This window comes from Kitasatospora sp. NPDC006697, assembly GCF_042869935.1.
GTDB lineage: Bacteria > Actinomycetota > Actinomycetes > Streptomycetales > Streptomycetaceae > Kitasatospora.
Genome location: NZ_JBIAGU010000020.1, coordinates 1 through 182544, shown reverse-complemented (window position 1 = coordinate 182544; position 182544 = coordinate 1). Strand labels below are relative to the sequence as shown.

The following is a 182544-nucleotide window of genomic DNA, read 5'->3' as shown; positions in this document are numbered from 1 at the left end:
TCGGATGGCGCCAAGCCGGAACGACGTCAGCCGGACGCCCCAGCGGATTTTCTACCCGTCAGGGTGCCGCCGTAGGCGTTCGGATTACTAACCCCCGCTCGCGCGGGGAGGAGCCCGAACGCACCCGCGAGGTCCGCTTCACCGGCGGCAGACCCCCGCTCGCGCGGGGAGGAGCGGACGGAAACCTCCGCCACGACCTGGTACGACGGCAGAGCCCCGCTCGCGCGGGGAAGAGCCTTGTCGATAAGTGCCCGAGGACACACCGGGCGGCAGACCCCCGCTCGCGCGGGGAAGAGCGGGTGATGCTCTGGGTGTTGCCGATGATGGCCGGCAGACCCCCGCTCGCGCGGGGAAGAGCCGGTGAACATGGCGCGGTACTGGTCGCGGGCCGGCAGACCCCCGCTCGCGCGGGGAAGAGCGCCGAGGAGGGCTGACCGTGGACGTGATTCGCGGCAGACCCCCGCTCGCGCGGGGAAGAGCGCACCCGGGGCAGCGACAGGTCGTAGGCCAGCGGCAGACCCCCGCTCGCGCGGGGAAGAGGGAACCGGGGCGAGTAGGCCCGGCCGCACATCGGGCAGACCCCCGCTCGCGCGGGGAAGAGGCCCACTTCAGCGGGGTGACGGTGGGGCCGGGCGGCAGACCCCCGCTCGCGCGGGGAAGAGGGTGAGCAAGTCGGAGGGATGCGGCGGGAACTCGGCAGACCCCCGCTCGCGCGGGGAAGAGGCCGCCGCCCACACCAGGGTCTTCTCCGCCAGCGGCAGACCCCCGCTCGCGCGGGGAAGAGTGCGCGTAGGCCGCGATGGCGTCCGCGATGGCCGGCAGACCCCCGCTCGCGCGGGGAAGAGGACGCAGATCAAGCAGGACCTCGACCTGTAACCGGCAGACCCCCGCTCGCGCGGGGAAGAGACCTTCGGGCCGATCGCCGCGCCCAGGTCCTGCGGCAGACCCCCGCTCGCGCGGGGAGGAGGCGTATTCGTGCACGTCTGCGGTAGGCGCGTCCGGCAGACCCCCGCTCGCGCGGGGAGGAGGCGGGCGGCGCCCGCAGCATCGCCATGGGCACCGGCAGACCCCCGCTCGCGCGGGGAGGAGGCACAAGCCCCCCGGGACAGGATCTCGGGGGGCGGCAGACCCCCGCTCGCGCGGGGAGGAGACTTCCTGACCTGCACCGCTAGGAGGGGTTTGCCATTTCTTGACTGTCCGTCAGATTGCTTATCACGCATCAGATATACCGGATTTCGATGCCATGCCGTGCGGTCTGGTGGATGTGAGGCTGGCTCGGGGTGGGTTGTCAGTGGGTGGTGGTAGTCCTTGTGCTCATGACCGAGGAAAGTCGATCGATTGCCCAGAGTGATGTGTCCGGGGTTGACTCACGGCTCTGGGGGAAGAGCGCGGAACTGCCCCGCCCGTATCCACTGATCTGTCATCTGCTGGATGTCGCTGCTGTGGCAGGCGAGTTGTGGGACCGGTTCGTGAGTGTGCGGATCCGGGAGCGCATGGCAGTGGAGCTGGGGGTGTCGGAGGCGGATTGCCGTCGGCTGGTGTGCTTCTGGGCGGGGCTGCACGACGTGGGGAAGGTCTCGCCGCCGTTCCAGGTGATGGATCCGGTCGCATTTTCGGCGGTGTGCGCGGATCAGCGGTACGGGGCGGCGGCCGATCTCGCTGCCGCCGGGCGGGGGTTGCGGCACGAGACGGCCACGCACTGGGCGCTGGTGGAGGTCCTGGCGGAGTTCGGCTACCCGCTGGGCAGGCTGGTGGCGCTGTCCTCGGCGCATCAGGTCGCGCAACTGCTGGGCGGCCACCACGGTTGCTTCGCCGAGGTGCCGCAGTTGAAGAAGATCGCGAATCCCGCGGTTCATCAGCTCGGTCTGGGTGACGGTGGCTGGCGGGATCAGCGGGTGGAGCATGTGGCGGCCGTGCGCCGGCTGACGGGTGCGCTCGCTGTCCCGGAGACGGTGCTGTCGGGGTCTACGGCCGCAGTCGTGACGGGTCTGGTCGTCGTTGCGGACTGGCTGGCCAGTCAGATCGGGGCCATCGAGCCCAGGCTGCCGCCACCGGGCTGGCAGGCCAACGCTGAGCAACTTGACCGGCACTACCGGGAGTCCATTGCCCTCGCACCGTCGTTGGTGCGGGAGGCCGGACTCGGGCGGGCGGAGTTCGTGGAGCGCGCGTTCGAGGAAGCCTTCCCGTTCCAGCCGAACAGGCTGCAGGCCGACATCGCCGCCCGTCTCCCCGAACTGCTGGACGGTCCAGGTCTGTTGCTGGTGACCGCACCGACCGGAGATGGCAAGACGGAGGCCGCCCTGCACGCCGCGGCTCTGATGGCCCGGGCCGCGGGGGCGAGCGGGCTGTACTTCGCGCTGCCGACCATGGCGACGGCTGATGCAATGTACGGGCGGGTGCGCCGCTTCGCGTCGGGGAACATCGCGGGCGAGCGCGCGCTGACGCTGCTGCACAGCATGGCCTGGCTCAGCCCGGCCTACGCTGAACCGATCGACGGCGCGGCGGCCCGGGTGCTGTCGGACGGCGCGACGGGCCTGGAGGCGGGCAAGTGGCTGCGTACGGGACGGCGCGGACTGCTGGCCCCGTTGAGCTGCGGGACCATCGACCAGGCGCTGACCGCCGTCCTGCCCGTGCGGTACAACGTGCTGAGGCTGCTGGGCCTGTCGGACAAGGTGCTCGTAGTGGACGAGGCCCATGCCTACGGCCCTTGGATGCACAGCCTGCTGGTGCGGCTCCTGGAGTGGCTCGGCGCGCTGGGGGCGCCGGTGGTACTGCTCTCGGCGACGCTGACCGGCAAGGCGGCCTCCACCCTGGTCGAGGCCTACCGGCGGGGCGCGGGCCACAAGGACCGGATCGCGGTGGAGCCGCGCTACCCGGGGTGGCTGTACGTCGATGCCGGGACCGGCGACGTGCGCGCATCGCGGCCGGTCGGCAGCGACCGTGCCCGGAAGCTGACGCTGGACACCCGCCGTGTGCTCTGGGACGTGAGCGAGGACCCGTCTCAGGAGCCGAAGCAGGGCTCGCGTCGCGCGGTGCTGCGCGAACTGCTCGCACCGGCCGTGGACCAGGGCGGGTGTGTGCTGGTCTGCTGCACCACCGTGGCGGAGTCCCAGCGCACCTTCCGCGACCTGAAATTCGCCTTCCCCGAACTCGCCGAGCGGGAAGGCGGACTGCGGCTGCTGCACTCGCGCTATCCGGCCTTCGAGCGCCAGCGGATCAGCGAGGAATGTGAGGCGGCCTTCGGCAAGCCCGCAGACGCCGAACAGGCAGGCCAGGTGCGCAGCGGATCGGTGCTGGTGGCCACTCAGATCGTCGAGCAGTCGCTCGACCTGGACTTCGACCTCGTGGTCAGCGACCTGGCTCCGCTCGCCCAGTTGCTGCAGCGGGCCGGGCGCGGCAAGCGGCACGCCCGCTCCCGCCGGCCCGCCTGGACGGGAGATCCACAGGAGCCGCGCCTGGTTGTCCTGGAGCCGCTGTGCGACGACGGTGCCGTTGCGGCGCCCAGGACTTGGGGCTCGGTCTACGACGCCTCGCTGCTGCATCGCACCAGCCTGCTGCTGGAGCGGAGGGTCAGTGCCGTCATCGATGTGCCCGGCGACGTCCAGGAGTTGATCGATGCGGTCTACGCCGACGACTTCTCCGACCACCTCGCCCAGGCCGCCAAGCGCGACCGGCTCGCCGTGATGGACGCCGAGCGCCTCGCCGACGAAGCCGCCCAGCACCACCTCGCGAAGATGGTGGAGATCGGCGCGCCCGCCGACATCAACGGAGACCTGTCGCCGCTCAGCAGGACCGGCCCGGGAATCACCGAGGAACTGCTGACCACCCGCCTGGGCGCGGACAGCGGCCGCGCAGTCTGCGTCTACCTCCAGCCCGACGGCTCCCGCACGCTCGACGCCGAGGGCACGACGGCCCTGCCGGACCCGCCAGGGCGCGCACCGGCGCGCACGGACGTCGCGTTGGTCATGCGGCACACCGTCCCACTCCCGGGACGGTGGCTCGCCGGCCGCACTGCGGAGCATGAGGTTCCGCGCTCCTGGCGCACCCTGCCCGTGCTCGCTGACCTCGCACTCCTGCCGATGCGGCAAGCGGGAGGCCGCTGGACCTGTCGGCTCGGAGACCGCGAGATCGAAATCTCAGACCTCGGCATATCTGAGAACTAGCCATTCACACACGGCACTTGATGTAGCGTTAGGCGAGCTGTTCCGGTGCGCTGAAATCCACCGGAACAGCTCCTGCCCCGCTTGCGCGGGGAACGGGTAGCCGCTGACGTCACCGATCCACACACGGCACGGCTGACCCCCGCTCAATGCGGGGAACCCGTTGCAGCCTACCCAGCTCTGCCCTGACCAGCCCATGATCGGAGGCGGCGTGCCGCCCGATACCACGCCCAGCTTCAACCTGTTCGACGAACCCTGGCTCCCCGTGCGCTGGCGCGACGACACGCAGGGACCCGCCCCCGAAGCCGTCGGACTGCAGCAACTCCTGCTCCGCAGCCACGAGATCACCCAGATCGCGATCGCGCTCCCGCCCGCGCTCTCCGCGCTCTACCGCATCCTCTACGCCATCACCGCCCGCATCACCGCACTCGACGAGGCCGACCCCGGCAACTGGCGCAAACGGCGCCTGGACGTGTGCGACCGCGGCAGTCTCGACCCCGCCGCCGTCACCGAGTTCGCGCAGCGCCACCACGCCCGCTTCGACCTGTTCGACGCCAAGCACCCTTTCCTCCAGGACCCGCGTCTGGCCCACGAGTGCGATCCGCAGAACACCGCGGGGGTCAACAAGCTGATCACCACGCGCCCTTCGGGCAACAACCACTCGTGGTTCCGCCATGGTTCCGATGCCGCGCCCGACCTGCCGTCCGCCGATCAGGCCGCTCTGCACCTGCTCGTCTGGCACTACTACGGCCCGTCGGGCCGCTGCTCCAGCCGAACCGTCGGCGCTGAGAAGGCCGCGAACATGCTCGCCGGCCCGCTGCGCAGCACCCTGTCCTACCACCCCGAGGGCGGCACCCTCTTCGAGACGCTGCTTGCCGGCCTGACCCAGCCCGAGAGTATCGTCAGCCGTGCCGCGGACCTGTGCCCCTGGGAACGCGACGAGCAGCCGGACCCGGTGACGGGCCTTCCGGAACTCTCCGGACCCTGCTCGGAGTTGACATCGCGATCGCAGCACGCCGTCCTCCTGGTGCCGGACGCGGACGGGCAGCACGTCCGCGATGCGTTCATCACCTGGGCCTACCGCCGCAAGGTTCCGAGGGTGGGGGACCCGTACCTGATCTGGCAGACGAGCAAGGACGGGAACCCCTACCCTCGGCCGGCCGACTCCGGGCGCGCGCTGTGGCGGGACTTGGACGCGCTGCTGCTGCAGAACCCCAGCGGCTCCGCCCAACCCCAGCGCCCCGCCGTCTTCCGCACGGCCTTCGACATCTCCGACGACCTGCGGGTGCGAGCCCTCGGCTTCGAACAGGACGGTCAGGCCAAGGACACCCAGTTCGTCGACGCCTCCACCCCGCCGGTACTGGGCCTGGCTGAGGACCTCGAGCCCCAACTGGCCCCGCGGATCGGCAACCTGAGGTTCACTGGCGAGACCTACGGCAGACGACTGGACCGCGCGGTGAAGAAGGCCTGGGCCGCCTACACCGATGCCCCGAAGATCGCCGACTGCACTTGGTCACTGGAAGCCGGAACCCGGTACTGGCCCGCGGCGGAGCACGAGTTCTGGAAGCGGCTGAACAACCGGGACTTCGACACCGCACCAGCCGCGTTCCTGCGCCTGGCCGAACACGCCTTCGACGACGTCACCGCCCGAGCGCTGGGCACCCTGCGCGGCGCCAAGGCATGCAGCAAGGCCAGGGCCGAGCTGTACCGCGCGTAGGAAGCGGCTCCATCCGCAGAGTTCCCCCTTCATGGAGAAGCACATGAGTGACACCTCCGCCGGCTCGCACGAACCGGCGACGGGACTCCAACTCCCCTCTGGTGAAGGATCGCTGGCGCATGCCAGGGCCTTCGTCCGCACGATCGACAAGCGCTGTCACAGCGACCCGGGCGTGCGCAGCGCACTGCGGCGCGGTGTCGGCCGGTCCCTGGACGAGGTGCCGTTCATGCACCGGTACGTCGCGTCCTGGCTGACGGCCGAGCAGTTCCGCAATCCCGAAGCCCAGCGCGCGTACTACGCCGTCGCCTCCCTGATCGCCGACCAGCGGCGCGACCAGTACACCTCCGCCAACGAGTCCGCCGGCGCAGACAGCGAGCAGCCTGCCGATGGTGCTTCTGGTCCCACGCCGGACAGCGGGCAGGCCGACGGCGCAGCACCCAAACGCCGCTACGGCACCAGCCTGGGATCGGCCTTCGCCGCGGCAGTCAGGAAGGGCGACGACGGAATCCGGGAGAGCTCGGCCGAGACACGCCTGAACCAGCTGACCCGGCAGAGCGCAAACGGCCTGCACCGCCACCTGCCCGGTGCTATCCGCCAGTTGCGTTCTCGGAACATCGACGTCGACTATGCGCAGTTGTTGGTCGACCTGATCGGCTGGCCCCGCTACTCAGGCAGCATCAAGCGCCGCTGGCTGCAGGACTACTACCGCACCATCCAGCCCAGGCCGACCGACGGTCCCAGCCCCGACCAAGTCCCGGAGGCCGCGGAAAAGGCCTGACGACCCGGACCGCCCGCACCCCACCGCCCTTGCCGTTCAAAGGAAAAGAGCAGACCATGAGCGCCGACGCCACTGCCCAGGCCCGGTTCATCGACATCCACATCCTGCAGAGCGTGCCGTTCGCGAACCTGAACCGCGACGACAACAACTCCGTCAAGACCGTCCGCTACGGCGACACCGACCGCACCCGGGTCAGCAGCCAGTCCTGGAAGCGCGCCGTGCGCGAGTACTTCCAGCACGCCATCAAGGACAGCGCGCTGCGCACCCGGCGCATCGGCGAGCGCGTCGAGCGCCTGCTGGAGACCGAGCGCGGCTGGCCCGGCGCTCTTGCCCGCCGAGCCGGTCAGCACGCCGCTGCGGGCAGCAGCATCAAGTTCGAGGTGGACAAGAAGACCCCGGTGGTACTGACCAACGCCATGGTCTACGTCCCGGAGAGCGCTGTCGCCGAACTCGCCGACCTTGCCGAGGAGTTCCGGGACGCCATCGAGGCAGGCAAGGACATCGCAAAGCCCTCCGACAAGAGCGTGCTGCCCAAGGAGCGCATCGACGCCATCCTGCGCACCCGCAACGGAGTGATCAACCTGTTCGGCCGGATGCTCGCCGAGGTCGACGACGCCGGCGTCGACGGAGCCGTCCAGGTCGCCCACGCCCTGACCACCCACGCCACCGACGTCGAACTCGACTACTTCTCCGCCGTCGACGATGTCACTTCGCACTGGGGCGACGCCACCGGCAGCGCCCACATGGGCCACGCCGAGTTCAGCGCCGGCGTGTTCTACCGGTACGCCACTCTCGACATCGCCGATCTGCTGGCCAACCTCGGCGGCGACACCGACTCCGCGCGCCAGCTGGCCGCCGCCTTCGCCGAGGCGTTCATCCTGTCCCTGCCGCAGGCCAAGAAGACCGCCACCGCCCCGCACACGATTCCCGACCTGGTCCACATCAGCGTGCGCTCCGACCGTCCGCTCTCCTACGCCGCCGCGTTCGAGGCTCCCGTCACCTCCCACCGCGACGGCGGCTATGCCGCTGCCTCCCGAACCGAGTTGGCCGCCTACGCCACCGCGGCCGGCAAGCTGCTCGGCGGCCGCGGCACCCTGGCGGCCGGCTGGGCCGGTCTCGGTGACAAGGACCTCGGCGGCCTGGGCGAGCGTGTCGACTCGTTCCCGGCGCTGATCGAACTCGCGGTCGGTACCGCGCTCACCACCCAGGCCGCCGCGTGAACCCCGACCACCAGCCGCACCACCGGCCCGGGCTGCTCCTGCACCTGTCCGCACCGCTGCAATCCTGGGGCGAGCGCAGCCAGTTCAACGAGCGCGACACCGCGGCGTTCCCCACCCGCTCGGGCGTCGTCGGCCTGCTCGCCGCGGCCCTCGGACGCCGCCGCCACGAACCGATCGACGACCTCGCCCGGCTGTCGCTGACCGTGCGCACCGACCGCCCCGGCGTCCTGCTGCGCGACCTGCACACGGTCGGCGGCGGCCTGGCCGGCCGCGACACCGTCACCACCGCCGACGGCAAGAAGCGAAGCGGCGCCACCGCCACCCTGCTGTCCCATCGCGACTACCTGGCGGACGCCGCCTTCACCGCAGCCCTCACCGGTACGGACCAGGACCTGCTCGCCGACTGCGCGGCGGCACTGCGCGCACCAGCCTGGCCGCCCTACCTCGGCCGGCGCTCCTGCCCTCCCGAAGGCCCGCTGCTGATCGGCCTGCTGGACCAGCCGCTGCACCACCTGGTCCACCTGCCGATCGCCAGGCGTGCCCGCGCCGCTTCCGGCCTCTCGCCGTCGGTGCGGGTTCTCTTCCACGGCGATCGGCCCCTGGACCGGTTGCCCGTCCCGCCCGGAGACGGAGACGACGGGTCGTCGCCTTCCGGGCAGATCACCGACGATCCGCTCGGCTTCCACCCCCGCACCCGCGCCTACCGCGCCCGGCCCCGCTACCAGCGCGCCATCGAGCTGCCTGCCGACCAGTGCGCCGGCCACGGCACCGCCTACCTCACCGAGCTGAACAACTACCTTGAAGGGAGCAGCACATGAGCCTGTGGCTTTCCCGCATCCTGCCCGACCAACGCCACGGCGGCGCCCGCAAGGACCTGGCCGCGGCCGTGGACATGCACCACCGCCTGATGTCGTTGTTCCCCGACCACATCGGAGACGAAGCCCGCGCTGCGCTCAAGATCCTCTTCCGAGTCGAGGACAGTGCCACGGGCCCGCAGATCCTGCTGCAGAGCGCTCAGCCCCCGGACGCCGACCGCCTCCCGGCCGGCTACGGCAGCATGGTCACCAAGCCGCTCGGCCCGTTGCTGGACGCCCTGCAACCTGATCTGCCAGTCCGCTTCCGCATCGCCGCAAGCCCGATCCGCAAGCCCGGCCGCACCACCCGGGAGCTGTACAAGCTCAGCGCCGTCGTCCCGCTCAGCGGAGCCGCGGCCGACGAGTGGTGGACCCGCCAAGCCGAAGCCTCCGGACTCAAGATCACCACCCTGCACTCCGTCCCGCTCGACGCCGCCACCGGCACCCGCCGCCAGGACAGCAACCGCATCAAGCACAACCGCACCCAGTTCGACGGCACCGCCGTCATCACCGACCCCGCCCTGCTGCGCACCCGCATCACCGACGGCATCGGCAAGGGCAAGGCCTACGGCTGCGGCCTGCTCAGCATCGCACCCGCCGGGCGGCGCCCGTGACACCCCCAGGCAAGCACAGCAACAGCAGCACAACGGCCCGCCGCAAACTCGCCGCGCCTACCGTGGCGATGCTGCCCCGGGTCGCGGACTCACTGTCGTTCCTGTACCTCGACATCGTCCGCATCGTCCAGGACGACACCGGCGTCTGCGCCGAAGTCACCGTCCCCGAACGCGGCACCGAACTCGTCTACCTACCCACCGCCGCCCTCAGCTGCGTCCTCCTCGGCCCCGGAACCTCCATCACCTCCCGGGCCCTGGCCACCTTCGCCCGCCACGGCACCACCGTCATCGCCACCGGCTCCGGCGGAGTGCGCTGCTACGCCGGCATCGTCCCCGACTCCATGAGCACCACCTGGCTCGAACACCAAGCCCGGTCCTGGGCCGACGACACCCGGCGCGCCGCCGTCGCCACCGCCATGTACGAGCAGCGATTCGGCACCGGAGAAGCACCGGCCGGCGCGACCATCGCCCAACTGCGCGGCCTGGAAGGCCAACGCGTCAAGGCCCACTACCGCCTCCTCGCCCAGCAGTACCGCATCGGCCGCTTCCGCCGCGCCTACGACCCCGCCTCCTGGGACACCCAGGACCCGGTCAACCTCGCTCTCTCCTCCGCGAACACCTGCCTGTACGGCATCGTCCACGCCGCGATCGTCGCCCTCGGCTGCTCACCGGCGCTCGGCTTCGTACACAGCGGCAACCAACAGGCATTCGTATACGACGTCGCCGACCTCTACAAGGCCGAACTCACCATCCCGCTCGCCTTCTCCCTGCACAACTCCACGCACCCGGAGCAGGAGGCCCGCCGCAGCTTCCGGGACGGCCTGCGCCTGTTCCAGCTCCTGCCCCGCATCGTCACCGACATCCAGCGCCTGCTGGCACCTGACGCAGACATCACCGCCCCGGATCCCAACGAGCAACTCGTCGACCTGTGGGACCCGATCAGCGGTCCCATTCCAGGAGGCGTCAACTACGGCGGGGCGGGGGGACTGTGATGGCGCGAGGCTGCCAGGGGAACGATGAGGCGATGCCATGGCTTCCATGATCGCGCTGTCGGTCACCGCCGTCCCCGACCACGTCCGAGGGGCTCTGACCCGGTGGCTGCTCGAAGTCACCCCCTATCTGTATGTCGGTACCGTCTCCGCCAAGGTCCGCGACGAACTCTGGGCCGCCGTCAGCGCCTGCGCAGGCGACGGCGTCGCGGTCCTTGTCCATCCAGCGGCCAACGAGCAGGGCTTCGAACTGCGCACTGCGGGAGAACAACGACGGGAACCACGAGACTTCGACGGCCTGACCCTCCTCGCTTTTACGCCCCCCACCCTGACGGATAGTCAAGGAACGGCAAACCCCTGACAACGCTGCAGGTCAGGAAGTCTCCGCCCCGCGCGAGCGGGGGTCTGCCGCCCGCGAGCCTGGGTACCTACGAGACGAGCGACTCCGCCCCGCGCGAGCGGGGGTCTGCCGACACGGCGGCGGCGCTGACCAGCAGCACCAGCCTCCGCCCCGCGCGAGCGGGGGTCTGCCGGTCGACCGGGACACCGTTGGCGAGCACCGCGACTCCGCCCCGCGCGAGCGGGGGTCTGCCGGAGACACCATGGCCAGCACCGCGACCACCACGCTCCGCCCCGCGCGAGCGGGGGTCTGCCGGTCGGAGTCGATCTTCTTCACCATGGACGGACCTCCGCCCCGCGCGAGCGGGGGTCTGCCGTCGGCGAACCGCTGCCGGCAGCGCTCGGCGCGCTCCGCCCCGCGCGAGCGGGGGTCTGCCGATCGTTCTGCCGCCCGAGCTGCTGCTCCAGCGCTCCGCCCCGCGCGAGCGGGGGTCTGCCAGCCGAGCGGCGGGTCCCCAGCGTCGGTCCGGCCTCCGCCCCGCGCGAGCGGGGGTCTGCCGATCGTTCTGCCGCCCGAGCTGCTGCTCCAGCGCTCCGCCCCGCGCGAGCGGGGGTCTGCCGACGGTCGTCACCGTCGACTCCGACGGAGCCCTCTCCGCCCCGCGCGAGCGGGGGTCTGCCGACGGCGCCGAGCACGTCGCCCCACGTGGCGGCCTCCGCCCCGCGCGAGCGGGGGTCTGCCGCCGCAGAAGGCGGCGGTCATCGCCGAGGCCCTCTCCGCCCCGCGCGAGCGGGGGTCTGCCGGAACCCGCGGAGGCGGCAGCGGCGGACGGGGACTCCGCCCCGCGCGAGCGGGGGTCTGCCGTGGACGCCGCGGCGCATCTGGTCTTCTGCGAGCTCCGCCCCGCGCGAGCGGGGGTCTGCCGTGGGCTTCGCGGTGGCTGTCGGGCCCCTTGCGCTCCGCCCCGCGCGAGCGGGGGTCTGCCGCCGTACGCCGGAATGTCGACGGGGCCGATCTGCTCCGCCCCGCGCGAGCGGGGGTCTGCCGGCGAGCTGATGCACCACCAGCCGGAAGGCGGCCTCCGCCCCGCGCGAGCGGGGGTCTGCCGAGGTAGAGGCCCCCGAGGATGGCGGCGGCGCCCTCCGCCCCGCGCGAGCGGGGGTCTGCCGTATTGTGCCGTGCACACGGTACTTGAGCTGGGCTCCGCCCCGCGCGAGCGGGGGTCTGCCGCTCGAACAGTCGAATCCGCTGTGGCTGCTCGCCTCCGCCCCGCGCGAGCGGGGGTCTGCCGATCTCGGATTCCTGCTTGCTGCCCCGCTGGCCCTCCGCCCCGCGCGAGCGGGGGTCTGCCGACATGGCTCCGCCGGGTCCGCCACAGAGGGGGCTCCGCCCCGCGCGAGCGGGGGTCTGCCGGAGAGCGGGGCGCTGGCCAGCACGGCCGCCGTCTCCGCCCCGCGCGAGCGGGGGTCTGCCGTTGGGGATGCACAGGCCGGCGGTCACGGTGGCCTCCGCCCCGCGCGAGCGGGGGTCTGCCGGCCATCGGCTCCGTGTTCACCGCCGCCACCTCCTCCGCCCCGCGCGAGCGGGGGTCTGCCGGCCATGGCCTGACCGGTCTTGGTGTCGGACAGCTCCGCCCCGCGCGAGCGGGGGTCTGCCGTTGACGTTGCCGCCGCCCATCTCCACGTCACTCTCCGCCCCGCGCGAGCGGGGGTCTGCCGCCCCCCGGGCGGCGCGCATTCGGTGGCCGAGCCTCCGCCCCGCGCGAGCGGGGGTCTGCCGGCGAACTACGGCAAGACCGAGTGGGCCCTGGTCTCCGCCCCGCGCGAGCGGGGGTCTGCCGCTACCCGGCCAGGTACTCGGGGTGCTCGGTGACTCCGCCCCGCGCGAGCGGGGGTCTGCCGCCCGCTGCTGTGCCGTCGCCCGCACCGCAGGCCTCCGCCCCGCGCGAGCGGGGGTCTGCCGAACCCGACGACCGAATTGAACACCGCGACGATCTCCGCCCCGCGCGAGCGGGGGTCTGCCGCAGTCCTGTACTTCTCGTCGGGTTTTTGTACGCTCCGCCCCGCGCGAGCGGGGGTCTGCCGCCGGACCTGGTGAAGAAGCCGGCCCCGGCCCTCTCCGCCCCGCGCGAGCGGGGGTCTGCCGCCGCCACCGAGCTCCCGGTGGGCCTGCTCCTGCTCCGCCCCGCGCGAGCGGGGGTCTGCCGGCCAGCCCTTGGCCCGCTCGCCGCCCTGCTCGCTCCGCCCCGCGCGAGCGGGGGTCTGCCGGGAATTACTGGAGTCCTTCCCTCCGCAACTACCTCCGCCCCGCGCGAGCGGGGGTCTGCCGGCGGCGGCCGCCGCCGCGGTGAAGCCGAAGGTCTCCGCCCCGCGCGAGCGGGGGTCTGCCGACCACCACCCCGCGGCTGACCCCCGTTCAGCGCTCCGCCCCGCGCGAGCGGGGGTCTGCCGCGGCGCATCCTGGAGGAAGCCGAGGCAGCTGCCTCCGCCCCGCGCGAGCGGGGGTCTGTCGTACGGCAAGTACGTGAGGTTCGGCCCCGAGCACTCCGCCCCGCGCGAGCGGGGGTCTGCCGAGCACTGGCGCCAAGAAGAGCACCAGTACGTCCTCCGCCCCGCGCGATCGGGGGTCTGCCGGTCGGGCCGTCGGGGGCGCCGGCGGGCTTGCCCTCCGCCGCGCGCGAGCGGGGGTCTGACGGCGGCCCGACCGTCCTCGTATGGGACAACCTCCGCCTCCACCCGACCAAGCTGCTACGAGAGTTCATCGAAGCGGACGCCGAGTGGCTGACCTGAACCCGCAGGAAGGCATCTGGTTGCTGGCCAAGTGCGACATCGGCAACCTCGCCGCCGCCGACCTCGGCCGGATCACCATGGCCGTGCAACGCAGGCTCACGCAGATTCAGTACCGCCCGGGTCTGGTCGACGGCTGCCTTGCCCGCACCGGCCCGATCAGGGACGGCTGAGCCGAGAATGCCACCCCTCCCGATGCCCTGGATTCCTAGGATCGGGCCATGCGCGTACTCTTCACCTCGCCTGCGGGAGTGGGCCACTTCATCCCTCTGATGCCCTTCGTCGACGGCTGTATGGCTCGCGGGGACGATGTCCTCGCGGTGGTGCCGCCGCCGCTGGAGCGCCTGCTCACGGAGCGGGGCATACCCTTCCGGACCGGGGCAGAGCCAGGTCAGGACCAGAGGGCAGCGATCCGCGACCGTCTGCCGAACGCATCCCGCGAAGAGGCGGCGGTGCTGGTCAACCGGGAACTGTTCGGGCGGCTGTGCACCGCGGCAATGATCCCTGCCGTTGAGGAGGCGTGCCGTCAGTGGCAGCCTGATCTGGTGCTGCACGACCCGTGCGAATACGCCTCGACGGTGGTCGCCGAGCGGCTCGGCATCCGGCACGCCCAAGTCGCGACCTCGCCGGCGGAGGTCGAGGCGTACTCCCTCGACCTCGCGGCGCCCGCGCTGGAGCAGTACGGCTCGCACCTGGTGGAGCGGCTGAAGGCGGCGCCCTACCTGACCCGTTTCCCGGCCTCGCTGGACCCATCCCCGTACACCGTGACCCGCCGTTTCCGGGAGACCAGCCAACCGGTCAACGCACCGAAAGCGCTGCCCGATTGGTGGGGCGAGCGCGCGGACCCTCTCGTCTACGTCACCTTCGGCACGGTGTCGGGAGGCACGCCGGCCGGCGTCGCAGCATGCCGGACGGCTGTGGAGGCGCTTGCCGGGCTGCCTGTGCGAGTGCTGCTTTCCGGCGGCCGAGCCACCGACCTGTCCGACATCGGACCGCTGCCGGACAACGTCCACGTCGAGGAGTGGGTCTCGGCCCCGGATGTGCTCGCCGCCGCATCGGTAGTGGTCTGCCACGGAGGCTCCGGCACCACCTTCGGCGCGTTGGCGGCTGGAACCCCGCTGGTCGTCATGCCGCTCCTCGCCGACCAGCCCACCAATGCGCGACGCGTCGAAGCCGCCGGCGCCGGAACGGCCGTCTTCCCCACAGGCGGCCCCGCAGACGCCATGGGCCTTCCCGGCCCCACCGACGTCCCGCGTCTGCGAGCAGCCGTCGCCACCGTTCTCGCTGACCCGTCATACCGGGAGGCAGCCGGCCGAATCGCCACCGAGATGCGGACTGCACCCACAGTCCACGAAACGCTCGGCTCGCTCACCGCCGGCTCGATCTCGGCTGGAGGCTGACACCACGGGTTCACTCTTTCTGATGCTCGGTCATGTTCCAACTCCCCGTCCGGTGAGCCTGCTGCTTTCATCATGCAGGTGCGACGAACAGAGCCACGACGTGCCGGGCGCCGAGTCCGAGGGTGCGGCCCCAGGGGGCTCGGCGTTGGGCGAACCAGTGGTGCTCCTGCTGCTTCCGGCGTGTGGCGGACCGTGCAACCCGCCCCCGCGCGGGTGACGGACGCGGTACCGTCGGTACATGTCTCAGCCCACTACCTGCAGCAAGTGCAACGGGAGCGGCGTCACCGGGCAGGTCCGCTACACCGTGATCACGAAGCCCGACGGCTCGCAGGAGCCTGTCACCGAGACGTTCACCGGGCCCTGCTCCGGTTGCAACGGCTCCGGCCGTACCTACTAGCAGGAGGACGCCATGCGCCTGGTCTTCCGCTGCATCGCCTGCGGCACGAGCTACCTGCCGCCCGAGAGCATGACCTATTCCGACGGGCCCGCGAGCCCGCTCTGGTGCACCGTCCACCAGGCAGTCGCGCGCGGCCGCGGCATCGCCGAGCCACCGGGTGCCGCCGCGGCGGCGCTTCTGATGGCCCGGCGACGGGCGGACGGCCCCGGCGTGGACGAGCCGGCGCGCCCCGACGTACGGCCCTCTCGCCCGGCCCGCACGCGGCGCGCACCCAAGCCCGGCGGCCGGCGGTCCAAGCTCAGCTGACGCCCGGTTGCCCGCCGCCGCGCTCGGCTCCGCGGGAGTGGGGGTCAGCCGGCCGGTTGCTGGGCGGCGAGGGTGAGCTGGTGCTGTTCGGCGGCGCGGTCGTGGTCGAGCTGGGCCTGGTGCAGGGTGATCTGGTGCTGCTGGTAGGCGGCGTCGACCGTGGACCAGGTGCCGATCAGGTCGGTCTGCTGCTTGCAGGCGATGTCGGCCAGGGCGGTGGCGATCTCCGCCGGACCGGGAGTCGGGGACTTCCAGTGCGGGTCGTTGTAGGCGTCCACCGGGGTGGCGTAGGCGTAGCCCTTGGCCTTCATGCAGCCGGACCAGGTGGCGAAGGCGGCGGTGACCCGCGGGTCGACGGTGGCCTGGTCGTAGCTCATGCTGTTGATCTGGCCGGCGAGTTGGGAGGAGCCGAGCGGGTCGGTGCCGGCCAGGCCGCGCTGCGCCTCGCCGTGGCAGCCGGTCAGGGCAGCCCGTTCGGGGGCGGGGAGATCGGCCGGCGGCGGTGGGCCGGACGGCTGTTGCGGGGCGGGGGCGGCGGTGTCGTGGTAGCCGAGGACGGCGGCCGCAGCCGGGTCGGTGGGGCCGTAGCGGCGGGCGACCTCGCTGCCGGTGCGCTGGCCGGTGAGCTCCGGCGGGGTCGGGAAGTCGAAGCCGTGGCGTTTCATGCAGGCGGCCGCGAGCGTCCAGACCGCGTGGTTCAGCCGGGCGTCCTGAGCCGGTGTCAGCAGGTAGTCCTCGATCGGCAGGCGGAGCCCGGCGGGGGCTGGCGAGGTGGTCGGGGCGGCGGTGGCGCGGTGGGCGGCGGCGCAGCCGCTCGCCGTGCAGGCCAGGGCGGCCGCGGTGAGGGCGAGGGCGGCGCGGACCGCCGGCCGGCGAGGGTGTGGGAGGAGCATGTCGGTGAACGCCTTCGCTGGGCGGGCCGGCGGGGCGCGGTCAGCCGCGGTAGTAGATCGAGAACGAGGCCTCGTTGTTGCGGGTGGTCATGAGGTTGCCCTCGCCGCCCGGCTCGATCAGGTCGTAGGCGCCCCAGCCGTAGGCGGCGCTGTTCACATAGACGTAGACGGACTGGTAGCCGCCGTTGGCTCCCCAGGCGGCGTTGTTCTTCACCCAGCAGCCGACGCAGTTGCCGCCGCTGGTGGTGGGGCCCTGGCCGAAGGTGGCACCGGCCAGGTCGGAGACCTCGGGGGCGTCCGAGTACCACTCGCCGCCCGCGCCGTTGCTGTTGTAGGTGAGGCAGAGCTGGACGCCGCAGATGTCCTCGTCGCCGCCGGGGATGGTGCCGGCGCTGGCCGGGGTGGCCAGCAGCAGGCCTCCGGCGGCGAGGCCGGCGGTAGCCGCGAACAGGGCGATCCGGGTGTGCAGTGCGGTCATCGTGTCCTCCTGGAGGGTCGGTTTCTCGGTGGTGGGTCAGCCGGCGGAGCCGGCGTTGCGGAGGGCGGTGTCGATGGACTGCCGGACCCGGGTCAGGTCCGCCGACCGGGTCCGGATGTCCTGCTCCTCCAGCTGTGACTCGGCGCCGAACCAGGCGGCGACCACGCCGGCCTGCTGCTTGCAGGCGACGTCGGCAGCGGCGGTGGCGATCTCCTGGGCCGACGGGGCGGGTGTGCGCCAGCGGGTGTCGTTGACGGCGCTCTGCGGGTTGTCGTACCGGTAGCCCTGGGCGGCCATGCAACTCGACCAGCGGGCGAAGGCCGCCGTCACCCCGGCGTCGGCCAGGGAGCGTTGGTAGTCCTGGAAGTTGATGTCGACGGCGGCCTGGTCGTCCTGGAGGATCCCGCCGCCGGCCGTCAGCGCCCGGTCCGCCTCGCCGACGCAGCCGCCGGGCGGGACCGCCAGCCCGTGGTAGGTGGCCGGGGCGGGCGGGGCACCGGGCAGCTGCGGTGCACCGGCACCGTGGCCGAGGACGGCGGCCAGGTCCGGCGGGAGCGCGGGTGCGCTCGGCTGCCCGTTCGCCGGGCGCTGGGCGTCCGGCGCGTGGTAGCCGTACGTCCGGGCGGTGTCCGGGTCGGTCGGGCCGTAGCGGTTGGCCATCTGGGAGCGGGGGCCGGCGGTCACGGCGGGCGTGTAGTCGGCGCCGAAGCGCTTCATGCACGAGCCGATCAGCGCGGCCCTGGCGGTCTGGAGCCGGGTGGAGTCGGCCGTGCTGAGCAGGTAGGCCTCGATCGGCAGGTGCAGGCTCGAGGCCGGGACGGCGACCGCCGGTGCCGCTGTGGTCGCCGCCGTCGTCGCGGCCGCCGCCGGTGGCCGCGGCCGGTTCCCCGGCCCGGCGGCGCACCCGGTGGCGGCCAGGCCGAGCGCGAGGCTCAGGCCCAGGGCGAGCAGGCCGTCAGCACCCCCGTGGCTGACCGGCCTCGGATGTCGTGGCATGGTCGCCGCCCGGGCCGCTCAGCGATCCGCCGGGCGGGTGCTCACGGGCACTCCTGGAAGAAGTCGAAGCACTGCGAGGCGTTGTTGTTCTTCACGTCCCTGTCCAGGTTGGCGCCCGCGTCGGGCCCGATGGTCTGGCGCGGGCCGGCGTTGCCGGAGTTGTAGTAGATGGTCACGGAGTAGTTGATGTCGTAGTCGTAGACCGACGCGGCGTTGTTCTTGACGTACTGCCCGGCCCCGCTGCCGTTGCCGCCGGCGAAGGTGTACCAGCTGTTGTAGAGGTAGTTCTCGGGAGTCTGGCTGTTCCCCGCGCTGTCGCCGAAGTACGAGCCCTGGAAGTTCGAGTTGTAGAAGAGGCAGGCGTCGTAGGACGGGCAGCTGCCCGGTCCGTCCGCGTAGGCGGGCGCGGCGGTCAGCAGACCGGTGCCCAGCAGGCCGGTGCCCAGCGCCGCGGTCGCCAGCAGTCCGGCGACGGTTCTGCGCCTGTGGTTCATGGGTTCTCCTCCGTGTGCTCGATCGGCTCGAAGTGCGTGAACTCGGCGGTGCGTTCCGCCGGTTGGCCGCCGGCAACGACACAGGTCCGGGGCTGCCGCGACGTCGCCGACTCTATGGACAGCCGTCCTCGGTCCGTCCTAACGTCGTCCTGATGCATGGTCGGCGAACTATCCGGGAGGGCGCGGTGAAGGCGGGGAGATGGGTTTAGGCCGCTTGGAGTTCGGGATCCTGGGACCGTTGCAGGCGCGGATCGGCGGACGGGAGGTGCCGGTCAACGGGCCGCGGCAGGCCAAGCTGCTCGCCGCCCTGCTGCTCGGCGCCAACCAGGTGGTCCCGATGGAGCGGCTGATCGAGGTGATGTGGGACGGCGACGGGCCCGCCACCGCCGTCCGGCAGATCCAGGACGTGGTCTCCGGGCTGCGCCGCAACCTGTCCGAGTGCGGCGTGCCGCCGGCCGTGATCGGCACGCACCGCGGCGGCTACCGGATCGAACTGGCCGTCGAGCAGCTCGATCTGACGGTCTTCGAGCGCGAGCGGGAGCTGGCCCGCGGCCGCCCGGCGCCGGCGGCCGTCGCCGGGCTCAGACGCGCGCTGGCCTGCTGGCGCGGCGCGGCGCTGGCGGATCTGCCCGGGCGGGCGCTGGAGGCCGACGCCGCCCGGCTCGGCCTCGCCCGGACGGGCGCGCTCAAGGAGTGCCTGGAGCTCGAACTCGGCCTCGGGCGGCACCGCGAGGTGGCCGAGGAGGTGACCGCCCTGCTGCTCCGCCACCCGCACGACGAGCAACTGGCCGAGCTGGCCATGCTGGCGCTCTACCGCAGCGGCCGCCAGGGCCAGGCGCTGGAGGTCTACGGGACCACCCGCAGCCGGCTGGCCGACGACCTCGGCGTCGACCCGATGCCGCCGCTGCGTGAGCTCCAGCGCCGCATCCTGAACGCCGACCCCGCCCTGGCGGCGCCCGCCGGCCCGGACCCCGGCCCGCCCGGCGAGCTCAGGCCGTCGGGGCCGTCCGCGCCGCCCGCTCGAGGGGCCCGCGAGCGTCTCGGCATCCGCTGCCAACTGCCCGTCGACACCCGCCTGTTCACCGGCCGGGCCGACGAACTGGACGCCCTGCTGCGGGCCGTCGACGAGGCACCGCGCGGCAGCGGCGCGGGCATGGTGGTGATCTCGGCGATCGACGGCATGGGCGGCGTCGGCAAGTCGGCGCTGGCCGTGCACGCCGCCCACCGGGTCCGCCCGATGTTCCCCGACGGGCAGTTCTTCCTCGACCTGCACGGCCACACCCCCGGTACCCCGCCGCTGACCGCCGCCGACGCGTTGGGCTGGCTGCTGCGCTCGCTCGGTGTGCCCGCCCAGCAGATCCCACACGACCTGGGGGAGCGGGCCGCGCTCTACCGCGACCGGATCGCCGACACCCGGACCCTGATCGTGCTGGACAACGCCGCCAGTACCGCCCAGGTCCGCCCGTTGCTGCCCGGTACCCCCGGCTGCCTGGTGCTGATCACCAGCCGCAAGCGGCTGACCGGCCTCGACGACGCGCACCTGCTGCCGCTCGACGTGCTGCCGCCGGCCGAGGCCGTGGCTCTGCTGCGCGAGGCCGCCGGACCCGGCCGGATCCCCGCGGACCACCCCGGGTGCGCCGAACTGGTGGGGCACTGCGGCTGGTTGCCGCTGGCGATCCGGATCGCGGCCGCCCGGCTGCGCCACGACCGGACCCTGCGGCTCGACCGGCTGAACGAGGAACTACGGGACGGACAGCAGCGGTTGTCCCGGATCAGCGACGAGGAGCGCAGCCTGGCGGCGGTCTTCGAGACCTCCTTCAGCGCGCTGCCGCCGGCCGAGCAGGAACTCTTCCGGCTGCTGGGCCGGTTCCCCGGGCCGGACTTCGACGCGTACGCCGCCGCCGCGCTGGCCGGCACCGACCATCGCAGTGCCGAGCGCCTGCTGGAGTCGCTGCTCGACCACAGCCTGCTCAGCCAGCACACCCCGGGGCGCTACCGGTTCCACGACCTGGTGGGCCTGTACGCGAGCGGCCTGGCCGAGCGGGTGCCCAATGATCTGACGGCCAGTCATGATCTGGCTCTGGAGCGCCTCTTCGGCTACTACCTGCACACCGCCAGGCTCGCCGACGGCTACCTCGCCCGCCGCCCACGCCCGCTCGCGGCACCGGCCGCCCTGCCGTCGGCCGCTGCCCCGTCGGCCGTCGCACCCCGGCTGCCCGACCGGACCGCCGCACTGGCCTGGCTGCGCGGCGAGCGCGGCAACCTGCTCGCGCTGAGCGCGGCCGCGCCCGGCGCATCAAGCGCATCAAGCGCACCAGGCGCATCAAGCGCACCAGGCGCACCAGGCGCGCCCGCCGGGCCCGCCCAGCCGGCCCGCCTGGCCCGCACGGTCGCGCTCGGCTCCGCCCTCGCCGCCTTCCTGCTGCTGGAGGGCCTGTGGACCGAGGCGGCCGACCTGCACCGCCGCGCGGCGGAGGCCGCCCGGGAGCTCGGCGACCCGCTCGCCGAGGCGGGCGCGCTGTGCGACCTGGGCCGGGTCCGGCACGCCACCGGCGACTACCAGGCCTCGGCCGAGCTCTACGAGCAGGCGCTGCCCCGCTACCAGCACCTCGGCGACCACCGGGGCGAGGCCGCCGGCCTGCACGAGCTGGGCCGCATCCGCGTGCTGACGGGGGACTACCTGGCCGCCGCCGAACTGCACGAGCGGGCGCTGGCCATCTTCCGGGAGCTCGGCGACCGCCCCGCCGAGGCCCGTGCGCTCTGCGACCTGGGCCGGGCCCGGCACGCCACCGGCGAATCCGCGGCGGCGGTCGGCCTGATGGAGCGGGTCCTGACGATCCACCGGGAGCTCGGCGACCGCCGCGGGGAGGCGGGTGCGCTGCACGACCTCGGCTACGTGCTGCACGAGACCGGCGACTCCCCGACGGCCATCCGCCTGCACGAGCGGGCGCTGGGCATCTACCGCGAACTCGGCAGCCGCCAGGGCGAGGCGACCGTGCTGTGGAGTCTGGCCCGGGCCCGGCACGAACTCGGCGACCACCCGGCGGCGGTGGAGCTCTACGAGGATGCGCTGGCCATCTGCCGGCGGATCGGCAGCCGGCAGAGCGAGGCCGACGCCCTGCACGGCCTGGGCCGGGTGCGGCATGCCGACCACGACCTGCCGGCCGCCGAGCCGCTGTACCGGCAGGCGCTGGCCATCTACCGGGAGATCGGCAGCCGCCCCGGCGAGGCCGCGCTGCTCGCCGACCTGGCCGCACTGGTCGCCGACATCGGCGAAGCCGCGCAGGCGCTCGACCTCTACCGGCAGGCCCTGGACCTGGCCCAGCAGATCCACAGCCCGAGGGACCAGGCCCGCGCACTGGAGGGCCTTGCCCGCTGCGCCACCCTGCTCGGCGACCCCGCCGCCGCCCGGACCGCGCTGCGCAGGGCCGCCGTTCTCTATCAGGGGCTGGGCGCGGGCGCGGTCGGCGGCCCGGGGTGAGTGGCGAGCAGGCCCGCCAGCAGCGGTCGCCGGCTGAGCCACGCTGCTCGGCCCGCCCCTGCTGCTCTCCGGGGTGAACCCCGTTCTGGCCTATCCATCGCTAGTGAGTAAGAACGAAACTTTCGACGATTGACTCGCAATGATCGGTTTGTTCTAATCGTGGCCGGAGAGATCGCAAGGCCCGAACCATTCGTGCAGACCCCGATCCGAAGCCGTGCTCCCGCGGGCATGAGGCACTGCCCTGCCGGGGCGGAACCGGCGAGTCCGTCCCGGGTGCGACCGGCTTCGGCGCCCGAGATTCCCGAGGTGTGAACTGCCATGCGGCTGGCGCAGAAAGCCCGCATTCCGGCCCTGCCCGTACCCGTGGCCGTGGCCCTCCGGCCCCGGATCGCCGGCAGTCTCCCTCGAGTTCAAGCCGGTCCTCCGTCACGCCAGCCAACGGAAGAGGAGCGATGACCGCGTCCGGCCTACGCAAGATCTGCCTGGCCCTGCCCACCCACCGCGAATGCGCCGCCACCATCGCCGCCGTGGCGGCCGAGGCGGCCTACGCCATCGACCGGTTCGGCGTCGAAGTCGTATACCTGATCCTCGACTCCACCGAGCCTGCCACCTTCACCCGGCACGCCGCCGCCGTCGGCGCCCTCCCCGCCACGGCGAACCTCACGGTGCTGCACCTCGACGAGGAGGCGCAGCACCGCTTCCTGTCCGAGGTGATCGCCCGCTCCGACTGCCCCCGGCCGGAGCTGATCATGGATCTCATGCTGCCCGCGGCCGTCTCCTACGGCGCGTGCACCAACCGTGCTTTCCTGATCGCGGCCGCGCTGGGCTGCGACTCGGTGCACCGGCGCGACTCGGACATCGAGTTCCAGACGCACGATGGCGACCCGCTGTTCCCGGTGCACCACGAGCTGACCGCGCTGGGGAGGCCGGCCGCCGAGGTCGCGGCGTACGTCAGCGAGGTGGATCTCGATCCGCTCGACCTGGACAAGCCCGTGGTGACCGCCGGCGCCTCCTACCTCGGGGAGATGTCGGTCGACATCGAGGAGGTCAAGCGCTCGAACCCGCAGGCCTACCACGACATCGTCAGTCTCTGGGCCGCCGAGGGCACTTCGGAGGAGGAGAAGCGCGAGCTCGTCGCGGAGTCGTTCACCGGAGCCGGCGGTGAGGCGTTCGTCCGGGACCACTCGGTGCTCTGCCTCGTCCCCCCGATGCGGGTCGACATGGGCAACATCAGCTACCACCGGGTCCACGAGGAGGTCCCGTTACCGCCGATGGCCGAGACCATCGGCAGCGACTACTTCCTCATCCACCTGGTGCCGGACAGCCGCCTCCCGGGCGTGCTGCACAACCGGCACGTGATCAACCGGCACACCCCCGAACGCAAGACGGATGCGGCGTTCCACCCCTACCACCTGCGGCTGACCAAGTTCTTCCTGTCGATGCTCTACCTCCATGTGATCTACCGGCGCCTGCAGGAGGAGGGGCACCGCCTGCTCGGCCCCGGGTACCGGATCCGCGCCGACCGCGTGGCCGCCATCGTCCGGGAGAGCACCGGCCTCGACCGGGCCCCCAACATCCGCCGGCTCGACCGGCTCGAACGGGCCTACCGGACCCTGGGCGGCCGCTACGCGGTCTTCGCCGAGCGCCTCGGGCCGCTCCGCGACCAGCTGCTGGCCGAGGCCGCACAGGACATGGCGGAGTTCGCCCTGCTGATCGACGCATGGGCACCGCTGATGGCCGCGGCCAAGGCGGCGGGGCCGTCCCCGCTGGCCCGGCGAGGCGCCCACCGATGCTGATCAGCACCGAGCTTCGAGCCGCGCTGACGGCAGCCACCGACGACGAGATCCTCTTCGATCTCGCCGCCATCGACCGGGGACTCGCCCGGCTGGCCCGGGAACTGCCGGCCACGCAGGTGCGCTTCGCCGTGAAGGCCTGCCCGGTCGACGAGGTCCTGGCCGTCCTGGCCCGCGGCGGTACGGGATTCGACGCCGCCAGCCCCCACGAGATCGCACAGGCGCTGCGGGCGGGCGGGCCCGCCCACCTGGTCCACTACGGCAACACCGTCAAGTCCGACCAGGACATCGCGGCCGCCCACCTCATGGGCATACGCGAGTTCGCCACCGACAGCGTCCCCGACGTGCGGGCGATCGCGGCGCACGCCCCCGGCGCCAGGGTCTTCTGCCGCCTGGTCACCACCGGCGAGGGCGCCCTCTGGCCGCTGAGCCGCAAGCACGGGTGCAGCGTGCGGGACGCGGTGACTGTTCTGGAGACGGCCCGGGCCCACGGACTGACGCCGGCCGGGCTGTCCCTGCACGTGGGATCCCAGCAGATGGACCCGGCCGCGTGGCGGTCCGCCTTCAGCACCCTCACCGCCGCGGTCGGCGCCCTGCGGCTGCACGGCATCCACCCCGACCACGTCAACCTCGGCGGAGGCCTGCCCGCCCTCGGCTACCACGACCGGCAGGGGAACCCGCTCCGCCCGGGAATGGACCGCATCTTCGCGGAGATCCGCGAGGGCATCCGGCGGCTGCGCCGCACGTCCGCCCGTCCGCTGCGGATCGTCCTCGAGCCGGGCCGGCACCTGGTCGCCGACCACGGCGCGATCCGGGCCCGGGTCGTGCGCCTGACCGAGCGCCGGCAGCACGACGGGCGCCCCCAGCGCTGGCTGTACCTCAGCTGCGGCCGGTTCAACGGGCTGTACGAGATGGACCAGGTGCAGTACCCGCTGGTCTTCCCCACCCACCCCGGCGGCCCGACGGTACCGGCCGTCATCGCCGGGCCGACCTGCGACAGCGACGACGCCTACGCGGCGGAGCACCCGGTGCCGGTGCCCGCCGCCGTCCAGTCCGGCGACCCCGTCTGGATCCTCGCCGCCGGCGCCTACTCGGTCAGCTACCTGACCAGCGGGTTCAACGGGTTCCCGCCACTGCCCCACCGCGCCCTGTACGGAGCGGTGCTGGACGAGGCGGGCAGCCGATGACCCTCGTGCCACGGCCCGTCACCGAGGAGGACTGGCCCGCCATCGTGGCGCTCGAGGCCGCGACGTACGCGGCGAGCGGCCTCTCGGAGGCACCGGAGGTACTGGTGAGCCGGGCCGGCCCCCGCACCTCCTTCGTCCTCGCGGACGGAGCGGAGATCGCCGGCTACCTCCTCGCCCTGCCGTACCCCCGGTTCCGCTTCCCGGATCCGGCCCGGAGCGAGGCAGCGCCCTTCGTCTCCACCAACCTGCACCTGCACGACCTCGTCGTCGCAGCCGCCCACCGCCGGCGCGGGAAGGGCCGGCGGCTGGTGGGCCACCTGCTGGCCGAGGCGCGCAGGCAGGCCTACGACACGGTGTCGCTGGTCGCCGTCGGGGACGCCGCCGGCTTCTGGGCGGCACAGGGCTTCGTCCGGCACCCCGAGATCATGCTGCCGGCCGGCTACGGCCCCGGAGCGGCATACCTGTCCCGGCCTCTCTGAGCAAAGGCGTCGCACGCACATGACCCGCTCCGCTCCGTCCGTCCTGCGCTCGCAGCTGGCGATCGCCGCACTGTTCTGCTTCCTCGGTTTCCAGTACGGCACCTGGGTCTCTCAGGTGCCGGCCCTGCAGGGCCGGCTCGGTCTCGGCAAGGGCGAGCTCGGTCTCCTCCTGCTCGCCCCGGGAATCGGCGCCGCCCTGTCGTTCCCGCTGGTGACCGCGCTGATGGAACGGTGGGGCCCGCGCCGCCTCGGCAGCACGTCGGCGGTCGTCCTGCTGGCCGTGCTGGCCGCGCTGGCGGCAGCGCGGACGTTCCCGGTGGCCCTGCTCGTGCTCGCCGTCGACGGCGTCGCCATCGCCTGCCTCAACGTCGCGATGAACGCGCAGGGCGCCCGCCTCGAGGCCGAGCACCGGCGCGCCGTCATGGCCAGGCTGCACGCCGTCTTCAGCGCCGGCCTCCTCTGCGCGGCGCTGCTGACCTCCGCGGTGACGGCGGCCGGCGGGTCGCTGCCGGTCCACTTCGCGATCGGCGGGGCGATCCTCGTACTGCTCCTCGCCCTCTCGCTGACGGGGGCGCGCCTCGAGGACGTCGCCGCACCCGTACCCGGCGACCGCGGACGCGAGCGGGCGGCCTGGCAGCTCCCCGCCGCGGTCACGGTGCTCCTCACCCTCGCCATGGCCTTCGCCGAACTCACCGAGGGGGCGATGAACGACTGGTCGGCGCTCTACCTGAAGGACGTGGCCGGCGCTCCGGCGGACCTCACGCCGCTGGGAATCGCGGCCTTCTCCGGCACGATGCTGGCCGTCCGGTTCCTCGTCGACACCCTGCGCCGACGCTGGGGTGACCGGCGCGTGGTGCTGGCCGGCACGACCGCGGCCGCGGCGGGCCTCACCGGAGCGCTGCTGACCAGCGGCCTCGGACCGGCGCTGAGCGGCTTCGCCTGTGTGGGGGCGGGCATGGCGGCGGTCACGCCCTGCATCTACGTGGCCGCCGCCCGCACCGGACCGGCCGCCCTCTCACTGGTGGCCTCGTTCGGAACCATCGGCCTCCTGGCCGGTCCCCCCGTGATCGGCTTCGTGGCCGACCGCTCGGGCCTCGCCTGGGGCATGGCCGTCGTCGTGGCGGCCATGCTCCTGGTGGCCGCCTGCGTCAGGCTCGCGACGCCCGCCACGTCGGTGAGCGGCTGAGCGACGGAGTGACTGCTCAGCCGCGTGGGGCGCGCAGCGCGGCGAGCGAGAGGTCCCTGGCGCCGAGGGGAACCGTGTGCCAGACGGCCTGGAAGGTCTTCGCACGGAGGTCGCACTGGATGCGGAGCTTGTGCGGAGTCTCGACGAACTGGAGGTGCACGGTGACGGTGTCCTCGTCCACCCGCGCGGCTCGGGCGGCCAGGTGGCCGGAGACCGGCCACGAGCCCGGGACGAGGGGGAGCGCGGTCACCGTGCCGTCCTTCTCGTACAGGGTCAGCTCGCCCGGGGCCAGGGCGATCCGCTCCAGGCCCGGGATCGCCGACCGCGCCGCCGTGAAGGCGCCGTTCGGTACCTCGCACTCCTGCCCTGGGACGAACTGCAGTTGAAGCCCGGTCAGGCGGCGCGCCAGCTCCTGGTCCGCCGCGGCCGAACCCCTTCCCCCGAAGGCCGGAAGCAGGTGCGTCCAGGCCGCGTCGAGCACGGCCTGCATGTCCTCGGCCTCCGCGGTGAGGGCGAGCACGGCGTCCTGCTCCGGCAGCACGACGCAGAACTGCCCGTAGGCGCCGTCCCCCCGGTAGCCGTGGCGGGCCATCCAGAACTGGAAGCCGTAGCCCTGGCTCCAGTCCGGCGGCGCGCCCGTGGCGCTGTTGTCCACCTGCGCCCGGGTGGCCTGCGCGACCCACTCGGCAGGGAGCAGTCGCCGCCCCTCCCAGACGCCGCCCCGCAGGTACAGCTGGCCCAGCCGGGCCACTGCCTCCGTCGTGGCGTACAGTCCTGAGAAGCCGATGTTGCGGCCCTTCGGGTGCTCCTGCCACAGCGCCTGGTCGATCCCCAGCGGGTCGAGCAGCCGCGGCCGCAGGTACTCGACCAGCGTCCGGCCGGTGACGCGCTGGACGATCGCCGCCAGCGTGTACGTGGTCGACTGGCTGTAGGCGAAGGTGACTCCGGGGGTGGCGCCCGGCGGGTCGAGCAGGAAGCCGCGCACGGGCTCCTCCCGGTCGGCGGCGAGCGCGCGGTCCCACTGTTCGGAGGTGTGCCCCGCCGCCATGGCGGCGATGTGCCGGACCAGGATCGCCCGGCTGCGCGGGTCGGTGACCTCGGCGTCCAGCTCCGGGAAGTACGAGACGACCGGGGCATCCAGGTCCAACAGCCCTTCGGCGCAGGCGAATCCGGCCGCCGTGGAGGTGAAGCTCTTACTCAGCGAGTAGAGCAGCTGCACCCGGTCGGCGGCGTACGGCGCCCACCAGCCCTCCGCGACGACGTACCCGTGCCGCAGCAGCACGATGCCGTGCGGCTCGATCCCGCCCACGCCGTCGATCGCGTCGAGGAAGGCGACCACGCCGCGGGCGTCGATGTTCCGCTCGGAGGGCGCGCAGCGGGGCAGGGGGTTCGTCATCGGGTCTCCAGGGAGTGGCAGTTCGGCCTTCGCCAGTATCGCCGCAGCCGTCACCTGCTACCACCGGCTCAGTACACGAGATGACGCGGGCGTCCGGTCGCTGCGCAGGAAGATCGCGCTGGTGAGCAGGCCCAGGACGACGATCCCGGCGTTCACTCCGATCGCCACCCGCAGGCCGCCGAGGATGGACGCGGCCCCGGCGCCGGCGGCGGTGACCACCGCGCTCATGATCGGGGTGCCCATCGTGATGCCGACCTGCTGGGTCATGGTGGCGAGGCCGGTGGCCAGGCCCTGCTCGTGGTCGGCCAGACCCGAGGTGGCGGTGACCATGAAGCCGACGATGACCAGCATGTTGCCGATGCCGCCCAGGAAGCTGGCGCCCAGCATCAGCCACAGCCACGCGCGGTCGTCGCCGATGCCCATCATCGCGAAGGTGAACACGGCCTGCAGGACACCGCCCACGATCAGCGTCTGCTTGCTGCCGAGCTTCCCGATCACCCTCGGCGCGGTGACGCCGCCGGTGACCGTGCCCAGGCCGAGCACGCCGAAGGAGAGGCCGGCCGCCAGCGGGGAGAAGCCGAGCACGTCCTGCAGGTAGAGGGTCAGCGGGAAGACCAGCGAGCACTCGGTGAGGAAGGCGATCAGGCCCGCGACGTTGCCCCAGGCCACCGACCGCCTGCCGAGCACGCCCAGCGGCACCAGCGGCGCGGAGACCCTGCGCTCGATCGCCCGGAACAGCACCAGCAGCAGCACGCCCGCCGCCAGCGGCAGCAGGGTGCCCGCCGAGCCCCAGCCCTTCTCACCGGCCTGGGTCAGCCCGAAGATGACGGCCAGCAGGCCGAGCGTGACGGTCAGGGCGCCGGGCAGGTCCAGCTTCGGGCGGTCGTCGACCCGGGACTCCTTGATCACCGTCGGGGCGATCACCAGCACGGCGAGGGCGACCGGCACGTTGATGAAGAACGCCCACCGCCAGGACAGCAGGTCGGTCAGCACACCGCCCAGGATGGCGCCGGTGGTGAAACCGCTGGACATCAGCGCACCGTTGAGGCCGAGCGCCTTCTGGCGCAGCGGGCCCTCCGGGAACGAGGTGGTCATCAGCGACAGCGCGGCCGGGGTCACCGCCGCCGTGGCCAGGCCCTGCAGCACGCGGGCGGTGATCAGCATCTCCGGGTTCTGCGCCAGGCCGCCCAGCATCGAGGCGCCGCCCAGGACCACCAGCCCGCCCAGGAACAGCCGGCGGCGGCCGAACAGGTCCGCGACCCGGCCGAACAGCAGGGTGAAGCCGGCCGCGCACAGCGCGAACGAGGTACCGATCCACTGCAGGTGGGCCAGTGAGAAGCCGAGGCCCTTGCCGATCACCGGCAGTGCCACGTTCAGAATGGCGAAGTCCACGGCCAGCATGAACTGCGTGGCGAGCAGCATGACCAGTACCAGCCGGAGCCGCCCGGTGAGCGCCGACGGCGCCTCGGCGACCGCTGAGCCGGCCGCGTCGGCCGCCTCCGTCTCAGTGACAGACATGACGTCGAGCACCTCTTCCCTCAAGGTTCCTGACGTGCGGCGCGGTCGCGTCGCACGGTCGGGAGAAGCCTCTTGGACACCCGCGGGACCAGCCAGCACCCTGCTCTGCCCAGCCGGCGGGAGGGTGGTCACCGCAGCACCACCCTCAGCGCTTCCGGCCGCCGGAAGCGGCGGGGCATCATGGTGAGCCGGTGATCGCCGTACCCGGAGTGACGCACTCCATCGACCTGGAGGCCTGAATGGACGCCCCGTCCGAGCTTGGCGACTTCCTCAAGTCGCGCCGCGCCGCGCTGCGCCCGGCGGACTTCGGGATCAGCGCGCATCCGACTCGACGGCGCGTCAGCGGGCTGCGCCGCGAGGAGCTGGCCACGCTCGCCAACGTCAGCATCACGCACTACACCAGGCTCGAGCAGGGCCGTGCCAGCAACGCCTCCGACGGGCTGCTGGAGGCGATCGCCCGCACCCTGCGGCTGAACGAGGAGGAGACGGCCTACCTGAAGGACCTCGCCCGTCCGGCCGTCGCGCCCACCCGCCCCGCCTCCGCCCGGGTGGTGCACGCCAGCGCCTCGGCCCGGCAGCTGCTCGGCGCGATGACCGAGGTCCCGGCCCTGGTCCTGGACCGGCGCAACGACGTCCTCGCCTGGAACCCGCTGGGCCACGCGCTGCTCGCCGGACACCTGGCGGTGGACAGCCCCGACACCCCCGCCGCGCGGCCCAACATGACCCGGATGCTGTTCCTGGACGAGCAGTACCGCCGGCTCTACACCGACTGGCACGACCAGGCGCAGCTCGCCGTGGCCTCGCTGCGGCTGGTCGCCGGCCGGCACCCCGACGACCGCTCGCTGGCCGAGTTGATCGGTCAACTCACCATGAACTGCGACGAGTTCGCCTCGCTGTGGGCCCGGCACCCGGTTCGCGCCTGCACCTCGGGGGTGAAGCGGTTGCGGCACCCGCTGGTCGGCGCGATGGAGCTCAGCTTCGAGAACCTGCTCATCCCCGGCGCCGGGGGCCAGCATCTGATCGCCTACACCGCCGAGCCGGGCTCACCGTCGGAGGCCGCGCTGCGGCTGCTCGGCAGTGCGACGGCCTCCGGGGACGCGCCGGCGGTGCGGCCGCGCCACGTCGCCTAGGGCCGGCCGAGCGCAGGCGCGGACCGGGGCCGGGGGCCGGGGGGCTCGGCCTTACGTCCCCGGCAGTTCGCGCGGCGGGGCTGGTCCAGATGATCGCCCGGTCGCCGCTGCACCGGGAGCGGGGCCTGCCCTGGCCATCGGCCCGTCCGGGCCCCGCCTCCCCGCCGGCCGGACGGGTACGCCCCCCGTGGCGCACCCGGTCGACCGGCGGGGTCAACGGCCCCCGCACCGTGGGACCGCCCGTGGGGCGGGCGGTCCGCCGTGCCCGTCCGTCAGGGGCGGCGGGCGCCGGGCGTGCGTGCCCGCTCCACGAGGTTCCTCCCCTGTTTCCGCCCGGCTCCCCCGTGGTGCCGGGTGGCGGTGACGAGCTACGTTGGCGAGCAACATCCTGGGCGAGCGCGGGCCGCTGCTCCATGGCGTCGACTTGGCGTTCGCCTGGCGTTCCGGGGCGCAGCGCTCCGGGGCCGCCCGCCCGCCCGCTCACCGTCCGGCGGACCGGCGGCCGCACCGTGTGACGTTCAGGGAGATTGTGTGCGATTCGGTGAACTGCTGCGGGAGTTGCGGCGGAACAGGGCGTGGACGCAGGAGGAGCTGGCGGAGCGCTCGGGCATGTCGGCGCACGCGATCAGTGTGCTGGAGGCGGGGCGGCGCCGGCCCCGGATCTCCTCCGTCTCGCGGCTCGCCGAGGCCCTGGCCCTGACCGCCGCCGACCGCGAGCGGCTGGTCGCGGCGGCGCGGGGCGAGGAGCGGGGCGAGGAGCGGGCGCAGCCGGCCGAGCAGCTGACGGGCCGTCAGCAGGACGTGCCCGCGCCGCGGATGCTGCCGTACGCGGTGCCCGACTTCACCGGCCGCCGGTCGGAGCTGGACCGGCTCCTCGCGCTGGCCGCGGAGCGCGGGGCGGGGGCGGCCGAGGCGATCGTGATCTCGGCGATCGACGGGATGGCGGGCGTCGGGAAGACCACGCTCGCCGTCCAGGCGGGCCACGCGCTGGCGGACCGCTACCCCGACGGGCAGGTCTTCGTCGACCTGCACGGCTTCACGCCCGGCCAGCCCGCGCTCGACCCGGCCGCCGCGCTCGCCCTGCTGCTGCGGGCGGTGGGCGTCGGCGAGGACGGGCTGCCCACCGACCGGGAGGAGCTCGCCCGGCTGTGGCGCAGCGCGGTGGCGGAGCGCCGGCTGCTGGTGCTGCTGGACAACGCCGCCGACACCGCCCAGGTGCGTCCGCTGATCCCGCACAGCCCGGGCAGCCTGGTGCTGATCACCTCCCGGCGGCGGCTGGCCGCGCTGGCCGGCTCCTCCAGCCTCTCGCTGGACGTGCTCAGCGCGGCGGAGGCCTCGGCGCTGTTCACCCGGATCGTCGGGCCGGAGCGGCTGGCCGGGCACACCGCGGAGGTCGAGGAGATCCTCGCGCTCTGCGGCCGGCTGCCGCTGGCCGTCCGGATCACCGCCTCCCGCCTGGCGCACCGGGCCGCCTGGACGCCCGCCCACCTGCTGGAGCGGCTGCGCGACGAGCACCGGCTGCTGACCCTGTCGGTGGAGGACCGCAGCCTCGGTGCGGCGTTCGCCGTCTCCTACCAGGCGCTCAACGCCGAGCAGCGCCGAGTCTTCCGGCTGGCCGCCCTGCACCCGGGCCAGGACTTCACGGTGGCGGACGCGGCCGCGCTGGTCGACGAGGACCCGGAGACCGTCGAGAGCCTGCTGGAGGACCTGCTCGACCACCACCTGCTGATCGAGCAGCGGGCCGGCCGGTTCACCTTCCACGACCTGCTGCGCCGGCACGCGCGCCAGGCCGTCGAGGCCGAGGAGCCGGAGGAGGCGCGCCGGGCCGCGCTCGGCCGGCTGCTCGACCACGCCCGGTACGGCGCCTCGGCCGCGATGGACGCGCTCTATCCGCACGAGCGCCACCGCCGCCCGCAGGTCACGGCGCCGGCCGTGCCACTGGTCCGCTTCGCCGGCGCGGAGCAGGCGCAGCGCTGGCTGGCGGAGGAGCTCGCCAACCTGGTGGCCTGCGGCACCGAGGCGGCGGCCGCGGGGTGGCCCGCGCACAGCGGCGACCTGTCCACCATCCTGTTCCGGTTCATGAACACCCAGGACCACCACACGGAGGCCCGGACCCTGCACGAGGCCGCCGTCCGGGCCACCGCCACCCTGCCGGACCGCACCGCGCACGCCCGCGCCCTCACCAACCTGGCGGGCGCGCACTGGCAGTTGAGCGACTACGCGGAGGCGGCCGACGGCTTCCTGCTGGCCCTGGAGGTGTTCCAGGCGGTCGGCGACCGCGCCAGCGAGGCCCGGGTGCTGACCAACCTCGGCGCCACCTACTCGATCATGGGCCGGCTGCCGGAGGCCGTGGACCACCACAAGCGGGCGCTGGCCGCGTTCAGCGAGGCGGGCGACCGGGCCAGCCAGATGATCGCGCTGAACAACCTGGCCGCGACCTACGAGACGCTGGGCCAGTACACCGAGGGCCTGCCCCGGGCCGAGCAGTGCCTCGCGCTGGCCCGCGAACTCGGGGACCGGGAGAACGAGTCCCGCGCGCTCTGCGCCCTCGGCCGGCTGCACACCCGGCTGGGCGACCGCGAGTCGGCCCTGCGGGACCTGCACCTGTCGCTCGCCATCGCCCGCGAGACCGGCCTCAAGGGCAACGAGTGCACCACCCTCAACGCCCTGGGCGTCTGCGAGCGGCCCGAGCGGCCGGCGGTGGCGCTGGACCACCACCGGGAGTCGCTGCGGCTCGCCGGCGAGATCGGCGACCGGCTGACCGCCGCGGACGCCTGCCTCGGCATGGGCGACGCCCGGTTCCTGCTGAAGGACCCGGACCGGGCCCGGGTCCACTGGCAGGAGGCACTGGAGCGCTTCACCGAACTGGGCGCCCCCGGCGCGGACACCGCCCGGGCCCGGCTTACGGGTGAGGACAGACCCTAGGAGGCCGGGAGGTAGTCGAACCAGTCGAAGGCGACGCTGCCCTCGGTGGCGTACATGCCGATGACGCGCCCGGTGAAGCCGGCGGCCACCTCGGTGGAGAGGTAGCGCCCGTCCAGCTCGGCGAGCGGCTCGGCGCCCGGGGTGTCGGGGTCGCCGAGCCAGCAGGCGATGGTGTCCGGGCCGAGGAGGTCGGTGCCGGCCAGCTCGGGGGACGGGGGCACCAGGTCGGCGGTGCGGACGGTCAGCGTCAGGGTGAGCGGGCCCGGCGGCACCGGGCGGCGGGCCATGACCTGGCGCAGCGGGCCGATCCGGGCGATGACCAGGACCTCGCCCGCGCCGGCCTCCAGGTCGTAGTGGTGCGCCTCGTCCAGGCGCACGCTCAGGCCGCCGCGTCCGGTGCCCGGGTCGAGCCGGGCCGAGATCCGGCAGTCGTGGTGCTGCTGGCGGCGGCCGACGAAGGTGTGGCCGGGGCGGTCGAGGGTGGGGCCGGTGGCGGTGAGGGTGAGCCGGCCGGGGTTCTCGGCCAGCGACCAGGAGCCCTCGGGGCGGGCGTAGGGGGAGATCCAGTGCGGCGCCAGCACGGGTGCGTCGAAGTCGTCGCGGGCGGGCGGTGCGGGCAGGGGGTGCCAGGCGCCGCCGGGCGCGGGGTGGTGCTCCGCCACGGGGGTGACGACGGGCCAGCCGTCCTCGTCCCAGGCCACGGGGGTGAGGAAGGTCTCCCGGCCGAGCACGTGGAAGTTGGGCGAGAAGCCGCGGGGCCGGGTGCCGAGCAGCAGCATCCACCAGGAGCCGTCGGGTGCCGTCACCAGGTCGCCGTGGCCGGTGCTCTGGACCGGCCGGTCGGTGCCGCCGTGGGAGAGCACGGGGTTGGCGGGAGCGCCCTCCCACGGGCCGCGCGGGGAGCGGGCGCGGGCGATGGAGACGGAGTGGCCGCGCTCGGTGCCGCCCTCGGCGATCAGCAGGTACCACCAGTCGCCGATCCGGTACAGGTGCGGGGCCTCGGGCCAGGTGAGGCCGGTGCCCGACCAGGTGGGGAACGGCCCCTCCAGCACCTCGCCCTTGACCGGGTCGATCCGGGCGAGCTGGATGCCGGGGACGGTGAAGGCGCACCAGCAGGTGCCGTCCTCCTCCCAGGCCAGGTCCGGGTCGATCCCGGGGAGGTCCAGCCAGACCGGGTCCGACCAGGGGCCCTCGGGCCGCTCCGCGGTCACGAGGTAGTTGCCGCCGTCGCTGACGTTGGTGTTGATCACCCAGAACCGGCCGTCGTGGTGACGGATCGTCGGCGCGTAGAGGCCGCGGGAGGCGGTGGCGCCGGGCAGCGGCAGCGGCAGCTGTTCGGGGCGGTCGAGTACGTTGCCGATCTGCTCCCAGTGCACCAGGTCCCGGCTGTGGAAGATCGGCAGCCCGGGGAAGTACTCGAAGCTGGAGCACACCAGGTAGTAGTCGTCGCCGACCCGGCACACGCTGGGGTCCGGATGGAAGCCGGGGATCACGGGGTTGTCGTACGTCCGCACGGGGGTCCTTTCAGGGAGGTGCTCGGTGCCGTCGCTCAGCCGCGGCCCAAGCTGATCGCCGTCCACGACACCGGCGGCAGCTCGATGCTGAGGACGCCGTCGGCGAGGGCGGCGCTGGTGTTCGCGGCCGGGGTCACCCGGAGCTGCTGGGCGAGCGTGTTCCTCGCGTACGGGTCGGAGTCGGCGAGCGTGACCGCCTCGACGATGCGCGAGAGGGCCAGGCTCCGGACGTCGATGGTGACCCGGGCCGGCTCCGACAGGTCGCGGTTGACCAGGAAGACCGCGGCCCGGTCCTCGTCGGCGGTCGCGACCGCGTCGATGACGGAGGCCTCGCCGTGACGCGCCGTCAGGTACGCCGGTGCGTCGATCACGGGCCGGATCACCTCGCCGGAGGCCAGCCGGCTGGTGATCGAGAACGGGTAGAAGGTGGTCTGCCGCCAGGCCGGGCCGCCGGGCTCGGTCATGATCGGCGCGATCACGTTGACGAGCTGGGCGAGCGAGGCCGAGGTGACCCGGTCGCTGCGCTTCAGGAGCGTCATCAGCAGGTTGCCGACCACGACGGCGTCCGCCACCGTGTACTGGTCCTCGAGCTGCCGAGGGGCGTGGCGCCACTCCTCGTTGACCTCCTCGGACTCCTGGTGCTCTTTGAGGTACCAGACGTTCCACTCGTCGAAGGAGATGTTGATCTTCTTGCTGGAGCGCTTCTTGTGCCCCACGTGGTCGGCGGTCGCGAGCACGGTGTCGATGAAGTAGTCCATGTCGGTCGCGGAGGCGAGGAAGGAGCCGAGATCGCCGTCGTGCACCTGGTAGTAGGCGTGGCAGGAGACGTAGTCCACGTGGTCGTAGCTGTGCTCGAGCACCGTGCGCTCCCAGTCGCCGAAGGTCGGCATGCCGGAGCCGGAGGAGCCGCAGACGACGAGTTCGAGGTCCTTGTCGGCGGCCTTCATCGCCGCGGCGGTGCGGGCGGCGAGCTTGCCGTAGTCCTCGGCCGTCATGAAGCCGGTCTGCCACGGCCCGTCCATCTCGTTGCCCAGGCACCACATCCGCACGTCGTGCGGCTCCGGCGTGCCGTTGGCGATGCGCAGGTCGGACAGGGCGGTGCCGGACGGGTGGTTGGCGTACTCGAGCAGGTCCAAGGCGGGCAGGATGCCGCGGGTGGCGACGTTGACCGCCAGCATCAGCTCGGAATCGGTGAGCTTGAGCCACTTGGCGAACTCGTCCAGGCCGACCTGGTTGGACTCCAGCGAGTGCCAGGAGAGGTCGCGCCGCACCGGTCGGCTCGCGCGCGGGCCGACCGAGTCCTCCCAGCGGAAGCCGGAGACGAAGTTCCCGCCGGGGTAGCGGACGGTCGTGCTGCCGAGCTCCCGGACGAGCTCGACGACGTCCATGCGGAACCCGTCCGGGTTGGCGGTCGGGTGGTCCGGCTCGTACAGCCCGGTGTACACGCAGCGGCCGAGGTGCTCGACGAACGAGCCGAAGGTGCGCCGCCGGACGGGGCCGATGACGGCCCGTCGGTCGAGCTCGATGTGGGCGCGGGGCAAGGCGGTGTTCCTCTCGGTGGGTCGGCGTGGGGCGGGCCGCGGTTGTCTCAGCGCTCCACGGCGGTCAGCCCTTCACGGCGCCGGCGTCGCTGAGGTTCAGCGTCTGCACCAGGCCCGCCTGGACCACGGCCCGCATCTTGCCGCCGCCGCGCTGCAGGTGGGTGTGGTCCTCGCGGGCGGTTCGAACGCTGGAGAAGTATCCGCTCGGCGCGGAGCGGCCGTCAATGACCTGTTTCCGAAAAGGTCGCGAAAGTTGCGATCCACTAGCATGATCGACTTTCGAAACATTTCGGCATCCGGTCATTGACGGCCGCTCCGGCCGATCAGGTGTCCAGGGCCGGCCTCAGCCGAGGTTCCACTGCTGGTTCGGCTGGCCGTTGCAGGTCCAGAGCTGGAGCTTGGTGCCGTTGGCGGAGCCGGCGCCGGTCACGTCCAGGCACAGCCCGGAGAGCAGGCTGGTGATGGTGCCGTCGGGGTTGACGCCCCACTGCTGGTTGGTGCCGCCGTTGCAGGTCCAGAGGATGACGGCCGTGCCGTTGGTGGTGCCCTTCTGGGAGGCGTCCAGGCAGAGCTGGCTGCTGCCGCCGAACAGGGTCAGCTGGTTGGCCGAGTCGTGCGTCCAGCTCTGGTTCGGCTGGCCGTTGCAGTCCCAGATCTCCTGCTGGGTGCCCGGCGTGGTGGCCGAGTTGGGGTCGTCCATGCACCGGCCGGAGCCGACCGCGTGGATCGCGGCGGTGCCCGTGGTGCCGGTGCTGACGCCGGACTGGGCGATCACCTCCTGGGCGCCGGCCGGCCAGTTGGTGCCGCTGACCTGGGTGTTGCCGGTCAGCACGTTGTTGTGCGGGGAGCCGGTGGCCACGTTGACGGCGCCGGCGTTGTACCAGTTGCCGGCGAAGGTGCTGTCGCTGGTGTTGTTGTTGGCGTCGGCGTTGGTGAAGGCCCAGACCCCGCTGTCCTGGAGGACGTTGCCGGCCAGCGTGACGGAGCGCGAGCCCTCGTCCAGGTAGAGGCCGACGGTGTGGGCGTTGTCGTAGATGTAGTTGTCGTCGAAGGCGCTGTTCGGGTTGGCGGACAGGTTGTAGAGGCTGCCGCCGTCGTGGAAGACCTTCTTGGTGCCGTGGATTCTGTTGTAGGTGACGATGGTGTTCCGCAGCGTGGTCGGGGTGCTGTAGACCTGCTGGTAGGCGTAGGTGCCGCGGTTGACGTAGTCCTGGCTGCCGCCCTGGTCGTTGATGCCCCAGCCCCAGCCGACGTCGATGCCGTCGTAGGCGAGGTTCGCCACCTCGTTGTGGGTGATCACGGCGTGCGTGACGTAGGTGGACAGGATGCCGGGCATGTCCTTGTAGTCCTGCGCGACGCTGGTCACCGAGTTGTTGCTGATCGTGATGTTCTGGTTGGTCATCGCCGGGTTGGACGGGTGGTGGGCGTCGGGCTGGACGCCGCCGACCACCACGCCGCCGCCGGCGTCGTTGGTGAAGGTGTTGCCGTTGACGGTCACGTTGGAGGCGCCCAGGCCGGTCCCGGAGGCGACGGCGTCGGCGTCCTGGCCGATGCCCAGGCCGACCTGCCCGAGGTCGGTGAAGGAGTCGCCGCTGAAGCTGATCCCGCTCGCCGCCGAGACCTGGACCGCCGCGGGGATCTGGCCCCAGCTGTTGCGGGTGGACTCGAAGGCCTGGCAGCCGGAGTTGCAGGCGGACTGGAAGTTCGAGGGCTCGTTGGAGTAGGTCTGGTTGAGGAAGGTGCCGGCCTGCTGGTCGGCGTAGCCGAGGTTGCTGCTCGGGCCCAGCCAGGTGGTGTGGCGGAAGCCGATGCCCTGGAACGCCAGGTTGCGGACCGGCGTGCCGTAGCTGCCGCTGATGCTCAGCAGCGAGGTGGCCACCGGCAGTTCGATGTCGTGGGCGGTGGGGTTCCAGCCGGCCGGCGCCTTGTAGTAGAGCTGGCCGGCCTGCGGGTCGAGGTACCACTGCCCGGGCGTGTTCAGGAAGGCGTAGGAGTTCTCCAGCTGGAGCCCCCCGCCCGCGAACGGGCTCTCCATGGTGTCGTAGCCCCAGCCGTTGTTCTGCCAGGCCGGCTCCTGCATGGTGACGTTGCTGCCGCTGATGCTCTGCACCGGGCTGAAGCGGTCGGTGAAGGAGTTCTGGGCCTCCAGCTCGATCCGGTTCTGCTGCGGCAGGTTGGCGATCCAGTTCAGGTTCGAATTCTGGATGGTCAGACCGGTGCTGGTGAAGGCGACATCGCTGCGGGCGATGGAGAGCGCCGCGCGCGGCGCCGGAGCGCCGTCGATGTACAGCTGCCGCGAGTCGGTGCCGGTGGGCACCGGGACGGCGTAGATGTTGTTGGCCGAGTCGTGCAGGGTCCAGCCGGTCAGCTGCCGGCCGCCGGAGATCACCGGGGACTGGCCGGGGGCCGCCTGCCAGCTGACGGTGTGTCCGTTGCTGCCCGAGTCGGCGCTGGTGAACTTCAGCGGCGAGGTCAGGCGGTAGGTGCCGCCCGCGAGTTGCACGGCGATGTCGCCGGTCATCGAGCCGTTGACCGCCTCGACGGCGGTCTGCGCCTGGGTCAGGGAACAGGGCGCGGCCGCGCTGCAGGCCGTGCCGGAACCGGTGGGGGAGACGTACAGGGTGCTGGACGTGGCGGCGTTCGCCGGGGTGGGGGTGGCGACAGCCGCGGCGAGCAGGAGCGCGCCCGTGACTGCGGCCATCGCGGACCGGCGCAGGCCGGTCCGCTGGTGGGGGTGAGACGTCATCGTCAACTGCCTTGTCGGTAGGGGTCCGGTCTGCCCTGGGGAGGGCGGTGGAGCCACCGCCGAGCCGTCCGCTGGCCCGGCGGAGTCCGAGTGGAGGCGCTCAGGAACGCGCCCATACCGTGTCTTAGATCGTATTTATCGGGCCCCGGGGAGAAGGGTGTCAAGAGGATAGGCATGCTTATTTGGCCCGCAGGGTCGGCCCGGCCGGGCTCCGCCGAGGGCGTGCCGCCGCCGGGCACGGGGGCTCAGCTGGGCTCCTGTGCTACTGTCCGCGCCAAAGCGAGCAGGCTCGCGCCTCGCGAAGTCGTACTCTTGACTTGCGGGCGAGGAGGCGGAATTGGGGGGTCATCGGTGACGGAGACGACGCCCGGCGCGGCCCGGTCCGACGGCGCCCGGCCGCCGGCAGCCAAGGCCGCCGGTGCCTACCGGCCGGGCTACGAGACGGCGGCCGAGCGGATCCTGGAGCTGATCGCGGCGGCCGGCCTGGCGCCGGGGGACCGGATGCCCACCGAGCACGAACTCGCCGAACTCGTCGGCACCAGCCGCACGGTGGTGCGCGAGGCGGTCAAGATGCTCTCCGCGCTCGGCCGGGTCCGGGCGTTCAAGGGCCGCGGGCTCTTCGTGGCCGACGACCCCGGGATGCTCGGCGGCTCCGGCGGCCCGTTCTTCCTGCCCACCGACATCGAACACGTCTACATGCTCTTCGAGTTCCGCCGGGCCCAGGAGGTGGAGTCCAGCCGGCTGGCCGCCGCCCGGGCCACGCCCGCGGAGCTGCGTGCCATCGGCGAGGCCGTCGAGCTCTGCCGGCAGGGGTGCGAGACCGGCGACACCGAGCTGTTCACCCGGGGCGACGACGAGTTCCACCGCTCGGTGGCCGCCGCCTCGCACAACTTCTTCATGGCCGCCGCGATCCAGGAGGCCCGGCGCCTGCAGCGGCAGTCCAGTGCGATCGGCCTGGCGGGCGAGCTCGGCGGCCATGCGCGGCAGGCGGTGGAGGAGCACGCCGCGATCCACCGGGCGATCCGCGACGGCGACGCGGAGGCCGCGGCACGGGCGGCCGCGGTCCACATCGAGAACTCGCTCGAGGACTACCGCAAGGAGATCCAGCGCCGGCTCTTCCAGGCCGGTACCGGCCCGGGCCGCGCCGGTGAGGCTTCCTGACGGTAGGTCAGCCTCAGACGCCTCGCGTTCCGCCGGGATGCCTCCGCCACCACCGCCGGATGCGGGGACGCCCGCCAGCAGAACTCCGATGAGTCCTACACATCCTCCGCTCTCGGCTGCCGACCACGCGATCGGCAGCGCCGCACCCCAGTGGGGGACGCGCCGGGCGGCGAGGCCGACTCGCAGACCCTTCGACGCACCGGGGCCCGGGAGCGGAGCCTGACCTCCGTCCCGGGCCGCCGGCGGGTGGAGGAGGGGGTGGCGGGGTGCCCCACCCGCCGCCCCCTCCGGCTCAACTGCGCAGGCTCCAGGACTGGTTGCCCGAGCCCGAACAGGCCCAGAGCTGCAGCTTGGTGCCGTTCGCGGTGCCGTTGCCGGTGGCGTCGAGGCAGAGGCCCGACTGCGCACCGGTGATCGTGCCGTTGGCGTTGACGTTCCACTGCTGGTTGGCCTGCCCGTTGCAGTCCCAGATCACCACCGCGGTGCCGTTGGCGGTGCCCTGGCCCGAGGCGTCCAGGCACTTGGAGCCGTAGACCATCAGCTGCTTGCTCGCGGTGGCGGTCCAGCGCTGGTTGGAGCCGCCGTTGCAGTCCCACAGCTGGGCCTGGGTGCCGTTGGTCCTGCTGGCGTCGTTGATGTCCACGCAGCGGCCGGAGGCCTGGCCGACGATCTCCTGGTTGCCGCCGGGCGGCGGCGGGGGAGTGCTGGAGGCGAACTGGCTGAAGAACTTCCAGACTTCGCCCGAGGTCCAGGTGTGCCAGCCGTCGCAGGTGCACCCGTCGATCGGGCCCGGGTCGTGGCCCGCGCCGTCGAAGGCGGCCCATTCCACCGGGTACCCGGCCTTGCACCCGGAGTAGGTGGTGACGATGTGGGTCAGGCTGCCGGGCGCGGGCTCCGGCGGATTCTGCGGGGTGCAGCCGTTGTTCCTGACGAACTGGTCACGCAGGCCACGGCCCAGGTCGATCGGCAGGACGTTGTCCCGCAGGCCGTGCAGGCCCATGTAGGCGACCGGCTGGGTGCCGCCGTCGCAGCCGCTGAGGTTGGCCCCGGAGTAGACCGCGACGGCCCGGAAGACGGCCGGCCGGGCGCAGGCGAGCGCGTAGGACATGCTGGCGCCGTAGCTGAAACCGGCGGAGAAGACCTGGGTCTGGTCGATGCACAGGCCGGACTCGAGCTGCTTGAGCATGTCGTCGACGAAGGTGACGTCCTGGCCGTTGGTGTTGGCCCAGCCGTTGTCGAAGCCCTGGGGCGCGACGAAGACGGTGCTGTTGTTGTCGTTGTCGGCCAGCCGGCGCAGGCCGTAGAAGGACCAGTTGTAGCCGTCGGTGCCGCCGGAGTCCACGTCGGCGGCGGTGCCGCCCCGCCAGTGGAAGCCGAAGACCAACCGGTAGGGATGGGTCTGGTCGTAGTTGGCGGGCACCCGCAGGATGTAGGTGCGGCTCTGGCCGCTGCTGGTGATGGTGTGGGTGCCGCTCGCCAGCGCGGGCGCGCTGCCGCAGCCGGCGGTGCCGGCGGCGGTGCTGCGCGGGGCGGCGGAGGCGGCGGTGCTGGTCCCCGGGACCAGGCCGATCAGGGCCACGATGAGCACCATCGGGGCCAGCAGGGAGCTGAACAGGGGTCGGCGTTTCATGCGGTCTTCCTTAGTCGAGCGGTTGGTGACGCCGAGTCAGGCCGGCTGCCAGGTGTAGGTGGCGATGCCGTGGGCGGGCAGTGAGTCGGCGATCTGCTGTCCGCCCCAGCTGGTGCTGAACGACTGGGCCGAGCCGGAGGTGTTGTCGACGATCAGCACCAGGGAGCCGTCGGGGTTGCGGAACGCCACGTCGTCCAGGTTCGCGGTGGTGGTGGAGGCGATCCGCTTGGCGCCGGGGTGCACGAACTTGCTGAAGTGGCCGACGGAGTAGTAGCCGGCGTCGTAGGTCACGTTCCCGGTGCTCTGGTCGATGGTGACGAGCGGGGTGCAGGCGTTGCAGCCGCCGGGGATCACCGGGCCGTTGTTCCGGTCCTCGGCGATGTTCCACATGGTGGCGGACCGCGCCCAGTTGCGGGTGCTCTGGATGAAGGTCTCGATCGCGTTCTGCGGGTCGATGCCGTCGGAGCACTCGGTCTCGTAGTTGTCCTTGCCCGGGAACGCGGCCTGCATGGTGCCGATCGAGTCCAGACCGCCCGCGTAGCAGTGCCAGGCCGTGCCGGACAGGTACTTGGCGGCGCCGGCGTCCCGCATCAGCGGCTCCGCGAAGTCGCCGAGCACGTTGGTGTTGAAGTCGGTGCCGAGCAGCGCGGGGGAGAGGTTCGCCTGGGCCAGCGCGGGCCCGAGGTTGTCGGCGATGAAGGCGGCCTCCTGCGGCTCGCTGAGCTCCAACCCCGGGTAGGCGGTGGCGTAGGCCGGTTCGTTCTGCGGGGTGATCGCGTAGATCGGCACGCCCTGGGCGGCGTAGCCCTGGAGGAACTTCACGAAGTACTGGGCCAGCGGTCCGTAGGCGGCGGGGAGCAGCGTGCCCGCGTGGTTGGTGTTGTTCATCTGCCCGTTGGCCTTCATCCAGCCCGGCGGGCTCCACGGGTTCGCCATCAGCTTCAGCCCCGGGTTGAGCGCGAGCGCCTCCTTCAGGTCCGGCACGATGTAGTCCAGGTCGTGGCCGATAGAGAAGGTCGAGAGCGCGGGGTCCGGGCGGGTCCACTGCTGGTTCGACTGGCCGCTGCAGCCCCAGAGCTGGGCCGGCGAGCCGTTGCCGGTGGCCGCCCCCGTGACGTCCAGGCAGAGGCCGGACTGCACGCCGGTGACGGTGCCGTTGACGGAGAGCTTCCACTGCTGGTTCGGCTGGCCGTTGCAGGTCCAGAGGATCACCTTGGTGCCGTTGGCCGTGCCCTGGCCGCTGGCGTCCAGGCACTTGCCGGCGATCTGCAGCTGCTGCGCCGCGGTGTAGGCGAACTGCTGGTTGGCGTTGCCGCCCGTGCAGTCCCAGATGTAGACCTGGGTGCCGTTCGCCGGGTTCCCGGTGTCGTCCAGGCAGCGGCCGGAGCCCACCCCGACCGTGGTGCCGGTGGAGGGGGAGAGGCCGTCGTCGTAGGAGTACGGCTGGGCGGTGGCGGAGAAGTCGGAGGAGCCCATCGGCACCCGGACCCAGCTCATGCCGATGCCCTGGCCCGGGCTGAAGAGGGCGTTCATCAGGTTGGTGTGGGCGGTGCCGCTCAGCCGGTCGGAGATCAGCCAGGCGGAGGTGTCCGTCATCGCGGCGCCGAAGCCGACCATGCTCTGGAACGTCTGGCCGTCGTCGACGCTGATGGTGCCGGGTGCGGAGGAGGCGGTGAAGGCGAGGTTGCTCTGCTGGGTCAGGTGCTGGCTCAGGTCCGAGGTGGTCAGCCACTTCTGCACCAGCTGGCCGGTGGCCGAGGCGGGCGGTGCCGGCAGCAACGCCAGCGTGAGTCCGAGCGCCCCGGCCAGCGAACCGGCCAGGCTGGCGCTGCGTAGTCCCCTTGACATGGGTGTCGGGCCTCTCGATCGGGGGTGGGTACGGGCGGGGTCCGGCTAGCCGAGGGTCCACCGCTGGTTGCTGCCGCCGTTGCACGACCAGAGCTCGACCGGTGCGCCGTCGGCGGTGGAGGCCGCCGTCACGTCGAGGCAGAGGCCGGACAGCGCGTTGGTGACGGTGCCGTCGGAGTTGAGGTTCCACTGCTGGTTGGTCTGGCCGTTGCAGGACCAGACGATCGCCTTGGTGCCGTTGGTGGTGCCGCGGCCGTTGGCGTCCAGGCACAGGGTGGCGCCGCCGAGGGTGAGCGTCAGCTGCTGGGAGGAGGTGTGCGTCCAGGTCTGGTTGGCCGCGCCGGAGCAGCTGTAGGTCTGCTGCTGGGTGCCGGGGGTGGTGGTAGAGCCGGGGTCGTCCAGGCACTTGCCCGCACCCACCGCGTGCAGCGGCCCGGTGCCGCCGGGGGTGGGGGTGCCGCCGCCGTCCAGGCCCATGAAGTGGATCGCGTAGGCGGCCATCGGCGTGCCCTGGACCGGCAGTTGGTGGCCGGCGCCGACGATGCCGTAGGTCTCGACCTGGACGGTGCCGGAGCTGTTGGCGTACCGGGCCCGGTTCCAGTTGGCGACCGGGGTGTCGGTCGAGGAGGGGGTCTGGCCGACGCCGAGCACGTTGGTCCACTGCTTGGCCTCCTCCGCCAGGTTGTTGAAGTTCAGGGTGGTGTCCGCGGTGCCGTGCCACAGCTGCATCCGCGGGCGCGGGCCGGTGTAGCCGGGGTCGGCGTTGCGCACCAGGTCGCCCCACTGCTGCGGGGTCATCGACACCTGACCGCCCGCGCACGGCCCGTTCCAGCCGCGCACCGAGCCCGTGTAGAAGCAGTGGTAGGGCACGCCCATGAAGGCCGCGCCCGCCTTGAACACGTCCGGGTAGTCGGCGAGCATGACGTTGGTCATCATGCCGCCCGAGGACTCGCCGGTGACGTACACCGCGTTGGGGTTCCCGCCGTAGTGCTGCTCGGTGTACGTGATCATCGACATCAGCCCGACCGGGTCGCTGCCGCCGTTGCGGGTCAGGGCCTGGTCGGAGGAGACGTCCCAGCAGCTGCCGTTGGGGCTGGTCGAGGGGTAGATGACGAGGAACCCGTAGCGGTCGGCCAGCGAGGCGAAGTCGGTGCTGGAGTAGAGGTAGGGCCCGGAGCCCTGGCAGCCGTGCAGGGCCAGCAGGATCGGCGGGTTGGCCTTGGCGCTGCTCGGCACGTAGAGGGACATCTGCAGGTTGGTCGGGTTGGTGCCGAATCCCGTGATCGGGATCAGCGAGGCGGCGGCGGCCGGGGCGGCGGCGGGCAGGCCGACGCCGAGGGCGGCGCCGACCGCGAGGAGCACGGCGAGCAGGCGGTTTCTCAGGCGGGCCTTGAAGCTGTGGGGGCGCAGCATGGCGGGTTCCTCCGCGGGCAGGTGGGCCGTTGGCAGTGGGTGGGAATCACCGGACGCCCCAGAGGAGTTCGCGGTGCTGTGGGGCACCGCGGCGGGGTCCTCGGGGAGCGGTCCGTCGCACGGGATCGGGGCCCGCAGCCGGTTCGGCGAGAAGAGTGAGCGTTAACAGACTCGATCGTGCGCCCGCGGCTGCTGAACCCCTGGTTCCGGACGTGTTTCGGACTGATGACGCTGCATCAGTGACCGCAACCTGTCAAGCAGTTGCGACGGTCGCGCACGGTGTCGCCGGTGGCGTGGCTCGTCGGGGCGGGTGTCCCGCCGGTGAAAGTTACGCAGGCCAGGGGCGTGAACGCCGGCCGCCCGACCGTCTCGCTCGCCGGGTCGGGCCCTAGCGAAAACGTCCGAATGCAGGCTCTCTTGAAACATGGCCGACATATGTGTCAGTCTCATCTCCGGTCGCTGGGGCTCCGGGCAGGGCGGTGGGTGACCCGCATGCGGAGTTCGGCGCACACGCTTGTTAACGCTCACATTCCGCACCCCCGCAGGAGGCCCCGATGCACCAGCGCACGTCCTCGTTACCCACCGGCTCACGCTCGCTCAGCCCGGCCGCCGTGCTGCTGCTGGTCCTCGCCCTGGCCGTGGTCGCCCTCGGCGGCCGGGCCGCCGCGAACGGTCCCGCGCCGAGGCCGGCCGTCGCGGCCGCCGCCGCAGCGGCCCTGCCCTGCGACCTCTACGCGGCCGCCGGCACGCCCTGCATCGCGGCCCACGCCACCACCCGGGCGCTGTTCGCCGCCTACAACGGCCCGCTCTACCAGGTGCAGCGCGCCTCCGACCACGCCTACCACGACGTGGGCCTGCTCGCCGCGGGCGGCTACGCCGACGCCTCGTCCCAGACCTCCTTCTGCGCGGGGACCTCCTGCACCATCACCAAGATCTACGACCAGAGCAGCCACCACAACGACCTGGCCATCTCCTCGGGCGGCTACTGGAAGGGGCCGGGCCCGAACGGCGCCGACATCGGAGCCGACGCCGCGGCGCTGCCCGTCACCGCGGGCGGCCACCAGGTCTTCGGCGTCAAGGCCACGCAGGGCGTGGGTTACCGCATCGACCACGCCGACGGCGCCCCCACCGGCGCCCAGCCCGAGGGCATCTACATGGTGACCTCCTCCGACCTGACCGACCAGTGGTGCTGCTTCGACTACGGGAGCGGTGAGAACAGCCACACCGACACCGGCAACGCCACCATGAACGCGATCTACTGGGGCACCGCCTGCTGGTTCGGCAACTGCACCGGCAGCGGCCCCTGGGTCGAGGCCGACCTGGAGAACGGGATGTTCCACACCAACACCGGCTCCAACAAGGACCCCAACAATCCGGGCGTCCACTTCCCGTTCGTCAGCGCCATGGAGAAGAACAACGGGACCAGCAACTTCACCCTGAAGTACGGGAACGCCGCGAGCGGCGGACTGACCACCCCCTACTCCGGGCCGCTGCCCAACGGCTACTCGCCGATGAAGACCGACAGCTCCCTGCTGCTCGGCACCGGCGGCGACAACAGCGTCTCCGGCCAGGGCGAGTTCTTCGAGGGCGCCATCACCTCGGGCTACCCCTCGGACGCCACCGAGAACGCGGTGCAGTCGAGCATCACCTCCGCCGGCTACGGCGGCACCGGCGCCGGCACGGCCGGTCCGCTGCGCAGCACCAGCGCCAACCGCTGCCTCGACGTGCCGAACGCCACCCAGAACAACGGCACCCAGACGCAGCTCTGGGACTGCAACGGCCAGGCCAACCAGCAGTGGACGCCCACCGCCGCCAAGGAGCTGCGGGTCTACGGCGGCAAGTGCCTGGACGCCGAGGCCAAGGGAACGGCGAACGGCACCAAGGCGATCATCTGGGACTGCAACGGCCAGACCAACCAGCAGTGGAACGTCAACGCCGACGGCACCATCACCAGCGTCCAGTCCGGCCTCTGCCTGGACGTCAGCGCCTACGGCACCGCCAACGGCACGCTGATCCAGCTCTGGCAGTGCACCGGTGCCAGCAACCAGAAGTGGGCCCGGAGCTGAGCCGACCCGCGCGCCCGGGTGGTGGGGGGGGGGGGGGGGGGGGGGGGGGCGCCCCCCCCCCACCACACGTCTCAGGCGGACTCCCGCACCGCCAGGCGGCAGGGCACCCTGGTGATGCCGGCGCAGGGCCGGTCGTCGATCGCGTCGAGCAGGTGCAGCGCGGCGATCCGGCCGATCTCGGTGAGGTTGGTGTCGATGGTGGTCAGCGGCGGGCGGGCGGCCAGCGCCATGATGTCCCAGTTGTCGTAGCCGACCACCGCCACCCGGTCCGGCACGGTGATGCCGCGCTCCCGCAGGGTGTCCGTGACGCCCCGGGCGATCTGGTCGTTCCCGCAGAAGAAGGCGTCGGTGTCGGGCGCCGCCCGCAGTACGGCGTCGGCGGCGCGGCGGCCCCAGGACTCGCTCCAGTCGCCGTAGTGGGCGCGGCCGGTGGCGAGCGCCAGGCCGGACTCGGCGAGCGCAAGTTCGGTCCAGCGGGCGCGATCGGCCGCCGCGGCGTGGTGCGCCGGGCCGGTGACGTGGGCGATCCGGGTCCGGCCGCTGCCCAGCAGGTGGTCGACGGCCATCCGGCAGCCGCCCTCCTCGTCGGAGACCACGGAGATGTCCTCCGGGCTGGTGGAGGGGGAGAGGGCGTAGACCACGGGCACGTCCTCGTGCACCCCGCTGAGCGGCGGCCGGGGGTCGGTGCGCCGGCCGGTGACGATGATGCCGTCCACCCGCCGGTCCATCAGGGTGAGCAGGTGGTGGCGCTCGCGGATCGCGTCGCCGCGGGTGTCGCAGAGCAGCACGGAGATCCGGCCCGCACCCAGCGCGTCCTCGGCGCCGAGCAGGACCGGGGTGCTGAACCGGCCGATGCCGTCCGTGGTCATCAGGCCGACCGTCCAGCTGCGCCCTGAATGCAGGCTCTGCGCCTGCTGGTTGGGGCGGAAGGCGAGGGCCTGGGAGGCGGCCAGGATGCGCTCGCGGGTCTCCGGGCGCATCCGCCCGCTGCCGTTGAGCGCCTTCGAGGCCGTGCCCACGCTGACGCCGGCCAGTGCGGCGACCTCGGTGAGCGTGGCCCTGCCCTTCGCGGTGGCACGAACCGGGTCCGACACGCGCAATCCTTTGCTCGTCCTCTGTACTGACGTCATGCTCTCACCGCCCGGCCCGGTAAGGCCAGTCAGCGCCCCGAACCGGCCCATCCTGTGAGCAGCATTGACGGGCGGGTGTGTTGAGCCTACGTTGCTGGCTCGAAAAGCTTTGCGCAGTCACCCGGGCGGAGCGGGCCAACCTCACCCGCTGAGCCGCGTGCAGCGCGGGGAGGCAGGGCTGACGAGAAACCCTTTTCTCAGAGGGGTGCGCAGCGGTTCATGCTGCGTCAAAGCTGCCAACCAGCCTCTTCAGCAACGAATCAGTAACCGCAGTGCGGAACCTTGACATCGCGAAGATGTAACACCTACGTTCATTCAAGGAAAAGCGTTTCCCACATACTGCACCCCCGGTCGGCCCGCACTGCGGCCGGCACCGAGACATCCGCCCGGCGATCCGATGCCGCGGCCCCCTTCTCCTGATCCGCCAGCGTGCCCACGCGCCGAGGAGTCCCCATGTCTGCACCCCTGCCCGGGCGGGTCCACCCCGCCGGCCCCGTCGCCCCGGTCGCCCCGGACCACGTGGCGCTGCACCCCGGCGCCGCGACCGTGATCACGGGCGGCTTCTGGGCCGAGCGCCGCCGGGTCAACGCCCTGGTCGGCATCCCCCAGGGGCCGGAACTGCTGGAGGCGGCAGGCAACTTGCACAACCTCGCACTCGCGGCGGGCACCGCCGAGGGGGAGTACCGCGGGGACCTGCCGTTCCTGGACACCGACGTCACCAAGTGGCTGGAGGCGGCCGCCTGGCACCTCGGGGGTGCCGGGGCCGAGGAACTGCCGGAGCTGCCGGGCCAGATCGCGCGGCTGGTCGCCCTGCTGGCCGCCGCGCAGGAGGAGAGCGGCTACCTCAATTCCTGGTTCCAGGTCACCCGCCCCGGGGAGCGGTTCACGGACCTTCGCTGGGGCCACGAGCTCTACTGCGCGGGCCACTTGATCCAGGCCGCCGTCGCACTCCACCGCAGCACCGGCGACACCGGCCTGCTGGCCGTCGCCATCCGGTTCGCCGACCACATCGACGCGGTGTTCGGGCCGGGCAAGCCGATCGACGGGGTCTGCGGCCACGCCGAGATCGAGACCGCCCTGGTCGAGCTCTACCGGGAGACCTGGGAGCGCCGCTACCTGGACCTGGCGCAGTACTTCGTCGACCGCCGCGGCCACGGCCTGCTCAACACCGGCGCGGACCACGGCACCGCCCCCGGGCCGGCCTACTGCCAGGACCGGGTGCCGCTGCGCGAGGCCGAGACGGTGGAGGGCCACGCGGTGCGCCAGCTCTACCTGCTGGCCGGTGCCACCGATCTGGTGATGGAGACCGGCGAACCCGAACTGCGCGCCGCCGTCGAGCGGTTGTGGACCGCCATGACCACCGCCAAGACCCACCTCACCGGCGGGCTCGGCGCCCGCCACGAGTGGGAGGACTTCGGCGACCCGTACGAGCTGCCCAGCGACCGCACCTACTGCGAGACCTGCGCGGCCGTGGCCTCCGTCCACTGGAACTGGCGGATGGCGCTGCTCACCGGCGAGGCCAAGTACTCCGACCTGACCGAGCGCACGCTGTACAACGGCTTCCTGGCCGGCGTCTCGCTCGACGGCGAGAAGTGGCTCTACGTCAACCCGCTCCAGGTGCGCGACGGTTACCAGGACTCCGACGGCGACCAGACCAGCCGGCGGACCCGCTGGTTCCGCTGCGCCTGCTGCCCGCCGAACGTGATGCGGCTGCTCGCCTCGCTGCCGCACTACATGGCCAGCACCGACCGGGAGGGCCTGCAGCTCCACCAGTACACCACCGGTCGGGTCGAGGCGGAGCTGCCCGCGGGCAAGGTCGCGGTCGAGACCGCCACCGCGTACCCGTGGGAGGGCCGGATCACCGTCACCGTCGCCACCGCCCCCGCCGACCGGGCCTGGACGCTTTCGCTGCGCATCCCGCACTGGTCTACCGCGGCCTGTTTTGTGAGCGTTAACAATGAGCCGGTGGAGCCGGTGGTCCAGGACGGCTGGCTGCGGCTGACCCGGGACTGGGCGGCGGACGACCAGGTGGTGCTGGAGCTCGACATGGCGGCCCGCCTCACCGGTGCCGACCCGCGGGTGGACGCGGTGCGCGGCAGCGTCGCGGTGGAACGCGGCCCGCTGGTCTACTGCCTGGAGCAGGTGGACCACCCCGGCGGCGGACTGGACGACGTCGTCATCGACACCCGGGCGCCGCTGGCGGCCGAGCACCGGCCCGACCTGCTCGGCGGCGTCACCACCGTGACCGCCGGCGGCGCCCGCCTCGACCCGGCCTCCGGCACGGGCTCCTGGTGGCCCTACGCGCCGACGAACGGCTCCGCCCCCGTCGGAGGCACACCCCTGGTGCTGACCGCCGTGCCCTACTACGCCTGGGCCAACCGCGCCGACGGCAGCATGCGCGTCTGGGTGCCGACCCGCTGACGGCCGCCCGCCGACGCCGTCCCGTCGACGGGCGGCCCGCCGACCCCCGGGCCCGACCGGGCCTCCGATCCCCCCGCCCCGCCCCTTGATCCCGAGGACCCCATGAACAGACCGCGCCGACTCCGCACCTCCCTCGCCTGCCTCGCCGCCGCCGGAGTCCTGCTCCCGCTCACCGCCTGCTCCTCGTCCGGCGGAAGCGCCACCGCGAGCGGCGACGCCGCCCACGGCACCTACACCTTCTGGGACCCGTACCCGCAGTACGACTCCTCCTCCGCCTGGGAGAAGTCCGTCACCGCCTGCGGCACCCAGGCCGGCGTCACCCTGAAGCGCACCGGCATGGACACCGGCGACGTCGCCAACAAGACCCTGCTCGCCGCCCAGCAGGGCAACTCGCCCGACATCGTGCTGGTCGACAACCCGGTGGTCTCCACCCTGGCGCAGGCCGGAGTCCTCACCACCACCGCCGACCTGGGCGTGAAGACCGACCAGATCCAGCAGAACATCATCGACGCGGGCACCGTCGACGGAAAGAGCTACGGCGTGCCGATCGGCGCGAACACGCTCGCCCTCTACTACAACGCCGACATCCTCCAGGCCGCCGGCGTGGACCCGGCCTCGATCAAGGACTGGGCCTCGCTGACCGCGGCGCTCGGCAAGGTCAAGGACGCGGGCAAGAAGGGCATCACCTTCGCCGGGATCAAGACCGAGGAGGGCAGCTTCCAGTTCCTGCCGTGGTTCTGGGGCGCCCAGGCCGACCTGAGGAAGCTGGACTCCCCGCAGGCGGTCGGCGCGCTGTCGCTCTGGAAGGACTGGCTCGACAAGGGCTACGCGCCCAACTCGGTGATCAACAACACCCAGACCACCTCCTGGCAGGAGTTCGAGACCGGCGGCTTCGCCTTCGCCGAGAACGGCACCTGGCAGCTGGCCAACTCGGCCAAGGAGACGTTCAAGACCGGCATCATCACCATCCCCGGCCAGAACGGCGGCTCCGCCCCCGCGCCGACCGGCGGCGAGTTCGTGACGGTCCCGGTGCAGAAGGACACCGCCCGCTACGCCACCAGCAAGAAGATCGTGGACTGCCTGATCAGCGAGCAGAACCTGCAGGCCACCGACACCACCCTCTCCTACGTGGCACCGGTGCAGAGCGTCCAGCAGCAGCAGGTCGCGCAGAACCCGGCGCTGCAGCCCTGGGTGACCGCCGTCGCCGCCGCCAAGGGCCGTACCAGCGGTGGGCTGAACACCGACTACCCGGTGGTGTCCGAGCAGCTGTGGACGGCGGTGCAGTCCGCGCTCTCCGGCGCCCAGTCGCCGAAGGACGCGCTGTCCGCCGCGCAGAAGGCGGCCGCCGCCAAGACCGGCCACTGAGCCGAGCCGACCACACCTCGGCCGCCCGCCACGCCGGCACGTGTCGGGCGACCCGGCAAGGAGATCTGATGGCAACCGTCAAGATGGCGCCACACCGGGCGGCCGACCCCGCCGCGGGGGACCGGCGCCGCGAAGCCTCCGCGGCCCCCGGAGGGCGGGTGCTGCCGGGGTTGTGCGGCGGGCGGCTCGGCCGCGGGCTCACCGCGTGGGCGTTCTTGGCACCCCTGGTGGTGTACCTCGCCGCCTTCTACGCCTACCCGCTGTACCGCAACCTGGACCTGAGCCTCAAGGACTACACCGTCCGGTCCTTCGTGAGCGGCGACGCCCCGTTCACCGGCCTGGCCAACTACCGTAAGGTGTTCGCGGATCCGACCTTCATGCCGGCGCTGACGAACACGCTGCTCTTCACCGTCGGCTCGATCACCGTCCAGTACGTGCTGGGGCTGGCGCTGGCGGTCTTCTTCAACCGGCGCTTCCGGCTCTCCGCCACCCTTCGGGCGCTCTTCCTCGTCCCGTGGCTGCTGCCGCTGATCGTCTCGGCCTCCACCTGGTCCTGGATGCTCAACTCCGAGTCGGGCGTGGTCAACTCGCTGCTGTCGGGCGTCGGGATCGGGCCGGTCCACTGGCTCACCTCGCCGGACTGGTCGCTGACCTCGGTCGTCATCGCCAACATCTGGATCGGCATCCCGTTCAACCTGGTCATCCTCTACAGCGGCCTGCAGAACATCCCCGGCGAGCTGTACGAGGCGGCGGCCCTGGACGGGGCCGGACCCTGGCAGACCTTCCGCCGGATCACCTTCCCGCTGCTGCGGCCGGTCACCACCATCACGCTGCTGCTCGGCTTCGTCTACACCCTCAAGGTCTTCGACCTGGTGTGGATCATGACCCGGGGCGGTCCCGCGAACTCCTCCACCACCCTGTCGACCTGGTCGTACCAGCTCGGATTCGGTTCGATGCTCCCGCACTTCGGGCCGGGAGCCGCGGTCGGCAACCTGCTCATCCTGATCGCCCTCGCCTTCGGGCTGCTGCACCTCTACATCCGAAGGAGGCAGGACGCATGAGCTCCGCCGTGTCCGCGACCACGCCCCGTGCCACCAGCTGGGCAGCCCGGCGCAACACCGCCGTCGGCGTCCTCCTGACCGCGGTCATGCTCTTCCCGGTCTACTGGATGCTCAACGTCTCGCTCACCCCGAAGAGCGGGATGCGCAAGGCGAAGCCGGACCTGCTGCCGCTGCACCCGACCTTCGAGGGCTACCGGGTGGTGCTGCGGGACCAGTTGCCGTACCTGGGCACCAGCCTGCTGATCGGGCTGGGGACCGTCCTGCTGACCCTGGTGGTCTCCGCGCCCGCGGCCTTCGCCCTCGCGAAGCTGCGGCCGCGCGGCAGCGGGGCGCTGAACTTCATCCTGATCGTCGCCCAGATGATCCCCGGCATCGTGATGGCCATGGGGTTCTACGCCGTCTACCTCAAGCTCGGGATGCTCAACACCTGGTGGGGCCTGGTGATCGCGGACTCCACCATCGCGGTCCCGTTCGGGGTGATGATCTTCGCGGCCTTCATGGCGGGCATCCCGGACGAGCTCATCGCCGCGGCCAAGGTCGACGGCGCGAGCACCTGGCGCACCTTCGCCTCGATCGTCCTGCCGGTCAGCCGCAACGCCGTCGTCACGGTCTCGCTGTTCAGCTTCCTCTGGGCCTGGTCCGACTTCGTCTTCGCCAGCACCCTCAACGGCGGCGGCACGATGCGCCCGATCACCCTGGGCGTCTACCACTACATCGGCAACAACAACCAGGAGTGGAACGCGATCATGGCGACGGCCGTGGTCGCCTCCGTCCCGGTCGCCGTTCTCCTCGTCCTCGCCCAGCGGTACGTCGCTGCCGGCGTGACCGCGGGCGCCGTCAAGGACTGAACCACCCCCCGCTCCACCCCTGCCTCCACCCCCACCCGACAGGAGAGCACCGCATGACCACATCCACGCCCCGGGGCCGCACCTCCGCGGTCCTGGCCGGGGCCCTCGTCCTCGCCGCCGCGGCGACCGGCGTCGTCGCCGCCCCCGCCGGAGCGGCCCCGAGCGCCTCGACCACCCTGGTGGTCAACGCCAACCAGGTCCTGCGCCCGGTCACCCATGTGGCCAGCGGCGGCCTCTACGGGCTCGCCACCGCCACCACCCCGAACGACGGACTGGTCGAGGCGCTGAAGCCGAACACCTTCGTCCAGATGGCCCCCGGCGGCGGGCAGCTGCCCAACGGCGAGCCCGCGCCGGCCGGCGACGCGCTGGTCGTCGCGCCCGAGGCGGCCAGGGCCGGCGCCAAGGTCGTGGTCCGGATGCCGGACTGGTACCCGAACTTCCCGTACCGCTGGGTGAGTTGGAGCGACTGGCTGTCCGCCGTGGACAAGCAGGTGGCCTCCGTCCGCTCCTCCGGCGCCAGCAACATCTCGGCCTACGAGCTGTGGAACGAGCCGGACTGGACCTGGAACACCAACGCGGCCGGCAGCTTCAACGCCGGCTGGACCCGGACCTACCAGGAGGTCCGCGCCCACGACACCACCACCCCGATCCAGGGCCCCAGCTTCTCCGACAACATCAGCGGCATGCAGAGCTTCCTGCAGAACGCCGTCGCGACCAACACCGTGCCGGACATCATCAGCTGGCACGAACTGTCGAGCGCCTCGCACATCGCCGGGGACATCGCCATCGTCACCACCATCGAGAAGAACCTCGGCATCACCCCGCGCCCGATCGCCATCGAGGAGTACGCCAGCACCAGCGAGGTCGGCGTCCCCGGCGCCCTGGTGGGCTACACCGCCAAGTTCGAGCGGCTCGGCGTGCACGACGCCGAGCTGGCCTTCTGGAACCACTACGGCACCCTCGGCGACACCCTCACCGACACCGGCGGCTCCCCGAACGGCGCCTACTGGCTGTACAAGTGGTACGGCGACATGACCGGCAACATGCTCGTCACCACCCCGCCCGCCCAGACCGGCATCGACGGCATGGCCTCGCTCAACCCGGCGGGCAACCAGCTCAGCGTCGTCTTCGGCGGCGGCGCCGGCTCCTCCGCGGTCACCGTGAACGGGCTCAACTCGCTCTCGGCGTTCGGCTCCACCGTCCACGCGAAGCTGGAGTACACCCCCTCGAAGGGCCGCACCACCGCCGTCGCCGGCCCGATCACCATCTCCGACGCCGACTACCCGGTCACCAACGGCTCGATCACCGTCCCGGTCGCCACCAACGCCGCGGACGGCTACCATCTGGTGATCACCCCGAGCGGCACCTCCGGCTCGCTGGCCGGCCGCTACCAGATCACCAACCTGAACAGCCGCCTGGCGCTCGACACGGCCAACCAGGCCACCGGACAGGGCACCCTGGCCGACCAGAACTCGCCGAGCTCCGCCGGCACCCAGAACTGGACCCTGGTCGCGGCCGGCTCGGGCCTGTACAAGATCGTCAACCAGGCCAGCGGCCTCGACCTCGGCATCTCCAACATGTCCACCTCCGACGGCGGCACCGCCCTGATCTGGGGCGACAACGGCACCGCCGACCACCTCTGGCAGCTGATCCCCGACGGCAGCGGCCACTACAAGATCGCCAACTACAACAGCGGCCTGCTGCTCGGCGTCAACAGCATGAGCACCAGCCCCGGCGCCCAGGTGCTCCAGTGGGACGACAACGGCACCGCCGACCACCTCTGGACCCTCACCGCCCGCTGACCCCGGGCCCGCCGACCGCCGCCGCCCCCGGAGCCGCAGCTCCGGGGGCGGCGGTGCGCGCGGACGAGGGGGCGCCGCGCCGGCGGATCGTGCTCCGGTGCGCCGCGTGTGCTCCAAAGACCCTGACGGACCGTCATAGACCTTGATCTGCACACTGGTTGGGTGGCCTGGAGACTGTCATACTTCCCGGCGAACGCGCCTGTGCGACCCCTGTGTGACCTCCGGAGGAATCCATGACCGTACGTCAGGCCGCGACCCTCGCCGCCGCCACGCTGCTCGCCACCGTCACCCTCGCGGGCGTTGCGGCTGCCCAACCAGCCGCCCCTGCGGCCTCGTTGACCCTGTCGGCCGCGCAGAGCCCGGCAGCCCGGCTGGTCAGCTTCACCGGCAGTGGGCCGACCCAGGCCGCGGCCGTCTCGGACGCCGCCGCCCACGCCGGGGATCTGGGGTGCTCCCCGATCCCGAGCAGTGCCCAGTCGGGGCAGAACGGCGACGGCAGCTGGTGGGCCCGGATGAACGCCTGGTGCGGGATCCTGTAGGCGCCGCCCTGGGGTGGTCTCCACGGGCGGCGCCAGGCGTGGAGATCACCAACCCGACCGGGCGGGCAGCACCGGCTGCCGCAGGTTGTCGGCGAAGTCGGCCAGCAGGGTGCCCAGGTCGTCGGCGAGGGTGCGGGCCTCGGCGCGGCTGAGGAGCCGGCCGCGGTGGGCGAGGGTGATGGTGAGGTCGCCGTCCTGTTCGGTGAGGGTGACGGTGAGGCCGAACTGCTTGTCGTGGGAGGCCAGCGCGTCGCTGTAGAGGGGGGTGAGCTCGGCACCGGCGAGGCGGGCCCGGCGGTTGGTGCGGGAGTTCATGTTGAGGATGATGTCGGCATAGGGCGTGCGGGGCAGGCGCCGCGGCGGGTCCAGGTGGGCGAGTACCCGGTCGTACGGGGCGCGGCAGTGCTCGAAGGCGTCGAGCGAGGTGGACCGCATCCGGTGGAGCACGTCCGCCACCACGGCGTCGGGGGCGATCGTGGAGCGCAGGATCACGGTGTTGAGGCACGGGCCGAGGACGTCGGCCAGGGGGCCCCGGCCGCGGCCGCGGTTGGCGACGGGGACTTCGAAGGTGAGGTCGTGGCTGCCGCTCCACCGGTGCAGGGCCACGGCCAGGGCCGTCGCCGCGATGATGAACCAAGAGACCCCGTACTCCGCCTGGACCGGCTGGAGCCGGCCGAGCAGGCCGCGGCCCGCCCGGACGGTGACGGCTCCCTCCTCCTCCGGCGTGGCCGTGGTGCTGACGTCCAGATAGACCGGGGCGCCGGCGAGGGTGTCGGCCCAGTAGCGCAGGTCCTCCGCCCACCGCCCGTCGGCCTGCTCCGCCTGCTCGGCGGCGGTGAAGTCCCGGTACTGCACGGCGGCGGGCGCGGCGGTGGTGCCCGCGCGGACGGCCGCGTGGCAGCGCTCCAGCTCGGCCAGCAGCACCGGGACGGACTCGCCGTCGATGGCCAGGTGGTGCACGCAGACCAGCAGCGCCTGGCGTCCCCCGCCGAGCTCGGCCAGCGCCACCCGCAGCAGCCGGCCGGACTCCGGGGCGAACCGGCGCAGTGCGGCCGCGCTCAGCCAGGCGTCCAGGCCGGCGTCGGGGTCGGCGGCACCGCGCAGGTCGAGCTCCTCGACCACCGGCCGCCAGGGCTCGGCGATCTGCTGCACCAGGGCGCCGTCGCGCCACCGGAACCGGGTGCGCAGGATCTCCTGGCTCGCCACCAGCATCGCCAGGGCTTCGGCCAGCGAGCCTGCGTCCAGGCCCCCGGGCGTCGTCCAGCCGAGGCAGACGTTGGGCCGGGCGGAGTCGTCGTCCTGCTCGATCAGCCAGATCCGCTGCTGGAAGGCGCCGGCGGGCAGCTCGTCGCCGTACTCCGGCACGGTGGCGGTAACGGGGCCGGTGGCGGCTGCCGGGGCCGGCGGCGTGCGGTAGCCGAGGACGTGGCGGACGAAGTCCTGGAGCCGGGGGTACGAGAACAGGTCGCGGACCGGGATGTCGAGGCCGAAGCGCTCACCGGCGAGGGTGGTGAGGGTCTCGGCGAGCAGCGAGTGCCCGCCCAGCTCGAAGAAGGAGTCCCGGGCGGTGATCCCGTCGATGCCCAGCACCTCCTCCCAGACGGCGGCCATCGCGGCCGTCTCCTCCGGGTGGTCGACCGGGTGCTGCTGCGGTTCGGGCGCCGGCGGTGCGCTGTCCGGGCCGGCCGACTGCTTGAGCACCGGGGCGATCGGGCTCTGCGGCGCGGCGGCCAGCGACTTGAGGACGGCCAGGTAGTCCTCGGCCAGCTCGGCCACCGAGGTCGGGCCGACGGCGCCGGCGGGGTCCTTCCACAGCACGTGCGTGCCGCCGCTGTCCTCCCGGACCATCACCGCCAGCCGGTAGTTGGCCGTGCTCTCCATGTCGAGCAGGCTCAGCACGCACCGCGCGCCGCCCCAGCGAAGCGCCAGGTTCTGCACGTCCACCTCCTGGTGCCGGCCGGCGTGCCAGTACTGGAAGAGGGACTGGTGGGTGCGGGCCCGGGCCTGCGGACCGGTGAAGCCCCCGGCGCGCATGATCGCGGCCAGCGGCAGCTCGCCGTGGCGCAGCCGCTCCTTGACGGCCGACCGCAGCGCGGCCACCAGGTCGGTGTAGAGGTCGGTGTCGCGCAGCCGCAGCCGGACCGGCAGCGGGTTGACGAAGTACCCGATCTCCTCGCGCACCTGCGGGTCGGTGCGGCCGTGGAACGGGATGGAGACCATCAGGTCCTCGGTGCCGCTGTGGCGGCGCAGCAGCACGAAGTAGGCGGCGAGCAGGACGGTGAAGTAGGAGCAGCCCAACTCCTCGGCGCGCGACCGGAGTCCGTCCGCGAGGTCGGAGGGCACGTCGGCGCTGAGCATGGTGTACCGGGGCTGGGCGTCCTGGTTCGCGGGCAGCGCCGGCTCGGGGACAGTCTCGCCCAACGCGCCCTTCCAGTAAGCCCGCAGGGCGTCCCCGGCCGCCGTGTCGGCGAGCTCGCGGGAGCGGTGCGCGAACGCCGTCAGCGCCTCCGGGCGCTGGGCCGGGCGCGGCTGCTCCCCGTCGTAGGCGCGGCGGAAGGCGTCCAGCATCAGCAGCACGGAGGCCCCGTCGAAGACCAGGTGGTGGACCGCGAAGAGCAGCAGCGTGTAGTCCGGTCCGCGCAGCAGGTGCACCCGGGCCAGCGGTCCGGCGCCCAGGTCGAACGGGACCTGCCAGGTCTCGCGCACCGCCTGCGCGGGCTCGGCGGTCACGGTCCGCTCCACCACCGGGATCTCGGGCGCCTGCTCCCAGCTCAGCACGGGCCGGCCGGCGGTGCGCACCACCCGGGCCCGCAGCTGCGGGTAGGCCTCGCCCACCGCGGCCACGGCCTGCCGCAGCCGGGCCGGGTCCAGCTCGCCCGCGACCAGGAAGGGCAGCGGGATGATGTGGGTGAGCTGCTCGGGTTCGAGTTCCCAGGCGAGCCACATCGCCTCCTGCCCGACGGACAGCGGTATGCCCTGCTGTGGTGTGCCCATGCCCTGGTCTCCTTCGGTGGTCGGATGCACGTCGGCCTCGCGTCAGATCCGCGGCCCGCGGCCGGTGGCGGCCGCCGCGCCCAGCTCGGCCAGCGCCCGGCGGTCGGTCTTGCCCGAGAGGCTCAGCGGGAGCTCGGGCAGCCGGACGAAGCGGGCCGGCACCATGTGGGACGGCAGCAGCCGGCGGGCCCCGGCGGCCAGTTCGGCGGCGGGAAGCTCGGTGTCGGCGGTGTAGTAGGCGGTCAGCACGTCGCCGGCCCGGCCGTGGACCCGGACCACGGCCAGGGCGAGCACCCGGTCCAGCTGCCGCAGGGCCGTCTCGACCTCGCCCAGCTCGATCCGGAAGCCGTTGATCTTGACCTGGTCGTCGGCCCGGCCCGCGTAGCAGTACACCTCCGGACCCGTCCGGGTCGCCAGGTCGCCGCTGCGGTAGAACCGCCGGGCCGGCCCGCCGGGCAGGGGGAGCGGGCGGAACCGCTCCCCGGTCAGCTCGGGCAGGTTGAGGTAGCCGGCCGCGACGCCCGCGCCGGCCACCCAGATCTCGCCGGTCTCACCGTGGGCCACCGGCACCTGCTGCTCGTCCAGCACCTGGACCTCCCAACCGCGCAGCGGCTGGCCGAGTTCGGTGGCGAACGTCCCGCCCGGCCCGTCGCCGTCGAGCTCGGCGTCGGTGATCAGGCGGGTGCTGACGAAGACGGTGGTCTCCGTGATGCCGTAGGTGTTGACGAACTCGCAGGGCCCGGGCACCGATTCGCGCCAGGAGCGGAGGTCGGCGACGTCGATGGACTCGCCGCCGAAGACGATCCGCCGCACACCGGTGGGCGGCTGCGCCGAGCGCCTGACCGCGGCGGTCAGGTAGCGGAACACCGAGGGCACGATGCTCAGCACGGTGACCCCTTCGCGCACCAGCAGCTCGGCCGTCGCCCGCGGCGAGAGCGCGGTGTCGGTGGAGACCAGCACCAGCGTCGCGCCGGTGGCCAGCGCCCCCCACATCTCCCAGACGGAGAAGTCGAAGCAGTAGGAGTGGAAGAGCGTCCACACGTCGTTCCGGTCGAAGTCGAAGCGCTCGCAGACCGCCCCGACCATCGCCGCCACGCTGCGCCGCCGCACCTCCACGCCCTTGGGCCGGCCGGTGGAGCCGGAGGTGTAGATCACGTAGGCGGGCACCTCCGGGTCGGCCGGGGCCGGCTCCCAAGCACCCTGCGGCGCCGACCAGTCGAGCCGGTCCACCCGCACGGCGGCGAGGCCTGACAGCCCGTCGGGCAGCTCCCGGTCGGAGAGGAGGAGCGCCAGGCCGCTGTCCTGCGCCATGGTCCGCAGCCGCTCCACCGGGTAGGCCGGGTCGAGCGGTACGTAGGTGTGGCCGGCGGCGGTGACCGCGAGGACGGCCGCCACCAGGTCCACCGTGCGCCCGAGGTGCAGCCCGATCCGCACCGGCCCCTGCGGGCACCGCTCGCGGATCCGCGAGACCAGCAGGCCCACCCGGTCCGAGAGTTGCGCGTAGCTCAGGCTCTGCCGCCCGTCGCGCACCGCCGTCCGGCCGCCGTGCGCGGCCGCCTGGTCGCTGAACAGGTGATACACCGTCGTCCCTTCCGTTCCCTCGGCGCGGTCAGACGCTGACGCGCACGCGCAGTCGGCGCAGCCAGGCGTCCAGTTGCAGGACCATCTCCACGTTCGCCCGGCCGTACCAGCCGCCCCGGTCGAGCAGCGCCGGATCGGCCGCCACCTGCCGCAGGCCGGCCAGGTCGACCAGCGGGCGCACCGGCGCCGCCGAGTCGTCCAGCAGCGCGCGGATCCGGCCGGTGAGCGCCGACTTGTAGCTGTCGGCGTAGGTGATCGGGTAGGGCACCTTGGGCCGGCTGAGCACCGATTCCGGCACCAGCCCCTTGGCGTTGGCCCGCAGCAGGCTCTTGCCGTGCCCGTCGAACCACTTCATCGCCACCGGCACGTTGTAGAGGAAGCTCACCAGCCGGTGGTCGAGGAACGGGAACCGCACCTGGAGGCCGGCCGCCGCGGCCAGCCGCTCCGAGTGGTGGACGGCGTGCTCCAGCAGCCAGTGGATGGTGAGGTGGTCGGCCTGCCGGCCCAGCCGGTCCACCCGCGAGTCCCCGGGCAGCGTCGGCACCTCGGCGCGGGCCTGCCGGAACAGCCGGTCGCCGTAGCCGTCCAGGTCCACGCCGCGCAGCAGCTCCCGGTCGAACAGGGCGGTGCCCATGCCGTGGTCCTGGCCCCAGCTGCGGGCCCGCTCGATCCACGGGAAGGTGGTGAACTCGTGCCCCTCGTCGACCTTGCCGCCGAGGCTGCCGAAGACGGTGTCGGCCGCCTCGCCGCTGAGCACCACGGGCACCTGCCCGGCCACCTGGCGACTGAACAGGAACGGCGTGATGTTCTTGTCCCCGAACGGGGAGGGGTAGTCCTTGGCCGCCAGCACCGCGGCCAGCGTCACCGGATCGGACAGCTGCTCCGGCCGGACGGTGACCTCCTGGTGCGCAGACTGCCAGAACCGCGCCACCTCCTGGGCGTACGGCCGGTCGAGCAGGGCCGCCGCGGTGTCGCCGAAGGCGACGGTGAAGGCGCGCGGCGGCGCCCCGGCGGCGGTCGCGGCCAGGCCGGTCAGCACGCTGGAGTCCAGCCCGCCGGAGAGCAGCACGGCCGGCTCGACGCCGCGCAGTTCGTCGGCCACCACCTGGTCGAGCAGCTCGCGCACCCGCCGGACCGTCTGCTCCAGGTCGAGCTCGTGCGGCCGGGCCTCCAGCGCCCAGTAGCGCCGCACGCGCTCGCCGTCCGGGCCGAGCCGGACGGTGTGGCCCGGCGGCACCTCGCGCACGCCGCGCAGCGCCGAGTGCCCGGGGCGGCGCAGCTGGCTGAGCAGCGCGCAGAGCCCGTCGGCGTCGATCTCGGGCGTCACCAGGGGGTGCGCGGCGAGCGCGGCCAGGTCCGAGGAGAAGACCGCACCGTGCTCGGTGGGCGCGTAGCTCAGCGGCTTGAGGCCGAAACGGTCGCGGGCGAGCAGCAGTTCGCCGGTGCGCTGGTCCCAGACGGCGAAGGCGAAGGAGCCGGCCAGCCGCTCCGGGCAGGCCGCGCCCCAGCGCAGGTAGGCGTGCAGCACCAGCTCGGCGGCGGACGGGCCGTCGGGGCCGGCCGGCCGCCCGGGGGCGAGGGCCGACCAGAGGGCGTCGGGGTCGTGCAGGTAGCCGTCGCAGACCGCGACCGCGAGCAGGGTGCCGTCCGGCGCCCGGCTCTCGGCGGGCCGGGCGCTGCCCCGCCAGGCGGCGTCGGTGCGCTGGGCCAGCATCGCGTGCGGGCCGTGCCAGCTCCCGTCGCCCCGCCGGCCGCGCACCGCCAGGTCGGCGGTGAGCCGACCGGCGATCAGGTCCGCGTCCCGCAGATCACGAACGGCGTCCACCCAACCGGTGATTCCGGACATCCCCACCTCCCCTTCGAGGGCTGATCGACTTCTGACACCAGGTCACCAGGCCACCAGGTCACCCGGTCGCTCGACGGAGCCTCACACCGGCGGCCCGGCGCGCACATCACCCGGTCGAGCAGGGCAGCCGCAGCAGCCCGGCCGGCAGCTCCGACAGGCCGGGCAGCACCAGGTCCGCGGCGGAGTAGTCGAGCGAGCGGGTGACCGGGGTGGGCACCGCGAGCACCCGCAGCCCGGCCGCCCGGGCGGCGCTGACGCCGGTCAGCGAGTCCTCCACCGCCACGCAGCGCCCGGCCGGCAGGCCGAGCCGCCCGACCGCCGCCAGGTAGGCATCGGGCGCGGGCTTGCGGCGCTCGACGTCCTCGGCGGTGACGACGGCCTCGAACCGGTCCCGCAGGCCGTGGTGTTCCAGGCAGCCCACCACCCAGCCCCGGGGGGCCGCCGAGGCGACGGCCAGCCGCACCCCGTCCGCCCGCAGGCGGTCCAGCACCTCGCGGACCCCGGGCAGCAGCGCCACCGTGGCGGGGGTGAGGGCGAGGTCCCAGAGCTCGGAGAGCCGTCCGAACATCCGCTCGGCCGCGTCGGCGGGCAGGCCCTGGCGCTCGGCGAGCGCGGCGAACAGCCCGGGATAGCCGTCGGTGTTCCCGCACACCTCCACCGCCCAGCGGTCGGCGGCCAGTTCGGCGCCGTGCTCCCGGAAGACCCGCGAACACGCCTCGAAATCGGGGGTGATGGAGTCGACGATGATTCCGTCGTGGTCGAACACCACCGCTTCGACGCGCTCGTCCGCGGCGTTCTCGTCACGCATGCCCGGGTCCCTCCGGATGGCCTGGCGGGACCGGCCGCACCGGCGCGGCGGTCTCCGTCTCGCAGCCACCCACGATCGCCGGGCGGCGGGCCGGCCCACATCCCGCAGCCGAGCGGGGTGGCGCGGGCAGCGGCCGCTACCCGATCGGGTGATGTGGCGGCCCGGGCCGCGGACCAGCATCTCAGGGCAGGCAACCGACCGGGCGAGGGTGGTGGTGGACATGACGGAGCGCCAACTCCCGGCAGCCGTGGCCCGGGTGGGCTCGGCCGCATGGGTGGGCGAGGCGCTCGCCGCGCACTGGGCGGTGCCCCCGGAGCAGGCCCGCCCGGTGCCGTTCGCCAACGGCACCGGGGCCCCGCTCAGCCACACCGCCGGTCTCTGGCGGATCGTGCACCAGGGGCGCGACCACGTCTTCAAGGTCCAGCTCACCGCCGAGGCCGCCAGGGCGCCCCGCTTCCACGAGCTCAAGCAGCAGGTGCTCGCGCACTGCCTGCGTGCGGGCGTTCCGGTGCCGCTCGCGGTGCCCACCGTCACCGGCGCCGCCGCGGCCCGGCAGGACGGGCACCCGTGCGAGCTCCTGCCGCTCGCCCCCGGCGCGGCCACCGCCCGCCCCAGCGCCGCGCAGGCCCGCGCCGTGACCACGGCCGGACTGCGGCTGCGGGCCGTGCTGGACGGCCTCCCGGCCGAGCTGGCCGAGGAGTTGGCACCGTTGCCGGTGCCCGCCCTGGTGGCGGAGCCGGACTGGCGGCGGGCCCTCGCCGACGGGGTGGACCGACTGCTCCCACTGGCCCGCTCCCGGGACGACCCGTGGGGGAGGCTCGCCGGCTCCGCGCTGGCGGGGCTCGCCGCGGCCCGGCCCTGGCTGCCGGCCGCCGCCGAGCCACCCGGGACCGCCCGCCGGCGGTCCCGGGTGATCCACGCCGACCTGCACCACCACCACTTCCTGTTCGCCGCCACCGGGCGGCCGGCGGTGACCGCCGTCCTGGACTTCGACAACCTGACCGTGGGCGACCCGCTGCTGGACCTCGCCTGGGTGGCCGAGACGGCCGCCCGGGTCGACGGCGGGGCGGCGCGCCGGGAGAGCGTCGCCGACTTCCTCACCCGGGCCCGGAACGCCGGCCTGCTGGCCCCCGGCGAAGAGCGGCTGCTGATGCCCCGGCTGATCGTCCACGCCGTCCCGGTGGTGGTGGACATCGCCAAGGACATCCTCGAACGCGAGCTGCTGAGCCCGGCCTGGGCCGGCTACCTGGACCTGCTCGACACCCGCCGCCGACTGGCCCTGCACCGGCTGCTCACCAGCGCCGTGCCCGACCCGCACGCGGCCCGCACCCTGCCCGACACCGACCTGCCGAGGACTGACGATGACCGCTGAAGCGCCCACCGCACCCATCTGGCCCGCCGACCTGTCCTCGTACTGCTTCGAGGTGCCCTACTCCGAGGACTCCGTGCTCTTCGAACGGGCCGAGGGCACCACGCTGTTCGACCGCGCCGGACGCGGCTACCTGGACGCGCTCTCCGGCGTCTTCGTGACCTGCTTCGGCTACGACTGCGAGCCGATCCGCGCCGCGATCACCGAGCAGCTCGGCCGGATGGCCTTCAACCCGCCGCTGCACGGCACCAACCCGAACGCGCTGGCGCTGGCCGATGCGCTCACCGAGCTGGCACCGCCCGGGCTGGTCAGCGCCAAGCTGGTCAACGGCGGCTCCGAGGCCGTGGAGGCCGCCCTGCGGCTGGCCCGCTACTACCACCGCGCCACCGGCGACGCCGGCCGCTACAAGGTGCTCAGCTACTACCACGGCTACCACGGCTCGACCTTCGGCTCGCTCTCGGTGACCGGCCGTCCGGACGTCACCCGGTTCGGGCCGGGCCTGGCCGGCACGGTGCACGTGTGGTCGCCCGACGCGGTGCAGGACTTCCTGGGCGTGCCGGCGGACCAGGCCGGCCGGCTCGCGGCCGACCTGGTGGAGCGCACCATCGAGGCGGAGGGGCCCGACTCGATCGCCGCCCTCATCGTCGAGCCGGTGATCCACCTGCGGGGCATGGCGATCGCCCCGGACGGCTACCTGGCCCGGCTGCGGCAGATCTGCGACCGGCACGGCATCCTGCTGGTCTTCGACGAGATCGTCACCGGCTTCGGCCGCACCGGCAGCCCGTTCGCCGCGCAGACCTTCGGCGTCACGCCCGACCTGATGTGCGTCGGCAAGGGCATCTCCGGCGGCTACGCGCCGCTCGCCGCGGTGCTGATCGGCGAGCAGATCAGCGCCGTCCTCGGCGACGGCTCCGGCCCGGTCTCCTTCGCCCCCTCGCACACCTACGCGGCCAACCCGCTGGCCACCGCCGCCGGCCTGGCGGCGGTGCGGCTCTTCACCGAGGGCGACTACCCCAAGCGGATCGCGGCGCTCGCCGAGCGCTTCGAGCCGGCCCTGCGGGAGGCCGTCGGGGCCCGCGGCACCGTGCGCGCCATCGGCCTGCTCTACGGCGTCAAGCTCGCCGACCCCGGCGACGGCTCCGGTGCCACCGTCGGCGAGCGGGTCGCCCGGGCCTGCCTGCACCGGGGCGTGATCCTCCGCGGCCAGGACGACTGGCTGGTGCTGGCCCCCGCCTTCGTCACCACCGAGCAGGACACCGAGACCGTCCGCCGCACCCTCACCGAGGCACTCGACGAGATCTACGGGGCCCGCTGATGGTCCCTCAGCTGGCGGACTTCGAGCGGGGCGCCGCCACCGCCGCGGCGCAGCTGACCGAGGCGGAGCGGGCGGTCGTCGAGCGCGAACTCGCCGTGCTGCGGGAGCTGGGACTGCGCGGCGGGCTGCTGCCGGCCATGCGCCGGGTGGCCGCCGCCGTGCCGGAGCGGCTCTACCGCGACAGCGCCGAGGTGCTGCTGCGGATGCACGAGATCGCCGGCTCCGGCAACCACCAGAGCTGCCTCTCCTCGCTGCCCACCGTGCAGGCCTGCTTCCAGCTGGGCCTGGTACCCGGCGGGGGCGAGCCGGCCCCCGCCGACCTGATCGTCGGCCGCGGCCACATCGCCCCCAGCTTCTACGCCGAGCGCTACGTCCGCGGCGAGCTGCCGTTCCTGCCGCTGGCCACGCTCCACCAGGGCGGCCTGACCGGGGTGGTGCACCGGGACTGGGGGTTCGCCAACACCATGCGGTACAGCCTGGGCGTGGGGCCGGCCCAGGCGGTCAGCCGGGCCTGGGAGCTGAAGCGCCGCGGGGACCGCCGCAAGGTGGTCTGCCTGGCCGGCGACGGCGAACTGCACGAGGGCGTCACCTTCGAGTGCCTGCGGTTCGCCGACGAGGCCGGGCTCGACAACCTCGTGCTGGTGGTGGACGCCAACGACAAGGGCATCGAACCGCTGCTCAAGCCGGTCAACCGGGACTACCTGCGCAGCTACCTGCGCTCAGTGACGGAGGTCGACGGGCGCGACCCCGAGGCCGTCCGGGCCGCGCTGGCCGGGGCGCTGACCGCCCCCGGCCCGACCGCCCTGGTCTGCCGCACCCGCAAGGAGGGCCACAGCTACCGGCGTCCGGCCGGGCCCGCCGGCGCGGCCAGGCCCACCTTCGCCGCCACCGGCGGCCGGCAGCTGGCGGAGCTGCGGGACCGGACCGGGCAGCAGCTGGCGGTCTTCACCGCCGACCTCGCCGGGCGGTTCGGCCTGGCCGGACAGGTGCCCTACCAGAACGTCGGGCTGGCCGAGAGCCTGGGCGTCGGCCTGACCCTCGCCCTGCCCCCGGACCACCTCAAGGTCGTCGCCACCGACGCGATGTACTACATGGACTCGCTCGGCATGCTCACCGAGGCCGCGACCAGCGTGCGCAACCTGCTGGTCCTGGCGGGCCGCAGCTGGGGCGCCTGGGGCGGCGCGGCCAACGCCTTCAACCTGCTCGGCCTGATCGCCGACACCCGGGTCTACGAACCGGTCACTCCGGCCGAGTTCCGGGCCTGCACCGACCGGCTGGCCCGCGAGCCCGACACCGTGCACGTGCTGAGCATGGTCGACGCCCGGTTCGAGGAGCCGCCCGCGGACTGCGCCGCCGACATCGACGACGGGGTCTGGATCCGCCCGCCGGAGGACGGCGAGGAGGAGGCGGCCGTGGTCAGCTTCGGCTACGCCACCACCCTGCTGGCCGCGGCCACCGCCGAGCTGGGCCTGCCGCACCTGCACTGCGCGGCCCTCAACCCGGTGCTGCGGCAGGAGACCGTGGCGCGGCTGGCCCGGTTCCGCCACGTCCTGTCCGTCGAGTACAACGGCGTGCACGGCGGATTCGGCGAGTGGCTGCGCAACCGCTACCTGCTGCCGGTCGCGGTGCACGGCGTGGAGGCCGACATCGACAACTGCGTGCACGAGGTCCAGCTGCGCCGGCACGGCATGGGCCCGGAGCAACTGCGGGAGCTGCTGGTCTCGTTCCGCAACAGCCAGGAGGGGCAGCATGCGGTTGCACGTGCATGACTACAGCGGCGCGGACCTCACCGGCATCCTGGACGGCGCCGTGCTGATGCACCGTCAGATGGCCGAACTGCTGCCGACCCGGGCCGAGGTGGTGCCGCACGACCAGACGGCCGGCCCCGACTGCCTGGCCGGGGTGCGCGAGGGCGAGGTGGTCTACGCCGGGAACGGGCCCTACGCGCACCTCTACCACCTGTGGCGGGAGCAGCGCGGCCTCGACTTCCGGATCGTCAGGGAGGTGCACACCACCTTCTGGTCCGGGTACTGGACCCAGGAGGAGCTGTCCGCCCCGCTCACCCGGCCCGGCGACGCGGTGCTGTTCCCGAGCGAGTTCACCCGTCAGGTCTTCGCCCGCGCGCTCCCCGGTTCCGGGGCCGGCGACACCGCCGTGGTGTACCCGATGCTGGCCCGCACCCCGCACGCCCCGCAGGCGGCGGTCCCGGAGCCGGGCGCGGTGCTGCGGATCGGCTACCTGGGCGCGCTCTCCGAGGCGAAGAACTTCGACCAGGTGCTCCGGGTGTTCCGGCGCTGCCACCGGGAGACCGGCGGCCGGGCCGAACTGGTCTTCGCGGGAAAGCCCAACCACCCCCGCTGGGCGCCCGAGCGGGTCCTGGCGGAGCTGGCGGCCCAGGGCGTCCCGGCCGGCGCGGCGACCTCGCTCGGCCTGCTCAGCCCGGACCGCCTCCCGGAGTTCTTCTCCCGGGTCGACGTCCTGCTCTTCCCGAGCACCGCCTCGCGGGAGAGCCTGGGCCGGGTGGTGATCGAGGCCCTCGCGTACGGGATCCCGGTCCTCGCCGCGGACATCGGGCCCGCCGTCGAGCTGCTGCCCGCCCGCAACCTGGTGCCCACCGTGCTGCGCACCGGTACCGAGTTCGGCATGGACCGGATCGTGCCGCTGGGGGCGGTCGACGAGGACGCGCTGCTGGCCCGGCTGGTGGAGCGCGACTTCGAGCCGGCCCGACTGCCGCAGGACACCGCCCCGTTCGAGGACGAGGCGCTGTGGCAGGTGCTGGCGGGCGGCCTGCCGCCGCAGGCGCGGGCCGTGGCGCCGCACGACCGCGCCACCGTGGCCAGGCTCCGGGTCGGCGAGCGGGCGGACCCCGACCACGCGCGGCTGCTCGCCACCACCGAACAGGTCTTCCTGGAGTACTTCCGCGGCGGCGACCGGGCGCTGCTCGACCGGATCGCCGCCCACCGGGAGACGGCCGGCGAGGGGCCCCGGCTGCGGGGACTGGTCGCCCGTCCGGAGCGCAACCTCGCCGACTACCGGTCGCTGCCGGCGCTGGTGGACGCGCTGGCCGTCCCCGCCCTGGCCTACTCGCTGGCCGACGGCGGCTGAGCCCGCCGGGGGCGCAGCCAGACCGTGGTGTCGGGCGGCACCACGCCGTCCTGGACGGGGGAGCTGGCGAGCAGGATCCGGTGGCCGGGGCCGAGCCGCAGCCCGCCCGGCCCGAAGTTGACCAGGCAGCGCAGGCTCCGGCCGCGCCGGAAGGTCAGCCACGCGCCCGAGTCCGGCCCGGCCACCCGGCACCGGTCCCCGGCGGCGACCGGGTGGGCCCGGCGCAGGCGCAGCGCCGCCCGGTACAGCTCCAGGGTGGAGCCGGGATCGCCCTGCTGGGCCCGGACGGTGAGCGCGGCCCAGTCCTCGGGCTGCGGCAGCCAGCTCTGCTCGGGCGCGGCCGGGCCGAACCCGTAGGGCGCCCGCTGCCCCTCCCAGGGGAGCGGCACCCGGCAGCCGTCGCGCCCCGGGTCGCTGTGCCCCGACATCGGCCAGAGCGGATCCCGCCGCCGGTCCTCGGGCACCGGCGCCTGCGGCAGCCCCAACTCCTCGCCCTGGTAGAGGTAGGCCGCTCCCGGCAGGGCCAGGGTGAGCAGCGCCGCCGCGCGGGCCCGCCGCAGCCCGGTCTCCCCGCCGCCGAACCGGGTGACCGGGCGGACGGCGTCGTGGCTGGAGAGCGCCCAGGCCACCGGGGCGCCCACCGACCGGGCCGCCGCCAGCGACTCCCCGATCACCCGGCGCAGCGCCCGGCCGTCCCAAGGGGTCTCGGTGTAGGGGTGGTTGAAGACCTGGTGCAGTTCGCCCGGGCGCAGGTAGCGGGCCAGCCGGCGCTGGTCGGTCAGGATCACCTCGCCGACCAGCAGCCGCCCGCCCCGGGAGCCGCCGGGGTGCTCCGCCAGCAGGGTCCGCCAGCGCCGGTAGAGCGGGTGCAGCTCCGGGCGGTCGTAGTACGGCAGCAGGTGGTAGCGGTCCGGCTGCTCGTGCTGGCCGGGGCCGGCGTCGGGCAGGCCGGGCGCCTTGAAGAGGGTGTGGGCCACGTCCACCCGGAAGCCGTCGGCGCCCTGGTCCAGCCAGAACCGGATGATCCGCTCGTACTCGGCGGCCACCTCGGGGTTGCGCCAGTTCAGATCGGGCTGGTCGGGGGTGTGCAGGTGGAGGTACCAGGCCGCCGGGCCGGCGGCGCCGCCCGGCACCCGGGTCCAGGCGGGGCCGCCGAACGCGGACCGCCAGTCGTTGGGCGGCGTCAGCCCGTCCGGGCCCCGGCCGGGGCGGAAGACGTAGCGCTCGCGGGCCCGCAGGTCCTGCGGTGCGGCGAGGGCGCGGCGGAACCAGGGGTGCGCGGCCGAGGTGTGATTGGGCACCAGGTCCACCAGGACGCGCAGGCCCAGGGACCGGGCCCGGGCGACCAGCGCGTGCCAGTCGGCCAGGGTGCCCAGCTCCGGGGCGACCGCGGTGTGGTCGCTGATGTCGTAGCCGCCGTCGGCCAGCGGCGAGGGGTAGAAGGGGGTGAGCCAGACCGCGTCCGCGCCGAGCCGCGCGAGGTGGTCCAGGCGGGCGGTGGCGCCGCGCAGATCGCCGGTGCCGTCGCCGTCGCCGTCGGCGAAGGACCTCGGGTAGAGCTCGTAGCAGACCGCGTCGCGCCACCAGTGGTCCTGTTCCCGCCCCTGCTCCTGGGTGGTCAAGGCCGTGTTCCCTCCCCGCCGTCGTCAGTGTCCGCCCGCCCCGCCGATGCTGACGGGGCGCCGGCCCCGGCACATCACCCGGGGACCGCCGCCGCGGCCTACCCGACCGAGTGATGTGCCGACGGCGCCGGGCGGTGAGCCTTGCGGTACGGCGGCCGTCAGGCCCGCTACCGATGCCGCCTTCCACCCCGACTCGGAGGTCGTACGCGTATGAACACCCGACTGGTCGAACCGCCGCAGGCCCTGGACCGGCACGAGGGCAAGGTGGTGCTGGTGGTCGGCGGCGGCCGCGGCATGGGACGCGCCGTGGTGGAGGCGTTCGCGCAGCGCGGCGCCCGGGTCGTCGTCGCCGACGCGGACCGCCTGGGATCGGCCTACAACCACTACCGGTCCACCGAGGTCGGCGGCTTCACCGCGGCCGGCGAGCTGGCCGAACAGCTCTGCGACAGCGGCTTCGACGCCACCGCCGTGGAGGCGGACGCGGCGGACGAGGACTCGGTGCGGGCCCTGCTGGCCACCGTCGGCGAGCGCTACGGCCGGCTGGACACCGTGGTCAACGCCTTCGGCGTCACCCATGTCAGCCCGGTGGAGCGGATGGAGCTGGCCGAGTTCACCAGGGTGGTGGAGGGCAACCTCAACGGGGTGTTCCTGGTCTCCAAGCACGCCCTCGGACTGCTGCGGGCCGACGGCGGCGGATCGATCGTCAACTTCTCCTCGGTCTCCGGCCGCAGCGGCTTCGCCAAGGTGTCGCACTACTGCGCGGCGAAGTTCGCGGTGATCGGCTTCACCGCCTCGCTGGCGCTGGAGGAGGCGCGCAACGGGGTGCGGGTCAACGCCGTCTGCCCGGGCATCGTCCGCACCAACATGTGGAACTACCTGCTGGAGGAGTTCACCCGCCCCGGCGAGACCGAGGAGGAGTGCTGGGAGCGGATGCGGATGATGATCCCGCAGCGCGAGTTCCAGCAGCCGCAGGACATCGCCGAGCTGGTCCTCTACCTCGCCGCCGCCCGCCGGGTGACCGGGCAGGCGGTCGGCGTGGACGGCGGGATGTCCGCGTGACGGCCGCCGCGCCCTTCGAGGGGCCCTGGTCCTGGTCCGAGCCCCGGCCGTCCTGGTCCGCCGGGGCCGACGGCCGGCTGGAGCTGACCGCGCCGGCCGGCTCCGACCTGTACCGGGTGCCCGGCGTACGGGAGATCGACGCGGTGCCCGGGCTCTCCCGCACGCTGGACGGGGACTTCACGCTCTCCGTCCGGGTCGCGGTGGCCGGCACCCGCTTCGCCGACGCGGCCGGCCTGCTGGTGCACACGGCCGGCGGCTGGGCCAAGTGCTGCGTCGAGCGGGCGCCGGACGGCCGCTGGTCGGTGGTCACCGTGGTGTCGCTGCCGGACTCCGACGAGGCGGCCGGGCCCGACCTGGCCGCCCCCGGCACCGAGCTCACCGTGGTGCGCGAGGGCCGCCGGCTGGCCTTCCTGCACCGCGAGGACCCGGCCGCCGACCACCGGTTCCTCCGCACCCTGCCGATCGCCGACGGCCCGCTGCGGGTGTCGCTGTTCGCCCAGGCGCCGTTCTCCGACCGCTGCACGGCCGTCTTCGACGCCCCGCAGCTGAGCCCGGAGCCGCTCCGTGACCGCCGCTGAGCCGGCCACCGAGCAGGACCTGGCCGACCACGTCACCCGGCTGTCGCAGCGGCTCGCCGGGCTCGGCGAGCCGCTGGACGCCGCCGAGGCCGTCGCGGACACCCGCCGCCGGGCCCGCGAACTGGGCCTGGCCCCGGCCGAACTGGAGCCGCAGCTGTGGCGCGGCCTGGCCCAGGCCGGCACCCTGGGACCCGACGAGGTGGCCGAGTACCGGCGCAACCTGCGGGCCCTGCTCCAGCAGAGCGCCGTCGCGGACCCCCGACGGCCCACCCCGGCCGAGCTGTTCACGGCCTTCCAGCGGGCCGGGCGCGAGGTGGCGCAGGTGCTGGCCGCGGCGCTGCCGCCGCGGCCGGACCGCACGGTGGTCTTCCTCGGCACCGACGCGGAGTTCCTCAAGCTCGCCTACGACCTGCTGGCCGGGGATCCGCAGGCCTCCTCGGTCTGCTACCTCAGCCGGCTCTCGCTGCTCAGCGGGGCCGAGCGTGCGGTGCTCTCCCGCACCAGCCGCGCCGTCTTCGGAGCCGAGGAGGTCACCGAGCGCGGCCGGTCGGGGCGGCAGCGGGCCTGGATGGACAACGGGCTGGTCGCCTCGGAACTCGCCCGGCTGGTGGCGCAGGCGCGCGAGGGCGCCCGACAGCCGGGCGCGCCGCCCTTCGACGAGCTCTTCCTCACCCGGTTCGCCGAGGAGCTGGCGCACGGCACGGACCAGCGGCTCCGGCTGCGCGAGGGGCCGCTGACCATGTTCGGCAGCGCGCTGCCGGAGACCGACGCCGTGCTGCGCGAGGGCATCGGCAGCGGCCTGTTCGCCGAGCGCTGCCTGGCGGCGGGCCGCCGGCTGCTCGCCGGACCGGGGAGCGGGCCGCTGCCGCTGACCCTGGTGGACCTCGGCGCGAACGGCACCCAGCCGCTGCTGCTGCTCGGCGCCGCACGGCAGTTGCGGCCGGCGGCCGAGGTCTCGGTCTGCCTGTTCACCCCGCGACCCGACCAGTGGGGGACTCCCGGCGGCCGGTTCCGGCCGGCCCGGGCCACCGCGCTCTTCGCGCTCGGCGTGGAGTCCGTGAAGACCTTCGCCACCGACTACCGGGGCGCTGCCCGGGGCGACGGGCGGACGCTGGTCCGGGTGCCCCCGGACCAGCTGCTGCTCGCCCACCTCAAGCACCTCGCCTTCCACCGCGCCGCGGTGGAGGTCCGGGCCGGGCTCTGAGGCTCAGCCGAGCGGCACGCTCTCGCCGGTCTCCAGGGACCGCCGGACGGCCATCGCCAGCCGGACCGCGAGCACGCCGGCCGCCCGGCCCGGCGAGGGCCGCACACCGTCCCGCAGCGAGGCCACGAAGTGGGCGAGGGCGTTCTCGCTGATCGCCCACCGGGCGGGCAGCCGCCAGCTCTCCCGGGTCGGTTCGGCATCGGCGGCGGTGGCCCAGACCAGCTCGCCGAACATGTGGTCCGGCCCGGTCAGCCGGGCCTGCCCGGACCGGGTGCAGAGCGACAGCGCGGCCGGCGTGGACATCGCCTGAGCGCCCAGCGCGCCGCCGGTCAGCACGGCCGTCGCGCCGGAGGCGAAGGTGATCACGCAGCCCACGCCGTCCTCCAGCGGGTTGCCCAGGTAGCTGCCGCCCGCCGCGCTCACCCGGACCGGTTCGCCCAGCAGGAAGCAGAGGGTGTCGAACAGGTGGCAGGTGTTCTCGTTGACCACGCCGTTGCCGTTGGCCCGGTCCCAGATCCAGCCGGGGGAGTCGTCCCGGGGGAGCACCAGGTCGGCGTTGACCAGCAGCGGCGCACCGAGCGGCCCGTCCAGCAGCTCGCGCAGCCGGGTCACGGCGGGCAGGTGGCGCAGGCAGAAGTCCATCATGATCGGCACCTCGGGGAAGCCGGCGCACAGCGCGTCCATCTCCCGGGCGTGCTCCTCGTCCACGGCGAAGGGCTTCTCCAGGAAGACCGCGATGCCGCGCCCGGCGGCCTCGGCGATCAGCTTCTCCCGGGCCCTCGGCGGGACGGCGATGACGATCGCGTCCAGCGACTCCTCCCGGATCATCCGCAGGCCGTCCCGGTACCCGCGGGCACCGAGCTTCGCCGCGTAGGGTTCGAGGTCGATCCCCTGGCCCTCCGGGTCCAGGTCGGCCACCGCGACCAGCTCGGCGCCGGCCAGGGTGGACAGCACCTTGGCGTGGCACCGGCCGAACCCGAGGCCGACGACGCCCGTGCGCACCACGGTGCGCGGCTCGGACGGCTCGCTCATGCGGTCTTCCTCCGCTGCCATTCCTCGTTCTCCCCTTCGCTCTTCCAGGTGGTCTGCGCGACCTCGGCGAACACCGCGAGGACGGCCGCCAGCAGGTCGGGATCGGGCGCGGTGGCGAGCGCCCGCAGGTTCTGGTCCAGGTGCGCCGCATCGCCGGTGCCGGTCAGCACGGTGGCCAGGTCCTGCTGGGCGAAGGCGAACTGCATCGCCAGGAAGGCCAGGTCGGTGCCGTGGGCGGCGCACAGCCGCGCCGCCCGGCCGGCCGCCGCCTTCAGCTCCGCCGCCGCCGGGTGCCACTTCGGCGCGCCCTTGGCGGTGAGCAGGCCCATCGCGGCGGGGCTGCCCAGCAGGGTCCCGGCGCCGCGCCCGGCCCAGTCCCGCGCGGCCGGTGCCAGGCTCCGGTCGTGCAGCCCGTAGCGGCAGTAGGAGAGCACCGCGTCGAGGGCGCCCGCCTCCACCGCCGCCGTGAGCGCCGGCAGCGACAGGCCCGAGACCCCGACCGCCCGCGCCTTGCCCTCGGCCCGCAGCTCCTCCAGCAGCGGCAGCACCTCGCCGAGCACCAGGTCCGGCTCGCCGAACTCGATGTCGTGGGCCAGCAGGACGTCGACCCGGTCGGTGCCGAGCCGGGTCAGGCTGGCCTCCAGCTCCGACCGGATCCGCCGCGGCGAGAAGTCGAACTCCTCCGGCGCGTAGCTGCCGACCTTGGTGCACACCACGACTTCGTCGCGCCGCCCGCGCAGCGCCCGGCCGACCATCTCCTCGGCCAGCCCGTTCCCGTAGGACGGGGCGGTGTCGATCAGGGTGATGCCCCGGTCCAGCCCGTGCCGCAGGGTCCGCAGGCACTCCTCGGGATCGCGCCGGCCGAATATCCCCATGAACGAGGTCGTCCCCAGGCCCAGCCGGGACACCTCGACCCCGATGTCCCCGAGTCGCCGGTACTCCACGGAAATCCCTCCCACGATCCGCTGGCGTCCTGCAGCCGAAGCAGTGTCAGGTCTGACGCCGCTCAGCGTCGCTGACCCGGCATCGGCCCCACATCACTCGATCGAGCGATGTCCGGGCGGGCGGCGTCCCGGAGAATCCTGTCCGGCGTTGCGGTCGATGTCGGAGATCCCCGACCGGACAGATGAGTGGTGCGACAGTGGTGCATACGGTGATGTTCTGGAACCTGCACGTCGTCGGCTTCGAGCGCAGGGAGGGCGACGACACCCGGTGGCGGCTTCAGCGCGAGCTGATCAGGGAGCGCCGGCCCAGCGTGCTGATGGCGGCCGAGGGGTGGTGCTGGGACCTGGACGACCGGGCGCTGTTCGAGGACGCCAAGCGGAGCCTGGACATGGACGGCGCCCTGTTCGAGGCGAAGACGGGCTGCCACCAGGCGATCTTCTGGCGCCGCGACATCACCGCGCTGGGCACCGAGCGGCAGCCGCCCGAACTGGCCCAGTGGCACGGCTACGGCAGCGCCGTGCTCCGGCTGCCGGGCCGGGCCGGCCCGATCCGCTTCACCGTCACCCACCTGGACCCGTACAGCCCGCTGAGCCGCACGATCGAGTCCGACCGGCTGCGCGGCTTCCTCGGCGCCGACCCGCTGACCCCCACCGTGCTGGCCATGGACGCCAACACCGTGCCGCCCGGCGACCCCGAACCCGACTGGTCGGCGGTGGACCCGCTGCGCTTCGGCAACCACGTGCTGCCCGGCCGCACCACCGCCGACCGCACCCCGCTGGAACGCCTGCTCGGCCCGGAGCACGCCCCCCTGCTGATCGACGCGGCCGCCCGGCACGGCGACCGGCGCCCCACCTTCGGCACTCCCGGCGCCCCGGACCCGGCCCGCCGCATCGACCTCTTCCTGGTCTCCCCGGCCCTGCTGCCCGAGGTCGCCGCCTACCGCGTCGTCACCCACCCCGCCCTGGACCCGCCCACCGGGCCCGCCGCCTCGGACCACCGCCCGGTGGAGCTCGACCTGGCCTGACCGGCGGCGGCCCGGTCAGCCGTCCCGCCGCATCCGGGCCAGCTCCACCCGGGAGCTGATGCCGAGTTTGCGGAAGATCTGCCGCAGGTGGTGGTTGACCGTGTGCGGGGAGAGGAACATCCGCCGGGCCGCCTCGCGGTTGGTCAGCCCGGTGGCGACCAGGTCCGCGACGGTCTGCTCGGTGGTGGTCAGGCTCTCCCAGCCGGTGGCCGGCCGGTCGGCGTACGTCCAGTGCCGGCGGCGCACGCCCAGCTGGCGGAGCACGCTGCGGACCCGGGCGGTGTCCGGCGCGGACCCGGCCTCCTGGTACCCGGCGAGGGCCTCCTGGAGGTGCCTGGCCGCGGCGGCCCGGTCCTCGCGCGGGACCTCCCGGCCGCCGTGGGCGGGCCGGGCCAGCAGCAGGCCCAGGTCCTCCTCGGCCTGCGCCCGGGCCCACGGGTCCCGGTGGCCGGCGGCCGCCCGGCACAGCTGCGGCGCCGCGCCGTGCAGCAGGGCGGCGGCGTGCGCGGCGGCCTCCGCCAGCGCGCCGAGGCCGGGATTGCGCTCGGCAGCCTGCCGGGCGCAGTCGACGACCCGTTCGGCGAGCTCCTGGTCGCGGGCGCTCCGGGCGGCCCGGGCCAGCCAGGCCGGGACGGCGGGGCCGGCCAGCGAGACCACCCGCAGGGTCGCCTCCCGGTCCGGTCCGAGGGCGGCGAGTTCGCGCGGCACGGCCGCCGGCCCGCCGCCCGCCTCGGCGATCCGGAGCAGGGTGAGCAGCCCGGGGCCGACCGCCGCGTCGCAGCCGACCGTCCGGGTCAGCGTGCGCAGCTGCTGGACGTAGCCCGGCAGCCGGTCCTGGTCGCCCAGGCGCAGCGCGACCTCGGCCCGGACCGACAGGGCCAGCAGCACGGCGCCGCCGACCCGGGCGCCCTCGGCGGAGTCCAGGACGGCGTCCGCGTGCGCGCCGGCCTCGTCGAGTGCGCCGCCCGCCAGGGCGAGCAGCGCGCGCGGGGCGAGGACGAGCGGGCTCCAGCCCGGCAGGTCCGCCCGTTCGATCTCCTTGGCGAGCTCGTCGATCACCGCGGCGGCCTCGTCCAGCTCGCGCAACTGCACCAGCATGGTGGCCAGCTGCGGCCGGGCATCCCAGAAGTAGCCCGTCGCCGGGTGCTGGCCCGCCTCCTCCTGCACCGAGCGGAGTTCGGTCAGCGCCTCGATGGCCAGGCCGTCGTGCCAGCGGGCGACGGCCCGCAGCAGTCCGCCGGCCGCGGCGGCCTCCGGCTCCCCGGCGACCCGCAGCGCCTCGGCGCGGTGGTCCGCGTCGGCGAGGTCGCCGGGGCGGTAGGCGCAGCGGGCCCACAGCGCGGCGAGGCCGCTGCCGTGACGGACGCTCAGGCCCGGCCAGGCGGGCGCCGCCCGGTCGGCCACCGCGGCGCTGCCCGGGGAGGGGTCCGCCGTCATCAGGTCGACGGAGGCGAGGGTGTAGCGCAGGTCGGCGACGGCCCCAGGGTCGCACTGGTCGGCCAGCGCCCGCCGGGCCGTGTCGGCCGCGCGGGCCAGCCGCCCCTGGGCGGCCAGGCCGAGGGCGGTGATCACCTGGAGCCGGGAGTGCTCCGGGGTGCCGGCGGCCGGCGCCAGCGCCCCGCTGACCAGGTCGACGGCGCGGTGCGGCGCGACCTTCAGCACCTCGCGGGCGGCCCGGTCGAGGTCCGCGACGGCCCGGGCCTCGCCGACCCGCACCGCGTCGGCGAGCCGCTCGGCCGCCGCCTGGTACTCGCCACCCCCCATCAGCGCCCGGCCGAGGTCGCGCAGCAGCGCGGAGCGCACGGGGAGCGGGATCTCGTCGCGCAGGCACCGCCACACCGGCTCCTGGGCGAACCGCAGGTCGCGGCCCGTGCCCTCCAGGACGCCGGCGGCCACCGCCTCCTGGACCACCGGCAGCAGGTCCAGCGCGCTCAGCCGGAACACCATGGTCAGCTCGCTCAGGCTGAACGACCGGCCGGCCACCGCGGCCACGTCCAGCAGCGACCGGCAGCCCTCCGAGAGTCCGGAGAGCCACTCGAGGACCAGCCGCCGCACCGGTCGCGGCCAGGGCGCCGCCGGGGCCCGGACCGGATCGCGGTCGGTGCCGGGCGTCCCGCTCTCGCGGAGCGCCCGGGCCAGCGCCAGCACCCTGCCCGGCACGCCGCGCGCGGCCGAGCCGAGCGCGAGCAGGCCCGCCGACGGCGGCCGCCCGAGCTCGTCGGCCAGCAGCTGGGCCACGGCCTCCTCGGCCAGCGGCGGCAGGGTGCAGCGCAGCGCGCCGTCGTCGGCCAGCACGGTGAACAGCCGGTCCGCCGGCTGCTCCCCGGCACCGGACCGGCGCGCCAGCAGCAGCGCCGCAGGCAGCCGCCGGGAGGCCAGTTCGCGCAGGGCGGCGACGGTGTCCGGCGCCGCCCACTGGAGGTCGTCCACCACGAGCAGCACCGGCCGCCCCGGCCGGTCGGCCGCCAGCCGGTCGGTGAGCCGGCGCAGCGGGTCACCCGGGCGCGCGACCGGATCGCGCGCCAGCGCGAGTCCGGTGGCGGCGGACAGCCCGAGGGCGGCGGGCAGCGCGGGGTCGCCGGGGTGATCGGCGGTCACCCGGCCGACCCGCAGGCCCCGTTCCCGGGCCGCCGCCATGACGGCGGCGATCAGCGCCGTCTTGCCGCTGCCCGCGCCGCCCTCGAGCAGCGCGCACCGGCCCCGCCCCGCGGCCGCCTCGTCGGCGATCCCGGTGAGCAGGCCGTACTCCGCGCACCGCCCGCGCAGTCTCCGGGGCGCCTCCCGACCGCCCCGGCCGGTCGGCGCTCCGCCCGCCGTGGCCGTGGCGGGCGGGGGAGCCGGGTACGGCTCACTCCACTTGTCCGGTAGGTCCGTTCGGTACACGGCGGGCTCCCGTTCGCTGCGTGGCGCTGGTGTTCGGACGGTCGTGCCGGGGCACGGATGCTGCTGCTCCCACCTCCCTGTGTGTCGGGCACATGACATTTGACGGTTGATCGGGCTCCGTTCCCTTCTGGCATGACGGACACACGGGCCCCGTGAGTTCACTCGGGGCCGAGTAGGCGTGCACGGGGAGTGATTTTCGGACAGACCGTCCGGATGTTCGGTCGGCGCTGGTCATCCCGGGTGTCGATGACGCAGGGTGACGGCGGCGCGGCCGTTCGGGGCGGGGTGGGGCGTGTCCCGACTGGTCCGATAGCGGTGAGTAAAGGTGAGGCCGCGCTCTCTTTTGACGGATTATCAGCCATCAGATGGAACGGACACGGCCCGTCCGGAGGAGGAGAGCACCTGTCCCTGGCGGAGGCCGCGCCGGGACCGGCCGACCCCGGTCGGCGGGTTCGCGTCGGCGCAGGGCGGGGAACGCAGTCGGCAGGGCCGTCGCGACCCGGGGAGGAGTCCGCGGTGACCGAGCTGCCGAGCATTTGGTGCCCGTTCCCGCCCCGGATCCACGCCCGGCTCCCGGCCATCGGGGCGCACACCGCGCCTGGACCGCCGAGTCGGGGCTGACCCCGGAACCCGCCCAGCGGGCGCGGCTGTTGCGGACCGACATCGCCGGGCTCTCCGCCCGGATGTCCCCCGGTGCCACGCTCGACGGCGCGTTCCTCTTCAGCGACTACCTGACGCTGTCCGTCCTCGTCGACGACCTGCACGACCAGGACGTGCGGGCGAGCCGCGGGCTCGCCGCCCGCAACGCGGCCCTGCGAGCCGCCGTCACCGCGACCGGGCCGGTGGACGACCCGGTGGGCGCGGCGCTGCGGGACGTCCAGCGTCGGTTCGCCGAGCCGGCGCCCGCACCGGGGGCCGCCCGGCTGGCTGCCGAGACCGACCGGACCCTGCGCGCCGACGCGGGCGACCACGCGAGCCAACTCGCCGGCGCCGCCCCGGGCGTGGACGAGTACCTGCGGCGCCGGCTGGAGTCGACCTGGATGCGGGGCCTGATCACCATCGCGGCGGCCGTGGACGCCACCGCACCGTTCGCCGCGCTGCTCGACCATCCGGGCATCGCCGCCCTCGCCGCCATGACCTGCCTGATGCCTCCAGGACGAGTTGGCGCACCACGCCGGACTGCACCGCCCGCTCGCCCAGCTCCGCGCGATGATCCGCGGCCCGCTGGACTGGGCGGCCGCCAACCCGCGGTTCTTCACGCCGGAGGAGCAGGACTCCTGGGACCGGCGCCCCACCACCGCCCGCCCGGGCATCGACCCCGGCCCGCCACCGGCCGCCGGGATCGCCCACTGGTGGGACGCAGGGCTCGGCGGGTGGCCGGGCGTCAGCCGACCGGCGGCGCCGCCGCCGCGTACTCCTCCGCCGTCACCGGCCTGAGCCAGGAGGCGCTGTGCCTGCTCGCCTGCCCGGCTCAGTGCCCGAGTGCGCTGGCGAGTTCGCGCTTGTTCATCTTCGAGCGGCCGTGGATGTTGCGCTGCCGGGCCTCGTTGTAGAGCTGGTCGTACGTCGGGCCCTGCGAGCCGCTGTGCGAGCGCTTGCCGCCGCGTTGGCCGGAGGACATGTCCTCCAGCGAGGTCCGGCTGGCGGTCTTCGACTCGCCGTGGCGGGCGCGTTCCTTGTTGACGGTCCGGGCGGCGATCTCCTCGGCCCGGTCCTCGCTCTCGCCGCGTTCGAGGGCGCTCTCCTTGATGTGCTCGTACTGCCGTTCACGCTTGGGGCTGGATCCGCGCGGCATGGTCACTCACTCCTCGTCAGCTCGTGCCGGGTCCCGGTCGCCACCCGCCGTGCCGCCTTCCGCGCGCCCTCCGCCAGGGCCGTCAGGCCCTGGGAGAGGCGCAGTTGGGTGCTGGTGCCGTGCGACCGGGCGTCGAAGCGGCCGTGCGCGCCGTGGTCGTGGCGGGCGTCGACCGGCTCGAAGAGGTTGTCGGGGGCGGCGGGGTCCCGAGGGCGGTCGGTCTGCTGGGAGTCGAAGCCGGTCCGGGCCAGGTAGCGGTCCAGCAGGCCGGGAACGAGCGCGTTGGCGATCAGCGTGGCCACGGTGCTCGCGCCCACCCAGTACTCCCGCCGGCGGGGGTGGTCCGCGGCGAAGAGCACGGCGCGGGCGGCGACCTCGGGCTGGTAGATCGGCGGCACCGGCTGCGCCTCGCGGGACAGCCGGGAGCGGACCCAGTCGAACTGCGGGGTGTTCACCGCCGGGAGCTGCACCATCGTGGTGCGCACCCGGGTGCCGGAGGCCAGCAGTTCGCAGCGCAGGGCCTCGTGCCAGCCCTGGATCGCGTGCTTGGCGCCGCTGTAGGCGCTCTGCAGCGGGATGCCGCGGTAGGCGATCGCCGAGCCGACCTGGACGACCACGCCGTGGTCGCGGGGGAGCATCCGCTCCAGGGCCGCCCGGGTGCCGTTGACGTAGCCCAGGTAGCAGACCTCGGTGACCCGGCGGAACTCCTCCGCGGAGATCAGTTCGAACGGGGCGAAGACCGAGGCGAAGGCGTCGTTCACCCAGACGTCGATCGGACCGAGCAGCGCCTCCGCCCGCTCGGCCGCGGCTTCGACGGCCGCGGGGTCGGCGGTGTCCGCCTCGATGCCGACGGCGGCGGTGGCGCCCGCCAGTTCGGCCGCCTGGACGGCCGCGTCGAGGCCGGCCCGGCCGCGGGCGATCAGGGCCAGGCGGTCACCGCGGGCGGCGAACGCCTCGGCGCAGGCACGGCCGACACCGGCGCTGGCCCCGGTGATCACGACGGTGCGGGGGTAGGCGGGAAGGCGTCCGGCTGCGGGATGACGTTCCATACTGTGCGGCTAACCGGGCGGGCGCGGGCCAAACACCGCCGGCCGGGTGAACCCGGCCCGCAGGACAGGAACTAGCCGTACGCGGTCAGGGTCCCGTTCTCCCTCGCGGTGGCGGTGCCTCCAGCCGGCAGGCGGTCTCCAGCAGCAGGGCGTGCACGAAGGCCTGGGGCAGGTTGCCGCGCAGCTGGCGCTGGGCGACGTCGTACTCCTCGGCGAAGAGGCCGGGCGATCCGCAGGCGGCCCGGTTGCGCTCGAACCAGCGGGCCGCCTCGGTGTGGCGGCCCTGCTGCCCCAGGGCGAGCGCGACGACGAAGCCGCAGAGCAGGAAGGCGCCCTCCGCGTCGCCCAGCGGCCGCTGGTCGTGGCGGAAGCGGTAGCAGAAGTGGTCCTCGCCGAGATCGGCCAGGACGGCCTCCAGGGTGATCCGGGTGCGCGGGTCCTCGGCCGGGACGGCGCCGCGCACCGCGGGCAGCAGCAGGGCGGCGTCCACGGACGGGTCGGCGGGGGAGCGCTGCCAGCGGCCGGACGGGTGGACGCCCTCGCGGTCCAGCTCGGCGGTGATCCAGTCCGCCAGCGCCTCCCAGGAGGCCGCGAGGCCGCCCCCGGTGGCGGGCTCGGAGAGGGCGGCCGCGCGCAGGCCGGCCACGCAGGCCAGCCGGCTGTGCGTCCAGCGGTCCGGGGCGAGTTCCCAGATGCCCGCGTCCTCCTCGCGGTAGCGCACGGCGATCGCCTCGGCGGCGATCCGGGCGGCCCGGCGGCCGTCCGGATCGAGCCGGTCGCGGCGGGCGGCCGCGGCGAACAGCAGCAGGGCCTCGCCGAAGGCGTCCAGCTGGAACTGGCGGTTGACCCGGTTGCCGACCACGTCGAAGCCGCCCGGGTAGCCCGGCAGGTCCAGCCGGCGCGGACCGGGGACCAGTCCGCCGTCCAGGGTGTAGGCGGGGGCGAGGCGCGGGCCGTGGTCGAGCAGCCGGGCGGTGACGAAGCGCACCGAGCCGTCCAGCAGCGCATCCGCCCCGGCGGCCGCGGCGGCCTGGCCGAGGTAGGCCTGGTCGCGGATCCAGACGTACCGGTAGTCGTAGTTGCGGCCCTGCTCCGCGCGCTCCGGCAGGCTGGTGGTCGCCGCGGCCACCGTGCCGCCGTCCGGGCCGGTCAGGCCGCGCAGCACCGCGTGGGCGTGGCGGGCGTCGCGTTCGCCGAGCGCGGCGCGGAGGTCGGGCTGTTGCTCGGCCCAGCAGTTCGCGGTCGCCCGCCAGAGCGCGGCCGGCTCCAGGGGCGGGTCGAGCGGCCGGTCGCCGATCTCCAGCACCAGGTCGTGGCACTCACCGGGCTCCAGGTGGATCCGGCCGCGCAACAGCGGGTGGTGGTCCACCTCCTCGGTCTTCGCCCCGGGCATCCCGCGCAGCCGCAGGTGGAGGTCGCCGGCCCGCGCCGTCCAGCACCCGTCCTCGCTGCGCCGCACCTTCCGCAGCGGCTGCTGCCCGAACCCGGCGGCGGGCTGCAGGTGCACGGCCACCTCGGCCGGGCCCTCCACCGCCTCGATCCGGCGCAGCAGCACCGCGCAGTGCGGCCGGCCCGGGTAGGCCAGGGCCTCGCGGCACTCGACGATCCCGCCGGTGGTGACCCAGCGGCTGCGCCAGATCAGGCTGCCCTCCTCGTAGTAGCCGCCCCAGACGTGCGGACCGGCGGGGGTGACGGTGTACCAGCCGGGGCCGCCGATCAGCGCGGCGAAGACGGCGTCGCTGTCCCACCGGGGAACGCAGAGCCAGACGATCTCGCCGTGCGGGCCGACCAGGGCGCCGCGGTGCCCGTCGGCGAGCAGGGCGTAGTCGCGCAGGGCGTGCGGGGCAGGCGGGTGGTGGGCGCTCCTGGACACGTGGGCCTCCTGGTGGACGAAGCGCACTCCGAGGGTCCGTCAGGGATCTTTCGAGGGTGCGAAACTGATGCGGGTGAAGCGCCGTCGGTGGCGTACGCGCCCCGGCCGCCCGCGTCGAAAGCGGGTCTCGCTGTCGCGCATCGGTCAGCTCCCGCCGCCCGGAATGAACTCCTGCGCCTTCGCCTTCATGCCCTGGCGGACCACCGCGGCGCCGTCGCTGTCGCCGCGCAGCACCGCGGAGGCCGTGGACTTGATCTGCTCCCAGGTGGAGTGCGGCGGGATCGGCGGCACGGCCGGGTCGGTGCGGAAGTCGATCACGCACGGCCGGTCGGCGGCCAGCGCCGCCCTCCAGGCGGGCACCACGTCCTCGGGCCGCTCCACCCGGGTGCCGTCCAGGCCGAAGGCGGCGGCGATCTCGGCGTACGGCACGTCGGGCAGTCGCTGCGAGGGCTCGAACTGCGGGGCGCCCTGCATGGCGCGCATCTCCCAGGTCACCTGGTTGAGGTCCTGGTTGTTCAGGACGGCCACCACCAGTCGCGGATCCGCCCACTCCCGGTAGTACTTCGCGGCGGTGATCAGCTCGGCCATGCCGTTCATCTGCATGGCGCCGTCGCCGACGATCGCGATCGCCGGCCGGTCCGGGTGCGCGAACTTGGCGCCGATCACGTACGGCACACCGGGGCCCATGGTCGCGAGCGTGCCGGAGAGCGAGCCGCGCATGGAGCCGCGGAACCGCAGGTGGCGGGCGTACCAGTTGGCGGCCGAGCCGGAGTCCGCGGCGATCATGACGTCGTCGGGCAGCAGCTCGTCGAGGGCGTGGACCACGTACTCCGGGTTGACCGGATCCGCGGTGAGCTCGGCGCGGCGCCGCATGACCTGCCACCAGCGGGCGGTGTCCTCCTCCACGACCTCGCGCCAGTCGTTCTCGCCACGCTTGCGGCGCTCCAGCAGCGGGATCAGCCGGCGCAGCGTCTCGGCCGAGTCGCCCACCAGGTTCACCTCGAACGGGTAGCGCAGCCCGACCATGGCCGGATCGATGTCGATCTGCACCGCCCGGGCCTGCTCGAACTCGGGCAGGAACTGGGTGTAGGGGAAGCTGGAGCCGACCACCAGCAGGGTGTCGCAGTCCCGCATCAGCTCGAACGAGGGCCGGGTGCCGAGCAGCCCGATCGATCCGGTCACGTAGGGCAGTGTGTCCGGCAGCGCGTCCTTGCCGAGCAGCGCCTTGGCGACGCCCGCGCCGAGCAGATCGGCCACCTGCCGGACCTCCGGCTGGGCGTTTCGCGCCCCCTGGCCGATCAGCATCGCCGGGCGCTGGCCGGAGTTGAGCACCTCGGCGGCCCTGGCCAGCTCCGCCGCGTCCGGCACCGGCACGGACCGGGCGGTCCCGAGGCTGGACGGCACCTGCTTGAAGGCGTGTGCGGGGGGCTCGTAGTCCAGCTCCTGGACGTCCGCCGGGAGGATCACCGCGGTCACGGTGCGCCGGGCGGTGGCGATCCGCAGCGCGCGGTCCAGCACGTTGGGCAGCTGTGCGGGGACGGTCACCATCTCGCAGAACTCGGCGGCGACGTCCTTGTACAGCGACATCAGGTCCACCTCCTGCTGGTAGGACCCGCCCATCGCGCTGCGGTCGGTCTGCCCGACGATCGCCACCACCGGCACGTGGTCCAGCTTGGCGTCGTACAGCCCGTTCAGCAGGTGGATCGCGCCGGGCCCGGAGGTCGCGGCGCAGACCGCGGTGCGGCCCGAGAACTTCGCGTAGCCCACGGCCTCGAAGGCGCACATCTCCTCGTGCCGGGCCTGGATGAACCGGGGCCGGTCCCCGGCCCGGCCCCAGGCGGCGAGCAGGCCGTTGATCCCGTCGCCCGGGTAGGCGAAGACGTACTCGACGTCCCACTCCCGCAGCCGGTGCAAGAGGTAGTCGGCCACATTCATCGTCCTGCACCTCCTGGTCGGGGCACCGGGGGTTCCGGTGCGCACAGTCCCCGTGGTGGTCGCGGCTGACCCGTGGGGCCGGACCGAGACCCGGGCGCGGCCGGGCGGCCGGGGTAACCCCGGCCGCCCGGCGGGCGGGAGCTCAGTGCTTGCCCGCGTCCTTGACCTTCTCCGCGGCCTGCTTCAGGTCGCTCTTCATCTCCTCGGCGCGGCCCTTGACCTCGGTCTTCCGATCGCCCGTGGCCCGCCCGGCGGCCTCCTTGGTCTTGCCGCTCGCCTTCTCGGCGGCGTTGCGCATCTTGTCCGCGGTGCCCATGGCCGGCTCCCTTCGATGGGGTGCGATCGCGTTCAGTGCTGCGTCTGTCCGGACGAGGTGCCGCGAAACGTGCCGGTGCCGGGAGTTTCGCAGTCATGTCAGTACGAGGAGCACGGGCAGTACGGGCAGCATGGGGACGGGGCCACCGGCCCGGGACCGGCGACGGCCCGCCCGCGCGGCGCCCGCCGGCCGAGGCCTTCGCCGTGGCGACCGGGGTCGACGCGCGGACACCCGTAGCGGACACTCCGGGTGATTGCGCTGAGCTGCGTCGGGCAGACGCGGGGTTCGAGGAGGTTGGTCACATGCTTCTTTTGATCCTTGTGCTGTTGTTGGCGTTGATCCTGGGCGGGGCCGGCTTCGCGGTCCACATCCTGTGGTGGTTCGCACTGGCGGTGCTGGTGCTGTGGTTGCTCGGGTTCGTGTTCCGCGGGGCGTCCAGTGGCGGGGGCCGAGGGCGGTGGTACCGCTGGTGAGGGGGCCGGGTCCCGGACCCGGCCGTCCGGCTTGAGTCGCACCGCACGTTCCTTGAGCCGGACGTTCAGCGCCGGTGCTCGCAGCGGCCACCCGAGGGGTGGTGGCCGTTGTGCCGGCGCAGCGGCCGGACCGGCAGCAGCACCCAGCAGGCGGCGAACCAGAACTCGGCAGAATGGACTGACGCTCCGTCAGCCGGTGCCGCCGACAAGTTGCGCGGCGATCGCCGGTACGGAGCTGCCCAGGAAGTGCGCGGTCCGGCCGAGCAGGTCGAAGGCCGCCTGCGAGCCGAGCCCGTGGCGCTCCATCACGATGCCGACCGCCCGGCCGATCTCCCCGCGCTGGTCGAGCAGTGCGGCGAGTTCACCGACCAGCGCGGCGTTCTCCAGGGCCAGTTCGGCACGGAGCGCCTGGATCGTGCAGAGCCGGCGCACGGTGCCGTCGGGCGGGCCGGGAGCGTCGAAGTAGACGCTGAACGCGGTGTGCTGATCGGGCGCCCGGGCCGGCAGCATCACCGCCAGGCCGCTGCGCACCCCGAACCGCTGGCCGGGGGCGGCCAGGCCCGGGCAGGTGCCGAAGGAGCCGAAGGCGGCCGCGACCGGCTCGCCTGGCCTGGCCCGGGCGTCCAGCAGGGGGCCCTGGGCGCCGGCCAACTGGGCCCGGTCCAGTTCGGCTTGGGCCGGCAGCAGGCCGGCGAGCAGTTGGAACTCGCCGCCGTCCGTCCAGCGGACCGCGCCGGCGGTGACGCAGGAGGGGATCAGCGAGGGGGTCAGCCGGACCACCTCGTCGAGAGTGCGGTGGTGGAGCAGGCCGTCGGTCCGCCGGGACAGTTCGGCCAGCAGGCGGTCGATCTGCCCGTCGGTCGGCCCCGGCCCGCCGGCCGTCTGCGCCGCAGGGGAGCGCGCGTTCCCGGCCGCTGCCACCAGGTGGCGGGCGCGGGCGACCGCCTCGTCCGGATCCGGCTCGCCGGTCGAGATGCAGAGCGCGTACAGCAGGTCCGAGACCCGCGAGCCGGAGGCTGTCGGCCCGGACCCGTCCGAGCCGTCGAGCTCGTCCAGCAGCTCCCGCAGCGCCGTGATGTTCACCAGGCTCACGACAGGTCCTTTCCGGCGGATTGCGACCCACCGTAGCGATTCCCGGACGAACGGTCAGTGGACACGCCCGACCGGGGAGAGGACGTGACGAGGAAGGCGCTGTTCAGGAGCGCGAGCAGGCCGCCCTCGGACCGCAGGGTGAGCAGCCACTGGTCGGGCAGTGCGGGCAGGTCGGGCAGGGCGGTCATGACGGGCCTCCTGAAATCCGCCGGCGCGCCTACCCGTCAGGCGCCCGGCGAACCGGTGGCCGCCCGTCCGGTTGGCGCCCGCCGCGGTCGGGGGCGGTGCACACGGCCGATGGCCGGGAGAGCGGGGTTTACCTTCGGCCGCTGCGGACAGCCGCTGACCAAGGGTGACCAGTCATCGAGGAGCCAGTCATCGAGGAGGGTGACATGAGCAAGATCGTGGAAACCGTCGAGGTCGACGCGCCGCTGACCACCTGCTACGACCAGTGGACCCAGTTCGAGTCCTTCCCCCGCTTCATGGAGGGAGTCGAGGAGGTGACGCAGACCGACGACCGGCACAACCACTGGAAGACCAGCATCGCGGGCGTGACGCGCGAGTTCGACACCGAGATCGTGGACCAGCGGCCGGACGACCGGATCGTCTGGCGCACCCTGGACGGCGAGGCCGAACAGCGCGGCATGGTCTCCTTCCAGCCGCTGGACGGGACCAGCACCAAGGTCTCGCTGACCATGGAGTTCGAGCCCGGCGGCATGGCCGAGAAGGCCGGGGACGCGCTCGGGGTCGTCGACCGGCGGATCCGGGGCGACCTGAGGCGCTTCAAGGAGTACATCGAGCACCACGGCACCGCGCCGGCGGGCTGGCGCGGGCGGATCACGCCGGGCTGAGGCCCGGCCGGCCCGGGAACGGGCCGGAACTGAGCTACGGAGGTGAGGACATGAACGAGCTCGACGGGAGGACCATCGCCTTCCTGGTCGCGCCGGAGGGCGCCGAGCAGGAGGAGCTGACCTCGCCCTGGCAGGCGGTGGAGTCCGCGGGCGGTACCGCCCGGCTGGTCTCCACCCGGCCCGGGCGGATCCAGGCCTTCCACCACCTCGACCGCGGCGACGAGTTCCCGGTCGACGCGGTGGTGGGCGACGTCCTGGTCAGCGACTTCGACGCGCTGGTGCTGCCCGGCGGCGTCGCCAACCCGGACCACCTGCGCACCGAGCTCATCGCGGTGGAGTTCGTCCGGAGCTTCTTCGACGCGGGCAAACCGGTGGCGGTGATCTGCCACGGGCCGTGGACGCTGATCGAGGCCGACGTGGTGCGCGGGCGCACCCTGACCTCCTGGCCGAGTCTGAAGACGGACCTGGCCAACGCGGGGGCCACCTGGGTGGACCGCGAGGTGCAGATCTGCGAGGAGGGCCCGAACACCCTGGTCTCCAGCCGCAAGCCGGACGACCTGCGGGCCTTCGACGCCGCCCTGGTCGAGCAGTTCGCCCGGGCGGCCGTCCGGGCGCACTAGGACGCGGGACGCGGAGACCGCTCAGCCGGGCAATGTGGTGGCGCGGTTCCGGTTCCAGAAGTGGTGCGTGAGGCCGCTCGCCGAGGTCGCCGACTCGACCGTGAAGCGGTCCTGGACCTCGGCGAGCCCGTCCCACATCGACACCCCGGTGCCGAGGACGATGGGCACGGTGACCAGGTGCATGAAGTCGACGAGGTCGGCGGCCAAGAACTGCCGGACCGTCGAGGGGCCGCCGCCGATGCGGATGTCCCCGCCCTTGGCAAGGCTCCGGGCGTGCGCGAGGGCGTCCTCGGGCGTGGCGTCGAGGAAGTGGAAGCTGGTGCCGTTGGCGAACGTGATGGGGTCGCGCCGATGATGGGTGAGCACCACCACGGGCGTGTGGAACGGGGGTTCGTCGCCCCACCAGCCCCGCCAGTCGTCGTCGGTCCACTCGCCGGTCTGCGGACCGAACTTGCCCCGGCCCATGATCTCGGCTCCGATCCCCTGCCCCCAGGTGCTGGTGAGAGCGCGATCGAGGGTGATCGGTTCATCCACGGCGTCCACGCCGTGGATGAACCGCCCGTCGAAGTGTGCGAACAACCGCTCGGCGCCCCCGATGGGCGCGTCGAGCGCGATCGTTTCGCCTGCGCTGTAACCGTCTAGGGAGATCTGGAAGTTGTGCACGCGGACTTTGGCCATGTGGTCCACCTTCGGCGAGTGCTCCGGGTCTGCGAGCGGTCGAGGTGAGCCTATGGCGCAGGAGTGACACCGCCCCTAGGCCGCACCGGCCCCGGCGAGCCGCAGCCGCAGCCGCACCTCCACCAGCGGCCCGGCCTCCTCGCGGCCCCGCTCCTCGGCGGTGACCAGCTCGGCGAGGACGTGGAGCAGCCGCTCCACGTCCTCCGGCGTGCCAAGGACGCTCACGGTGACGGCGGCGTCCAGGTCCAGCGGTGATGCGGGCAGCCGGCTGCCCAGGGTGTCGAACGCCTGGGACCAGGTCACCGCCGGCGCGTCGCCCGGTGCGTCGCCGTCGGCGACCGTCCACCGGTGCTCCGTGGTGAGCACCGGCGGGTCCTCCCAGGCGTTGCCCGCGAGGCTGCGGCCGCGCCCGGTGTGCGAGGGGAAGACCCGCTCCAGCGCGTCGAACACCGCCGCGACCGCCTCGGGCGGTCCGGCGGACAGCCGGAGCAGGACGCTTCCGGCGGGCAAGGGCAGGCCCATTTCCAGCACCTCGGGTCGTCAGTAGGGCAGCGGGCGGCCCGAGGGCGTCCGCAGGTCGAGCGGAGGCCGCGGGCGCGGCGCGGTCGGGCGCTTCACCAGCGTGGTCCCGGCCATCTCCCTCACCTCCTCGGCTGTCGTGGTCACCCCCGGCTCCTGCCCACTCCGCCGGCTCCTATCCGGCGGACCGGCCCGCCACCCCCGTTTGTCGCATTCGGACCCGGGCAGCCGCCCGGAGGGGACCCGCGGCCCCACCCTGCTGCAGGACTTCCAGCTGCGCGAGAAGCTCACCCGCTTCGACCACGAGCGGATCCCGGAACGCGTGGTGCACGCCCGCGGCGCCGGCGCGGGTCGCCGGCGTCGCCGTCGCGGAGCCCGGTGAACGGGCCGGCACCGAGTTCTGGCGAGCCTTCTCCCGGCTGGTGGAGCACCACCGGTTCCCGGAACGCTGAGCGTGGCCCCTCCGGGTGCGATCCCCGGCGCCCGGCGGAGCCGTGCCCGCCCCGGCCGAGGGCCGGCCCGACAAGGACCCGGAGAGCGGGAGGTCCGGTGGGCGCCGCGACGGTGAAGGCCTGACCCGCCGTCAGCCGGCCCGGCGCGGATCGGGATCGATCAGGATTCGAGAAGCGCGGACCGCCGCCCGGTCCCTAGCCTGGTGGGTATGGACATCACCATTCACACCAGTTCCCTCCCGCACGAGGACGCCGAGGCCTCGCTCGCCTTCTACCGGGACGTGCTCGGCTTCGAGGTGCGCAAGGACGTGGGCCAGGGCCGGATGCGCTGGATCACGGTCGGGCCGGTCGGGCAGCCCGACACCTCGATCCTGCTGGCGCCGCCGGCGATCGACCCGGGCATCACCGAGGAGGAGCGGCGGACCGTCCTGGAGATGATGGCGAAGGGCACCTACGGGTGGATCCTGCTGGCCACCCGGGACCTGGACGGCGTCTTCGAGAAGGTGCAGGCGGGCGACACCGAGGTCGTGCAGGAGCCCACCGAGCAGCCGTACGGGGTGCGGGACTGCGCGTTCCGCGACCCGGCGGGCAATCTGGTGCGGATCCAGGAACTGCGCTGACCCTTTCGCGGGCCGATGGCCCACCATGGATCCATGACAAGGAGCTGCCCGATGTGCCACCCGTCGATGACCTGTGTCCACACCCCCGCGCAGATCGCGGGCGACCAGGCGCGGCTGAGTGACCTGGCGCGGTTGCGCCGGGTGCGGGACCGGATCGACCGGGAGTACGCCGAGCCGCTGAACGTGGAGGCGCTGGCCCGCGGGGTGAACATGTCCGCGGGGCACCTGAGCCGCCAGTTCCGGCAGGCCTACGGCGAGTCGCCGTACTCCTACCTGATGACCAGGCGGATCGAGCGCGCGGCGGCGCTGCTGCGGCGCGGGGACCTGAGCGTCACCGAGATCTGCTTCGCCGTGGGGTGCCAGTCGCTGGGCACCTTCAGCACCCGGTTCACCGAGCTGCTGGGCGTCTCGCCGAGCGCCTACCGGCGGGCCGCCGCCGAGGGCGGTGACTCCGGGGTCCCGGCCTGCGTGGCCAAGCAGGTGACCCGGCCGGTCCGGAACCAGGAGCCGGCCGTCACCGCCGCCCAGCTGAGCGGCGCGCAGGACTGAGTCAGGACTGGGCGAGGTCGCCGTTTCCGGCCCTCTCGGCGGTTGCCGAGGGGGCCGGACCGCTTGTCAGTGCCGCTGCGCCGCCTTGATCTGCGCCCAGGAGAGCGGCTGGACGGGAGCCGTCGCCACCCGCGCGGCGGCGGTGGCGGGCAGGGCGGGCCGGCCGCTGGTGTAGAGCCAGGTGTGGAAGAGGCCGCCCAGCTTCTTGCCGGAGATCCGCTCGGCCAGCGCCTGGAACTGGGCGATGGTGCCGTTGCCGTAGCGGTGCTCGGCCGGCCAGGCCTTGAGCAGGGCGAAGAAGTCCCGGTCGCCGATGGTGTCGCGGAGCACCTGGATGGCGAGCGCGCCGCGGTCGTAGACGGCGCCGTCGAACTGGTCGGCCGCGCCCGGGTCGCCGGGCTTGACGTCCCAGAAGGCGTCGCCGGCCGGGTGCGAGGTGTAGACCCAGTCGGCCAACTGCTGGGTGGTGCCCTCGTCCTGGTACTCGGACCAGAGCCACTGGGCGTAGGTGGCGAAGCCCTCGTTGAGCCAGATGTCGCTCCAGCGCTCCAGCGAGACGCTGTCGCCGTACCACTGGTGGGCCAGCTCGTGCACCACCACCGAGGGGTTGGCGCCGTTGGCGAACTGGGCGGGGCTGTAGAACGGCCGGGTCTGGGTCTCCACGGCGTAGTGGGTGGGGACGTCGGGCACGTAGCCGCCGGCCGTGGCGAACGGGTAGGGGCCGAAGTAGGTGCTGAGCCAGTCCACCAGCTCGCCGGTGCGCTCGACGCTGGCCCGGGCCGAGTCGGCGTTGGCGCCGAGCGAGGTGCTGTAGGCGGTGAGCACCGGGACGCCGCCGGCGCTGGTGGTGGTGCTCAGGTCGAACTTGCCGATCGCCAGGGTGGCCAGGTAGGTGGCCTGCGGCTGGTCCTGGCGCCAGTTCCAGCGGGTCCAGCCGAGCTTGGAGCTCTGCGAGGTCAGCGCGCCGTTGCTGATCGCCTGGGTGCCGTCGGGGACCAGCACGGAGACGTCGAAGGTGGCCTTGTCCGAGGGGTGGTCGTTGCTGGGGAACCACCACCAGGCGGCCTCCGGCTCGTCCGCGATCACCGCGCCGTCGGGGGTGCGCTGCCAGGCGTCGAACCCGTAGGTGGAGACGGTGGACGGCACGCCCGAGTAGCGCACCACGATGGTCGCCCGGCTGCCCTTGGCCAGCGGCGCGTCGGGCGTGACCGCCAGCTTCTGCACGCCCGCCACGGCGAACTTCGCCGGGTGCCCGTTGACCAGCACCTGGTCGACGGTGAGCGCGAGGTCCAGGTCGAAGCTGGAGAGGTCCTGGGTGGCGGTGGCGAGCAGGGTGGCGGTGCCCTCCAGCCGGTCCGTGGCGGGCTGGTACTTCAGCCGCAGGTCGTAGTGGGTGACCCGGTAGCCGCCGTCCCCGTAGGTGGGGTAGTAGGGGTCGCCGGCGCTCGGCGCGCCCGGGGTGGGGGTGGCGGCGGAGGCGGGGACGGCGAGCAGCAGAGCGGCCGCGGTGACGGCGGGGACGAGCAGTTTCCGGCGCACGGGAACCTCCGGTTCGGTCGTTGGGTGACGCCGGTTCAGATCCCTGTCCCGATGCGGCCCCGGGTACGCCCTCATTTGTGAGATGTTCACGCCAGGAAATCTGATGGCATGGTGGTTCAACCTTTCGTCAAGTACCGGTGGGTGAACTGGCATCCAATCTTGAGGGCTGATACATCTATTTGGGCGGTACTCGGACGATCCGCACCCGCCCCGACTCCGACCCCGACCCCGACCCCGACCCGCCCCCGCACGCTGCACGCTGCCGCCGCCCAAGGAGCCCACAGATGATCGACGAAGCCGAGGCCGGCACCGCCCTGGGACGCCGGGAGCGCAACAAGCTCCGGGTCCGCGGCCGGCTCTTCGTCTCCGCCATGCGGCTGTTCACCGAGAAGGGTTACGAGCAGACCTCGATCGACGAGATCGCCGAGGCCGCCGACGTGGCCCGCGGCACCTTCTTCAACTACTTCCAGCGCAAGGAGGACCTGATCACCACCTGGGGCGAGCTCCGCCGCGCCAAGCTGCGCGAGGGGCTGGCCGCCGTCGGGGCCGGCGGCGAGGCCGACCTGCGCACCACCCTGGAGCGCTGCATGGGCGTGCTGGCGGGTATCAACGAGGCCGAGCCGGAGGTGACCCGCGCCATGCTCACCGCCTGGGTGAAGGCCGGCCGGCCGATCATCGAGGAGCCGTACGCCGGGGAGATCTTCGCCGAGGTGGTCGCGGCCGCCCGGGACCGGGGCGAGGCGCCGGACGGCGTGCAGCCGCACCGGGTCGGCAACCTGCTGCGGGACGGCTACCTCGGCACGCTCTACCGCTGGTGCCAGGAGCGTGAGGTTCCGGCGGGGGAGTTGCACGCGGAGCTGCTCGCGATCGCCGACATCGTGCTGCTCGGCATCACGGCCGAGCGCCGCTGAGCCGGGCAGCGCCGCTGAGCCGGGCAGCGCCGCTCAGCCGGGCAGCGCCGCTGAGCGGGGCAGCGGCGCCCGGCCGGGCAGTTCCCGCCCGGCCGTGGCGCCGAGCGGTCAGCCCAGTTCCAGCGACCGGCCGATGATCTCCTTCATGATCTCGGTGGTGCCGGCGTAGATCCGGCTGACCCGGCTGTCCTGCCAGGCCCTGGCGATCGGGTATTCCAGCATGTAGCCGTAGCCGCCGTGCAGTTGGACGCAGGCGTCGACCACCCGGCCCTGCAGCTCGGTGCACCACCACTTCGCCTTCGCCGCGTCCACCGGCGTCAGCCCGCCCTCGTTCAGCGCCTGCACGCAGCGGTCCAGGTACTGCTGGGCCACGTCGAGCTCGGTGGCCAGCTCGGCCATCCGGTGCCGCGTCACCTGCAGCGAGCCGATCGGCTTGCCGAAGGCGTTGCGCTCGCGCACGTAGGCCACCGTCCAGTCGAAGGCGGCGGTCGCCTGCGCCAGGCCCGCGACCGCCACCGACATCCGCTCCTGGGCCAGGTTGCGGGTCAGGCCGTAGAAGCCCTCGCCCTCCTTGCCCAGCAGGTTGGCGGCCGGCACCCGGGCGCCGTCGAAGACCAGCTCGGCGGTGTCCTGGGCGTGCAGGCCGACCTTCTCCAGCTTGCGGCCGCGCTCGAAGCCGGGCGTGCCGCGCTCCACCACGATCAGGCTCAGCCCGCGGTGCGGGTGTTCGCCGGTGCGCACGGCGGCGATCACCAGGTCGGCGTTGATGCCGTTGGTGATGAAGGTCTTCGCGCCGTCGAGCACGTAGTGGTCGCCGTCCGGCACGGCCTTGGTGCGGATGCCGGAGAGGTCCGAGCCGGTGCCGGGCTCGGTCATCGCCACCGCCGTGATCAGCTCGCCGGAGGCGATCCCCGGCAGCCAGCGGGCCTTCTGCTCCTCGGTGGTCTCGTCCAGGAAGTACGGCATGCAGACGTCGGTGTGCAGGGTCGGCCCGAGCAGCGCCGGGGTCACGGCCGCCCGGGCCGCCTCCTCCAGCACCACCACGTTGTAGCGGAAGTCGCAGATGCCGGAGCCGCCGAACTCCTCCGGCACCGCGATGCCGAGCGCGCCCAGCTCGCCGAGACCGGTGAAGAGCGAGCGCGGCACGATCCCGTCCCGTTCCCAGTCCGGGTAGTGCGGCACCACCTCCCGCTCCAGGAAGGTCCGGACGCTCTCCCGGTACGCCTGGTGCTCCTCGTCGAAGAGGACGCGCTTCATGAGGGTTCCGCCTTTCGGGGCGTCAGCCGGCTGACTGCGGCTCGGTGATCGGACGGATACCATCCTGGCGCAGACCGGCCGGCGGCCGACGGGCCGTCACGGACTGTTGTCGGGCGGGCAGTCGTGGCGGGCCGAGCAGGCGGCGACCGTGTGGCCGAGCTCGTAGACGGTGAAGGCCAGCACCCCCGCCACCACCACCAGCAGCAGCACGGCGGTCCGGCGCAGCCGCCGCCGGGAGGCCTCCGTGGCCGGCCCGCCGGCCAGCAGTTCGAGCACCAGCGGCAGTGCGCAGACGACCACGAGCACGGCGATGGTGATCCAGACGGCAGCCCCCATGCCGGAAGGATGCCCACCTCCGGGGCGGCTCACCCCCGCCGTCCGATCGATGCGCCCGGCACCGCCGGGCGCGCACGGGGTGCTGCACTCCGCCGGGTGTGGCCGATTCGGGGACGGAGCGTTCACCGGTGGTGCACAACGGGTAGTCGCGTGGGTACACGGAGCGGCTGTGGGGGTGAGCGGCAGGGAGTGAGTGGTGATGCCGAAGCACGATCGGCGGTGGGGCAGGACCGGCTTCCGGCGGCGCACGGCCCGCCCGGGCGGGCAGCGGGGCGTGCCGCGCCAGCGCGGCGGCGGGTCCACCGGGCCGGGGGAGGTGCGGCCCGGTCCGCCCGCCCCGGAGGCCGCCTGGCCGGACCGGATGCTGCCGCTGCTGCGCACCCCGATGAGCGAGCGGCCCCGCGGAGCCGGCCGGCCGACCGCGGCGGAGGCCGCCCCCGTGCTGGAACTGGCGCTGATGGTCGGCGAGTTGCTGCTGGCCGGCGGTGAGGCCGCGGAGGACGTGGAGGCCGCGATGCTGGCCGTCGCCCGGGCCTACCAAGTGCACCCCTGCGATCCGCACGTCACCTTCACCCGGGTGGCGATCTCCTACCGGGCCGGCCCGACCGCGCCGCCGCTGACCGCCGCGTGCTCGGTGCGCCGCCCGGCCGGCGACTACGCCCGGCTGGCCGCGCTCTTCCGGCTGGTCACCGAGATCGCGGCGGGCGGGATCGAGGTCGCCGACGCGCACCGGCGGGTCTCCGCCGTCTACCGGCGGGCCCGCTGCTACCCGGGCTGGCTGCTCCTCCTGGCCTGCGGGCTGATGGCCGGGGCCGCCACCCTGCTGGTCGGCGGCCGGGCCGACGAACGGGCCTGGCTGGTCTTCGCGAGCGCCGTGGTCGCCGCGCTGGCGGGGGACCGCCTCGCCAGGCTGGTGGTCCGTCACGACCTGCCCGAGTTCTACCGGTACGTGCTGGCCGCCACCCCCGCCGCGCTCTGCGGAATCCTGCTCTCCTTCAACGGGCTGCAGCTGCGCGGCTCGGTGGTGATCACCGGCGGGCTGTACGCGCTGCTGCCCGGCTGGTCGCTGGTGGCCGCGGCGCAGGACGGCCTGGCCGGCTTCTACCTCACCGCCACCGCCCGGCTGCTGGAGACGCTGTACCTGACGACCGGCGTGGTGGTCGGCGTGGTCACCGTGCTCTACATCGGCGTGCGCAACGGCGCCGACCTGGCCGCCCGGGACGTGCCCGCCTGCGTGCCGAACCCGCCGCTGCAGCTGGCCGCGGCGGTGCTGCTCACGCTGGCCTTCGCGATCTGCCTGAACACCGAACCGGTCACGCTGCCCGCCGTGCTGCTGAACAGCACCGCCGGCTGGGCCAGTTACGGGGTGCTGGCCAAGGCCGGGGTCGGGCCGATCGTCGCCACCGGCTTCGCGGCCTGCCTGGTGGGCCTGTCCGGGCAGCTGATGGCCCGTCGGCTGGGCACCTCCGCGCTGCCGTACGTCACGGCCGCGCTGGGCCCGCTGCTGCCCGGCTCGGTGCTCTACTTCGCCCTCTGGGCCTTCGTCCGCCGGCTGCCCGAGACCGGCGTGCGCGGCCTGGGACGGGCCTCGGCGATCGCGATGGCGCTGGCCATCGGCGTCAGCCTGGGCCGCGAGACGGCCCGGCTCTTCCTCCCCGCCCCGGGCGCCGGCGCCCCCGCCCGGCCGCGCGGCGCGCACCGCAGGTGACGCGGATCACACCGCCCGTCCGTAACGCGGACGGCCGCTGCGGCATCACCTCAGTGAAGCCAACCAGGCTTGAACGGGGGACCAGATGACTACCGAACAGATCACCGAACAGATCACCGAACAGATCACCGAGCAGGTCACGGAGACGGCCACCAAGGCGTTCACCACGCACCGGAACCTGCTCTTCACCATCGTCTACGAACTGCTGGGCTCGGCCGGCGACGCCGAGGAGGTGCTGCAGGAGACCTGGCTGCGCTGGGTGGACTCCGGCCTCACCGCCATCCGCGACCAGCGCGCCTACCTGGTCCGCCTCGCCACCCGGCAGGCGCTGGCCAAGCTGCGCAGCCTGGCGCCGAGCAAGGAGGCCTACGTCGGGCCCTGGCTGCCCGAACCGCTGCTCACCGGGCCGGGCCTGGCGGAGGACGTGGAGCTCGCCGACAGCGTCTCGATGGCCATGCTGCTGGTGCTGCAGTCGCTCAACCCGACCGAGCGGGTGGTCTTCGTGCTGCGCGAGGTCTTCGGCATGGAGTACACGGACATCGGCGCCGCCGTCGACCGCACGCCCTCCACGGTCCGTCAGATCGCCTACCGGGCCCGCAACCGGGTCGCCGAGCGCCGCCCGCGCGGCGTCGCCTCGGTGGCCGAGAGCCGCCGCACCGTCGACGCCTTCCGCGCCGCCGTCGCCGCCGGCGACCGCACCGCGCTGCTGGGCCTGCTCTCGCCGGAGGCCGTGCTGCTCACCGACGGCGGCGGCGTGGTCCGGGCCGCGCTCGCCCCGGTGGTCGGCGCCACCCCGGTCGCCGAACTGCTCTGCAACCTGGCCGCCCGGCCCGCCCCCGAGCCCGCCCAGGTCAACGGGCGCCCGGCGCTGGTGCTGAGGGTGGACGGCAGGCCCGACACCGTGATCACCCTGCGGATCGAGAACGGCCTGATCACCGGCCTCTACGTGGTCCGCAACCCGGAGAAACTGAGCCGCCTGGAGCGCGAGATCGCCCTGGTGCGCTGAGCCGGGGGCGGCACATGGCGTAAGGTCCGTGCGCGGGGCGGTCGAAGCCAGTTGCGTTGGCTTCGACCGCCCCGCGCCGCTGCGCCCGGCGCGGAGCCGGCGCGACGCGGGTCTCGCCTCCGGTGATCGTTCTCTGCTAGGTTCGCCGACGCACGAACGCCACCGCGCGACCACCGAGAGGGTGAGGGTTATGGCTGCCCGGACCGAGTTCCGTCACGTCCCGAACCGGGCCGCCGACTGAGCCGGCTTCCGCCGCCAGCGGGCCCGGACCGCTTCACGACTCCGGAGTACAACGAGATGCAGAGCAAGACCCTCCTGGTGCTGGGCGGTACGCGCTTCCTGGGCCGTACCGTCGTCGAGGCCGCGCTGGCCGACGGGCACCGGGTGACGCTGTTCAACCGCGGGCGCACGGCACCCGGACTCTTCCCCGGGGCCGAGACCGTGCTCGGCGACCGCGAGTCCGCCGCCGACCTCGCGGCGCTCGCCGCGGGGCGGCAGTGGGACGCCGTGATCGACGTGGCCGGCTACCACCCCGAGGTGGTGGGCCGCTCGGTGGCCGCGCTGGCCGGGCGGGTGGGGCGGTACGTCTTCGTCTCCACCCTGTCGGTCTTCGCCGACCAGGCCACCGTGCAGGACGAGGACGGCGAACTGCTGCAGCTCGCCGACGACTTGCCCGAGCACCAGCAGTACGGCGCCCGCAAGGCGGCGTGCGAGCGGATCGTCCGGGAGGCCTTCGGCGAGCGGGCGAGCATCGCCCGGCCCGGCATGATCGTCGGCCCGCACGACCCGACCGACCGCTTCGCCTACTGGCCGCGCCGGTTCATGCGCGGCGGCCGGGTGCTGCTGCCCGGCGACCCGGCCGACGCCGCGCAGTTCATCGACGTCCGCGACCTGGCGCGCTGGCTGCTGGACTGCGTCACCCGGCAGCGCGGCGGCGTCCACAACGTCACCGGGCGCACCCTGCCGATCGGCGAACTCTTCGCCGCCTGCCATGAGTTGAACCCGGCCGCCGAGCCGGTCTGGGTGCCCGCCGAGCGCCTGCTGGCGGCCGGTGCCGATCCGTGGATGGGCGTGCCGATGTGGATCGCCGACCCCGACTGCGCGGCCATCAACCGGGTGGACGTCTCCCGGGCTCTGGCCGCCGGGCTGAGCCTGCGCCCGCTGGCCGAGACGCTGGCGGACACCCTCGCCTGGGACACCGCGCGCGGCGGGCCGGCGCCCGGTGCGGAGGGCCTGGACCCGGCGGCCGAAGGGAAGTTGCTGGCGCTGCTGGACTGAGGGCCGTCCGACGGTTCGCGTCGGACAGCGGGCGGCGCCAGGGGAGCGCGGACCCGGGCGTCCGCCCGCTCGCCCCGAACGTCCCTGAACTCCCGCGCTGCTCGCCCCCCCCCGAGCCCGCCGTCGTCGTCGCGGCCGCCGCCAACCCCGCCCTGACCTCGGATCAGATGCACCGCATCCGCTCCGCCGCACGCCTCTGACGGCGCCTCATCAGGCATACCCGACCGGCTACCCCCATGGGCGTAGCAGCAGTCGCACCCCGGTTCGGCAGCGTCCCTGATCGCGGACGCGCGTAGCGTCGTTGGCGGTCGGCGAACCGCACGGCGGGTCGCACCGAACGTGCCCCATGCGGGGGGACCGACTGCCGCGCCAACGACGGGAGAGCTTCGTGAGCCACCCATTCCTGGACCGGTTCGAGCGATTCGCGGACTCCGACGCGGTCGTCTACGGCAACAAGGCGAGCAGCTACCGGGACCTCCTCCACGCGGTGGGGGAGTGGCGGGAGTTCCTCGACGGGCAGGGCGTCCGGGCCGGTGACGTGGTCACCCTGGAGGGCGTCTCCTCCTTCGAGATGTGCGCCGGACTGCTGGCGCTGATCGAGCGCGGCGTGCTGGCCGTGCCGCTCACCCCGCTGCCGGCGGCCAAGCGCACCGAGTTCCTGGAGGTCTGCGAGGCGGAGACCACCATCGCCGTGGACGGCAGCGGCGGCCGCACGCTCACCCGCACCGGCCGCACCGCCGGGCACGAGCTCTACCAGCGGCTGCGCGAGGCCGGCCGGGCCGGGCTGGTGCTGTTCAGCTCCGGCACCTCGGGGCGGAGCAAGGCCTCGGTGCTGGACTTCGAGAAGGCGCTGGCCCGCTACGGGGAGCCGCGCCGCCCGCAGCGGCTGCTCTCCTTCCTCAACCTGGACCACATCGGCGGGATCAACACCCTGCTGCACACCTTCAGCCAGGGCGGCACCATCGTCACCGTCGCCGACCGCTCCCCGGAGAGCGTCTTCGCGGCCGTCGCCCGGCACCGGGTGGAGGTGCTGCCGACCACCCCGACCTTCCTCAACATGGTGCTGATCTCCGGGGTGCTGGAGCGCTTCCCGACCGACACGCTGAGGCTGATCACCTACGGCACCGAGCCGATGCCGCTGGGCACCCTGCAGCGGCTCAAGCAGGAGCTGCCCGAGGTGCGGTTCAAGCAGACCTACGGCCTCTCCGAACTCGGCATCCTTCCCACCCGCTCGAAGAGCGACGACACCCTCTGGGTGAAGCTCGGCGGCGCCGGCTTCGACTACAAGATCGTGGACAGCGTGCTCTGGGTCCGCTCCGAGATGGCGATGCTCGGCTACCTCAACGCCCCGGCGCCGTTCGACGAGGAGGGCTACTTCAACACCCAGGACGTGGTGGAGACCGACGGCGAGTACCTGCGGATCCTCGGGCGCCGCTCGGAGATCATCAACGTGGGCGGCGAGAAGGTCTACCCGACCGAGGTCGAGAACGTGCTGCTCCAGGTCGACAACGTGGCCGAGGCGACGGTCTCCGGACTGGCCAGCCCGGTCACCGGCATGGTGGTCAAGGCGACCCTGCGGCTGGCCGCCGAGGAGGACGCCGACCAGGTCCGGCTGCGGGTGCGCCGGCACTGCCGGGAGAAGCTGGAGCCCTACAAGGTGCCGGTGGTGGTCGAGATCGCCGAGGCCGACCTGCACTCCGACCGGTTCAAGAAGATCCGGAGCGCCCGGTGACCGCCCCCGTCGCCGTGGTGAGCGGCGGTAGCCGGGGACTGGGCGCGGTCCTGGTCGAGCGGCTGTTGGACGAGGGCTACCGGGTCGCCACCTTCAGCCGCACCCGCACCGCCGCGCTGGACGCGCTCGCCGAGCGGGCCGGCCACGACCTCTGGTGGCAGTCCGCCGACCTGCACGAACCCGACACCCTGCGGGCCTTCGTGACCGCCGCCGCCGAGCGGTTCGGCCGGATCGACCTGCTGGTCAACAACGCCGGCGTGCTCCACCAGGAACTGCTGCTGACCACCTCGCCCAAGCGGATCGACCTGCTGCTCAGCGCCAACCTGCTGGCACCGATCACCCTGGCCCAGGCCTGCGCCCGGGTGATGATCGGCACCAAGGGCGGGGCGATCGTCAACATCTCCTCGATCAACGCCGTGCGCGGCTACCGCGGGGTGGCCGTCTACTCCGCCGCCAAGGCCGGGCTGGACGGCTTCAGCCGCAGCCTGGCACGGGAGTTGGGCCCGTTCGGCATCCGGGTCAACTCGCTGGTGCCCGGCTTCTTCGACTCGGAGATGACCGAGGAGGTCACCGACCGCAACCGCGAGCGGATCACCCGCCGCACCCCGCTCGGCCGGCTGGCGAGCGTGACCGAGATCGCCGACGCCGCCCTCTACCTCTGCTCCCCGAACGCGTCCTTCATCACCGGCCAGACCATCGTCGTAGACGGAGGAATCACATGCTGAACCAGTCCGAAGTCCGTTCCGTGGTACTCGCACGCATCCGCATCCTGCTGCTGGAGGAGACCGACGAGGTCGTCACCGTCGACGGCACCGAGCAGCTGCACGAACTGGCCTTCAACTCCCTGCTGCTGGCCCGGCTGATCATCTCGCTGGAGGCCGAGGTCGGGGTGGACCCGTTCGCCCGCGAGGTGGCCTCGGTCGCCGACATCCGCACCGCCAACGACCTGGTCACCGCCTACGAGACCGCCGTGGTGCGGTTCGGCGAGCCGGTCACCGCCGGCGAGGCGGGCGCCGCGTGACCGGGACCGCGACCGAGCTGCGCTTCGACTCCATCGACGACTACCTGGGCCCCGGCGAGGGCCGGTTCTTCGGCGGCGGTTACCGGCGCGCCGAGTACGCCTTCGACGGCGTCACCGTCGACCCGCAGGCCGGCAGCCTGGCCTCGCTCAGCATCGGCTACCCCGCCGACTGGTCGCGCAAGTCGGCCGGCGTGGACCTGCGGCCGCACCTGAGCACCGTCGACATGCTGGTGCTGGGGCTGCAGTTGAGCGAGGCCCACTTGGTGCAGGCCCGCGGCCTGGCCGGCCGGGCGCGCCGCGCGGCCTGGCTGCGCAAGGTCACGCTGCGGGCCGGCAACGTGCCGCAGGAGGACCTGACCGGGCTGCCCGCCACCGCGAAGCCGCTGGAGGTCCGGGAGGCGGACGGCCGGCAGGTCTCGGTCTACGACGCCGCCGTCGGCGCCATGACCGCCCGCTACGAGATCGACCACGCCCCGCTCGGCGCCGCCGCGGCCGGGCCCGCCCGGTTCGCCACCCTGGACGAGGTGCTCGGCCCGGCCGGCACCCGCTACTACGGCGACGGCTTCAAGCGGCAGCGCCACGAGATCCGCGACGTCCGGGTGGACCTGGCGCAGCTGCGCTCCGGCGCCACCGTCCGGATCGCCACCACCGACGGCGGCGCGCCCCCGGCGGACGGCATCGACGGCGCCCACCAGCCCCTCCTCTCGGTGATCGACTGCTTCGTGGTCAACCTCCAGCTGGCGCAGATCATGATGTACGAGATGGACGCGGTGCGCCGCCAGGACAGCAACACGCTCTGGATGGTGCGCACCGTGCTGGACGCCGCCGAGCCGGAACGCCCATGGACCGGACGGGACTTGGCCACCACGGCGGAGATCGCCGAGAAGACCCTGGTGCCGCTGCGCGGCAAGGTCTGGCGGCAGGTGCGGATCCGCGCCGCCTGCGGCGGGGTCACCCTGGCCACCACCTTCGCCCACGAGCTGCCGCCCGAGGCCGCCGCCCGCGCCACCGCCTGACGCCCCGCGTCCCGCGCCCCGAAGACCCCGACCACGCCCGGCCGCGACGGCCGCTGACGGAAGAAGCCCGATGAAGCTCGCAGTCTCCGGTACCTACTCCTCCGGCAAGACCCGCACCGTGATGGCGCTCTCGCACTACACCGGGATGCCGCGCACCCTGGCCAAGGCGATCCGCGAGATCATGCCGCACGCCCTGCCCGGCAAGACCCTCGCCGAGGTCACCCCCGCCGAGTTCCTGCAGCTGATGATGCGCCGCCACATCGGCCGCGCCGTCCACGAGGCGCTGCTCGGCGACGACTTCCTCTCCGACGGCTCCTCGCTGCAGGAGTGGCTGTACGGCCTGGCCCGGGTCAAGCACGGTATGAACCCCAACGCCACCGCCCACCTGGAGCCGCAGGCCGCCGTGCCGACCAGCGCCGAGATGGCCTTCTTCGCCGAGGTGGTCGAGCAGTTCGGCCAGGCCTTCAAGCAGCACGTCAAGGAGACCTACACCGCCTTCGTGCACCTGCGCCACGAGCTGCCGATCACCGACGACGGCCACCGCCCGATGAACGAGGCCTTCCGCACCACCATCGACGAGATGCTGCTGGTCACCCTGGACGAGCTGGCGGTCCCGGTGCACGTGGTCGGCGGCAGCTTCCCCGAGCGGCTGGACAGGATCGTGGAGATCTTCGAACTGCCCACCGTGATGGGCCGGGAGGAGGCCATCGAGCTGGCCAACCAGGACTACGCGCAGCTCGACCTGCGACTGGAGACCGAGCGGGCCAAGGCCGTCGCCGCCTGAGCAGCCGCACCTCGCACCTCGCACCGGGAACGGGGCCGTCCACCGTGGACGGCCCCGTTCGGCATCTCTCAGTGCTGCACGGTGAGCACGATCTTGCCGATCTGCCGGTTGGACTCCAGGTAGCGGTGCGCCGCCACCACCTCGTCCAGCGGGAAGGTCCGGTCCACGGTCGGCCGCAACTGCCCGCTGCGCAGCCCGGAGTTGATGAACTCCACGGCCCGCGCCAGCAGTTCTGGGCGGGAGGTGATCTCGAAGACCAGGTAGCCGCGCAGCGCCAGCCCCTTGCCGACGGCCAGCCGCGGGAACGGGGTCGGCTCGCCGCTCAGGCTGCCGTAGACCACCACCGTGCCGCCTGGCGCGGTCGCCCGCGCCAGCGTCTCCACCCAGGGCCCGGCCACCGGGTCCAGCACCATCCGGGCGCCGGCCCCGCCGGTGATCCGCAGCACCTCCTCGACCAGGTCCTGGCGCTCCGTCACCACCACCTCGGCCGCCCCGGCGGCCAGCAGCGCGGCCCGCTTCTCCTCGGTCCGGGTGACCGCCACCGGCACGGCGCCGAGCATCCGGGCCAGCTGGATCGCCGCCAGCCCGACGCTGCTGGAGGCCGCCGGGATCACCACCGCCTCCTCCTTGCCGAGGCCCACCACCTCCACCAGCGCGCCGTAGGCGGTCAGGTAGGGCATCCAGAGGGCCGCGCCCAGCACCGGGTCCAGCTCGGGCGCGCGCGGCAGCAGCGCGGCGGTGGGCACCACGGCTCGCTCGGCGTAGACGGCGTAGTCGTTCATCGAGAAGGTCGGCAGCACGCTCACCGGATCGCCCGGCGCGAAGGAGGCCGCCCCGGGCCCGACCGCCTCCACCGTGCCGGCCGCTTCGTAGCCCAACCCGCAGGGCAGCGCCCGCGGCTGCTCCACGTAGCGCCCGGCCCGGAAGCTGGCCTCGGCCCGGTTGAGCCCGATCGCCTCGATCCGCACCAGCGCCTCGCCGGGCCCAGGGAGGCCGGGCTCGGCCTCCTCCAGCCGCAGCACCTCGGGCCCGCCGAGCTCGTGGAACCGGACGACGCGTGTCATGGTGCTCCTCCAACTGTCCAGGCTGACAAGGGATTCGGACGTGCGAGCGGGGCGCCCCACCGGACCGGCCAGTGGGGCGCCCCGCGGCAGAGCAGGCGGGCTCAGCCGTTCAGCAGCGCCATCATCGGCGCGGGGTAGCGGTCGCCGGCCGCGACACCGGGCGGGAAGGCCTCGTCCAGGGTCTTCAGCTCGGCCTCGGTCAGCTCCACCTCGAGCGCGGCGATGTTCTCCGCGACCCGCTCGGGCTTGGTGGTGCCGGGGATCGGCACGGACATCTCGGCGGACTTCAGCACCCAGGCGAGCGCCACCTGGGCGGCGGTGGCGCCGAGCCGCTCGGCGATCGCCCGGACCGGCTCGACCAGCCGGCTGTTGTTCGCGAAGTTGTCGCCCTGGAACCGCGGGGCGATCCGGCGGAAGTCGCCCTCGGCCAGCTGGTCCGGGGTCTCGATCGCGCCGGTGAGGAAGCCGCGGCCCAGCGGCGCGTACGGCATCAGGCCGATGCCCAGCTCGCGCAGGGTCGGCAGGACGTCCGCCTCGATGTCCCGGGTCCAGAGCGAGTACTCGGTCTGCACCGCGGAGATCGGGTGCACCGCGTGCGCCCGGCGGATGCTCTCGGCCGAGGCCTCGCACAGGCCCAGGTAGCCCACCTTGCCGGCGGTGACCAGCTCGGCCATCGCGCCGACGGTCTCCTCGATCGGCACCTGCGGGTCGACCCGGTGCTGCAGGTACAGGTCGATGAAGTCGACGCCGAGGCGCTGCAGCGAGGCGTCCACCGCGCTGCGCAGGTGCTCCGGGCGGCCGTCCGGGATCCGCGGCGGGGTGTAGGGCGAGTAGGTGCCGAACTTGGTGGCGATGACCACGCCCTCGCGGCGGCCGGCCAGCGCCTTGCCCAGCAGCGACTCGTTGGTCAGCGGGCCGTAGTGGTCGGAGGTGTCCAGCAGGGTCACCCCGAGGTCCAGCGCGCGGTGCACCGTCGCGATGGACTGCTCCTCGGCGACGGTGCCGTAGCCGAAGGACATGCCCATGCAGCCGAGGCCGACCGCCGAGACCTGGAGTCCCTGGCTGCCCAGAGCCCGGTTGTGCATCTTGTATCTCCCTGCGTGCGTAACCGTGGTGCGGGTGCCGCCCGGGGGGCGGCACCCGCCTGATCAAATGGTGACCGTCGTCCCGTCGAACCGGGTGACGGTGAAGGTGCCGTTCTCGATGTAGGTGCGCTTCTGCTCGCGCATCATGTCCAGCGCGATCTCCTCGCCCAGCACGAACGCCTCGGTGTTGTCGGAGCGGTAGTGCACCCCGGCCATGGCGCGGCCGGCGGCGACGTTGGCGGCCAGCTTGTTGAGCTCGCCGCCGACGGTCAACTGGTCCTTGTCGGCGCCGGTGTAGGGCACCAGGGTGGTGCCGTCCGCGCTCGGCTGCACCGGGTTGGCGAGCACGAAGGACTCGTTGAACCAGGCCTTGAGCACCGTGACGCAGGCACCCGCCACGGTGGAGTGGCCGCTCTGGTACGACGGGCTCATCGGCGAGGCCTCGGGGAAGCTCTGGGGCAGCAGCCGGGTCCCGTACTTGGCCTGGATCCGGTCGCCGACCTCGGAGTCGAGGATCTCCTCGGGCAGGAACCCGGTGTAGCGGCCGCGGTCGCGGTTGAGGTGCACCTCGATCCGGCCGGCGTACTCCTCCGGGCGCAGCCGCCGGTGGACGAAGAACTGCTGGTACTCGGTGTGCTTGATGGCCCGGTTGGCCACCTCCGCCAGCAGGGTGACCAGGTGCGGCGTGCCGAAGGTCGGGAAGCCCATCTGGTTGGCCGACTTGAGGTACGGGTTGCCCTGGTCCTGCAGCTGCGCCGGGTAGGCCGGGTCGGTCAGCAGGATGACGGCGGCCGTCAGGTAGCACTGGTACAGCACGTCGAAGTGCGTGTGGTGGGCCATGTCGCGGCCGGTCTGGATGTACCGCAGGTTGGTGAAGTCCCGGCTGGTCAGGCGGTTGGCGCCGTTCTGCACGGCCAGCCACTCGTCGAAGCCGGTGGCGAAGTCCAGGCCGGGCTGCACGGTGTCGCGCAGCTGGCGGATCGGCTGGGTGCCGTAGTGGTGGTCGCGCACCAGGAACTGGGAGACGAACGGGCCGGCCAGCGCGCCTGGCAGGTCGCTGCGGAAGAGCGTGCCGGGGGTGACCCGGCCGTTCTGCCGCGGGCCCCGGAACCCGGCGTAGCGGGAGAGGTCGTCGGCCGCCTGGGCGGCCAGCGGGGAGTCGGCCAGGGCCGCGAACGGGACGTCGCGCAGCAGCGCCATCCAGTACAACTCGGCCATCTCGGAGGCGCCTTCGGCACTGCCCACGCGCGGGGCCGGCGGCACCACCAGGGCGTGCGAGTCCGGGCCGAGCAGATCGAAGGCCAGGCCGCCCTGCGGGCCGAGCTGCTTGCGGCCGCCGCTGGCCAGGCCCATCGGGATCTTGTCGAAGTCGGCGCCGCGGCCGCTCTCGAAGGCCCGGATCATGGTGCGGTAGCCGGCCGGGTCCACCTCGCCGGCCGCGTTGTGCGGCAGGCCCTTGCCGTAGACGGCCAGGTAGGGGAAGTCGCGCTGGTCGTCGTTGACCGGGTGGTCGGGCATCCGGTCGGGGTAGGCCGTCCTGGCGGCCCGGTCGCGGATGTCGCGGCCGGTGTCCGACCGCCCCCGGCCGACCACGCCGGACTGGGTCTCGGCCTGGCCCTGCGCCGGTGCTGCCTGCTGCCCGTCGGCCGAACCGTCGGCCGAGGCGGCGGCCGGGGCGAGCCCGCCGGCGGCCAGCAGCCCGGTACCGATGACGGCCGTTCTCAGCACATCTCTGCGGTGCACGGAATTCCTCCAGGGAAGTTTCTACAGGCAGTAGAAATGAATTCTTCGGCGACGCCGGGGTGCCCGGCCCGGAATTGGCCGGGCATCCCGGATAACGGCTCGGCGGACGGTGCCGGGCCGACGGAGGTGCAAGCGGTGCGGGAAAAAGAATTGGGCGGCCGGCCGCGCCGGATTCCGGGCGGCCACGGGCGCGAATGGGCGATCGGCGTGCGGCGTGCGGTTGGTGCGGACCAGTCGTGCGGGTCCTGCGGAGCGTGTGAAGGAGCGGCCATCGGCCGGACGGCGGGGGCGCCGGGCAGATTCCAACTCCAACGTTGGAGTTGAGCATACGCATGTGCTGATGGGGCGTCAACGCGGTGCTGGGCTATGGTTCCGGGATGGCATGGGACACGGAGGAGACCAAGCGCAGGCTCAAGGCGGCCGCCGTCGGGGAGTTCGCCGAGCGCGGCCTGGCCGGCACGACGGTGGACCGGGTCGCCCGGATGGCGGGCGTGAACAAGGAGCGGCTCTACCACTACTTCGGCGACAAGGAGAACCTGTTCGCGGCGGTGCTCGCCGACGAACTGGCCCGGGTGGCCGAGGCGGTGCCGGTGGAGTCGGTCGCCGAAGGGGACGTCGGGGAGTTCGCCGGCCTGGTCTTCGACTACCACGCGGCCCACCCCCAGCTGGCCAGACTGCTGCACTGGGAGGGTCTGACCGGCATCGATCCGCTGCCGGACGAGGAGGCCCGGGCGGGCCACTACCGGGCCAAGGTGGAGGCCTTCGCCGCCGCCCAGCGGGCCGGGCTGATCGCCCGCGACCTCGACCCGGGCCACCTGGTCTTCATGATCATCGCGCTCTCGGCCTGGTGGTTCGCCGTGCCCCAGGTGGCCCGGATGCTGGCCGGCGAAGGGAGCGGCGGCAGCGCCGAGGAGCAGGTGGCCGAGCGCCGCCGCGCCGTGGTGACGGCCGCCCGGCGGCTGGCGCGGCCGGCGGACTGAGACCTGCCGGGGCGGTGTGCGGCGCGGCCGGCGGGGCGACGGCATTCGCCGGATTCCGGACGCCGGAGATGTACGTGTCCATAAATATCGGAGGCAGACTTGCCGATCGGTGCAACCATGTCCGTGTAATGCAGGTCACACCCGCTCGAGTTTGCTCAAGCTTCCCTCAAGGAAATGTTAGGGTCAGTGCACTGGGGGCAGGGGCGAAGCTTTCTCTGGGCTTCGTGACATTAAGTGATCGAGTCAGGCACAACCAGCAGAGTTCCAATTTTCAACCACGGGGGCGCACATTTCGACGGCGCCGACGCGAGGGGAACGGGTCGTGAGTCTGATGAAGTCGCCGGGGGGCAGGGAGATTCACGGCATTCCGGTGGTCGTGGCGCTGCGCAACGAACTGCTGCGCTATGGCATCGAGTACATGCTGCAGACCCTTGAAGCCACCCGCGTGAAGGCGGTGCCGGGGCTGCGCTGGGCCCAAGCAACACTGGAACACGGCGAGTTGGAACGTCCGATCCTGATCACCATGGTGGAGGAGGTCGATGACGAGGCGTCAGCCGACATCCTGCGAAGACTGGAGCGGGGAGGGGCGAGAATCCTCTTCCTGCTCAGCGGCGGTGACCTGGAAGCGCTCTCCCGGTTGGCCGGACGCTACGGGATCGCCGGCGCGGGCTTCCTCGCGGTCGGCAGCCTGGACATCGCCACGCTGCGCGAGACGGTGCTGCGGATGGAGAGCGGCGATGTGCCGATGCCGCCCGACCTGGCCCGGCGGCTGCTCGCCCTGGCCGCCCGCGGCGGCGGCGCCCAGCGCCTCGCGCCGCGGATCACCCCGCGCGAGCGCGAGGCGCTGGTGCTGATGATCGAGGGCATGAGCAACAAGCAGATCGCCCGCCGGCTGCACATCTCCGAGCACGGCGCCAAGCGCCTGGTCGCCAACATCCTGGCCAAGCTGGACTGCACCAACCGCACCCTGGCGGTGGCCAAGGCACTGCAGCACGGTCTGCACCAGCAGTCGGCCTGATCGCCCGTCGGCCCGCTACTTCGGCTATCGGTGGCGGGCCGACGGCGGATCGCCGGTGCCCCGGAAGGACCCTGGACAGCCGTCGCCCGAGCGCTCCATACTCGCCGGTAACCATTCCGCCGGTCGAGTACGGAGCCCGCCATGCACCCCTTCCGCGCAGCCGTCGAAGCGCGCGACGAGCAGGCCGTCGAGGCGCTGCTCGCCGAGGAGGTCGTCTTCCACAGCCCGGTCGCCTTCAAGCCCTACCCGGGCAAGGCGATCACCGCCGCGATCCTGCGCGGCGTGCTGCGGGTATTCGAGGACTTCCGCTACGTCCGCGAGATCGCCGACCCGGGCGGGCGCGACCACGTGTTCGTCTTCACCGCCACCGTCGGCGGCCGCCAGGTGCACGGCCTCGATCTGCTGCACTTCGACGAGGACGGCCTGATCGACGAGTTCACCGTGATGGTGCGTCCGCTCTCCGCCGCCCAGGCGCTCTCGGAGGCCATGGGCGCCCAGTTCGAACGGATCGCCGCGGAGGCCGCGGGGGCCTGAACCTCTACGGTGCGTGACCGACCATTCGGCCCGTATCACCGGGCGTGACCGCCCGACTACTGCCTACCGTGGCCACGGCCCGGACTCCACCGGGCACCACCCCAGGAGGCAGTACGTGAAAGCCCGTTCCCGTCTCGCCGCGCTGGCCGCGGTGCTCACCGCCACCGCGGCCGCCGGCCTCGCCGCCCCCGGCCAGGCCAGTGCCGACCAGCCCTTCATCGGCCCGTTCCACACGATCTCCACCGTGGCCTCGACCGTCCCCGCCAACGGCGACGTCAACCCGTACGGCACGGTCGTGATCAAGCACGACGAGGGCGACCTGCACAAGGGCTCGGTGCTGGTCAGCAACTTCAACAACTCCGCGAACCTCCAGGGCACCGGCACCACCCTGGTGCAGATAGCGCCGGACGGGACGGCCACCCAGTTCGCCCAGATCGACCCGAACCACCTGCCCGGCGAGTGCCCCGGCGGCGTCGGCCTCACCACCGCGCTCAGCGTGCTGCCCGGCGGCTGGGTGGTGGTCGGCTCGCTGCCCACCACGGACGGCAGCTCCGGCACTGCCTCGGCCGGCTGCCTGCTGGTGCTCGACAAGCACGGCCAGGTCCGCGAGACGCTGGCCGGCGACGGCATCAACGGGCCCTGGGACATGACCTCGGTCAGCCACGGCGACCGGACCGAGCTCTTCGTCACCAACGTGCTCAACGGCACCCAGGGCGGCGGCGGCAACGAGGTCGACCAGGGCACCGTGCTGCGGATCAGCCTGCTGCGCGGCCCGGGGGACGAGCCGCCGCAGCGGGTGGCCAGCACCGTGATCGGCTCCGGGTTCGGTGAGAAGACCGACCCCGCCGCACTGGTGATCGGCCCGACCGGGCTGGGCATCAACCACGACGGCACGCTCTACGTCGCCGACACCCTGGGCAACCGGATCACCGAGATCCGGGACGCCGAGCACCGCCACGACTCGGCCGGCACCGGCCGGGTGGTCAGCTCCGGCGGCGACCTGAACGGCCCGCTCGGCCTCGCCCTCACCCCCTGCGGCACCATCCTGACCGTCAACTCGATGGACGGGTACCTGGTGGAGACCGCGCCGCACGGCGAGCAACTGGCCAAGGTCCAGCTGGACAGCAGCGGCATGCCCCCCGGCGCGGGCGCGCTGTTCGGGCTGGCGGTGGACGGCGAGAGCGGCGTCTACTTCGTCGACGACGCCGGCAACTCCCTGGAACTGCTGCACTGAGTCCGGCCCGAGCACGGCGGGGGGGGGGGGGGGGGGGCGGGCCCCCCCCCCCCCCCCCCCCCCCCCCGCCGTGCTCGGGCCGCCTTGTTCCCAGCGGACGTGGCTGATCGCTCTTCGAAGTATTTCGATCGTTTCTGTTATCCGGCAGACTCGGGCGGGTCTCCGGTAGTGACAGGGCGTCGAACGAGGAGCGCAGCAGATGACCGAGTACGCGAGCGGGGCCGACTGGTCGGCGGAGGTGCGCCCGGCGGGCCGGCGGTCGGCCGGCGGTGCGCACCGGCGGGGCGGCAACGGCCAGGCCGGCAACGGACGGCACCGCTCGCGGCGGTCCTCGGGACTGCCGGGCGTCAAGCCGCTGCTCGCGGCCGTCGCGGTGGCGGCCACGGCGACCAGCGTGGTCGGGTTCGGCGGCAAGCTGCTGCCCTCCGCCGGGCGCGGCGGGGCCGGGCAGGACGGGCGGGCGCAGTCGGCGCCCGAGCCGCCGGCCGGACCCGGACTCCCGGCGGGCGCGATCATCGGCGACCCCAGGGCGGCGGACTCGCCGGCGCCGACCGTGAGCGCGGTGAGCAGCGCCACCGCCGCACCGAGCCGGCCGAGCACCGGGCCGACCCGGCTGCCCGGGGCGGGGGCGAGCACCACGCCGGTGCGGGGGGCGACGGCGTCCGCGCCCCCGGTCGGCCTCGCACCCGCGCCGAGCGGCTCCGCGCCCGCACCGGCCACCAGCGCACCGGCCCAGCCCGCTCCGGCCTCCGCCGGCCCGACCGCCGGTGCCGGCGGGTCCGGCGGCTCGGGCGGCTCCGGCGGGGGAGCGGCCGACGTGGACGCGGCGGCGGACCAGGTGCTGACGCTGATCAACCAGGCCCGCGCCGCCCAGGGCGTCGCACCCCTGCAGATGCTGGCCGGCCTGCGGGTCAGCGCCGACGCGCACAACCACACCATGGCCGCCGGCTGCGGCCTGCAGCACCAGTGCCCGGGCGAGCCCGCCTTCGGCGCCCGGGAGAACGCGGCCGGGGTCCAGTGGGGAGCGGCCGGGGAGAACATCGGCGAGGGCGGCCCGGTCGCCAACACCACCTCGGCCATCGCCTCGATGGCCGTCGGCCTCACCAAGAGCATGCTCGCCGAGCAGCCGCCGAACGACGGCCACCGCCGCAACATCCTGGACCCGAACTTCCACCACATAGGCATCGAGCTGCTGCGCGACTCCGCGGGGACGGTGTGGATGACCCAGGACTTCTCGGACTGACCCTCCGCCAGGAGTGCAGGGGGGAGCGGGCGGCTCGGCCGGACGGCTGAACCGCTCCGGACGCCACGGTGTGGCGACCGCCCGCCCCCGGCCTGCGGGGCGAGCCTGCTGAGGTACCGGCAGACAACCTGATCGTCACGTTGTCTGACACTTGGTCCGCTCGCGATGGTCGCATCTGGCTTGCCACGGCCCTGATCCGGCGGACGCTCAGTTCCCGCTCAGGGAGAAAGGCCAGGCCCCGCCCCATGACCGCATCCCACCGGGCGCTCCGCCCCTACGCCCGCGCCCTCGCGGTCGCGGCGACGACCGGAACGCTGCTCGGCCTGCCCGCCGTCGCGCACGCCGCGCCCGGCGACAACGGCGACGTGAAGATCCACAAGAGCACCGAGTCCACCTCGGACGAGGCCGACGAGCCCAAGGTCTGCAAGTTCTACCTGGACGCCTTCAACTTCGACACCATCCAGCTGGTCAGCTGGACCATCGACCAGCAGCCGCCGACCGGCACCGCCCAGGCCGACTCCGGGAACCTGCTCCTGACGATGGGCGGCGGCCGGAGCGCCGACATCACGCTGCCGGACGGGCACTACAAGCTCACCTGGACCTTCGTCGGCGAGCACGGCGCCGCCAAGCACAAGGTCTTCACGGTCGACTGCGCGACCCCGACCCCCACTCCGACCCCGACCCCCACTCCGACCCCGACCCCCACTCCGACGTCGACCCCCACGTCGACCCCGACCTCCACCCCGTCGCCCACCGGCAGCCCGTCGATGATCGGCGGGGGCGGTTCCCCCACGCCGACCGGCAGCACCCGGCCGAGCGGCCCGCCCGGAGGCGGCGGCACCCCCAGCGGCCCGGTCGCCGCCGGTGAGGGCGGCGCCAGCGACGGCGTCGACACTGCCGAGATCGCGGGCGGCGCGGCCCTGGTCGCCGCCTCCGCCCTGCTGCTGCTTCGGGCCCGCCGGCGCACCGGGCGCCATGGGTCCCGCTGACCGTCCGCGCCGCCGCCGTGGTCCCGGCCGTCTCACGGTCGCCACCGCGGCGGCGGCGCTGCTCTGCGGCGGCTGGCTGATCACCGACGGCGCCGCCACCACCGCGCCGCCGCAGCCCGAACCGGCCCCCACCCTGCCGGCTCCGGCCGCCACCTCGGGCCGCCCGGCGGTCGCCGGCCTGCCCGCCTCGCCGCCGACCCGGCTGCGGATCCCGGCGATCGGCGTGGACGCCAAGGTGCTGCCGCTGGACCTCGACGCCCAGGGCCGGCTGAGCACGCCCCCGGCCGACCACCACGACCTGGCCGGCTGGTACCGCGGCAGCGCCAGCCCGGGCGCGGACGGCGTGGCCGTGCTGGTCGGCCACGTGGACGACAAGCACGGCCCCAGCGTCTTCTTCCTGCTCGGACGGCTGCGCCCCGGCGCGGCCGTCACCCTGACCCGGCAGGACCGGCGCACCGCCGGCTACACCGTGGACGCCGTCCGCAGCTACCCCAAGGCCGACTTCCCCACCAGCGAGGTCTACGCCCCCACCGGCCGCCCGGAGCTGCGGCTGATCACCTGCGGCGGCCACTACGACCACCGCACCGGCTACCAGGCGAACATCGTGGTCTTCGCCCACCTGACGGAGGAGCGCCCGTCGTCATAGCGTCAGTCACTGCCACCCGACGGGAGCTGACGGCCGGTTGACGGCCCCGCGGTCACGCACCGCGACGAAGTGCACGGGATCGGCAGAAATGTGGCCCGGATACCTAGCGGTAACCAGCGGCGCTGTGCCAGATTGCTCACCGCATCCCGGGCCAACCCCTCAAACGGCCCGCAGCGGGATGTTTCCCCCACGTCGCGCCTCCCCGGGTCAGGCCGGGAGGCGGAGCGCAGGAGCCCCCACATGTCAGCGCACCGCAGCACCGCCGCGCCCGGCGGCAGAATCCGGCGGCTCGCCGCCGCCACCCTCACCGTTCCGCTCGCCGCCACCGGCCCGCTGACCGCCGCCACCGCCCCGGCGCACGCCGCGGCCGGCGACGGCGTCGGCATCGCCGTCTCGATGGGCGACAGCTACATCTCCGGCGAGGCCGGCCGCTGGGCCGGCAACAGCGACACCACCGGCGGCGACCGGGACGGCACCGACCGCGCCTGGACCGGCTCCGGCTACGACCCGGCCCAGGTCTACGGCGCCACCTACCGGAGCGGGTGCGACCGCTCCGACTCGGCCGAGGTGCTCAGCGCCTTCGGCCCGGCGGGCGCGGTCGACCTCGCCTGCTCGGGCGCCACCACCGCGAACGTCCTGCGGGCCGGCAGCGGGGGCCAGGCCTTCAAGGGCGAGGCGCCGCAGGCCGACCAGCTCGCCACCCTGGCCGCGCAGCGCCGGGTCGGGCTGGTGGTGCTCTCGATCGGCGGCAACGACCTCGGGTTCGCCTCCGCGATCGCGGACTGCGTGGAGGACTACGAGTTCTGGGGCGGCGACTGCAACTCCACCGAACAGGCCGCCATCGACGGCAGGATGGACGCGGCGATGGCCGGCGTCGGCAAGTCGATCGACGAGATCCGGGCCGTGCTGAGCGCCGACGGCTACGCCGCCGGGGACTACCGGATCGTGCTGCAGTCCTACCCCTCCCCGCTGCCGCGCAGTGCCGAGAACCGTTACCCGGCGAGCGGGTGGAGCCGCACCACGCAGGGCGGCTGCCCGCTCGGCGACGCCGACCTGGACTGGGCGCGCGACCAGCTGGTCCCGCAGATCTCCCAGCGGCTCGCCCAGGTGGCCGCCGACCGCGGCGCGCAGTTCCTGGACCTCCAGGACCTGCTGCAGGGCCACGAGGCCTGCTCCACCGCCGCCGCCCAGGGCACCGGGGCGAGCACCGCCGAATGGGCCCGCTACCTCACCACCGGCGCCACTCAGGGCACCATGCAGGAGTCCTTCCACCCGGACTACTACGGGCAGTTGGCGCTCGGCCGGTGCCTCGACCTGGTCGCCGCCCGACCGGCCGGCCAGAACTACGCCTGCCGCAACACCCCCGGGCAGGACGCGAGCGGGATCCAGCTGAACCAGCTGCCCTGAGACCCCGCACCACCGACAGGCCGGTGCCGCGGGCGGGGGACCGACCCCACTCGCCCGCGGCACCGGCCGCTGTAACGGGCCCGGCCGGCTCACTCCCCGCCGCGGATCGGCTCGCCGGTCCGGTGCAGGTGCGCCAGGATCTCCCGGTAGGAGCGCAGCAACCCGGTCTCGTAGTACGGGATGCCGTTCTCCGCGCAGAACTCCCGGGTGATCCGCGCCGCCCGGGCCAGCGCCGGGGTGGGCATGCTGGGGAAGAGGTGGTGCTCCACCTGGTAGTTGAGCCCGCCCATCAGCGCATCGGTGAACCGCCCGCCGCGGACGTTGCGCGAGGTGAGCACCTGGCGCCGCAGGAAGTCCAGCCGCATCCCGGGCGTCACCATCAGCATGCCCTTGTGGTTCGGTGCGAAGACGCACCCCAAGTAGAGCCCCAGCAAGGCCTGGTGGACCGCCAGGAAGGCCACCGCCTTGTCGGCCGGCAGTGCGGCGAGGACCAGGCCGAGGTAGCCGGCGAAGTGCGCCAGCAGCAGCGCGCACTCCAGCCACGGGCGCTTCACGGCGGGAGTGCGCAGCGCCCGGAAGCTGTTGTAGCTCAGGTTGAGGCCTTCGAGCAGCAGCAGCGGGAAGAACAGGTAGGCCAGCCGCCGCCCGAGGAACCGCGCCACCCCGCTGGACCGCCGGGCCTGGCCCTGCGACCACACCACGATGTCCGGGGCCACGTCCGGATCGCGCTCCTCGTGGTTGGGGTTGGCGTGGTGCCGGGTGTGCTTGGTCATCCACCAGCCGTAGCTCATCCCCAGCAGCAGGTTGGCCGCGATCCGGCCGCCGACCTCGTTCGGCCGGTGCCGGGCGAACACCTGACGGTGCGCCAGATCGTGCGAGAGCAGACCGACCTGGGCGAAGACCACGGACAGCCCGGCGGCCAGGGCCAGTTGCCACCAGGTGTTCCCCAGCGCGAAGAGCAGGTACCAGCCGCCGGCGTAGCCGGCCAGCACCAGGGCGGAGCGGACGGCGTAGTAGCCGAGTCGGCGGTCCAGCAGCCCCTCGGCAGCGATCCGCCGGCTCAGCCGGGCGAACTCGCTGCCGCCGGAGGCGGGGCGCTGATCAGGTGCGATGGTGCTCGGAAGCGGTGTGGGCATGATCCGAGTCTGGTCCGGCGCGCGGCCGGGCAGAACGGGGAAGGCACCCGTCCCGTACGGAGGTTAACCCCCGCTCCGGTGCGGGGGCTGGCACATCCCCCAGGGGTTTCAGTCGTGCGGGACGACCGCCACCGGGGCCGGGGCGTGGTGGATCACCGCGTGGGCGACCGAGCCGAGGCGGGCACCGAACTGATGGGCCCGGGTGCGGCGGCCGACCACCAGCAGGGCGGCGTGTTCGGCGGCGAGCATCAGGGCGCCCGCGCCGCCGCCGGCCCGGACGTCGGGGATCACCTGGACCTCCGGGTGCTGCTCGCGCCAGGGGGCCACCGCCTCGGCGACCAGCTTCGCGGCCGCCGAGCCGAGCTCGTGGTGCTCCTCCTCGCTCGGGAGCCAGCCGGCGTAGCCGTACATCGGCGGCAGCTCCCAGCCGTGCACCACGCGCAGCGGCAGGCCCATCGAGGCGGCCTGGGTGAAGGCGAACTCCAGCACGGCGGGCGCCGGTTCGCCGACGTCGAGGCCGACCACCAGCTCCGCCGGGTCGGTCGGCGGCTCCTCGCGGACCAGCACCACCGGCAGCTCGGCGCGCGAGGCCACCGCCAGGCTCACCGAGCCCACCAGCAGCCCGTGGAACCCGCCGAGCCCGCGGGTGCCCAGCACCAGCAGCTCGGCGCCGACCTCGGCGCCGACCTCGGCGCCGGCCTCGCCGCCGGCCGCGACGAGCAGCCCGTCCACGGCGACGTCCAGCACCAGCGCGCCGGTCACCTCCACCGTGGGTTCGGCCTTCCGGACCATCGCGACGGCTTCGTCCAGCATCGCCTGCGCCCCGTGCCGCAGGTCGGCGTCGCGCGGGTGCTCGGGGTCGCTGACGGGGAACGGCCAGGCGTGCACCAGCCGCAGGGGGGCGCCGCGCCGGGCCGCCTCCTCGGCCGCCCAGAGGGCGGCCATGCGGCTGCGGGCCGAGGTGTCGACGGCGGCCAGCACGGGGTGTCGGGTCATCAGATGCCTCCGTTGGCAAGCTCCGGACCGGCATCACAGGCCGGTCGAGGTGGACAGCCCGACTCTGGCGCGCCCGGCAGGCCGCGCCCAGGGGCTTCGGGTCCACCGCGGACGGGACCAAGGTCCCGCAGGGAGCGGTCCCCTAACGGCTGATCGGGCCGGGGGCGACCTCGGCCCAGATCGTCTTGCCGTCCGGCCGGGGCTCGGCGCCCCAGCGGTCCGCGGTGTGCTGCACGATGAAGAGGCCGTGGCCGCCCGGCAGGCCCGGGCGGTGCGGCAGTCGCAGTTCGGGGAGGGCGGGCGAGGCGTCGCTCACCTCGACCCGCAGCCGGGTGGTGGAGCAGTCCAGCAGCAGCTCCAGCGGGCCGCCCGCGTGCAGCATCGCGTTGGCGACCAGTTCGGCGACCAGCAGCACGATGTCGTCGACCTGCTCGGGCACCGGCCAGGACCAGTCGACCAGCGCCTTGCTGGTGAACGCCCTGGCCCGGGCCACCGGCTTCGGCAGGCCCGCCAACGGCAGCCGCCGGCGCTGCCCGCCCGGGGGCAGGGCGAGGGCGCGGCCGAGGGCTTCCCGGCTGGTCGTCATGCGGGCGTCCCCCTTCGGTCTCGGTGCTCGGCTCGCCTGGTCGGGTTCCCGGCCGGCGCGATTGCATGCGTGCTGCTGTGCGCGTGCGGTGCGGCTGTGCGCGTGCGGTACGGCAGGGCTCAGGCGGTGGCGGCGAGCGCGGCCTCGGTCGACTCGTGGAGCGAGAGCACGGTGTTGGCGCCGGTCAGCTCCAGCACCCGGCGCACCATCGGCGAGGGCGCGGCGACCCGGAAATCCGAGCCCGCGGCGGTGGCGGCGAGCCGGGCCTTCAGCAGCAGGTTGAGGCCGGAGGAGTCGCAGAACCCCACCCGCTCCAGGTCCACCACCAGCACCTGCGGGCCGGCCGCCACCAGCTGCTCCAGCGCCTCCTCGGCGGGGGCCAGCGTCTCGACGTCCAGCTCGCCGGCCAGCAGGCAGACGGCCGTCCGCTCGCGCGGGTAGCTCAGCTCCACGGTCAGCCCGTCGGCGGGCGGTACCGCCACGGACCGGGCGGTGCCGTGATCGTTCTGGGTGGGCATGGTCGGCGTCCCCTCGACGGAAGTTCCCTCTGACCTTAGACCACCCGGGGGCCGGGCGGCAGCAGTGGGACGTGCCCGGAGGCCCGGGGGTTCCCCTCCGGGCCTCCGGGCGGACGCCGGGGGAGGCCTCAGTCCGCCATCAGCCCGTCCCGGAGCCGGCCCAGCGTGCGGTTGAGCAGCCGCGAGACGTGCATCTGCGACAGGCCGAGGCGCTCGCCTATCTGCGACTGGGTGAGGTCCTCCGTGAAGCGCATGGAGAGGATCATCCGCTCGCGCTCCGGCAGCGCGCCGACCAGCGGCCGCAGGGCCACCAGGTCCTCGACCAGCGCCAGCCGGCCGTCCTGCCCGCCCAGCCGCTCGGCGAACGGCACGCCGCCCGGGTCGCCCGCCTCGGCGCCCTCGGCGGAGGGCAGGTCCAGGGAGCCCGCGGTGTGGGCGTTGGCGGCCGTGATGCCCTCGATCACCTCCGCCTCCTCCAGCGAGAGGTGGTCGGCCAGCTCGGCCACCGTCGGGTCGCGGTCCAGGTCCTGGGCGAGCGCGTCCTGGGCCTTGGCCAGGGTGATCCGCAGCTCCTGGAGCCGGCGCGGCACGTGCACGTCCCAGGTGGCATCGCGGAAGTGCCGGCGTATCTCGCCGAGGATGGTCGGCAGCGCGAAGGTGCTGAACTCCACGCCGCGCTCCGGCTCGAACCGGTCGATCGCCTTGATCAGGCCCACCGAGCCGACCTGGAACAGGTCCTCCTGGCTCTCCCGCTGGTGGGTGGCGAACCGGCGGATGGCGTACCGGACCAGCGAGCCGTTCACCTCGATCAGCGTGGTGCGCACGTACGAGTACTCGCGGGTGCCCTCCTCCAGGGTGGCGAGCCGGGCGAGCAGCACCCGGGTCAGCTCGCGGGCGTCGGCGGGTGCCACCTCGCGGGCGTCCTCGACGCCGTTCAGTTCCGGGACGACCGCCCGTTGCAGGGCCCGGGTGCCTGGTCCTGTCACCGGAAGGAGGAGTTCGTCACTGGTCACGGCCATGTCGGTCCTTTCCTCGGTGCATCGGGTCCGTACGCCGGTACCCGGGATCGCGGCTGCCATGCCGCGCCGGATCGTGCGGGTCCGGTGGAAAGGTGTGCCCCTCCGGTGTGCCCCCGGGCCCGGGACGCGGCCCCGGGGCCTCGGTGACGGCGACCCGCGGCAGCGCCTCCGGGTGCCGTTCGCACAGGAACCCCAGCAGGTGCTCGCGCAGCTGGCAGCGTAGCTCGAAAGCGTCGGCGCCGTTGGCGGCGGTGGCCAGGGCGCGCACCACGATGGTGTTGGGTGTGGTGTCCACCACTTGCAGCGCGCTGCCCTCGCCGTCCCAGAGCGAGCTCTTGGCCAGGAACGCCTCGAACTCCTCGCGCAGCCGCGGCACGGGCGTGCGGTGGTCGAGGTGGAGCAGCGCGGTGCCGGTGATCCGGCTGGTCCGCCGGGACCAGTTCTCGAACGGGCGGCTGACGAAGTAGGACATCGGCATGATCAGCCGCCGCTGGTCCCAGGTGGCGATCACCACACAGGTGAGGGTGATCTCCTCGACGGTGCCCCACTCGCCGCCGACCACCACCACGTCGCCGATCCGGGCCAGGTCGCCGAAGGCCATCTGCACGCCCGCCACCAGATTGGCCAGGGTGCTCTGCGCCGCCACGCCGGCGATCACGCCGACCAGTCCGGCCGAGGCCAGCAGGCTGGTGCCGACGCCGCGCACGGCGGGGAAGGTCAGCAGCATCGAGCCGAGCGCGGCCAGGCCCACCACGGCCTGGCAGATCCGCCCGACCAGGCTCGCCTGGGTGCGGGCCCGCCCGGCCCAGGCCGGATCACGGCGCAGCAGGGCCAGCCGCACCGCGCCGTCCACCAGCAGGCCGACCACCCGCACGCCCAGCCAGCCGGTGCAGCCGATCGCCAGCAGCACCAGCAGGTGGCGCACCCCGGTGCCGGCCGCCCGCGGGGCGCCGGTCCACGGCTGGAGCAGCAGCGCCAGTCCGCAGGCGAGCAGCGCCACCATCGGGTGCCGGCAGTCCCGCAGCGCCCGGGGCAGACCGCTGGTGCGGCCGTGGGCGAGCAGCACCCGGGCCGCCCACTCGCCGGCCCGGTTCAGGCCGTAGGCGGTCAGCGCGATCACCACGCCGGCCGTGGTCAGGCGAGCCAGGCTCCACCACACCAGTACTCCTCCTCCGTCGGTCGATCGTTCGTCCGGCTGCGCTTATCCGCTCGGGCGGCCTTTACTCCGGCGGATCGCGCTCCGCGGGCATGGATCCGGTGAGGGCGGGCACCCGAGCAGCGCACCGCGGCCCGGCGGCGGCCGACGGATTCCGGAGGGAGCGGCGGATGATGGTGGGGCTGGCGCTGGTGGCGGTGGTGGGCGCGGCGGCGCTCTGCGGGGCGGTCGGCGGACCGTCCGGCGGCCGGGCCAAGGTGCGGACGATCCCGCGCCGGCTGGCCGCGCTGGTCGCGGCGCTGGCGCAGTGGCCGGCCGGTCGGAGCTGAGCCGGGTCAGGCGGCGAGCGGTACCGGGCGCGGCGCGGACCGGCGCTCCAGCACGGCGGAGAGGACGGCGAGCAGCAGCGCCGACCCGGCGAGCGCGACGCCGACCCAGTTCGGCGCGGTGTAGCCGTAGCCGGCCGAGAGCACCAGTCCGCCCAGCCAGGCGGCCAGCGCGTTGCCGAGGTTGAAGGCGCCGATGTTCATGGCCGAGGCCAGGGTGGGCGCGCCGTGCGCCTGGTCGAGCACCCGCTTCTGCAGCGGCGGCACGGTGGCGAAGCCGAGCGCCCCGATCAGCAGCACGGTCACGGCGGCGGCCGCCTTGTCGTGCGCGGTGACGGTGAACAGGCCCAGGACGGCGGCGAGCCCGGCCAGGGTGACGAAGAGCAGCGGCATCAGCCGGCGGTCGGCGAGCCGGCCGCCGACCAGGTTGCCGAGGAACATGCCGGCGCCGAGCAGCACCAGCAGCCAGGTGACGGCGCCGTCGGAGTACCCGGCGACCTGTGTCATCATCGGCGCGATGTAGGTGATCGCGGCGAAGACCCCGCCGAAGCCGAGCACCGTCATGGCCATCGCGAGCAGCACCTGCGGGTTCCGGAAGGCGGTCAGCTCACGCCGCAGCCGGGCCCCTTCGGCGCGCGGCAGGGCGGGCACCAGCTTGCCGACGCCGAGCAGCCCGAGCACGCCGAGCCCGGCGACCAGGGCGAAGGTGACCCGCCAGCCGGCCGCCTGACCGATCATCGTGCCGAGCGGCACGCCGACCAGGTTGGCCAGGGTGAGGCCGGTGAACATGGTGGCGATGGCGCCGGCCTTCTTGTCGGGGGCGACCAGTTCGGCCGCGACCACCGAGCCGATGCCGAAGAAGGCGCCGTGCGCCAGCGAGGCGGTGATCCGGCCGGCCAGCAGCAGGCCGAAGCTCGGCGCCGCCGCGGAGAGCAGGTTGCCGACCGTGAAGAGGCCCATCAGCAGCATCAGCATGGCCTTGCGGTCGATCCGGGTGCCGAGCACGGTCATCAGCGGGGCGCCGAGGACGACGCCGATCGCGTAGCCGGTGACCAGTAGTCCGGCGGTGGGGATGGAGACGCCGTAGTCGGCGGCGATGTCGGGCAGCAGGCCCATGACGATGAACTCGGTGGTGCCGATCCCGAAGGCCCCGATGGCCAGGGCGAGGAGCGCGAGAGGCATGAGACGGACCCTCCATGCGATTGCTGGTGCGCCTTACAAGCGTCAACAATAGTTGCAGGCGCGGCATATCGGCAAACGCCAGGCGAGTGCTTGTGGGGGCGGGCTGTCCGCCCGAGCAGGTATTTCCGACCGGGGCGTATCCTGGGAACCCGCGGCACCCGGAAGGAGACCAGGGCCGATGACCGCCACGGACCCCGCGCTGACCGCCCTCGCCAACGGCTGGGCGGCCCTCTACGTGCTGTACGGCCGGATCGAGGCGCACATCGAGCGCGCCCTGCAGGCCGGGCACGGGCTGAGCGTGCGCGAGTACTCGCTGCTGGACGTGCTCAGCCGCCAGCACGACGGCGACGGCGGGCACCTGCAGATGAAGCAGGTCGCGGACGCGGTGGTGCTCAGCCAGAGCGCCACCACCCGGCTGGTGACCCGGCTGGAGGACCGCGGGCTGCTCGCCCGATACCTCTGCCCGACCGACCGGCGCGGCATCTACACCAACGTCAGCGAGGCCGGCCTCCAGTTGCTGGAGCAGGCCCGGCCGACCAATGACGCGGCCTTGCGCGAGGCGCTGGACGAGGCCGCCCGCAATCCCGAACTGGCGCCGCTGGTCAAGGCCGTGGAGTCGGTGGACGGGCTGCTGCTGGCGCCGCGCGGCTGACCTCTGGCCGCTGTCGGACCCCCGGCTTAGGGTCGATGGTGAGCAGGACCACGGCAGAGGGGGCCATCACCATGCACACTCCCGACCGATCGCAGCTCGCGCCCGCCAGGATCCGGCCCGCGGAGCTTCCGGCCGTGCTCGCCGAGGCCCGGTCCGGCGGCCCCGTCGACCACGCCCTGGTGCTGCTGAGCCTCTACGCGGGCCTGCGGCCGGGGGAGATCGCCGATCTGGCCGAGGGCGGCGCGGAGCGCACGGGCGACCGCTGGCGGGTCACGGTGGCCGGCCGCCGGGCCCGGACCATCGCCGTGCCCAGGGCCGTCGGGGCGGCGCTCGCGGTGCTGGCCGAGCGGCGGGCCGCGCACGGCGGCCCGTTCCTGCCCACGGTGCGCGACGCCGCCGACGTCGAGGAGGAACTGCACACGGTGCTGATGGACGCCCGGGTGGCCGACCCGCGCCCGTTCGGGCTCCGCGCCCACCTGGCCGACCGGCTCGCCGAGCTGGCCGCCGTGCCGACCGACCACCTCTTCGCCTACCTCGGTTCGGCGGGCGTCGATCCGGCGGTGCTGCCCGCCGGGTGGGACCTCGCGATCGCCGAGCTGATCGACCGGCGGCTGGTCGAGGAGTGATGTCCGGTCAGTGCATCAGCAGGGCGACCAGCCCGACCAGGCACAGGCCCGAGAGCATCAGCACCGGCAGGCCCACGAACAGCCCGAAGAGTGCCAGCTCGCCGATTCGCACCAGCACCGCCACGAACGGGTTCCGCTCGGGCTCCGCGGCCTGCTGCGGACGGCGCTGCTGCTGCGGCGCGCCGCGGCGGGCCTGCGTGGGCGGGGCCGCGCGCCGCGACCGCCGGCCGGAATCTGCGGGGCGGTCGGTGGGCGCGGACATGGGCTGACCTCCGGGGATCGACGTGGGCCGCCCGGCGCGGGGTCGGGGGCGGCTGGCCAAGACTCACACATGACCACGGGTGAAGATCGAGCAGGGTGGCACGTCGGTTCCACGGAGGGGTGGCGGGATCCGACGTTTCACCACGAACCACCCGGGTTGCCGCCGGCCCGGTCTCCCCAGCTGCCCGGTGAGGAGGCCCGCCCCCGGACGCCGGGGGCGGGCCTCGTTGCCGTGGTCAGAGCGCGAGCTGCCGCTCCAGCGAGGCCAGCGTGCTGTAGCACGGCATCACCTGGGCGATCGAGGAGTCCGGCTCGCGCCCCTCGCGGATCGCGGCGACGAACTCCCGGTCCTGCAGCTCGATGCCGTCCAGCGAGACGGCCACGCCGCTGACGTCGATCGGCTCCTCCTTGCCGGTGTACAGGTCGTCGTAGCGGGCCAGGTAGGTGCCGCTGTCGCCGATGTAGCGGAAGAAGGTGCCGAGCGGCCCGTCGTTGTTGAAGGAGAGCGACAGGGTGCAGATCGCGCCGCTCTGCGCGCGCAGCTGGATCGACATGTCCATCGCGATGCCCAGCTCGGGGTGGAGCGGGCCCTGGATCGCGTTCGCCTGGACGATCGGGGAGCCGGTCTGGTGGGCGAACAGGTCCACGGTGTGCGCGGCGTGGTGCCAGAGCAGGTGGTCGGTCCAGGAGCGGGGCTGGCCCAGCGCGTTGAGGTTGGTGCGGCGGAAGAAGTAGGTCTGCACGTCCATCTGCTGGATCCGGTAGTCGCCGGCCTGGATCCGCTGCCGCACCCACTGGTGGCTGGGGTTGAACCGGCGGGTGTGGCCCACCATCGCCACCAGGCCGGTGCGCTGCTGGGCGGCCAGGCAGGCCTCCGCGTCGCCCAGCGCGTCGGCCAGCGGGATCTCCACCTGCACGTGCTTGCCCGCCTCCAGGCAGGCCAGGGTCTGCTGGGCGTGCAGCGGGGTCGGCGTGGCGAGGATGACGGCGTCCACCCCGTCCATCGCCAGCACCTCCTCCAGCGAGCCGGCCGCCCGCTCCACCCCCTGCTCGGCGGCGAACTTCCGCGCGCTCTCCGGGCTGGAGCTCACCACGGCGGCGAGCTCCACGCCCTCGATCCGCCGCAGCGCCGCGGCGTGCTTGGCGCCGAAGGCGCCGCCGCCGGCCAGGGCGATCCGGACGGGCTGCTGGTCAGTCATGTCACTCCTTCCCGGCGGGCGCCTCGGCCCGCGGGTGGTTCTCCAGGATCAGGTGGCCGACGGCGGTGTTGGACGCCGGCACGTGGTAGAAGCGGTGCTTGAGCTCGACCGTGCCGGAGCCGTCCAGGTCGCCGAGCGCGCCGCGGGCGATCAGCCACATCACCAGCTCGATGCCCTCCGAGCCGGCCTGCTCGACGTACTCCAGGTGCGGCAGCGCGGCCAGCGCCGCCGGGTCCGCCACCAGTCGGTCCAGGAACGCGTTGTCCCACTCACGGTTGATCAACCCGGCGCGTGGACCCTGCAGTTGGTGGCTCATCCCACCGGTGCCCCAGACCTGCACGTTCAGCGGGCGGTGGTAGGAGCGGATCGCCCGGCCCAGCGCCTGCCCGAGCCGGAAGCAGCGCTCGCCGGAGGGCACCGGGTACTGCACCACGTTGACGTGCAGCGGGATCACCTTGCAGGGCCAGCGCTCGACCTCGCCGAAGACCAGCGAGAGCGGCACGGTCAGGCCGTGGTCCACCGGCATCTCGTTGACCAGGGTGAGGTCGAAGTCCGCGCGGATCAGCGAGTGCGCGAGGTGGGCGGCGAACTCCGGATCGCCCTCGATGCCCGGCACCGGACGGGGGCCGTAGCCCTCGTCGGCCGCCGGGTAGGCGGCGCCGGTGCCGAGCACGAAGGTCGGGATCAGGGAGAGGTCGAAGGCGGTGGCGTGGTCGTTGTAGACCAGCACCACCACGTCCGGCGGGTTCTCCCGGACCCACTCCCTGGCGTACTCGTACCCCGCGAACACCGGCTGCCAGTAGGGCTCCTGGGTCTTGCCGTGGTCCAGCGCGGCGCCGATCGCCGGCACGTGCGAGGTGAAGAGGGCGGCGGTGACCGCGGCGTGCTCGGCGGGCGGGGCCTGGTCGGCGTGCGCGGCCTCCAGCACGGCCCGGTCGATCCGGTTGCCCTCGATCGGGCGGCCGCCGCCCACCATCATCGCGCGGTACTCCTGCTCGGTCATCCCGGTCATCGAGCCCGCCATCTGCTGGAACGAAAGCCCCAGCGCGGCACCCCACTTGGCGAGGAAGTAGATGTTGCCGCCCTCGCGCACCGCCGCGTTGAGGTCGCGGTCGAGCAGTGCCCGCCGCTGCTCCTCGCGCAGCGGCCAGGCGTCCAGGTAGCCGCGCTCGTCGGCCAGGAAGGCGGCCCGGTTCTCGGCCGTCATCAGCGACATGCAGAACTGGTTGAGGTGGTAGCCCTTGGCGGACTGCTCGGCGTCGAAGACGGTGGTTCCCGGAACCAGCTTGTAGCTCTTGTCGATTGGCACTGCGGCCCTCCGATCGTGAAGGGGAAGGGATCAGTCGGCCTCGGGCCAGTAGAGGCGGGCCGGGTTGTCCACCAGCAGCCGCCGGCGCAGCTCGGGGGTGGGCGCGATGGCGGGGATGAAATCGACCAGCAGGCCGTCGTCGGGCATGTGGCCGGTCAGGTTGGGGTGCGGCCAGTCGGTGCCCCAGAGCACCCGGTCCGGGAACTCCTCGACCACCCGGCGGGCGAACGGGACCACGTCGCGGTAGGGCGCGGGCTCGCCGTCCACGGCCGGCGGGCCGGTCAGCGAGAGCCGTTCCGGGCAGCTGACCTTGCACCAGATGTCGGGCCGGGCCCGCAGGAATTCCAGGAAGGCCTCGAACTCCGGCCCGTGCGGGTCCTTGGCGACGTCCGGGCGGCCCATGTGGTCGATCACCAGCGGCACCGGGATGGCGAGGAAGAACTCGCGCAGCTCGGCCAGGTCCTGCGCCTCGAAGTACAGCACCACGTGCCAGCCGTAGGGGGCGATCCGCTCGACCACCTCCCACAGTGCCTGCCGCGGCGCGGCGTCGACCAGCCGCCTGACGAAGTTGAACCGCACCCCGCGCACCCCGGCCTCGTGCAGCTCGCGCAGCTCGGCGTCGGTGACGCCCGGCCGCACGGTGGCCACCCCGCGGGCCCGGTCGCCGGCGGCGCGCAGCGCGTCCACCAGGGCGGAGTTGTCGGCGCCGTGGCAGGTGGCCTGCACGATCACGTTCCGGTCGAAGCCCAAGTGGTCGCGGAGCGCGAACAGTTGCTCCTTGGAGGCATCGCAGGGGGTGTACTTGCGCTCGGGCGCATAGGGGAACCGCTCGCCGGGGCCGAAGACATGGCAGTGCGCGTCGACCGCGCCGGCGGGCAGTCCGTACTCGGGGGTGCTGGGGCCGGCGTACCAGTCCAGCCAGCCCGGGGTCTTCTCGAAGTCCATGACCGTCCTCAATCCTGGTAGCGCAGACCGAGCTTCGCCAGCTCTTCGCGCATCCCGTACATGTCCAGACCCAGTTCGCCCGCGCGGAACCGCTCGCGCTTGCCGGCCTCGTTCGCCTCCCGCTCCGCGGCGGTCCGGGCCACCTCGGCGGCCCGCTCGCGCGGCACCACCACCACGCCGTCGGTGTCGGCCAGCACCACGTCGCCGGGCCGGACGAGCGCGTTGGCGCAGACCACCGGCACGTTGACCGAGCCGAGGGTGGCCTTCACCGTGCCCTTGGCGTTGACCGCGCGGGCGAAGACCGGGAAGTCCAGCTGCTCCAGCTCGGCCACGTCCCGCACCCCGCCGTCGATCACCAGGCCCGCGCAGCCGCGGGCCCGGAAGGAGGTGGCCAGCAGCTCGCCGAAGAAGCCGTCCTCGCTCTCCGTGGTGCAGGCCGCCACCACCACGTCGCCCGGCCGGATCTGCTCGGCGGCCACGTGCAGCATCCAGTTGTCGCCGGGCTGCAGCAGCACGGTCACCGCGGTGCCGGACAGGCGCGCCTTGGGGTAGACCGGGCGCAGGTAGGGGCGCAGCAGGCCGACTCGGCCCATCGCCTCGTGCACCGTCGCCACGCCGAAGGCGGAGAGCGCGGCGACGGCTGCCGGGTCGGCGCGGGTGATCGAGGTGTGCACGACGCCGATCTCGGTGTGCTCCATCGGTTCCTCCGTGGGGTCTCAGCGGCCGGCCGCGGCGAGCCGGGCGGCCAGCCGGGGGTAGACGCGCAGGGCGTTCCCGGCGTAGACCTCGGCTCGCTGACGGTCCGTCAGGTTCTCGGTGGCGTCGACGTAGCGCCGGGTGTCGTCGAAGTGGTGGCCGGTGCGCGGGTCGATGTCCCGGACGGCGCCGATCATCTCGCTGGCGAAGAGCACCGAGCTGCTGGGGATCACCCGGGTGAGCAGGTCGATGCCGGGCTGGTGGTAGACACAGGTGTCGAAGAAGACGTTCTCCAGCAGCGCCTCCGGGTCCGGCCGGCCGAGCGCCATGGCCAGGCCGCGGAACCGGCCCCAGTGGTAGGGCACCGCGCCGCCGCCGTGCGGGATGACGAACCTGAGTGTCGGGAGGTCCCGGAACAGGTCGCCCTGGACGAGCTGCATGAAGGCGGTGGTGTCGGCGTTGAGGTAGTGCGCGCCGGTGGTGTGGAAGGCCGGGTTGCAGGAGGTGCTGACGTGGATCATCGCCGGGATGTCGTACCCGGCCATCGCCTCGTAGAGCGGGTACCAGCTGCGGTCGGTGAGCGGCGGCGCGGTCCACCGGCCGCCCGAGGGGTCGGGGTTGAGGTTGACCGTGACGGCGCCCAACTCCTCCACCGCGCGCCGAAGTTCCGGCAGGCAGCTGGCCGGGTCGACGCCGGGGGACTGCGGCAGCATGGCGCCCATGGCGAACCGGTCCGGGTAGAGGGCGCTGACCCGGTGGACCAGGTCGTTGCAGATCCGGGCCCAGACCGCGGAGACCTGGAAGTCGCCGATGTGGTGGGCCATGAAGCTGGCCCGGGGCGAGAAGACCGTCAGGTCGCTGCCGCGCTCGTCCATCAGCCTCAGCTGGTTGCGCTCGATCGCCTCGCGCAGCTCCTCGTCGGTGATCACCAGCCCGTCGGGGTCCGGGGCGGCGGCGCGGTGCTCGGCGGCGGCCACCTGGCGCTCCCGCCAGTGGGCCAACTGCGGTGGGGCGGTGGTGAAGTGGCCGTGGCAGTCGATGATCATCGGGTTCCGCTCCAGGGGTCAGTGGTGGGTGGGCCAGCCGGTGTACTGCTCGGCCAGGTAGGCGCGGCCGGCCCGGGTGCCCACCACGTTGTCCAGCTCGCCGAGCTGGCGCCGCAGGTCGAAGGCCGTGCCGCCGGGCGCGGTGTGCAGCAGCTGGGTCATCCAGCAGGAGAAGTTCTGCGCCCGCCAGACGCGTTGCAGGGCGAGCGGCTGGTAGGCGTCCAGCGCGTCCGGGCCCTCGGCGCCGAGCGCGCGCAGCAGCACCGGGGCCAGCACCCTGACGTCGTGCAGGGCCAGGTTGAGGCCGCGGGCGCCGGTCGGCGGCACGGTGTGCGCCGCGTCGCCCGCCAGCAGCAGCGAACCCCAGCGCATCGGCTGCTGGACGAAGGAGCGGAACCGCAGCACGGTCTTCTCGGTGATCGAACCCTCGGTGAGCCGGAAGCCGTCCTGCCCGGCCACCCGCTCCTGGAGGGTCTGCCAGATCCGCTCGTCCGGCCAGTCGGCCGCGGACTCCCGGGCGTCGCACTGGAAGTACATCCGCTGCACGGTCTCGGTCCGCTGGCTGATCAGCGCGAAGCCGTGTTCGGAGTGGGCGTAGACCAGCTCGGGCGCACTCGCGGGCGCCTCGGCCATGATGCCGAACCAGGCGAACGGGTACTCCTTGCCGTAGCGCGCCCGGTGCGGTGCGGGCACCAGCTCGCGGCAGCTGCCGCGGGAGCCGTCCGCGCCGACCACGTAGCGGGCCCGCAGCTCGTGCCGGGTGCCGTCCGGGGCGGTGTAGCGGACCTTCGGCTCGCGGCCCTCCGGCTCCAGCACCTCGGTGTCGCGGACCCCGAAGTGCACGGTGCCGCCGTCGCGCCGGCGGGCGTCGGCGAGGTCGGCGAAGACGGCGGTCTGCGGGTAGAGCCAGACCGAGGCGCCGACCAGCTCGGCGAAGTCGATCCGGTGCGCGCGGCCGCCGAACCGCAGCTCGACCCCGTGGTGCTCGTCGCCCTCGCGCAGGATCCGGTCGGAGACCCCGCTCTCCACCAAGTCCCGTGCGGCGTCGGCCTCCAGGATGCCGGCCCGGTGGGTGGTCTCGATCTCCCGGCGGGTCCGGGTGTCCAGCACCACGGTCTCGACGCCGGCTCGGCCCAGCAGGTGCGCCAGCATCAGGCCCGCCGGGCCCGCACCGACGATCGCGACGGGGACCGGCGTGACGGTGTCGATGACGGCATCGGCCATGGCAACTCCTGAGCGGCAGGGTGGTGAACACCCCGAACGCTGACAGCAGGAGCGCCACCCGGTCGCCGGTGTTTCCGTCAGGCGGAAGCGGCGGCGGAAGACTCGCTCAGGAGGCGCTGCCGGCGCGCCGCCCCAGCTCCTCGGAGATCCCGGCCGCCGCCCGCAGCAGCGGCTCGCGCAGCCCGCGCGCCCGGTCGGCGTCCCGCGCCGCGATCACGATCCCCAGGGTGGCGCCGACCGGCCCGGTCCGCCCGGTCCGCACCGGCGCGGCCACCGCCACCGTGCTCGCCGACAGCTGCCGGTCGCTGACGAAGACCTGCTCGCGGCGGATCCGGTCCAACTGGGCGCGGAGCAGCTTGGGATCGGTCACGGTGTGCGGGGTCCAGGCCCGCAGCGGCGCCGCCAGCACCTCCTCCTGCAACTCCCGTGGCGCGTGCGCCAGCAGCACCCGGCCCATGCCGGTGGAGCCGATCGGGAACCGGGTGCCGACCATGGTCAGCAGCTCCACCGAGCGGTGCCCGGCGATCCGCTCCACGAAGACCAGCTCGGTGCCCTCGCGCACCGCGAGCTGGATGTTCTCGTGCGTCGCCTCGTACAGGTCCTGCATGAACGGCAGCGCCGCGTCCCGCAGGATCTGGGTGCGCGGGCAGCCCGAGGCGATCTCCCAGAGCCGCAGCCCGACGTGCCAGGAGCCGTCCTCGGCCCGCTCCAGCGCGCCCCAGGCGGCCAGCTCGGAGACCACCCGGTGCGTGGTGCTCAGGGCGAGGCCGGTGCGCTGGGCGATCTCCGACAGGGTCTGCGAGGAGTGCTCGCGGTCGAAGACGGAGAGGATCTCCAGGACCTTTCCGGCCGCCGTGCTCCGGGGTGTGCTCATCCGGCCAGTCTGGCAGACCGGCGGCGGGCGGTCCCCGGACAGGCCGTACCATCACCCGGACACCCCAGCCCCCTTCAACAGCCCCCTTCAACGGAGACGAGGCGACGTGGAGCGCGAGATCACCGGCCTGTCCTCGATGGCCACCCGGCAGCTGCTGGCCGACCTGTCCGAGCGGATCGGCCGCAGCCACGGCATCCCGCTGCGGTTCGAGTCCGGCGGCGGGGTGGAGATCGCCCGCCGGGTCCGCGCGGGCGCCGAGGCCGACCTGCTGGTGCTGGCCGAGGACGCGCTGGCCGCCCTGGCCGCCGAGGGCCGGCTGCGCCCCGGCACCGTCCGCCCGCTCTGGGTCTCCCAGGTGGTGGCCGCCGTCCCGGTCGGCGCCCCCGCGCCCGCGCTCGGCACCGAGGCCGAGCTGCGCGCGGCCCTGACGGCGGCCGGCCGGATCGCCTACTCCACCGGCCCCAGCGGCACGGCCGTGCTGGAGCTGATCGCCCGCTACGGGCTCACCGACCGGCTCGACCTGGTGCAGGCCCCGCCCGGCGTCCCGGTCGGCAGCCTGCTGGCCGCCGGCGAGGCGGCGCTGGCCTTCCAGCAGCGCAGCGAACTGGCCGGCCTGCCGGGCGTGTTGGTGCTCGGCCCGCTGCCGGGGGAGGCCGCGATCAGCTCCACCTTCGCCGGCGGCGTGCTCGCCGGCGCGGTGGCACCGGAGCGGGCGCTCGCGGTGTTGGAGCTGCTGGCGACTGACGAGGCGTCAGAAACCGCCCGGGCCCGGGGAATGGCGCCCGCCGGGCGCTGAGCCGCACCAGCCGGCGCCCGCCCCCGATTCGGCAGCTGCTCAGTCCCGGGGGCGCCCGGTCGGGTCGCGGGCCGGCTGCTGCGGCGCCGTCCAGCTCTCCAGCAGCCGCAGCGCGTCGGCCGTCGGCGAGCCCGGCTCGACGTTGTAGACACAGATCGACTGGTCCTCGTCGCCCGGGACCTGGAAGGACTCGTAGGAGAAGGTCAGGTCGCCGACCACCGGGTGGTGGTAGGTCTTGCTGCCGTGGGTGCGGCGCAGCACCCGGTGGTCATTCCACCAGGTGGTGAACTCCGGGCAGTTGAGCGTCAGCTCGCCGACCAGGTCGGCGAGCTGACGGTCCTGCGGGTAGCGGCCGGCCTCCAGGCGCAGGATCGCCACCGTCTCGGCGGCGATCCGCGCCCAGTCGTGCACCCGCTCGCGGGCCAGCGGGTCGAGCAGGTAGTAGCGGGCCAGGTTGCGGCGGTTGGCCGGCAGCGCGTCGAAGTCGGTCAGCACGGCGCGGGCCAGCCGGTTGGCGGCCAGCACGTCGGTGCGGCGGCCGGTGACCAGGGCGGGCACGTGGTCCAGGGTCTGCAGCATCAGGTAGAGCCCGGGCCGCACCCGCTGCGCGGCGGGGGGCGTGCGGCGGGCGGTGCCGGGGCGGGCGAGCAGGTTGGTCAGGTGCTCGCGCTCCGAGTCGTCCAGCTGCAGGGCGCGGACCAGGGCCTCGAAGACCTCGGGGGAGGGGTTCTGGGCGCGGCCCTGCTCGAGGCGGGTGTAGTACTCGGTGCTGACCCCGGCCAGCCGGGCCACCTCGTCACGGCGCAGGCCCGGCACCCGCCGGGGCCGGGCGTCGGCCGGCAGCCCCGCGCGCTCGGGGGTGATCGCGGCACGGCGGTGGCGCAGGAAGTCGGCGATCTCGGTGTGACGGTCCATGTGATCAAGTGTGCGGCAAGGGGGCTGACGGTGCGTGGGGCTGGGTGGTACCGCCGGTACCAGCCCCGGCGGTACCCGTCCTCCCGTTGCCTGTTCTCCCGTTACCTGTCCTCCCGTTACCCGCACGGGCAGGGAATGCTGCGGCCCCCTGCGGGGCCTCGGCAGGTGGTGTTCTTGGTGTGTGCCCGGCGGCAGTCGCCGGAAGCCACCGAGAACCACAGCCCGAAAGGCACCTCCCATGTCCGTGCAGTCCCCTGTCACCACCGGCGGCACCGCCGCCGCCCGGACCCTCACCGGCCGGATCGCCGTCGTCACCGGCGCCTCCAGCGGGATCGGCGAGGCGACGGCCGAGCACCTGGCCGCGCTGGGCGCCAAGGTGGCCGTGCTGGCCCGCCGGGCGGACCGGCTCGCCGAGCTGGCCGCCCGGATCGAGAAGAACGGCGGCACCGCCCTGGCCATCGAGGTGGACGTGACCGACGCGGCCGCCCTGCGCGCCGCCGCCGACCGGATCGCCGCCGAACTCGGCGACGCCGACCTGCTCTTCAACAACGCCGGGGTGATGCTCCCGGCGCCGCTGGAGGAGCTGGCCACCGACCAGTGGCAGCAGCAGATCGACCTCAACATCAGCGGCCTGATGAACGCGATCGGCGCCTTCACCCCGCAGCTGGTCCGGGCCGCCGCCGAGCGCGGGGTGGCCGACCTGGTCAACACCTCCTCCATCGCGGCGCAGAACATCTTCCCCAACTTCGCCGTCTACAGCGGCACCAAGGCCTACGTCAGCCACCTCTCCCGCCACCTGCGGGCGGAGCTCGGCGCCAAGAAGGTCCGGGTGTCGGCCATCGAGCCGGGCATCGTCGGCACCGAACTGCAGGACCACGTCACCGACCAGGGCGCGCTGGACTGGCTGGCCGACTCCAAGGACACCATGGAGTGGCTGACCTCCCAGGACGTCGCCGAGACCGTCGGCTTCCTGGCCGCGCTGCCGCCCCGGGTCAACCTGCAGCAGGTCACCATCATGCCGACCGGCCAGGCCAGTTGATCCGCCGTGGGCTGCCGCGCGGGCAGGTCAGGAGGCGTAGACCGAGAAGCCCGAGACCTGCCCGGCCGGCCAGCCGGTGTTGGCGGTGAAGAGCAGCCGCAGGTAGCGGGCGGAGGCGCCGGACGGGTAGCCGATCGTCGCGGTGTTGCCGGTGGCCGGGTCGAACAGGTACCCGGCCGCGGCGACCACCGTGCCGAAGCTGCTCCCGTCGGTGCTGCCCAGCACTGTGACGGTCTGGGTGCGGGCGCCCCAGGCGCTGGACGGCGGCAGGGTGAGTACGATCCGGCGGGTGGTCACGGCCGAGCCGAGGTCCACCTGCAGCCACTGCGGGAAGGCGTTGTCGGCGCTCTCCCAGTAGCTGTTGGGATCGCCGTCCACCGCGTTGGCCGCCGCGTAGACCTGGGTGTGGGCGCGCTCGGCGACCGGCCGGTGCAGGGCGAGGTCCGGGTTGCCGCCGCCGCTGCCGCCGACCACCGGCGGGGTCGGGCGGACCGCGGTGAGGGCGAGTCGGCCCTTGAGCAGCCGGCCGCCGTCGGCGGTGAGCCGCAGGTAGTAGTCGGAGGAGCAGGCCGTGCCGTCCTCGTCCAGCGCCAGCAGGCCGGAGCCGGCCGGCAGCTGGCTCTGGTTCTCGGCGGTCTTGGCGATCTGGTTGCCCTCGCCGAACTCGTCGAACATCGAGATGTAGACGCTGCTCACCCCGGCCCGGGCCATGTTGTAGAACTGCCGCCACATGAAGTCTCCGTGGGCGCGCTGACGGGCCGACAGGTCGCCGGGCAGCACGCACGGCTGGTAGTCGATGCCGTGCGCGGCGCAGTCGGCCAGGTCCGGGACGGTGGCGTTGGTGTAGAAGTTGTCCGCGTCGGCGGCGGTGCCGATCCGGCCGACCATCCAGGGCGAGAGCATGTCGAAGGAGTGGTAGACGTCCAGGTACCCGGCGCGCGAGTCGCCGGTGCCGGTGCGCCACCAGGTCGGCACCCCGCCCATCACGTAGCAGCCCTGGGACTTGAACCAGGCGATCACATCGGCGCAGGCCGCCGGATCCCAGGGGTGGTTGGCGTCGTCGAAGCCGAAGCCCCAGATGCCGACCACCGGTTTGCCGTTCTGCCGGGCGTAGGCGGGCGAGGCGGTGTGCGCGGACATCTTCGCGCTCCAGTCCGCCTTGATCTCGGACTGCATCGCCGTCCAGCCGCTGACGTCGTACATCACGTAGAACTTGACGCCGTGCGCCTCCGCCGAGCTGCGCAGCCGGGCCGTCACGGCGTCCCGGGTCGGGCCCTCGCTGCCGTTGGGGTCGAACCGCTGCAACGCGGCGGTGTCGCAGCCGTTCTGGGCCATCCACTGGAGGTGGGTGTCGATGGTCTGCTGGTCGTAGGAGGAGAACAGGGTGGCCGGCGCCCCGCTGCCGAGGTTCGGGTAGGCGGTCGGGTACGTCCGGCTGAACTCCCTGGAGTCCGGCCAGGCCTTGATCACGTTGTTGCTGGGCGAGGGCGCCTGGGACCAGTTCTGGCTCCAGTGCCACCAGGCACCGATCGGCGCACCGTCGCCGGGGCAGGCGAACCAGCCCTGGTACCCGACGGTGACCTTCCCGACCACATCGCCGGCTGGACTCGCCGCCTGCGCAGCGCTGTTGAGACCGAGCCCGCCGACCGCGAGCCCGGCGGCACCGGCGGAGAGGGTGGACAGGAACGTGCGACGACTGACTGTCATGGGCCATCCCGGAGACAGGGCGGCCGGCAGGTGGGGTGGACGGCGGCCGCGCTCTGCCCGGGAGCGTATTGACGGAGTCGGGTCAGAGCAAGAGAGCGTGCTCTTTGCGCAAGACTTACTGTTTTTGACGCAAGAAATGTTCCGCCGTGGACTCCCCGTGCCGTCGTCCCGCAGCCGCTATCGTGTGCGGCGGCGCTGATGACCAGGGGAGGGGACAGCGACGTGGACATCGAACTCGCGGACGCGGTGGCGGCCGTGCGGGACGAGCTGCTGAAGGCCCAGAGCAGGGGGGCGAGTTCCGATCTGGGTTTCGAAGTCGGCCCGATCGAGATGGAGTTCGAGGTCGAGCTGCGGGCGGATGCCAAGGCCGCCGGCAAGTTCCGGGTCTGGGCGGTCTCGGCCGAAGCCGAGGCGGGCGTCTCGCGCGGGCGGACCCACCGGGTCTCGTTCACGCTGACACCGAAGCTGCGCGACGGCGGCGAGCTGCTGATCCACGGCTCGCCCGACGCCCTCGCCGGCCCGGGCGACCTCAGCGAGCACCAGGGCCGCTGACCGACGCACTCGGCTGAAGGGGACACATGACCCAGGACCGGGTTGTGCTGATCGACGGGCCGAACGGTCCCGGCTCCGGCTATGCGATCGGCCCGCAGCTCATCCTGACGGCGGCTCATGTCGTCGGCACGGAAGGGACGGTGCGGCTCTTCCGGCCCGGCAGCGGCGCGCTGCCCGCGACGGTGGTCTGGCGCGGCACCGGCCGCCTGGACGCCGCCCTGCTGCACGTCACCGACGAGCGCTGGCAGTGGGCCGGCACGGCCGGCACCCGTTGGGGCGAGTTCGTCACGGTCCTGGCCGACCAGCGGTGCGACGCCCAGGGGGCGCCCGCACTCGCCCAGTTCGACGGCGAGGGCAACCGGAAGACGTACACCGAACAGCGGCAGGTGCCCGGCACCGTCGACCCCGGCAGCGGATTCGTCGGCGACCGGTACCTGTTCACCCTGGACGGTTCCGTGGACGCCTGGCCGCGCAAGGAGCTGCCCTGGGGCGGACTCTCCGGCGCCGCGCTGTTCCACGGCAGCCTGCTGGTCGGGGTGCTCGTCGCCGAGACGCGCACCCCCGGGCACGCCGAACTCCAGGCCGTGCCGGCCTACCTGCTGCTGCGGGACGCCTCCTTCCATGCGGCACTGGCGAGGTACGGCGCGGACTCCGCGCGGTTGGAGCCCGCCGAGTTCGACCGCCTGGTCAGCCATGAGTCGCTGGGCCCGGTGCGCGCGGACGGCTCGCCGACCGCGCTGCTGCGGCCGGAGCGCGAGGCGGTCGGCTTCCACGGGCGGGACGAGCTGCTGGCGGAGCTGCTCGACTGGTGCCGGGAGGACGGCGTCGCGGCCCTGCTGGTGCACGGACCCGGCGGCCAGGGCAAGACCCGGCTGGTCCGGGAGCTGGCCCACCGCCTCACCGCGGCGGCCGACCACGGGCGGTGGACGACCGTCTGGCTGCGCCCCGCCGACCCGGTGGAGCCCCAGGACCTGGGCGTGCTGCAGGAGACCACGCGCCGGATGCTGGTGGTGCTCGACTACGCCGAGAGCCGGATCGACCAGCTGGCGGAGCTACTGGCGGCCACCAGGGAACGCACCACACCGTTCAAGGTGGTGCTGATCGCGCGGACCGACGGTGACTGGTGGGCGCAGGCCCGCTCCGCCAACGGCCTGGCCCGCGACGTGCTGTGGGCCGCCCGGCGGGAGGCTCTGCCGCCGTTGGCCGAGCATCCCGGTGATCGGCCCGCGCTCTACCGGACGGCGGCGCGGGCGTTCGCGGACCGGCTGCCGCCGCAGGACGGTCGGCCGCCGTGGCCCGTGCTCGCCGCCGCGTTGCCCGAACGCGACCTCGGCGACCCGGGATTCGCCAACCCGCTGACCCTGCACATGACCGCCCTGGCCGACCTGCTGGACGCCGCCGAGCCTGCCGCCGGACCGCACGGCGGCAACCCGGACGACGTCGAGAGCCGCCTGCTGGACCACGAGAACGGCTATTGGCACCGGCTGATGGTCGCGCGCGGCGTGACCGCCCGACAGGCGCCCGAGGCCGAGCTGTTCAAGGACGCCATGGCGGCCGCGATCCTCCTCGGAGCTGACGGTCCGTCAGAGCTGGACGAGGCGCTTCGCCGGGTGCGCGGGCTGGCCGACGAGTGGCGGCGCGGGCCGGTCGGTGACTGGCTCGCCGCCGCCTACCCGCCCGCCGCCGACGGCCCGTCGCACTGGGGCGGACTTCAACCGGACCGGCTCGCCGAACGCTTCGCCGGCCAGCGCGTGCTGGACCGGCGCCACTTGCTGCCGGCGCTGGTCGACGGCGCCGACGGTGCACCGGCCGTGCGGCTGCTCACCGTGCTCACCCGGGCCGCCGGCCACCGGCCGCTGCGGGAGCGGCTGGGCCCGCGGGTGACCCGTCTCTGTGCCGAGCACCCGGACCGGCTGGCGCTGCCCGCGATCGCCGTGGTGCCGCAGGTGGAGCGGCCGGAGCCGCTGCTGGAGGCGCTGGAGGTGCTGCTGGATGCGCCGGGGAACGGGGCGGATCGGCTGGACGAGTGGCTGGGTGCGCTGCCGAACAGCTCCTACCACCTCGGGCCCTGGGCGGTGCGGTTGCTGGAACGGCTGGTGGACCACCGGCGCGAGCAAGGCACGGAGGGTGGCCAGGAGCTGCTGGCGCTGGTCACCGCACTCCGGGAACTCTGCAGGCGCTACACCGACACCGGCGAGTGGGAGTCGGCACTGACGCCGGTCGAAGAGGCCATCGCCCTGCTCCGGCCCGCCCTGGCCGGTGGCGGACAGGCGACGCCGCACCGGGTGGCCCTTCGGAACAAGCTCGCCGGGTGCCTCAACAACCAGGCGCTGATCCTCGCCGAACTGGGCCGCCCGGCCGAGGCCCGGGGACCGGCCGAGGAGGCCGTCGCGCTCCACCGCGAACTGGCCGCCCTCGATGGGTTGGAGAAGCCCCGGTACCTCTCGAGCGCGCTCGGCACACTCGCTCTGGTCTGTGGTGAACTCGGCGACCTGACGGAGGCACTGCCGCTCAGGGAGGAGGTCGTTTCGCGTCTGGAAGGGCTGGTGGCCGACTCGGGCGATCCGCAGGCCGCCGTCGACCTGGCCCGCGGCCTCAACAACCTGGCGCTGCTCTACCGCAGGATCGGCCGCAACGCCCGGGGCCTGGAACGGAGTCGGCAGGCGCTGGCGCTGCTCCGTCCGCTGGCCCGCAAGCAGCCGGACGCTCTCGACCCGCTGCTGGTCGTGGTGCTGGGAACGCACGCGGCCTGTCTCGGGACCGCGGGGCGCGACGAGGAGGGGCTGCGGGCGATCGAGGAGTCGGTGGCCATCCGCCGCCGGCTCGCCGCCGGGCGCCCGGCGGCCTACCGCGACGGCTTGGCCAAGGCGCTCAACTCGCTCGCCATCGACCTGAGCCGGGTCGGCCGGAGCACCGAGGCGCTGGCGGTGGTGAGCGAAGCGGTGGAGATCTACGAAGAACTGGCGGAGCGTCAGCCCGGGGCCTACCGCGAGCCGCTGGCGATGACCCTCAACTCGCACTCCAACGAGTTGCGCGACATCGGGCGGTTCGAGGAGGCGGTCCGCGCGGCCGAACGCGCGGTCGCCATCTACGCCAGGCTGCACCTCGACCTCGACCACGCCTACGCGGCCGACCACGCGATGGCGCTCGGCACCCTCGGGCTCGGTCTGGAGAAGGTCGGCCGGCCCGAGGAGGCGCTGTTCCGGATCGAGCAGGCGGTCCGCATCCACCGGGCGCTCCCCGGTCGGCTGGCCGGCGCGGCCCGGCCGGACCTGGCCCGCTGCCTCAACAACATCGCGGGCGCGCACCGCCATGCCGGGCGGCCGGCGGAGGGACTGCCGGCCTGCGAGGAAGGGGTGCGGATCTGCCGGGAGCTGGCGGCCGAGGACCCCGAGGCGTTCACCCCGCTGCTCGCCAGGCTGCTCACCACCCGGGCGTACTGCCTGAACGAGACCGGTCGGCGCGAGGAGGCGGCGGAGGTGGCCGTCGAGGCGGTCACGGCGGTGACGCCCACGGTGGCCCAGCCGGAGTCGGCGGACATGCTCTCCGGGCTGAGCGCGCTGCTGAGCCTGGCCGGGCGGCCGGAGGAGGCGCTGGCGGCACTGCGGCCCGTGGTCGAGGCCCTGCGCGCACTGGCCCGGACCGATCCGGACCGGCACCAGCGGGACCTGCTGGTGACCCTGGACGGGTTCCGGTACCAACTCGCCGGCACCGGGCGGCTGGCGGAGAGCCTGGAGGTCGCGGCCGAGGTGCTGGCGATCCACCGGGCACGGTGGGAGGCGGGCCGCACACCCGAGCTGCGGGCGGCGCTCGCCCGAACCCTGGCCGGACACGGCGACGTGCTGCAGCAGTTGGGCCGGGGGAGTGAGGCGGCGGCGCACATCGCGGAGGCCGTCGAGCTGTGGCGCGGCATGCCGCGGCCCGAGTACGACGCCCACCTGCCCGGCCCGGCGCTCGCACTGAGCTCCCACGCCTCGGTCCTCTGGCTGGCCGGTGCGCGCGGCGAGGCGCTGGCGACCCTGGACCAGGCGGCCGAGGCCTTCGCACGGATGCCGGAGACCGCTCCCGTGCGCCACGCAGGGGTCGCGATGTCGCTGACCACTCGGGGCGGGCTGCTGGACGACCTCGGCGACCCGTCGGCGGTGGAGGTGATGGACCGTGCGGTCGAGTCGGCCCGGGCGATCAAGGGCAGCGGGCTGGAAGCCTTCGAGGGCATCGTGGCCAACGCCCTGGCGCTGCGCGCCCGGATCCGCGCCGACCGGGAGCCGCCCCTGCCCGGGGCGACCGCCGACGCCGCCGAGGCCGTCGCCGTCCACCGGCAGCTGCACCTGGCCAACCCCGGCCGCGGACCGGCACCGGTCGCCGGGGCGATGAGCGTGCTGGGGCTCTGCCAGGCCCGGGACGGCCGGGCCGAGGAGGCGGCGGAGACGACGGCACAGGCCGTCGCGCTCATCCGCGAGGCCCAGGACCCGAGCGGCCTGCTGCTGGCCGACGCCCTCTTCCTGTTCGCCGAGGTCCGCCGGATCACCGGCACCGACCTCGAACCGGCCCGCGCCGCCGTCCGCGAGGCCGCCGATCTGCTCCGGCGGGTCGCCGAGGAGCGGCCCGCCCTGGTCGAGTTCGGCCTGGCCAGGTGCGAGCGCCTGCGCGAGGCGCTGCAGGCGCGGTAGCGAGGTGGTGGGCCGGAGCCCACCACCTCAGGAGACTCCTACGCCAGGATCTCCCGCACCGCCCCCGCCGCGACCGTGCGGCCGCCCTCGCGGACGGCGAAGGTCAGGCCGGGCTCCAGCGGGACCGCCTCGCCCAGCGTCACCGTGGCCTCCACGGTCTCGCCGGGCAGCACCTGGCCGGTGCCGGCCGGCAGGTCGACGCGGCCGACCACATCGCCCGTGCGCAGGTAGAACTGCGGGCGGTAGCCGCTGGTGATGCCGGTGCGGCGGCCGCCCTGGGCGGTGTCCAGCAGGTGCAGCCGGGCGGTGAACCCGGTGTGCACCCGGGTGCTGCCCGGGACGGCCACCACCTGGCCGCGGCGGACCTCGCCGCGCTGCACCCCGCGCAGCAGCAGCGCCACGTTGTCGCCCGCCTCGGCGGACTCCATGGTGCGCCCGAAGGTCTCCACGCCGGTGACCGTGGACTCCACCCGCGAGCCGTAGCCCAGCACCGCCACCCGGTCGCCCAGGCGGATCCGCCCGCGCTCCACCGCACCGGTCACCACGGTGCCGCGGCCGGTGATGGTGAGCACGTTCTCGATCGGCAGCAGGAACGGGGCGTCGGTGTAGCGGACCGGGGTCGGCACGTACTCGTCGATCACGTCCAGCAGGCGGAGCAGCGCGGCCGTCCAGACCGGGTCGCCCTCCAGCGCGCGCAGCCCCGAGACCGGGACCACGGGCAGCCCGGCGCCGTCGTAGCCGTGCGCGGAGAGCAGCTCGCGCACCTCCAGCTCGATCAGCTCCAGCAGCTCGGGGTCGGCCCCGTCGGCCTTGTTGAGCGCCACCACCACGTGGTCGACGCCGACCTGGCGGGCCAGCAGCACGTGCTCGGCGGTCTGCGGCATCAGCCCGTCATGGGCGGAGACCACCAGGATCGCACCGTCCAGCTGGGCGGCGCCGGTGATCATGTTCTTCACGAAGTCGGCGTGCCCGGGCATGTCCACGTGCGCGTAGTGCCGGGTGGCGGTCTCGTACTCGACGTGCGAGATGTTGATGGTGATGCCGCGGGCGCTCTCCTCCGGGGCGCGGTCGATCCGGTCGAACGGCACGAAGGTGCCGGTGCCGCGGTCGGCCAGCACCTTGGTGATGGCGGCGGTGAGCGTGGTCTTGCCGTGGTCGACGTGACCCATGGTGCCGATGTTCAGGTGCGGCTTGGTGCGCACGAAAGCCTGCTTGGCCATCTCTCTTCGATCTCCGTGATTCGTCAGCCTGCTGACGGGACCTCAGCCACGAGCCACCTTCCCCGGACGAGGTCCCGGGATGGACGGACCCGGGGAAGGTCAGCTTCGTGCGCCGTCGAATGCGGCGGCTGCGAATGCCGGAGCAGCAGCCACCGCCCCCGCGACTGCGGGGTTCTCGGCGGTGGCGTACTGGGACATGCGCACCATGGTGGGGGTTGGACCCGGCGGTGCGCCAAGGGTTTTCCGGTCAGGGGCGGATGATCAGGGAGAGCTGATCAGGGGCAGAGGTAGACCAGGAGGTCGGCCTGCTGGTTGGCGGAGTGCGGCATGCAGCGGTCCTTGACGACCCGCACCCGGGGGTCGTCGCCGTCCACCACGTCGGGGCCGGGGACGAGGGCGCTGCTGATCTGCCCGGACGAGATCAGCGCGGCGACGTCGTCGGCGCTGGGGGAGGGCAGGTTCCCGGTGAAGCCGCCGATCACCCGGATGTGGGTCAGTCCGCCCATCACGTAGCTGTCGGCGGCGGTGGCCTGGAAGACCAGCACGTCATGGTGGTTGGCGCCGAGCAGCGCGTTCAGGTCGGCGCCGGACTTCATCATCGCGGACCAGTTCGCCGCCGTGGGACGGGACATGTACGAGCCGGCATACACCCCGGTGACCGCGCGCCGGTTGTGCGGCGCGGGCCCGGCCGGCTGCGCGAAGGTGCCCGAGGAGAGGAAGGGCGTGTCGAACGGGCCGGCCGAGCGGGCGAGCAGCCAGACACCGGCCGTCACGGGGCCCGCCACCAGCACGGCGAGGGTGAGCGCGGCCGCCAGCGCCCGGGCCGGTCGGCGGAGTCCGCCGCGCGCCCGGCCGTGGAGCAGCAGCACCGCGCCGGCCGCGATCCCGGCGAGCACCAACAGCCACCGCAGCACGGGGCCTTGGCCGTAGAGCAGGCCGGCGCTCCAGACGCCCTGGAGCACCAGCAGCACGGCCAGCAGGCCCCGGGAGCGGCGCCAGAGCGTGGTCACGGTGAGCCCGGTCAGCGCGCCGATGGCCGGCACCATGGTCGCCAAGTAGTAGTCGTGCAGCGCCCCGACGCCGCTGAACGCGACGGCGGCCACCAGCAGCCAGGCCGTCCAGAGCGCCACCGCGGGCCGCATCCGCCGCAGTTCGGCCCGCGCCTCGGGCAGCGGACCGGCGGCGCGCCGGGTCAGCGCGCCCGGCAGCCGGCGCGGCAGCACCAGGAGCAGCAGCACCGCGCCGGCCAGCGCCAGGGGCAGCAGCCAGCCGGTGTCCGCGCCCAGCGGTGCGGAGAGCAGCCGGTCCCAGGCGGGCTTGGCGAAGGTGCTCGCCGGGTAGACGCCGAGGCCGTGCTCCGGCGTCAGGTACTGCTCCAGGTGCGCCACCAGCGCAGGGTCCGGCTTCGTCAGCGGAGGCAGGCCGAAGTCGACGCCCTGGTTGAGCCGTTGGCCACCGTTGTAGCTGAAGACCTGCTCGAAGACCGAGTTGTTCGCGCTGCCGTCCGCCACCGGCCGGTCGGCCGCCGGAGTGAGCGTGAAGAAGAGCATCCAGGAGAGCGAGAGCGCCGCCGCCACCGTGCTCAGCAGCAGGCCGCGCAGCAGGGCCCGCAGCCGCGCCCCGCGCGGCGCGGCCGTGACCAGCGCCAGGACCAGGGCGGGGAGCAGGAACCAGGCCTCCGTCATCTTCGCCTGGAAGGCCAGCGCCACCCAGAGCGCCGCCGCCCAGCCCGAACGGCGCCGGCCCAGCAGCACCACGCGCAGCACCGCGTCCGCCGCGAGCAGCAGGAGCAGCAGGTAGAGCGGCTCGGAGAGGTTGCCTCGGGTGGTGGCCAGCGTCACCGGGCTCGCGGCCAGCACGGCCGCCGCGATCAGCGCGGGCGCGGCGCCGCCGATCCGGCGCACCGCGCGGTAGAGCACCAGCACCGCGAGGGTGCCCTCGATCACCTGGGGGAGAACCATCGCCCAGACCGAGTAGCCGAAGGCGCGCACCGAGAGCGCCTGCACCCAGAAGGCGCCGGGCAGCTTGTCGAGCGTGGTGGCGGCGGCGGGGTCGTAGGCGCCGTAGAAGAACGCGTGCCAGCTGCCGGCCATGCTGCGCACGCCGGCGGCGTAGTAGGTCTCCAGGCCCTCGCTGTCGAGCGACCAGGCGTAGCCGACGGCGGCGAGCGCGGCGATCAGCAGGAGCAGCAGCCGGGGGACGGTGCAGGCACGGCGCAGCAGGGCTCCGAACCGGGCACCGGCGGGGACGGGCGGGAGGGGAGCGGGTGCGGGGGCCGGCTCGGCGTCAGGAGCGGCGTCAGGAGCGGCGGGGGCCTCGGCGACGGGGGCGCCGGACGTCTCGGAGGTGTTGATGGTGTGTTGGCACGGCGTCACGACTCCACCAGCCGGGTGCCGTTCCCCCCTTTCTGGAGAGGCGCATCATGCCCGGTGCCGAGCGGTTCGATCAAATGTGCGGCCGGCGGGCGGCGGGATGGCTCGGGAGTGCGGCATTTGCGCACGCCGGACCGGGTCCGCGCGGGGTGGTCCCGCCGGTCAGCTCTCGAATCCCCGTTCGCACGATCGGGTGACAGCTGACCGGGCCGGCCCCGCCGCGCGGCCGCGGCTGCCACGCTCGAACCCTGCACCACCACCGGCCCGCGCGGCCCGGACGCGACCGGGACCGCCGCACCCCCCCCACGCCCGGCAGGAGACCGACCGGATGCTCAGCCTTCGCCAGACCGTCAGCGTCATCGTCTATGACGGGGAGTCCGACTCCGTGGTCACCGTCGAGTACTCCCCGCGGCCCTGGCTGCCGGAGCCGGCCTGGACGATCCCCGGCGGCAGGGTCGAGCCGGGGGAGCGGCTGGACGAGGCCGCCGTCCGCGAGGTGCGCGAGGAGACGGGGCTGACCGTCCATCCGGACGACCTGACCCTGGAGCAGACCGTGCAGGTGCGCGAGGCCTGGGACGGCTCCGGCCCGTTCCTGCTGCACGTCTTCGCCGCCTTCGGCTGGACCGGCGAGCTGGTGAACGCGGAGCCGTCCCGGCACTCCCGGGTGTGCTGGTCGCCCGCCTCCCGGCTGCCACTGCCGATGTTCCCCACCACCCACACCGCGCTGACCACCTTCCTGGGCTGCTCGGACCAGCGGTTCTTCACCCACGGCTGGGGCGAGCCGGCCGACCCGGGGGCGCTGGTGCGCGGCTGATCGAGCCCGGTCGCGGAGCGGTCGGGGGCGGGCGGCGGGCGGTCGGACCCGGGCTCCGGGGCGCCGGGTCCGTTCATCGGTGGACAGTATCTTGCGCTTTTCGGATGAGCGGCATGCGGCGGAGCGCCCGGCGGTACGTTGGCGGGCGAACCACAGCCCGAGAGCTCTCCCGCGGAGGTCTCCGTGACCGGTCGCCGCATCGCCTTCCTCTTCCCCGGCCAGGGCGCCTACCTGCCCGGCGCGCTCCGCCTGCTGGCCGACGAACCCGTGGTGCGGCAGACCGTCGCCGAGGTCGACCAAGCCCTCGCCGCGCTCGACCGCGAGCCGATCAGCCCGCTGCTGCTGGACGCGGCCGCACCCGCGCTCGCCGACCTGGCCCACCAGCGGCCCGCCGACCTGCACATGACGATCCTGGCCACCGAACTCGCGCTCTTCCGGCTGCTCACCGACCGGCTGGCGGTGCGGCCGGCCGTGCTGGTCGGGCACAGCTTCGGCGAACTGGTCGCGCTCACGGCCGGCGGCGCGCTCACCCTGGAACAGGGCGTGCGCCTGGTGGACGCGCGGGACCGGGCGTTCGCCGCCTGGCCGCCGCCGGCCGGCGGGCTGGTCGCGGTGGCGGCGCCGGCCCGGCTGACCGAGCACCTGATCGGGCTGCTGGACGACCCCGAGTTGGCGCTCGCCGCCGACAACTCGCCCCGGCAGTGCGTGGTCTCGGGCTCAGAGGCGGCCCTGGCCCGGCTGCGGTGGGCGACCGAGGCGCTGGGGATCACCAGCAGCCGGCTGCCCGTGCCGTACGCCTTCCACAACCCGCTGCTGGCGCGTGTCGCCCTGCACTTCAAGGGGCTGATCGCCGACCTGGCCCCCGCCCGCCCGGTCTGGCCGCTGTACTCCCCGGTGCTCGGGCGCCGCTACCGGGCCGCCGAGCCGATCGGCGAACTCGCCGTCGCCCATCTGCTGTACCCGACCGGATTCCGCACCGCGCTGCGGGAGTTGACGGACGGTGGGGTCGACCGCTTCGTGGAGTGCGGGCCGCGCGGGGTGCTGGCGGACCTGGCCGGAGCCGGCGCGGTGGCGGCACTGCGCCGGGCCACGGACCTCGCGGGCGTGGCGGCGGCGGTGGGAGCGGGAGTGGGGGGCGGGATGGCGGCGGGCGACGGCCGGACGGGGTGAGCCGGGCGCCCCCCGCCTCATGGCGTGACGATCGCGAACCCGGGTCCGGTTCGCTCAAGCAGCCCCGCCACGACCGGCATGGTCCGTCCGGGGGAGGGCCGGCCCGGCGCCCGCCCCCAGCACGATCAGGTGCCCCGCCGACGGCAGCTCCGGGCGGCGATCGGTCCGGCGCCGGCCAGGACCTGATCTGCCGTCACGCGCGCGGTCCGGCGCAGGCGGCCGGGTGGGGAGTCGTCATGCGATCAGCTTCGCCAGCGGCGGACGCCGCGTCACCTCGGGCGGCCGTTCGGGGGACGGCTCCCCGGTTTCCCCGCCCGGGTACGGGGCAGACGCCTGACCCCGGACCGATCGCAGGAGGCCGAAGTGAGCCGCCCACCGCGCACCGCCCCGAGCCGTTCGCAGTCCGCCGAGCGGGGGCCGGGCCGGCTCCGGTTCGGCGTGGAGGAGGAGTACCTGCTGGTCGACCCCGCCACCCACCGCACCGTCGCCCGGGCCCCCGAGGTGCTGGCGCGGGCCGCCGTGGAGCTGGGGCCGCGGGCGCAGCCGGAGTTCCTGGCCACCCAGGTCGAGGCCTGCACCCCGCCGGTGGACACCCCGACCCAGCTGCGCGCCGAGCTCACCGCGATGCGCCGCAGCATGGCCCGGGCGGCGGCCCGCTGCGACTGCCTGCTGGTCGCCTCCGGCACCGCCGTGCTGCCCAGCCGGCACCCGCTGCCCGTCACCGACTCGCCGCGCTACCGCACCATCGCCGACCGGCACGGCGGACTGGCCGACGGCTTCGGTGCCGAACTGTGCGGCTGCCACGTCCACCTGGGCGACCTCGACCGGGCCGTGGCGCTGCGGCTGAGCGGACTGCTCCGGCCCTGGCTGCCGATCTGCCAGGCGCTCAGCGCCAACTCGCCGTTCGTCGAGGGCCGGGACCACGGCTTCGCGAGCAGCCGCTCGCTGGTCCACCGGAGCTGGCCGACCGTCGGCCCCGCGCCGCTGCTCGACCTCGACGGCTACGAGCGCACCGCCGACGCCCTGGTGGCGGACGGTCCGCTGGTGGACCGTCGGATGATCTACTGGTATGCCCGGCCGTCGGAGCACCTGCCCACCCTGGAGGTCCGCGCCTTCGACGTCAGCACCGAGCTGGAGACCACGGTGCTGCTGGCCACCCTGCTGCGCGGGCTGGCCTGGTCGCTGCTGGCCGACCCGGAGCCCGCGCCGGAGGCCCCCTTGCTGGAGGCGGCGCACTGGCAGGCGGCCAGGACCGGACTGCGCGGCGCCGCACTGGACCCGGTGGACGGGCGCCGGCTGCCGGTGGACCAGCAGCTGCACCGGCTGCTCGCCCGGGCACTGCCGGGCCTGGCCGCGCACGGCGACCTGGCCTCCGCCCGGTACCTGACGCAACGTCTGCGGGCGCGCGGCACCGGGGCGGACCGGCAGCGGGCGGTGCGGGAGCGGCGGGGCAGCCTGCACGCCGTGGTGGCGTGGCTGGCCGCCGACTTCCGGCACGAGCTCATGAGCTGACACATAGTCAGCTCAACGCGGCATCAGTACGCCACTCAGTACGGCAGCGGACGGCCCGACGGCGTTCGCAGGTCGAGCGGGGGCCGCGGTCGCCGCACGCTGGGGCGCTGCTTCACCAACCTGGTCCCGGCCATCTCCCTCACCTCCTCCGCCCCTCGGGGTCGTGCGGGAAGTCTGCCCACACGGACGGATTCCTATCCACCCGGACACCATCGAGTGCACCCGCATGGACCGACGCTCCCCGGGCAGACGCCCGGAACGAACGGCGACGCGGAAGGAGGTGCGGCCATGACCGCCGGATCGGACCTGCTGACCGAGCTGTCGGCCGACCACCGGACCATTCGGGAACTCTGCACCGAGTTCGGCGGGCTGCCGCCCGGCGACGGCCGGCGCAAGCCGCTGCTGGACCGGCTGGCCGCCCTGCTGGTGCGGCACGGCCGCACCGAGGAGGCCTGCCTCCACCCGCTGCTGCGGCACCGGCCCGACCACGAGGCGGTGGCGGGCCGCGGCCGCTCCGAGCACCGGGCGATCGCCGAACTGCTGACCGAGCTGACCTGGCGCGCACCCGACGCACCCGGGTTCGACCGCCTCGCGGCGGACCTGGTCGCCCGGGTCACCGCGCACCTGGACGCCGAGGAGGCGACCGCCTTCCCGGCCGCGGCCGGGGCCGCCCCGGCCGGCGAGCTGGACCACCTCGGCGAACGGGCCCGGCGGTCGCGCACCGGCGGCCCGGCCACCGAGCACGCGGCGGCCGGCGGCCTGCCGGGCACCGCCTGACCGCCTTCAACGGGACCTCGACAGGACTTCAATGGGACTTCGAGGGGACTTCGAGAGGAGGAGCCATGACCACCAAGCCGACGCAGCCGCTCGCCCCGCTGAGCGGCCCCCACTGGAGCCTGGACCAGGCCCTGGTGCACACCCAGGCCGCCGCCCTCGGCTGGACGGTCGACTGGGAGCCCGCCGGGCCGCCGCGCAGCGCCGCCGGGCGGTTCCGGATGGTGCGCGGAGACTGGGAGTTGACCGCCGTCTTCTCGCACGACGGATCGCTCGCCTACGGCCGCTCCCGCGCCGCGGACCGGTCGGAGGCGGAGTTCGGGCTGATCGGCGTGCTGGACGCGCTGGAGCAGCACACCCCGTCCACCGTCCACCGCGCCCCGCCCACCCGGGCCGCCCCAGCACCGGTGCGCCGGGGCCCGCCCGCCGGCGAGACGCCCGAGGGCGAGGGCAGCACCACCGCCGGCATCTCGGTGCCCGAGCCGCCCGAACTGCGCACGGCCTGGGGCGCCTGGCCGATGCTGCTGATCGCCCTGCTGGTGCTGAGCGTGCTGGTGTTCATGGTGGCCCGGATCTTCTCGTGGTGACGGGCGAAGGCCGGCCGAGGCCGAGGAGTGACCGAGACCGAGGAGTGACGATGGCGACCGTGCCCGACTACGACGACCCGACGCTGGAGTCCTACCCGCTGCCCGAGCCGCCCGCGCTCCCGGACCCGCCGGAGCCGGTCGCGCCGGCCGTCCCGCCGGATCCGCCGGCCCCGCCCGGCACGCCCGAGCTGCCGCCCGACCCGGCCGACCCCGGCCCGTCGGACCCCGGGCAGCCCGGGGAGCACCCGGAGCCGCCCGACTGACCCGGCTCGACCCAGCTCACCCCGCCAGCTTGGAGCGGACCAGCGCGGCAGCCAGCCGCGCGCAGTCGCCGCCGGGGGCGAGCGCGGCCAGCTCCGCCGGCGTGCCGGGCAGGCCGAGCTCGTCGGCCCGGCCGCGGGCGGCGCGGTCGAAGGCCGGCCGCAGCTCGGGCCAGACGGTCTGGGCCTCCCGGCAGAAGATGTCGGCGCCCGTCGGCCCGATCCGCGGCACCTCCTGGAGCAGCCGCCGCACGGCCGCCGGGGAGCCGTCCGCCTCGGCGCGCAGCCGCCGCAGGTCGCCGTGCCAGCGGTGCAGCAGCAGCTCGGCGCCGTCGTGCAGGGCGGTGGCGGTGCTCTCGTCATAGCGGCGGTAGTGGGCCCGGCCCAGCGCGTCGACCACCGACTGCCAGGAGGCGTCGGCCATCGCCCGCGGGGTGCGCAGCCCGTCGCGGGAGAGCTCGCGCGCGGCGTCGACGGCGAGGTCCGCCTTGATCCGGGTGGCGCAGAGCACGCTCAGCACCAGCAGGCGGTAGAGCGGCGAGGGCGCGTTCCGCAGCCGGATGCCGGCCTGTTCGGCGTAGGTCTCGCCGTGCTCGCGCAGCAGTTCGCGGACGGTCTCCCGATCGGTCATGGCACGCCCCTCTCGCTCTCGGCGGGCGCCTTTCCGGCCTGCGGCGGAGCGAAACCGCCGCGGGCGGTTGACGGCGGCCGACCTGGGTAGGTGCGCGGGTGGACCGTGGTGCACAAGCGGTCCCCATCACCTGAAGCAGCCGGGTGTCAACGATTCGCGTACACGGGCAGTGGCCTTGAACCGGCCGGCCCGACGCGCCGGTTCACCCTGCCAGGAGATGGACACGATGCCTGCTCCGGCGACCGCCACCGAGCCCACCGAGCCCACCGAGCCCACCGAGACCACCCCGCCCACCGACACCGCGCTGCCGCGGCTGAGCCGCGCCGCACTGCGCGCCATGGGCAAGACCGAGGCCCGCGAGCTGAGCGACGCGCTCTTCGCCCGGCTGGCCGCACTGCCGCGCGAGAGCGCCGACTACAGCTACGTGCGCGGCACCATCATCGAGCTGAACATGCCGCTGGTGCGGTTCGTCGCCGCCCGCTTCCGGCACCGCTCCGAGGAGATGCAGGACCTGATCCAGATCGGCACGGTCGGGCTGATCAAGGCCGTGGACGGCTACCGGCCGGACCGCGGCGTCGAGTTCCTGACCTACGCGATCCCGACCATCTCCGGCGAGATCAAGCGCTGGTTCCGCGACACCTCCTGGGCGGTCCGGGTGCCGCGCAGCGTGCAGGAGCTCTACCTGACGGTGGTGCGCGGGGCCGACCGCCTGGAGCAGAAGCTCGGCCGGGCCCCGTGCACGGCCGAGATCGCCGAGGCCCTGGGCCTGGCGGCCGAGGAGGTGCTGGCGGGCCAGGCGGCCGCCCGGGCCTGCCGCACCGACTCCCTGGACGCACTGCGCGACGACGAGGACCCGGCCGGCAGCTCCCTGCTGGACCGGCTCGGGCAGCAGGACGGCGAACTCGACCTGATCGAGTTCCGGGTGTCGGTCCGCCCGCTGCTCGCCGCCCTGCCCGAGCGGGAGCAGCGGATCCTGGCCCTGCGGTTCTGGGGCGACCTGACCCAGAGCCAGATCGCCGAGCGGGTCGGGATCTCGCAGATGCACGTCTCCCGGCTGCTCACGGCCACCCTGCGGGACCTGCGCGAGCGGCTGAACGAGGAGCCGGAGCCCGAGCCCGCCGACTGACCGCGGCCTACGCTGGAGGCCACGGAAGGGCGGCGGTCGATGTCGGATGAGCAGCTGAGCCCGCAGGCCGCGGTCGACCGGCTGCGGGCCGAGCTGGAGGGCCTGCGGCGGGCGATGCGCACCCGCGCGGTGATCGAGCAGGCCAAGGGCGCGCTGGTCGAGCGCGAGCGGATCACCCCGGAGCAGGCCTTCGAACGGCTGGCCCGCGACTCGCAGCGGGAGAACCGCAAGCTGTCCGAAGTGGCCGCCGAACTGCTGGCCGCCGCGGCACCACCGCCCAGCGCCGCACCGGCGGCGGCGCCCGCAGCCGCACCGGAGCCCGAGCCCGAGGGCGCACCCGCCGGCCCCGTGACCGCCCCCCACCCCCCGCCCACCCCCGGCGACGTGCGCTACCACCTCGCCGCCTCCGCCATCGGCGCCACCGCCGACGGCCGCGACCTCGCCCACGCCCTCGCGGAGACGGCGCTCGCCCCGATCGGCGTGACCGCGCTCGCCGTCGCCGCCCTGGAGCCCGACGGCGCCCTGCGCCTGGTGGCCGCCCACGGGGTGGCGGCCCGGCGGGCGGCGCAGTGGCAGCGCATCCCGCCCGCCGCCGGCGTCCCGCTGGTCGAAGCGGTCCGCCGGGCCGCACCCGTCTGGGACGAGGGCCCCGCCGACCGGGCCGTGCTCCCCGGCGGCACCCGCTGCGCGCTGCCGCTGCGGCTGCGCGACCGCACCGTCGGGGCAATGGCCGTCGCCTGGCCCGGCAGCGTCCGCCGCGACCCCGGCATCCAGCGCTACCTCGCCGCGATCGCGGGGCTCTGCGCCGCCCGGCTGCCCCGCATCGAGCCGCCGGCGGGCTCCGAGGAGCAGTGGTTCACCGCCGTGCTGGACGCCCTCGCCGAGCCGGTGCTGCTGCTCGCACCGGTCCGTGACAGCGACGGGCGCCCCCACGACCTGCGGGTGACCCACGCCAACCCCGCCGCCGCCGGGGACCCGGTCGGGGGGCGGATCTCCGAATCCCACCCGGACCTGCTGCCCGAGCTGCTCGACGCCCTCGCCCAGGACCGCCCGCTGCTGCGGCGCACCCCCACCGAGACCGTGCGCGCCGTCCCGCTCCGCGACGGCCTGCTGCTCAGCCGCGACCACCCCGACCCGGCCGCCCGGCTGGCCGGCCTCGGCAGCTGGCAGTGGCCCGCCGGCCGCGACCGCGACCACCTCGCCTGCTCGCCCGAGGCCGCCCGGCTGCTCGGCCGCCCGGGCGCCGACACCGTCCCGCTCGCCGCCGAACCCGAGCTCCGCGAGCTGATCGGCCGACTGATCGACAGCCGCCCCGGCGCCCGGCTCGACCGGGAGCTGCGCACCCGCGCCGACCGCACCCTCGCCGCCACCGCCGAGGCCGCCGGCGGCCGGCCCAGCCGGGTGCACGGCATCCTGCGCGACATCACCGAGCGGCGCCGCACCGACCAGGCGCTCGCCGAGCAGCGCCGCACCACGCACACCCTCCAGCACGCCCTGCTCGCCGCCCCGCACGGCCCGGCCGTCCCCGGCCTCGAGGTGGCCGCCCGCTACCTGCCCGCCGAGCGCGAGGCCCAGGTCGGCGGCGACTGGTACGACACCCTGGCGCTCCCCGACGGCCAGGTGCTGGTCGCGGTCGGCGACGTCTCCGGCCACGGCCTGCCCGCCGCCGCCGGCATGGCCCAACTGCGCTTCGCCCTGCGCGGCCTGGCCTTCACCGGCGCGCCGCCCGAGGAACTGCTCGCCCGGCTGAACGGCATGCTCTGCCACCAGGGCAGCCGCTACATCGCCACCGCCGTCTGCGGCCTGCTCGACCCGGCCACCCGCACCCTGCGCTGGGCCCGGGCCGGCCACCCGCCGCCGCTGCTGCTGCGCGGCGGCCGCACCGCCGTGCCGGACAGCCCGCCCGGCCTGCTGCTCGGCGCCGTGCCCGAGGCCCGCTACGGCCGCGCCGTGCTGCGGCTCGCCCCGCACGAGACCCTGCTGCTCTACACCGACGGCCTGCTCGAACGGCGCGGCGAGGACCCCGGCCGGGCGCTGGAACGGCTGCGCCGCGCCGCCGCGACCGCCCGCACCGCCGGCCTGGAGAGCCTGCTCGACCACCTGCTGCGTCGCCTGGACGCCCCCAACCCGCTGGACGACACCTGCCTGCTCGGCCTGCGGATCACCGCCTGAGCCCGCGGGCGTTTGCCCGGCTCGGCGCCGGGCACACGCTGCGTCAGGACCACCGGAGGTGGCATGCGTGATGGACGGCCGGCAGGCGGCGACGGGACCGGCCCTCACCGTGTCGGTCCGGCCCTGGGCGCGCGGCGCGGTGGTGGTGCCCGAGGGCGAACTGGACCTCGAGACCGCCGGCCTGCTGCGCACCGCGCTGGACCGCCAGCTGCGCCGCATCGACCAGTGGCTGCTGGTGGACTGCACGGACCTGCGGTTCTGCGACTCCACCGGCCTCAGCGTGATCCTGCGCGCCCGCGCCGCGGCGGCCGCCGGCGGCGGCGGACTCGACCTGGTCGCGCCCCGTCCCTCCCTGCGGCGGCTGCTCGCCCTCACCGGCACCGAGGACTTCTTCCGGGTGCACGCCACCATGGCCGAGGCCGAGGGAACGGTGGACGGCCCCGGGCCGCCGGCCGTGCGAGAGTGAGAAGGGGAACGCACCGGAGGACGGTGAGGTGAACTCATGACCCGAGCGGCGGGCCCGGCAGGACCAGGGGGTGAGGAGGCGCTGCGCGGACTGGTGGCCGGCCTGACCGCCGTGCGCGACGGCGATCTGACGGTGCGGCTGCCCGAGACCACCGCCGGCCTGCTCGGCGAGATCGCCCGGGTCTTCAACGGCACCGCGGAACAGCTGGCCCTGGTCGCCACCGAGGTCACCCGGGTCTCCCGCGAGGTCGCCGAGGGCGACCTCACCCGGTCGATCACCGTGGACGCCCCCGGCGAGTTCGGCGAGCTGCGGGACGACATCAACGCGATGGTCGAGTCGCTGCGCCGCACCACCCGGGACAACCGCGAACAGGACTGGCTCGAGACCAACCTGGCCCGACTCACCGGCTTCGGCGAGGGCGGGCGCGACCTCGCCGGCGCCGCCGACCAACTGCTCACCGAACTCGCCCCGCTGGTCGGGGCCCAGTACGGCGTGCTCTACCTGGCCCGGGAGGGCCCGGACGGCACCGAACTCGCACCCGTCGCCGGCTACGGCACCGCACCCGGCGGCTCCGACCGCAGCTTCCGGCTCGGCGAATCGCTGGTCGGCCAGGCCGCCCGGGACCACCGCACCCTGCTGGTCCGCGACCTGCCGCCCGGCTACGCCACCATCCGCACCGGCACCGGCTCCGGCGACCCCGCCGAGCTGATCCTGCTGCCCGTGCTGCTGGAGGACCGGCTGCTGGCCGTGCTCGAACTCGCCTCCTTCCGCCCGTTCAGCCCGCTCCACCGCGACCTGCTGGACCGCCTCGCCGCGGCCCTCGGCATCACCGTCGGCTCGCTGCTCGCCACCGCCCGCGCCGACGAGCTGCTGCAGCAGGCCCGCCGGCTCACCGGCGAACTGCGCGCCCGGCAGCGCGAACTGCAGGACTCCAACGCCGAACTCGCCGAGAAGGCCGAACAGCTGGCCCAGCGCAACCGCGACATCGAGGGGAAGAACCTGGAGATCGAGGAGGGCCGCCAGGAGCTGGAGGAACGCGCCCTGCAGCTCTCCCGCACCTTGATGTACAAGTCCGAGTTCCTGGCCAACATGAGCCACGAGCTGCGCACCCCGCTGAACAGCCTGCTGATCCTGGCCCAGCTGCTGGCCCAGAACAACGAGGAGAACCTGACGCCCAAACAGGTCGAGTACGCGGGCGTCATCCACTCCGCCGGCTCCGACCTGCTGCAGCTGATCAACGACATCCTGGACCTCTCCAAGGTGGAGGCCGGCAAGCTGGAGCTCGCCCCCGCGAGCTTCCCGCTGGTGCTGATGGATCTGATGATGCCCGAGCTCGACGGCTACGCCGCGATCGCCGAGATCCGCCGCTCGCCCCGCTACCGGCGACTGCCGATCATCGCGCTGACCGCCAAGGCGATGCCCGGCGACCCCGCCAAGAGCCTGGCCGCCGGCGCCGACGACCACGTCAGCAAGCCGGTGGACACCGCGGAACTGCTCACCCGGATCGGCCGCTGGCTGGACCGGCGGGCGCCGACCAGTGAGGAGGGCCGGTCCGATGACCGGGACACCCGGCGGTGACCCCCGCCTGCAGATCCGCGCCAGCCGCGGACCCGACGGCACCACGGTGCTCGGCCTGACCGGGGACCTGGACCAGGACAGCGCCGAGGAGCTGCGCCGGGCCCTCGCCGAGGCGCTGGCCGACTCCGCGCCGCGTCTGCTGGTCGACCTCACCGGCGTGGGCTTCTGCGACTCCACCGGTCTCAACGTGCTGCTCCGGGCCCGGCAGGGCGCGGACGGCCGGATCGAGCTGTGCGGGCTCGGCGAGCAGGCCGCCCGGCTCTTCGAGGTGACCGGCGCCGCCACCGTCTTCACCATCCACCCGACGCCCGCCGACGCCCTCGAGACCGGCGGCTGAGCCGGGAGGCCCGCGGATGTCCGACCTGCGCCGCCTGGCACTGCCCGAACCGATCACCGGAACCGTCGGGCGCTGCCGCTGCTTCGCCTTCGACGCGCTGGTCGACTGGGGCTGGCTGCCCGGCGCGGACCACCGGATCCGGCTCGCCGCCCAGGACGTGCTGCTGGTGGTCTCCGAACTGGTCACCAACGCCTGCCTGTACGGCGGCGGGCCGGTCGAGGTGGCGCTGCGGCGGCGGGACGGGCTGATCCTGGTCGAGGTCTCCGATCGCGACCCCAGCCCGCCCGTGCTGCGGCCGGTGCAGAACGGGGCCGCGCCCGGCGGGCACGGGCTGCGGGTGGTGGCCGTGGTCAGCACCGCCTGGGGGAGCCGGCCGCGGGACGGCGGCAAGACCGTCTGGGCCGAGGTGGCGGCCCGCTGACCGGTCAGCGGATCCGGATCACCACCAGGCTGGCGTCGTCCTCGGTGTCCCCCGTGCTGCGGGCCAGCAGCTGGTCCGCCTGCTCGGCCACCCCGTCCGCCGGCAGCCCCTGGACGCTGTCGCGCAGCGCGGCCAGGCTGCTGTCCAGGCCGGTGTCCCGGCGCTCGATCAGCCCGTCGGTGTAGAGGAAGAGCGTGTCGCCCGCCCGCAGCGGGGTGACGGTCTGCTGGTAGCGCCTGCCACTCGCCGCGCCCAGCAGGATGTTGTGCGCCCGATCCAGCAGCACCGCCCGCCCCTGGCGCAGCAGCAGCGGCGGCAGGTGTCCGGCGCTCGCCCAGAGCAACTGCCGCCGGTGCGGGTCGTAGACCGCGCAGACCCCCGTCGCGGTCGGCTGGCCGGCGGTGAGCAGCGCCACCTCGTTCAGCCAGCCCAGCAGCCGGGCGGGCGGCTGCCCGGTCAGCGCCAGGCCGCGCAGCGCGTTCCGCAGCGCCACCATGCCGTTGGCGGCGTCGATGCCGTGCCCGGCCACGTCGCCGACCGCCAGCATCACCCGGCCTTCCGGCAGCGGCAGGACGTCGTACCAGTCGCCGCCGACCCGGTACTCCTGCCCCGCCGGGCGGTACCGGGCGGCCACCGCCAGGCCCGGCAGCTGCTGCGGCTCCGGCACCTCCGGCACGATCGCCTGCTGGAGCTGCAGCGCCAGCCGGTGGCGCAGCGCCGACCGCTCGCGCACGGTGGCCAGCTGGTCGAAGGTCGCCTCCAGCGCCACCTCGGTGTGGTGCTGCACCGAGACGTCCTCGAGCACCCCGGTGATCCCGGTCAGGGTGCCGTGGGTGAGCACCGGCTCGGCGAGGATCCGCAGGTGGCGGTGGCCGCCGTCGGGCCGCCGGGCCCGCACCACCAGCCGCAGGCTCTCCTGGTGGTCCGTCAGCCGGCGGACCGCGCGGGCCAGCTCCTCGCCGTCGCCCGGATCCAGCAGCGGGGCCAGCTCGGCCAGCGGACGCGGCAGCGCGTCCGCGTCCAGGCCCAGCAGCCCGAAGGCGTGCTCGGTCCACCGGCTGGTGCCGGTGGACAGGTCGTCCTCGAAGGCCCCCAGGCCGGCCAGCGCGCCGACCACCCGCAGGATCGAGAAGCCGTGTTCCAGAGCGCCCGAGTGCCAGAGCACCACCGTCCGCTCGCCGTCCACCGGCAGCACCCGGACGTTGGTCAGGGTCCCCGGCTCGCCGGGTCTGTGCTCGGCCGGCAGGTGCGCGGCGGTCCGCGGGGCGCGCGCCTCGCGGACCCGGGCGACCAGCTCGGCGAGCGCCGGGGCCGGGTAGGGGAGCAGCTGGTCCAGCGGCGGCGGGTCGGCCGGCAGCGGCCGGGCGGCGGCCCGGCGGGCCGCCCGGTTGGCGTGCTCCACCAGCAGCTCGCCGGAGACGGCCGGTCCGTGCAGCACGATCGCCGGGTGGGCCAGCAGGTCCAGCAGCGAGGTCAGCACCGGGCGCGGCAGCGGTTCGGTGCGGTCGGCCGCCGCCAGTACCCGGCCGGCCACCTCGGTCAGCCCCAGCAGCTCCCGGCGCAGCTCCGGCGGCAGTTCGGCCGGCGCCGGCCAGCAGACCAGCAGCACGCCCAGCGGGCCCGAGCCCGCGCGCAGCGGCAGCACCGCCCGTCCGGCCCCCGCCGGACGGGGCAGCCGCTCGGGCCCGTCCGGCCCGTCCGTCAGCCAGCACGGCAGGCCCCCGGCGAGCACCCGGTGCAGCGGGCCCGGCCAGAGCGGCGACAGCCAGCGCCAGTGGGTCCGCTCCAGGGCGTCGAACCCGGCGCCGCCGACCAGCTCCAGGCAGCCGCCGGCCGCCTCCCGCCAGATCAGCAGCCCCTGCGCCCGCAGCGGGACCAGCGCCTCGCGCAACAGCGTCTGCGCCACCTCGTCCAGGCTCTCCGCCGCACCGGCCAGCTCCGCCGCGCGCCGGGCCTGCCGGGACGGGCCGGGCGGCGCGGCGGCGGCCGAGGGCGGCCGTGCGGCCTCGTTGAGCAGGTCGGCCGCCAGGTCCTCGGGCAGCTGCCCGGTCTCCTCCGCCAGCGCCGCCAGCTGCTCGCGGGCCTCCGACGGCTCCAGCCCGAAGCGCTCGGTCAGCACCCCGGCGGCCAGGTCCAGCAGGTGGTGCAGGGCCTGCCGCTCGCGCAGCCGCGCCACCTCGTCGGCCAGCCGGGCGATCCGGCGGGCCGAGACGGGCGAGACCGGGTCACCGTTCAAGGCGACCGCCGGGGTTCGCCGTCCGTCCGGGGGTCGGTCGCCAGCGGGTCGCCGGTCGGATGCCGTGCGGTCGGCGGGCCATCGGGCGCTCCGGGCCGCCGCTCAGCCGCCCGGCGCCGGCACGGCGTCGGGCGCGGGCTGTCCGCCGAAAAGCGCCCGGGCCACCCCGGCGACTGCGCTGCCGGTGCGCTGGTCGGTGACCGAGCGGTGCAGGAATTCGACCATGTCGTAGTCCGGGCCCACGAGGACGCCGGTGAGCCCGGCGAACTCCCGGTTGGCGCTGGCCACGCCGGTCATGACCGCCTCCGATTCCCCGTGCCCAAGGTTACGCTCGCCCGGTGGCGCCGGTCATCCGTCGTCGGTCCTCCTCGCCGAGGCCGAACTGCCGCTCCTCCAGCACCCGGGACCGCCGTTGCGGGCCCACAGCCCCGCCCGGTGCCTGGTATCGGCCATCAGCCGTCCGTCCCCAGGGCTTCGGCGCAGGCGGCACGGAGCCGGTCCGACGGCGGGCTGCCGTCACGGCGGGTGACGACGACGTGCTGGACGAGTATGGGCGGCGGGCTGTGAGAGCGGGCGGCACATCGGCCCGGGCAGCCGCGGTTCCGGGGCGGCCGGCCGGGTAGGCGCGCAGGCGGGAGGTGAGGGTGTTGATCAGCGTGATGGTGACGGTAGTGACCACGCCCGAAGGCCAACTGGCCTTCCCCGCCGACGAGGTGACCGATCTGCTGCGCTCGCTGGCCGCCGAGTGGGCGAGCTGGCCGGCCGAGGAGGACTTGGATCTCGACCCGCGCACGGTCGGTGCCATGGTGGGCGTGCTGACGGACCTGGCGGACCAGGTGGACGTGGAGTGCATCGGGCTGTCCTCGTGACGAGGGAGCCGGTTGTCGTACCGGTTGTCACAGGTGTCAGGGGGCGCCGGGGCGGGCAGGCGGTGTGAGAGGGGGAGCGAGGGGGAGCGGAGCAAGGGAGCGATTGCCGTGCCTCACAACGACCTCTTGGACGAGCTGACCGCCCACCACCGGATACTGCGCGACCGTGCCAGCGCCCTCACCGGCCTGCAGCTCGGCGACCCCCGCCGCCGCGCCGCGGCCGACGCGCTGGCCGGCGAACTGATGCGCCACCTGCGTGCGGAGGAAGTCACCCTCTACCCGCTGGTCCGCCGCCTCCCGGGCGGCGTGGAGAAGGCGGACCTCTGCCTCTCCACCCACGCCTCCCTGGAGGCCCTGGTCGAGCGCCTGTCGTACCGCTCCGCCACGGCCCCCGGCTTCGACCGCCTGGCCGCCCAACTGGTCGAGCTCACCACCGGCCACCTCGGCGAGGAGGAGGCCACCGTGTTCGCCCTGGCCCGCACCGCCGCCCCGGACGGCGAACTCGCCGCCCTCGGCGCCCGCGCCACCTGGCACCACGCCCACGCGGCCACCACCCCGAAGCACGGCGGCTCGGCGATGCTGCCCCCGGACGACTTCCTCCCCCCGGAGCGCGGGCCGGCGAAGCGCACCCGCGACTTCTTCCGCCCGTCCAGCGCGGGCTACCGGCAACCGGACGACCTGCTGCCGGCCCCGGAGGGCGGGCACATCCAGCGGATCCGGAAGCACTTCGACCGGGCGGGGGACCAGCGGCAGTGAGGTGAGGTGAGTGGTGGGGGCGGGGGCGGGGGCGGGGGCTTGGGCCGGGTGGCGCGGTGGCGCGTTGCCCGGTTTCAGGTGCTCGGCGGGGTGCCGTGGGGGAGCGGCCCGACAGCGTGGCTGCCCAGGTTCCGGACGGTCGGGCCTGTGAGCCGGGCGACCGGCCGCCTACACGGTTGGCCCGGTTGGCGGTTCGGCTGATCACGCTTGGTCGTCCACTCGATGCCGTTGCCCGGGTGGCTCTGCCGCCCCTCCTCGTCCGCCCGATGCCCTGGCGGGTTTGCCCCCTCGCCCGCTCGAACCCTTGGCCGCGAGCTGGTCCACGTCCGGGCCCAGCCGCCGGACTTCTGATCGACGGGACCTCAGAGCTCAGCCCCGACCCTACCTTTCGCCTCAGGCCCCACCCCGTACTTCCGATCTCATCCCTCATCCCTCGCCCTCAAGCTCACCCCTGGCTGGGCGTGGGGGGGGGGGCCCCGCCCCCCCCGGGGGGGGGGGGCCCCCCCCCCCCCCCCCCGGGGGGGGGCCCGGGGGGGGGGGGGCGGGGGGGGGCCCGGGGGGCCCCCGGGGGGGGCCCGCCGGCGGGGGCGCGGCGGGGGGGGGGGGCCGGGCGGCCCCCCCCCCCCCCCCCCCCCCCCCCCCCCCCCCCCCCCCCCCCCCCCCCCGCCGGGTGGTTCCCCGGTGGTGACCGTGCCGGGTAGCTCCGGTGGACCCGGCCGAGCGGGTTGCCCCCAGTGGAGGTCCAGCCAGACGCTCCCAGCGATCGATCACACCGGCCCGGCGTCCTCAGTGGTGGGCGAAGTGGTTCCGGCGCCAGCGACGGCCGCTGCTGTGGTGTGACTGGGCCGGCGCGTCCGGCGGGGGCTCGCGGCCCGGGCCGGTGGGCTCGGCTTCGGCCTCGGCGGGGTAGCTGACCGGGCCGGGTTCCGAGGTGTCCTGGGCGGTGTCGGCCTCGGCGCGGTAGGTCGGCAGGCTGTGCCGCGGCTCCGTGGCCCGGCTGACGGGGGCGTCGGCCTCCGTCAGGCCCTGGCTGGCGGCCGGGTCGCGGGTGGTATCAGCCTCTGCACGGTAGGTCGGCAGGCTGTGCCCCGGCTCTGTGCCTCGACTGACGGGGGCGTCGGCCTCCGTCAGGCCCTGGCCGGTGGCCGGGTCCTGTGTGGCATCGGCCTCTGCACGGTAGGTCGGCACGCTGTGCCCCGGCTCTGTGGCCCGGCTGACCGGGGCGTCGGCCTCCGTCAGCCCCTGGCCGGCGGCCGGGTCGCGGGTGGTGCCGGCCATGCGGGCGGCGCGCAGGTCGGCGCGGCGGCGGCGGGCGTGGGCGATGCCCGTGAGGACGAGGACGCCGCCGATCACCAGGATCAGCGCCAGCGCGATGCCCGACAGGAACATCGCGAGCGGCGACATGGTGGCGATGTCATTGCCGATGGCCGTCACGGTCGTGTCCGGTCCGGCGTTCATGTTGTCGGCGATCACCAGGCCGGTGAAGGCACCGGTGGCAGCCAGCAGGAGCAGTCCGAGCATCAGCATCGGAAAACCTCCAGAGTTCGGGCCGCCGCCTGGTCACCGGGTCGGGCCTGGCGGGTGGCGGCGGCATGGGTGCCGGCGGCGTGGGCGGGGCAGGCGGCATCGGCGGATCGGGCGGCAGCGGTTCGGGCGCCGGCGGTACCGGGTCGGGCGCCGGGACCGGTCCCGGCTCGGGAACGGGGATCGGCGGCACCGGGTCGCGCCCGTCCATTCGTCCGGCCCACAGGACATCCACGCTTACTCGCCTCCCGCGTTCGTGGGCGCGAACTCGGGGCCGTCGGCCCCGTCCTTCGCCCGCTCGTCCGGCGCCGGCGCGCCCTCGCCCGTCATCCGCGACTCGGGCGTCTCCACTGTTTCCGCATCTCGCTGTTCGGGGTGTCCCGGATCTTCCGGGCGCTCGTTCCGCTGCTCGGTCATGACGGCCTCCTCCGACACCGCGCGCCTACCCCGTCGGGGGCATCGGACACACCGCGCGGCGTTTGGCCCCAACCCAGCTGGATAGCCGCTCGCCATGAACGACTTCGAGACGACGCGGACCCGCAGGACGCCCGGGCCACCGCACCTCCGCGAGCCGCGGCCGTGCGCCGCGGCGCCGTGGGTGTGGCCGGGGCGGACCGGGAGCGGCGGGTGGCCCGCCGCCGTGCTGCTGGAGCTCGACGTCCTGATCCAGAGCCTGCCGAACCTCGCCGAACCGGGCTGGGTCCGGCCGCTGCCCGCGGCCGGACCGACCGTCGCCCTGCTGCGCCGGTCGGGACTCGCGGTCGGCGTGCTGGCCGAGCAGCCCCGGGCGGCCCACGGCGCGGTGACACCGCGGCAGGTGGAGGCGGTCCGGCTGCGGGTCGAGCAGTTGCTCGGGCCCTTCGACGTGTGGGCGCTCTGCCCGCACGCCCCGTACGACCACTGCGGATGCCACCATCCCGCGCCCGGCCTGGTGCAGGCGGCGAGCCGGACCCTGGCGCTTCCCCCCGGCCGGCTGGTCTTCGTTGGGGCCCGGCCGGGCACCGTGGCGGCCGCCGAGGCGGGCGGCGTCACGGGCATCCTGCTCACGCACGGCCCGGAGGCGCCGCCGGCCGTCCCGGTGCAGCACGCGCCGGGGCTGTGGCAGGCCGCGGAGGACGCGCTCACGGTGCTGGAGCGCCGCAGCGCGCTCGACACCACGACACAGGGAGCCGATCATGACCGTCCGTGACCTGATGACCTATCAGCCGGTGACGGTGGCCGGCCGGACCAGCCTGACCGACGTCGCCCGCCGGATGCGCGAGAACGACATCGGCGACGTGCTGGTGGCCGAGGACGGCCGGCTCACCGGCATCCTCACCGACCGCGACCTGGTGGTGCGCGCCATGGCCGACGGCGGTGACCCGGACCGGCTGTGCGCCGACGACATCTGCAGCACCGAGCCGGTCAGTGTGGCGCCGGGCGACGAGGTCGACCATGCGATCGACCTGATGCGCAGTCTGTCGGTGCGCCGGATCCCCGTGGTGGAGGACGGTCGCCCGGTCGGCATCCTGAGCCTCGGCGACCTGGCCATCGAACGCGACCGCGGGTCCGCCCTGGCGGAGATCAGCGCGGCCGCCTCCACCAGCTGATTCGACGATCGAACGACGGACGGAAGCCCGACCCATGCCCCCGCCCACCCGGTCTCCGGACCCGCCCGCGCCTGTCGCCGCCCGGGGCGCCGCCGGCCCAGACCGCGGGGCGGGGTGGGCGGCGGTCTGCTTCCCGTGGCGCGCGGCGTTTGCCGCACGCCCCGCTGGGCAGGTCCACGGGACGGCGATCAGCGAACGGACCGGAGGTGACGGGTGATGGACGGGACCATCCTCTCCCAGCGCGAGCGGCGGATCCTCGCCGAGATCGAAGCGGAACTGCGCACCGACCGGCGGCTCGATCGCGCACTCAGCAGCATGCGCCCGCGCCCGGTGGAGCGCCTCCGCGGCGCCCTGCGCGCGGCCGGCCGCTGGCCGGTGGCGATCGCGGCGGTGCTGGTGGTGCTCTCGGCCAGCCTCGCGCTGGCCGCGCCGCGCGACCACACGCCCACCGCGCTGGCGCTCTTCGGGGCGGTCTGGCTGGTGACCCTGGTGGTCTGCGGAGCCCGACTGGCCGCCCGTCGCGCGGACCGCCGGGGCGATCCGCTCTGACACCGCTGTGACCCCGCTTCTGACCCCGCGCCCGCCGGGCCGGAAGCGGGTGGTGATCCTGAACTCCTGCCGCAGCGCGGCCAGGCCGGCCAACGGAGCAGCGCCGGGGGCAGTGGAACGGCGCCTCCGGCTAGTCCGGGGACGCGCAAGGCTCTGAAGCTCAGCCCAGGTCGGAGCCGGTGACCGCGCGGGCGAGGCTGCGCAGTGCGGTGACAACCTCGGCGCGGCTGCGGCGTCCGGCCAGGATCTCCATCTGGTAGCCGTCCTCCATCGCGACGAAGTTGGCCGCCAGCAGCCGCGGCGGGTCCGCGAGCCGGAAGTGCCCCTGGTTCTGGCCGAGCACCAGAATCCCGTAGTAGACGGCGATCTGGCGCTCGGTCAGAGCGCTGTCGAGTGCCGCCGCCTTGGGATCGCGCAGGCACCGGGGCCAGTACTCGAAGAGCAGCCGGGTGAGCGCGTCGTCCGGTCCGGCGGCCGGGCCGATGTCGATGCAGGCGCGCAGTTGGTCGCGGGCGTCGGTGAACTGCTCGGCGGCGCGTTCGCGCTCCTCGCTGTAGCGCTCGATGCCGTGCTGGTAGGCCTCGTAGACCAGCGCGTCCAGGTCTCCGTAGTAGAGCACCGCCGCAGGGGTCACCCCTGCCTCGTCCGCGATGTCGCGCAGGCGCAGCCCCTCCAGTCCGCGGGTGAGCAGGGCGCGGTGCACCGCCGCTCCCAGTTCGGCCCGGCGGGCCTCCTTGCTCTTCCTGCCGCCGCCCTTGCCGCCTGTCATGCCTGGCCTTTCTCTCACTCCGGATTCAACTCTATCAACCCAGCTCTTGACGCATGAGGGGCCAGGTTCTTAAATCTGCGTTTAACAACGTCGGCCCTCGTGTCAGGAGCTCCCGATGTCCACCTCCACCGATCTCGCGGCCAGAGCGTCCGCGCCCGACAAGGGCCTCGCAGCCGACTCCGTCGGCCTGCTGTCGATGGTCTCCCTCGGCCTGGCCTCGGTCGCCCCCGCCTACAGCATCACCGTCACCCTGGGCCTGGTCGTGCTCGCCGTCGGCCACCTCGCACCCGCCGCCCTGCTCGTCGGCTTCGTGCCGATCCTGTGCACCGCCTTCGCGTTCCGCGAGCTCAACCGCGTCATGCCCGACTGCGGCACCAACTTCGTCTGGATCACCAGGAACTTCGGGCCCTGGTCCGGCTGGATCTTCGGCAACTGGCTCCCGCAGACCGCCACCGTCATCGCGATGACCGCCCTCGCCCAGGTCGGCGCCACCAACCTGCTCGACCTCGCCGGCCTCACCCGGCTCGCCCACCAGACCCTGGCGGTCACCTGCCTCGGCACCCTGCTGATCGCCCTGGTCACCGCCATCGCCTACCGCGGCGTCCAGCTCTCGGCGGCGGTGCAGACCGCCATGGTCGCCATCCAGCTCGCCGCCCTCGTCGGCTTCGGTGCCGCCGCCCTCACCCACCACGGCGCCGCCACGCCCAGCCCCGCCTGGCTCAACCCCCTCGGCTTCCACAGCACCGGACCCTTCGCCCAGTCGGTGCTGCTGTGCCTGTTCATCTACTGGGGCTGGGACGCGGCACTCACCGTCAACGAAGAGGCCCGCGACCGCACCCGCACCCCCGGCCGGGCCGCCGTCGTGTCCACCCTGATCCTGCTCAGCACCTACCTGTTCACCGCCGTCGCCGCCATCAGCCTCGCCGGCACCGGCACCGAGGGCCTCGGGCTCGGCAACCAGGACAACGCCGCGGACGTGCTCGCGACCCTCGCCCCCGCCGCGCTGGGCGGCACCGTCGCCAAGGGCATCCAACTCGCCGTCGCCCTCTCGGCGGTCGCCGCCCTGCTCACCTGCGTCGTCTCCACCTCCCGTCCCAACGTCTCGGTCGCCGCGCACGGCGCCATGCCCAAGGCCTTCGCCCGCGTGCACCCCCGCTACCGCACCCCCACCTTCGCCACCGTCTTCACCGGCGTCGTCTCCGTCGCCCTGCTGGTCCTGCTCAGCACCGCCGCGCCCGCCTTCCTCGGCGACGCCGTGCTCTCCATCGGCCTGCTGGTCTGCGCCTACTACGGCGCCACCGCCTTCGCCTGCGTCTGGCACTTCCGCCGCGACCTGCGCACCTCCGCACGGGCCCTGGTGGTCCAGGGCCTGCTCCCGCTGGCCGGCGGCCTGATGATGCTGGCCGCCTTCGCCCGCAGCGCGTGGGACATGGTCGACCCCGGCTACGGCGCCACCTCGATCGGCGGCATCGGCGGGGTGTTCCTGCTCGGCATCGGCTCGATCGTGCTCGGCCTGCCGCTCACCGCCCTGCTCCGGCTCCGCTTCCCCGACTTCTTCCGCAACGGTCGCCGCACCGTCACCGACCTGATCATCACCGAGGACTGAACCGCCCATGCGCACCCTGGCCATCGCCGCCCTCCAGACCCGCCCCGTCGCCCACGACCTCCAGGCCACCTACCACCGCTTCGAGGAGCAGGTCCACGCCGTGCGGGAGCTGTTCCCGCACGTCCGGCTCGTCGTCGTCCCCGAACTGCTGCTCGCCGCCGAACCACCGCTGCTGCAGGGCCGCGAGGGATGGATGGAGCAGGTCGCCGAGCCGGTCCCCGGACCGCTGACCGACCGCCTGTGCGCCCTGGCCCGCCGGACCGGGCTGTGGCTGGTGCCCGGCTCCGTCTTCGAGCGCACCGAGGGCGGAACCGTCCACAACACCGCGCTCGCGATCTCCCCCGAGGACGGCATCGTCGCCCGCTACCGCAAGGTCTTCCCCTGGCAGCCCTACGAACAGGCCGCCCCTGGGAACGAATTCACCGTCTTCGACATCCCCGGCACCGGCCGGATCGGCCTGGCCATCTGCTACGACGGCTCCTTCCCCGAGACCATGCGCCAACTCGCCTGGCTCGGTGCCGAGGTCGTCATCCAACCCACCCTGACCACCACCCGCGACCGGGAGATGGAACTGGTCTGCGCCCGCGCCAACGCCTGGACCAACCAGATCTACGTGGTCAACGTCAACGCCGCCGACCCCGCCGCCGTCGGCCAGAGCGCCATCGTCGACCCCGAAGGCATCGTCCGCCAGCAGGCCGGAAGCGGCGAGGAGATCCTCGTCGACGTCCTCGATCTCGACGCCGTCACCCGGGTCCGCACCCACGGCTCCGCCGGCATCAACCGTCCCTGGGCCCAACTCGCTCGCTACGGCGGGACGATCGAGCTGCCCATGTACGGGGGCACCTTCCGCACCCCCGAATGGGTGATCGCACAGCGGTGAGCCGGGCCCGGGCCGAATCGAAAAGGGTGCCTTCGACCCGGGCTCGCCGAGAACCGCCGAGAACCGCCGGGCGCTTGATCGAGCGGTTCGAACAGCGGCAGTATCCTCAGCCATGAACGAGATCTGGGATGTCGTCAACTCCCTTGCAAAAAAGCTCGATTCACACTTCCAGCAGAGCGATGAGCTGCGCTGGACGGTGCAGGCGCTCAAACTCCAGGAGGAGGCCGGGGAGGTCGCCGAGGCGGTGATCGGTGCGCTCGGGGCCAATCCGCGCAAGGGGTATTCGCACGACTGGGACGACGTCCGCAAGGAGACCTGCGACGTGGCGCTCTCGGCGCTGGTGATGCTCGCCCGGATGGGCGGCGATCCGCGGTGGTTCTTCGAGGAGCACGTCCGGGCCGTCGCCGAGCGCACCATCGCCGCGGTGCCGGCGGGGGACCACGAATGAGCACCGTGACCGGCACCGCCGAGCCGGTGCCCGAGGAGGAACTGGTCTGGAAGGCGGACGGCCGCAAGGTCGAGGCGGCCGCCGCGATCAGCGTCAGTGCGATGGCCCGCCGGCTGCCGCAGCTGGTGGTGCGGGCCTTCGCCCTCGCCTGGCGGGTCGAGCCGCGGGCCGTGGCCGTACTGCTGGCCTGTCAGGCGGCCTCCGCGGTGCTGGGTGCGGCCGGACTGTTCGCCACCACCGGCACCATCGGCGCCGTCTTCGCCTCCGGGCAGGTGTCCACCCGGATCTGGGCCGCGCTGCCCTCGCTCGCGGTGATCGCCGCCGCGATGGGGCTGCGCCGGCTGCTGGCGATCACCATCCAGACGATCACCGTGCGGCTCTCGCCGCGGATCGCCCGGGAGGCCGAGGCGACGGTGCTGCGCGCCACCATCGCCACCGAACTGACCGCCTACGACACGGCCGGCTACAGCGACGACCTGGAGGCCGCCGACCGCGGCGCCGAGACCTGCGTGGACATCCTCGGTGAGGCGCAGAACCTGCTCTCCTCCGCCGGCTCGCTGGTCGGCGCGGCCGGCGTGCTGACCGTGCTGCACCCGCTGCTGCTGCCGCTGCTGGTGGTGGCCGCGCTGCCGCAGGGCATCGCCTCGGTCCGGGCCGCCCGGGTGCACTACCTGTCCAGCCGCGACACCATCGGCGACCGCCGGATCATGGCCAACCTGCGCTGGTACATCCACCTCAAGCGCCATGCCGACCAGGTCCGTTCGGACACCATGGGCCAGGTGCTGATGGAGAAGTACGAGACCGTCGGCCGCCGGCTGGACGGCAAGGCCCGGCAGGCCGCCCGGGCCGCCGCCAAGGTGTCGCTGCTCGGCGCGCTGGTCTCCGGCCTGAGTGCCGGGCTGGTCTGGACGGTGATGCTCTGGCTGGTGGTCAGCGGCCGGATGAGCCTGCCGCACGGCTCCGCCGCCGTGGTCGCGCTGACGGCGGTCTCCAGCGCGCTCAACGGCATCGTCGGCTACGGCGCGGACCTGTTCCGCACCGGCATGTACCTGGACGACTGGGCCGGTTTCCTCGACACCGCCGGCGGCCACGTGCTGAGCCGGGGCTCCCGGGTGCCCGGCCCGCCGGACCGGATCACCGTCAAGGAGCTCGCCTACCGCTACCCCAACTCCGAGCGCACCGCGCTGAGTTCGGTCAACCTCACGGTGCGGCGCGGGGAGATCCTGGCGCTGGTCGGCGAGAACGGCTCCGGCAAGACCACGCTCGCCAAGGTGCTGGCCGGCCTCTACCTGCCCGGCGCCGGCCAGGGCCGGGTGGAGTGGGACGGCGTGGACACCCGGGAGTTGGACGCGCACGCGCTCTGGCGCCAGGTCGCCGTGGTGCCGCAGGACTACGCGCGCTGGATGCTCACCGCCCGGGAGAACATCACGCTCGGCCAGCCGACCGCCGAGGGCGACGCGGCGGTCTGGCGGGCCGCCGCGTCCTCCGGCGCCGACGAGGTGGTGAACCAGCTCCGCAACGGGCTCGGCACCCTGCTCGCCTCCGAGTGGATGGGCGGCGAGGAGCTGTCCGGCGGCCAGTGGCAGCGGATGGCGATCGCCCGCGCCTTCCACCGGCCGGCCGGACTGCTGGTGCTGGACGAGCCGACCGCCGCCCTGGACCCGCGCGCCGAGCACCGGATCTTCGCCAACCTCCGCTCGGTGGCCCGCGACCGGGCCGTGGTCCTGGTCACCCACCGGCTCGCCAACGTCGAGGTGGCCGACCGGATCGTGGTGCTCGACCACGGCCGGGTGATCCAGCACGGCAGCTTCCGGGAGCTGGTGGACGACCGCTCGGGCCGGTTCCGCGAACTCTGGGACCTCCAGCACGACCGGGCCGGCATTCCCGGCCAGCGGGAGGTGTCCGAAGACTGACGGACCGCTCACCCGGGCAGGCGCGCCTCCCAGCCGGCGACCACCCGCCGGCAGGCCGCCTCCTGCTCCTCGGCGACCAGCAGCACCAGGTTGCCCGCGTGGTCGCTGTACTGGACCTGGATGTTGACCCCGGCATCGCCCAGCAGCCGGGCCAGGGTGCCGAGTTGGCCGGGCGTTTGCTGATCGAGCCGGGTCATCACCACCTCGCGCACCCGGGCCGGCCCGAGGCCGAGGCCGGCGGCGGTGACGGTCCGCAGGGCGAGCGGGCCGTCGTCGACCAGGTAGTGCGCGACGGTGCCGAAGACGCCGCCGCCCTCCAGGCTCACCCCGGCGCGGCCGAGGGCCTGACCGAGGTCGGCCAGGGCGCCCGGGCGGTCGGGGAGGTGGACTTCGAGGTCCTGCAGCACGGGGTTCATGGCTCGACGGTAGGCGCCGGACGCTTCGGCGGAAGCCGAAGCGTCGCGGTCGCCCGCCCGGGCCAGCAGGGGGCGGTGCACACTTTTATGCGCTTTCGGTTAAGGGGTTACCACCAGCCGCTGCAGCCACTGGAGTCGCAGGCCCGCATGTAGACGCTGTACGCACCGTTGTAGGAGTACAGATTCCCGAGGATCATGTTTTTCCGCTCCAGGCTGCCTGACTCCCAGGAGACTTGCAGCTCGGCCCACACGCCGCTGGTCTGGCGAGAGGTCCACTCGAATTTGCCCGAGTAGCCACCGTTTCCGTCGCTGTACCAGGTCTTCCAGATGGAGATGCCCAGGCCCCTGGGCGACCACAGCTCCGTGTTTGCGCTGGCTTTCGGGCTCATCGTCCCACCGGTGCGCCCCGCCGTCGCTGTGACGCTCAACGGGTCAGTGTGGCTGGTGCTGGCGTGTGCTGTGCTGGTTCCAGTCAGAGCCATCACAGCAGCAGAAGCAAGTGCGACTGCCGCACTGCGAATGCGCATGTAAACCCCTTTTATTTCCACACAGACGGACGTGAGGTCGCTTGATCTCCTCATGGCTGGCTGACCATTATTCAGAGGCGCCCGTGGGCCACGCAACAACCACTTCTCAGCCAGAATCGACCGCCGCTCCGAACGCACGGCTCACCACGTTGCAGCCTTCGCCGGCACCGCCGCAGGCCTCATCCGCCACCGCAGAATCACCAGACGAGATGAATTCTTCAAGGCGCAGAAGTCCCGAACGCCACGGTTCAGCCCGCCAGGTGCGCCAACCAGATCTCCTCGCTCGGCCACTGGTGCGCCCACTCGGCGCTGACCTCCGGGTAGTCGCGGTCCGCGGGCCAGGGTGCCCGGATCTCGATCAGGTCGTCGACCACGAAGCCGCAGCGGCGCAGCAGCCGCAGCAACTCGCCGTGGCCGATGGCGAACTCGACGTGGTCGTCGGCCGGCTGCGGCGGCGCGCCGAACTGCGGGCGCAGCAGCTCCGGCCCGGCCTGCCCGTCGGGCCGGGCGCAGAGCGCGAAGAGCGGCGAGCGCCGGCCGAACACCAGCCGGCCGCCCGGCCTGAGCACCCGCGCCGCCTCCGGGAGCCAGCGGTGCGGATCGCACCAGAGCGAGGCGCCGAACTCGCTGATCGCCAGGTCGAAGGTGGAGTCGCGCAGCGGCAGCCGCTCCGCGTCGGCCAGCAGCAGCGGGAAGTGCAGCTCGAACTCGCGCTGCATCGCCCGCGCCGTGGCCAGCTGGGCCTGCGAGATGTCCACCCCGACCGGGCGGGCGCCGGCCCGGGCCAGCCGGGCGCTGACGTAGGCCGTGCCGCAGCCCAGCTCGACGATGTCGAGCTCGGCCAGCTCCTCGGGGAGGATGCGCAGTTCGGACTCGGGGATGCTCCACAGCCCCCAGGTGGGCACCGGCCGGCTCCAGTGGCCGCGGGCCAGCGGGCCGTGCCAGGCGGACGCCTGCTCCTCCCAGTACCGGCGGTTCAACTCCACGTGCGCGGAAGTGCTTTCCGGTGCGGTCATGTCGTCATTACACCCGGGCGGCGCGGCCCGGCCAACCTGCTTTCGCCCGTCACCCCAGCCCTTCGGCCAGTACCCGGGCCGCCCGCCGCACCTCCTCGGTCACCGCTGCCCGCAGCCGGTCGGCTGGCAGGCCCGCCGCCAGGTGGCGGCCCAGGCTGTGGCACTGCACGCGCCACAGGCCGAGCAGGGCGGCGGCCGCGATCTGCGGCTCGGGCGCCGCCGGGTCGCCGGCCGTGCGGGCGGCCAGTAGGGCGGCCGCGAGCTCGGTCAGCCGGTCGGCGGTGTCCCGGTGGTGGGCGCGCAGCGACGGGGTGGAGCGGGTGAGATCGCGGAACCGCCGCAGCTTGGCAGCGGCTCCGGCCTGGTCCGGCTGTGCTGCCAGCCAGCAGGTGAGCGCGGCCAACTCGCCCGCCAGCACCTCCAGCACGGCCTCCAGCGGCGGGCGGTCCGGATCGGCGAGGGCCGTGCGCAGCGCGGCCCCGGTGGCATCGCCGAGGTCGAGCAGCAGCGACTCCTTGGTCGGGAAGTAGTTGAAGACCGTCTTCTCCGAGACCCCGCAGGCCTGGGCGATCTCCGCGACCCGCACCGCGTCGAACCCGCGCTCCAGGAACATCTCGGCCGCCGCCTCGGCCAACCGCCGCCGGGTCAGCCGCTTCTTGCGCGCCCGCAGGCCCTCGCCCGGCGGACCACCACCCCGGGGCCGGCCGACGGCCGGCCAGTCCACTGCCCTCATGGCGGCCAGCCTAGGGGTTGTCTGATGCTCCGTCAGAAAATTTGGCGCTTCCGTCCGCACGGAAGCCTCCCGCCGCGGCACGCGCTACCGCCGGCCGCTCGACCGCTGGTACGTCGCGGGCGTGATGCCGTAGGCCCGTTTGAACCAGCGGGTGAAGTGCGCCTGGTCGGCGAACCCGCTCGCGCCCGCCGCCTCCGCGAGCGGGAGGCCGCGGGCGAGCAGCAGCCGGGCCCGGCGCAGCCGCAGGTGGCGCTGGTAGTCGCTGGGCGCCAGGCCGAACTCGGCGCGGAAGGAGCGGTAGAGAGCGAACCGGCTGCAGCCCGCCGCGCCCGCCAGCGCCTCGGCGGAGAGCGGCTCCAGGTAGGCCTCGTCCAGCAAGGCGCGTGCCCGCAGGGCGGCTTGGCGCTGCGCGGAGCCGGCCAGCGGGCGCAGCCGCGGCGGTTTGGTGGCGCCGCGGGTGGCCAGCGCCAGCACGGTGGCGGTCAGCAGCTCCTGCTGCTCCAGCGCGCTCGACTGGCCGACCAGCGCCCGGTGCAACCCGGCCAGCAAGCCGGTCAGCTGGGGGTCGGTCAGCACCGGCCGGACGAAGAGCGGCAGCGGCCCCTGCGCCGTCGTCGCCGCCGCGTCCGCCAGCACGGAGCGGACCACCGACGGGCCGAGGTGGACGATCCGGTAGCCGTAGCCCAGGTCGGCCGCCGCCCGCCCGTCGTGCACCTCGTCCGGGTTCAGCGCCATCACCATCCCCGCCGCGCTGGTGTGCTGGGCGCCGCGGCAGCGGAACGCCTGCGCGCCCAGCTCGGTGATGCCGAAGGAGTAGGCGTCATGGCTGTGCGGGGCGTAGACGTGGTCCAGGAAGTGCGCGTGCATCGCCTCCAGTGGACGGTCCGCGTCCCGCCAGTACCGCACCCACCCGCGCTCGTTCGCCATCCGCCCATTGTGGCCGCGCACCAGCGTTCAAGACCGCCGCCGACCGCATCGCGGACAGTCGGCCCATGGGAAACACACACCTGGCGAACACGCACGAGCCGATCACGCCCGACCAGCGCACCCACAAGGGCGCCAGCCCCTACCTGCTCCTCTCGGTGACCATGGTGCTCTGGGGGAGCGCCTTCGCCAGTTCCAAGGCGGTCGTCGAGCACGTCCCGCACTCGGTGGGAGCCTTCCTGCGGTTCGCCGGCGGCGCGCTGGCGCTGCTGGTGGCGCTGCGGCTGACCGGCGGACGGCAGCAGGCGGAGCAGCGGCAGGTGGCGCGGCGGGCCCGCGGACTGGCCGCCGGCGCCGGGGTACTGGGCGTCTTCGGCTACAACGCACTCTTCTTCTGGGGCCTTTCGCTCGCCCCCTCGCTCGACGCCGGCATCCTGATCCCGGTGATGAGCCCCGTCCTGACCAGCACCTTCCTGCTGCTGACCGGCAAGGAGCGGGCCAACCCGGCCCGGGTGGCCGGCCTCGGGCTGGGCCTGGCCGGCGCCGTGCTCTTCTTCCTGGGCAGCAACGGCGGCGGCCACGCGGGCTCCTCCCGCCTGCTCGGCGACCTGGTCTTCCTGCTGAGCGCCGTCTGCTGGGCCGCCTACACCCTGGTCGGCCCCCGGGTGCTGGCCGGCCTGGACCCGCTGCGCGCCACCACCTACGCCACCTGCGCCGGCGCCCTGCTGCTCGGCCTGCTCGCCGCGCCCGACCTCGGCCGCACCGCCTGGGGCTCGCTGCCGGCCGGCCTCTGGGCCAACACCGCGTTCCTGGCGATCGGCCCGGCGGCCGTGGCCAACCTGCTCTACTACCGCGGCGTCGGGACGGTCGGCCCGGCGAAGGCCTCGCTGATGATGTTCAACGTGCCCGTCGTCAACACCCTCTGCGCCACCCTGCTGCTCGGCGAGTCCTTCGGCCCGCTGCAGGGCGCCGGGGCGGCCGTGCTTGTGCTCGGCGCGCTGGTGGCCGTCACCCAGCGGAACCGGACCCCCGCTGCGGCACGGACACGCTGAGAGCTGGACTCCGGCCCTGCGGCGTCCGACAATCGGCCCATGACCTCTGCCGAGTTCCCCACGCGCGCCGTCCGGCCCTCGGAGGCCGAGCGGGAGCGGGCACTCGACGTGCTGCGTGCCGGTGTGAGCACCGGCCGACTCTCGCACGACACCTTCCTCGGCCGGATCGACCTGGTGCTGCACGCCGTCAGCCGCGCCGAGCTGGAGGCCGCGCTGGCCGGACTTCCGCTCAGCAGCCCGCTGGAGGGGTTCGTGCTGCGCGCCGTCGGCCGTCTCTCCGGCTTCCGCGCGCGGGTGGCCAGGGCCTGGCGCACCGAGCGGCTGCCCGCCCTCAGCCTGCCGCAGGCCGGCACCCGCCGGCTGACGATCGGCCGGATCCCCGGCTCCGGCCTGCGCCTGCACCACTCCTCGGTCTCCCGCTTCCACGCCGAACTGCGCTACGAGCTGGACGGCTGGGTGCTCTACGACCTCGGCTCCACCAACGGCACCCATGTGAACGGGCACCGGATCGCCGGCGGCCTGCGGGTCCGCCCGGGCGACCAGGTGCGCTTCGGCGACCAGGAGTTCCGGCTGGCCGGGTAGAACTGACGGGGCGTCACCACCGGCTGTGGTGACGCCCCAGCGGATTCTCCCGGCTGCTCACTCCGCCCGCAGCGCCACCGCCGTCCGGGCCCGGGCCGCCCAACTCGCCGGCAGCGAGGCGCCCAGGAGTGCCACCGCCAGCCCACCCGCGCCCAACAGCAGCAGCTCCAGCAGGTGGTAGACGTCCGTCACCTGTTTGGGCAGCGCGCTGTCCACCCCGTGGCCGATCAGCGGCATGATCACCGAGTGCAGTGCCATCCCGCCCGGCACCCCCAGCGCGCCGCCGAGCAGGCCGATCCCCACCACGGAGGTCAGCACCACCGCGCCCACCTGGCCCGGCGTCATACCGATCGCCTTGCAGATGCCCAGGTCGCGCACCCGCTCCCGGGTGTCCAACAGCACCGCGTTGAGCACCCCAAGGCCCGCCACCACCAGCAGCATCAGGGTCAGCAGCGCCGTCATCGCGTCCACGATCTGCACCACGTGCGGCGTCTCCACCACGCGCTGGTCGGCCGGGACGCCCAACGGTGCCAGGGCGGCGGTCAGTCCGCTCACGTAGGCGGCCCGGTCGGTGCCCGGCTTCAGCGCGATGTCGTACTCGTCCACCGACATGTCACCCGGACCGGACAGCAACTCCGGCAGGTCAGCGCTCAGCTGCATTCCGTCGTGCCCGGAGGCGAAGGCCTCGCCGACGATCACGGCCTTGGCGGTCGCCCGCCCGGCCGAGAGCGTCACCGTGTCGCCGACCTTGTGCCCGGTGCTGGTCAGGAAGTGCGCGGGCGCCACCACCTGCCCCGGACCGGTCAGCCAGTGCCCGGACAGCATGTCGTAGCCGGTGGCCAGGGACGGGCCGGTGAAGAGCTGGGTCTGAACCGTGCCCGACACCCCCGAGACCTCCGCCTGCGTCATCGAGGTCGCGACGTACGTCCGGGTGCCCGGCTGCGCCTCGATCGCGGCCACCAGCTTGGCGTGCTGGGCGGCGTCCAGCAGCGTCGGCGCCGGGCCCTGGTGGCCTGGGCCGTCGCCCGGACCGCCGTTGGCCGGGCCGGGCGGCGGGTCGGTCGGGAAGCGCATCGGGATCACCATCGCCGTGTACCCCGAGGCCACCTCCCGGGAGGAGCCGATCGCGTTCGCCGAGGCCGTCAGGCCGGTCGCGAAGGTCGCCGCCACCGTCCCCGCCGCCACGGCCGCGACCAGCGCCGCACTGCGCAGCGGACGGGCGAACGGGCCCGCCAGCCCGTACCGCACCGGGCGGGGCAGCGGCAGCCGCGCCGTCAGCCGGTGTGCCCACTGGCCGCGGCCGCTGCGCGGCGAACGCCCCATCGACAGCGCGGTCACCGCGCTCAGCCGCCCGGCCCGCAGGGCCGGCAGCAGCGCCGCCGCCCCGACCACCGCCAACGCGCCGAGCCCGACCAGCAGATCCACCCACCAGGCCACCGAGAGCGTGGCCGAACCGCCCGCCTGCTGGTCCTCCTGCAGGAACGGCACCGCCAGCAGATTGCCCAGCGCCACGCCGAGCACCGTGCCCAACGCGGCCGGCAGCAGCGCCTGCCAGAGGTAGGCGCGGACCACCTGACCCGGCGTGAACCCGAGCGCCTTGAGCACCCCGATCCGGGTCAGCTGCGCGGAGACCGCGCCGCTCACCACGCTCGCCACGATGATCACCGACATCATCAGGCCGAGGCCGCCGAACGCCACCAGGAACGGCGCGATCGCCCGCCCGTTCTCGTCGGCGGCCAACTTGGCGTCCAGGTACGACTGGGTGCCCAGCACCGCACCGCCCGGCAGCGCGGCCGCCAGCAGAGCCCGGTCGGCGTCGATCCGCGACTGGTCCTGAGCAGCGGAGAACCGGTACAACTCCTGCTCCTGCGGCCCGCCCTGGCCGGCCAGCGCCGTGACGGTGGCCGGCAGCGCCCAGGCCTCGGCGCTGGCCGTGATCGAGGAGGCGACGCCGACGATGGTGAAGCGGCTCCCGCCGGTCGTGGTCATGGTGCTGCCCGGCGCGAACTGCGGGCCGGTGTAGGCGGTGGACACCACCACCTGGCCCGGCCCGGTGGGCCAGTGGCCGGCCACCATGGTCAGGTCGTCCACCGCGCCGCCCGCGTCGGGCCGGCCCACCACGAAGAGCTGCGGGCCCGGCCGACTGCCGTCCATCAGCGGGGTGACGGTCGCCGCCGGGAACGGGCCGGCGGTCGCCGTCACCCCGTTCAGCTTGGCGGTGTCGGCGAGTTGGCCGGCCGTGACGCTGCTGGCGTCCAGCCGCAGGGTCAGGTTCGCGCCGTGCTGGCGGGCGAAGGCGGCGTCGAAAGGAGCGGAGGAGGCGACCAACAGGGCGCCCGCCACCACGGCGGAGGTCACCGCGACCAGCGTGACCAGCGCCAGCACCAGGGTGTGCAGCTTGCGCCGGGCCACCCCGGCGCGGACCACGGCGGCGACCGCGCCGCGGCTCATCGGGCCACCGCCGCGGCGGAGTTCGCGGTTGCGGTGCGGCGGTCCTGGGCGATCCGGCCGTCCACGAGCAGCAGTCGGCGGCTGGCGCAGGCCTCGGCCAGCGCCAGGTCGTGGGTGACCAGCACCACCGTCTGCCCCGACCGGTTGAGCTCCACCAGCAGTTCGCGCACCTCCGCACCGGAGGCCGTGTCCAGCGCGCCCGTCGGCTCGTCCGCCAGCAGCAGGTCCGGGCGGTTCACCAGCGCCCGGGCCACCGCGACCCGCTGGCGCTCACCACCGGAGAGCCGGCCCGGGTACGCCTTGGCGTGCCGGGCGACCCCCAGGGCCTCCAGCAACTCGCCGCCCCGCGCCGTCGCCGCCCGCCCCGCCCGGCCGGTCAGCTGGGCCGGCATCAGCACGTTGTCCAGCACCGTCAAGTCGTCCAGCAGGTTGAAGAACTGGAACACCATCCCGATCCGGTCCCGCCGGAACCGGGCCAGCCCGCGCTCGGACAGCCGGTCGATCCGCTCCCCGGCCACCGTGACGCTGCCCGAACTCGGCTTGTCCAGACCGGCGATCAGGTTCAACAGGGTCGACTTGCCGCTGCCCGAAGGCCCGGTGACGGCCAGTGCCTCACCCGCCGGCACGGTCAGCGACACCGGCCCCAGCGCTGTGGTGCCGGTGGAGTCGTACTGCCTGGCCACCTCGGCCAGTTCGATCACATCGGGCATCTCGGGTCGTCCGTCCTCTTCGGTCCTGCCGCTCTTGACGGTCTCGACGGTACGAGCGGGTCCGCGGGCGCCGCGTCGGCCGGATCACCGACCTTTCGTCGTCCGCGCGGACGATCCTGTGCGGCGTCATCCTCGAGGAGTACTCCGCCCGGTCGGCGAGATGATCGGGGAGAGTGATGCGGAGCGCGCCGGTCCGTCTGCAGAATATGGCGGTGCATACCGAACCCGAGGTGACCGAAGAGGCCCCGTCAGGCTGGCGCCGCCTGCTGGGCGAGGTGCTGCGCCGCGACCGCACCGGTCGGCGGCCCGCCTGGCCCCGGCCGCGGGTGCTGGTGGCCGAGTCGCTGGCCACGCTGGTGCTCACCGGCGCGGCGGTCTATCAGGGCACCGTGGCCTCGCTCGGCAGCGGCTCGATGGACTCCGTGCCGCCGATCCCGCCGCCGCCCGGCGCCGCACCGGGGGGCCCGATCTGCTACCCCGTGCCGCCGGACGGCGGCACGCCGATCCCGCTGGAGGGCCGGGACTTCGTCCTGCTGCTGCTCACCACCCTGCCGCTGCTGGCCCGCCGCCGCTACCCGCTGACGGTCTACTGGCTGGTGCTGATCGCCGCGCTCAGCGCCCAGGGCTATTCCTCCTGGCCCACGCTGGTCGGCCTCGCCGCAGCCGCGTGGAGCGCGATCCGGTACAGCGCCACCCCGCGCTCCGTGTTCGGCAGCCTGCTGCTCGGCGGGGTGCTGGCGCTCTCCGGCCTGGGCAGCTCCGACGGCGGAAACCTGGACGCCACCAGGCCGTTGGTCCTGGTCAACGTGGTCGGCCTGCTGGTCGCCTCGTTCCAGTTCTACCGCCAGGGCGTGCGCGACCACGCCCAGCGGCTGGCCGACCTGGAACGCGACCAGGCCGAGGCCACGGCCAAGGCGCTGGAGGAGGAACGGGCCCGGATCGCCGCCGAACTGCACGACGTGGTCACCCACAACGTGAGCATGATGGTGATCCAGGCGGGCGCCGGGCGGCGGGTGCTGGACAGCGGCGACCCCGAGCAGGCGCGCGAGGCGCTGCTCGCGGTGGAGTCGGCCGGGCGCGCGGCGATGGCGGAACTGCGGCATGTGATGGGGCTGTTGGCGGTGTCCGGGGGTGTCGAGGCGGTCGATGAACTGGAACCGCAGCCCGGCCTGGACCAGTTGGAGCAGCTGGTGGCCCGGGTGCGGGCCGCCGGACTGCCGGTGGAGCTGGCGCTCGCCCTGCCCGAGGAGCCGCTGCCCTCGGGCGTCGACCTGACGGCCTACCGGGTGGTGCAGGAGGCGCTGACCAACGCGATCAAGCACGCGGTGGGTGCCACCGCCACCGTCTCGGTCGCCCCGGAAGGCGACTTCCTGCGGATCGAGGTCGCCAACACCGCCGGCCGCCCCGGGCCGCAGGCCGGAACGGGTGGCGGACGCGGGCTTCTGGGCATGCGGGAGCGGCTGGCCCTCTATGGTGGTGAGCTGGACGCCGGCCGGCGGATCGGCGGCGGCTACCAGGTCAAGGCCCGGCTGCGCTGGCGTGCGGTCGGGTGAACGGGGGAGAGGGACTGTGGAGTTGAGCGCGCCGCTGCGGGCCGTGATCGCGGACGACCAGACGCTGGTCCGGACGGGCTTCCGGATGATCCTGGCGACGGACGGCATCGAGGTCGTCGCGGAGGCGACCAATGGCGTCGAGGCCGTGGCGGCGGTGCGGCGGACCCGGCCGGACGTGGTGCTGATGGACATCCGGATGCCGGAGATGGACGGGTTGGAGGCGACCCGGCTGATCCTGGGGGGAGGGGCGGGTGGCGAGGCGGTACCGAAGGTGCTGATCCTGACGACGTACGACCTGGACCGCTACGTCTATGCGGCCCTGGAGGCGGGGGCGAGCGGGTTCCTGCTGAAGGACGTCTCACCGGAGCAACTGGTCGCTTCCGTACGGTTGGTCCGCTCCGGGGACGCGCTGCTGGCGCCGACGATCACGCGGCGGCTGATCGAGCGGTTCGCCCAGCGGGACGAGGCGCGGAACAACCTGCACCGCGATCTCGGCGAACTCACGGCCCGGGAGCTGGAGGTGCTGCAGCTGATGGCGGGCGGCCTGAGCAATGCCGAGCTGGCGGAGCACCTGACGCTCAGTCAGACCACGGTGAAGACGCACGTGGCGAGGATTCTGGGCAAGCTGGGGCTGCGGGACCGGGTGCAGGCGGTGGTACTGGCGTACGAAACGGGGCTGGTGGCACCTGGGGGCGGGAGCGGTTCCTGACACCCTCGTCGAGCAGGAGTTGGCGGGTGAGGGTCTGCGAGATGCCGAGGACGGCGGCGACTCCGTCCAGGGTGCGCTCGCGTTCGTGGAGCTTCTGGAGATAGGCGCGGCCGGGGGAGATCCACGGGACGGGGGTGGGGTGGGTTCCTGCGGTGGCGCACTGGTACGCCCAGCTGCGGGCGCGGTAGGTCAGCGCGCTGCGGGTGTGCAGGCCGACGGCGGTGCGGACGACGGCGCCGGCGGCGTCGAACTCGCGGCGGACGACGACCAGGCGGCCGTAGTTGTCCCGCCAGTCGCGCATCGCGCCGTCCAGGGCGGGCAGTTCGCCGGGCGCGGCGCAGCCGCCGGCGGCGCGGAGCGGGCAGTGGCAGGGGAGGCGGCGGCTGGTCCGGAGCCAGTCCTGGGCGGACTCGGGGTCGTGGGCGAGCCAGACGTGGGTGAGGTCGTCTAGGGCCCGTATCTGATTGTGATCAATTTCTGTGATTCGCCTGCATGGACAGGTCCTGATCCGGTAGACCATGTTGCGTGACACGAGCACAACT

Annotated in this window: 159 protein-coding genes, 1 pseudogene and 2 CRISPR repeat arrays; of the genes and pseudogenes, 91 read left to right on the top strand and 69 right to left on the bottom strand. The window is 73.9% G+C overall.

Going from position 1 to position 182544, the window contains the following annotated elements:
• Positions 1-84: 84 nt before the first annotated feature.
• Positions 85-1150: direct repeats of the CRISPR family, unit length 29 nt; unit sequence CGGCAGACCCCCGCTCGCGCGGGGAAGAG.
• A 166-nt stretch (positions 1151-1316) separates the two neighbouring features.
• From cas3 to ACFYNO_RS26260, 12 genes are all read left to right on the top strand, one after another.
• Positions 1317-4163, top strand: coding sequence for a CRISPR-associated helicase Cas3' (gene cas3 / locus ACFYNO_RS26315; protein WP_388017300.1), 2847 nt, complete (start codon positions 1317-1319; stop codon positions 4161-4163).
• Between the two features lie 208 nt (positions 4164-4371).
• Positions 4372-5877, top strand: a complete 1506-nt coding sequence (casA, locus tag ACFYNO_RS26310; RefSeq protein ID WP_388017297.1) for a type I-E CRISPR-associated protein Cse1/CasA — start codon at positions 4372-4374, stop codon at positions 5875-5877.
• A gap of 43 nt (positions 5878-5920) precedes the next feature.
• Entirely contained in the window at positions 5921-6655 is a 735-nt protein-coding gene (gene casB, locus ACFYNO_RS26305; RefSeq protein ID WP_388017294.1) for a type I-E CRISPR-associated protein Cse2/CasB, read from the top strand.
• Between the two features lie 56 nt (positions 6656-6711).
• Positions 6712-7875: a type I-E CRISPR-associated protein Cas7/Cse4/CasC gene (cas7e, locus tag ACFYNO_RS26300; protein ID WP_388017291.1), complete on the top strand. Its 1164-nt coding sequence runs from the start codon at positions 6712-6714 to the stop codon at positions 7873-7875.
• A complete protein-coding gene (cas5e, locus tag ACFYNO_RS26295) occupies positions 7872-8693 on the top strand; it encodes a type I-E CRISPR-associated protein Cas5/CasD (RefSeq protein ID WP_388017288.1) in 822 nt (273 codons plus the stop codon). Before cas7e ends, cas5e begins: the two co-directional genes overlap by 4 nt.
• Complete coding sequence (gene cas6e / locus ACFYNO_RS26290; RefSeq protein ID WP_388017285.1) at positions 8690-9343, top strand: type I-E CRISPR-associated protein Cas6/Cse3/CasE; 654 nt, start codon at positions 8690-8692, stop codon at positions 9341-9343. Before cas5e ends, cas6e begins: the two co-directional genes overlap by 4 nt.
• Positions 9344-9411: 68 nt before the next feature.
• The gene (cas1e, locus tag ACFYNO_RS26285; RefSeq protein ID WP_388017315.1) at positions 9412-10335 is read left to right on the top strand and encodes a type I-E CRISPR-associated endonuclease Cas1e; all 924 of its coding nucleotides are present in this window, start codon (positions 9412-9414) and stop codon (positions 10333-10335) included.
• A 37-nt stretch (positions 10336-10372) separates the two neighbouring features.
• Positions 10373-10693 (top strand): type I-E CRISPR-associated endoribonuclease Cas2e, encoded by a 321-nt coding sequence (gene cas2e, locus ACFYNO_RS26280; protein ID WP_388017282.1) that lies wholly within the window; start codon positions 10373-10375, stop codon positions 10691-10693.
• Between the two features lie 21 nt (positions 10694-10714).
• A CRISPR array of direct repeats spans positions 10715-13366; the repeat unit is 29 nt; unit sequence CTCCGCCCCGCGCGAGCGGGGGTCTGCCG.
• An 82-nt stretch (positions 13367-13448) separates the two neighbouring features.
• The gene (locus tag ACFYNO_RS26275; protein WP_388017279.1) at positions 13449-13631 is read left to right on the top strand and encodes a hypothetical protein; all 183 of its coding nucleotides are present in this window, start codon (positions 13449-13451) and stop codon (positions 13629-13631) included.
• Between the two features lie 48 nt (positions 13632-13679).
• Complete coding sequence (locus tag ACFYNO_RS26270; RefSeq protein ID WP_388017276.1) at positions 13680-14858, top strand: glycosyltransferase; 1179 nt, start codon at positions 13680-13682, stop codon at positions 14856-14858.
• Positions 14859-15096: 238 nt separating this feature from the next.
• Entirely contained in the window at positions 15097-15255 is a 159-nt protein-coding gene (locus tag ACFYNO_RS26265; RefSeq protein WP_388017273.1) for a hypothetical protein, read from the top strand.
• 12 nt (positions 15256-15267) lie between these two features.
• Positions 15268-15561, top strand: coding sequence for a hypothetical protein (locus ACFYNO_RS26260; RefSeq protein WP_388017270.1), 294 nt, complete (start codon positions 15268-15270; stop codon positions 15559-15561).
• Between the two features lie 44 nt (positions 15562-15605).
• Here the strand turns inward: ACFYNO_RS26260 and ACFYNO_RS26255 are convergent, their stop codons facing one another.
• The 4 genes from ACFYNO_RS26255 to ACFYNO_RS26240 are packed head-to-tail and all read right to left on the bottom strand — an operon-like array spanning position 15606 to position 18422.
• A complete protein-coding gene (locus ACFYNO_RS26255) occupies positions 15606-16454 on the bottom strand; it encodes a hypothetical protein (protein WP_388017267.1) in 849 nt (282 codons plus the stop codon).
• A gap of 40 nt (positions 16455-16494) precedes the next feature.
• Entirely contained in the window at positions 16495-16932 is a 438-nt protein-coding gene (locus tag ACFYNO_RS26250) for a hypothetical protein (protein ID WP_388017264.1), read from the bottom strand.
• Between the two features lie 36 nt (positions 16933-16968).
• Entirely contained in the window at positions 16969-17928 is a 960-nt protein-coding gene (locus ACFYNO_RS26245; RefSeq protein ID WP_388017261.1) for a hypothetical protein, read from the bottom strand.
• A gap of 41 nt (positions 17929-17969) precedes the next feature.
• Positions 17970-18422 (bottom strand): hypothetical protein, encoded by a 453-nt coding sequence (locus ACFYNO_RS26240; protein WP_388017258.1) that lies wholly within the window; start codon positions 18420-18422, stop codon positions 17970-17972.
• A gap of 238 nt (positions 18423-18660) precedes the next feature.
• Between ACFYNO_RS26240 and ACFYNO_RS26235 the strand changes: the two genes are divergently transcribed.
• From ACFYNO_RS26235 to ACFYNO_RS26215, 5 genes are all read left to right on the top strand, one after another.
• On the top strand, positions 18661-21903 hold the full coding sequence (locus tag ACFYNO_RS26235; protein WP_388017255.1) for a tetratricopeptide repeat protein: 3243 nt from the start codon (positions 18661-18663) through the stop codon (positions 21901-21903).
• A gap of 452 nt (positions 21904-22355) precedes the next feature.
• Positions 22356-23699, top strand: a complete 1344-nt coding sequence (locus tag ACFYNO_RS26230; RefSeq protein WP_388017252.1) for a DUF6271 family protein — start codon at positions 22356-22358, stop codon at positions 23697-23699.
• Positions 23693-24883, top strand: a complete 1191-nt coding sequence (locus ACFYNO_RS26225; protein ID WP_388017249.1) for a type III PLP-dependent enzyme — start codon at positions 23693-23695, stop codon at positions 24881-24883. The genes ACFYNO_RS26230 and ACFYNO_RS26225 overlap by 7 nt, the downstream gene beginning before the upstream one ends.
• Positions 24880-25362, top strand: coding sequence for a GNAT family N-acetyltransferase (locus tag ACFYNO_RS26220; protein WP_388017246.1), 483 nt, complete (start codon positions 24880-24882; stop codon positions 25360-25362). The genes ACFYNO_RS26225 and ACFYNO_RS26220 overlap by 4 nt, the downstream gene beginning before the upstream one ends.
• 19 nt (positions 25363-25381) lie before the next feature.
• Positions 25382-26548, top strand: a complete 1167-nt coding sequence (locus ACFYNO_RS26215; protein WP_388017243.1) for an MFS transporter — start codon at positions 25382-25384, stop codon at positions 26546-26548.
• Positions 26549-26564: 16 nt separating this feature from the next.
• Here ACFYNO_RS26215 and ACFYNO_RS26210 read toward each other — a convergent pair whose 3' ends face one another.
• A complete protein-coding gene (locus ACFYNO_RS26210; protein ID WP_388017240.1) occupies positions 26565-27944 on the bottom strand; it encodes a serine hydrolase domain-containing protein in 1380 nt (459 codons plus the stop codon).
• A gap of 57 nt (positions 27945-28001) precedes the next feature.
• On the bottom strand, positions 28002-29462 hold the full coding sequence (locus ACFYNO_RS26205; protein ID WP_388017238.1) for an MFS transporter: 1461 nt from the start codon (positions 29460-29462) through the stop codon (positions 28002-28004).
• Between the two features lie 239 nt (positions 29463-29701).
• Here ACFYNO_RS26205 and ACFYNO_RS26200 point away from each other — a divergent pair, with 239 nt between their 5' ends.
• A complete protein-coding gene (locus ACFYNO_RS26200; RefSeq protein ID WP_388017236.1) occupies positions 29702-30592 on the top strand; it encodes a helix-turn-helix transcriptional regulator in 891 nt (296 codons plus the stop codon).
• 531 nt (positions 30593-31123) lie between these two features.
• Positions 31124-33517: an ATP-binding protein gene (locus ACFYNO_RS26195; RefSeq protein ID WP_388017234.1), complete on the top strand. Its 2394-nt coding sequence runs from the start codon at positions 31124-31126 to the stop codon at positions 33515-33517.
• On the opposite strand, the gene ACFYNO_RS26190 is transcribed toward ACFYNO_RS26195, so the two are convergent.
• From ACFYNO_RS26190 to ACFYNO_RS26180, 3 genes are all read right to left on the bottom strand, one after another.
• Positions 33514-35031: a glycoside hydrolase family 43 protein gene (locus ACFYNO_RS26190; protein WP_388017232.1), complete on the bottom strand. Its 1518-nt coding sequence runs from the start codon at positions 35029-35031 to the stop codon at positions 33514-33516. The two genes, ACFYNO_RS26195 and ACFYNO_RS26190, sit on opposite strands and share 4 nt — an antisense overlap.
• 35 nt (positions 35032-35066) lie before the next feature.
• The gene (locus tag ACFYNO_RS26185; protein ID WP_388017229.1) at positions 35067-36572 is read right to left on the bottom strand and encodes an alpha-N-arabinofuranosidase; all 1506 of its coding nucleotides are present in this window, start codon (positions 36570-36572) and stop codon (positions 35067-35069) included.
• Positions 36573-36915: 343 nt separating this feature from the next.
• Positions 36916-39318, bottom strand: coding sequence for an RICIN domain-containing protein (locus ACFYNO_RS26180; protein ID WP_388017225.1), 2403 nt, complete (start codon positions 39316-39318; stop codon positions 36916-36918).
• Positions 39319-39669: 351 nt separating this feature from the next.
• Here ACFYNO_RS26180 and ACFYNO_RS26175 point away from each other — a divergent pair, with 351 nt between their 5' ends.
• The gene (locus ACFYNO_RS26175) at positions 39670-40479 is read left to right on the top strand and encodes a FadR/GntR family transcriptional regulator (protein ID WP_388017222.1); all 810 of its coding nucleotides are present in this window, start codon (positions 39670-39672) and stop codon (positions 40477-40479) included.
• A 292-nt stretch (positions 40480-40771) separates the two neighbouring features.
• Here the strand turns inward: ACFYNO_RS26175 and ACFYNO_RS26170 are convergent, their stop codons facing one another.
• From ACFYNO_RS26170 to ACFYNO_RS26160, 3 genes are all read right to left on the bottom strand, one after another.
• Complete coding sequence (locus ACFYNO_RS26170) at positions 40772-42070, bottom strand: RICIN domain-containing protein (RefSeq protein ID WP_388017312.1); 1299 nt, start codon at positions 42068-42070, stop codon at positions 40772-40774.
• A gap of 75 nt (positions 42071-42145) precedes the next feature.
• Positions 42146-43957, bottom strand: a complete 1812-nt coding sequence (locus ACFYNO_RS26165; RefSeq protein WP_388017219.1) for a ricin-type beta-trefoil lectin domain protein — start codon at positions 43955-43957, stop codon at positions 42146-42148.
• 45 nt (positions 43958-44002) lie between these two features.
• A complete protein-coding gene (locus tag ACFYNO_RS26160) occupies positions 44003-45370 on the bottom strand; it encodes a PHB depolymerase family esterase (protein ID WP_388017216.1) in 1368 nt (455 codons plus the stop codon).
• A 554-nt stretch (positions 45371-45924) separates the two neighbouring features.
• Here ACFYNO_RS26160 and ACFYNO_RS26155 point away from each other — a divergent pair.
• Complete coding sequence (locus ACFYNO_RS26155; RefSeq protein ID WP_388017213.1) at positions 45925-47436, top strand: arabinofuranosidase catalytic domain-containing protein; 1512 nt, start codon at positions 45925-45927, stop codon at positions 47434-47436.
• 71 nt (positions 47437-47507) lie between these two features.
• On the opposite strand, the gene ACFYNO_RS26150 is transcribed toward ACFYNO_RS26155, so the two are convergent.
• Positions 47508-48530 (bottom strand): LacI family DNA-binding transcriptional regulator, encoded by a 1023-nt coding sequence (locus ACFYNO_RS26150; RefSeq protein ID WP_388017210.1) that lies wholly within the window; start codon positions 48528-48530, stop codon positions 47508-47510.
• Positions 48531-49019: 489 nt separating this feature from the next.
• On the opposite strand from ACFYNO_RS26150, the gene ACFYNO_RS26145 reads away from it, so the two are divergent.
• From ACFYNO_RS26145 to ACFYNO_RS26120, 6 genes are all read left to right on the top strand, one after another.
• Positions 49020-50987, top strand: a complete 1968-nt coding sequence (locus ACFYNO_RS26145; protein WP_388017207.1) for a glycoside hydrolase family 127 protein — start codon at positions 49020-49022, stop codon at positions 50985-50987.
• A 102-nt stretch (positions 50988-51089) separates the two neighbouring features.
• Complete coding sequence (locus tag ACFYNO_RS26140; RefSeq protein WP_388017205.1) at positions 51090-52352, top strand: extracellular solute-binding protein; 1263 nt, start codon at positions 51090-51092, stop codon at positions 52350-52352.
• A gap of 68 nt (positions 52353-52420) precedes the next feature.
• Positions 52421-53413, top strand: a complete 993-nt coding sequence (locus ACFYNO_RS26135; protein ID WP_388017202.1) for a carbohydrate ABC transporter permease — start codon at positions 52421-52423, stop codon at positions 53411-53413.
• The gene (locus ACFYNO_RS26130; RefSeq protein ID WP_388017199.1) at positions 53410-54261 is read left to right on the top strand and encodes a carbohydrate ABC transporter permease; all 852 of its coding nucleotides are present in this window, start codon (positions 53410-53412) and stop codon (positions 54259-54261) included. Before ACFYNO_RS26135 ends, ACFYNO_RS26130 begins: the two co-directional genes overlap by 4 nt.
• A gap of 53 nt (positions 54262-54314) precedes the next feature.
• On the top strand, positions 54315-56063 hold the full coding sequence (locus tag ACFYNO_RS26125; protein WP_388017196.1) for an RICIN domain-containing protein: 1749 nt from the start codon (positions 54315-54317) through the stop codon (positions 56061-56063).
• A 233-nt stretch (positions 56064-56296) separates the two neighbouring features.
• Complete coding sequence (locus tag ACFYNO_RS26120; protein WP_388017193.1) at positions 56297-56602, top strand: hypothetical protein; 306 nt, start codon at positions 56297-56299, stop codon at positions 56600-56602.
• 45 nt (positions 56603-56647) lie between these two features.
• Here ACFYNO_RS26120 and ACFYNO_RS26115 read toward each other — a convergent pair whose 3' ends face one another.
• The 4 genes from ACFYNO_RS26115 to ACFYNO_RS26100 all read right to left on the bottom strand — a co-directional run bounded on the left by ACFYNO_RS26115 (position 56648) and on the right by ACFYNO_RS26100 (position 63831).
• On the bottom strand, positions 56648-59596 hold the full coding sequence (locus ACFYNO_RS26115; RefSeq protein ID WP_388017190.1) for a condensation domain-containing protein: 2949 nt from the start codon (positions 59594-59596) through the stop codon (positions 56648-56650).
• A gap of 42 nt (positions 59597-59638) precedes the next feature.
• Positions 59639-61177: an amino acid adenylation domain-containing protein gene (locus ACFYNO_RS26110; RefSeq protein ID WP_388017187.1), complete on the bottom strand. Its 1539-nt coding sequence runs from the start codon at positions 61175-61177 to the stop codon at positions 59639-59641.
• 28 nt (positions 61178-61205) lie between these two features.
• Entirely contained in the window at positions 61206-63023 is a 1818-nt protein-coding gene (locus ACFYNO_RS26105) for an asparagine synthetase B family protein (RefSeq protein ID WP_388017184.1), read from the bottom strand.
• Positions 63024-63129: 106 nt separating this feature from the next.
• A complete protein-coding gene (locus ACFYNO_RS26100) occupies positions 63130-63831 on the bottom strand; it encodes an HAD family hydrolase (RefSeq protein ID WP_388017181.1) in 702 nt (233 codons plus the stop codon).
• A 220-nt stretch (positions 63832-64051) separates the two neighbouring features.
• Here ACFYNO_RS26100 and ACFYNO_RS26095 point away from each other — a divergent pair, with 220 nt between their 5' ends.
• From ACFYNO_RS26095 to ACFYNO_RS26080, 4 genes are read left to right on the top strand one after another with little or no spacing between them, the layout of a single operon-like run.
• A complete protein-coding gene (locus tag ACFYNO_RS26095; protein ID WP_388017178.1) occupies positions 64052-65203 on the top strand; it encodes a phosphotransferase in 1152 nt (383 codons plus the stop codon).
• Positions 65193-66515 carry an aspartate aminotransferase family protein gene (locus ACFYNO_RS26090; RefSeq protein WP_388017175.1) on the top strand — a complete coding sequence of 441 codons (1323 nt, stop codon included), beginning with the start codon at positions 65193-65195 and terminating at the stop codon, positions 66513-66515. Before ACFYNO_RS26095 ends, ACFYNO_RS26090 begins: the two co-directional genes overlap by 11 nt.
• Positions 66515-68284 (top strand): transketolase, encoded by a 1770-nt coding sequence (locus ACFYNO_RS26085; protein WP_388017172.1) that lies wholly within the window; start codon positions 66515-66517, stop codon positions 68282-68284. The genes ACFYNO_RS26090 and ACFYNO_RS26085 overlap by 1 nt, the downstream gene beginning before the upstream one ends.
• On the top strand, positions 68265-69620 hold the full coding sequence (locus tag ACFYNO_RS26080) for a glycosyltransferase (protein WP_388017169.1): 1356 nt from the start codon (positions 68265-68267) through the stop codon (positions 69618-69620). Before ACFYNO_RS26085 ends, ACFYNO_RS26080 begins: the two co-directional genes overlap by 20 nt.
• Here the strand turns inward: ACFYNO_RS26080 and ACFYNO_RS26075 are convergent.
• A complete protein-coding gene (locus tag ACFYNO_RS26075; RefSeq protein ID WP_388017166.1) occupies positions 69596-71242 on the bottom strand; it encodes an alpha-amylase family glycosyl hydrolase in 1647 nt (548 codons plus the stop codon). The two genes, ACFYNO_RS26080 and ACFYNO_RS26075, sit on opposite strands and share 25 nt — an antisense overlap.
• 210 nt (positions 71243-71452) lie before the next feature.
• On the opposite strand from ACFYNO_RS26075, the gene ACFYNO_RS26070 reads away from it, so the two are divergent.
• Genes ACFYNO_RS26070 through ACFYNO_RS26060 form a run of 3 tightly spaced genes read left to right on the top strand, consistent with a single transcriptional unit; the run spans position 71453 to position 74083 of the window.
• Positions 71453-72301: an SDR family NAD(P)-dependent oxidoreductase gene (locus tag ACFYNO_RS26070; RefSeq protein WP_388017163.1), complete on the top strand. Its 849-nt coding sequence runs from the start codon at positions 71453-71455 to the stop codon at positions 72299-72301.
• Positions 72298-72879: a DUF1349 domain-containing protein gene (locus ACFYNO_RS26065; RefSeq protein ID WP_388017161.1), complete on the top strand. Its 582-nt coding sequence runs from the start codon at positions 72298-72300 to the stop codon at positions 72877-72879. Before ACFYNO_RS26070 ends, ACFYNO_RS26065 begins: the two co-directional genes overlap by 4 nt.
• The gene (locus ACFYNO_RS26060) at positions 72866-74083 is read left to right on the top strand and encodes a hypothetical protein (protein WP_388017158.1); all 1218 of its coding nucleotides are present in this window, start codon (positions 72866-72868) and stop codon (positions 74081-74083) included. The genes ACFYNO_RS26065 and ACFYNO_RS26060 overlap by 14 nt, the downstream gene beginning before the upstream one ends.
• Before the next feature lie 3 nt (positions 74084-74086).
• On the opposite strand, the gene ACFYNO_RS26055 is transcribed toward ACFYNO_RS26060, so the two are convergent.
• Together ACFYNO_RS26055 and ACFYNO_RS26050 are read right to left on the bottom strand one after the other, a co-directional pair.
• On the bottom strand, positions 74087-75115 hold the full coding sequence (locus tag ACFYNO_RS26055; RefSeq protein WP_388017156.1) for a Gfo/Idh/MocA family protein: 1029 nt from the start codon (positions 75113-75115) through the stop codon (positions 74087-74089).
• The gene (locus tag ACFYNO_RS26050; protein WP_388017154.1) at positions 75112-76059 is read right to left on the bottom strand and encodes an aldo/keto reductase; all 948 of its coding nucleotides are present in this window, start codon (positions 76057-76059) and stop codon (positions 75112-75114) included. The genes ACFYNO_RS26055 and ACFYNO_RS26050 overlap by 4 nt, the downstream gene beginning before the upstream one ends.
• 212 nt (positions 76060-76271) lie before the next feature.
• Here ACFYNO_RS26050 and ACFYNO_RS26045 point away from each other — a divergent pair, with 212 nt between their 5' ends.
• Complete coding sequence (locus ACFYNO_RS26045) at positions 76272-77084, top strand: endonuclease/exonuclease/phosphatase family protein (protein ID WP_388017151.1); 813 nt, start codon at positions 76272-76274, stop codon at positions 77082-77084.
• 15 nt (positions 77085-77099) lie between these two features.
• Here the strand turns inward: ACFYNO_RS26045 and ACFYNO_RS26040 are convergent, their stop codons facing one another.
• Positions 77100-79967, bottom strand: a complete 2868-nt coding sequence (locus ACFYNO_RS26040) for a LuxR C-terminal-related transcriptional regulator (protein WP_388017148.1) — start codon at positions 79965-79967, stop codon at positions 77100-77102.
• Between the two features lie 650 nt (positions 79968-80617).
• On the opposite strand from ACFYNO_RS26040, the gene ACFYNO_RS26035 reads away from it, so the two are divergent.
• Positions 80618-81520, top strand: a complete 903-nt coding sequence (locus ACFYNO_RS26035; protein WP_388017145.1) for a hypothetical protein — start codon at positions 80618-80620, stop codon at positions 81518-81520.
• On the opposite strand, the gene ACFYNO_RS26030 is transcribed toward ACFYNO_RS26035, so the two are convergent.
• The 5 genes from ACFYNO_RS26030 to ACFYNO_RS26010 all read right to left on the bottom strand — a co-directional run bounded on the left by ACFYNO_RS26030 (position 81439) and on the right by ACFYNO_RS26010 (position 86935).
• Complete coding sequence (locus tag ACFYNO_RS26030) at positions 81439-81762, bottom strand: plasmid stabilization protein (RefSeq protein WP_388017142.1); 324 nt, start codon at positions 81760-81762, stop codon at positions 81439-81441. The genes ACFYNO_RS26035 and ACFYNO_RS26030 overlap by 82 nt on opposite strands.
• Positions 81763-81764: 2 nt before the next feature.
• Positions 81765-82811 carry an SDR family oxidoreductase gene (locus ACFYNO_RS26025; RefSeq protein WP_388017139.1) on the bottom strand — a complete coding sequence of 349 codons (1047 nt, stop codon included), beginning with the start codon at positions 82809-82811 and terminating at the stop codon, positions 81765-81767.
• Between the two features lie 85 nt (positions 82812-82896).
• A complete protein-coding gene (locus tag ACFYNO_RS26020; RefSeq protein ID WP_388017136.1) occupies positions 82897-84684 on the bottom strand; it encodes a glycoside hydrolase family 15 protein in 1788 nt (595 codons plus the stop codon).
• 144 nt (positions 84685-84828) lie between these two features.
• Positions 84829-86619, bottom strand: coding sequence for a thiamine pyrophosphate-requiring protein (locus ACFYNO_RS26015; protein WP_388017133.1), 1791 nt, complete (start codon positions 86617-86619; stop codon positions 84829-84831).
• Between the two features lie 142 nt (positions 86620-86761).
• Positions 86762-86935 (bottom strand): CsbD family protein, encoded by a 174-nt coding sequence (locus ACFYNO_RS26010; RefSeq protein ID WP_388017130.1) that lies wholly within the window; start codon positions 86933-86935, stop codon positions 86762-86764.
• Positions 86936-87237: 302 nt separating this feature from the next.
• Between ACFYNO_RS26010 and ACFYNO_RS26005 the strand changes: the two genes are divergently transcribed.
• Positions 87238-87408 carry a hydrophobic protein gene (locus tag ACFYNO_RS26005; protein ID WP_388017127.1) on the top strand — a complete coding sequence of 57 codons (171 nt, stop codon included), beginning with the start codon at positions 87238-87240 and terminating at the stop codon, positions 87406-87408.
• A gap of 189 nt (positions 87409-87597) precedes the next feature.
• On the opposite strand, the gene ACFYNO_RS26000 is transcribed toward ACFYNO_RS26005, so the two are convergent.
• Both ACFYNO_RS26000 and ACFYNO_RS25995 read right to left on the bottom strand, forming a co-directional pair.
• A complete protein-coding gene (locus tag ACFYNO_RS26000; protein WP_388017124.1) occupies positions 87598-88500 on the bottom strand; it encodes an ANTAR domain-containing protein in 903 nt (300 codons plus the stop codon).
• Positions 88497-88688, bottom strand: a complete 192-nt coding sequence (locus ACFYNO_RS25995) for a hypothetical protein (RefSeq protein WP_388017121.1) — start codon at positions 88686-88688, stop codon at positions 88497-88499. The genes ACFYNO_RS26000 and ACFYNO_RS25995 overlap by 4 nt, the downstream gene beginning before the upstream one ends.
• A gap of 204 nt (positions 88689-88892) precedes the next feature.
• On the opposite strand from ACFYNO_RS25995, the gene ACFYNO_RS25990 reads away from it, so the two are divergent.
• Together ACFYNO_RS25990 and ACFYNO_RS25985 are read left to right on the top strand one after the other, a co-directional pair.
• Positions 88893-89351 carry an SRPBCC family protein gene (locus ACFYNO_RS25990; protein WP_388017118.1) on the top strand — a complete coding sequence of 153 codons (459 nt, stop codon included), beginning with the start codon at positions 88893-88895 and terminating at the stop codon, positions 89349-89351.
• Between the two features lie 50 nt (positions 89352-89401).
• Positions 89402-89971 (top strand): type 1 glutamine amidotransferase domain-containing protein, encoded by a 570-nt coding sequence (locus ACFYNO_RS25985; RefSeq protein ID WP_388017115.1) that lies wholly within the window; start codon positions 89402-89404, stop codon positions 89969-89971.
• A gap of 21 nt (positions 89972-89992) precedes the next feature.
• On the opposite strand, the gene ACFYNO_RS25980 is transcribed toward ACFYNO_RS25985, so the two are convergent.
• From ACFYNO_RS25980 to ACFYNO_RS25970, 3 genes are all read right to left on the bottom strand, one after another.
• Positions 89993-90649 carry a dihydrofolate reductase family protein gene (locus tag ACFYNO_RS25980; protein ID WP_388017112.1) on the bottom strand — a complete coding sequence of 219 codons (657 nt, stop codon included), beginning with the start codon at positions 90647-90649 and terminating at the stop codon, positions 89993-89995.
• 75 nt (positions 90650-90724) lie between these two features.
• Positions 90725-91171 carry a hypothetical protein gene (locus ACFYNO_RS25975; protein ID WP_388017109.1) on the bottom strand — a complete coding sequence of 149 codons (447 nt, stop codon included), beginning with the start codon at positions 91169-91171 and terminating at the stop codon, positions 90725-90727.
• Between the two features lie 18 nt (positions 91172-91189).
• The gene (locus ACFYNO_RS25970) at positions 91190-91315 is read right to left on the bottom strand and encodes a hypothetical protein (RefSeq protein WP_388017106.1); all 126 of its coding nucleotides are present in this window, start codon (positions 91313-91315) and stop codon (positions 91190-91192) included.
• On the opposite strand from ACFYNO_RS25970, the pseudogene ACFYNO_RS25965 reads away from it, so the two are divergent.
• From ACFYNO_RS25965 to ACFYNO_RS25955, 3 genes and pseudogenes are all read left to right on the top strand, one after another.
• Positions 91308-91517: pseudogene (locus ACFYNO_RS25965) on the top strand (catalase); the annotation flags it as partial. The gene ACFYNO_RS25970 and the pseudogene ACFYNO_RS25965 overlap by 8 nt on opposite strands.
• A 312-nt stretch (positions 91518-91829) precedes the next feature.
• Complete coding sequence (locus tag ACFYNO_RS25960; RefSeq protein ID WP_388017103.1) at positions 91830-92240, top strand: VOC family protein; 411 nt, start codon at positions 91830-91832, stop codon at positions 92238-92240.
• A gap of 51 nt (positions 92241-92291) precedes the next feature.
• A complete protein-coding gene (locus tag ACFYNO_RS25955; RefSeq protein WP_388017309.1) occupies positions 92292-92789 on the top strand; it encodes a helix-turn-helix transcriptional regulator in 498 nt (165 codons plus the stop codon).
• Between the two features lie 66 nt (positions 92790-92855).
• On the opposite strand, the gene ACFYNO_RS25950 is transcribed toward ACFYNO_RS25955, so the two are convergent.
• Positions 92856-94328, bottom strand: a complete 1473-nt coding sequence (locus ACFYNO_RS25950; protein WP_388017100.1) for a M1 family metallopeptidase — start codon at positions 94326-94328, stop codon at positions 92856-92858.
• A 284-nt stretch (positions 94329-94612) separates the two neighbouring features.
• On the opposite strand from ACFYNO_RS25950, the gene ACFYNO_RS25945 reads away from it, so the two are divergent.
• On the top strand, positions 94613-95239 hold the full coding sequence (locus ACFYNO_RS25945) for a TetR/AcrR family transcriptional regulator (protein WP_388017097.1): 627 nt from the start codon (positions 94613-94615) through the stop codon (positions 95237-95239).
• A gap of 108 nt (positions 95240-95347) precedes the next feature.
• On the opposite strand, the gene ACFYNO_RS25940 is transcribed toward ACFYNO_RS25945, so the two are convergent.
• Positions 95348-96496, bottom strand: coding sequence for an acyl-CoA dehydrogenase family protein (locus tag ACFYNO_RS25940; RefSeq protein WP_388017094.1), 1149 nt, complete (start codon positions 96494-96496; stop codon positions 95348-95350).
• A gap of 96 nt (positions 96497-96592) precedes the next feature.
• Positions 96593-96832 carry a hypothetical protein gene (locus tag ACFYNO_RS25935; RefSeq protein WP_388017091.1) on the bottom strand — a complete coding sequence of 80 codons (240 nt, stop codon included), beginning with the start codon at positions 96830-96832 and terminating at the stop codon, positions 96593-96595.
• Positions 96833-97031: 199 nt separating this feature from the next.
• On the opposite strand from ACFYNO_RS25935, the gene ACFYNO_RS25930 reads away from it, so the two are divergent.
• From ACFYNO_RS25930 to ACFYNO_RS25895, 8 genes are all read left to right on the top strand, one after another.
• A complete protein-coding gene (locus ACFYNO_RS25930) occupies positions 97032-98540 on the top strand; it encodes a threonine/serine exporter ThrE family protein (protein WP_388017088.1) in 1509 nt (502 codons plus the stop codon).
• A gap of 85 nt (positions 98541-98625) precedes the next feature.
• Entirely contained in the window at positions 98626-99546 is a 921-nt protein-coding gene (sigJ, locus tag ACFYNO_RS25925) for an RNA polymerase sigma factor SigJ (protein WP_388017085.1), read from the top strand.
• 297 nt (positions 99547-99843) lie between these two features.
• Positions 99844-100824 carry an NAD-dependent epimerase/dehydratase family protein gene (locus ACFYNO_RS25920; RefSeq protein ID WP_388017082.1) on the top strand — a complete coding sequence of 327 codons (981 nt, stop codon included), beginning with the start codon at positions 99844-99846 and terminating at the stop codon, positions 100822-100824.
• Positions 100825-101212: 388 nt separating this feature from the next.
• Positions 101213-102556, top strand: coding sequence for a class I adenylate-forming enzyme family protein (locus ACFYNO_RS25915; protein ID WP_388017079.1), 1344 nt, complete (start codon positions 101213-101215; stop codon positions 102554-102556).
• Entirely contained in the window at positions 102553-103281 is a 729-nt protein-coding gene (locus ACFYNO_RS25910; RefSeq protein ID WP_388017076.1) for an SDR family NAD(P)-dependent oxidoreductase, read from the top strand. Before ACFYNO_RS25915 ends, ACFYNO_RS25910 begins: the two co-directional genes overlap by 4 nt.
• Positions 103275-103577, top strand: coding sequence for an acyl carrier protein (locus tag ACFYNO_RS25905; RefSeq protein WP_388017073.1), 303 nt, complete (start codon positions 103275-103277; stop codon positions 103575-103577). The genes ACFYNO_RS25910 and ACFYNO_RS25905 overlap by 7 nt, the downstream gene beginning before the upstream one ends.
• The gene (locus ACFYNO_RS25900; protein ID WP_388017070.1) at positions 103574-104593 is read left to right on the top strand and encodes an AvrD family protein; all 1020 of its coding nucleotides are present in this window, start codon (positions 103574-103576) and stop codon (positions 104591-104593) included. The genes ACFYNO_RS25905 and ACFYNO_RS25900 overlap by 4 nt, the downstream gene beginning before the upstream one ends.
• Positions 104594-104663: 70 nt before the next feature.
• Complete coding sequence (locus tag ACFYNO_RS25895) at positions 104664-105377, top strand: AAA family ATPase (protein ID WP_388017067.1); 714 nt, start codon at positions 104664-104666, stop codon at positions 105375-105377.
• A gap of 68 nt (positions 105378-105445) precedes the next feature.
• Here the strand turns inward: ACFYNO_RS25895 and ACFYNO_RS25890 are convergent, their stop codons facing one another.
• The 3 genes from ACFYNO_RS25890 to ACFYNO_RS25880 form a co-directional block, all read right to left on the bottom strand.
• Positions 105446-106441 carry a zinc-dependent alcohol dehydrogenase family protein gene (locus ACFYNO_RS25890; RefSeq protein WP_388017064.1) on the bottom strand — a complete coding sequence of 332 codons (996 nt, stop codon included), beginning with the start codon at positions 106439-106441 and terminating at the stop codon, positions 105446-105448.
• Positions 106442-106542: 101 nt separating this feature from the next.
• Positions 106543-107526, bottom strand: a complete 984-nt coding sequence (locus tag ACFYNO_RS25885) for an aldo/keto reductase (protein WP_388017061.1) — start codon at positions 107524-107526, stop codon at positions 106543-106545.
• 63 nt (positions 107527-107589) lie between these two features.
• Complete coding sequence (locus tag ACFYNO_RS25880) at positions 107590-109269, bottom strand: vanadium-dependent haloperoxidase (RefSeq protein WP_388017058.1); 1680 nt, start codon at positions 109267-109269, stop codon at positions 107590-107592.
• Between the two features lie 377 nt (positions 109270-109646).
• Between ACFYNO_RS25880 and ACFYNO_RS25875 the strand changes: the two genes are divergently transcribed.
• From ACFYNO_RS25875 to ACFYNO_RS25840, 8 genes are all read left to right on the top strand, one after another.
• Positions 109647-110249, top strand: a complete 603-nt coding sequence (locus tag ACFYNO_RS25875; protein WP_388017055.1) for a TetR family transcriptional regulator — start codon at positions 109647-109649, stop codon at positions 110247-110249.
• Positions 110250-110580: 331 nt separating this feature from the next.
• The gene (locus ACFYNO_RS25870; RefSeq protein WP_388017306.1) at positions 110581-111267 is read left to right on the top strand and encodes a response regulator transcription factor; all 687 of its coding nucleotides are present in this window, start codon (positions 110581-110583) and stop codon (positions 111265-111267) included.
• 141 nt (positions 111268-111408) lie between these two features.
• On the top strand, positions 111409-111801 hold the full coding sequence (locus ACFYNO_RS25865) for a nuclear transport factor 2 family protein (RefSeq protein WP_388017052.1): 393 nt from the start codon (positions 111409-111411) through the stop codon (positions 111799-111801).
• Positions 111802-111916: 115 nt separating this feature from the next.
• The gene (locus tag ACFYNO_RS25860) at positions 111917-113035 is read left to right on the top strand and encodes a hypothetical protein (RefSeq protein WP_388017049.1); all 1119 of its coding nucleotides are present in this window, start codon (positions 111917-111919) and stop codon (positions 113033-113035) included.
• A gap of 199 nt (positions 113036-113234) precedes the next feature.
• A complete protein-coding gene (locus tag ACFYNO_RS25855) occupies positions 113235-114278 on the top strand; it encodes a CAP domain-containing protein (RefSeq protein ID WP_388017046.1) in 1044 nt (347 codons plus the stop codon).
• A gap of 245 nt (positions 114279-114523) precedes the next feature.
• On the top strand, positions 114524-115267 hold the full coding sequence (locus ACFYNO_RS25850; RefSeq protein ID WP_388017043.1) for a hypothetical protein: 744 nt from the start codon (positions 114524-114526) through the stop codon (positions 115265-115267).
• Positions 115254-115913, top strand: a complete 660-nt coding sequence (locus tag ACFYNO_RS25845) for a class F sortase (protein ID WP_388017040.1) — start codon at positions 115254-115256, stop codon at positions 115911-115913. Before ACFYNO_RS25850 ends, ACFYNO_RS25845 begins: the two co-directional genes overlap by 14 nt.
• 240 nt (positions 115914-116153) lie before the next feature.
• Positions 116154-117320, top strand: coding sequence for a GDSL-type esterase/lipase family protein (locus ACFYNO_RS25840; protein ID WP_388017037.1), 1167 nt, complete (start codon positions 116154-116156; stop codon positions 117318-117320).
• A gap of 89 nt (positions 117321-117409) precedes the next feature.
• On the opposite strand, the gene ACFYNO_RS25835 is transcribed toward ACFYNO_RS25840, so the two are convergent.
• From ACFYNO_RS25835 to ACFYNO_RS25810, 6 genes are all read right to left on the bottom strand, one after another.
• On the bottom strand, positions 117410-118456 hold the full coding sequence (locus tag ACFYNO_RS25835) for a fatty acid desaturase family protein (RefSeq protein ID WP_388017034.1): 1047 nt from the start codon (positions 118454-118456) through the stop codon (positions 117410-117412).
• Between the two features lie 108 nt (positions 118457-118564).
• Positions 118565-119452: a universal stress protein gene (locus tag ACFYNO_RS25830; RefSeq protein WP_388017031.1), complete on the bottom strand. Its 888-nt coding sequence runs from the start codon at positions 119450-119452 to the stop codon at positions 118565-118567.
• A gap of 142 nt (positions 119453-119594) precedes the next feature.
• Complete coding sequence (locus tag ACFYNO_RS25825; RefSeq protein ID WP_388017028.1) at positions 119595-120038, bottom strand: ATP-binding protein; 444 nt, start codon at positions 120036-120038, stop codon at positions 119595-119597.
• A 119-nt stretch (positions 120039-120157) separates the two neighbouring features.
• Entirely contained in the window at positions 120158-120556 is a 399-nt protein-coding gene (locus tag ACFYNO_RS25820) for an STAS domain-containing protein (RefSeq protein WP_388017025.1), read from the bottom strand.
• Between the two features lie 128 nt (positions 120557-120684).
• Positions 120685-121575: a SigB/SigF/SigG family RNA polymerase sigma factor gene (locus ACFYNO_RS25815; RefSeq protein ID WP_388017022.1), complete on the bottom strand. Its 891-nt coding sequence runs from the start codon at positions 121573-121575 to the stop codon at positions 120685-120687.
• The gene (locus ACFYNO_RS25810; protein ID WP_388017019.1) at positions 121559-122734 is read right to left on the bottom strand and encodes a mechanosensitive ion channel family protein; all 1176 of its coding nucleotides are present in this window, start codon (positions 122732-122734) and stop codon (positions 121559-121561) included. The genes ACFYNO_RS25815 and ACFYNO_RS25810 overlap by 17 nt, the downstream gene beginning before the upstream one ends.
• A 167-nt stretch (positions 122735-122901) precedes the next feature.
• Here ACFYNO_RS25810 and ACFYNO_RS25805 point away from each other — a divergent pair, with 167 nt between their 5' ends.
• Entirely contained in the window at positions 122902-123060 is a 159-nt protein-coding gene (locus ACFYNO_RS25805; protein WP_388017016.1) for a hypothetical protein, read from the top strand.
• 6 nt (positions 123061-123066) lie between these two features.
• Here ACFYNO_RS25805 and ACFYNO_RS25800 read toward each other — a convergent pair whose 3' ends face one another.
• Positions 123067-124239 (bottom strand): MFS transporter, encoded by a 1173-nt coding sequence (locus ACFYNO_RS25800; protein WP_388017013.1) that lies wholly within the window; start codon positions 124237-124239, stop codon positions 123067-123069.
• Positions 124240-124417: 178 nt separating this feature from the next.
• On the opposite strand from ACFYNO_RS25800, the gene ACFYNO_RS25795 reads away from it, so the two are divergent.
• The gene (locus ACFYNO_RS25795; protein ID WP_388017010.1) at positions 124418-124891 is read left to right on the top strand and encodes a MarR family winged helix-turn-helix transcriptional regulator; all 474 of its coding nucleotides are present in this window, start codon (positions 124418-124420) and stop codon (positions 124889-124891) included.
• A 71-nt stretch (positions 124892-124962) separates the two neighbouring features.
• Positions 124963-125517 (top strand): hypothetical protein, encoded by a 555-nt coding sequence (locus tag ACFYNO_RS25790; protein WP_388017007.1) that lies wholly within the window; start codon positions 124963-124965, stop codon positions 125515-125517.
• Positions 125518-125524: 7 nt separating this feature from the next.
• Here ACFYNO_RS25790 and ACFYNO_RS25785 read toward each other — a convergent pair whose 3' ends face one another.
• The 8 genes from ACFYNO_RS25785 to ACFYNO_RS25750 all read right to left on the bottom strand — a co-directional run bounded on the left by ACFYNO_RS25785 (position 125525) and on the right by ACFYNO_RS25750 (position 133071).
• Entirely contained in the window at positions 125525-125779 is a 255-nt protein-coding gene (locus ACFYNO_RS25785; protein ID WP_388017004.1) for a hypothetical protein, read from the bottom strand.
• A gap of 235 nt (positions 125780-126014) precedes the next feature.
• Positions 126015-126977, bottom strand: coding sequence for a Gfo/Idh/MocA family oxidoreductase (locus tag ACFYNO_RS25780; RefSeq protein ID WP_388017001.1), 963 nt, complete (start codon positions 126975-126977; stop codon positions 126015-126017).
• 1 nt (position 126978) lies between these two features.
• The gene (gene ligA / locus ACFYNO_RS25775) at positions 126979-128286 is read right to left on the bottom strand and encodes a protocatechuate 4,5-dioxygenase subunit alpha (RefSeq protein WP_388016998.1); all 1308 of its coding nucleotides are present in this window, start codon (positions 128284-128286) and stop codon (positions 126979-126981) included.
• A 30-nt stretch (positions 128287-128316) separates the two neighbouring features.
• Complete coding sequence (locus ACFYNO_RS25770; RefSeq protein ID WP_388016995.1) at positions 128317-129231, bottom strand: amidohydrolase family protein; 915 nt, start codon at positions 129229-129231, stop codon at positions 128317-128319.
• Between the two features lie 8 nt (positions 129232-129239).
• Complete coding sequence (ligK, locus tag ACFYNO_RS25765) at positions 129240-129929, bottom strand: 4-carboxy-4-hydroxy-2-oxoadipate aldolase/oxaloacetate decarboxylase (RefSeq protein ID WP_388016992.1); 690 nt, start codon at positions 129927-129929, stop codon at positions 129240-129242.
• A gap of 18 nt (positions 129930-129947) precedes the next feature.
• Positions 129948-130973, bottom strand: coding sequence for an amidohydrolase family protein (locus ACFYNO_RS25760; RefSeq protein WP_388016989.1), 1026 nt, complete (start codon positions 130971-130973; stop codon positions 129948-129950).
• An 18-nt stretch (positions 130974-130991) separates the two neighbouring features.
• The gene (locus tag ACFYNO_RS25755) at positions 130992-132197 is read right to left on the bottom strand and encodes a 4-hydroxybenzoate 3-monooxygenase (protein ID WP_388016986.1); all 1206 of its coding nucleotides are present in this window, start codon (positions 132195-132197) and stop codon (positions 130992-130994) included.
• Between the two features lie 106 nt (positions 132198-132303).
• On the bottom strand, positions 132304-133071 hold the full coding sequence (locus tag ACFYNO_RS25750) for an IclR family transcriptional regulator (RefSeq protein ID WP_388016983.1): 768 nt from the start codon (positions 133069-133071) through the stop codon (positions 132304-132306).
• Positions 133072-133177: 106 nt separating this feature from the next.
• Between ACFYNO_RS25750 and ACFYNO_RS25745 the strand changes: the two genes are divergently transcribed.
• Positions 133178-133867 carry a substrate-binding domain-containing protein gene (locus ACFYNO_RS25745; protein WP_388016980.1) on the top strand — a complete coding sequence of 230 codons (690 nt, stop codon included), beginning with the start codon at positions 133178-133180 and terminating at the stop codon, positions 133865-133867.
• Between the two features lie 39 nt (positions 133868-133906).
• Here ACFYNO_RS25745 and ACFYNO_RS25740 read toward each other — a convergent pair whose 3' ends face one another.
• Positions 133907-134782 carry a helix-turn-helix transcriptional regulator gene (locus ACFYNO_RS25740; RefSeq protein ID WP_388016977.1) on the bottom strand — a complete coding sequence of 292 codons (876 nt, stop codon included), beginning with the start codon at positions 134780-134782 and terminating at the stop codon, positions 133907-133909.
• Between the two features lie 238 nt (positions 134783-135020).
• On the opposite strand from ACFYNO_RS25740, the gene ACFYNO_RS25735 reads away from it, so the two are divergent.
• Complete coding sequence (locus ACFYNO_RS25735; protein ID WP_388016974.1) at positions 135021-135821, top strand: SDR family oxidoreductase; 801 nt, start codon at positions 135021-135023, stop codon at positions 135819-135821.
• 27 nt (positions 135822-135848) lie between these two features.
• Here ACFYNO_RS25735 and ACFYNO_RS25730 read toward each other — a convergent pair whose 3' ends face one another.
• Positions 135849-137528 (bottom strand): discoidin domain-containing protein, encoded by a 1680-nt coding sequence (locus ACFYNO_RS25730; RefSeq protein WP_388016971.1) that lies wholly within the window; start codon positions 137526-137528, stop codon positions 135849-135851.
• Positions 137529-137726: 198 nt separating this feature from the next.
• Here ACFYNO_RS25730 and ACFYNO_RS25725 point away from each other — a divergent pair, with 198 nt between their 5' ends.
• Both ACFYNO_RS25725 and ACFYNO_RS25720 read left to right on the top strand, forming a co-directional pair.
• A complete protein-coding gene (locus tag ACFYNO_RS25725) occupies positions 137727-138080 on the top strand; it encodes a trypco2 family protein (protein ID WP_388016968.1) in 354 nt (117 codons plus the stop codon).
• Between the two features lie 26 nt (positions 138081-138106).
• A complete protein-coding gene (locus ACFYNO_RS25720; protein ID WP_388016965.1) occupies positions 138107-142750 on the top strand; it encodes a tetratricopeptide repeat protein in 4644 nt (1547 codons plus the stop codon).
• A gap of 38 nt (positions 142751-142788) precedes the next feature.
• On the opposite strand, the gene tuf is transcribed toward ACFYNO_RS25720, so the two are convergent.
• Together tuf and ACFYNO_RS25710 are read right to left on the bottom strand one after the other, a co-directional pair.
• A complete protein-coding gene (gene tuf, locus ACFYNO_RS25715; protein ID WP_388016962.1) occupies positions 142789-143970 on the bottom strand; it encodes an elongation factor Tu in 1182 nt (393 codons plus the stop codon).
• A 275-nt stretch (positions 143971-144245) separates the two neighbouring features.
• Positions 144246-146345, bottom strand: a complete 2100-nt coding sequence (locus ACFYNO_RS25710) for an ArnT family glycosyltransferase (RefSeq protein WP_388016959.1) — start codon at positions 146343-146345, stop codon at positions 144246-144248.
• A gap of 325 nt (positions 146346-146670) precedes the next feature.
• Between ACFYNO_RS25710 and ACFYNO_RS25705 the strand changes: the two genes are divergently transcribed.
• From ACFYNO_RS25705 to ACFYNO_RS25680, 6 genes are all read left to right on the top strand, one after another.
• Complete coding sequence (locus ACFYNO_RS25705) at positions 146671-147156, top strand: NUDIX domain-containing protein (RefSeq protein WP_388016956.1); 486 nt, start codon at positions 146671-146673, stop codon at positions 147154-147156.
• A 183-nt stretch (positions 147157-147339) separates the two neighbouring features.
• Entirely contained in the window at positions 147340-148326 is a 987-nt protein-coding gene (locus tag ACFYNO_RS25700; RefSeq protein WP_388016953.1) for an ACP S-malonyltransferase, read from the top strand.
• Positions 148327-148689: 363 nt separating this feature from the next.
• Entirely contained in the window at positions 148690-149838 is a 1149-nt protein-coding gene (locus tag ACFYNO_RS25695; RefSeq protein WP_388016950.1) for a YbdK family carboxylate-amine ligase, read from the top strand.
• A gap of 288 nt (positions 149839-150126) precedes the next feature.
• Positions 150127-150615: a hemerythrin domain-containing protein gene (locus ACFYNO_RS25690; RefSeq protein WP_388016947.1), complete on the top strand. Its 489-nt coding sequence runs from the start codon at positions 150127-150129 to the stop codon at positions 150613-150615.
• Between the two features lie 65 nt (positions 150616-150680).
• Entirely contained in the window at positions 150681-151199 is a 519-nt protein-coding gene (locus tag ACFYNO_RS25685; RefSeq protein WP_388016944.1) for a DUF6480 family protein, read from the top strand.
• Between the two features lie 50 nt (positions 151200-151249).
• Positions 151250-151462 (top strand): hypothetical protein, encoded by a 213-nt coding sequence (locus ACFYNO_RS25680; protein WP_388016941.1) that lies wholly within the window; start codon positions 151250-151252, stop codon positions 151460-151462.
• Positions 151463-151478: 16 nt separating this feature from the next.
• On the opposite strand, the gene ACFYNO_RS25675 is transcribed toward ACFYNO_RS25680, so the two are convergent.
• Positions 151479-152090, bottom strand: coding sequence for an endonuclease (locus tag ACFYNO_RS25675; RefSeq protein WP_388016938.1), 612 nt, complete (start codon positions 152088-152090; stop codon positions 151479-151481).
• Positions 152091-152316: 226 nt separating this feature from the next.
• Between ACFYNO_RS25675 and ACFYNO_RS25670 the strand changes: the two genes are divergently transcribed.
• The 6 genes from ACFYNO_RS25670 to ACFYNO_RS25645 all read left to right on the top strand — a co-directional run bounded on the left by ACFYNO_RS25670 (position 152317) and on the right by ACFYNO_RS25645 (position 158190).
• On the top strand, positions 152317-153216 hold the full coding sequence (locus tag ACFYNO_RS25670; RefSeq protein ID WP_388016935.1) for a SigB/SigF/SigG family RNA polymerase sigma factor: 900 nt from the start codon (positions 152317-152319) through the stop codon (positions 153214-153216).
• A gap of 39 nt (positions 153217-153255) precedes the next feature.
• On the top strand, positions 153256-155388 hold the full coding sequence (locus ACFYNO_RS25665; RefSeq protein WP_388016932.1) for a SpoIIE family protein phosphatase: 2133 nt from the start codon (positions 153256-153258) through the stop codon (positions 155386-155388).
• Positions 155389-155458: 70 nt separating this feature from the next.
• Positions 155459-155854, top strand: a complete 396-nt coding sequence (locus ACFYNO_RS25660; RefSeq protein ID WP_388016929.1) for an STAS domain-containing protein — start codon at positions 155459-155461, stop codon at positions 155852-155854.
• Between the two features lie 36 nt (positions 155855-155890).
• Positions 155891-157432: a histidine kinase dimerization/phospho-acceptor domain-containing protein gene (locus ACFYNO_RS25655; RefSeq protein ID WP_388016926.1), complete on the top strand. Its 1542-nt coding sequence runs from the start codon at positions 155891-155893 to the stop codon at positions 157430-157432.
• Positions 157410-157769, top strand: coding sequence for an STAS domain-containing protein (locus ACFYNO_RS25650; protein ID WP_388016923.1), 360 nt, complete (start codon positions 157410-157412; stop codon positions 157767-157769). Before ACFYNO_RS25655 ends, ACFYNO_RS25650 begins: the two co-directional genes overlap by 23 nt.
• Positions 157770-157785: 16 nt before the next feature.
• The gene (locus ACFYNO_RS25645) at positions 157786-158190 is read left to right on the top strand and encodes an ATP-binding protein (RefSeq protein ID WP_388016920.1); all 405 of its coding nucleotides are present in this window, start codon (positions 157786-157788) and stop codon (positions 158188-158190) included.
• Between the two features lie 4 nt (positions 158191-158194).
• Here the strand turns inward: ACFYNO_RS25645 and ACFYNO_RS25640 are convergent, their stop codons facing one another.
• Together ACFYNO_RS25640 and ACFYNO_RS25635 are read right to left on the bottom strand one after the other, a co-directional pair.
• A complete protein-coding gene (locus ACFYNO_RS25640; RefSeq protein WP_388016917.1) occupies positions 158195-160426 on the bottom strand; it encodes a GAF domain-containing SpoIIE family protein phosphatase in 2232 nt (743 codons plus the stop codon).
• Positions 160427-160528: 102 nt separating this feature from the next.
• Positions 160529-160723: a hypothetical protein gene (locus ACFYNO_RS25635; RefSeq protein ID WP_388016914.1), complete on the bottom strand. Its 195-nt coding sequence runs from the start codon at positions 160721-160723 to the stop codon at positions 160529-160531.
• Positions 160724-161097: 374 nt separating this feature from the next.
• Between ACFYNO_RS25635 and ACFYNO_RS25630 the strand changes: the two genes are divergently transcribed.
• The gene (locus ACFYNO_RS25630; RefSeq protein ID WP_388016911.1) at positions 161098-161295 is read left to right on the top strand and encodes a DUF6213 family protein; all 198 of its coding nucleotides are present in this window, start codon (positions 161098-161100) and stop codon (positions 161293-161295) included.
• Positions 161296-161403: 108 nt separating this feature from the next.
• Positions 161404-162051 (top strand): hemerythrin domain-containing protein, encoded by a 648-nt coding sequence (locus ACFYNO_RS25625; RefSeq protein WP_388016908.1) that lies wholly within the window; start codon positions 161404-161406, stop codon positions 162049-162051.
• Positions 162052-162837: 786 nt separating this feature from the next.
• Here the strand turns inward: ACFYNO_RS25625 and ACFYNO_RS25620 are convergent.
• Positions 162838-163578 (bottom strand): hypothetical protein, encoded by a 741-nt coding sequence (locus tag ACFYNO_RS25620; protein ID WP_388016905.1) that lies wholly within the window; start codon positions 163576-163578, stop codon positions 162838-162840.
• Between the two features lie 234 nt (positions 163579-163812).
• Entirely contained in the window at positions 163813-163992 is a 180-nt protein-coding gene (locus ACFYNO_RS25615) for a hypothetical protein (RefSeq protein WP_388016902.1), read from the bottom strand.
• Between the two features lie 223 nt (positions 163993-164215).
• Between ACFYNO_RS25615 and ACFYNO_RS25610 the strand changes: the two genes are divergently transcribed.
• The 3 genes from ACFYNO_RS25610 (at position 164216) to ACFYNO_RS25600 (ending at position 165713) form a co-directional block, all read left to right on the top strand.
• Positions 164216-164764 carry a haloacid dehalogenase gene (locus ACFYNO_RS25610; protein WP_388016900.1) on the top strand — a complete coding sequence of 183 codons (549 nt, stop codon included), beginning with the start codon at positions 164216-164218 and terminating at the stop codon, positions 164762-164764.
• Entirely contained in the window at positions 164751-165164 is a 414-nt protein-coding gene (locus ACFYNO_RS25605) for a CBS domain-containing protein (RefSeq protein WP_388016897.1), read from the top strand. The genes ACFYNO_RS25610 and ACFYNO_RS25605 overlap by 14 nt, the downstream gene beginning before the upstream one ends.
• A 216-nt stretch (positions 165165-165380) precedes the next feature.
• A complete protein-coding gene (locus ACFYNO_RS25600; RefSeq protein ID WP_388016894.1) occupies positions 165381-165713 on the top strand; it encodes a DUF3040 domain-containing protein in 333 nt (110 codons plus the stop codon).
• A 160-nt stretch (positions 165714-165873) separates the two neighbouring features.
• Here the strand turns inward: ACFYNO_RS25600 and ACFYNO_RS25595 are convergent, their stop codons facing one another.
• Complete coding sequence (locus tag ACFYNO_RS25595; RefSeq protein WP_388016891.1) at positions 165874-166482, bottom strand: TetR/AcrR family transcriptional regulator; 609 nt, start codon at positions 166480-166482, stop codon at positions 165874-165876.
• Positions 166483-166597: 115 nt separating this feature from the next.
• On the opposite strand from ACFYNO_RS25595, the gene ACFYNO_RS25590 reads away from it, so the two are divergent.
• The 4 genes from ACFYNO_RS25590 (at position 166598) to ACFYNO_RS25575 (ending at position 171329) form a co-directional block, all read left to right on the top strand.
• Positions 166598-168088, top strand: coding sequence for an APC family permease (locus ACFYNO_RS25590; RefSeq protein WP_388016888.1), 1491 nt, complete (start codon positions 166598-166600; stop codon positions 168086-168088).
• Positions 168089-168095: 7 nt separating this feature from the next.
• Positions 168096-168968, top strand: a complete 873-nt coding sequence (locus ACFYNO_RS25585; RefSeq protein ID WP_388016885.1) for a carbon-nitrogen hydrolase family protein — start codon at positions 168096-168098, stop codon at positions 168966-168968.
• 112 nt (positions 168969-169080) lie between these two features.
• Complete coding sequence (locus tag ACFYNO_RS25580) at positions 169081-169416, top strand: MazG-like family protein (RefSeq protein WP_388016882.1); 336 nt, start codon at positions 169081-169083, stop codon at positions 169414-169416.
• Positions 169413-171329, top strand: a complete 1917-nt coding sequence (locus tag ACFYNO_RS25575) for an ABC transporter ATP-binding protein (RefSeq protein ID WP_388016879.1) — start codon at positions 169413-169415, stop codon at positions 171327-171329. Before ACFYNO_RS25580 ends, ACFYNO_RS25575 begins: the two co-directional genes overlap by 4 nt.
• Before the next feature lie 8 nt (positions 171330-171337).
• Here the strand turns inward: ACFYNO_RS25575 and ACFYNO_RS25570 are convergent, their stop codons facing one another.
• The 5 genes from ACFYNO_RS25570 to ACFYNO_RS25550 all read right to left on the bottom strand — a co-directional run bounded on the left by ACFYNO_RS25570 (position 171338) and on the right by ACFYNO_RS25550 (position 174948).
• Entirely contained in the window at positions 171338-171745 is a 408-nt protein-coding gene (locus ACFYNO_RS25570; protein ID WP_388016876.1) for an ACT domain-containing protein, read from the bottom strand.
• 107 nt (positions 171746-171852) lie between these two features.
• The gene (locus ACFYNO_RS25565; RefSeq protein WP_388016873.1) at positions 171853-172272 is read right to left on the bottom strand and encodes a hypothetical protein; all 420 of its coding nucleotides are present in this window, start codon (positions 172270-172272) and stop codon (positions 171853-171855) included.
• A gap of 248 nt (positions 172273-172520) precedes the next feature.
• Complete coding sequence (locus ACFYNO_RS25560; protein WP_388016870.1) at positions 172521-173288, bottom strand: class I SAM-dependent methyltransferase; 768 nt, start codon at positions 173286-173288, stop codon at positions 172521-172523.
• A 49-nt stretch (positions 173289-173337) separates the two neighbouring features.
• A complete protein-coding gene (locus ACFYNO_RS25555; protein WP_388016867.1) occupies positions 173338-174021 on the bottom strand; it encodes a helix-turn-helix domain-containing protein in 684 nt (227 codons plus the stop codon).
• Between the two features lie 84 nt (positions 174022-174105).
• Positions 174106-174948, bottom strand: coding sequence for an AraC family transcriptional regulator (locus ACFYNO_RS25550; RefSeq protein WP_388016864.1), 843 nt, complete (start codon positions 174946-174948; stop codon positions 174106-174108).
• Between the two features lie 65 nt (positions 174949-175013).
• On the opposite strand from ACFYNO_RS25550, the gene ACFYNO_RS25545 reads away from it, so the two are divergent.
• Together ACFYNO_RS25545 and ACFYNO_RS25540 are read left to right on the top strand one after the other, a co-directional pair.
• Positions 175014-175997, top strand: a complete 984-nt coding sequence (locus ACFYNO_RS25545) for a DMT family transporter (protein ID WP_388016861.1) — start codon at positions 175014-175016, stop codon at positions 175995-175997.
• Positions 175998-176036: 39 nt separating this feature from the next.
• Positions 176037-176579, top strand: coding sequence for an FHA domain-containing protein (locus ACFYNO_RS25540; RefSeq protein WP_388016858.1), 543 nt, complete (start codon positions 176037-176039; stop codon positions 176577-176579).
• Positions 176580-176636: 57 nt separating this feature from the next.
• On the opposite strand, the gene ACFYNO_RS25535 is transcribed toward ACFYNO_RS25540, so the two are convergent.
• Together ACFYNO_RS25535 and ACFYNO_RS25530 are read right to left on the bottom strand one after the other, a co-directional pair.
• Positions 176637-179030 carry an FtsX-like permease family protein gene (locus ACFYNO_RS25535; protein ID WP_388016855.1) on the bottom strand — a complete coding sequence of 798 codons (2394 nt, stop codon included), beginning with the start codon at positions 179028-179030 and terminating at the stop codon, positions 176637-176639.
• Positions 179027-179740: an ABC transporter ATP-binding protein gene (locus tag ACFYNO_RS25530; protein WP_388016852.1), complete on the bottom strand. Its 714-nt coding sequence runs from the start codon at positions 179738-179740 to the stop codon at positions 179027-179029. Before ACFYNO_RS25530 ends, ACFYNO_RS25535 begins: the two co-directional genes overlap by 4 nt.
• 212 nt (positions 179741-179952) lie before the next feature.
• On the opposite strand from ACFYNO_RS25530, the gene ACFYNO_RS25525 reads away from it, so the two are divergent.
• Positions 179953-181293, top strand: coding sequence for a sensor histidine kinase (locus ACFYNO_RS25525; protein WP_388016849.1), 1341 nt, complete (start codon positions 179953-179955; stop codon positions 181291-181293).
• 22 nt (positions 181294-181315) lie between these two features.
• Positions 181316-182002, top strand: coding sequence for a response regulator (locus tag ACFYNO_RS25520; RefSeq protein ID WP_388017303.1), 687 nt, complete (start codon positions 181316-181318; stop codon positions 182000-182002).
• The last annotated feature ends 542 nt before the right edge of the window (positions 182003-182544 follow it).

What these genes read in the sequence shown, in the direction of transcription:
- ACFYNO_RS25545 (WP_388016861.1), top strand. Translation starts at nt 175,014, where the DNA reads ATGGGAAACACACACCTGGCGAACACGCACGAGCCGATCACGCCCGAC.
- ACFYNO_RS26265 (WP_388017273.1), top strand. Translation starts at nt 15,097, where the DNA reads ATGTCTCAGCCCACTACCTGCAGCAAGTGCAACGGGAGCGGCGTCACC.
- ACFYNO_RS25615 (WP_388016902.1), bottom strand. Translation starts at nt 163,992, where the DNA reads ATGACCGAGCAGCGGAACGAGCGCCCGGAAGATCCGGGACACCCCGAA.
- ACFYNO_RS25975 (WP_388017109.1), bottom strand. Translation starts at nt 91,171, where the DNA reads ATGGGCCTGCCCTTGCCCGCCGGAAGCGTCCTGCTCCGGCTGTCCGCC.
- ACFYNO_RS26215 (WP_388017243.1), top strand. Translation starts at nt 25,382, where the DNA reads ATGACCCGCTCCGCTCCGTCCGTCCTGCGCTCGCAGCTGGCGATCGCC.
- ACFYNO_RS25790 (WP_388017007.1), top strand. Translation starts at nt 124,963, where the DNA reads ATGCACACTCCCGACCGATCGCAGCTCGCGCCCGCCAGGATCCGGCCC.
- ACFYNO_RS25595 (WP_388016891.1), bottom strand. Translation starts at nt 166,482, where the DNA reads ATGACAGGCGGCAAGGGCGGCGGCAGGAAGAGCAAGGAGGCCCGCCGG.
- ACFYNO_RS26180 (WP_388017225.1), bottom strand. Translation starts at nt 39,318, where the DNA reads ATGACGTCTCACCCCCACCAGCGGACCGGCCTGCGCCGGTCCGCGATG.
- ACFYNO_RS25890 (WP_388017064.1), bottom strand. Translation starts at nt 106,441, where the DNA reads ATGACACGCGTCGTCCGGTTCCACGAGCTCGGCGGGCCCGAGGTGCTG.
- ACFYNO_RS25825 (WP_388017028.1), bottom strand. Translation starts at nt 120,038, where the DNA reads ATGACGACCAGCCGGGAAGCCCTCGGCCGCGCCCTCGCCCTGCCCCCG.
- ACFYNO_RS25590 (WP_388016888.1), top strand. Translation starts at nt 166,598, where the DNA reads ATGTCCACCTCCACCGATCTCGCGGCCAGAGCGTCCGCGCCCGACAAG.
- ACFYNO_RS26085 (WP_388017172.1), top strand. Translation starts at nt 66,515, where the DNA reads ATGGTCCCTCAGCTGGCGGACTTCGAGCGGGGCGCCGCCACCGCCGCG.
- ACFYNO_RS26055 (WP_388017156.1), bottom strand. Translation starts at nt 75,115, where the DNA reads ATGAGCGAGCCGTCCGAGCCGCGCACCGTGGTGCGCACGGGCGTCGTC.
- ACFYNO_RS25565 (WP_388016873.1), bottom strand. Translation starts at nt 172,272, where the DNA reads ATGCGCATTCGCAGTGCGGCAGTCGCACTTGCTTCTGCTGCTGTGATG.
- casB (WP_388017294.1), top strand. Translation starts at nt 5,921, where the DNA reads ATGAGTGACACCTCCGCCGGCTCGCACGAACCGGCGACGGGACTCCAA.
- ACFYNO_RS25885 (WP_388017061.1), bottom strand. Translation starts at nt 107,526, where the DNA reads ATGCACAACCGGGCTCTGGGCAGCCAGGGACTCCAGGTCTCGGCGGTC.
- ACFYNO_RS25820 (WP_388017025.1), bottom strand. Translation starts at nt 120,556, where the DNA reads ATGCCCACCCAGAACGATCACGGCACCGCCCGGTCCGTGGCGGTACCG.
- ACFYNO_RS25945 (WP_388017097.1), top strand. Translation starts at nt 94,613, where the DNA reads ATGATCGACGAAGCCGAGGCCGGCACCGCCCTGGGACGCCGGGAGCGC.
- ACFYNO_RS26205 (WP_388017238.1), bottom strand. Translation starts at nt 29,462, where the DNA reads ATGTCTGTCACTGAGACGGAGGCGGCCGACGCGGCCGGCTCAGCGGTC.
- ACFYNO_RS25830 (WP_388017031.1), bottom strand. Translation starts at nt 119,452, where the DNA reads ATGACCCGACACCCCGTGCTGGCCGCCGTCGACACCTCGGCCCGCAGC.
- ACFYNO_RS26095 (WP_388017178.1), top strand. Translation starts at nt 64,052, where the DNA reads ATGACGGAGCGCCAACTCCCGGCAGCCGTGGCCCGGGTGGGCTCGGCC.
- ACFYNO_RS25660 (WP_388016929.1), top strand. Translation starts at nt 155,459, where the DNA reads ATGGACGGCCGGCAGGCGGCGACGGGACCGGCCCTCACCGTGTCGGTC.
- tuf (WP_388016962.1), bottom strand. Translation starts at nt 143,970, where the DNA reads ATGGCCAAGCAGGCTTTCGTGCGCACCAAGCCGCACCTGAACATCGGC.
- ACFYNO_RS25740 (WP_388016977.1), bottom strand. Translation starts at nt 134,782, where the DNA reads ATGGACCGTCACACCGAGATCGCCGACTTCCTGCGCCACCGCCGTGCC.
- ACFYNO_RS25905 (WP_388017073.1), top strand. Translation starts at nt 103,275, where the DNA reads ATGCTGAACCAGTCCGAAGTCCGTTCCGTGGTACTCGCACGCATCCGC.
- ACFYNO_RS25750 (WP_388016983.1), bottom strand. Translation starts at nt 133,071, where the DNA reads ATGAGCACACCCCGGAGCACGGCGGCCGGAAAGGTCCTGGAGATCCTC.
- ACFYNO_RS25795 (WP_388017010.1), top strand. Translation starts at nt 124,418, where the DNA reads ATGACCGCCACGGACCCCGCGCTGACCGCCCTCGCCAACGGCTGGGCG.
- ACFYNO_RS26140 (WP_388017205.1), top strand. Translation starts at nt 51,090, where the DNA reads ATGAACAGACCGCGCCGACTCCGCACCTCCCTCGCCTGCCTCGCCGCC.
- ACFYNO_RS25780 (WP_388017001.1), bottom strand. Translation starts at nt 126,977, where the DNA reads ATGACTGACCAGCAGCCCGTCCGGATCGCCCTGGCCGGCGGCGGCGCC.
- ACFYNO_RS25675 (WP_388016938.1), bottom strand. Translation starts at nt 152,090, where the DNA reads ATGACCGATCGGGAGACCGTCCGCGAACTGCTGCGCGAGCACGGCGAG.
- ACFYNO_RS25980 (WP_388017112.1), bottom strand. Translation starts at nt 90,649, where the DNA reads ATGGCCAAAGTCCGCGTGCACAACTTCCAGATCTCCCTAGACGGTTAC.
- ACFYNO_RS26010 (WP_388017130.1), bottom strand. Translation starts at nt 86,935, where the DNA reads ATGGGCACCGCGGACAAGATGCGCAACGCCGCCGAGAAGGCGAGCGGC.
- ACFYNO_RS25600 (WP_388016894.1), top strand. Translation starts at nt 165,381, where the DNA reads ATGGACGGGACCATCCTCTCCCAGCGCGAGCGGCGGATCCTCGCCGAG.
- ACFYNO_RS26240 (WP_388017258.1), bottom strand. Translation starts at nt 18,422, where the DNA reads ATGAACCACAGGCGCAGAACCGTCGCCGGACTGCTGGCGACCGCGGCG.
- ACFYNO_RS26250 (WP_388017264.1), bottom strand. Translation starts at nt 16,932, where the DNA reads ATGACCGCACTGCACACCCGGATCGCCCTGTTCGCGGCTACCGCCGGC.
- ACFYNO_RS25650 (WP_388016923.1), top strand. Translation starts at nt 157,410, where the DNA reads ATGACCGGGACACCCGGCGGTGACCCCCGCCTGCAGATCCGCGCCAGC.
- ACFYNO_RS25570 (WP_388016876.1), bottom strand. Translation starts at nt 171,745, where the DNA reads ATGAACCCCGTGCTGCAGGACCTCGAAGTCCACCTCCCCGACCGCCCG.
- ACFYNO_RS25955 (WP_388017309.1), top strand. Translation starts at nt 92,292, where the DNA reads ATGTGCCACCCGTCGATGACCTGTGTCCACACCCCCGCGCAGATCGCG.
- ACFYNO_RS25935 (WP_388017091.1), bottom strand. Translation starts at nt 96,832, where the DNA reads ATGGGGGCTGCCGTCTGGATCACCATCGCCGTGCTCGTGGTCGTCTGC.
- ACFYNO_RS25855 (WP_388017046.1), top strand. Translation starts at nt 113,235, where the DNA reads ATGACCGAGTACGCGAGCGGGGCCGACTGGTCGGCGGAGGTGCGCCCG.
- ACFYNO_RS26025 (WP_388017139.1), bottom strand. Translation starts at nt 82,811, where the DNA reads ATGGAACGTCATCCCGCAGCCGGACGCCTTCCCGCCTACCCCCGCACC.
- ACFYNO_RS25805 (WP_388017016.1), top strand. Translation starts at nt 122,902, where the DNA reads ATGATGGTGGGGCTGGCGCTGGTGGCGGTGGTGGGCGCGGCGGCGCTC.
- ACFYNO_RS26255 (WP_388017267.1), bottom strand. Translation starts at nt 16,454, where the DNA reads ATGCTCCTCCCACACCCTCGCCGGCCGGCGGTCCGCGCCGCCCTCGCC.
- ACFYNO_RS26155 (WP_388017213.1), top strand. Translation starts at nt 45,925, where the DNA reads ATGCACCAGCGCACGTCCTCGTTACCCACCGGCTCACGCTCGCTCAGC.
- ACFYNO_RS25680 (WP_388016941.1), top strand. Translation starts at nt 151,250, where the DNA reads ATGGCGACCGTGCCCGACTACGACGACCCGACGCTGGAGTCCTACCCG.
- ACFYNO_RS25530 (WP_388016852.1), bottom strand. Translation starts at nt 179,740, where the DNA reads ATGCCCGATGTGATCGAACTGGCCGAGGTGGCCAGGCAGTACGACTCC.
- ligK (WP_388016992.1), bottom strand. Translation starts at nt 129,929, where the DNA reads ATGGAGCACACCGAGATCGGCGTCGTGCACACCTCGATCACCCGCGCC.
- ACFYNO_RS25535 (WP_388016855.1), bottom strand. Translation starts at nt 179,030, where the DNA reads ATGAGCCGCGGCGCGGTCGCCGCCGTGGTCCGCGCCGGGGTGGCCCGG.
- ACFYNO_RS26105 (WP_388017184.1), bottom strand. Translation starts at nt 63,023, where the DNA reads ATGTCCGGAATCACCGGTTGGGTGGACGCCGTTCGTGATCTGCGGGAC.
- ACFYNO_RS25735 (WP_388016974.1), top strand. Translation starts at nt 135,021, where the DNA reads ATGTCCGTGCAGTCCCCTGTCACCACCGGCGGCACCGCCGCCGCCCGG.
- ACFYNO_RS26100 (WP_388017181.1), bottom strand. Translation starts at nt 63,831, where the DNA reads ATGCGTGACGAGAACGCCGCGGACGAGCGCGTCGAAGCGGTGGTGTTC.
- ACFYNO_RS26090 (WP_388017175.1), top strand. Translation starts at nt 65,193, where the DNA reads ATGACCGCTGAAGCGCCCACCGCACCCATCTGGCCCGCCGACCTGTCC.
- cas2e (WP_388017282.1), top strand. Translation starts at nt 10,373, where the DNA reads ATGGCTTCCATGATCGCGCTGTCGGTCACCGCCGTCCCCGACCACGTC.
- cas7e (WP_388017291.1), top strand. Translation starts at nt 6,712, where the DNA reads ATGAGCGCCGACGCCACTGCCCAGGCCCGGTTCATCGACATCCACATC.
- ACFYNO_RS26260 (WP_388017270.1), top strand. Translation starts at nt 15,268, where the DNA reads ATGCGCCTGGTCTTCCGCTGCATCGCCTGCGGCACGAGCTACCTGCCG.
- sigJ (WP_388017085.1), top strand. Translation starts at nt 98,626, where the DNA reads ATGACTACCGAACAGATCACCGAACAGATCACCGAACAGATCACCGAG.
- ACFYNO_RS26070 (WP_388017163.1), top strand. Translation starts at nt 71,453, where the DNA reads ATGAACACCCGACTGGTCGAACCGCCGCAGGCCCTGGACCGGCACGAG.
- ACFYNO_RS25725 (WP_388016968.1), top strand. Translation starts at nt 137,727, where the DNA reads ATGACCAGGGGAGGGGACAGCGACGTGGACATCGAACTCGCGGACGCG.
- ACFYNO_RS25815 (WP_388017022.1), bottom strand. Translation starts at nt 121,575, where the DNA reads ATGGCCGTGACCAGTGACGAACTCCTCCTTCCGGTGACAGGACCAGGC.
- cas6e (WP_388017285.1), top strand. Translation starts at nt 8,690, where the DNA reads ATGAGCCTGTGGCTTTCCCGCATCCTGCCCGACCAACGCCACGGCGGC.
- ACFYNO_RS26125 (WP_388017196.1), top strand. Translation starts at nt 54,315, where the DNA reads ATGACCACATCCACGCCCCGGGGCCGCACCTCCGCGGTCCTGGCCGGG.
- ACFYNO_RS26210 (WP_388017240.1), bottom strand. Translation starts at nt 27,944, where the DNA reads ATGACGAACCCCCTGCCCCGCTGCGCGCCCTCCGAGCGGAACATCGAC.
- ACFYNO_RS26005 (WP_388017127.1), top strand. Translation starts at nt 87,238, where the DNA reads ATGCTTCTTTTGATCCTTGTGCTGTTGTTGGCGTTGATCCTGGGCGGG.
- ACFYNO_RS25920 (WP_388017082.1), top strand. Translation starts at nt 99,844, where the DNA reads ATGCAGAGCAAGACCCTCCTGGTGCTGGGCGGTACGCGCTTCCTGGGC.
- ACFYNO_RS25770 (WP_388016995.1), bottom strand. Translation starts at nt 129,231, where the DNA reads ATGGACTTCGAGAAGACCCCGGGCTGGCTGGACTGGTACGCCGGCCCC.
- ACFYNO_RS26200 (WP_388017236.1), top strand. Translation starts at nt 29,702, where the DNA reads ATGGACGCCCCGTCCGAGCTTGGCGACTTCCTCAAGTCGCGCCGCGCC.
- ACFYNO_RS26015 (WP_388017133.1), bottom strand. Translation starts at nt 86,619, where the DNA reads ATGAATGTGGCCGACTACCTCTTGCACCGGCTGCGGGAGTGGGACGTC.
- ACFYNO_RS25865 (WP_388017052.1), top strand. Translation starts at nt 111,409, where the DNA reads ATGCACCCCTTCCGCGCAGCCGTCGAAGCGCGCGACGAGCAGGCCGTC.
- ACFYNO_RS25995 (WP_388017121.1), bottom strand. Translation starts at nt 88,688, where the DNA reads ATGACCGCCCTGCCCGACCTGCCCGCACTGCCCGACCAGTGGCTGCTC.
- ACFYNO_RS25985 (WP_388017115.1), top strand. Translation starts at nt 89,402, where the DNA reads ATGAACGAGCTCGACGGGAGGACCATCGCCTTCCTGGTCGCGCCGGAG.
- ACFYNO_RS25690 (WP_388016947.1), top strand. Translation starts at nt 150,127, where the DNA reads ATGACCGCCGGATCGGACCTGCTGACCGAGCTGTCGGCCGACCACCGG.
- ACFYNO_RS25940 (WP_388017094.1), bottom strand. Translation starts at nt 96,496, where the DNA reads ATGAAGCGCGTCCTCTTCGACGAGGAGCACCAGGCGTACCGGGAGAGC.
- ACFYNO_RS25840 (WP_388017037.1), top strand. Translation starts at nt 116,154, where the DNA reads ATGTCAGCGCACCGCAGCACCGCCGCGCCCGGCGGCAGAATCCGGCGG.
- ACFYNO_RS26160 (WP_388017216.1), bottom strand. Translation starts at nt 45,370, where the DNA reads ATGCTGCGCCCCCACAGCTTCAAGGCCCGCCTGAGAAACCGCCTGCTC.
- ACFYNO_RS26130 (WP_388017199.1), top strand. Translation starts at nt 53,410, where the DNA reads ATGAGCTCCGCCGTGTCCGCGACCACGCCCCGTGCCACCAGCTGGGCA.
- ACFYNO_RS25760 (WP_388016989.1), bottom strand. Translation starts at nt 130,973, where the DNA reads ATGATCATCGACTGCCACGGCCACTTCACCACCGCCCCACCGCAGTTG.
- ACFYNO_RS25540 (WP_388016858.1), top strand. Translation starts at nt 176,037, where the DNA reads ATGACCTCTGCCGAGTTCCCCACGCGCGCCGTCCGGCCCTCGGAGGCC.
- ACFYNO_RS25720 (WP_388016965.1), top strand. Translation starts at nt 138,107, where the DNA reads ATGACCCAGGACCGGGTTGTGCTGATCGACGGGCCGAACGGTCCCGGC.
- ACFYNO_RS26080 (WP_388017169.1), top strand. Translation starts at nt 68,265, where the DNA reads ATGCGGTTGCACGTGCATGACTACAGCGGCGCGGACCTCACCGGCATC.
- ACFYNO_RS26120 (WP_388017193.1), top strand. Translation starts at nt 56,297, where the DNA reads ATGACCGTACGTCAGGCCGCGACCCTCGCCGCCGCCACGCTGCTCGCC.
- ACFYNO_RS26170 (WP_388017312.1), bottom strand. Translation starts at nt 42,070, where the DNA reads ATGGTGCTCATCGTGGCCCTGATCGGCCTGGTCCCGGGGACCAGCACC.
- ACFYNO_RS25705 (WP_388016956.1), top strand. Translation starts at nt 146,671, where the DNA reads ATGCTCAGCCTTCGCCAGACCGTCAGCGTCATCGTCTATGACGGGGAG.
- ACFYNO_RS26045 (WP_388017151.1), top strand. Translation starts at nt 76,272, where the DNA reads ATGTTCTGGAACCTGCACGTCGTCGGCTTCGAGCGCAGGGAGGGCGAC.
- ACFYNO_RS25755 (WP_388016986.1), bottom strand. Translation starts at nt 132,197, where the DNA reads ATGGCCGATGCCGTCATCGACACCGTCACGCCGGTCCCCGTCGCGATC.
- ACFYNO_RS25875 (WP_388017055.1), top strand. Translation starts at nt 109,647, where the DNA reads ATGGCATGGGACACGGAGGAGACCAAGCGCAGGCTCAAGGCGGCCGCC.
- ACFYNO_RS26225 (WP_388017249.1), top strand. Translation starts at nt 23,693, where the DNA reads ATGCTGATCAGCACCGAGCTTCGAGCCGCGCTGACGGCAGCCACCGAC.
- ACFYNO_RS26165 (WP_388017219.1), bottom strand. Translation starts at nt 43,957, where the DNA reads ATGTCAAGGGGACTACGCAGCGCCAGCCTGGCCGGTTCGCTGGCCGGG.
- ACFYNO_RS25645 (WP_388016920.1), top strand. Translation starts at nt 157,786, where the DNA reads ATGTCCGACCTGCGCCGCCTGGCACTGCCCGAACCGATCACCGGAACC.
- ACFYNO_RS26030 (WP_388017142.1), bottom strand. Translation starts at nt 81,762, where the DNA reads ATGCCGCGCGGATCCAGCCCCAAGCGTGAACGGCAGTACGAGCACATC.
- ACFYNO_RS25580 (WP_388016882.1), top strand. Translation starts at nt 169,081, where the DNA reads ATGAACGAGATCTGGGATGTCGTCAACTCCCTTGCAAAAAAGCTCGAT.
- ACFYNO_RS25685 (WP_388016944.1), top strand. Translation starts at nt 150,681, where the DNA reads ATGACCACCAAGCCGACGCAGCCGCTCGCCCCGCTGAGCGGCCCCCAC.
- ACFYNO_RS26115 (WP_388017190.1), bottom strand. Translation starts at nt 59,596, where the DNA reads ATGGGCACACCACAGCAGGGCATACCGCTGTCCGTCGGGCAGGAGGCG.
- ACFYNO_RS26145 (WP_388017207.1), top strand. Translation starts at nt 49,020, where the DNA reads ATGTCTGCACCCCTGCCCGGGCGGGTCCACCCCGCCGGCCCCGTCGCC.
- ACFYNO_RS25670 (WP_388016935.1), top strand. Translation starts at nt 152,317, where the DNA reads ATGCCTGCTCCGGCGACCGCCACCGAGCCCACCGAGCCCACCGAGCCC.
- ACFYNO_RS25930 (WP_388017088.1), top strand. Translation starts at nt 97,032, where the DNA reads ATGCCGAAGCACGATCGGCGGTGGGGCAGGACCGGCTTCCGGCGGCGC.
- ACFYNO_RS25585 (WP_388016885.1), top strand. Translation starts at nt 168,096, where the DNA reads ATGCGCACCCTGGCCATCGCCGCCCTCCAGACCCGCCCCGTCGCCCAC.
- ACFYNO_RS25550 (WP_388016864.1), bottom strand. Translation starts at nt 174,948, where the DNA reads ATGGCGAACGAGCGCGGGTGGGTGCGGTACTGGCGGGACGCGGACCGT.
- ACFYNO_RS25605 (WP_388016897.1), top strand. Translation starts at nt 164,751, where the DNA reads ATGACCGTCCGTGACCTGATGACCTATCAGCCGGTGACGGTGGCCGGC.
- ACFYNO_RS25560 (WP_388016870.1), bottom strand. Translation starts at nt 173,288, where the DNA reads ATGACCGCACCGGAAAGCACTTCCGCGCACGTGGAGTTGAACCGCCGG.
- ACFYNO_RS26230 (WP_388017252.1), top strand. Translation starts at nt 22,356, where the DNA reads ATGACCGCGTCCGGCCTACGCAAGATCTGCCTGGCCCTGCCCACCCAC.
- ACFYNO_RS26220 (WP_388017246.1), top strand. Translation starts at nt 24,880, where the DNA reads ATGACCCTCGTGCCACGGCCCGTCACCGAGGAGGACTGGCCCGCCATC.
- ACFYNO_RS26270 (WP_388017276.1), top strand. Translation starts at nt 13,680, where the DNA reads ATGCGCGTACTCTTCACCTCGCCTGCGGGAGTGGGCCACTTCATCCCT.
- ACFYNO_RS25960 (WP_388017103.1), top strand. Translation starts at nt 91,830, where the DNA reads ATGGACATCACCATTCACACCAGTTCCCTCCCGCACGAGGACGCCGAG.
- ACFYNO_RS25835 (WP_388017034.1), bottom strand. Translation starts at nt 118,456, where the DNA reads ATGCCCACACCGCTTCCGAGCACCATCGCACCTGATCAGCGCCCCGCC.
- ACFYNO_RS25730 (WP_388016971.1), bottom strand. Translation starts at nt 137,528, where the DNA reads ATGACAGTCAGTCGTCGCACGTTCCTGTCCACCCTCTCCGCCGGTGCC.
- ACFYNO_RS25990 (WP_388017118.1), top strand. Translation starts at nt 88,893, where the DNA reads ATGAGCAAGATCGTGGAAACCGTCGAGGTCGACGCGCCGCTGACCACC.
- ACFYNO_RS25620 (WP_388016905.1), bottom strand. Translation starts at nt 163,578, where the DNA reads ATGCTGATGCTCGGACTGCTCCTGCTGGCTGCCACCGGTGCCTTCACC.
- ACFYNO_RS25895 (WP_388017067.1), top strand. Translation starts at nt 104,664, where the DNA reads ATGAAGCTCGCAGTCTCCGGTACCTACTCCTCCGGCAAGACCCGCACC.
- ACFYNO_RS26135 (WP_388017202.1), top strand. Translation starts at nt 52,421, where the DNA reads ATGGCAACCGTCAAGATGGCGCCACACCGGGCGGCCGACCCCGCCGCG.
- ACFYNO_RS25800 (WP_388017013.1), bottom strand. Translation starts at nt 124,239, where the DNA reads ATGCCTCTCGCGCTCCTCGCCCTGGCCATCGGGGCCTTCGGGATCGGC.
- ACFYNO_RS25845 (WP_388017040.1), top strand. Translation starts at nt 115,254, where the DNA reads ATGGGTCCCGCTGACCGTCCGCGCCGCCGCCGTGGTCCCGGCCGTCTC.
- ACFYNO_RS25655 (WP_388016926.1), top strand. Translation starts at nt 155,891, where the DNA reads ATGACCCGAGCGGCGGGCCCGGCAGGACCAGGGGGTGAGGAGGCGCTG.
- cas1e (WP_388017315.1), top strand. Translation starts at nt 9,412, where the DNA reads ATGCTGCCCCGGGTCGCGGACTCACTGTCGTTCCTGTACCTCGACATC.
- ACFYNO_RS25635 (WP_388016914.1), bottom strand. Translation starts at nt 160,723, where the DNA reads ATGACCGGCGTGGCCAGCGCCAACCGGGAGTTCGCCGGGCTCACCGGC.
- ACFYNO_RS25850 (WP_388017043.1), top strand. Translation starts at nt 114,524, where the DNA reads ATGACCGCATCCCACCGGGCGCTCCGCCCCTACGCCCGCGCCCTCGCG.
- ACFYNO_RS25575 (WP_388016879.1), top strand. Translation starts at nt 169,413, where the DNA reads ATGAGCACCGTGACCGGCACCGCCGAGCCGGTGCCCGAGGAGGAACTG.
- ACFYNO_RS25665 (WP_388016932.1), top strand. Translation starts at nt 153,256, where the DNA reads ATGTCGGATGAGCAGCTGAGCCCGCAGGCCGCGGTCGACCGGCTGCGG.
- ACFYNO_RS25555 (WP_388016867.1), bottom strand. Translation starts at nt 174,021, where the DNA reads ATGAGGGCAGTGGACTGGCCGGCCGTCGGCCGGCCCCGGGGTGGTGGT.
- ACFYNO_RS25870 (WP_388017306.1), top strand. Translation starts at nt 110,581, where the DNA reads ATGAAGTCGCCGGGGGGCAGGGAGATTCACGGCATTCCGGTGGTCGTG.
- ACFYNO_RS25785 (WP_388017004.1), bottom strand. Translation starts at nt 125,779, where the DNA reads ATGTCCGCGCCCACCGACCGCCCCGCAGATTCCGGCCGGCGGTCGCGG.
- ACFYNO_RS26245 (WP_388017261.1), bottom strand. Translation starts at nt 17,928, where the DNA reads ATGCCACGACATCCGAGGCCGGTCAGCCACGGGGGTGCTGACGGCCTG.
- cas3 (WP_388017300.1), top strand. Translation starts at nt 1,317, where the DNA reads ATGACCGAGGAAAGTCGATCGATTGCCCAGAGTGATGTGTCCGGGGTT.